The 230686-nt window shown below is 69.4% G+C and carries 212 protein-coding genes, 7 tRNA genes and 1 riboswitch (2 of these 220 only partly in view); of the genes, 118 read left to right on the plus strand and 101 right to left on the minus strand.

From position 1 onward, the window contains the following. Positions 1-1399: the 3' portion of a DUF4041 domain-containing protein gene (locus OG588_RS24250; protein ID WP_405949141.1), read on the plus strand. 137 nt of this gene lie to the left of the window's left edge; the window shows 1399 of its 1536 coding nt (coding positions 138-1536); its start codon lies off the left edge, out of view; the stop codon is at positions 1397-1399. Between the two features lie 5 nt (positions 1400-1404). Here the strand turns inward: OG588_RS24250 and OG588_RS24255 are convergent, their stop codons facing one another. From OG588_RS24255 to OG588_RS24270, 4 genes are all read right to left on the minus strand, one after another. Next, entirely contained in the window at positions 1405-3255 is a 1851-nt protein-coding gene (locus OG588_RS24255) for a copper resistance CopC/CopD family protein (RefSeq protein WP_405953194.1), read from the minus strand. A gap of 246 nt (positions 3256-3501) precedes the next feature. Further along, complete coding sequence (locus OG588_RS24260; protein ID WP_405949142.1) at positions 3502-4284, minus strand: SDR family NAD(P)-dependent oxidoreductase; 783 nt, start codon at positions 4282-4284, stop codon at positions 3502-3504. Beyond that, complete coding sequence (locus OG588_RS24265; RefSeq protein WP_405953195.1) at positions 4272-4754, minus strand: cupin domain-containing protein; 483 nt, start codon at positions 4752-4754, stop codon at positions 4272-4274. Before OG588_RS24265 ends, OG588_RS24260 begins: the two co-directional genes overlap by 13 nt. Before the next feature lie 18 nt (positions 4755-4772). Then, on the minus strand, positions 4773-7565 hold the full coding sequence (locus OG588_RS24270; protein WP_405949143.1) for a GNAT family N-acetyltransferase: 2793 nt from the start codon (positions 7563-7565) through the stop codon (positions 4773-4775). A gap of 104 nt (positions 7566-7669) precedes the next feature. Here OG588_RS24270 and OG588_RS24275 point away from each other — a divergent pair, with 104 nt between their 5' ends. Then, positions 7670-8383, plus strand: a complete 714-nt coding sequence (locus OG588_RS24275; protein ID WP_405949144.1) for a siderophore-interacting protein — start codon at positions 7670-7672, stop codon at positions 8381-8383. 42 nt (positions 8384-8425) lie between these two features. Here the strand turns inward: OG588_RS24275 and OG588_RS24280 are convergent, their stop codons facing one another. Beyond that, entirely contained in the window at positions 8426-8932 is a 507-nt protein-coding gene (locus OG588_RS24280; protein WP_405949145.1) for a GNAT family N-acetyltransferase, read from the minus strand. A gap of 253 nt (positions 8933-9185) precedes the next feature. Between OG588_RS24280 and OG588_RS24285 the strand changes: the two genes are divergently transcribed. From OG588_RS24285 to OG588_RS24300, 4 genes are all read left to right on the plus strand, one after another. Further along, positions 9186-9782, plus strand: coding sequence for an HhH-GPD-type base excision DNA repair protein (locus tag OG588_RS24285; RefSeq protein ID WP_405949146.1), 597 nt, complete (start codon positions 9186-9188; stop codon positions 9780-9782). Positions 9783-9856: 74 nt separating this feature from the next. Then, entirely contained in the window at positions 9857-10522 is a 666-nt protein-coding gene (locus OG588_RS24290) for an HdeD family acid-resistance protein (RefSeq protein ID WP_405949147.1), read from the plus strand. Between the two features lie 78 nt (positions 10523-10600). Beyond that, on the plus strand, positions 10601-10933 hold the full coding sequence (locus tag OG588_RS24295) for a hypothetical protein (RefSeq protein ID WP_405949148.1): 333 nt from the start codon (positions 10601-10603) through the stop codon (positions 10931-10933). A gap of 51 nt (positions 10934-10984) precedes the next feature. Further along, a complete protein-coding gene (locus tag OG588_RS24300) occupies positions 10985-11107 on the plus strand; it encodes a hypothetical protein (protein ID WP_019054906.1) in 123 nt (40 codons plus the stop codon). A 29-nt stretch (positions 11108-11136) separates the two neighbouring features. On the opposite strand, the gene OG588_RS24305 is transcribed toward OG588_RS24300, so the two are convergent. Then, the gene (locus OG588_RS24305) at positions 11137-12657 is read right to left on the minus strand and encodes a helicase HerA-like domain-containing protein (RefSeq protein WP_405949149.1); all 1521 of its coding nucleotides are present in this window, start codon (positions 12655-12657) and stop codon (positions 11137-11139) included. Positions 12658-12762: 105 nt separating this feature from the next. Between OG588_RS24305 and OG588_RS24310 the strand changes: the two genes are divergently transcribed. Then, complete coding sequence (locus tag OG588_RS24310; RefSeq protein ID WP_003999914.1) at positions 12763-13059, plus strand: type II toxin-antitoxin system VapB family antitoxin; 297 nt, start codon at positions 12763-12765, stop codon at positions 13057-13059. Between the two features lie 159 nt (positions 13060-13218). Further along, a complete protein-coding gene (locus OG588_RS24315) occupies positions 13219-13854 on the plus strand; it encodes a LytR C-terminal domain-containing protein (RefSeq protein WP_405953196.1) in 636 nt (211 codons plus the stop codon). 175 nt (positions 13855-14029) lie between these two features. Here the strand turns inward: OG588_RS24315 and upp are convergent, their stop codons facing one another. Beyond that, positions 14030-14665 (minus strand): uracil phosphoribosyltransferase, encoded by a 636-nt coding sequence (gene upp / locus OG588_RS24320; protein ID WP_026150077.1) that lies wholly within the window; start codon positions 14663-14665, stop codon positions 14030-14032. Positions 14666-14761: 96 nt separating this feature from the next. Here upp and OG588_RS24325 point away from each other — a divergent pair, with 96 nt between their 5' ends. From OG588_RS24325 to OG588_RS24340, 4 genes are all read left to right on the plus strand, one after another. Further along, entirely contained in the window at positions 14762-14980 is a 219-nt protein-coding gene (locus OG588_RS24325) for a hypothetical protein (protein WP_405949150.1), read from the plus strand. Between the two features lie 243 nt (positions 14981-15223). Further along, positions 15224-15772 (plus strand): hypothetical protein, encoded by a 549-nt coding sequence (locus OG588_RS24330; RefSeq protein ID WP_405953197.1) that lies wholly within the window; start codon positions 15224-15226, stop codon positions 15770-15772. 56 nt (positions 15773-15828) lie between these two features. Next, positions 15829-16260 carry a tRNA adenosine(34) deaminase TadA gene (tadA, locus tag OG588_RS24335; RefSeq protein ID WP_405949151.1) on the plus strand — a complete coding sequence of 144 codons (432 nt, stop codon included), beginning with the start codon at positions 15829-15831 and terminating at the stop codon, positions 16258-16260. A gap of 68 nt (positions 16261-16328) precedes the next feature. Next, a tRNA-Ser gene (locus OG588_RS24340) sits at positions 16329-16413 on the plus strand. A gap of 304 nt (positions 16414-16717) precedes the next feature. Here the strand turns inward: OG588_RS24340 and OG588_RS24345 are convergent. After that, positions 16718-17290, minus strand: coding sequence for a Uma2 family endonuclease (locus OG588_RS24345; protein WP_405949152.1), 573 nt, complete (start codon positions 17288-17290; stop codon positions 16718-16720). A 435-nt stretch (positions 17291-17725) separates the two neighbouring features. On the opposite strand from OG588_RS24345, the gene OG588_RS24350 reads away from it, so the two are divergent. The 5 genes from OG588_RS24350 to OG588_RS24370 all read left to right on the plus strand — a co-directional run bounded on the left by OG588_RS24350 (position 17726) and on the right by OG588_RS24370 (position 21250). Beyond that, positions 17726-17902, plus strand: a complete 177-nt coding sequence (locus OG588_RS24350; protein ID WP_328681707.1) for a hypothetical protein — start codon at positions 17726-17728, stop codon at positions 17900-17902. 38 nt (positions 17903-17940) lie between these two features. After that, positions 17941-18249, plus strand: coding sequence for a Dabb family protein (locus OG588_RS24355; protein WP_405949153.1), 309 nt, complete (start codon positions 17941-17943; stop codon positions 18247-18249). Between the two features lie 213 nt (positions 18250-18462). Then, a complete protein-coding gene (locus tag OG588_RS24360; RefSeq protein WP_393033951.1) occupies positions 18463-19311 on the plus strand; it encodes an RNA polymerase sigma factor SigF in 849 nt (282 codons plus the stop codon). Between the two features lie 329 nt (positions 19312-19640). Continuing rightward, positions 19641-20531: an RNA polymerase sigma factor SigF gene (locus OG588_RS24365; protein WP_043685712.1), complete on the plus strand. Its 891-nt coding sequence runs from the start codon at positions 19641-19643 to the stop codon at positions 20529-20531. A 65-nt stretch (positions 20532-20596) separates the two neighbouring features. Further along, on the plus strand, positions 20597-21250 hold the full coding sequence (locus OG588_RS24370) for a hypothetical protein (protein ID WP_405949154.1): 654 nt from the start codon (positions 20597-20599) through the stop codon (positions 21248-21250). A gap of 18 nt (positions 21251-21268) precedes the next feature. Here the strand turns inward: OG588_RS24370 and OG588_RS24375 are convergent, their stop codons facing one another. Beyond that, the gene (locus OG588_RS24375) at positions 21269-21472 is read right to left on the minus strand and encodes a hypothetical protein (protein ID WP_266859071.1); all 204 of its coding nucleotides are present in this window, start codon (positions 21470-21472) and stop codon (positions 21269-21271) included. Between the two features lie 197 nt (positions 21473-21669). Between OG588_RS24375 and OG588_RS24380 the strand changes: the two genes are divergently transcribed. The 4 genes from OG588_RS24380 to OG588_RS24395 all read left to right on the plus strand — a co-directional run bounded on the left by OG588_RS24380 (position 21670) and on the right by OG588_RS24395 (position 26170). Beyond that, a complete protein-coding gene (locus OG588_RS24380) occupies positions 21670-22188 on the plus strand; it encodes a MarR family winged helix-turn-helix transcriptional regulator (RefSeq protein WP_405949155.1) in 519 nt (172 codons plus the stop codon). A gap of 21 nt (positions 22189-22209) precedes the next feature. After that, positions 22210-24726: an MFS transporter gene (locus tag OG588_RS24385; protein WP_405949156.1), complete on the plus strand. Its 2517-nt coding sequence runs from the start codon at positions 22210-22212 to the stop codon at positions 24724-24726. Positions 24727-24834: 108 nt separating this feature from the next. Then, a complete protein-coding gene (locus OG588_RS24390) occupies positions 24835-25674 on the plus strand; it encodes a YceI family protein (RefSeq protein WP_405949157.1) in 840 nt (279 codons plus the stop codon). Positions 25675-25702: 28 nt separating this feature from the next. Further along, a complete protein-coding gene (locus tag OG588_RS24395) occupies positions 25703-26170 on the plus strand; it encodes a PPOX class F420-dependent oxidoreductase (RefSeq protein ID WP_398846217.1) in 468 nt (155 codons plus the stop codon). A 184-nt stretch (positions 26171-26354) separates the two neighbouring features. On the opposite strand, the gene OG588_RS24400 is transcribed toward OG588_RS24395, so the two are convergent. From OG588_RS24400 to OG588_RS24440, 9 genes are all read right to left on the minus strand, one after another. Then, positions 26355-27152, minus strand: coding sequence for a TetR/AcrR family transcriptional regulator (locus OG588_RS24400; RefSeq protein ID WP_405949158.1), 798 nt, complete (start codon positions 27150-27152; stop codon positions 26355-26357). A gap of 86 nt (positions 27153-27238) precedes the next feature. Continuing rightward, complete coding sequence (locus OG588_RS24405) at positions 27239-28693, minus strand: MFS transporter (RefSeq protein ID WP_405949159.1); 1455 nt, start codon at positions 28691-28693, stop codon at positions 27239-27241. A 96-nt stretch (positions 28694-28789) separates the two neighbouring features. Further along, complete coding sequence (locus OG588_RS24410) at positions 28790-31045, minus strand: glycosyltransferase family 39 protein (protein WP_405949160.1); 2256 nt, start codon at positions 31043-31045, stop codon at positions 28790-28792. Then, on the minus strand, positions 31042-32556 hold the full coding sequence (locus OG588_RS24415) for a bifunctional glycosyltransferase family 2/GtrA family protein (protein ID WP_366096648.1): 1515 nt from the start codon (positions 32554-32556) through the stop codon (positions 31042-31044). Before OG588_RS24415 ends, OG588_RS24410 begins: the two co-directional genes overlap by 4 nt. Before the next feature lie 14 nt (positions 32557-32570). Then, positions 32571-34274: a sensor histidine kinase gene (locus OG588_RS24420; protein WP_405949161.1), complete on the minus strand. Its 1704-nt coding sequence runs from the start codon at positions 34272-34274 to the stop codon at positions 32571-32573. Further along, a complete protein-coding gene (locus OG588_RS24425; RefSeq protein WP_019054929.1) occupies positions 34271-35011 on the minus strand; it encodes a response regulator transcription factor in 741 nt (246 codons plus the stop codon). The genes OG588_RS24420 and OG588_RS24425 overlap by 4 nt, the downstream gene beginning before the upstream one ends. A gap of 220 nt (positions 35012-35231) precedes the next feature. Then, positions 35232-36179 carry an amidohydrolase family protein gene (locus OG588_RS24430; protein ID WP_405949162.1) on the minus strand — a complete coding sequence of 316 codons (948 nt, stop codon included), beginning with the start codon at positions 36177-36179 and terminating at the stop codon, positions 35232-35234. 45 nt (positions 36180-36224) lie between these two features. Further along, positions 36225-37160 (minus strand): DUF2797 domain-containing protein, encoded by a 936-nt coding sequence (locus OG588_RS24435; RefSeq protein ID WP_405949163.1) that lies wholly within the window; start codon positions 37158-37160, stop codon positions 36225-36227. 36 nt (positions 37161-37196) lie between these two features. Beyond that, positions 37197-37574, minus strand: coding sequence for an HGxxPAAW family protein (locus OG588_RS24440; RefSeq protein ID WP_405949164.1), 378 nt, complete (start codon positions 37572-37574; stop codon positions 37197-37199). A gap of 90 nt (positions 37575-37664) precedes the next feature. Between OG588_RS24440 and OG588_RS24445 the strand changes: the two genes are divergently transcribed. From OG588_RS24445 to OG588_RS24460, 4 genes are all read left to right on the plus strand, one after another. After that, positions 37665-38156, plus strand: a complete 492-nt coding sequence (locus tag OG588_RS24445) for a MarR family winged helix-turn-helix transcriptional regulator (protein ID WP_405949165.1) — start codon at positions 37665-37667, stop codon at positions 38154-38156. Positions 38157-38224: 68 nt separating this feature from the next. Beyond that, entirely contained in the window at positions 38225-38803 is a 579-nt protein-coding gene (locus OG588_RS24450) for an IS607 family transposase (protein ID WP_405949166.1), read from the plus strand. Continuing rightward, on the plus strand, positions 38796-40451 hold the full coding sequence (locus OG588_RS24455) for an IS200/IS605 family accessory protein TnpB-related protein (protein ID WP_405949167.1): 1656 nt from the start codon (positions 38796-38798) through the stop codon (positions 40449-40451). Before OG588_RS24450 ends, OG588_RS24455 begins: the two co-directional genes overlap by 8 nt. 145 nt (positions 40452-40596) lie before the next feature. Beyond that, entirely contained in the window at positions 40597-41061 is a 465-nt protein-coding gene (locus OG588_RS24460) for a hypothetical protein (protein ID WP_019054934.1), read from the plus strand. Here the strand turns inward: OG588_RS24460 and OG588_RS24465 are convergent. Together OG588_RS24465 and OG588_RS24470 are read right to left on the minus strand one after the other, a co-directional pair. Further along, positions 41045-42007, minus strand: a complete 963-nt coding sequence (locus OG588_RS24465; protein ID WP_405949168.1) for a phosphotransferase family protein — start codon at positions 42005-42007, stop codon at positions 41045-41047. The two genes, OG588_RS24460 and OG588_RS24465, sit on opposite strands and share 17 nt — an antisense overlap. A 25-nt stretch (positions 42008-42032) precedes the next feature. Beyond that, the gene (locus OG588_RS24470) at positions 42033-42971 is read right to left on the minus strand and encodes an AraC family transcriptional regulator (RefSeq protein WP_405949169.1); all 939 of its coding nucleotides are present in this window, start codon (positions 42969-42971) and stop codon (positions 42033-42035) included. A gap of 111 nt (positions 42972-43082) precedes the next feature. On the opposite strand from OG588_RS24470, the gene OG588_RS24475 reads away from it, so the two are divergent. Beyond that, entirely contained in the window at positions 43083-43943 is an 861-nt protein-coding gene (locus OG588_RS24475; RefSeq protein ID WP_405949170.1) for an NmrA family NAD(P)-binding protein, read from the plus strand. 2 nt (positions 43944-43945) lie between these two features. Beyond that, positions 43946-44386, plus strand: a complete 441-nt coding sequence (locus OG588_RS24480; RefSeq protein WP_405953198.1) for a nuclear transport factor 2 family protein — start codon at positions 43946-43948, stop codon at positions 44384-44386. A gap of 155 nt (positions 44387-44541) precedes the next feature. On the opposite strand, the gene OG588_RS24485 is transcribed toward OG588_RS24480, so the two are convergent. From OG588_RS24485 to OG588_RS24500, 4 genes are all read right to left on the minus strand, one after another. Next, positions 44542-44706: a hypothetical protein gene (locus OG588_RS24485; protein WP_366096658.1), complete on the minus strand. Its 165-nt coding sequence runs from the start codon at positions 44704-44706 to the stop codon at positions 44542-44544. Between the two features lie 78 nt (positions 44707-44784). Beyond that, complete coding sequence (locus OG588_RS24490) at positions 44785-45006, minus strand: hypothetical protein (RefSeq protein WP_026150079.1); 222 nt, start codon at positions 45004-45006, stop codon at positions 44785-44787. A gap of 249 nt (positions 45007-45255) precedes the next feature. Beyond that, positions 45256-45328: transfer RNA gene (locus tag OG588_RS24495), tRNA-Arg, on the minus strand. A 205-nt stretch (positions 45329-45533) separates the two neighbouring features. Beyond that, positions 45534-45624, minus strand: a tRNA-Ser gene (locus tag OG588_RS24500). 168 nt (positions 45625-45792) lie between these two features. Between OG588_RS24500 and OG588_RS24505 the strand changes: the two genes are divergently transcribed. Both OG588_RS24505 and OG588_RS24510 read left to right on the plus strand, forming a co-directional pair. After that, complete coding sequence (locus OG588_RS24505) at positions 45793-46296, plus strand: SSI family serine proteinase inhibitor (protein ID WP_405949171.1); 504 nt, start codon at positions 45793-45795, stop codon at positions 46294-46296. 226 nt (positions 46297-46522) lie between these two features. Continuing rightward, positions 46523-51076: a PAS domain-containing protein gene (locus tag OG588_RS24510; RefSeq protein WP_405949172.1), complete on the plus strand. Its 4554-nt coding sequence runs from the start codon at positions 46523-46525 to the stop codon at positions 51074-51076. Between the two features lie 24 nt (positions 51077-51100). On the opposite strand, the gene OG588_RS24515 is transcribed toward OG588_RS24510, so the two are convergent. After that, complete coding sequence (locus OG588_RS24515; protein ID WP_366096661.1) at positions 51101-51679, minus strand: TetR family transcriptional regulator; 579 nt, start codon at positions 51677-51679, stop codon at positions 51101-51103. A 132-nt stretch (positions 51680-51811) separates the two neighbouring features. Between OG588_RS24515 and OG588_RS24520 the strand changes: the two genes are divergently transcribed. Then, positions 51812-53023, plus strand: a complete 1212-nt coding sequence (locus tag OG588_RS24520) for an MFS transporter (protein WP_405949173.1) — start codon at positions 51812-51814, stop codon at positions 53021-53023. Positions 53024-53211: 188 nt separating this feature from the next. Here OG588_RS24520 and OG588_RS24525 read toward each other — a convergent pair whose 3' ends face one another. The 8 genes from OG588_RS24525 to OG588_RS24560 form a co-directional block, all read right to left on the minus strand. After that, positions 53212-54888: a long-chain fatty acid--CoA ligase gene (locus OG588_RS24525; RefSeq protein ID WP_405949174.1), complete on the minus strand. Its 1677-nt coding sequence runs from the start codon at positions 54886-54888 to the stop codon at positions 53212-53214. Between the two features lie 95 nt (positions 54889-54983). After that, on the minus strand, positions 54984-55565 hold the full coding sequence (locus OG588_RS24530; RefSeq protein WP_405949175.1) for a SigE family RNA polymerase sigma factor: 582 nt from the start codon (positions 55563-55565) through the stop codon (positions 54984-54986). Between the two features lie 153 nt (positions 55566-55718). Continuing rightward, positions 55719-56888, minus strand: coding sequence for a lipid-transfer protein (locus tag OG588_RS24535; protein ID WP_405949176.1), 1170 nt, complete (start codon positions 56886-56888; stop codon positions 55719-55721). Then, complete coding sequence (locus OG588_RS24540; RefSeq protein WP_405953199.1) at positions 56885-57307, minus strand: MaoC family dehydratase; 423 nt, start codon at positions 57305-57307, stop codon at positions 56885-56887. The genes OG588_RS24535 and OG588_RS24540 overlap by 4 nt, the downstream gene beginning before the upstream one ends. Before the next feature lie 20 nt (positions 57308-57327). Then, complete coding sequence (locus tag OG588_RS24545) at positions 57328-58467, minus strand: acyl-CoA dehydrogenase family protein (RefSeq protein WP_405949177.1); 1140 nt, start codon at positions 58465-58467, stop codon at positions 57328-57330. A 1-nt stretch (position 58468) separates the two neighbouring features. Then, positions 58469-59404, minus strand: coding sequence for a bifunctional MaoC family dehydratase N-terminal/OB-fold nucleic acid binding domain-containing protein (locus tag OG588_RS24550; RefSeq protein ID WP_405949178.1), 936 nt, complete (start codon positions 59402-59404; stop codon positions 58469-58471). Further along, positions 59401-60639, minus strand: a complete 1239-nt coding sequence (locus tag OG588_RS24555) for an acyl-CoA dehydrogenase family protein (protein ID WP_405949179.1) — start codon at positions 60637-60639, stop codon at positions 59401-59403. Before OG588_RS24555 ends, OG588_RS24550 begins: the two co-directional genes overlap by 4 nt. Before the next feature lie 302 nt (positions 60640-60941). Next, positions 60942-61253 carry a hypothetical protein gene (locus OG588_RS24560; protein ID WP_019055045.1) on the minus strand — a complete coding sequence of 104 codons (312 nt, stop codon included), beginning with the start codon at positions 61251-61253 and terminating at the stop codon, positions 60942-60944. A gap of 371 nt (positions 61254-61624) precedes the next feature. Between OG588_RS24560 and OG588_RS24565 the strand changes: the two genes are divergently transcribed. Next, complete coding sequence (locus OG588_RS24565; protein WP_405949180.1) at positions 61625-62527, plus strand: bifunctional DNA primase/polymerase; 903 nt, start codon at positions 61625-61627, stop codon at positions 62525-62527. Positions 62528-62717: 190 nt separating this feature from the next. After that, entirely contained in the window at positions 62718-63644 is a 927-nt protein-coding gene (locus tag OG588_RS24570; protein WP_405949181.1) for a DUF4232 domain-containing protein, read from the plus strand. A 116-nt stretch (positions 63645-63760) separates the two neighbouring features. Here the strand turns inward: OG588_RS24570 and OG588_RS24575 are convergent. The 6 genes from OG588_RS24575 to OG588_RS24600 all read right to left on the minus strand — a co-directional run bounded on the left by OG588_RS24575 (position 63761) and on the right by OG588_RS24600 (position 69103). Continuing rightward, positions 63761-63847, minus strand: a tRNA-Ser gene (locus OG588_RS24575). A 398-nt stretch (positions 63848-64245) separates the two neighbouring features. Continuing rightward, on the minus strand, positions 64246-64632 hold the full coding sequence (locus OG588_RS24580) for a barstar family protein (protein WP_405949182.1): 387 nt from the start codon (positions 64630-64632) through the stop codon (positions 64246-64248). Between the two features lie 88 nt (positions 64633-64720). After that, the gene (locus OG588_RS24585; protein ID WP_405949183.1) at positions 64721-65608 is read right to left on the minus strand and encodes a GNAT family N-acetyltransferase; all 888 of its coding nucleotides are present in this window, start codon (positions 65606-65608) and stop codon (positions 64721-64723) included. Between the two features lie 134 nt (positions 65609-65742). Next, a complete protein-coding gene (locus tag OG588_RS24590) occupies positions 65743-66684 on the minus strand; it encodes a CU044_5270 family protein (RefSeq protein WP_405949184.1) in 942 nt (313 codons plus the stop codon). After that, complete coding sequence (locus tag OG588_RS24595) at positions 66677-67318, minus strand: RNA polymerase sigma factor (RefSeq protein ID WP_405949185.1); 642 nt, start codon at positions 67316-67318, stop codon at positions 66677-66679. The genes OG588_RS24590 and OG588_RS24595 overlap by 8 nt, the downstream gene beginning before the upstream one ends. Positions 67319-67570: 252 nt before the next feature. After that, complete coding sequence (locus tag OG588_RS24600; RefSeq protein WP_405949186.1) at positions 67571-69103, minus strand: S1C family serine protease; 1533 nt, start codon at positions 69101-69103, stop codon at positions 67571-67573. Positions 69104-69433: 330 nt separating this feature from the next. On the opposite strand from OG588_RS24600, the gene OG588_RS24605 reads away from it, so the two are divergent. The 3 genes from OG588_RS24605 (at position 69434) to OG588_RS24615 (ending at position 72191) form a co-directional block, all read left to right on the plus strand. After that, positions 69434-70285 carry a glycerophosphodiester phosphodiesterase gene (locus OG588_RS24605; protein WP_405949187.1) on the plus strand — a complete coding sequence of 284 codons (852 nt, stop codon included), beginning with the start codon at positions 69434-69436 and terminating at the stop codon, positions 70283-70285. 230 nt (positions 70286-70515) lie between these two features. Then, the gene (locus tag OG588_RS24610; protein ID WP_043257980.1) at positions 70516-71076 is read left to right on the plus strand and encodes an ATP-binding protein; all 561 of its coding nucleotides are present in this window, start codon (positions 70516-70518) and stop codon (positions 71074-71076) included. Positions 71077-71225: 149 nt separating this feature from the next. Beyond that, on the plus strand, positions 71226-72191 hold the full coding sequence (locus OG588_RS24615) for a DUF5926 family protein (protein ID WP_405949188.1): 966 nt from the start codon (positions 71226-71228) through the stop codon (positions 72189-72191). Between the two features lie 244 nt (positions 72192-72435). Here the strand turns inward: OG588_RS24615 and OG588_RS24620 are convergent, their stop codons facing one another. Then, positions 72436-72987, minus strand: coding sequence for a hypothetical protein (locus tag OG588_RS24620; RefSeq protein WP_405949189.1), 552 nt, complete (start codon positions 72985-72987; stop codon positions 72436-72438). A 56-nt stretch (positions 72988-73043) separates the two neighbouring features. Beyond that, a complete protein-coding gene (locus OG588_RS24625) occupies positions 73044-73709 on the minus strand; it encodes a bifunctional DNA primase/polymerase (protein ID WP_026150092.1) in 666 nt (221 codons plus the stop codon). A 462-nt stretch (positions 73710-74171) separates the two neighbouring features. On the opposite strand from OG588_RS24625, the gene OG588_RS24630 reads away from it, so the two are divergent. The 4 genes from OG588_RS24630 to OG588_RS24645 all read left to right on the plus strand — a co-directional run bounded on the left by OG588_RS24630 (position 74172) and on the right by OG588_RS24645 (position 80179). Next, positions 74172-75716, plus strand: coding sequence for a PP2C family protein-serine/threonine phosphatase (locus tag OG588_RS24630; protein ID WP_405953200.1), 1545 nt, complete (start codon positions 74172-74174; stop codon positions 75714-75716). A 93-nt stretch (positions 75717-75809) separates the two neighbouring features. Beyond that, positions 75810-77303: an aminopeptidase P family protein gene (locus tag OG588_RS24635; RefSeq protein WP_405949190.1), complete on the plus strand. Its 1494-nt coding sequence runs from the start codon at positions 75810-75812 to the stop codon at positions 77301-77303. 129 nt (positions 77304-77432) lie between these two features. After that, positions 77433-78806: a PLP-dependent aminotransferase family protein gene (locus OG588_RS24640; protein WP_405949191.1), complete on the plus strand. Its 1374-nt coding sequence runs from the start codon at positions 77433-77435 to the stop codon at positions 78804-78806. Positions 78807-78949: 143 nt separating this feature from the next. Beyond that, positions 78950-80179: an MFS transporter gene (locus OG588_RS24645; protein ID WP_405949192.1), complete on the plus strand. Its 1230-nt coding sequence runs from the start codon at positions 78950-78952 to the stop codon at positions 80177-80179. Here the strand turns inward: OG588_RS24645 and OG588_RS24650 are convergent. The 3 genes from OG588_RS24650 to OG588_RS24660 all read right to left on the minus strand — a co-directional run bounded on the left by OG588_RS24650 (position 80154) and on the right by OG588_RS24660 (position 82492). Beyond that, a complete protein-coding gene (locus tag OG588_RS24650; protein WP_405949193.1) occupies positions 80154-80987 on the minus strand; it encodes a triphosphoribosyl-dephospho-CoA synthase in 834 nt (277 codons plus the stop codon). The two genes, OG588_RS24645 and OG588_RS24650, sit on opposite strands and share 26 nt — an antisense overlap. 9 nt (positions 80988-80996) lie before the next feature. Next, the gene (locus OG588_RS24655; RefSeq protein WP_405949194.1) at positions 80997-81935 is read right to left on the minus strand and encodes an intradiol ring-cleavage dioxygenase; all 939 of its coding nucleotides are present in this window, start codon (positions 81933-81935) and stop codon (positions 80997-80999) included. A 110-nt stretch (positions 81936-82045) separates the two neighbouring features. Continuing rightward, a complete protein-coding gene (locus tag OG588_RS24660) occupies positions 82046-82492 on the minus strand; it encodes an ATP-binding protein (RefSeq protein WP_019055063.1) in 447 nt (148 codons plus the stop codon). 236 nt (positions 82493-82728) lie between these two features. On the opposite strand from OG588_RS24660, the gene OG588_RS24665 reads away from it, so the two are divergent. From OG588_RS24665 to OG588_RS24705, 9 genes are all read left to right on the plus strand, one after another. Then, positions 82729-83595, plus strand: a complete 867-nt coding sequence (locus OG588_RS24665) for a hypothetical protein (protein WP_405949195.1) — start codon at positions 82729-82731, stop codon at positions 83593-83595. A gap of 202 nt (positions 83596-83797) precedes the next feature. After that, on the plus strand, positions 83798-84517 hold the full coding sequence (locus tag OG588_RS24670; protein ID WP_405953201.1) for a YcnI family protein: 720 nt from the start codon (positions 83798-83800) through the stop codon (positions 84515-84517). Positions 84518-84609: 92 nt separating this feature from the next. Beyond that, positions 84610-85260: an SCO family protein gene (locus tag OG588_RS24675; RefSeq protein ID WP_405949196.1), complete on the plus strand. Its 651-nt coding sequence runs from the start codon at positions 84610-84612 to the stop codon at positions 85258-85260. Next, entirely contained in the window at positions 85257-85700 is a 444-nt protein-coding gene (locus tag OG588_RS24680; protein WP_405949197.1) for a copper chaperone PCu(A)C, read from the plus strand. The genes OG588_RS24675 and OG588_RS24680 overlap by 4 nt, the downstream gene beginning before the upstream one ends. A 15-nt stretch (positions 85701-85715) precedes the next feature. Then, the gene (locus OG588_RS24685) at positions 85716-87791 is read left to right on the plus strand and encodes a copper resistance CopC/CopD family protein (protein ID WP_405949198.1); all 2076 of its coding nucleotides are present in this window, start codon (positions 85716-85718) and stop codon (positions 87789-87791) included. A gap of 8 nt (positions 87792-87799) precedes the next feature. Then, positions 87800-89098: an iron uptake transporter deferrochelatase/peroxidase subunit gene (gene efeB, locus OG588_RS24690; RefSeq protein ID WP_405949199.1), complete on the plus strand. Its 1299-nt coding sequence runs from the start codon at positions 87800-87802 to the stop codon at positions 89096-89098. A 72-nt stretch (positions 89099-89170) separates the two neighbouring features. Then, entirely contained in the window at positions 89171-90103 is a 933-nt protein-coding gene (gene pheA, locus OG588_RS24695; RefSeq protein WP_019055070.1) for a prephenate dehydratase, read from the plus strand. A gap of 562 nt (positions 90104-90665) precedes the next feature. Next, entirely contained in the window at positions 90666-91943 is a 1278-nt protein-coding gene (gene serS, locus OG588_RS24700; RefSeq protein ID WP_405949200.1) for a serine--tRNA ligase, read from the plus strand. Continuing rightward, complete coding sequence (locus OG588_RS24705) at positions 91940-92758, plus strand: HAD family hydrolase (protein ID WP_405949201.1); 819 nt, start codon at positions 91940-91942, stop codon at positions 92756-92758. The genes serS and OG588_RS24705 overlap by 4 nt, the downstream gene beginning before the upstream one ends. A gap of 309 nt (positions 92759-93067) precedes the next feature. Here OG588_RS24705 and OG588_RS24710 read toward each other — a convergent pair whose 3' ends face one another. The 5 genes from OG588_RS24710 to OG588_RS24730 all read right to left on the minus strand — a co-directional run bounded on the left by OG588_RS24710 (position 93068) and on the right by OG588_RS24730 (position 96913). Continuing rightward, positions 93068-93307 carry a hypothetical protein gene (locus OG588_RS24710; RefSeq protein WP_019055074.1) on the minus strand — a complete coding sequence of 80 codons (240 nt, stop codon included), beginning with the start codon at positions 93305-93307 and terminating at the stop codon, positions 93068-93070. Between the two features lie 88 nt (positions 93308-93395). Then, positions 93396-94115 carry an ABC transporter permease gene (locus OG588_RS24715; protein WP_019055075.1) on the minus strand — a complete coding sequence of 240 codons (720 nt, stop codon included), beginning with the start codon at positions 94113-94115 and terminating at the stop codon, positions 93396-93398. Between the two features lie 11 nt (positions 94116-94126). Further along, positions 94127-95038, minus strand: coding sequence for an ABC transporter ATP-binding protein (locus OG588_RS24720; protein WP_043676185.1), 912 nt, complete (start codon positions 95036-95038; stop codon positions 94127-94129). Next, on the minus strand, positions 95035-95943 hold the full coding sequence (locus tag OG588_RS24725; protein WP_405949202.1) for an ABC transporter permease: 909 nt from the start codon (positions 95941-95943) through the stop codon (positions 95035-95037). Before OG588_RS24725 ends, OG588_RS24720 begins: the two co-directional genes overlap by 4 nt. After that, positions 95933-96913 (minus strand): ABC transporter ATP-binding protein, encoded by a 981-nt coding sequence (locus tag OG588_RS24730; protein ID WP_405953202.1) that lies wholly within the window; start codon positions 96911-96913, stop codon positions 95933-95935. The genes OG588_RS24725 and OG588_RS24730 overlap by 11 nt, the downstream gene beginning before the upstream one ends. 246 nt (positions 96914-97159) lie before the next feature. On the opposite strand from OG588_RS24730, the gene OG588_RS24735 reads away from it, so the two are divergent. The 6 genes from OG588_RS24735 to OG588_RS24760 all read left to right on the plus strand — a co-directional run bounded on the left by OG588_RS24735 (position 97160) and on the right by OG588_RS24760 (position 102795). Beyond that, the gene (locus OG588_RS24735) at positions 97160-98002 is read left to right on the plus strand and encodes a M24 family metallopeptidase (RefSeq protein WP_405949203.1); all 843 of its coding nucleotides are present in this window, start codon (positions 97160-97162) and stop codon (positions 98000-98002) included. Beyond that, positions 97999-99756 (plus strand): SDR family oxidoreductase, encoded by a 1758-nt coding sequence (locus OG588_RS24740; protein WP_405949204.1) that lies wholly within the window; start codon positions 97999-98001, stop codon positions 99754-99756. The genes OG588_RS24735 and OG588_RS24740 overlap by 4 nt, the downstream gene beginning before the upstream one ends. After that, positions 99753-100640 carry a metal-dependent hydrolase gene (locus OG588_RS24745; RefSeq protein WP_405949205.1) on the plus strand — a complete coding sequence of 296 codons (888 nt, stop codon included), beginning with the start codon at positions 99753-99755 and terminating at the stop codon, positions 100638-100640. The genes OG588_RS24740 and OG588_RS24745 overlap by 4 nt, the downstream gene beginning before the upstream one ends. Next, positions 100637-101608, plus strand: coding sequence for a MerR family transcriptional regulator (locus tag OG588_RS24750; protein ID WP_405949206.1), 972 nt, complete (start codon positions 100637-100639; stop codon positions 101606-101608). Before OG588_RS24745 ends, OG588_RS24750 begins: the two co-directional genes overlap by 4 nt. Positions 101609-101730: 122 nt before the next feature. Further along, positions 101731-102279 carry an RNA 2'-phosphotransferase gene (locus OG588_RS24755; RefSeq protein ID WP_405949207.1) on the plus strand — a complete coding sequence of 183 codons (549 nt, stop codon included), beginning with the start codon at positions 101731-101733 and terminating at the stop codon, positions 102277-102279. A gap of 69 nt (positions 102280-102348) precedes the next feature. After that, complete coding sequence (locus OG588_RS24760; protein WP_019055084.1) at positions 102349-102795, plus strand: hypothetical protein; 447 nt, start codon at positions 102349-102351, stop codon at positions 102793-102795. A gap of 71 nt (positions 102796-102866) precedes the next feature. On the opposite strand, the gene OG588_RS24765 is transcribed toward OG588_RS24760, so the two are convergent. The 4 genes from OG588_RS24765 to OG588_RS24780 form a co-directional block, all read right to left on the minus strand. After that, a complete protein-coding gene (locus tag OG588_RS24765) occupies positions 102867-103769 on the minus strand; it encodes an LLM class flavin-dependent oxidoreductase (protein ID WP_405949208.1) in 903 nt (300 codons plus the stop codon). A gap of 111 nt (positions 103770-103880) precedes the next feature. Beyond that, positions 103881-104360 (minus strand): DUF3515 family protein, encoded by a 480-nt coding sequence (locus OG588_RS24770; RefSeq protein WP_405949209.1) that lies wholly within the window; start codon positions 104358-104360, stop codon positions 103881-103883. A 74-nt stretch (positions 104361-104434) separates the two neighbouring features. Continuing rightward, on the minus strand, positions 104435-104659 hold the full coding sequence (locus tag OG588_RS24775) for a helix-turn-helix transcriptional regulator (protein WP_366096702.1): 225 nt from the start codon (positions 104657-104659) through the stop codon (positions 104435-104437). Beyond that, on the minus strand, positions 104659-105279 hold the full coding sequence (locus tag OG588_RS24780) for a DUF2975 domain-containing protein (protein ID WP_405949210.1): 621 nt from the start codon (positions 105277-105279) through the stop codon (positions 104659-104661). Before OG588_RS24780 ends, OG588_RS24775 begins: the two co-directional genes overlap by 1 nt. A 199-nt stretch (positions 105280-105478) precedes the next feature. On the opposite strand from OG588_RS24780, the gene OG588_RS24785 reads away from it, so the two are divergent. Further along, on the plus strand, positions 105479-106366 hold the full coding sequence (locus OG588_RS24785) for a Cof-type HAD-IIB family hydrolase (RefSeq protein ID WP_405949211.1): 888 nt from the start codon (positions 105479-105481) through the stop codon (positions 106364-106366). Positions 106367-106461: 95 nt separating this feature from the next. Here the strand turns inward: OG588_RS24785 and OG588_RS24790 are convergent, their stop codons facing one another. The 6 genes from OG588_RS24790 to hisC all read right to left on the minus strand — a co-directional run bounded on the left by OG588_RS24790 (position 106462) and on the right by hisC (position 116845). After that, positions 106462-107502 (minus strand): peptidoglycan DD-metalloendopeptidase family protein, encoded by a 1041-nt coding sequence (locus tag OG588_RS24790; protein WP_405949212.1) that lies wholly within the window; start codon positions 107500-107502, stop codon positions 106462-106464. 115 nt (positions 107503-107617) lie between these two features. Next, entirely contained in the window at positions 107618-109306 is a 1689-nt protein-coding gene (locus OG588_RS24795; protein WP_405949213.1) for a GAF domain-containing sensor histidine kinase, read from the minus strand. A gap of 60 nt (positions 109307-109366) precedes the next feature. Then, complete coding sequence (cydD, locus tag OG588_RS24800) at positions 109367-112864, minus strand: thiol reductant ABC exporter subunit CydD (protein WP_405949214.1); 3498 nt, start codon at positions 112862-112864, stop codon at positions 109367-109369. A gap of 85 nt (positions 112865-112949) precedes the next feature. Continuing rightward, the gene (cydB, locus tag OG588_RS24805; RefSeq protein WP_405949215.1) at positions 112950-113954 is read right to left on the minus strand and encodes a cytochrome d ubiquinol oxidase subunit II; all 1005 of its coding nucleotides are present in this window, start codon (positions 113952-113954) and stop codon (positions 112950-112952) included. 21 nt (positions 113955-113975) lie between these two features. Continuing rightward, positions 113976-115484 carry a cytochrome ubiquinol oxidase subunit I gene (locus OG588_RS24810; protein WP_405949216.1) on the minus strand — a complete coding sequence of 503 codons (1509 nt, stop codon included), beginning with the start codon at positions 115482-115484 and terminating at the stop codon, positions 113976-113978. A gap of 281 nt (positions 115485-115765) precedes the next feature. Then, complete coding sequence (gene hisC, locus OG588_RS24815) at positions 115766-116845, minus strand: histidinol-phosphate transaminase (RefSeq protein WP_405949217.1); 1080 nt, start codon at positions 116843-116845, stop codon at positions 115766-115768. Positions 116846-117318: 473 nt separating this feature from the next. On the opposite strand from hisC, the gene OG588_RS24820 reads away from it, so the two are divergent. The 3 genes from OG588_RS24820 (at position 117319) to OG588_RS24830 (ending at position 122109) form a co-directional block, all read left to right on the plus strand. Further along, complete coding sequence (locus OG588_RS24820; protein ID WP_078622773.1) at positions 117319-118431, plus strand: LacI family DNA-binding transcriptional regulator; 1113 nt, start codon at positions 117319-117321, stop codon at positions 118429-118431. A 1508-nt stretch (positions 118432-119939) separates the two neighbouring features. Then, positions 119940-121055, plus strand: coding sequence for a metallophosphoesterase (locus tag OG588_RS24825; RefSeq protein ID WP_405949218.1), 1116 nt, complete (start codon positions 119940-119942; stop codon positions 121053-121055). A gap of 193 nt (positions 121056-121248) precedes the next feature. Then, positions 121249-122109 carry a hypothetical protein gene (locus tag OG588_RS24830; RefSeq protein WP_405949219.1) on the plus strand — a complete coding sequence of 287 codons (861 nt, stop codon included), beginning with the start codon at positions 121249-121251 and terminating at the stop codon, positions 122107-122109. 152 nt (positions 122110-122261) lie between these two features. Here OG588_RS24830 and OG588_RS24835 read toward each other — a convergent pair whose 3' ends face one another. Then, entirely contained in the window at positions 122262-123371 is a 1110-nt protein-coding gene (locus OG588_RS24835; protein WP_405949220.1) for a hypothetical protein, read from the minus strand. Between the two features lie 238 nt (positions 123372-123609). Between OG588_RS24835 and OG588_RS24840 the strand changes: the two genes are divergently transcribed. Further along, positions 123610-124839, plus strand: a complete 1230-nt coding sequence (locus OG588_RS24840) for a serine hydrolase domain-containing protein (RefSeq protein WP_405949221.1) — start codon at positions 123610-123612, stop codon at positions 124837-124839. A gap of 59 nt (positions 124840-124898) precedes the next feature. On the opposite strand, the gene thiC is transcribed toward OG588_RS24840, so the two are convergent. After that, positions 124899-126737, minus strand: a complete 1839-nt coding sequence (thiC, locus tag OG588_RS24845; RefSeq protein WP_405949222.1) for a phosphomethylpyrimidine synthase ThiC — start codon at positions 126735-126737, stop codon at positions 124899-124901. After that, positions 126730-126919: riboswitch (TPP riboswitch) on the minus strand. It overlaps the preceding gene by 8 nt. Before the next feature lie 71 nt (positions 126920-126990). On the opposite strand from thiC, the gene OG588_RS24850 reads away from it, so the two are divergent. After that, a complete protein-coding gene (locus tag OG588_RS24850; RefSeq protein ID WP_405949223.1) occupies positions 126991-128535 on the plus strand; it encodes a YibE/F family protein in 1545 nt (514 codons plus the stop codon). A 207-nt stretch (positions 128536-128742) separates the two neighbouring features. On the opposite strand, the gene OG588_RS24855 is transcribed toward OG588_RS24850, so the two are convergent. From OG588_RS24855 to OG588_RS24870, 4 genes are all read right to left on the minus strand, one after another. Beyond that, a complete protein-coding gene (locus OG588_RS24855; RefSeq protein WP_019055109.1) occupies positions 128743-129180 on the minus strand; it encodes an SsgA family sporulation/cell division regulator in 438 nt (145 codons plus the stop codon). 99 nt (positions 129181-129279) lie between these two features. After that, a complete protein-coding gene (locus OG588_RS24860; RefSeq protein WP_405953203.1) occupies positions 129280-130053 on the minus strand; it encodes an IclR family transcriptional regulator in 774 nt (257 codons plus the stop codon). Between the two features lie 478 nt (positions 130054-130531). After that, a complete protein-coding gene (locus OG588_RS24865) occupies positions 130532-130744 on the minus strand; it encodes a DUF5326 family protein (RefSeq protein WP_366096720.1) in 213 nt (70 codons plus the stop codon). Between the two features lie 177 nt (positions 130745-130921). Continuing rightward, positions 130922-131239 carry a cupin domain-containing protein gene (locus tag OG588_RS24870; RefSeq protein ID WP_019055112.1) on the minus strand — a complete coding sequence of 106 codons (318 nt, stop codon included), beginning with the start codon at positions 131237-131239 and terminating at the stop codon, positions 130922-130924. Between the two features lie 48 nt (positions 131240-131287). Between OG588_RS24870 and OG588_RS24875 the strand changes: the two genes are divergently transcribed. The 5 genes from OG588_RS24875 (at position 131288) to OG588_RS24895 (ending at position 135108) form a co-directional block, all read left to right on the plus strand. Further along, positions 131288-131665, plus strand: a complete 378-nt coding sequence (locus OG588_RS24875; protein WP_019055113.1) for a phage holin family protein — start codon at positions 131288-131290, stop codon at positions 131663-131665. Positions 131666-131672: 7 nt separating this feature from the next. Continuing rightward, entirely contained in the window at positions 131673-132215 is a 543-nt protein-coding gene (locus OG588_RS24880) for a low molecular weight protein-tyrosine-phosphatase (protein ID WP_405949224.1), read from the plus strand. After that, positions 132212-133369, plus strand: a complete 1158-nt coding sequence (locus OG588_RS24885; RefSeq protein ID WP_405949225.1) for a cystathionine gamma-lyase — start codon at positions 132212-132214, stop codon at positions 133367-133369. Before OG588_RS24880 ends, OG588_RS24885 begins: the two co-directional genes overlap by 4 nt. Before the next feature lie 228 nt (positions 133370-133597). Next, on the plus strand, positions 133598-134503 hold the full coding sequence (locus OG588_RS24890) for a LysR family transcriptional regulator (protein WP_405949226.1): 906 nt from the start codon (positions 133598-133600) through the stop codon (positions 134501-134503). A 122-nt stretch (positions 134504-134625) separates the two neighbouring features. Next, on the plus strand, positions 134626-135108 hold the full coding sequence (locus tag OG588_RS24895) for an NUDIX domain-containing protein (RefSeq protein ID WP_405949227.1): 483 nt from the start codon (positions 134626-134628) through the stop codon (positions 135106-135108). A 16-nt stretch (positions 135109-135124) separates the two neighbouring features. Here the strand turns inward: OG588_RS24895 and OG588_RS24900 are convergent, their stop codons facing one another. Both OG588_RS24900 and OG588_RS24905 read right to left on the minus strand, forming a co-directional pair. After that, entirely contained in the window at positions 135125-136846 is a 1722-nt protein-coding gene (locus tag OG588_RS24900; RefSeq protein ID WP_405949228.1) for a globin domain-containing protein, read from the minus strand. A 304-nt stretch (positions 136847-137150) separates the two neighbouring features. Then, positions 137151-137786, minus strand: a complete 636-nt coding sequence (locus OG588_RS24905) for an HAD family hydrolase (RefSeq protein WP_405949229.1) — start codon at positions 137784-137786, stop codon at positions 137151-137153. Positions 137787-137981: 195 nt separating this feature from the next. Here OG588_RS24905 and OG588_RS24910 point away from each other — a divergent pair, with 195 nt between their 5' ends. Then, complete coding sequence (locus tag OG588_RS24910) at positions 137982-138848, plus strand: GNAT family N-acetyltransferase (RefSeq protein ID WP_405949230.1); 867 nt, start codon at positions 137982-137984, stop codon at positions 138846-138848. Positions 138849-138918: 70 nt separating this feature from the next. Here OG588_RS24910 and OG588_RS24915 read toward each other — a convergent pair whose 3' ends face one another. Both OG588_RS24915 and OG588_RS24920 read right to left on the minus strand, forming a co-directional pair. Then, positions 138919-139341 carry a heme-binding protein gene (locus tag OG588_RS24915; protein WP_405949231.1) on the minus strand — a complete coding sequence of 141 codons (423 nt, stop codon included), beginning with the start codon at positions 139339-139341 and terminating at the stop codon, positions 138919-138921. Between the two features lie 139 nt (positions 139342-139480). Further along, complete coding sequence (locus OG588_RS24920) at positions 139481-140689, minus strand: MFS transporter (RefSeq protein WP_405949232.1); 1209 nt, start codon at positions 140687-140689, stop codon at positions 139481-139483. 141 nt (positions 140690-140830) lie between these two features. Between OG588_RS24920 and OG588_RS24925 the strand changes: the two genes are divergently transcribed. Beyond that, a complete protein-coding gene (locus OG588_RS24925; RefSeq protein WP_405949233.1) occupies positions 140831-141289 on the plus strand; it encodes a MarR family winged helix-turn-helix transcriptional regulator in 459 nt (152 codons plus the stop codon). A 39-nt stretch (positions 141290-141328) separates the two neighbouring features. Further along, positions 141329-141781 (plus strand): GNAT family N-acetyltransferase, encoded by a 453-nt coding sequence (locus tag OG588_RS24930; RefSeq protein ID WP_317770431.1) that lies wholly within the window; start codon positions 141329-141331, stop codon positions 141779-141781. A 99-nt stretch (positions 141782-141880) separates the two neighbouring features. On the opposite strand, the gene OG588_RS24935 is transcribed toward OG588_RS24930, so the two are convergent. Together OG588_RS24935 and dnaB are read right to left on the minus strand one after the other, a co-directional pair. Further along, complete coding sequence (locus OG588_RS24935; protein WP_405949234.1) at positions 141881-143266, minus strand: serine hydrolase domain-containing protein; 1386 nt, start codon at positions 143264-143266, stop codon at positions 141881-141883. An 85-nt stretch (positions 143267-143351) separates the two neighbouring features. Continuing rightward, positions 143352-144830, minus strand: coding sequence for a replicative DNA helicase (gene dnaB, locus OG588_RS24940; RefSeq protein ID WP_363094731.1), 1479 nt, complete (start codon positions 144828-144830; stop codon positions 143352-143354). A gap of 459 nt (positions 144831-145289) precedes the next feature. Between dnaB and OG588_RS24945 the strand changes: the two genes are divergently transcribed. After that, complete coding sequence (locus OG588_RS24945) at positions 145290-146627, plus strand: MATE family efflux transporter (protein WP_405949235.1); 1338 nt, start codon at positions 145290-145292, stop codon at positions 146625-146627. Between the two features lie 163 nt (positions 146628-146790). Here OG588_RS24945 and rplI read toward each other — a convergent pair whose 3' ends face one another. The 4 genes from rplI to rpsF all read right to left on the minus strand — a co-directional run bounded on the left by rplI (position 146791) and on the right by rpsF (position 148529). Further along, complete coding sequence (rplI, locus tag OG588_RS24950; protein ID WP_019055128.1) at positions 146791-147237, minus strand: 50S ribosomal protein L9; 447 nt, start codon at positions 147235-147237, stop codon at positions 146791-146793. Between the two features lie 18 nt (positions 147238-147255). Further along, entirely contained in the window at positions 147256-147492 is a 237-nt protein-coding gene (gene rpsR, locus OG588_RS24955) for a 30S ribosomal protein S18 (protein WP_006381652.1), read from the minus strand. Between the two features lie 57 nt (positions 147493-147549). Continuing rightward, positions 147550-148161 (minus strand): single-stranded DNA-binding protein, encoded by a 612-nt coding sequence (locus OG588_RS24960; RefSeq protein WP_405949236.1) that lies wholly within the window; start codon positions 148159-148161, stop codon positions 147550-147552. A 77-nt stretch (positions 148162-148238) separates the two neighbouring features. Further along, entirely contained in the window at positions 148239-148529 is a 291-nt protein-coding gene (gene rpsF / locus OG588_RS24965) for a 30S ribosomal protein S6 (protein ID WP_006604399.1), read from the minus strand. Between the two features lie 276 nt (positions 148530-148805). Between rpsF and OG588_RS24970 the strand changes: the two genes are divergently transcribed. The 3 genes from OG588_RS24970 to OG588_RS24980 all read left to right on the plus strand — a co-directional run bounded on the left by OG588_RS24970 (position 148806) and on the right by OG588_RS24980 (position 151536). Beyond that, entirely contained in the window at positions 148806-149120 is a 315-nt protein-coding gene (locus OG588_RS24970; protein WP_019055130.1) for a hypothetical protein, read from the plus strand. A gap of 179 nt (positions 149121-149299) precedes the next feature. Further along, positions 149300-150421: a peptidoglycan bridge formation glycyltransferase FemX gene (gene femX / locus OG588_RS24975; RefSeq protein ID WP_405949237.1), complete on the plus strand. Its 1122-nt coding sequence runs from the start codon at positions 149300-149302 to the stop codon at positions 150419-150421. Positions 150422-150504: 83 nt separating this feature from the next. Then, positions 150505-151536 carry an alanine racemase gene (locus tag OG588_RS24980; protein WP_405949238.1) on the plus strand — a complete coding sequence of 344 codons (1032 nt, stop codon included), beginning with the start codon at positions 150505-150507 and terminating at the stop codon, positions 151534-151536. Positions 151537-151660: 124 nt separating this feature from the next. Here OG588_RS24980 and OG588_RS24985 read toward each other — a convergent pair whose 3' ends face one another. Then, a complete protein-coding gene (locus tag OG588_RS24985) occupies positions 151661-153160 on the minus strand; it encodes a glycosyltransferase family 87 protein (protein WP_405949239.1) in 1500 nt (499 codons plus the stop codon). 136 nt (positions 153161-153296) lie between these two features. Further along, a complete protein-coding gene (locus OG588_RS24990; protein ID WP_405953204.1) occupies positions 153297-155540 on the minus strand; it encodes a transglycosylase domain-containing protein in 2244 nt (747 codons plus the stop codon). 735 nt (positions 155541-156275) lie between these two features. Here OG588_RS24990 and OG588_RS24995 point away from each other — a divergent pair. The 4 genes from OG588_RS24995 to OG588_RS25010 all read left to right on the plus strand — a co-directional run bounded on the left by OG588_RS24995 (position 156276) and on the right by OG588_RS25010 (position 160166). Continuing rightward, positions 156276-156962, plus strand: coding sequence for a PadR family transcriptional regulator (locus OG588_RS24995; RefSeq protein ID WP_019055135.1), 687 nt, complete (start codon positions 156276-156278; stop codon positions 156960-156962). 44 nt (positions 156963-157006) lie between these two features. Beyond that, a complete protein-coding gene (locus OG588_RS25000) occupies positions 157007-158089 on the plus strand; it encodes an inositol-3-phosphate synthase (protein ID WP_019055136.1) in 1083 nt (360 codons plus the stop codon). Positions 158090-158163: 74 nt separating this feature from the next. Beyond that, positions 158164-159441, plus strand: coding sequence for an MFS transporter (locus OG588_RS25005; RefSeq protein ID WP_405949240.1), 1278 nt, complete (start codon positions 158164-158166; stop codon positions 159439-159441). Positions 159442-159572: 131 nt separating this feature from the next. Further along, the gene (locus tag OG588_RS25010) at positions 159573-160166 is read left to right on the plus strand and encodes a hypothetical protein (protein ID WP_405949241.1); all 594 of its coding nucleotides are present in this window, start codon (positions 159573-159575) and stop codon (positions 160164-160166) included. Positions 160167-160269: 103 nt separating this feature from the next. Here OG588_RS25010 and OG588_RS25015 read toward each other — a convergent pair whose 3' ends face one another. Continuing rightward, on the minus strand, positions 160270-161712 hold the full coding sequence (locus tag OG588_RS25015; RefSeq protein WP_405949242.1) for a CCA tRNA nucleotidyltransferase: 1443 nt from the start codon (positions 161710-161712) through the stop codon (positions 160270-160272). Positions 161713-161970: 258 nt separating this feature from the next. On the opposite strand from OG588_RS25015, the gene OG588_RS25020 reads away from it, so the two are divergent. The 7 genes from OG588_RS25020 to trxA all read left to right on the plus strand — a co-directional run bounded on the left by OG588_RS25020 (position 161971) and on the right by trxA (position 171751). Then, complete coding sequence (locus OG588_RS25020) at positions 161971-164370, plus strand: DUF6049 family protein (RefSeq protein ID WP_405949243.1); 2400 nt, start codon at positions 161971-161973, stop codon at positions 164368-164370. A gap of 46 nt (positions 164371-164416) precedes the next feature. Further along, positions 164417-166672, plus strand: a complete 2256-nt coding sequence (gene murJ / locus OG588_RS25025; protein WP_405949244.1) for a murein biosynthesis integral membrane protein MurJ — start codon at positions 164417-164419, stop codon at positions 166670-166672. 118 nt (positions 166673-166790) lie between these two features. Further along, complete coding sequence (locus OG588_RS25030; protein WP_405949245.1) at positions 166791-168503, plus strand: serine/threonine protein kinase; 1713 nt, start codon at positions 166791-166793, stop codon at positions 168501-168503. Positions 168504-168530: 27 nt separating this feature from the next. Next, a complete protein-coding gene (sigM, locus tag OG588_RS25035; protein ID WP_405949246.1) occupies positions 168531-169256 on the plus strand; it encodes an RNA polymerase sigma factor SigM in 726 nt (241 codons plus the stop codon). After that, complete coding sequence (locus OG588_RS25040) at positions 169253-170233, plus strand: anti-sigma factor family protein (RefSeq protein WP_405949247.1); 981 nt, start codon at positions 169253-169255, stop codon at positions 170231-170233. The genes sigM and OG588_RS25040 overlap by 4 nt, the downstream gene beginning before the upstream one ends. 171 nt (positions 170234-170404) lie before the next feature. Continuing rightward, positions 170405-171373: a thioredoxin-disulfide reductase gene (gene trxB / locus OG588_RS25045; protein ID WP_019055145.1), complete on the plus strand. Its 969-nt coding sequence runs from the start codon at positions 170405-170407 to the stop codon at positions 171371-171373. Positions 171374-171415: 42 nt separating this feature from the next. Then, positions 171416-171751: a thioredoxin gene (trxA, locus tag OG588_RS25050; protein WP_327402795.1), complete on the plus strand. Its 336-nt coding sequence runs from the start codon at positions 171416-171418 to the stop codon at positions 171749-171751. A gap of 69 nt (positions 171752-171820) precedes the next feature. Here the strand turns inward: trxA and OG588_RS25055 are convergent, their stop codons facing one another. The 9 genes from OG588_RS25055 to rpmH all read right to left on the minus strand — a co-directional run bounded on the left by OG588_RS25055 (position 171821) and on the right by rpmH (position 178810). Beyond that, on the minus strand, positions 171821-172438 hold the full coding sequence (locus OG588_RS25055; protein ID WP_266859312.1) for a GNAT family N-acetyltransferase: 618 nt from the start codon (positions 172436-172438) through the stop codon (positions 171821-171823). Between the two features lie 327 nt (positions 172439-172765). Next, positions 172766-173857, minus strand: a complete 1092-nt coding sequence (locus OG588_RS25060; RefSeq protein ID WP_366096746.1) for a ParB/RepB/Spo0J family partition protein — start codon at positions 173855-173857, stop codon at positions 172766-172768. After that, positions 173854-174927, minus strand: coding sequence for a ParA family protein (locus OG588_RS25065; RefSeq protein WP_405953205.1), 1074 nt, complete (start codon positions 174925-174927; stop codon positions 173854-173856). Before OG588_RS25065 ends, OG588_RS25060 begins: the two co-directional genes overlap by 4 nt. Positions 174928-175246: 319 nt before the next feature. After that, positions 175247-175963, minus strand: coding sequence for a 16S rRNA (guanine(527)-N(7))-methyltransferase RsmG (rsmG, locus tag OG588_RS25070; protein WP_019055150.1), 717 nt, complete (start codon positions 175961-175963; stop codon positions 175247-175249). A gap of 136 nt (positions 175964-176099) precedes the next feature. Continuing rightward, positions 176100-176612, minus strand: coding sequence for a R3H domain-containing nucleic acid-binding protein (locus OG588_RS25075; protein ID WP_366096747.1), 513 nt, complete (start codon positions 176610-176612; stop codon positions 176100-176102). A gap of 15 nt (positions 176613-176627) precedes the next feature. After that, complete coding sequence (gene yidC / locus OG588_RS25080; protein WP_405949248.1) at positions 176628-177926, minus strand: membrane protein insertase YidC; 1299 nt, start codon at positions 177924-177926, stop codon at positions 176628-176630. 3 nt (positions 177927-177929) lie between these two features. Continuing rightward, a complete protein-coding gene (gene yidD / locus OG588_RS25085) occupies positions 177930-178283 on the minus strand; it encodes a membrane protein insertion efficiency factor YidD (RefSeq protein ID WP_033285733.1) in 354 nt (117 codons plus the stop codon). Beyond that, complete coding sequence (gene rnpA / locus OG588_RS25090) at positions 178280-178651, minus strand: ribonuclease P protein component (protein ID WP_078532680.1); 372 nt, start codon at positions 178649-178651, stop codon at positions 178280-178282. The genes yidD and rnpA overlap by 4 nt, the downstream gene beginning before the upstream one ends. A 21-nt stretch (positions 178652-178672) precedes the next feature. Continuing rightward, positions 178673-178810, minus strand: coding sequence for a 50S ribosomal protein L34 (gene rpmH, locus OG588_RS25095; protein WP_006381191.1), 138 nt, complete (start codon positions 178808-178810; stop codon positions 178673-178675). 398 nt (positions 178811-179208) lie between these two features. Here rpmH and dnaA point away from each other — a divergent pair, with 398 nt between their 5' ends. The 9 genes from dnaA (at position 179209) to OG588_RS25140 (ending at position 192261) form a co-directional block, all read left to right on the plus strand. Continuing rightward, positions 179209-181071 (plus strand): chromosomal replication initiator protein DnaA, encoded by a 1863-nt coding sequence (dnaA, locus tag OG588_RS25100; protein WP_405949249.1) that lies wholly within the window; start codon positions 179209-179211, stop codon positions 181069-181071. 1192 nt (positions 181072-182263) lie between these two features. Continuing rightward, a complete protein-coding gene (gene dnaN, locus OG588_RS25105) occupies positions 182264-183394 on the plus strand; it encodes a DNA polymerase III subunit beta (RefSeq protein ID WP_366096778.1) in 1131 nt (376 codons plus the stop codon). A gap of 149 nt (positions 183395-183543) precedes the next feature. Then, positions 183544-184437: a phosphogluconate dehydrogenase (NAD(+)-dependent, decarboxylating) gene (gene gnd / locus OG588_RS25110; RefSeq protein WP_405949250.1), complete on the plus strand. Its 894-nt coding sequence runs from the start codon at positions 183544-183546 to the stop codon at positions 184435-184437. Positions 184438-184506: 69 nt separating this feature from the next. Beyond that, complete coding sequence (recF, locus tag OG588_RS25115) at positions 184507-185628, plus strand: DNA replication/repair protein RecF (protein ID WP_405949251.1); 1122 nt, start codon at positions 184507-184509, stop codon at positions 185626-185628. Beyond that, positions 185625-186173, plus strand: coding sequence for a DciA family protein (locus OG588_RS25120; RefSeq protein WP_327402785.1), 549 nt, complete (start codon positions 185625-185627; stop codon positions 186171-186173). Before recF ends, OG588_RS25120 begins: the two co-directional genes overlap by 4 nt. A 352-nt stretch (positions 186174-186525) precedes the next feature. Next, positions 186526-188586, plus strand: coding sequence for a DNA topoisomerase (ATP-hydrolyzing) subunit B (gyrB, locus tag OG588_RS25125; RefSeq protein WP_405949252.1), 2061 nt, complete (start codon positions 186526-186528; stop codon positions 188584-188586). 42 nt (positions 188587-188628) lie between these two features. Then, the gene (gene gyrA, locus OG588_RS25130; protein ID WP_405949253.1) at positions 188629-191220 is read left to right on the plus strand and encodes a DNA gyrase subunit A; all 2592 of its coding nucleotides are present in this window, start codon (positions 188629-188631) and stop codon (positions 191218-191220) included. Positions 191221-191238: 18 nt separating this feature from the next. Next, positions 191239-192060, plus strand: a complete 822-nt coding sequence (locus tag OG588_RS25135) for a DUF3566 domain-containing protein (protein ID WP_405949254.1) — start codon at positions 191239-191241, stop codon at positions 192058-192060. 124 nt (positions 192061-192184) lie between these two features. Then, positions 192185-192261: transfer RNA gene (locus tag OG588_RS25140), tRNA-Ile, on the plus strand. A gap of 536 nt (positions 192262-192797) precedes the next feature. On the opposite strand, the gene OG588_RS25145 is transcribed toward OG588_RS25140, so the two are convergent. Then, positions 192798-193136: a DUF6344 domain-containing protein gene (locus tag OG588_RS25145; RefSeq protein WP_405949255.1), complete on the minus strand. Its 339-nt coding sequence runs from the start codon at positions 193134-193136 to the stop codon at positions 192798-192800. 338 nt (positions 193137-193474) lie between these two features. Between OG588_RS25145 and OG588_RS25150 the strand changes: the two genes are divergently transcribed. Next, a complete protein-coding gene (locus OG588_RS25150; protein WP_003999697.1) occupies positions 193475-193603 on the plus strand; it encodes a DLW-39 family protein in 129 nt (42 codons plus the stop codon). A 152-nt stretch (positions 193604-193755) separates the two neighbouring features. Next, positions 193756-195147 carry a hypothetical protein gene (locus OG588_RS25155; protein WP_405949256.1) on the plus strand — a complete coding sequence of 464 codons (1392 nt, stop codon included), beginning with the start codon at positions 193756-193758 and terminating at the stop codon, positions 195145-195147. A 30-nt stretch (positions 195148-195177) separates the two neighbouring features. Here OG588_RS25155 and OG588_RS25160 read toward each other — a convergent pair whose 3' ends face one another. Together OG588_RS25160 and OG588_RS25165 are read right to left on the minus strand one after the other, a co-directional pair. Continuing rightward, on the minus strand, positions 195178-196611 hold the full coding sequence (locus OG588_RS25160) for a serine/threonine-protein kinase (protein ID WP_405949257.1): 1434 nt from the start codon (positions 196609-196611) through the stop codon (positions 195178-195180). Positions 196612-196814: 203 nt separating this feature from the next. Next, positions 196815-197363, minus strand: coding sequence for a DNA-binding protein (locus OG588_RS25165; RefSeq protein WP_019055167.1), 549 nt, complete (start codon positions 197361-197363; stop codon positions 196815-196817). 180 nt (positions 197364-197543) lie between these two features. Here OG588_RS25165 and OG588_RS25170 point away from each other — a divergent pair. Further along, positions 197544-197616, plus strand: a tRNA-Ala gene (locus OG588_RS25170). Positions 197617-198043: 427 nt separating this feature from the next. On the opposite strand, the gene OG588_RS25175 is transcribed toward OG588_RS25170, so the two are convergent. Beyond that, positions 198044-198745 (minus strand): DUF5324 family protein, encoded by a 702-nt coding sequence (locus OG588_RS25175; protein WP_405949258.1) that lies wholly within the window; start codon positions 198743-198745, stop codon positions 198044-198046. 318 nt (positions 198746-199063) lie between these two features. On the opposite strand from OG588_RS25175, the gene OG588_RS25180 reads away from it, so the two are divergent. Further along, complete coding sequence (locus tag OG588_RS25180) at positions 199064-199591, plus strand: peptidylprolyl isomerase (RefSeq protein WP_405949259.1); 528 nt, start codon at positions 199064-199066, stop codon at positions 199589-199591. Positions 199592-199695: 104 nt separating this feature from the next. Continuing rightward, positions 199696-200604 carry a rhomboid family intramembrane serine protease gene (locus tag OG588_RS25185; RefSeq protein WP_405949260.1) on the plus strand — a complete coding sequence of 303 codons (909 nt, stop codon included), beginning with the start codon at positions 199696-199698 and terminating at the stop codon, positions 200602-200604. A 295-nt stretch (positions 200605-200899) separates the two neighbouring features. On the opposite strand, the gene crgA is transcribed toward OG588_RS25185, so the two are convergent. Continuing rightward, positions 200900-201154, minus strand: a complete 255-nt coding sequence (gene crgA, locus OG588_RS25190) for a cell division protein CrgA (protein WP_033285718.1) — start codon at positions 201152-201154, stop codon at positions 200900-200902. 142 nt (positions 201155-201296) lie between these two features. Between crgA and OG588_RS25195 the strand changes: the two genes are divergently transcribed. The 6 genes from OG588_RS25195 to OG588_RS25220 are packed head-to-tail and all read left to right on the plus strand — an operon-like array spanning position 201297 to position 205498. After that, positions 201297-202076, plus strand: coding sequence for a DUF881 domain-containing protein (locus OG588_RS25195; RefSeq protein ID WP_398845914.1), 780 nt, complete (start codon positions 201297-201299; stop codon positions 202074-202076). Positions 202077-202097: 21 nt separating this feature from the next. Continuing rightward, positions 202098-202790 carry a class E sortase gene (locus OG588_RS25200; RefSeq protein ID WP_405949261.1) on the plus strand — a complete coding sequence of 231 codons (693 nt, stop codon included), beginning with the start codon at positions 202098-202100 and terminating at the stop codon, positions 202788-202790. 16 nt (positions 202791-202806) lie between these two features. Beyond that, positions 202807-203004 carry a hypothetical protein gene (locus OG588_RS25205; RefSeq protein ID WP_026150117.1) on the plus strand — a complete coding sequence of 66 codons (198 nt, stop codon included), beginning with the start codon at positions 202807-202809 and terminating at the stop codon, positions 203002-203004. Next, on the plus strand, positions 203001-203639 hold the full coding sequence (locus OG588_RS25210; RefSeq protein ID WP_328681339.1) for an aminodeoxychorismate/anthranilate synthase component II: 639 nt from the start codon (positions 203001-203003) through the stop codon (positions 203637-203639). The genes OG588_RS25205 and OG588_RS25210 overlap by 4 nt, the downstream gene beginning before the upstream one ends. Next, positions 203636-204736, plus strand: a complete 1101-nt coding sequence (locus OG588_RS25215; protein ID WP_405949262.1) for a class E sortase — start codon at positions 203636-203638, stop codon at positions 204734-204736. The genes OG588_RS25210 and OG588_RS25215 overlap by 4 nt, the downstream gene beginning before the upstream one ends. 6 nt (positions 204737-204742) lie before the next feature. Then, positions 204743-205498: a class E sortase gene (locus tag OG588_RS25220; RefSeq protein WP_405949263.1), complete on the plus strand. Its 756-nt coding sequence runs from the start codon at positions 204743-204745 to the stop codon at positions 205496-205498. Between the two features lie 91 nt (positions 205499-205589). Here OG588_RS25220 and pknB read toward each other — a convergent pair whose 3' ends face one another. The 6 genes from pknB to OG588_RS25250 all read right to left on the minus strand — a co-directional run bounded on the left by pknB (position 205590) and on the right by OG588_RS25250 (position 213722). Beyond that, positions 205590-207587 carry a Stk1 family PASTA domain-containing Ser/Thr kinase gene (gene pknB / locus OG588_RS25225; RefSeq protein WP_405949264.1) on the minus strand — a complete coding sequence of 666 codons (1998 nt, stop codon included), beginning with the start codon at positions 207585-207587 and terminating at the stop codon, positions 205590-205592. Between the two features lie 170 nt (positions 207588-207757). Next, on the minus strand, positions 207758-209245 hold the full coding sequence (locus OG588_RS25230) for a peptidoglycan D,D-transpeptidase FtsI family protein (RefSeq protein ID WP_405949265.1): 1488 nt from the start codon (positions 209243-209245) through the stop codon (positions 207758-207760). Next, entirely contained in the window at positions 209242-210687 is a 1446-nt protein-coding gene (locus OG588_RS25235; RefSeq protein WP_405949266.1) for an FtsW/RodA/SpoVE family cell cycle protein, read from the minus strand. Before OG588_RS25235 ends, OG588_RS25230 begins: the two co-directional genes overlap by 4 nt. A 30-nt stretch (positions 210688-210717) precedes the next feature. Continuing rightward, positions 210718-212250 carry a Stp1/IreP family PP2C-type Ser/Thr phosphatase gene (locus OG588_RS25240; RefSeq protein WP_366096129.1) on the minus strand — a complete coding sequence of 511 codons (1533 nt, stop codon included), beginning with the start codon at positions 212248-212250 and terminating at the stop codon, positions 210718-210720. A 91-nt stretch (positions 212251-212341) separates the two neighbouring features. Continuing rightward, a complete protein-coding gene (locus OG588_RS25245; RefSeq protein ID WP_019055182.1) occupies positions 212342-212863 on the minus strand; it encodes an FHA domain-containing protein in 522 nt (173 codons plus the stop codon). A gap of 10 nt (positions 212864-212873) precedes the next feature. Continuing rightward, positions 212874-213722 (minus strand): DUF3662 and FHA domain-containing protein, encoded by an 849-nt coding sequence (locus OG588_RS25250; RefSeq protein WP_366433221.1) that lies wholly within the window; start codon positions 213720-213722, stop codon positions 212874-212876. Between the two features lie 750 nt (positions 213723-214472). Between OG588_RS25250 and OG588_RS25255 the strand changes: the two genes are divergently transcribed. The 6 genes from OG588_RS25255 (at position 214473) to OG588_RS25280 (ending at position 217407) form a co-directional block, all read left to right on the plus strand. Further along, positions 214473-214556 (plus strand) — tRNA-Leu (locus tag OG588_RS25255). A 405-nt stretch (positions 214557-214961) separates the two neighbouring features. Beyond that, complete coding sequence (locus tag OG588_RS25260; RefSeq protein WP_405949267.1) at positions 214962-215846, plus strand: DNA-processing protein DprA; 885 nt, start codon at positions 214962-214964, stop codon at positions 215844-215846. Positions 215847-215952: 106 nt separating this feature from the next. Continuing rightward, positions 215953-216120: a hypothetical protein gene (locus OG588_RS25265; protein ID WP_405949268.1), complete on the plus strand. Its 168-nt coding sequence runs from the start codon at positions 215953-215955 to the stop codon at positions 216118-216120. Positions 216121-216264: 144 nt separating this feature from the next. Then, positions 216265-216534 (plus strand): hypothetical protein, encoded by a 270-nt coding sequence (locus tag OG588_RS25270; RefSeq protein ID WP_405949269.1) that lies wholly within the window; start codon positions 216265-216267, stop codon positions 216532-216534. Between the two features lie 308 nt (positions 216535-216842). Next, the gene (locus tag OG588_RS25275) at positions 216843-217169 is read left to right on the plus strand and encodes a hypothetical protein (RefSeq protein WP_405949270.1); all 327 of its coding nucleotides are present in this window, start codon (positions 216843-216845) and stop codon (positions 217167-217169) included. 7 nt (positions 217170-217176) lie between these two features. Next, on the plus strand, positions 217177-217407 hold the full coding sequence (locus OG588_RS25280; RefSeq protein ID WP_405949271.1) for a hypothetical protein: 231 nt from the start codon (positions 217177-217179) through the stop codon (positions 217405-217407). A 149-nt stretch (positions 217408-217556) separates the two neighbouring features. Here OG588_RS25280 and OG588_RS25285 read toward each other — a convergent pair whose 3' ends face one another. Continuing rightward, positions 217557-218210, minus strand: coding sequence for an FMN-dependent NADH-azoreductase (locus OG588_RS25285; RefSeq protein ID WP_405949272.1), 654 nt, complete (start codon positions 218208-218210; stop codon positions 217557-217559). Between the two features lie 204 nt (positions 218211-218414). Here OG588_RS25285 and OG588_RS25290 point away from each other — a divergent pair, with 204 nt between their 5' ends. The 4 genes from OG588_RS25290 to OG588_RS25305 all read left to right on the plus strand — a co-directional run bounded on the left by OG588_RS25290 (position 218415) and on the right by OG588_RS25305 (position 222369). Further along, complete coding sequence (locus tag OG588_RS25290; RefSeq protein ID WP_366095894.1) at positions 218415-218777, plus strand: helix-turn-helix domain-containing protein; 363 nt, start codon at positions 218415-218417, stop codon at positions 218775-218777. Positions 218778-219051: 274 nt separating this feature from the next. Beyond that, entirely contained in the window at positions 219052-220461 is a 1410-nt protein-coding gene (locus tag OG588_RS25295) for a DUF2252 domain-containing protein (RefSeq protein WP_405949273.1), read from the plus strand. A gap of 535 nt (positions 220462-220996) precedes the next feature. Further along, complete coding sequence (locus OG588_RS25300; protein WP_405949274.1) at positions 220997-222025, plus strand: hypothetical protein; 1029 nt, start codon at positions 220997-220999, stop codon at positions 222023-222025. 14 nt (positions 222026-222039) lie between these two features. Continuing rightward, positions 222040-222369 carry a rhodanese-like domain-containing protein gene (locus OG588_RS25305; protein WP_043675918.1) on the plus strand — a complete coding sequence of 110 codons (330 nt, stop codon included), beginning with the start codon at positions 222040-222042 and terminating at the stop codon, positions 222367-222369. An 82-nt stretch (positions 222370-222451) separates the two neighbouring features. Here OG588_RS25305 and OG588_RS25310 read toward each other — a convergent pair whose 3' ends face one another. Next, a complete protein-coding gene (locus tag OG588_RS25310; RefSeq protein WP_405949275.1) occupies positions 222452-223585 on the minus strand; it encodes an acyl-CoA dehydrogenase family protein in 1134 nt (377 codons plus the stop codon). Positions 223586-223889: 304 nt separating this feature from the next. On the opposite strand from OG588_RS25310, the gene OG588_RS25315 reads away from it, so the two are divergent. Genes OG588_RS25315 through OG588_RS25325 form a run of 3 tightly spaced genes read left to right on the plus strand, consistent with a single transcriptional unit; the run spans position 223890 to position 226716 of the window. Further along, positions 223890-224756 carry a DUF5819 family protein gene (locus tag OG588_RS25315; RefSeq protein WP_405949276.1) on the plus strand — a complete coding sequence of 289 codons (867 nt, stop codon included), beginning with the start codon at positions 223890-223892 and terminating at the stop codon, positions 224754-224756. After that, a complete protein-coding gene (locus tag OG588_RS25320) occupies positions 224753-225976 on the plus strand; it encodes an HTTM domain-containing protein (RefSeq protein WP_405949277.1) in 1224 nt (407 codons plus the stop codon). Before OG588_RS25315 ends, OG588_RS25320 begins: the two co-directional genes overlap by 4 nt. Next, positions 225973-226716: a TrmH family RNA methyltransferase gene (locus tag OG588_RS25325; protein ID WP_405949278.1), complete on the plus strand. Its 744-nt coding sequence runs from the start codon at positions 225973-225975 to the stop codon at positions 226714-226716. The genes OG588_RS25320 and OG588_RS25325 overlap by 4 nt, the downstream gene beginning before the upstream one ends. A gap of 71 nt (positions 226717-226787) precedes the next feature. Here the strand turns inward: OG588_RS25325 and paaN are convergent, their stop codons facing one another. Beyond that, entirely contained in the window at positions 226788-228479 is a 1692-nt protein-coding gene (gene paaN, locus OG588_RS25330; RefSeq protein WP_405949279.1) for a phenylacetic acid degradation protein PaaN, read from the minus strand. Positions 228480-228651: 172 nt separating this feature from the next. Between paaN and OG588_RS25335 the strand changes: the two genes are divergently transcribed. Beyond that, a complete protein-coding gene (locus OG588_RS25335) occupies positions 228652-230166 on the plus strand; it encodes a 3-hydroxyacyl-CoA dehydrogenase (RefSeq protein ID WP_405949280.1) in 1515 nt (504 codons plus the stop codon). Next, positions 230163-230686: the 5' portion of a TetR/AcrR family transcriptional regulator gene (locus tag OG588_RS25340; protein WP_393033504.1), read on the plus strand. 67 nt of this gene lie beyond the right edge of the window; 524 of the gene's 591 nt are visible here — the first part of the coding sequence; it begins with the start codon at positions 230163-230165; its stop codon lies off the right edge, out of view. The genes OG588_RS25335 and OG588_RS25340 overlap by 4 nt, the downstream gene beginning before the upstream one ends.

Raw genomic sequence — 230686 nt, forward strand, 5'->3', positions numbered from 1 at the left:
CCCCAACTCCCCCACCGCTCCCGCCGTACCCGCGCCCCGCAAAGGCGGCCTCTTCGGTCGTCGCCGTGCCGACGCCCTGTCCGAAGCCGACGAGTTGCGGGCCTGGATTACCAGGACGCAGGGGCTGGACGCCGTACAGGTGGCCGATCTGGTGCGGCGGACCGAGCTGGAGGCGGGCGAGCTGCGTGCGCGGTCCGTCGCCGAGGCCGCCGCTGAGGCACAGGGGGTGTTGAAGGACGCCCGGGACACGGCGAAGGAGATCCTCGACGACGCCCGCCGGACCGCGAAGGAGACCGAGCGGACGCGCAAGGATGCCGACCGGCAGCGCAAGGAGGTGTTCGACGGTGAGCGGCGGCTCGCCGAGTTGCAGGCCCGGATCGTCGTCACGGACGAGACCGCGATGCTCCAGGAGGCCGGTGTCTACGCCTACCGGCACGCCCTGCACGACGCCATCGCCTACCGGAGCCGGCTCGACACCCTGCAGACCGAGATCAAGAACCTCGCCCGCACCGACCGGGCCGTGCTCGCCATCACGGGCTGGACGGTCAACGGTTCCACCCGCGAGGGCCAGAAGATGGTCCGCGACTTCTCCAAGCTGATGCTGCGCGCCTACAACGCCGAGGCCGACTACGCCGTACGGACCATGCGCCCGCACCGGCTGCGCTCGCTGATCGACCGGCTCTACAAGAGCCGCGAGACGATCGCCAAGCTCGGCGCCACCATGCAGATCCGGATCAGCGACGAGTACCACAACGCACGGGTACGGGAGTTGGAGCTCACCGCCGACTTCATGCAGAAGAAGGACGAGGAGAAGGAGGCCCAGCGCGAGGCCCGCGCCAAGGAGCGCGAGGAGGCGGCCGTCCAGCGTGAACTCGACCGCCAGCGCGAGAAGTTGAACAAGGAACTCGGCCACTACCAGGTGGCCCTCGACCGGCTGCGCGAGCGCGGCGACGAGGCGGCCGTCGCCGAGATGGAGGCCAAACTCGCCGAGATCGAGGGCGCGTTGCAGGACGTCGAGACCCGCGCGGCGAACATCCGCACCGGCTATGTCTACGTCATCTCGAACGTCGGCGCGTTCGGCGACCGGGTCGTGAAGATCGGCATGACGCGCAGGCTCGAACCCCTGGACCGGATCTACGAGTTGAGCGGCGCCGCGGTGCCGTTCCGCTTCGACGTCCACGCCCTGATCTTCAGCAAGGACGCGGTCGGACTGGAGTCGGAACTCCACCGGCAGTTCGCCCCGCGCCGGGTGAACCAGGTGAACAGCCGCAAGGAGTTCTTCTACGCCACCCCGACCGAAGTCCGGGACGCGCTACGGCCGTTCACCGGCCAGCACCTGATCGAGTTCACGGAGGAGCCTCAGGCGCTGGAGTGGCGGGCCAGCAAGCAGCCCATCTGAACCGCCTACCGCACGATCCGCACCTGCCGCGACACGCTCACCTGATCCACGTCGGTCGTCCTGACCGTGACCTTCATGGTCCAGGTCCCGGCGATCGGCAGGTTGAGGGAGTTGGTCCCCCAATAGCCGCCCTCGTCCTTGACGTCGGCGTCGAGCGGGCCGATCTTCTGGGCCGCGAGGGTGAAGGAGAGGCGGAGTTCGGGGACGGTGGCGAAACCGCCGTCGGGGCCGTAGACCACCGCTTCGACGGAGTTCAGGCCGACGCGGCCGGGGTCGAGGGTGATCTGTACCTTGCCGCCGGCGTTGCCGACGCGGAAGGGGACGACGGTGACGGAGGCCGCCGGTATGTCGGCCGGCGTCGCCGTCTGCTGGGCGTCCGCCGCGGCCCGGCCCGGGAGGGTGTTGGTCAGCAGGGTGGTGATCACCAACACCACGACACCGACACCGACTTCGAACAGCACCGAGCGACGCAGACCACGCCGGTACCGATCCTGGGAACCGTTACCCCGGTACCGATCCTGGGAGCCGTCACCCCGGTCCTGCTCCTGAGATCCGTCACCGGGATTCGAGGCGCCCTCGCCGTCACCATCACCACCCGCACCGGCGCCCGCACCGGCACCGGTGGAAACCGTCACCGCCCCGTCCGCCCCCGTCGCAGCCCCCGCCCGCACCAACTCCGGTACCCGGAGCCGCACATCCGCCCCCACCATCCGCCCCGTCCACTGCCGCGACCAGCCCGCCACCGCGAGCAGCAGCACCACCGCGCCGAGCTTCACCAGCAGGATGCGGCCGTACGACGTGCCGGTCAGGGCGTTCCAGGAGCCGAGGCCGCGCCAGGACTGGTAGACGCCGGTGACGACGAGCACGGTCACCGAGGCGAAGGCGAGGCGGGAGAAACGGGCCACCGGGGCCGCGTCGAGGTCCGGTGAGCGGTAGAGGACGGTGAGCAGGGCCGTCAGGCCGCCGAGCCACACCGACATCGCGAGCAGGTGCAGCACCGCCGACGTCATCGCCACCGGTACCTGGATCCCGGCGGACGCGTGCTCCGCCGACGCCCAGGTCAGCGCCAGCCCGACCGCGAGGACGGCACCCGTCCCCAGGGCCACCCGTCCGAACCGCTCCCGCCCCCGAAGTCGTAGGAGGAAGAAGGCTGTTGCGGCGATCAGCAGTACCCGGGCCGCAAGTGCCAGGCCGGGGCGGGAAGTCAGCGTCTTCGGGATCGCGGAGGGTTCGAAGGCCGTGGCCAGGCCGGTGCCCGCCTCGTAGGGGGCCCGGAGGATCAGGAGGACGACCGTGGCCGCCAGCAGGGTCCACCAGCCCATCCGGATCGGCTGGTTGAGGACCGACGGGTTCGGGGGGCTGCACAGGGCGACGAAGGTGGCCGTACCGATGAGGAGGGCCGCGGCTATGTAGGCGAAGTAGCGGGCTATGTCGTACAGGCTGGCCGTGAGGGGGTCCTCGGTCGAGGCCGTGGTGATCGGGATGGTGGTGGCGGAGGGTTTGCCGATGGAGAAGGTGAAGGCGCCCGAGACCGGGTGGCTGTCGGCCGAGACCACGCGCCAGGCGACCGTGAAGGTGCCGGTGCCGAGCTTGGCCGGGAGGGTGACGCTCGCCGTGTCACCGGCGTCCTTCGCGTGGTGTGCCGAACTCGTCCTCACCCGCCGGTTGTCGGGGTCGTAGACGCGGAAGGAGTCGTCGAGCAGGGCTACGGACTCGGAGAAGGTGAGGGTGACGGTGCGGGGGGCGGACTTGAGGACGCTGCCGTCGGCGGGGTCGGTGGATTCGAGGGCGGCGTGCGCGGACGCGGTACCGGCGGTGCCGAGGAGGAGCAGGACCAGCAGGGAGCCCAGCAGCACCAGCCCTTGAACTCCTCGCCGGCCGACCCCGCCGACCCCGCCGCCCTGGCCGACCCCGCCGCCCTGGCCGACCCCGCCGCCCTGGCCGACGCGGCCGACCCGGCCGCCGCGTCCCCCGCCTCCGCCTCTGCTTCCGCCTCCGTCGTGTCCAAAACCCTGATCCTCGTTCCGTCGTCGGCGCACGTCATATCTCCGTCTTCGGACTTGCAGGCCTCGGGTTACGTACGTATGTACGGCGCCGGTGACTCACCATGGGGGCCGCGCGGACACTCCGCCGTCCACGACCAGGTCGTGCCCGGTGACCCAGGACGCGAGGGAGGACGCCAGGAAGACGCACGCGTCGCCCACGTCCTCCGGCCGCCCCAACCTCCCCGTCGGCGCCGCCTCCCGCCACCTCCGCACGCCCTCCGGCCAGGCCTCCGCCAGCCCCTCCCGGTCGATCAGACCGGGCGAGACCGTGTTGACGCGGATGCCGTACGGGCCGTACTCCAGGGCCGCCGACCGCGCGTGCATGACCACCGCCGCCTTCGACGCGGAGTAGTGCGCGTGCAGCGCGGCCGGGGCGCTCGCCTCGATCGACGCGATATGCGTCACCGTGCCACCGGTGACGTCCCCCTCGCGCATCACCTCAACCGCCGCCTGCGTGCACGCGAAGACGCTGGTCAGGTTGGCTTCGACGACCGCCCGCCAGTCCGCCGCCGTCATCCCGGGCAGGGGTTGCGTCGGCTGTACGCCCGCGTTGTTGACCAGTGCCGTGAGCTGGCCGCCGGCCCACTCGGCCGCCTCGCGGACCAGCCCCCGGCAGGCATCCTCGTCGGTCAGCTCGGCTTGCAGTACGACGGAACGGGCGCCCAACTCCCGTACACGCGTGGCCACTTCACCGGCCGCCTCCACCCTCGTACGACAGTGGACCGCGACCCCCGCCGCACCCTCCTCCGCGAATCGCAGCGCGATCCCCCGGCCGATTCCGCCGCTCGCGCCCGTGACCAGGGCGAACTGGCCCTCCAGCAGGCGGCTCACGGGCGGCACAGCCCGGTGATGCGGGCGGCCTCGGCCGGGGAGTGGGCGTAGCGGGCGGTCAACTCGCCCGCGTCGCCGTGCTCGTAGCCGTCGTAGGTGAAGCCGGGTGCCATCGTGCAGCCGAAGAACGTCCACGCGCCGCCCGCCACCACCCGCGCCCCCATCCAGGTGCCGCCCGGCACGGTGAACTGGAGGTGCTGGCCGTGCAGGATGTCCGGGCCGAGGACCGCCGTGCGCGACGTACCGTCCGGGGCGAGGAGCAGGAGTTCCAGCGGGTCGCCGAGGTGGAAGTGCCAGACCTCGTCGCCGGGCAGGCGGTGCAGGGCCGAGTGGTCCGCCGCTGTCAGCAGGACGACGATCGCCGTGCCCGCCGGGCGGCCGTCGGGCAGCTCCGGGCCCGCCCAGGTACGGCGGAACAGGCCGCCCTCGCGGGGGATCGGCTCCAGGCCGTAGTGGGCGACGAGGTCTTCTGGGGTCACTCCGGTCACGTCGGCAGGCTACGGGAAGGCCACCTCGCGAGGGAGAAACGCCAGTTGAGCGCGCTTTTCGGGGATGAACACGTCGGGGATGTCGACCTCCGGCAGGACGACCCTCGGGCCCGCCACGAACCCCTGCCGCAGGAACCGCGCGATCGCCTTCTCGTTCCGTACGTCCGGGTCGACGACGATCCGACGCCGGTCCAGACCGAGCAGCACGTAGGAGGCGAGGGCGCCCATCAGCGCCGCCGACCAGCCGGGCCGCTCGCCGTCCGGTCCGGCGGGTGCCAGGAGGAGGTGGATGCCGATGTCTCCGGGTGCTACGGCGTAGCAGTCGCCGACGCGGTCGGCCGCGGGGTCGTAGGTCTGGAGGAGCGCGACGGGTTCGTCGTCCCGCAGCACCAGGTGGGCGTGGTGGGTGTCGAGGGTGTCCATGTGGGCGTAGATCTCGGCGACTTGGGACTGGGTGAGGCCGTTCATGCCCCAGAACGCGGCGCGTTGCTCACTGACCCAGCGATGGATCGTCCCGGCGTCGGCGGCCAGGTCCAGGGGGAGGACGCGGACGGTGCCGAAGCCGTCGATGTGTTGTTCGTGGAGGACGGGTTGACGAGGTTCTCTTTGTCCCACAGGTGTGCCGGTTTCGGGTGCGAGGCGGGTGAAGTCGGTGATCACCGGGACCAGATCTCCCTTGAGCCACAAGGGCAGTTGATCGCGGTGGTGCGGTGAACCGGGCACCCCCGACGCCCCGAACGGCACTACCCACAGGCTGTCCTCCCGCCGCGCCAGGTCCCACACGAAGCGAGCCGCCGGGCCCCGCCCGCTCAGGTCGGTGAGCCCGGGAACGGATGAGGTGCACAGCACGCAGTCGTGGTCACCGGACAGGCCAGGGGCGGGAGTTGGAGTCCCACCGAACGCCCGCCAGGGTGCGAGGCGATGAGTGTCGCCCCACACGCCGACCGACTTCGCCGCAGCCTCCTCGACCGCCGCCCGCACGATCTCCGACCGGTCGATGCCGTACAACTCCCGTGCCCGCAGCAGGTGTTCGAGCGCGAAGGCGACGCGGGGCAGCAGCGCGAGCCATGGCAGGAACACCTCCGGGTACGCGGGTGGTTCGGCCGGCGCGGCGAACGCGGGGTGCGCCGCGAGCCGTCGTACGACCGCGCCGCGTACGGCCGCGTAGGCGGCGGCGTCGGTGCTGTCGGCGTCCATCCGGCGGTCCCAGTTCAGCAGCCGGTCGCGGAGCGCGGAGGCCTCGGGGGTGAGGTCGGTGAGTGCGTCGAGGTGGTCCAACAGGGGTGTGGCCGAGCCCAGTTGGGTGTCCATGTGGATCGCGGGCATATCGGCGGCGGACCAGTGCTCGCGCTCGGCGAGCAGCGCGGTGATGCGGTCGGCGCGGTGGTTCGGGGCGAACTCGACGCCGAGCGGGGTGGCCGGGCCGCGCTGGTTGGCCATGACGGCGACGCCGTCGTCCGACAGCCCTCCGCGAGGCGGCCGGTGCCAGCCGCGCCATGCGTGACCGGGTTCCCAGGCGGGGACGAGCCGGGTGCGGTTGGCCTCGGCACGGATCGGCACCCGCCCCGCGACCCGGTGCAGCAGGCCGCCCTCGGTGTCGGCGGCCTGGACGACGTTGACGGGCTCGGCCCAGTCGTCGAACGCCCGGTCCACGTCGGCGACTTGGTGGGCGCGGAGGAGGGGGAGGAGTGCGGTGAAGCCGAGGTCGTCGGTGACGCGGGGCGGGTAGCGCAGGCTGACGGCGAGGGGCGGGGCGTCGGGCGGGGCGCTGATGCCTCCGACGAGCCCTTCCGGCCCACCGATGATGCCTCCGTCAAGCCCTTCCGGCCCACCGATGATGCCTCCGTCAAGCCCTTCCGGCCCACCGATGATGCCTCCGTCAAGCCCTTCCGGCCCACCGATGACGACCGGCCCGCGCTCGGTCTCGATGACCTCGACCTCGACGGGCTCCTCCCCGGCCACCTCGATGGTCTCCGTGTGCCGGGCGGCGCGGCGCCAACTCCCGTCCGGGCCAAGGGCTTCCACCCCGGCGCCGGTGCGGCGCAGCCGTTCCCGGTAGAGGTCCTGGTAGTCGGCCATGGCGTTGGTGATGGCCCAGGCGACCGTGCCGGTGTGCCCGAAGTGGGCGATACCGGGGACGCCGGGCACGGTGAGGCCGACGACGTCGAACTCCGGGCAGGAGAGGTGGACTTGCTGATAGACACCGGGGCCCTCGATGAAACGGTGCGGATCCCCGGCGAGCACGGCCCGCCCGGTGGTGGTCCGCGCCCCGCTCACCAGCCAGCCGTTGCTGCCGGAGGTACCGGGGCCGTCGGTGGCGAACAGCCCTACGGCGTCCGGCCCGAGGTGCCGTATCGCCTCCTCGCGCCAGAGCTTGGAGGGGAACCCGGCGAACAGGATGTGCGTGGCCAGCCAGACGCCGAGGGGAGTCCAGGGCTCCCAGCGGCCGGGAGCGGGGCCGTACTTGGCGAACTCGGGAACAGGGCTCGCGGCCAACCCCTCGTTGACCCCGTCGACGTACGCCTGGACCCAGCGCGCGGTCTCCGGATCCCGCTTCTCCAGCGCGGCGAAGCACCGTCCGGCCGTGTCGTCGAGGCGGGCGCGTCGGGCGAAGAGGTCCCAGGACAGGGCGCGGACGCCAAGGAAAGAGGCCGACGTGCCCTGGGCCCGGTGCCGTTCGACCTCGATCTGCCGGCCGCGGTCGAGGGCGGTGACGCGGCCCTGGGCGTGGGCGAGCTCGTCGGCGCTGCCCGCGCGCAGGTGGGGGATTCCCCAGGTGTCGCGGTAGATCTGGGTCGTCACCCGGTGGCCCTTCTCTTTCAAGACTGCCTGTTTTGCGGCTGCTTTTTAGGTTAGCCTTGCCTAAGTTACTGGTGGGGAAAGCGTACGCGAAAGGTGAAGAGCCGATGGTGCAGGGGCGCGGTTGGGAGGGCGCGGTTCTCCGGCTGCTGCGCGCGAAGGACTTCGAGTTCACGGTGACGAGGGCCGAGGACGTCACCCCGCACTACCGCCGCCTCCGCCTCACCGACGGCGGCATGCTCGCGGCGACCGGCGTCCACCCCACGATGTGGGTCCGCCTCTGGTTCGACAACGCCGGCAAGCCGCACCAGCGGGCGTACACCCTGGTCGACCCCGACCCGGCGGCCGGCACCTTCGCCCTCGAATTCGCCCTGCACGAGGGGTGCGCGAGCGACTGGGCCCGCTCCGCGAAGCCCGGTGACACCATCGAGGCGACGGTCCAGGGCACGGGCTTCGAGGAGCCCACCCCGCCCCCGACCCACCTCTTCGCGATCGGCGACCCGGCATCACTGCCTGCCATCAACTCCCTTCTGGAAACGGTGGGTTCGGCGACCCCGACGACGATCTGGTTCGAGAGCGCGACCGAGGGCCTGCCGTTCCGCACCGACCCGGCACTGCACGAGGTCCGCCACCTCTCCAGGGGCCAACTCGCCGACCGGGTAAGGGCGGAACTCCCCGACCTGCTGAAGGACAGCGCCGACCCGTACGTCTGGATCACCTGCGACACGGCCACGACGCGGGGGCTGTCGTCGTACGTACGCAGGGAGCTGGGGGTGCGGCGGGAGCGCGTGCATGCGCTGGGGTACTGGCGGGCTTCCTGAGCGGCAAGCCGCCCCTGCCGAACCTCTGTGACGGTGATCGGGCTACCCAAGAGGGTGCTGGTAGCGCAGCTTGTTGAGAGAGGCCCCGCCCGTGGTGTCCTCCACGGCTGCGCCGTCCGCGCGCCAGCCGGCGGCTTCGTAGAAGCGGCGGGCGCGTTCGTTGCCCTCCAGGACCCACAGGGTGGCTTGCGTGTAGTCGGCCTGTCCGAGCGTCGTCAGCGCGGCCAGCGTCAACTGCTTCCCGATCCCGGTGCCCCAGACTTCTGGGGTCGCGTACAGCGTGCCGATTTCGGCGGTGGCAGGGGTCTTCTGGGACGGGCCGAAACCTGCGAATCCGACGACCCCCGCCTCGGTTTCGGCCACCAGCACTCCCGCCGACGGCCATCGCGCCTCCACGATGTATGCCCTCCACTCGGACTCTTCGCGGCTCGGTTCCATGGCGTCGAGGTAGTGCGGGGGAACGAGACCGGCAAAGGCCACCTGCCAGGAGCGCACGTGGACACGGGCGACCGCCGGTGCGTCATCGGCCCGTGCCTGTCGGGTCTGCATGGCCGTCATTGTTCAAGTCCTGTCAATCCGGGCCAAGTTGTTTTCCCGACGGCGATACCGAGTGCTCAACTGCCTTTTCCGGCAAGGCTCGTGCGGAGTTCGCGTAGCCCGCGGGTCAGGGCTCCCCGCGCCGGTACGCCGAGCGGCCACGGTCCACAGAACACCGCAGATGCCCGCACTCCAGCATCCGGACTCCAACGCCACGTGCCCGCACCAGCAGGCACCCCCCGCACGCACGCGCCATCATCGACCCATGGACGCAACCCTTCACCTCGCCCAGGACCCCGCCGCCGACGAACTCCTCGGCCGTTCCCCGCTCGCCGCGCTGGTGGGGATGCTGCTCGATCAGCAGGTGCCGATGGAGTGGGCGTTCAAGGGGCCGCGGACGATCGCCGACCGGCTCGGGACCACTGATCTGGACGCGCACGAGATCGCGGCCCGTGACCCCGAGGCCTTCGCCGCGCTGCTCTCCGAGAAGCCGGCCGTGCATCGCTACCCGGGTTCCATGGCCAAGCGGATCCAGCAGCTGTGCCAGTACCTCGTCGAGCACTACGACGGGGACGCGAGCGGTGTCTGGGCGGGCGTCGGCACGGGAGCCGACCTCCTCAAGCGGCTGGAGGAACTGCCCGGGTTCGGGAAGCAGAAGGCGCAGATCTTCCTCGCCCTGCTCGGCAAGCAGCTCGGGGTCACGCCGAAGGGCTGGCGCGAGGCCGCCGGGGCCTATGGCGAGACGAAGTCCTACCGCTCCGTCGCCGACATCACCGGGCCCGAGTCGCTGGCCAAGGTCCGCGCCCACAAGCAGGAGATGAAGGCCGCGGCCAAGGCCGCGAAGGCGGCGGGCGGCAAGTAGTCACCTCGGCAACCCTGTCAGCCAGGTGGCCCGCCCGGGTGGCGGGCCGTCCGTGCCCGGTCAAAACATGGACCATGACCGAGGCACCGAGCGGCCCCTGGGGCCCGGAATACGACGACCGCAGCGCCCACGCATCACGCCCGCCGCGGCCCCCACATGACTCGCCGGAACCGGAATTCGAAGGGCCCCTCTTCGCCCTCTCCAAAGCCGCCTGGCAGGTCGTCCTGCTCACCGGCGTCGCGTCTCTCATCCTCGGCGTACTGGTCCTCGTGTGGCCCGGCGCGTCCCTCTTCGCGGCCGGCATCCTCTTCGGCGTCTACCTCCTGATCAGCGGCGTCTTCCAACTGGTCGCCGCCTTCGGCACCCACCGGGCGACCTCGCTGCGCGTACTGGCGTTCATCAGCGGCGCGCTGTCGATCGTGCTGGGCCTGTTCTGTTTCCGCGGCCCGATGCAGTCGATCCTGCTGCTCGCCCTGTGGATCGGCATCGGCTGGCTGATCCGGGGCATCACCCAGACCCTGGCCGCCCTGCACGACAAGACGATGCCCGCGCGCGGCTGGCAGATCTTCCTCGGCATCGTCACCTTCATCGCCGGCATCGTGCTGATCGACTCACCCTTCCGCTCGGTCGCCGTCCTCACCCTCGTCTGCGGCATCTGGCTGGTCGCGGTCGGCGTCGTGGAGATCATCACGGCCGTCCGGATGAGGGGCCTCGCCAAGAAGGTGCCCCCGTCCCTGTGAGCCTCGTTGGTAGGCCGTGCGGGCGGTTTACGCGCCCGTCGCGATGAACGCCGTACGGCCGCTGGGAGATGACCTTCCATGAGCACCAGGGTGAGCCCCGCGCACCGCCTCCCCCGCAGCCACGTCTGGCTGCGGGCGCTCGTGCTGCTCCTCGCCCTGCTCGTCCCGGGCACCCACGCCGAGATGCGCGCGACGCCGGTCGCGTCGTCCGTAGAGACGACCATCGAGTACGACGTCCTCGACACGGCCGCTGCCCTACGGCCCGTCTCGCTCACCGTCCACCGGCCCACCGCACCCCTGCGGCCCGCGCCAGGCCCGGCGGCGACGGCGCCCCGGGCGCGCTCCTTCCCCGCGCCGCCCTCGCCCCCGTACACCCTCCGCGCCCTGCGCACCGTGGTCCTGCGCTGCTGACGGACCGACCTCCCCCAGGTCAACCGTCACCACGACGTCAGGAGCACAGCCATGCCCATCGACCCGTACGCCGTCCTGCGCGCCCTGCTGCGCGCGGAGGCCGTCCGCAACGCGCCCAAGCCGGAGGTCCGCCGACCCGAGCCGCAGCGGCCCCCGGAGGAACGGGCCCGCTGACCGCCGTAGGCAGAACGGCCCGGCGGGGGCTAGCGCTTCCGTCGGGCCGTGCCGAAGAGCGAGCGGGTGATCTCGCGGCCGATCTGGGTGCCGACCGATCGCGCCAGGGACTTGAACATGCCGCTGCCGACGACCTGTTGGACCATCGACTCGTCCTCCTTGGCCGACTTGGCCGACGGCTTCGAGGCCGCCTTCGGTGTCTCCTGCGGCTCTCGCACTGCCGTCGTCAACTTCTCGTACGCCGACTCGCGGTCCACAGCCTGTGCGTAACGGCCGTAGAGGGACGAGGACTTGACCGCCGCGTCGAGGGTCGTCGCGTCGATCGGGCCCATCAGGGACTCGGGGGCGCGGAGGCGGGTGACCGCCACCGGGGTCGGGGCGCCGTTCTCGCTCAGGACCGTGACGACCGCTTCGCCGGTGCCCAGGCCCGTGAGGATCTCCTCCAGGTCGTAGGAGGAGTTCGGGAAGGTCTTGACCGTTGCTTTCAACGCCTTCTGGTCGTCGGGGGTGAAGGCGCGGAGCGCGTGCTGGACGCGGTTGCCGAGTTGGGCGAGGACGTCGCCGGGTACGTCCTTCGGGGTCTGGGTCACGAAGAAGACGCCGACCCCTTTCGAGCGAATGAGGCGGACGGTCTGTGTGATGGAGTCCAGGAAGGCCTTGGACGCGTCGTTGAAGAGCAGGTGCGCCTCGTCGAAGAAGAAGACGAGCTTCGGTTTGTCGGCGTCTCCGACCTCCGGGAGGTCGTGGAAGAGGTCGGCGAGCATCCACATCAGGAAGGTCGAGAAGAGCTGCGGTTTGTCCTGGACGGCGGGGAGTTCGAGGACGGAGACCATGCCGCGGCCGTCCGACGCCGTGCGCAGCAGCTCGCTCGTGTCGAAGTCGGGCTCGCCGAAGAAGTCGGCCATGCCTTGCGCCTCGAAGGCGGTGAGGGAGCGCAGGATCACGCCGGCCGTGGCGGTGGACAGGCCGCCGATGTTCTTCAGCTCCGGCTTGCCCTCGTCCGAGGTCAGGAAGGTGACGACGGCCCGCAGGTCCTTGAGGTCGATCAGCTCCAGGCCCTTGGTGTCGGCGTAGTGGAAGATCAGGCCGAGGGACTGCTCCTGGGTCTGGTTGAGCTGGAGGACCTTCGACAGCAGCACCGGGCCGAAGCCGGTGATCGTGGCGCGGACGGGGATGCCGTGGCCGATGCCGCCGAGGGCGTAGAACTCCGCCGGGAAGCCGGTCGCCGTCCACTGCTGCTTCACCTCGGCCGCCCGGCCCGCGACCTTGTCGTTCGTGACGCCGGGTGCGGAAATGCCCGACACATCGCCCTTCACGTCCGCGAGGAACACCGGTACGCCCTGCGCCGAGAGCTGCTCGGCGATGAGCTGGAGGGTCTTGGTCTTGCCGGTGCCGGTGGCGCCCGCGACCAGGCCGTGGCGGTTGAGCATCGGGAGGGGGATGCGGATCTGCGCGTCGGGCAGACAGGCCCCATCCCACAGCAGGGCCCCGAGGTCGAGTGCAGGTCCTGTGAAGGCGTAGCCCGCGGCGATCGACTCGCTGTCACTCATATCAGGCCCCTGTTCCCTTTTTGCCCTGCTTTGCTCCATCTTTTCCAGCGTCGCACTCCGTCTCCATGGCTGCGCCCGGAACGTCATGACCGGTAGGCTTTCCGTGTGATCTTCAAGCGCATCGGAAACGGCCGGCCGTACCCCGACCACGGCCGGGAGAGCACCCGGCAGTGGGCGGATGTCGCGCCGCGCCCGGTCCGCCTCGATCAGCTCGTGACGACCAAGGGCCAGCTCGACCTGGAAACGCTGCTCGCCGAGGACTCGACCTTCTACGGCGACCTCTTCGCGCATGTCGTGAAGTGGCAGGGCGACCTGTACCTGGAGGACGGGCTCCACCGGGCGGTCCGCGCCGCGCTGCAACAGCGCCAGGTGCTCCACGCGCGCGTGCTCGAACTGGACTGAGCCGCACTCATCAGGTCCCGGGCACGGGCTCGGACGGTCGCCTTCCGGTAACCCGTTCGTCCTTTCGGGTTGGTCTCGGCGCTGTCGAATGATCATCTAGTAGGCATCGTCGCCCGGGCGCACTACGCTGCGCTCATGAGCATGCTGACTCCCCCAGGCATGGGCGGCCAGTACCGGATCACGGGGGACAAATACCCGCGCATGCGCCGTTCGCGGCGTCGCGGGAAGCTCGTCCTCATGATGGTCGCGTCCGTCGCCGTACTGGGTGTGGGCGGGTGGGGCACGTTGCAGCTCATCGACGTCTTCACCGGTGGCGGCAAGCAGGCCTCGGCCGCCGGTTCCAAGGCCGCCTGCGCGTCCAAGGCCAGCCCCTCGGCGAGCGCGAGCGCGAGTACGGACTCCGCCGTGCCGAAGCCCGCCCAGATCACCGTGAACGTCTACAACGCCACGCCCCGCAGCGGCCTCGCCAAGTCGACCGCCGACGAGCTGAAGAAGCGCGGCTTCAAGATCGGCGACGTGGGCAACGCGTCCGCGCAGTGGGACAAGAAGGTCAAGGGCACCGGCGTACTGCTCGGCCCCGCCGCCTCGCTCGACACCTCGCTGCCGGTCCTCGCCACCCAGCTGACCGGCGCCGAGCGCCGTACCGAGGCCACCCGCAAGGGCGCCACCGTCGACCTGATCATCGGCACCGCCTTCAAGAACCTCACGGCGAAGGCGGCCGCCGACAAGGCCCTGGCCACGCTGAGCGGCCCCGCCGCACCGACGGCCGGCGCTTCACCGAAGGCGTGCTCATAGCCGTACGAAAGTGGTCGTACGGCCGACGGTCGTGCGGCCGGCAGTCGTACGGAGGCAGTCGTACGGAGGCAGTCGTACGGAGGCAGTCGTAGGACAACACCCGATTCCCGTACGGCGGGTAAGAGCCGTACGGGAATCGGGTGTTGATGGAGTCTTATCGGGTGTTGACGGAGTCCTACTCGGCCGCGCCGTAGAGGCGGTCGCCCGCGTCGCCGAGGCCCGGGACGATGTAGCCGTGCTCGTTCAGGCGCTCGTCGACCGAGGCCGTCACGACCGTCACCGGGGTGCCCGCGAGCTCGCGCTCCATGACCTCGACGCCCTCGGGGGCGGCGAGCAGGACCACGGCCGTCACGTCGTCGGCGCCGCGCTTGATCAGCTCACGGATCGCGGCGACCAGGGTGCCGCCGGTGGCGAGCATCGGGTCCAGGACGTACACCTGGCGGCCCGAGAGGTCCTCCGGCATGCGCGTGGCGTACGTGGACGCCTGGAGGGTCTCCTCGTCGCGCACCATGCCCATGAAGCCCACCTCGGCGGAGGGCAGCAGCCGGACCATGCCGTCCAGCATGCCGAGGCCGGCCCGCAGGATCGGCACGACCAGGGGGCGCGGGTAGGACAGCTTGACGCCGGTGGTCGGGGCGACCGGCGTCGTGATGTCGACCTGTTCGGTGCGCACGTCGCGCGTGGCCTCGTAGGCGAGCAGGGTGACCAGCTCGTCGGCGAGGCGGCGGAAGGTCGCGGAGTCGGTGCGCCGGTCGCGCAGCGTGGTGAGCTTGTGGGCGACCAGGGGGTGGTCGACGACGTGGAGACGCATGTCCACAACAGTAGCCGCCCCTCCGTACCTGCTCGCGCTGGCATCAAACCGCCCGTCCGGGGGAAAGTGGGAGGGACGGAACGGGGTGGTGCACCGATGCCTGACCGTGAGTCCCACAAGGAACCGTCGCAACCGAAGGAACCGGCGAGGAGCCGGGACACGAGCCGGGAAAGCGATGCCGAGCGCAGGCGGCGCCGGGCCCAGTTCCTGCGCGAGCTGACCGAGGCGCGCGAGCTGCGCGACCGGGTCCAGCCCCGCCGCGCGAAGACCGCGCGGCTGCGCCACGCCATGCGTATGCGCACGTTCCGCTGGTAGTTGAGGCCTGTCTCACAGCACTTTGTAAGGCCAACCGGGTGCGTGTGCAAGGCGATCGCCGCGTACGATCCCGCTGGTGGTCGATCAAAACGGGCGGACACAGGGAGCCGAAGACGTCCCCTGAACGCCTTGTTTCTGCCACGATTCCGAGTGGGTGGGGCTCGGAGCACGAGCTCTCCCCGCCCGCAACCTCCGCCGGGGGGACCCCCAACCGGCACACCTATGACCAGTGGGAGAGTCACGGTGTACTTCGCCGCACTGCTCGCGCGCACCGAAGACGGGTGGGAAGCGAGCGACACAGAGCTCGACGATGTCGAGAGCCTGTCGGATCTGGCCGAACTGGCCCGTGAAGCCTCGCCCGAGGACGACACGGTGCTGGTGCTCATCGAGCAGGAGGACGCCTGGTTCGGCGTCGTCCGCATCGACGGCGAGGACGACCCTCGGATCTACGTCTCGGACGCAGCTGCCGCAGCCCGCAGCTCGTACGGCGAGATCCTGCTCACCGACGAGCTGCTCGGACGGGATCCGGACGACGACGATGTCGTCGACCTGGACTCCCTCGACCTCGACGGTACCGAGGACGGTGATCCTCAAAATGAGGACGAGGAGGACGACGACGAGGCCGGCACCTCCTCGGCCGAGGCCGTTCCGCACAGCCCCGTCGGTGACAGCCAGATCCTGGACGACCTGGGCGTCGGCGAGAAGGAGCTGCGGCTCCTCGACGCGGACGACGCGCTGAGTTCCATCGCCGAGGCCCTGGGGGCCTCGGAGGTCCTGGAGACCGTCCGCTGACCACAGCACGCACAGAAGGGACCCCGGACCCGGTACGCGACCCCTGGCGGGCCGCGATGCGGCTCGCCCTCGACGAGGCCGGAGCGGCCGCCCGGGGCGGCGACGTCCCGGTCGGCGCGGTCGTACTGTCCCCGGACGGTACGACCGTGCTCGCCACCGGGCACAACGAACGCGAGGCCACCGGCGATCCGACGGCGCACGCCGAGGTTCTCGCGATCCGCCGGGCCGCCACTCACCTGGGTGAGTGGCGGCTGTCGGGCTGCACCCTGGTCGTCACCCTCGAACCCTGCACGATGTGCGCGGGCGCGCTGGTGCAGTCCCGGGTCGACCGGGTCGTCTACGGCGCCCGCGACCAGAAGGCGGGCGCGGCCGGCTCGCTCTTCGACGTCGTACGGGACCGGCGGCTCAACCACCGCCCCGAGGTGATCGAGGGCGTCCTCGCGGACGAGTGTGCCCACCTGCTCACGGAGTTCTTCCGGGGCCGGTAGCAGGGCCGCCGGCAGGCCACCGATTACCGATTTCAAACCACGCCCCACCTTGTTGTAGGGTCTCTCTCGGTAGCGTGTCCGAGCGGCCGAAGGAGCTCGCCTCGAAAGCGAGTGTGGCGCAAGTCACCGAGGGTTCAAATCCCTCCGCTACCGCAGGTAGATGAGGGGCCCGGTCCGTTGGACCGGGCCCCTCATGCTGTTTCGTCTCAGTTGAGCCTTCTCCCAGCGTTGGCTGCCTCCCTCGCGGCTCGCGGCCAACCCCGGTGCATCGGTTTCGTTGAGTCCGGGGGCGAGCTCCGTGGCCCGACGTGCGGAGTTCCGACGGCGCCTGCGGTACCCAAACTCTGACTGACCGTTTCTGAAGCCTGCCGACGGCACCGGAATTGGCCCGCCGTCAGATGACCGTTCCGACTGGTCCGGCCTGTTTTCTTGCCCAACTCGCCTTCGGTACCCGCGATCAGGGCACGAGGCTGGTGAGGCCGATGTCGAGGTCGAACGGGGTGACGATCTTCAGGTCGTTTCGGTGGATGCCGGTGGGTACGTAGGTGCTGGTCATGAGGTCGAGTTCGTAGGTGTGGACGGCGGGCGCTCCAGCCTCGTCCTCGATGCGCCAGAAGTGGGCGATCTTGGCCTGGGCGTACTTGAAGGGCTTCAGGGATCGGTCCCGGTCGGCTGATTCCTCCGAGACGACTTCGATGACGAGGGTGACGTCGGCGGGTGCGTACCAAGTGCGGTCGGGTTCATATGCGGCGGTGGTGACCAGGATCTCGGGCTCGGGACGACTCTTGTTGTCGAGACGGACGGTCATCTCCCGCTCGACCTCGAACCCCGCAGGAGCCGCCTGACGTAGAGCGAACGTCATGTTCTCCACGAGTCGTGAGTGCCAGGACCGCTGTGGCGACATCATGAAGACCAGCGCTCCGTCGATCAGTTCGGTGTGCCGCGGTGCTTGGGGGAGGTGATCGAGGTCATCGGCTTCCCAGCCGCTGGGCCTGGGCGGGATCATCCAGTCGGGGAGTCCGGCGCTCACGGCTTCCTCCAAGCGCTGCGTAAGGAGCGACCAGGGGCCTCGGTCCCGGATCACGGACACGGGCCATGCACCTGTCTTCAGCGTAGTTGACGCCGCTCCTCGGCGAGCGGCACACAGTGCGTCGTCATGCGCGGGAGCTCCCGGACACGCAGCAGGTCAGGGCGTCGCCGGCCCCGACCGGTGATGTCTGTCAGCACTGCTCCACACCCGCCCTGCGCTCCCTGCCGTCAGAGTCCAGGTGAGACCGGTCGCGCAAGCGGGTTCGCCTCCCTCCGCCACCGCTTGCGTGATGTGGCAACGCCCCTTCACCTGCGGGCCGTTGGTCCCTGGTTGGTCTCTGGTTGATCCCTGATTGATCCAAAAAGGGGCCGTGAAGGTTACACTCACCGCCGGCAACAGGGGGCCCACGGGCACGAAGTCACACGGGAGGCCGCGATGGCGGTGAACGCCAAGAAGATCGTCGTCTACCTGCTCGTGGTCTTCGCGCTGTACGTGATCATCACGGACCCGTCCAAGGCGGCCGACTACGTCCAGATAGGCTTCGAGGGCATTTCGGACGCCGCGAAGGCCATCGGCGACTTCATGACCTGGTTGGCCGACGGGGCGCAGTAGCCGACCGTAGTAGCCAACTACCCACCAGGAGCGCGCAGATGATCCGGCACCTCGTCCTCTTCAAGCTCAACGAGGGCGTCGAGCGCGACGACCCGCGCGTCCTGGCCGGCGTCGAGGCCTTCCGCCCGCTCGGCGACCTGATCGACGAACTGCGCTTCTGGGAGCTGGGCTGGAACATCAGCGACCGCCCCATCGCCTACGACTTCGCGATCACCTCGGCGGTCGACGACCCCGACGCCCTGAAGCGGTACATCGAGCACCCCGCGCACCAGGCGGGCGTCGTGCTGTGGCGCGAGTTCGCGACCTGGGTGATCGCCGACTACGAGGTCGCCGACTTCGGGGTCTGAGCACACCGCCGACTCCATCGAAGAGCCCTCCCGCAAGACCCCCTACAGAGCCCCTTGCCATCACGGCAGGGGGCTTTTGTTGCTCAACACGGCATAACACGGTATTAGGCGGTGCTTGCACACAGTGCACATCTCTTGTGATGCTATGACCGCTTTTGACGGATGAGTTGACCTATTGCAGTCGACCTTTTGCAGTTGGCCTATCGAAGAGGTGTGGCGTTGACCGTGTCGGCCAGTACAGCGCCGCCCCAGGACGAGGCGCCCGCCCAGACCCCGGCGCCAGCCGCTCCGCCGCGCAGCCGCGGCGCGGACACCCGGGCCCTCACCCAGGTGCTGTTCGGCCAGCTCAAGGGGCTCCAGCCGGGTACGCCGGAGCACAACCGCGTGCGCGGGGCGCTCATCGAGGCGAACATCCCGCTCGTGCGCTACGCCGCCGCCCGCTTCCGCTCCCGCAACGAGCCGATGGAGGACGTCGTCCAGGTCGGCACCATCGGTCTGATCAACGCCATCGACCGCTTCGACCCGGACCGGGGCGTGCAGTTCCCGACGTTCGCGATGCCGACCGTCATCGGCGAGATCAAGCGGTACTTCCGCGACAACGTCCGTACGGTCCATGTCCCGCGCCGGCTGCACGAGTTGTGGGTGCAGGTCAACGCGGCGACCGAGGATCTGACGACCGCCTTCGGGCGCACCCCCACCACCGGCGAGATCGCCGAGCGGCTGCGCATCGGCGAGGACGAGGTGCTGTCCTGCATCGAGGCCGGCCGGTCGTACCACGCGACCTCCCTGGAGGCCGCCCAGGAGGGCGACGGACTGCCCGGCCTGCTGGACCGGCTCGGTTACGAGGACCCGGCCCTGGACGGCGTCGAACACCGCGACCTCGTCCGGCACCTCCTCGTCCAACTCCCCGAGCGGGAACAGCGGATCCTGCTGCTGCGCTACTACAGCAATCTCACCCAGTCACAGATCAGCGCGGAACTCGGCGTCTCCCAGATGCATGTCTCGCGGCTCCTCGCCCGCAGCTTCCAGCGACTGCGCTCCGCGAACCGCATCGAGGCGTAGCACCGCGTCATCGAGGCCTGGCACCGCGTCGTCGAGGCGCGGAACCGCGCCTTCGCGGTAACCGAATGCCCGAGCGAGTTGTCACCGGTACGAACGAATCGCCTATCGGGCGCTTTCCCGGCAGTTTTGGGCTGAAAAGCCGTCAGACCCCCTTTTTCCAGGGCTGATTCGTAACAGACATGTCGACATGTCACTACAGCGTGTTGCCGACATGTGACATTCTGCGGGAAGCGCGTTTGCCGTGGCCCCGGCTCCGGTATTCAGGTGAAGGCACCGCTCCCCAGACGGGGGCGATCGCCACGACCGTCCCGCGACCCAAAGGGGGTGGCATGTCCGCAGACCAGGGCAGCTCGAAGGTGCTCACGCTCACCAAGAGCGAGGCTGAGCCCGCACTCGACGCCGTTACGGTCCTCGAGGCCGTACCCGCCGTACCGGCCCCGGCCCTCCCGACCACGGGAGCAATCGACACCCGCACCCTGTCCCGCTCCCTCTTCCTGCGGCTCGCCGCACTCGACGAGAACAGCCCCGAGCGTGGTTACGTCCGGGACACCCTCATCGAGCTCAACCTCCCGCTCGTGCGGTACGCCTCCGCGCGTTTCCGCTCCCGCAACGAGCCGATGGAGGACATCGTCCAGGTCGGCACGATCGGCCTGATCAAGGCGATCGACCGGTTCGACTGCGAACGCGGGGTGGAGTTCCCGACGTTCGCGATGCCGACCGTCGTGGGCGAGATCAAGCGCTTCTTCCGCGACACGTCGTGGTCGGTGCGCGTACCGCGTCGCCTCCAGGAGCTGCGGCTGGCCCTCACGAAGGCCAGCGACGAGCTCTCCCAGAAGCTGGACCGGTCGCCGACCGTCCCCGAACTCGCCGCGGTGCTGGGCGTGTCCGAGGAGGACGTCGTCGACGGCCTCGCGGTCGGCAACGCCTACACGGCCTCCTCGCTCGACTCCCCGGCCCCCGAGGACGACGGCGGCGAGGGCTCGCTGGCGGACCGCCTCGGCTACGAGGACACGGCGCTGGAGGGCGTGGAGTACCGGGAGTCGCTCAAGCCGCTGCTCGCCAAGCTGCCGCCCCGTGAGCGCCGGATCATCATGCTGCGCTTCTTCGCCAACATGACCCAGTCGCAGATCGGCGAGGAGGTCGGCATCTCCCAGATGCACGTCTCCCGGCTGCTCACGCGCACCCTCTCGACCCTCCGCGAGGGCCTGATCTCGGACTGACCCCCGACAGGGTCACAAGGGTTCCGAGGGTTCCTATTTGACGAAGTGTCAGCCACCATGGCGCGATGCCTCGTTCGACATGGACAGTTGGCCGCCGAGGCGCCCTGTTGGGCGCGTCGGCGGCCGTCGTCTGCGCGACGCTGACCGCATGCGGAGACACCGGCGGCGACAGCTACGCGGCGGTCGGGCCGCCCCGGCCATCCGCTACGGCGGTACGCCCGACCGGGAGCGTCACGCTGGTGCCGCTCGACGCCCCAACGCCGTCGTCCGCGGCCGGCAAGTCACTTGACGGCGATGGGACTTCAGCGTCCGCGTCGGCCACCCCTTCACCCGCGGGCGCCAAGTCCGGTCGTAGCAGCACGCATTCACCGTCACCGACCCCAACTGCCGCCTCTGCGACGGCTCCCAGCGCCCCCGCCGCCCTGACCTGGGGCGCCCCCGCACGCAAGGCCACGGATCAGCGGTGGTGCGAGGACGTGACCCTGGCCTTCCGCAACTCCGGCGGCACGGCGGTGCGTTCGGGCACGGTGACGTTCGGGACGCACATCATCGGCGCCCTCGGGATCGACTGGGCGACGATCGAGTCGACGGAGCGGCTTCCCGTGCCGATCGGAGCCCGCGCCCACACGGACAAGACCTGGACGGTGTGCGTCGACGCGTGGCGGGTGCCGTTGGGGATGCACATCGAGACGCGGGACGTGTCGGTCCAGTGGGAGTAGTACGCACAGCCGCCGGTGCTACATGACCGCCAGGTAGACCACCGCCGCCACGACCAGCACCGCGACGACGACGCCGACGATCAGGCCGACGCGGGGTCCGGCAGAAGCCGTGGGTGCGGCCTGGGGGCCGCCGCCCTGGGGGGTCTCGTCGACGAAGGCGCGGAACATCTGGGTGCTGCCGGCGGGGTCGTAGTTGCCCTCGGGGCCCTGGGTGTTTGCCATGGGCCGAGACACTAGCGAATCCCTGGGGGACACCCAAGTGCGGGGCCTCGCGGAGCCATTCCCACCTGCGGGTTTACGTTCAGAAATGCTTGCCTTTGCCAACTTTTTGTCCCGCACCCGGCCGTTTTATTTGCCTGTAGCAACCAACCTCTCCTACTCTCTTATGGTTGCCCCAAGCAACGAATATGGGAGGTGTGATGGCCGAGCGGACGCAGTACGAGGAGCTGATGCGTCAGTTCAGTGCCTTCGGCGCCGTACGCAGGGAGTTGGGGCGGATCATGCCGTCCGACTGTCCCGGCGGCTCCGCGGCCGTGCTGACCCTGCTCGACCGGTACGGCGACATGCGGATGAGCAAGCTCGCGGAGCTGCTCTCCGTCGACATGTCCGTGACCAGCCGCCATGTCGCGCACGTCGTCGACCGGGGCTGGATCGAACGGTCCCCCGACCCCGCCGACAAACGCTCCCGCATCCTGCGCCTCACCCCCGGCGGCCGGGCCCAGGTGGACGAACTGTCCCGGCGGACCGCCCAGTTGCTCGCCGACCGACTGGGCGACTGGAGCGACGAGGAGGTCGGGCAGCTGATCCGGCTGATGACCCGGCTGCGGGCGAGCTTCGGCGACTGTCGAGCCGCGGCGCCCTCATCCCCGTCCCCGCCCGTCGTAGCCGGGACCCCCCACACCCCCGAACTCGAACACACCACCCGTACACCCGCATAAGCACGGAAGAAAAGGAAGCCCATGGCAACGACCACACCAGCCGGTGTGCGGGCTCACGCCAAGCACGGAGGGGCCTCCCCCGCGGCCCCCGACGGCGCTCCGATGACGCACCGGCAGATCATGGAGGCGCTCTCCGGGCTGCTGCTCGGTCTGTTCGCCGCGATCATCTCGTCGACGATCGTCACCAACGCCCTGCCGACCATCATCGGCAGCCTGGGCGGCGGCCAGGAGGCCTACACCTGGGTCGTCACCGCGGCCCTGCTCTCCATGACGGCCTCGGTGCCGCTGTGGGGCAAGATGGCCGACCTGGTCAGCAAGAAGGCCCTGGTCCAGATATCCCTGGTCATCTACATCATCGGCTCGGTCGTCGCCGGCCTCGCGCAGAACCCGGCGATGCTGATCGGCGCCCGGGTCATCCAGGGCCTCGGCGCCGGCGGTCTCTCCGCCCTCGTCCAGGTCGTGATGGCCGCGATGATCGCCCCGCGCGAGCGCGGCCGGTACTCCGGCTACACCGGCGCGACCTTCGCCGTGGCGACCGTCGGCGGTCCGCTGCTCGGTGGCGTGATCACCGACACCTCGTGGCTCGGCTGGCGCTACTGCCTGTTCGTCGGCATCCCCTTCGCGCTGATCGCGCTGATCGTGCTGCAGAAGACGCTGAACCTCCCGGTCGCCAAGCGGAAGGTCAAGGTCGACTGGACCGGCGCCTTCTTCATCACCGCCGCCGCCTCGCTGCTGCTGGTCTGGGTGACCTTCGCCGACGACAAGTACGAGTGGCTGTCGTGGCAGACGTACGCGATGGTGGGCGGCACGGTCGTGCTGGCGCTGCTGTTCGTGTTCACCGAGACCCGGGCGAGCGAGCCGATCATCCCGCTGCGCCTGTTCCGCAACCGCACCGTCTCGCTCGCCTCGCTGGCCTCGCTGTTCGTCGGTGTCGGCATGTACTCGGGCACGGTCTTCTTCTCGCAGTACTTCCAGCTGGCCCGCGACAAGTCCCCGACGATGTCCGGGGTCATGACGATCCCGATGATCGGCGGGCTGTTCGTCGCGTCGATGGTCTCCGGCCGCTTCATCACCAAGACCGGCCGCTGGAAGGGCTGGCTGGTCGCCGGCGGTCTCTTCCTCACCGCGGGTCTTGGCCTGCTCGGCCTGATGCGTTACGACACCCCGTACTGGGAACTGTCCATCTACATGGCCCTGTTGGGCATCGGCGTCGGCACGATGATGCAGAACCTCGTGCTCTCCACGCAGAACCAGGTCACCCCGAAGGACCTCGGCGCCGCCTCCTCCACGGTGAGCTTCTTCCGCTCGCTGGGTGGCGCGGTTGGCGTCGGCGTGCTCGGTTCGGTGATGTCCGGCCGGATCACGCACTACGCCAAGGACACCGTCGCCTCCCTCGACCCGCAGTCGCAGGCCGCCGCCGCGAAGGCCGTCGGCAGCAGCGCGCTGCCCGACATGGACGCCCTGCCGAGCACGGTCCGCACCTGGCTGGAGGGCGCCTACGGCCACGGAATCGCCGACGTCTTCCTCTACGCGGCCCCCTTCGCGCTCATCTCCTTCATCGTCGTGATGTTCATCAAGGAGGTCCCGCTGCGGACCTCCGGCGGGCTGGCGCAGGCGGCCGAGGAGGCCGTGGGTGTGCTGGACGCGGCGGAGATCCCCGCGCCCGCCGAGCAGAAGGTCCCCAGCTGGGCGGCCGAAGGTACCGAGCAGCAACTCGCCGCCGTGGCAACGGTGGTGGGGGAGGAGACCGCACCCATGTCCGATCCCGTGTCCGGTGGGATTCCCGTCCGCGGCTTCGTCCGCGGCGCCGAGAGCGCGCCCGTCCCGCAGGCCGCCGTCACCCTGATCTCCCTCGGGGGACGCCAGTTGGGCCGCTCGGTCACGCAGGCGGACGGCTCCTACGCGCTGGACGCGCCGAGCGTGGGGTCGTACGTCCTGATCGCCTCCGCCGACGGCTTCCAGCCGCAGGCGTCGACGGTTGTCGTCAACGGCCACGAACCGGTGTCGTACGACGTGCTGTTGAGCGGTACCAGCGGTCTGAACGGGATCGTCCGGGCGGCCGAGACGGGGCTGCCCGTCAAGGACGCGATGGTCATCGTGACGGATGTGCGCGGCGATCTGCTGTCCACCGGAGTCACCGGTGAGCAGGGGGAGTTCGCGTTCGCGGAGCTGGTGCCGGGGGCCGTGACCGTCGCGGTGAACGCCGCCGGGTACCGGCCGCGCGCGCTGCCCGTCGAGGTCGGCGGCACCGGGGTCACCCGGGTCGAGATCGACCTCGACTCCGGCGCGCAGGTTCTGGGCGTGGTCCGCGCCCCGCACGGCCCGCTGGCCGACGCGCGCGTCACCCTCGTGGACGCGGCGGGCAACGTGGTCGGCACCGCGACGACCGGTTCGGACGGGGCGTACGCCTTCACCGACCTGAGCGGCGGCGAGTACACGGTGATCGCGACGGGCTACCCGCCGGTCGCGACCGCCCTCACGGTGAACGGCCGCGGAGCCGACGGGCACGACATCGAACTCGCCCACCCCGGTGAGTAGTTCACCCATCCACCCCGGCCCGTGGAGTGTGTCCCGAGCGGAGGCACACCCCACGGGCCGGACCCGTTCGCACTGAATTACCGCTGTACGGCTAGGAGTTACAGAGACATGGGACTGACCGCGAAGATCCGTACCCGCGACGGATGGGCCGTGTCGCACGCGGTCGTCACGGTGACCGACATGACCGGGGCGCAGGTGCTGCGGGCCGAGGCGGACGTGGAGGGCGCGGTGCGGGACCCGAACCCGCTGGCGCCCGGGCCGTACACCGTGATCGTCACGGCCGTCGGGTACGCGCCCGCCGCCGCCACCGCGATCGTCACCGCTGGGGGTCCCCCCTCTGGGGGAGGGCGGGCCGAGGTCGGCACGGTGACGCTGGCGCGGCAGGGCGGTACGGAGTTGCCGCCGCCCGGGCCGTGGACCGTCGACCCCGCCCACTCCACGGTCGGCGCGGTCGCGCAGCACCTGGGGATCTCCAGCGTGCGCGGCCGGTTCACCGACTTCACGGCGTCGGTCGAGATCGCGCCGGACGACATCGCCAAGTCCCGGGTGGAGGCGGTCATCCGGGCCGCGTCCATCGACACGGGCAACGGCATGCGCGACGACCATCTGCGCTCGGCCGACTTCCTGGACGTGGCCCGCTACCCGGAGATCACGTACCGCTCGACTGCCCTCACCCTGGCCGGTTCCGACCGCTGGACCGTCTCCGGCGAACTGACCCTCCACGGTGTCGTACGACCCGTCGACCTCGACCTCGCCTACCTCGGCACCGGGGCCGACCCCTGGGGTGGCACGCGGGCCGCGTTCCGGGCGACCACGGAACTGCATCGCGAGGACTTCGCGATGAACTACAACCAGGTCGTCCAGGCGGGGATCGCGGCGATCGGTACGACGCTCAAGGTCGAGCTGGACGTCCAGGCGGTGCAGGGGGACGCGTTGCCGCAGGCGTAGTGGGGTGGGCTGCGCCTAGGCTGGCCGTATGGCTTCGAACATCGCGAGCAACACCTCTGTGTCCCTGGACGAGCTGCTGGACTTCGTACGGCCCCGGCATCGGGCGATCCTGCTGACCCGGCGGGCGGACGGGAGCCCGCAGGGGTCGCCGCTGACCTGTGGGGTCGACGACTCGGGGCGGATCGTCGTCTCCACGTACCCCGAGCGGGCCAAGACCCGTAACGCCAAGCGGGATTCGCGGGTCAGCGTGATCATCCTGAGCGACGAGTGGAACGGGCCGTGGGTCCAGATCGACGGCACGGCCGAGGTCATCGACTCACCGGAGTCCGTGGAGCCGCTCGTCGAGTACTTCCGGAACATCTCGGGGGAGCATCCGGACTGGGACGAGTACCGCGCGGCGATGGTGAAGCAGGGGAAGTCGATCGTCCGGGTCACGCCTGAGAAGTGGGGTCCGGTTGCCACCGGCGGTTTTCCGGCGCGGCTCTCCGAGGGCTGAGCGGGCGGCTGAGGGTGCGGGTCCCGTTCGGCGGGGGCTGAGGTGGTGCTGGGGGCTCCGCCCCCAGACCCCCATCGGCCCTGAAGGGGCCTCGTCCTCAAACGCCGGACGGGCTGAATAGTGCCGGCCTGGGTTGAGGGGCTGGCTGATTTTGCAGGCCCTGGTTGAAAGGGGCGGCCGACGCTCAAGCCCGCGACGGGCTGTTGGTGCCGCCGTCCCTCTTCACCATCGCCTCGATGCCCGCCACCAGCAGGTCCAGGGCGAAGGTGAAGTCCCGGTTCATCATCTCCGCGACGGTGTCGCCACCCCGGGCCGCCATGAGTTGCTTGGACTCCTCCACGACCTCGGCTGTCGTCGGGGCCCCGTCGAACGTGGTCATGGCGTGCCGGAAGTAGTCGTCGGGGGTCATGCCGGTGTCGGCGACCCGGGCGAAGAAGTGGCCCTCGATCGTGCCGTAGCCGTACACGAACTGGAAGACGGCCGAGATCGCCCCGGTCAGCCCGTGGTCCGGCAGCCCGGTGCGGCGGATCACGCGCTGGACGACACGGGAGAACGCGAGCGAGTTCGGCCCGATGTTGAGGAAGGTGCCGGCGAGCGGCGACAGCCATGGGTGCCGGACCAGCAGGGCCCTGTACTCCGTTGCCAGCATGCGGAGTTGGTCCCGCCACTCCTCGCCCTCGGCCTCCGGATCGGGCAGCCGCAACTCCCCGAAGACGGCGTCCAGGGCGAGTTCGAGGAGGTCGTCCTTGGTGTCGACGTACCAGTAGACGGACATCGCGGTCACATTCAGCTCTGCGGCGAGCCTCCGCATGGAGAACTTGGCCAGGCCTTCGGCGTCCAGCAGCCGTACGGTGACTTCGGTGATGCGGGTGCGGTCGAGGCCGGGTTGGCCTCCGCCGCCGCGCCCGCTCCGGCGCGTCTTCGTCTCAAGCCAGACACTGGTGCGCGCAGAACGCCCTGACGGCGGCGATGTCTTGGCCATGACGAACCTTCCTCAGCATTTCAATCCCGGGCCAGTATTTAGGGGCGCGGGGAACTGCGCGACCAGCCACAACGCACCCGCACGTACTACTGAGCGACCACCACCCCCGAGTCTGCCCGCTCCGCCCGCCACAACAACGCCGCCGCAAGCAACCCCCCGGTCAAGACAGCAACCGCACCCACCAACTGACTGACCTCCAGCGCGGAAGAGAAGGAATCGGTCACCTTCCTCCTCTCCTCAGCCGACGACGCCGCCGCCAAGCCGACCGGCAGGGACACCGCCGCGAACCGAGAACTCAGCACCGCACCAAGAACGGCCACCCCCAACCCGTTCCCGAACTCCCCCAACGTCCCGTTGACGCCAGCCCCAACTCCCGCCTTCTCCGGCGGAATCGCACTCATGATCGCGTGAGCCATCGCCGGGTTGGCGATCGCCGCCCCCGCCCCGATCAACACCAGCCCCACCACCGTCCCCGCATACCCACCGGACGCGAGCGACGCGATCGACACCAACCCCGCCGACATCGACACCATCCCCAGCCCGATGGCCCGCGGAGCGCCGAGCCGCGCCGTCCACTTCGCCGCCACCCCCGAGAAGTTGAGCGCGACGATCACCAACGCGAGCGGCGCCGTACGGACACCCGCCTCCAACGGGCCGTAGCCGAGGACGAATTGGAGGTGTTGGGTGAGGAGGAAGAGGGAGCCGGCCATGCCGAAGGTGATCAGGACGACCCCGGTGACCGCGCCCGTGAAGCGGCGGTCGCGGAAGAAGTCCAGGTCGAGCATGGGGTACGGGACACGGTTCTCCCAGTACGCGAAGGCCGTGAGGACCACGACCGCCACCGCCACCGTCAGCAGCACCCGGCCGGACGTCCAGCCGTGCGCGGGCCCGGAGATGATCGCGTAGACCAGCGCGGCCATGCCGATGGTCGAGAGCAGGGCGCCCAGGAGGTCGGGGCGGTCGCCGCGTGGGTTCTTCGACTCGGGGACGAGGGCCACCGCCGCTACCAGCGCGAGTGCCGCGACCGGGATGTTGATCAGGAAGATCGCGCCCCACCAGAAGTGGTTCAGCATGAAGCCGCCGAGGAGCGGGCCCGTCGCGAAGCCGAGGGCGTTGACCGCGGCCCAGATGCCGATCGCCCTCGGCTGTTCCTCGGGGGTGAAGATCTGCATCACCACGGCGAGGGTGGTCGTGATGAGCAGCGCGCCGCCCACGCCCATACCGGCCCGCGCGGCGATCAACTGCCCGGTGGACTGGGCGAGTCCGGCCACCAGCGAGCCGGCACCGAACAGCACGAGACCCACGATCAGCATCTTCTTACGGCCGTAGCGGTCGGCCGCGCTGCCCGCGGTGAGGAGGAGTCCGGACTGCACCAGCGAGTACGCGTTGATCATCCACTGGATGTCCGCGGTGCTCGCGTCCAGTTCGCGGGTGAGCGAGGGGATCGCGACGTTCAGCACGGTGTTGTCGAGCAGCACGGTGAGCTGGGCCAGGCAGATGACTCCGAGGACGATCCAGCGCTTCGGGTAGGAGGTCGGCATGCTGTACACCGTAGAACAGTTCCTATACGGCGTACAACGGAGATACGAAGAGAGGCGGTGACCGTATGGTCACCGCCTCTGCTCAGTGGAGAACTGTCAGCTGCTCGTCTTCTGCGTCAGGTCGTAGAAGGTGGCCGAACCGACCGTCACCTTCTTGTAGTTCTTCTCGACCCACGAGGAGATCTGCGAGGAGCTGCCCGTGCTGCTGCCGCCCATTCCGGTGCCGCCCGAGATGAAGTAGTGGATCTTGCCGTCCGCCACGTACTTCTGGAACTGGGCCAGCGTCGGCGACGGGTCGGTGCCGTTGAAGCCGCCGATCGCCATCACCGGGTCGCCGGTGGCGAGTTGGTAGCTCGCGGCGTTCTGGGAGCCGATGGACGCGGCGACCCAGGTGTACTTGCTCGCGTCCGTCTGGAGCAGCTTCTTGGCCGCCGAGGTGACCGTCGCGCCGTTGAGCAGGCCGCCGACGCCACCGCCGCCGCCCATGCCGCCGTCGCCGCCCGTCCGACCGCCGAAGCCGCCGCCCTGGTTCTGCGTGGTGCCGCCGCCACCGGGGGTGGTGCCGGTGCCGCCGCCGGGTGCTGTGCCCGTGCCGCCGCCGGGGAAGCCGCCGCCCTGGTTCTGGGTGGTGCCGCCGTTGCCGCCCTGCTGGCCGGGCATGGTGCCCGTGCCGCCGGTGCGGTTGCCGCCGCCGAAGCCGCCGCGACCGCCGCCGCCACCCGGACCGCCGCCGCCCATCATGCTCGCGCCGGCCGGACCGGCCGTCGGGATGGAGCCGGTGTGTGCGGAGTCGACCGTGGAGAGGGTGTACGCCGCCGGGCCCGCGAGGCCCGCCACGATGCTCAAGCCGACTGCCGCGAGGGCGAGTTGGCGGCCGATCTTCGCTACGAAGATGAGGCCGAGCGCGCCCGCCAGAGAGCCGAGGAGGACCAGCCACTTGAGCCAGGGCAGGTAGTCGGGGGTGCGGTTGAGGAGGACGTAGCCCCAGACGCCTGCGGCAACTACCGCTGCCGCGAGGGTGATTGATGCCCAGATCTCGCTGCGCTTCTCCCAGAGGGAGCCGGCGCCGATGCCGATGACCGCGGCCATGTAGGGGGCCAGGGCGATCGTGTAGTACTGGTGGAAGATGCCGGCCATGTAGCTGAAGACGACCAGGGTCGTCACCAGCGAGCCGCCCCACACGAGCATCGAACTGCGCCTGACGGAGGTGCGGTTGAGCTTGCGCGTGGCCACCAGGCCCGCGACCAGGAGGATCAGCGCGGTGGGCAGCAGCCAGGAGATCTGGCTGCCGATCTCGTCGTTGAACATCCGGCTCCAGCCGGTGGCACCCCACATGCCGGTGCCGGTGCCGCCACCGCCGCCTCCGACGCTGCCGGTCTCGTCGCCGCTGAGGCGGCCGAACCCGTTGTAGCCGAAGGTCAGTTCAAGGAAGCTGTTGTTCTGCGAGCCGCCGATGTAGGGGCGCGAAGACGCCGGCCACAGCTCGACGAGCGCGACCCACCAGCCGGCCGCGACGACCAACGCGCCGGTGGCCAGGCCCAGTTGGGCGAACCTCTTCTTCACGCTCACCGGCGCGCAGACCGCGTAGACGATGGCCAGCGGCGGCAGGATCAGGAAGGCCTGGAGGGTCTTGGAGAGGAACGCGAAGCCGATCGCGACTCCGGCCCAGACCAGCCACTTGGTGCGGCCGTCCTCCAGGGCCCGGACGACGAGATAGCAGGCGGTCGCCATGAGCAACGCCAGTGCCGCGTCAGGGTTGTTGAAGCGGAACATCAGCGCGGCGACCGGGGTGAGCGCCAGTACGGCGCCCGCGATCAGACCGGCCTGGGGGCTGTGCCGGCGGCGTACCGCCGCGTAGACGACCGCGACCGTGCCGACGCCCATGAGGACCTCGGGGACCAGGATCGCCCACGAGTTCAGGCCGAAGATGCGGACCGAGATCTCCATCGGCCACAGGAAGGCCGAGGGCTTGTCGACGGTGATCGCGTTGCCCGCGTCGAGCGAGCCGAACAGGAACGCCTTCCAGCTCTTGCTGCCGGCCTGAACGGCCGCCGAGTAGAAGGAGTTGGAGTAGCCGGACGCGCTCAGGTTGTAGAGGTAGAGCAGCGCCGTCGCCAGCAGCATGCCCCAGAAGGCGGGGCGCGCCCAGCGCGGGTCCTCGGGCCGGCCACGCCACAGGCGGCGCCCGAGCGGCTGCTTGGGCTCACCCGCCTGGGGGGCCAGGGTGTCCTCGGTCGTCACCGGCTCGGCCACGGCCGTATCTCTGCCGGTGTCGCTGTCACCGGTAGGCGGCCCCCAGGACGAGGGGCTGCCTCCTCCCGGATAGGTCGTCTGATCGGTGTCGGTGGTCATCGGGGATCCCTCGGATCGGTGTCGTGGGGACGCACCGGCTGCAACTGCATCGTCGCGTCCCTCCAGGTGCCGTCCGCGGCTTCACCGGCGCGGAACTGGGTGGTGGTGTCGTACGACCCCTGGTGGGCCTGGGGCTGCTGCCGCTGGGGCAGCGGGGCGTACGAACCGGGGTACTGCGGGTTCTGGGGGTTGTGCGGGTACTGCGTCGCCGTCGAATAGGTGGGCGACGAAGGGGTGTTGAGGGCTACGACCGTCGACTCCTCGGCGCTGTCGCCGCGGTCCGGGAACACCCAGGCGCGGAAGAGCAGAAAGCGCAGGACGGTCGCGGCGAGGTTGGCGGCCACCAGGACCGCGAGTTCGGTGGAGTGCGCCGGGTTGCTGCTGGCCGCGTTCAGGGCGGCGAGCGAACCACTGGTCAGCGCGAGGCCGATGGCGAAGACGACCAGGCCCTGCGCCTGGTGGCGGACGGCGCCGCCCCGGCCGCGGACCCCGAAGGTCAGTCTGCGGTTGGCGGCGGTGTTGGCGACCGCCGAGACCAGCAGGGCGAGCGCGTTGGCGACCTGGGAGCCGCCGAACTGCCGGAAGAGGCTGTAGAGGACCAGGTAGAAGAGGGTGGAGAGACCGCCGACCACGCAGAACCCGACGAGCTGGCGGGCCAGCCCCTTGGGCACGTCCTGGATGTCGCGGTCGCGCGGGTCGTCGCCGAAGGGCCGCGTGACGCGGTCGAGCGGCAGCGAACCGGAGGCCAGGGCCTTGCCCACGCGCCACACTCCCTTCAGGTCCTCGGTCGCCGTCTTGACGATGTGGACGGTCGAGTTCGGGTCGTCGACCCAGTCGACCGGCACCTCGTGGATACGGAGTCCGGCACGTTCGGCCAGCACCAGCATCTCGGTGTCGAAGAACCAGCCGGTGTCCTCGACGAGCGGCAGCAGCGCCTGGGCCACATCACGCCGGATCGCCTTGAATCCGCACTGGGCGTCGGAGAAGCGGGCCTGCAGCGAGCCGCGCAGGATCAGGTTGTAGGTCCGGCTGATGAACTCGCGCTTGGCGCCACGCACGACACGCGACGAGCGGGCCAGCCGGGATCCGATCGCCAGGTCGGAGTGACCGGAGATCAGCGGCGCCACCAGGGGGAGCAGCGCGTTGAGGTCGGTGGAGAGGTCGACGTCCATGTAGGCGAGGATCGGCGCGTCCGAGGCGGACCAGACGGTGCGCAGTGCTCGACCGCGCCCCTTCTGCTCCAGCCGGAACGATGTGACCTCCGGGATGTCCGACTCCAGCCGCGCGGCCACCTGAGGGGTGGTGTCGATCGACGCGTTGTCCGCGATGGTGATGCGGAACGCGTACGGGAACGTGCGCTTGAGGTGCTCGTGCAGTCTGAGCACACATGGCTGGAGGTCCTTCTCCTCGTTGTAGACGGGGATCACTACGTCCAGGACAGGCGTACCGGCGTCTCCGGCCGGGAGGTGCTCCCGCGCCGGCAGGGTGCCGGGAGAAGTGTCGGTTCGCATGGAACCGACTCTCCTCAAGCGCCCTGTTGCACCCATGTGGTGGCACTGTGCTGTGCCTGTGAGTGCGATTGCCAATTCGTTTCGGGGGCGGGCATGGGCACAGCGGGTGCCAGCGCGGGCAGATGCACGGTGAACACAGTGCGTCCGGGAACGCTGTCCACGGTGACGGCTCCGCCGTGTGCGGTGGCGACCGCCTGCACGATGGCGAGGCCCAGACCCGTCGATCCCGTGGAGCGGGAACGCGCCGAGTCGCCGCGTGCGAACCGCTCGAAGACATGCGGCAGCAAATCGGGCGGGATGCCCTGGCCGTTGTCCTCGACGTCCACGCACATCCACGGCCCGCGCCGCTGTACGCGTGCGGTGATCGTCGTACCGGGCGGTGTGTGCTTGCGGGCGTTGCCCAGCAGGTTGATGAGCACCTGCTGGATACGGGCCGCGTCCGCCGACACGAGGGCCGGTTCGTCGGGCAGGTCGAGCCGCCAGTTGTGGTCCATGCCGGCCGCGCGCGAGTCGCTGATGGTGTCCACGACGAGCGGGATGAGGTCGGTCTGGTCGAACTGCAGCGGTCTGCCCGCGTCGAGCCGGGCGAGGAGCAGCAGATCCTCGACGAGGAGGGTCATACGGCCCGCCTCGGACTCGATTCTTCCCAGGGCGTGCTTGGTGTCGGGCCCGGTCTGTTCGCGCCCCCGCCGGGTCAGCTCCGCGTAACCGCGGATGGAGGCGAGGGGCGTCCGCAGCTCATGACTGGCGTCCGCGACGAACTGCCGTACCCGCATCTCGCTCTGCTGTCTTGCATGCAGGGCGCCGTGGACGTGGTCGAGCATCCGGTTGAGCGCGGCTCCGACCTGGCCGACCTCGGTGTACGGGTCGGTCTCGGACTCGGGGACACGTTCGTTGAGGGTGACCTCGCCGGTGTGGAGCGGGAGTTCGGAGACCCGGGTGGCGGTGGAGGCCACGCGGCGGAGGGGGCGGGTGGCGATGCCGACCAGTACGTAGCCCGCGATACCGGCGGCAACCAGGCCGGCGGCGGTGACGCTGAGCTCGACGAGGATGAGGGTGTTGACGGTGTTGTCGACGTCCGTGGTCGGCAGGGCGACGTAGAAGCCCTCGGTCTTGTTGTCGGGGACCGAGGCGTACTTGACCAGGTAGTCCCCGAGACCCGGGATGGTCACGGTGTGCGAATTGCCGTCCTTCGACACGGACGCGAGGGCCTGCTTCTGCGCCGTGTTGAGAGCCGGGGTGGCCATCCCGTTGCCCACGCCGGAACTGTCGGTCTTCGGCAGGCTGTAGGACGCGGTGACGATCGCGCCCTTCTTCACATAGGCGGCGACGGCCTTCTCCTGCGACGGACCACTGCTGGTGAGGACCCTCTTGACCTTGTTGGCCGGCGTCTGGGGGGGAACGGGATCGTCAGTCTTGGTAGAGGTGGAGGTGGACGAAGGGGCCGAGGAAGTGGAGGACGAGCCGTTCGGGTTCACCAGAGGTCCGGCATCCGGATTGCCCTGCGGACCGTGACCCACCGCACGGATGGCCGTGTCGGTCACCTTGCCCCTGAGCTGGTCGTACAGGTGGGACTGCAACGCGACAGTCGTCACGGTCCCGATCACCGCGCACACCACCGCGATCAGCGTCACGGACGCGACGACGAGCCGGGTCCGCAGGGTGCGCGGCTTACCCGCTCGTTTCTTCTGCGCACGCGGCCGTCGTCGCCCGCTCATGAGGCCGCGGGCTTGATCAGGTAACCGGCACCGCGCCGGGTGTGGATCATCGGCTCACGTCCCGCGTCGATCTTCCGGCGGAGGTACGAGATGTAGAGCTCGACCACATTGGCCTGCCCACCGAAGTCGTACGACCACACACGGTCGAGGATCTGCGCCTTGCTGAGTACACGCCGGGGATTACGCATCAGGAAGCGCAACAGCTCAAACTCGGTCGCGGTGAGGTGGATGCCCTCACCGGCCCGCGACACCTCGTGGCTGTCCTCGTCGAGGGTGAGGTCACCCACGACCAGCACGGAGTCCGAGCGGCGGTCGGCGGCACCGGAGCGGCGGATCAGTCCACGCAGCCGGGCGACGACCTCTTCGAGGCTGAACGGCTTGGTGACGTAGTCGTCGCCACCGGCGGTGAGCCCGGCGATACGGTCCTCGACGGCGTCCTTCGCCGTCAGGAACAGCACCGGGACATCCGGCAGCTCTCTGCGCATCCGACCGAGAACGGTCAGGCCGTCCATGTCCGGCAGCATCATGTCGAGGACGACGGCGTCGGGCCGGAACTCGCGCGCGGTCTGGATCGCGCCGGTTCCGTCACCCGCGCTTCTGATCTGCCAGCCCTCGTATCGGAGGGCCATGGACAGCAGCTCGGTGATCGACAGCTCGTCGTCCACCACAAGCACTCGGACGGGGCTCCCGTCCGGCCTCAGCAGTTCGGTGCGCCCCTGGGGCGAGGTCGTGGTCATAGTGGACACCTTGTCGGGGTCCCCTAAGAACACGCTTTCCGGAGTCTGTGATTTTCCTGAGAAATGCACAGGCGCCTCTCAGGGAACACCTTGGAAGCGCTTGCCCAACGCTCATCCGGAGGTCATGAAGCCGTGCGCGCCCTGCACAACCGCCTCCCCCTCCCCTCCATTCGCACACTCTCCCCGCATTCCCCATACCGGCCGTACTCTCAGCTCCCCCTCACGGTCCGAACAGCCGCGCCCCGTTGTCATGGCAGACCGCCCGCAGCCAGTCCTCCCCCAGGTCCAGCCGCTCCAGGGCGTGCAGCTGGTGAACATACGGATACGGAATGTTCGGGAAGTCGCTGCCCAGGAGCACGCGGTCGCCGAGCGCGGCCAGCCGGGGGAGTGCGCGGGGCGGGAAGGGCGCGAAGCGTTCGCTGAAGTCGGTGAACGCCATCGTCGTGTCCAGCCGCACCTCCCCGTACCGTTCGGCCAGGTCCAGGAAGTCCTCGTACTCCGGCATCCCCATGTGCGCGAGGACTAGTCGCAGCCGGGGGTGGCGGGCCAGTACCCGTGCGATCGGCTCGGGTCCGGTGTGCTTGCCGGGTGCGGGACCCGACCCGCAGTGGATGACGACGGGCGTCCCGCTCTCGGCGAGCAACCCCCAAGCCGGGTCGAGGAGTTCATCGGCCGGGTCGTACGCACCCACCTGCACATGCGCCTTGAACACCCGCGCGCCGGCATCGAGGGCTCGCCGCACGTAGTCCTCGACTCCCGGCTCCGGGAAGAGGGTCGAGGTGTGCAGACAGTCGGGCGTGCGCGCGGCGAAGTCGACGGCCCAGCCGTTGAGCCACTCGGCCATCCCGGGCTTGTGCGGGTAGAGCATGGCGGTGAAAGCGCGTACTCCGAACTCCCTTATCAGCGCGACCCGTTCCGCCTCCTCCTTCCGGTACGTGATCGGCCACTCCAGCGCTCCGCCGGTCGCCGGCCCGAGCGCGTCGAAGTAGTCCCAGACCTTGCGCAGCACCCGCTCGGGCATGAAGTGGGTGTGCACGTCGACGAGCCCGGGGAGCCCGAGCCGCCGCCAGAACGCCCGGACTTCGGCCACTTCGGCCACTTCGGCCACTTCGGCCACTTCGGCTGCCGGCTCCTGCCTCTCCTCCAACTCCGCCTCCTTCTCAGTCATGCGCACACTCGAACCCGCGACTCTTGGCCAGCACGTCAGAAGACTTCAGAACAACCCCTCCTGCACCACCGGCGCCTCCCGCCTGAACTCCCGTACCGGCACGGTGAATCCACCCGTCTCACCCCTGTCACCCCCGGAGGAACCGGCGGGGATCAGCTCCCACCCCGTCATCAGCCGCGTGTCCAGCACGACCACCCCCCGCCCGGTCGCGAGGTGGAGGTCCGGTCCCGCCACCGCGACGACCTCCCCGCTCACCACCCCGCCCGCGACCAGCCCGCTCACCTCACCGACGGCGGCCGGGAGTCCCGCGAGGCCGAAGACGTCGACGTGGTCCACGGGTCGGTACGGCTCGCGGTGGAGCGAGTCCGGCCATTCGCGCAGCGCGAGGGCCCGTGCGTGCAGCTCGGCGATCTCGGCGGCCCGCTCCTCGGCGGACCCCGGCAACGCGGACCGTACGGCGCGCTTCTCGCCGTAGGGAATCCGGTCCGGCACCCGGAGGGCGGCGCGCAGCAACTCCTCCGAGCGGCGGGCCGCCATCAGCGGGCCGAGGCCGAGCCAGCTGAAGCAGACGGCACCCTGCTCAAGCAGCCGCGCCGAGCCGCGCTCTTCGGCGGTGATGCCGACCTTGAGCAGGCCGGGACCGAACCAGGCCAGATATACGTGGTACGGCCGCGGATCGTCCGCGATCGTGTCGGCGGCCACCGAGTGCGCCCGGTCCAACCGCGCGCACTCCTCGCACCGCGCCCCCGTACTCCGCTCCGGCACGGCAGCCCGCACCGGACAGGCATTCCCCCGCACCCCCACGCATGTCCGCCCGCCCCCTTCCGCGACCTCGAAGGCCACCCGCTTCCCCCGGGGCAACGGGCTCCCACGCCCGCCGTCCCACTTCAGCTCAGGAGCACCCGCCGCCCACCGCAGCCCCGAGCACTTCCATGTCTGCGATGTTTGTGGTGCCCGCGATCCCCGTGCTGTCTGTGCCATCGCTCACGAGATTAGACGGCGGCACTGACAACGGCGTCAGCGCGCGGTTTCACCGACCGGAGCCGACTCCCGGTACGCGACCGCGCGCTCCTCGGCCGTGTACTCCTCCGCCGCCCGCCCCCGCCCCGCCAACCGACACCCGACACACCCGGCATGCCCCGCGCGCGCCAGCGGATCCCGCACCCGCATCCCCCACTGCGCCCGGTCCCGCCGCCCGGGCGGCTTGCCCCACCCGGTGAGATGGAGCGCCCAGGTGACCAGCACGCTCACCGCGACGATCCCCAGCCCGCCGCCGATCAGCGGGGCGGAGACCACGCACACTCCCACCCCGGCGACGGTCGTACCGACGGTCGCGATACCGACTCCGGTCCAACCCGCGACCGTATGCCCCTCGTCATACTGATGTGCGCTCATGTGCGGCCTCCCTCAGCAGATCTCCGACCTTATTACCTCACTTGCTAAGAAGTTTAGACTAGAAACCCCTCACCAGCTAAGGCAATAACCATGCACGCCAAGCCTCGCCCCGCCGCCACCCCGGCCCAGGCGCTGGACGCGATGGACAACCTCATCGCCACCGCCCAGCTCGGCCAGCAGGAAATGGCCGAGCGGCTGGGCCTGAACGTCACCGATCTCGTCTGTTTCGCCTACGTCATCAAGTCCGGCGAGCACCTCCTCACCGCGGGCGACCTCGCCGCACACGTCCACGTCACGACGGGCGCGGTGACCGGCATCCTCAACCGCCTGGAGCGCGCCGGTTTCATCACCCGCGCCCCCGACCCGACCGACCGCCGCCGCGTCCGCGTGGCCCCGGTACCGGCGGCGGTGACCCGGGTCGTCGCCCTCTACGGCCCCTACTACGAGCGCCTCGACGCCCAGTTCGCCGAGTACTCCCCCGCCGAGATCGCCGTACTGAACGACTGGTTCACGCGGACGTCGGCGCTGGCGCAGGGCTACATGGAGGAACTCCGGGCGCGGGAAAAGCAGGACAGGGGGTAGTGAACTGCTCCAGATTAGGTGAACTCTAGTGTGTATTGGCGCCTTTGAGTGGGCGTTACGATCGCTGTATGAACCTCAAGGAGTGGGCGAAAGCGAACGGTGTGCATCCGCATACCGCGTACCGCTGGTTCCGCGAGGGCACGTTGCCGGTCCCCGCCGAGCGTGTGGGGCCGCGCACGATCTTGGTGAACATCGAGGCGAACTCGTCACCGGCTGTGACTGGTGGTGTGGGTCTGTATGCCCGTGTTTCCTCCCACGGCCAGAAGGCCGACCTGGAACGTCAGGCGGCCCGGCTGTCGGAGTGGGCGGCTGAGGCCGGTCACCGGGTGGTGCGGATCGAATCCGAGATCGCCTCGGGTGTGAACGGCGGCCGTACGAAGGCCCGTCGCATGCTGGCCGACCCGGCGGTGACCACCGTGGTGGTGGAGCACAAAGACCGGCTCGGCCGGATGAACGTCGAGTTGGTCGAGGCCGCACTGTCCGCGACCGGACGCCGCCTGGTCGTCCTGGACGAAGGCGAAGCCGATGACGACCTGGTGCAGGACATCGTGGATGTCCTGACCTCGTTCTGTGCCCGCCTGTACGGGCGCCCGTCCGCGAAGAACCGGGCGAAGAAGGCTCTTGAGGCGGCTGCCGCCGATGACTGAGCCGAAGAAGCAGCCGCGTTCGATCGACGCGCCGTTCGTCGCCCTCGGTCCGTCCGGTGTCGCGATACGCGACCGCCTCAAGCACCTCACACCCGAGGACGAGAAGGTGCTGCGCCTGGTCGGCGAGCATCTCGGCTCCCTGGCATCCCGCGACCTGGCGGCCCGCTGCCTGGACGCGGGCGGCCACTCCACCGATACGTGGGCGGCCCGTAAGCAGGGCCTGACGGCCGCCTCGTCGTCCCGGTGGGCCGGGTCGATCACGAAGGCCAGCCACGATCAGTGGGCGCTCTCGCGCCACTGCCAGCTCGCGCACATCCAAGGCCTTGAGGCCGGCGTGCGCACGCTGATGCACCGCCTGTCCCTCCCGCTCGGGGAGAAGGGCACCAAACGCGCTGCGGGCGGCTACCGTTCCAAGGCCGAGTGGTTCCAGAAGTCGCGGCGTCTGCAGGTTCTCCAGCACCGCCTCGACACCGCCCGTGCTGAGCGTGAAGCCGGTGTCGTGCACGTCGTGCGCGGCGGCCGGAAGCTGCTGAACACCCGGCACAACCTCCAAGCGGCCCAGCTCACCGAGGCCGAGTGGCGCAAACACTGGGAAGCGGAGCGCTGGTTCCTCGCCGCCGACGGCGAGTCCGGGAAGCGGTTCGGGAACGAGACGATCCGCATCACCCCGGACGGCGAGGTCTCCCTCAAGCTGCCCGCGCCGCTCGCGCACCTGGCGAACGACAAGCACGGCCGGTATGCCCTGGCCTCGAAGATCGCGTTCGCGCACCGGGGCCAGGAGTGGACCGACCGCATCTCGGCGAATCGGGCGGTGGCCTACCGCATCCACGTCGACGTGGAACGCGACCGCTGGTACCTCACCGCGTCCTGGCAACGCCCCGTCGTCCAGACGGTCCCGCTGGAGACCGCACGGGCCAAGGGCATGATCGGCGTGGACACCAACGCCGACCACTTCGCCGCCTACCGGCTCGACCCGCACGGCAACCCGGTCGGCGACCCCAAGCAGTTCTTCTACGACCTGTCGGGCACCGCCCCGCATCGCGACGCGCAGATCCGGCACGCCATCACCCAAGTCCTGCACTGGGCCAAGGCCTGCGGTGTCGCCGCCATCGCGATCGAGGACCTTGACTTCACCGCCGAGAAGACCCGCGAGAAGCACGGCCGGCGCAAAAGGTTCCGGCAGCTCATCTCCGGCATCCCCACCGGCAAGCTCAACGCCCGCCTCGTCTCGATGGCCGCAGAGATGGACCTGTCCATCGTGGCCGTGGACCCGGCCTACACCTCCATGTGGGGCGGCCAGCACTGGCGCAAGCCGCTGACCACCTCACGCCGCAAGATGTCCCGTCACGATGCCGCAGGTATCGCGATCGGGCGACGCGCCCTCGGTCACCCGATCCGGCGACGGACGGCACCGCCCCGCGACGACCAGAGTGATCGTCGCGGGCATCGGACCGTCCAGGCCGGACCATGTGCCCGAGGGCGTGAGGAAACCCGCCCACCCGTCACGGAGCGTGCACACGATGCACGCCGCCGACCGGGTCACCAAAAGGGAACGCGGGAGACCAGCGCATCCAAAACCGTTCGGGATGCACGCAGTGCCGGGCAGTGGGCCCAACACTCACTCCCGCTCACTGATCAGGAACGGTAAACCCGACCCCGTAGGTACAGCCCACTCCACCAACCGTCCGGGAGACCACTCCATCGTGCCCGGAGCCGTACGACGACATCGTTGACCACAGCCGGGGACAGAGATCCGGCGCAGGCCCAACGGCCGCCGTACGGAGGGAAATCCCATGAAGCCCGGCGCGTTCGCATCGTTCGTCAGGTTCGTGGTGTGCGGCGGCGGGGTCGGGGTGCTGTCCAGCGCGGCGGTACCGCTGCTGGCCGCGCTGATGCCGTGGGCGGCGGCGAACGCGCTGATCACGGTCGCCTCGACCGTCCTCTGCACCGAGTTGCACGCCCTGTTCACCTTCAGCACCGGCCGTCGTCCCGGCCTGCGCGAGCACTGGCAGTCGGCGGGTTCGGCCACGGCGGCCTACGCGGCGACGTCCGCGGCGATCCTCATCCTCCACACCGTCCAGTCCTCCCCCACGATGCTCACCGAACAGCTCGTCTACCTCAGCGCCTCCGGCCTCGCCGGCATCGGCCGCTTCCTGGTCCTCCGCCTGTTCGTCTTCGCCGACCGCGGCGCCTCGGCTCCGGTCGCGATCGCGGTACGGCCGACCGTGGCAGCACCCGCGTTCAGCGCGGCCGCGTGAGCGCCCCACGCCTCAACAGCCCTGCGCACCAACGGAAATGCCCGTCACCGCCGTCCGAGCCCGAGGCGAACAGGTCGTAGGTCGCCAGCGCATAGGCACGCTGATAGAGGACGAGCGTGTCCGGCGCGTACCCGAACTCCGCCGCGAACAGCCGGGTGAGGGCGACGGTGTGCGGCTCCGCGTACGGCCCGTACATGTCCCACACGGCGGCTGCCACGGCGGCCTCGAAGGCCGGGTCACCGGCGGTGGTGAAGAACCCGAAGTCGAGTACGGCCGTAGGGGCGCCCGTGTCGTCGACGTGGATGTTGGGCGGCACGAGATCACCGTGCACGACACTGACCGGGCCGCCCTCCGGCAGTGCCCGCAGGGCGTCCACGGTCCGGCGCACGATGCCCGCGAGGTCGGGGACGTGAGCGGCGAGCAGGTCACCATGGCGATGGACGGCACGCCGGACGAGGTCGGCGAGCGCGTCGGGAAAGCGGGCGTGACCTTCCCAGAGCGGCCGGTCGTCGCCCTGCACGGTGAGCCGCCGCATGGCCTCGGTACCGGGCACGGCGGCCAGCCCGCGCAACACCGTCAGCAGGGCGTCGGTCTCCCGCCCGGCCAACTCCCGCCCCGGCGCCACGACCGCCGAGTCGGCCCGCAACGGGACTCCGGCCAACTCCCGTTCGTAGGTGACCAGTACGCCCTCGCGCTCCTCGACGTCGAGGATCTCCGGCGTGGCGAAGGGCAACGACTGCGCCACCCGCGCGATGTCCTCGTAGACCCGCCGCATGAGCTCCACCCCGACCGGCCGCCGCCCGCTCCACACCTTGCCGACGATCCCGTCCCCGAGCCGGTAGACGGCGCCCTCGACACCCGCGGCGAGCGGCCGGGCGTCTCCGTGACCGCGCTCCGCGAAGTACTGGATCCAGTGGGCGGTGTGCTCCTGGCGGTGGGTGACCATGGCTTGGCCGGACCCCCTCGGGGTGTCAATGGGTGTGCGGGGCAGGGTCGTTCGCGAGGTGGGACTCCCGTTGGCGCCAGCTGCCCGGGGGTTCGCCGTGGTGGCGGGTGAAGGCCGCTGCGAAGGCGTAGGGGGAGCCGTAGCCGACCGTGCGGGAGATGGCGGTGAGAGTGAGGTCGCCGGTGCGGAGGTGGTCGCGGGCCAGGGCCATCCGCCAGTCGGTCAGGTACTGCATCGGGGTCTGGCCGAGGGCCTCGCGGAAGGTGCGGGCGAAGGCCGCTCGCGACAGGCCGCTGATCGCGGCGAGTTCGGGGACCGTCCAGGGGTGGCCGGCGTTCTCGTGGACGGCCTGGAGCGCGGCGTTGAGGCGGGGGTCCGCGCAAGCCCGGTACCAGCGGGGCGCGTTGGGGCTGTGCCGGAAGTCGTTGCGGATGGCGAGCACGAGGAGGACGTCCAGGAGGCGGTCCAGGACCGTGGGCCCGCCCGGTTCGCCCGGCGCCGGTGTCGCCAACTCGTGGGAGAGCAGGCCGATCACGTCCCGCAACGGATCCCCGACCGCCGCCGACAGCGTCAGCACCTGCGGCAGCGCCTCCAGCAGCCCGGCGCCGATGTCCCCCGAGAAACGGTAGGCACCGCACAGGAACACCGTCGCCCGCGGATCCTCCGAACTCCCGCCCCGGGCATGCCTGTTCCGGAACTCCGCCGGTTCGAGGCAGTCCGCGCCCGGCGCGTGCCCGATGTGGTGATCGGGGCCGCCCCGGACGAGCGTCACCTCACCGGGTACGAGTTCCACCGCGTCGCCGGGGTCCTCCAGCCACAGCCAGCCCCGGCCCCGTACGACGGTGTGCACGGCCAGCTGGATCGACCCGGCCAGCCGCAGTCCCCACGGCGGCTCGGCCACCGTCCGCGCGAAGACGGCACCGGAAGCGCGGGCCCGCGCGAGGCGATCGTGCAGTATGTCCACCCGATCAGTATCCGCCGGGCGGCCCCGATGAGGGTTCCTTCGAGCGTCTGACGCAATGAATCGAGCGATTCACGCATTGATCCGCTCGCACCGCGCTCCCACGATGGAGCCATGACTGGATCACCACCCACCACCCTCGTCCTCGGCGGCACCGGCCGCACCGGCTCCCTCGTGGCCCGCCAACTCCCCGAACGAGGACTGTCCGCCCGCACCGCCGCCCGCCACGGCGCCGACGTCCGCTTCGACTGGGACGACCCGACCACCCACCCCGCCGCCCTCGACGGCGCCGACCGCCTCTACCTCGTCACACCCGTCCTGCGGATCTCCTACGCCGACCAGGTCGCCGCCTTCCTCGACCTCGCCGTGGCCGCGGGGGTACGTCACGTCACCTACCTCAGCACCTACGGCGGCCAACTGGCGCCCCCGGACGTCGACATCAGGGCCGTGGAGGACGATCTCGCCGCCCGGGACACCCTCACGCACGCGATCCTGCGCCCGGCCTGGGTGATGCAGAACTTCAGCGACGCGCATCTGCCGGTCGTCGACGGAGTGATCACGGTGCCTACCGGCGGCGGTACGGAAGCCTTCGTCGACGCGGGCGACATCGCCGCCGTCGCGGTGGAGACCCTGCTCGCGCCCGAGGCCCACGCCGGGGCGGAGTACGCGCCCACCGGACCGCGGGCCCTCACCGTCGCCGAGGTCGCCGACACCATCGCCGCGGTGACCGGCCGCCCGGTCGCCCACCAGGACATCGACCCCGAGGCATGGATCGGCGGCGCGGTCGCGGCCGGGCTCGTCCCCGCCGACTACGCGGTGATGCTCCGCCGGCTGACCGGCGCCATCGTCTCCGGCAACGGCTCCACGCCCAACGCCGACATCGAGAAGGTCACCGGCCGACCGGCGACCACCTTCGACGACTTCGCGCGGCGCAACGCCGGTGCCTGGGCCGCACCGGTGGTGGCGGTGAAGTGACCATGCCGGTGAAGGACTTCGGGGACTTCGCGGCGCTCGATCCGTTCTTCCGGATCGTCCAGGAGGGGCTGGCCGGCCTCGTCGACGGTGATCACTTCTTCGAGCTCCTGGCCGAGGACGTGGTCTTCGAGTACGTCGTCTCCGTGCCCGGATATCCACGCCGCATCCAGGGACGCGCGGCGGTGGCCGACCTGTACCGCGGCTACGGCGACGTCATGGTCCTGCGCGGCGCGGACGGACTGGCCGTCCACCGGGACTCCGGGACGTCAGTGGTCGTACTCGAGTACGCGGTGCACGGACGGGCCGTCCGGACCGGGCGTGCCTACGACAACCACTTCGTCTCCGTGATCACCGTCAGGAACCGCGAAGTGACGCACTGGCGGGACTACTTGGACCCCGTCGCCGTCTTCCGGGCCGTCGGATGGCCGGCGAAGGAGCACTGAAAACCGCTGAAGGTGCTGAGGTACTGGCTGAGGTACTGAAGATGCAGAGGGCGCTGAAGGCATGGCGGAGGAACCGCCGAGGAACTGGCACCGGCGCCGGCACATGGTTGACGGGCTTCGCCGGACAGTGCCCGTGGAAGCCCAGCCCGCCCTGACTAGCCCGCCCTGCGGAAGGCCTCGTCCATGTCCGAGAAGGACTGTCCGTCGTCGAACGGCAGCGTCTCGTCCTCCCCGAAGTCCGGGGCCTGGAAGGGGTTCGTCGCCGGAGGGGGCGATCCCGCGTTCGACTGGCGGGTCGCCCCTTCCGGGGCGGAGAACAACGAGGTCAGTTCGATGAGAGGTCTCCCGTTCGTTACAGGCCGCTGGGACCTGGTGTGCCGTGACCGGGCACGGCGGTCCTACAGCTTGCTCATCTTGGCGTACGGACTCAGGATGCGCTCCTGAACCGACCCGAAGTCGACGAGCACCGCGATTCCGTCCTCGATGCCGATGACCCGGCCGAGGCCGTACATGTCGTGTGTGACCTGGTCGCCCACGGCGAACTGCTTGGGTGCCGCCGCGGCTGGGGCCTTGAAGGGACTGGTGGGCAAATAGCGCTTCGGTGCAGCTGGCTTTGTCATTGACTCCAGTATGGGCCTAGACACGCCACTCGCTGAGGCCGTCCACATCGCTTGTTCATCACAGATCGACCAACCGGGAACCACTTCGCCGCCCCGGACGTACCCCTCACGCCCCTGACCTGGCCGTTCCTGGGCCGACCCCGGAACCGCCCGAAACCTCCGCCGGCCTTCGAAACACAGGCTTCGAAACAACGGACGCCGGGGCACACGCGAGAGGCCCCGGATCACTCCGGGGCCTCTCGTCAGATGTGCACTCGGCAGGATTCGAACCTGCAACCTTCTGATCCGTAGTCAGATGCTCTATCCGTTAAGCTACGAGTGCTTGTTTTCTCTTGTTTTCCTTCGCCGTTCCCTGCCCTTCCGGGCCGCTCGCGGCGACAGGAAGAACATTACATGACTGCCGCCGCCATGTGAAATCCGTTAGCCATACCCCTTTTGAGCTGCGAAAACAGCCTGAGAACAGCTTCGCGGACACGCCCGGGAACGACCGAAGCCCCAGTCGCGTGGACCGGGGCTTCGGTGAGGTGCGGAGGCGGAGGGATTTGAACCCTCGATGGGATTTGCGTCCCAAACCGCATTAGCAGTGCGGCGCCATAGACCGGACTAGGCGACGCCTCCAGCACAACCACCCGCGCGAGCGCGGAAGGTGCGTGCAGATGATGACACAGACGAGCGCGGTGTCACCAATCGCCTCCCACGGTACTAGGCAGGCGGGCCGCAGGGCAAAGCCGTTGTCGCCGGCCGCCGTGTCCGCAACGTCCGGGGGCGGTGGGCGTTAGTCAGGTCATGTCCCAGGTCAGCCGTCTCCACCGCCCGCTCCGTCCGCTCCGTCTCCTCCTGGTCGCCGCCGCGTCCGCCGCCGGCGTCGGCTCGCTGGCCGCGGTGCCCGCCACCGCGTCGCCCGGCACGCTCCACACCCTCGCACCACCGCCCGTCCGTGACGAGGACCGGTCCGGCGGCGACCATCTCACCGTCACCGTCCGGCACGCGGGCGGCTCGGCCGACGGGACGCGCGAGCTGTACTGCCACCCCGGCGGCGGCACCCACCCGGACGTGACCGGCGCCTGCGCGGCCGTCGGCCGCAACACCCAGTGGGGGAAGGACCCCTTCGCACCGGTGCCCCCGGACAGCATCTGCACGATGATCTACGGCGGCCCCGCCACCGCCCATGTCACCGGCACCTGGGCCGGACGGCCCGTCGACACGACGTACGACCGGAGCAACGGCTGCGAGATCTCCCGCTGGAACGGGATGGTCCCGCTGCTGCCCGAACTCGGCCGTGGCCGCTGAAGGATCCCGGCCGAGGTCGCTGGAGGATCTGTGCCGTAACCACTGAAGACGGCAGGTATGGGTGCTCGGTCACACGTTCTACGTCACTTCGGCGTGCGACCTCCCTCTCATCTCACTCCGCGAGCACAAGGAGTGCCCTTAGACTCCCTCGCGTGACACGTCGCGGGCCGGTTGGCAAGATGGCCTACGCGGTCGGCAAGGTGCGGTAACAGGGAGGAAGCGTCTCGTGAGCAGCAGGCCATCCCGAGGCGCTGCTCGCCTCGCAGCCATACTCGACGCGCTCCCGGACGCGTTGGTACTGGTCAACGCCAACGGGACCGTCGTCAACGCGAACACCATCGCGCTCGAGGCCTTCGAGGCGCCGGGCACCGCGCTCGTCGGGCGTGGACTGCTGGACCTGCTGCCGGAGTTCGACTCCCGGCTCATCCCGGGTTCCATGCGGCGCCCCGACTCGATGGACCCGCGCGGCCGGACCAAGCCGACCCGCATGATCGCCCGCCGCACCGACGGCTCCGAGTTCCCCGTCGAGGTCACCAGCGCCAACCTCGAGGACGGCCAGCAGGCCTACGACGGCTACGGCTACACCTCCGACGAGCTGCTGATGCTCGTCGTGCGCGACCTCTCCGGGACCGTGGACACCGAGGCCGAGCTGGCCCGTTCGCAGCGGCAGACCGAGATGATCCTGCGCGCGGCGGCCGAGGGCGTCGTGGGGACGGACACGGACGGGCGGGTCGTGCTCGTCAATCCGGCCGCCGCCCAGATCCTCGGCTACCGCGCCAGCGACCTCGGCGGCAAGGAACTGCACACCCTCGTCCTGCACTCGCGCGCGGACGGCTCCCCCTTCCCGTACGCGGAGTCGCCGCTCGCCGACACGCTGCGCTCCGGGCGCAAGCACCGGGTGCGCGGGCAGGTGCTGTTCGCCAAGAACGGGGACCGGGTCTCCGTCGACCTCACCACCGCGCCCGTGCGCGACGGCGATCAACTCGTCGGCGCCGTGATGACCTTCACCGACCGGCGGCCCTACGACTCGCTCGCCGAGGAGAAGGACGCGGCCGACAAGGAGCACCGGGACCAGCTGGAGCGCATCGACGAGGAGCACGCCTCCGAGCTGACCTCGCTGCGCCAGAAGCACATCACCGAGATCGAGGAACTCCAGGAGCAGCACGAGGAGGAACTCGCCGCGAACGAGGAGCGGTACGCGGCGCTCGGGGAGCGGGAGAAGGACCGGTTCGAGGAACTGGCCGGACGGCACGAGCAACTCCTCACGCTGCTCGGGCGGTCGTTGCGCGGGCCCCTGGACGAACTGCGCCGGGAACTGGCCGCGTTGGCCGCCGATGACGCGGGCCAGCTGTGGCCCGAGGCCAACCAGGTGCTCCATCACCTCTCGGCGGGCTACTCGCGCATCACGCAGCTCATCGACAACGTGCTCGGCTACCAGCGGCTGGAGACCGGCGCCGACGACCTCTCGCGTACGAAAGTGATGCTGGACGCCGTGGTCGCGGCCGGTGTCGACGGGGCCGTGGAACTGATCGGGCCCGGGCGGGTGCAGTTCGCCGTGCACGCGCCGCCCATCGAGGCCGAGGTCGACCCCGTTCTCCTCGCGACCGCGCTCGCGCACCTCGTCGCGGATGTCGCGGGCGTCGACGCGACCGGCAACTCGCCCGCGTCCGTGGGCGGTTATATGGACAACACGGTCGTCGTGGCGGCGGCACAGCGCGGTGAGGTCGTACGGATCGAGGTGCGCGGGCCGTACGCCGGGGGAGACCCGGTGCACGAGCCGATCGTGCGCGGGATCGTGCGGGCGCACGGCGGTGTGCTCCAGACGCACGACGTGCCGGGCATGAGCGGCAGCGCGTATGTCCTGGAGGTGCCCATCGGGGGCGGAGCCGGTGCGGTAGCCGCTCCGGCCGCGACCGGTGGCGGCGCCGAACTCGCCCTGCCCGAGCCCGCCTCGGCCAGCAACGGACGTCGGCGGGCCCGGCGGTCCTCCGTGGACGCGTTCCTGGAGAGCGAGGTGCCGGGGTCCGATGACTCCGGTGACTCCGGTGACTCCGGTGGCGAGGCCGCGGTGCCTACCGGGCGGCGCAGGAGGCGGGCGGGCGATGAGTCCGCGGCGGTCGCGGTGGCCGGTGAAGCGGGCGGCGAGGGTGCGTCCAGTGGCACCGGGCGGCGGCGCGGACGGGCGGCCGACGGTGATTCCGCGGACGGTTCCCCAGGTGTGTCCGGGGGTGTGTCCGGGGGTGTCTCCGAGGGCGCTGTGATGACGGCGGCGGAGCATGCCGCTGGAACTGCCGCTTCCGGTACGGGACTTGGTGGCACCGTGTCGCCGCGAGGTGTGCCGGTGGGCGGTGAACGGCAGGCGCTGCCGGCCGCGTTGCCCGCGAGCGGCTCCGCCGATGCCGCCGACGACTCCGACTCCGGTGGCGAGGACGGTCAGCCGACCGGGCGTCGGCGGCGGGCCCTGGCGGCTGCGGCCGAGCGGGCCGCGGCGCAGGAGGCGGGGGCGCGGACCGTGTTCGCGTTGCCGCCGGCCGAGGCGGATCGGACGCCGGAGGGCTCTGGGGCTACGGCTGGGGCTACGGCTGCGCAGGCTCCCGGGGTTCCGGTTGGGCCCGGGGTTCCCGTCGCGCCTGGGGTTCCGGTTGTGCCTGGGCAGGTTCCCGGGGGTGTTCCTGGTGGGGTTCCCGGTGGGCATCCCGGTGAGGACGGGCGGCACGATGCCGTTCCGGTCGATCAGTCCGAGGATCACACTCCGCCTCAGCCGCATCCCGCGAGCGCGCCGACCGGGCGGCGGCGACGGGCTGTTGCTCAGCCGCAGCCGCATCCTCAGGCGCAGGGCGCGGAGTCGGTGCCGGTGCAGGCCGGCGCCCCGGTTCAGGCCGGCGTCGAGGTGCAGGGACAGGGGCAGCCCGGTGCGGTGGTTCCGGCGCAGGGTACGGCCGGGCAGGGGCAGCAGGGGATTCCGGCGCAGGTCGGTGCGGGGCAGCAACAGGGCGTAGGACAGCAGGGAGTTGGGCAACCGGGCGCTGCTCAGGTGGTCGGGGGTCAGCCCGGTACCGCCATGCAGCTTGCTCCCGCGCAGAGTCTTCCCGCTCCGGGGCAGAACCCGGCGGGGCAGCCGTTGCCGGCCGAGGCGGTTCCCGGACAGGGGATCCCGGCGCAGGGCAACCCCGGGCAGGGCAACCTCGGGCAGGGCAACCTCGGTCAGCCGGTTTCGCCGCAAGGGATCCAGGGTCAGGCAGTGCAGGGGCAGGGACTTCCCGGCCGGCCGGTCTCACCTCAGGGAATCCCGGGCCAGGGAATCCAGGGCCAAGGAGCACCCGGTGTTCCCGGCCAGCCGATTCCGCCCCAGGGCATTCCCGGTCAGGCCGCGCCCGCTCAGGGGCAGCCCGTCTCCCCGCACGGCATCCCCGGTCAAGTCGCCCCGGTTCAGGGCCAGTCCGGTGGGCCGGTGCCGCCGCAGGCGCTGCCCGCCGCGCAGCCGAACCCGGCCGCGGGTGCGCCCGGCGCGGCTCCGGCGCCCGTACCGGCGAACGGCGCCGACCCCGCCGTAGCGCCGAACGCGGCACCGAACGCGCAGCCGAACCTCAACCCGAACCCGAATACGCCCGCGCCCGGTACTCCTGTCGCCGCGCGGGCCGCGCAGCCGTTGCCCGCTGAAGCCGGTGCCGCTGCCGTCGACCCCAACTCCACTCAGGGGCGGGCGATCAGTGTGCGGACGTTGGGGCAGGGGGTGCCGTTCACGCGGCAGGCCGCTCAGGTGCAGCAGCCGACCGCCACGCCTCCGCCGCATCAACCGGGCGGGCGGCGGCGGAAGTTGGGGACGCGGCCCGATTCCGGTACCCCCGGGGCGGCGCGTCAACATCCGCAGGGTGAGCAGCCGCAGCCCTCCATGGCCGGGCAGTCGCGGCTCGCGCAGATGACCGAGGGGGCCGGGCGGTCGTACGCCATAGGGGCACCGGACGAGAACGCCGCCGAAGGGCCGGAGCCGTTGGACGGGCCTGGTGGGGCCGTCGAGATCGCGGACACGCCCCGGCCGCAGCCGCTCGACGACGAGCTGCCCCCGGAGCCGCTCGACAATCCGCGTCGGCTGCTGGTCTGGCCCGCGCCGGACGTGACGACCACGCAGGCGCTGAGCGACCGCGGGTACCGGCCCGTCATCGTGCACTCGCGCGAGGAGGTCGACGCGCAGATCGCCGCGTTCCCGGCGGCGCTGTTCGTGGATCCGTTGACCGGGCCGATCACGCGGACGGCGCTTCAGTCGTTGCGGCAGGCGGCGGTGGCCGCCGAGGTGCCGGTGCTCGTGACCGCCGGGCTCGGCCAGGCCACGCGTGAGGCTGCCTACGGTGCCGATCCCGCCGTCCTGCTGAAGGCGCTCGCGCCTCGGGACAGTGAGCAGCATCCGCCGCGGGTGCTGTTGATCGAGGAGCACGCGGAGATCGCGCTGGCGCTGACCGCGACGTTGGAGCGGCGTGGGATGCAGGTGGCTCGGGCCGCGAGTGACGCCGATGCAGTGACTCTGGCTGGGCAGTTGAGGCCGAACCTCGTCGTCATGGATCTGTTGCAGGTGCACAAGCGGCGGGCCGGGATCGTCGACTGGCTGCGCGCGAACGGGCAGCTCAACCGCACCCCGCTCGTCGTGTACACGGCCGCGGTGGATCAGGCCGACCTGCCGCGGCTGGCCTCCGGTGAGACCGTGCTCTTCCTCGCCGAGCGGTCGACGAGTACCGAGGTTCAGTCGCGGATCGTGGATCTGCTGGCCCGGATCGGTACCAACTGACCCTCAACTATCGGTCGGGGGCGGCTACTTGGCGACCAGTCGCCGTGCCGCCTCCTTGATCGACTCGCGGAGGCGGTCGCGGTCCGTGTCGTCCGCGCCCACCAGGACGCGGCGCATCTGCGGTACGACGACACCCCAGTTGGCCATCGCGACCAGCAGGAAGAGGAGGTCGCGGGCCGGGATCGCGTCGGTCACGACACCCCGGTCCTGGCCGTCCTGGAGGGCGGCGACCTTGAACGCGTAGTGCTGCTGGCGCTCGGTCTCGTCGGGGAGTTCGGCGGTGCCGTACTCCAGGCCCTCCCAGAAGAGGAGGCGGAGCACTTCGGGGTGGGCCTCGTGGTAGTCCATGAGGCGGTCGATCCAGCCCTCGATGTCGTCGGGGTCGACGGGGAGCTGCACGGCCAGGTCGAGCATGGACCTGCCGAGGACCTGCGTGAACAGCTCCGCCTTGTTGCCGAAGTAGGCGTAGATCAGCTGCTTGTTGGCCTTGGCCTCGGACGCGATGCGGTCGATGCGGGCGCCCGCGATGCCGTGCCGGGCGAACTCGGCGACCGCCGCCTCGAAGATCCGGGCCTTGGTGGCCTCGGGGTCTCTGACTCCCATGGGGCCAGCGTACTCGGCGGGCGGCGGTAACCAACTATTTGGTTGACAGGGAATTGCGGGGCGCTGCATGCTGTTCCAGCTTCCAACCAACCAGTTAGTTGCCAGAGCTGGCTCGAAGGAGTCCTACCGCTCATGTCCTCCGCAACCACAGCTCAGCCGGTGCAGGTCCCGACGGGAGCGCCGGTCCCCACGGCCGCCGACCGTCTCTTCCTCGTCCTCATCGCCGTCTGCACCGCGGTGACGGCCGCCAACATCTATCTCGCGGGCCCGCTGCTCCCCCTCATCGCCCACGACTTCGGCTCGACCCCGTCGGCGGTGGCCTGGATCGCCTCGGTCGCGCAGTTCGGCTACGCCACCGGCCTGCTCTTCTTCGCCCCGCTCGGCGACCGCGTGAACCGGCGTCCCCTGGTCGCCGCCCTCTCCGTGGCCACCACGGCGGCCCTGCTCGCCGGTGCCGCGGCCCCCGGGACCGCCGCCCTCGCGGTCGCCGTGTTCGTCGCCGCCGCCGCGACCGTCGTCCCGCAACTCCTCGTCCCGCTGGTCGCCGAACGCGCCCCCGCCCACCACCGCGCCCGCCATGTCGCGGCCGTCATAGCGGGCCTGTTCACCGGCATCGTGGCCGCGCGCGTCGTCGGCAGCCTGGTCGGCCAGGCCTACGGCTGGCGGGTCGTCTTCATCGGCTCGGCCGCCCTCACGCTCGTCCTCGGCCTCGCCACCGCGTACGTCCTCCCGTCCGAGAAGCGCCGCGGCTCCGGCCCGCTCTTCGCCGGCCTCGCGGCCCTGCCCGGCCTGGTCCGCAGCTCGCCCGACCTGTGGCGCGCGTGCCTGCGCCAGGCGGGGATGTTCGGCGCGTGGAGCGCCCTGTGGACGACCCTCGCCCTGCTCCTGACCGGCACGACCGGCGATTCCTACGGCTTCTCGACCGCAACCGCCGGGCTGTTCGGGCTCTTCGGGCTGGCGGCCAGCGCGGTGGCTCCGCTCGCGGGCGGGTTCGTCGACCGGTTCGGCGCGGGGAAGGTCGTACGGTCCGCGTATGCGCTCGCGGCCGTCTCCGTGCCGCTGTTCTGGCTGGGCGGGCACGTGCTGTGGGCGCTGTTCGTGGCCGCGATCGCCGTCCACGCGGCCCTGGTCGCCGCCCACGTCGCCAACCAGACCCTCGCCCTCACCACCACTTCCACCCCGGCGACCGCCAACACTGCCTACGTCGTCGCCGGCTTCACGGGCGGCGCGCTTGCCTCGGCGTTGGCGGGACCGGCGTTCAGCCACTGGGGCTGGGGCGGGGTGTGTGTGGTGGCGGGGGTGTGGCTGGTGATCGGGTGGGGTGCGACAGCTGTACGGCGGTGACGCCCTGCGCGGCGGCGGGATCTTCGAAGTGGCGCGGTGCGTGGGGCGCTCGGCGCGGGGGGGGGTATGGCGCGAAAGTGTGACACTCGACGGGAAAGTGTCACACTTCCGCGGGGAGGGTCCGCTCCGGCAGGGACGAACAGAGGCCGCACCGCTCACGTTCGAAGACCCGTCGTCGCGGGTGCGCGTCAGAGCTTGGTGACGTCCAGGTCACCGGCGGCGTACTGCCTGCGCAGCACCTTCTTGTCGAACTTGCCGACGCTCGTCTTCGGGACCGACTCGATGATCGTCCAGCGTTCGGGGAGCTGCCACTTGGCGATCTTGCCCTCGTCGGCGAGGAACGCGCGCAGGGAGGTGAAGTCCGCGGTGGAACCCTCCTTCAACACGACCGTGGCGAGCGGGCGTTCGCCCCACTTCTCGTCCGGTACGGCGACCACGGCGGCCTCGGTGACGTCCGGGTGGGACATCAGGGCGTTCTCCAGGTCGACGGAGGAGATCCACTCGCCGCCGGACTTGATGACGTCCTTGGCGCGGTCGGTGAGGGTGAGGAAACCGTCGGGGGAGATGGTGCCGACGTCACCCGTCTTGAGCCAGCCGTCCTCGCTGAACTTGTCGGCGGGGCGCAGGGGTTCGGCGTCCTGGCCGTTGTAGTAGGCGCCGGCGATCCACGGGCCGCGCACCTCCAGCTCGCCCGCCGACTCGCCGTCGAACGGCAGCCGTTCGCCGCCGGGGCCGGTGAGGCGGGCCTCGACGCTCGCCGGGAAACGGCCCTGGGTCAGCCGGTACTCCCACTCCCGGTCGGTGCCGACCGCCTCGGCCGGTGGGCGCGAGACCGTGCCCAGCGGGGAGGTCTCCGTCATGCCCCAGGCGTGGCAGACCCGCATACCCAGCTCGTCGAAGGCCGCCATGAGCGCGGGCGGACAGGCCGAACCACCGATGGTGACCTGGGTGAGCGAGGAGACATCGCGGGGCTTGGCGGTCAGCTCGGCGAGCAGGCCCTGCCAGATGGTGGGCACGGCCGCCGCGTGCGTCGGGCGCTGACTCTCGATCATCTCGGCGAGCGGCGCGGGTTGGAGGAAGCGGTCCGGCATCAGCATGTTGACGCCGGTCATGAAGGTGGCGTGGGGCAAACCCCAGGCGTTGACGTGGAATTGGGGCACGACGACCAGTGAGGTGTCCTGGTCCGTGAGGCCCATCGACTGGGTCATGTTGACCTGCATGGAGTGCAGGTAGATCGAACGGTGGCTGAACACCACGCCCTTGGGGTCGCCCGTGGTGCCGGAGGTGTAACACATCGCGGCGGCCTGGCGTTCGTCCAGCTCGGGCCAGTCGTACGTGGTCGGCTTGCCGGCGATGAGGTCCTCGTACTCGTGCACGCGCGCGTGGGCGCCGTCGAGGGGCGTGCGGTCGCCGGGGCCGGAGACGACGATGTGCTCGACCGTCGGCAGCTTGGCCAGCAGTGGGGCGAGCAGCGGGATCAGCGAACCGTTGACGATCACCACCCGGTCCGCCGCGTGGTTGACGATCCACGCCAACTGCTCCGGCGGAAGACGGAGGTTGAGCGTGTGCAGCACCGCACCCATGGCCGGAATCGCGAAGTATGCCTCGACATGGACCGAGTTGTTCCACATGAAGGTCGCGGCGCGCTCACCGTCCACCACACCCAGGTCCTCGCGCAGGGCGTGCGCCAGTTGGGCCGAGCGCGCACCGATCTCCGCGAAGGAACGGCGCTCCGGCTCCCCCTCACCGGTCCAGCTGATCACCTGCGATGTTCCATGGACCGTCGACCCGTGGGTCAGGATCCTGGAGATCAGCAGCGGTACGTCCTGCATGGTGCTCAGCACGGCGTCCTCCCGGGGCGACATTGCCTACGCGGTAGTAAGGGTCGCGCTGATTCTGCTCACATACCGAACGGTATGTCACTAGGGCTGGGTGATCGATCACATCACGTCGCCCCCGGCTAGCGGGCGAGAACCAGCTCCGGGTCCTCCCGCAGCTTGCCCAGCGCCCGCGACACCGCCGACTTCACCGTGCCCACGGACACCCCGAGCACCTCGGCCGTCTGGACCTCGCTGAGGTCCTCGTAGTACCTGAGGACGACCATCGCCCGCTGCCGCTCCGGCAGCTTCGCGATCGCCCGCCACATCGCGTCGTGCATGGCCTGCTGCTCGGCCGGGTCCTCCGCGCCGCCGGCCGTCTCCGGCTCGGGCAGCTCGTCGCACGCGAACTCGTCGACCTTGCGCTTGCGCCACTGCGAGGTCCGCGTGTTCAGCAGCGCCCGGCGGACATAGCCGTCCAGCGCCCGGTGGTCCTCGATCCGCTCCCAGGCGACGTACGTCTTGGTCAGCGCGGTCTGCAGCAGGTCCTCCGCGTCGCACGGATTCGCGGTCAGCGAGCGTGCGGTGCGCAGCAGCACCGGTTGCCTGGCCCTCATGTACGACGAGAACGACGGGTACGTGAGGGTCTGCGTACCCCGTACTGCGGGCCGGGTGGCGGCCCGTGCGGTGGCGTCCGACGCGCTGGTGCAGACTGCTGTGGTCATGGCTCCACGCTATGAGCGACCCCCACTCCCGCGGATCGCCCGCAGGTCCCGAAGCAGGGTCCGCCTCAGGTTGTAGGGGTGGGGCCGGCTACACCTCCTGAAGGTGGAGGAGGGGGTGACATGTACTGCGGGTTTACCCCTGGGGGCTAATCCCTACGTACCAGCGGCGGTGAGGATCAGCCCCGAGGTCGGTACCCCCGTCCCCGCCGTCACCAGGACCCGCCCTGCCCCCGGTATCCGGTTCACGGCCGTGCCGCGCACCTGCCGGACGCCTTCCGCGATGCCGTTCATCCCATGCAGATACGCCTCCCCGAGCTGTCCCCCGTGCGTGTTGATCGGCAGCCGCTCCTCGGCCACGAAGTCCGCCGCCTCCCCCTTCCCGCAGAACCCGAACTCCTCCAGCTGCATCAGCACGAACGGCGTGAAGTGGTCGTACAGGATCGCCACGTCCATGTCCTCCGGGCCCAGCCCCGCCGTCCGCCACAGCTGGCGCGCGACCACGCCCATCTCCGGCAGGCCGGTCAGGTCGTCGCGGTAGAAGCTGGTCATCTGCTCCTGCGCCCGCCCGGCACCCTGCGCCGCCGCCGCTATCACCGCCGGTGGACGCGCCAGGTCGCGGGCCCGCTCCACCGACGTGACGACGATCGCCTGGGCGCCGTCCGTCTCCTGGCAGCAGTCCAGCAGCCTGAGCGGCTCCACGATCCACCGCGAGGCCGCGTGCTCGGCGAGCGTGATCGGCCTGCCGTGGAAGTACGCCGCCGGGTTCGTCGCCGCGTACTTACGGTCCACCACCGCCACCTGCCCGAACACCTCTGGCGTCAGGCCGTACGTGTGCAGATACCGCTGCGCCGCCATCGCCACCCACGACGCCGGCGTGAGCAGCCCGAACGGCAGCGCCCAGCCGAGCGCCGCGCCCTCCGCCGACGGCTCCCGGTGTGTCACCCCCGAGCCGAATCTGCGTCCCGACCTCTCGTTGAAGGCGCGGTAGCAGACCACCACCTCCGCGACCCCCGCCGCCACGGCCAGCGCCGCCTGCTGCACGGTCGCGCAGGCCGCGCCGCCGCCGTAGTGGACCCGGGAGAAGAAGGACAGCTCACCGATCCCGCAGGCCTGGGCCACGGTGATCTCCGGGTTGGTGTCCATCGTGAACGTGACCATCCCGTCCACGTCCGCCGGTGTCAGCCCCGCGTCGTCCAGCGCGGCCCGCACCGCCTCCACGGCCAGCCGCAGCTCACTGCGCCCCGAGTCCTTGGAGAACTCCGTCGCCCCGATCCCGACGATCGCGGCGCGTCCGCCGAGGGTGTCGCGGGTGCGGGCGCTCATTCCCCGGCCTCGCTCGTGGCTGCGGTGACCTCGGGCCCGGTCGGCACGGTGACCGTGACCATGCCGGTCACATGTCTGCCGATGCCGTTCGCCCCGAGCACCCGTACCGTCGCGGTGTCGCCGTCCGCCTCCTCGATCCGCCCCGTCAACACCATCGTGTCGCCCGGGTAGTTGGGGGCGCCGAGCCGTATGGCCACCTTGCGGAGTGTGGCTCCCGGTCCGAAGTGGTCCGTGATGTAGCGGCCGACCAGGCCGTTCGTCGTCAGGATGTTCATGAAGATGTCGGGGGAGCCCTTCTGCCGTGCCGCCTCCGCGTCGTGGTGCACGTCCTGGTAGTCACGGGAGGCGACTGCTCCGGCGACGATCAGGGTGCGGGTGATCTCGATCTCCAGCGGCGGCAGCTCGTCACCCGCCTTCACTCGCGCCGGTGCTTCCGCTGTCATTCCTCTCCCACCTCCGCTTCTTCGCCCTCGCTCACGATCAACTCCCCCAGCTCCTGGAGCACTTCGCCCCCACAGCCCAGGTACGCGTCCAGCTGCCGGCCCCAGAGGAAGTGCCGGTGCACCGGATGGTCCAGGTCGGCTCCCGCCCCGCCGTGCAGATGCTGACCCGTGTGAACGACACGCAGGCCCGCCTCGGACGCCCACCAGGCGGCGGTCAGCGCGTGCGTGGCGTACGGCAACCCCGCATCCCGCCGCCAGGACGCCTCGTACGCCGTCACGCGTATCGCCTCTACGTCCATGTGCGCGTCGGCCGCCCGGAGTTGAACCGCCTGCCGCGTCGCCAACGGACGCCCGAACTGCTCCCGGGTGTTGACGTGCGCCACGGCCCGCGCGAGCGAACCGGCACACACCCCGGCCTGCAGCCCGGCGAAGGCGGTACGGGCGGTGGCCAGAACGTCGGTGTAGGGGGAGGGAGTTGGGGGGCGGGACTGGAGCTGGTCACCCTGGTGAACGCCCCTCGCACCGAGCCGTTCCGCCGGTGTGCCGTCCAGCGTCAGTCGCCCCGCCGACCAGGGCGCCGTCAGCTCGACCGGCTCGACGCGCGCTGCCTCCGCGACCGGGGTGAGCCACAACTCGCGCCGGTCGTCGGCGACCAGGACGTGCGTGGCGTCACGCAACCAGGGGACGACGGGGACGGTTCCGGTCAACTCGCCCTGCGCGGACGCCTGTTCATCCTGACCTCGCTCGGCCTCCCCCCGTGCACCTCTCGCCCGTACACCCCCCTGCGCCGGAAACGCCCCGCACACCACCACCGACCCGTCCCCGATCCCCGGCAACAACCGCTCCCGCTGCTCGGGGGAGCCGTGGGCCGCGACCGCCAGCAGCCCGTACACACAGGTCGACGCGAAAGGCACCTGGGCGGTCGTCCGCCCCTGTTCCTCCAGGAGGAGCACGAGCCCGAGCAGGCCCAACTCCTCGACGGCGCCCACCAGTCCGGCCGCGCACAGGGCCTTCCACAACTCCGGGTCGCTGTCCGTCCCGGCCGCCGTGAGCCGCTCCGGTGTCGAGAGGTCGCCGAAGATACGGGCGGCCAGGTCACGGGCCGCCGCCTGCTCCTCGGTCGGTGTGAAGTCCATGTCAGCCCACCTCGCCCTCTCGGCCTTCCTGCGCCCGGAAGACGGGGAGCACCAGTGGCCCGTCTTCATCGTCGTACCGCTGGAATTCGAGCCTTACCGGCAACCCGATGCGGACCTTGTCGTAGGGCACGCCCACCACGTTGCTCACGATCCGCACGCCCTCGGCGAGTTCGATCAGCCCGACCGCGTAGGGAGGATCGAAGGCGGGGAAGGGCGGGTGGTGCATCACCACGTACGAGTAGACCGTGCCGTCGCCGCTCGCCTCGACCGTGTCCCAGTCCAGGCCTCCGCAGGCGTTGCAGCCAGGCAGCCAGGGGTGGCGCAGGGTGCCGCAGTCCGTGCAGCGCTGGATGAGGAGTTGGTGCCGCTCCACGCCCTCCCAGAAGCCTGCGTTGTCCCGGTTGACGACGGGGCGGGGGCGGCGAGCACTTCTGATCTTCTGTTTCTGTCTCGCGGGGGCGTACTTGAGGATGCGGAAGCGGTGGGTGCCGACGAGGTCCGGTCCGACCCGGACGTCCATGCGTGTGGTGACGAAGTACCCCGTGCCCAGCTTCGTCGTCTTGCGGTCCGACACCGACTCGATGACCGCGTCGAACGTGACCTCGTCGCCCGGCCGCAGGGGCCGTAGATACTCCTGCTCGCAGTCGGTGGCGACCACGGAGGTGCAGCCCGCCTCGTCGAGGAGGTCGAACAGCTCGTCGTAGGCCCCCGTGCGACCCGTGTGCCCGGAGAGGCCGCCCATGGTCCATGCCTGGAGCATGGTGGGCGGGGCGACGGCGTCCGGCCCCGCGTACGCCGGATTCGTGTCGCCCATCGCCTCGCACCAGTGCCGGATCATCGGCTCGTTGACGGGGTCCTTGCCCCTGCCCGCGACGGCGGCCGCACGTCCCTCGTACGTCTTGAGTCGCGCCCCCAGCTCATCGACCACCGTGCTCACCTCCGCCCCCTCGTCATCCCGAGCCGCATCGTCGCGACGATCTCCCGCTGCACCTCGCTCACCCCGCCCCCGAACGTGTTGATCTGCGCCGCCCTGTTCAACCGCTCCAGCTCGCCGTCCCCGAAGACACCCGGCGAACCCGAACGCACCAGCCCTGCCAGCCCCGTCGCCCCGTCCGGTCCCTGCGGCCCGTCCGTCCCGGCAACGTGCTGACATATCTGGTACACCGCGACCGTCGATTCGGTTCCCACGACTTTCACGCCGCTCGCGTCGCCGGGGGCCAGCCGGCCCGCCCCGACATCACCCACCAAACGCCAGTTGAGCAGGCGCGTCGCCGCCAGCCGGGCATGTGCCTCGGCCAGCTGAGAGCGCACCCACGGCTCGTCAACCCGACGCCGCCCCGTCACCGGATCGGGTGTGCGGGCGGCGGTCAGCACGGCCGTGTAGAAGTCCTCGGCCTGCATTCCGGTCGCGGCGAGGGCGACCCGCTCGTGGTTGAGCTGGTTGGTGATGAGGGACCAGCCCTCGTTCTCCGCGCCGACGAGATTGCCGGCCGGGACGCGGACCCCGTCGTAGTACGTGGCCGTCGTCCGCTGCCCGCCGACCGTGTCGATCGGCGTCCACGAGAAGCCGGGCGCGTCGGTCGGGACCAGGATGATCGAGATGCCGCGGTGTTTGGGGGCCTCGGGGTCGGTGCGGCAGGCGAGCCAGATCCAGTCGGCGTTGTGGGCGTTGGAGGTGAAGATCTTCTGCCCGTCGATCAGCCAGCCACCCGCGTCTCCATCCCCGTCCCCATCCGCTTCGCTCCCCGTTCCTCGCCGTACCGCGCGCGTGCGCAGGGACGCGAGGTCCGTGCCGGCCGAGGGTTCGCTGTAGCCGATCGCGAAGACGAGGTCGCCGCGCAGGATCCCCGGCAGGAGGGCGGCCTTCTGCTCCTCGCTGCCGTACTTCATGAGGGTCGGGCCGACGGTGTTCAGGGTGACCATCGAGACGGGTGCGTTCGCCCGGTAGGCCTCGTCGAAGAACACGAACTGCTCGTCGGCGCCGCGCCCTTGGCCGCCGTACTCGACGGGCCACCCGAGCCCGAGCCAGCCGTCGCCGCCGATCCGGCGCAGCAGGGCCCGCTGGCCCTGGGGGTCGTCCGCGCCGGGTGGTCCGTCCGGCATCAACGCGGCGAAGTACGCGCGGAGTTCGGCGCGCAGTCGCCGTTGGCGGGGGGTGGGGGCGAGGTACACGGCGGCGGACCTCCGGGGCGACGTGGGCGTCATAGGTCACGTAGGCGTCATAGGTGTCGTAAGCGTCGTAGGTCACGTAGACGTCGTACGGACAGGGGTTTCTGACTGTCCGTCAGATGCCGTGCACTGTCAAGGTCGTTACGGCACGGCGGTCCAACCGTCCGGGCACGCACGCGTGGCGCACGAAAAACGCCTGCGCGGCGGCACCGAAGCACCGCCGCGCAGACGTGTCACAACCCCAGAGAGCACACCTCTCGCACCTCACACACTCCCGCGCATCCCCGCGCGGAAGTCGGGCGCGGCTACCAGAAGTTGGCGAAGTTGACGGCGACGTTCTCGTTTCCCTGGTTGATGGCGGTGAACGCGGAACCGTTTACCTGGGCGGTGTTGCTCTGGTTCGAGGCCCCCGAGCCGACCGCCTGCTGCTGTGTGGTGGACGAGTTGCCCTTGTTGTCGTGCCCGACCCCGCTGCCGCTGACGGTCGCCACACCCGCGTTCGATCCGTTGCCCGCGATGGCGCCGTTGTCCGCCGCCGCGACGCCAGTGAAGAGGGCGGCTGCCAGCGGGAGGGCGGAGACGGCGGCGATGACGCGGGCGGTACGGATGCTTGCCATGTTGTTCCTCCAGAACAGGGTGCGTACCGGCTCCGTGGCCGAACGCACATGAACTACGGCTTCAAGTACTGCTTCTGCCAAGGCAGTTGGCCGACCGCCTCGGTGTGTGGTGCACAACGTCGCGGAACCAGAGTTGCCCACCGAATCCCCGGCGAACCAGACCGGAAGCGGTTATTCCCCCTGAAGCGTGATGACAAGTCGATAAACCCCTTCGCCTACACTGAAGCCACAGTTCAGGGCAGTTCGGACAGCTCACCCCAGGCACCCCAAGGGGCGAAGCGTTCCGCCAGATTTCCGGCCAATCCGCCCGCCCCGGCGAGTCGCCGCCTCTCCCTCTTCCTTTTTTCGAACACTCGTACGAACATGGAGGCATGGCCACCACCGACCGGCAGGCCACGACGCTGGCCCTCGCACACGCCCTGTCAGCCGCCGAACGCGGACTGGCCGTGATCCCCCTGTCCCGCACCAAACTCCCGGCCCTGCGCTCCCCGCACCGCGACGACCTGCTGAGCACGACGGGCGAGGCAGGCGCGGTGACCTCGACGGGCCCGCGCTGCCACGGCGAGTGCGGACGCCTCGGCCACGGGGTGTACGACGCCTCGTCCGACCCGGCGCGCATCCGCGAACTGTTCGCCGCCGCGCCCTGGGCCACCGGCTACGGCATCGCGTGCGGACTGCCGCCGCACCACCTGATCGGCATCGACCTCGACACCAAGTCCGGCACGGACTCCTCGTCCGCCCTGCGCGAACTCGCCCTCCGCCACCTGTTCACGATCCCCGAGACCGTCGTCGTCCTGACCCCCAGCGGCGGCCGCCACCTCTGGCTCACCGGCCCGCCGGACGTCGTCGTCCCCAACTCCGCGGGCCGCCTCGCCCCCGGCATCGACATCCGCGGCGCCGGCGGCTACCTCGTCGGCCCCGGCTCCCGCACCGACCACGGCCTCTACGGCGCCGCCCCGGCCACCGCCCACCTGGCCCCCGCGCCCTGCCCGCCGGCCCTCCTGCGCCTGCTCCTCCCCCCACCCCGCACGAACCACCCCACGCCCACCTCGACCGGCCAACACGGCCAGGGCCTGGTCCAGTTCGTCCTCGCCGCCCACGAAGGCCAACGCAACACCCGCCTCTTCTGGGCGGCCTGCCGCGCCTACGAGAACGACATCGGGCCCGCGCTCGTCGACCCCTTGGTCGAGGCGGCGCTGGGCACGGGGCTGTCGGAGAGGGAGGCGCGGGCGACCATCGCTTCGGCGGCGCGGATGACGGGGCGGCGGCCGTGAGACCGGGTCAGGGTGTGGGCGTCACGAACCCGGGGTGACCGGTAACTCACTGAGCCGTAGCCTCATTTGACGCATCGTCATGCCGCTCCACTCCAACACGCCTCGCTCCCACCCCACTTGTGACACTCCCGTTGCCGGAACTATGGCCTCCATCACATACGCGTGATCCGCGCCCTGATGAGGTGAGCGAATGCCAAGACCCGCTTGCCTTCTCCCAGTTGTCGCCGCGACCGCCCTGCTGCTCACGGCCTGCGGAACGGACCGCGCGGGCTCCGCGAGCACCGGCACGGACACGGCCGAACCGTCGTCCCGCACACAGGTCGACGACCCGGGCAAGGACGGCGTACGGATCACCTCCCTGACCCTCCCGTCGGCCTCCCCGTCGCCCACCCGCAGCACGTCCGTCTCCGCCGAGACCCTCACCGTGGACTCGGGGATCTCCGCCACCTACGAGGTGACCAACAAGGGCACCAAGACCCTGACCTACACGGTCGTCTTCACCTTCACGAGCGCCGACGGCGGGGCCATGTCCAACCAGACGGCGACCGTGCGCGACGTAGGCCCCGGGAAGACCGTGCGCGGTACGGTGCGCGCCGGAAGACTGCCGCTCAGCACACCGCGGGTGACGGGGGCCAAGGTCCTCGAAGTGACCAAGGTCCCCGCGAACGAGGCACCGGCCGCGCCGGGCACCTGCCCCGCCTCCGGCATCCGGGTCAGCGCCGACCAGGGCGACGCGGCCATGGGGCTGCGCGTCGTGGGCCTGCATCTCGACAACTGCGGCACGCGCGACTACACGATCAAGGGCTACCCGAAGCTGGAACTCCTGGACGACGACTTCAACCCCGTCCACGGCATCAAGATCCTCTCCGGCAGCACCGAGATCACCACCGGCGCCGGGCCCGACAAGCCGCCACAGACCATCACCCTCAAGCCCGGCGAGTCGGCGACCGCGGGCCTGGTGTGGCGCAACACCACCGAGTTCGGCACGGCGGTGAACGTGCCCTACGTACGGGTGCGCGCGAAGGCCGGTGCCGCCCCGGTGACGGTGACTCCCCACCTCGACCTGGGAACCACCGGGAAGCTCGGGGTCCGGCCTTGGGTGAGGGCGCAGAGCTAGGACGTCGCGGCGGTATCGCGGGCCGACGCGCTGCCCTCAGAAACACGGTCCGGCACCCCACCCCGTACGACGACGGCCCCCGACCGCAATTCCCGGTCGGGGGCCGCCAATCCACGCGGTGGGTGTGGGATTTGAACCCACGGTCACATCGCTGCGACGACGGTTTTCAAGACCGTTCCCTTAGGCCGCTCGGGCAACCCACCTGCGCACACGCCCACCAGGGACGGAGCGGGTACAGCGTACCGGGCCGGGGCCTTGTGCGGGGCCCGTGGTCCACGGGCCCCTAGTCCACCACTTGGGGTTGTTGCTCAGTTCCGCACGTGGACCGCTTCGTCTCCACGTACCGGTGGGCCCCCGGGGCCTGCTCCGGCAGTACGCCTTGGCGATGTTGCGCACTGAGCGGGTGGGGGCCCCGGAGCGGCGGCGGAGACGAGAAGCGGTGGCGGAGACGAGGAGCGGCGGCGGCCCATGGCTGCCAGCGCGCGGCCCGCCGTAGGCAGGTCGCCTTCATCCGGTAAAGGGCCTGCGCACTCACAGAAATCGCTGGTCACCGGATCCGACGGCTTGGACGTGACGCCATGATGGAGGGCTTGCCCGCCCGTCACCCGAGGCGCAGGACGCCAGGAGCGCGATCGTCGAAGATCTTGACCAGCCAGTCAAAGACAGTGGTTCCCCGCTCTTGTCTCGCTGCGGCAAGGTCGACGCTGACCGAAGGGCGGTTCGTGGGGTGACAGCGTGACAACCGGATCTCCAACTGGCGAGCTGTCTCCGGATGGCCGAGATGCTCGCGAGACACCTGGTGGTCGCGCCACTCCACCACATAGTCATCGTCGTCGGGTGCTCCGAAGCCACCGCTGAGGCAGTCGGCGAAGGCGTCGAGGTTCCGACCGAAGTAGCCCCCGGGACCGTTGATCGCTTCGCCGATGACTCGCCAGAAGTCTTCCAGCGTTCTGATCCGCGTGCCGTCCAGCACATATATCGGTGTCACGGCTCGGAGGATACGTGCAGGTCCGCGCTGTCCCTCCGATTCCGGCTCCCTGGAAGGTGACCGAGAAGATCTCCGGCTGCGCGGCGGACTACACCCGGGCAGGCCGCCCCGCCGCGGCACCCGAGAAGTCGTACACCGCCCAGTCCGTGAACAGGACATAACCGAGGCGCTGGTAGAGGGCGTTGCTGGTGGGGTTGTCCGGGTCCGTGAAGAGGACGACGTCCGTCGCGCCCGTGGCCAGTGCGGCTCTGGTCACCTCGGTCGTCACGGCGGCGGCGTAGCCGCGACCTCGGAGGTGGGGCGGGGTGTAGACGGGGTCCACGCGGACCATGCCGCCGATCTTCGAGGTCGAGCCGGCGATGGAGACCGGAGTGCCGTCCGGGGTCTCCCAGAACGTGAAGTGTTTGTCCGCGAAGCGGGTGTCGGCCCAGGAAGTGGGGAGGACTTCGTCGACTGCGGCGGCGAACTCACCGCACCAGTGGGCGACTTGCTCATGGTCCTCCACGCCCTCGCCCGCGACCCGGCCCCTGCCTTCCGGGAACGGCTGCGGTGGGGTGAGGGTGCCGAGTCGGTAGAGGTGGAGACGGACGCGGAGTGTCGGCGTCGCGCCTGTGTGGCGTTGCCATGCCTCCGCGAACGCGCTCGCGGTGCTCTGGTCCGCGGTGACGTAGGGCAGAGCGTGCCCGAGGTCCGCCAGGTGGGCGGCCAGGGTGTCGGCCTGCTCGGGGGTGAGGGCGGTGGGGGCCAGGCCGCGGGACGGGAGGCGGTAGAAGGTGGCGTGGACCTCGCCCGCTCGTTCCAGTCGTCCGAACACGGGGGCCTCGGCGCCGTGTTGTGCCTCCGGCCCCCGCCTTCGTAGCTTCTCGGTCGCCGTCAGTGTCTGGGTGTGTGGCGTGGGGCGTGACCTCAGGAACTCTCCGGCTCGGGCCAGGAAGTCCTCGACGTCAGCGGTGAGGTGCCAGTCGTCCGGTCGCATGGTTCATGTTTTCCCGAGGCGTCTGCGTATACCGGTGGTTCGCCCGAACGTATTCCGGTGGTTCGCTCAACGACCCTCGAAACATGCCCAGTTGACCCCGCCGACCGGCACCTCACCTCCCTCACCTCACATCCCTACGGCCGCTGCATCACCCGGTCCACCACGGCGCTCACGGCGACGTACGACCACTGTTGGTACGTCTTCCCGCCCGCCGTCCGCTGGTCGCGCATGCCGAGGTACCGGTACGTCTTCGCGTCGAACACCATGATCGGGCCGCCGTGCGCCCAGAGGGTTCCGGGGGCGCCGACGTACTGGATGCCGATGCCCTCGCGGCCGTCGGCGTCCTTCTGGTGCGGCAGGACCTTGATGCCGGGGACACTGGCGAGCGCCTCGTAGGCCGCGGAGCGCAGGCCCTTCGGCAGGACGGGGGTGCGGAGCAGAGCGGAGACGAAGATCTGGGTCATCGGCCAGTCGGCGGCCCTCATCGGCTTGCTGTAGTCCGGCTTTCCGCCCACGTCCCGCAGGGTGATCAGCAACTTGCGCGGATCGGTGGGAAGTTGCTCGAGCTCGGTCCACCTCCTCGGCGGCCAGGTGCCCTGGCCCGGAACGAACACCGGGACCCACTGCTTGTGGCCCAGTTCGCTGACGTAGGACTTCTTGGAGCCGTCGACCGAGCTCCAGCTCTCGTCGACGTAGGTGCGGGTCGAGCCGCCCTTGGTCGGCGTCTCCTTGATGATCTCCTTGGTGTAGATGAACTGGTCGTCGCGCGGGGCGATCGGCTTCTCCAGGCGACGTTCCTCGGTCGCCGCGCCGTGCAGCACGGTGGTCGCGCTCACCGGCTGGGTGCGGGGGGAGGAGTCGTTGGCGATCAGCACGGTCGTGGTGATCGCCGCCGCCGCGACGCCCGCCACCGCCATCCGCAGGATCGGACGGCGCCCGACGGTCACAGGAGCGGCAGGGACGTGCATCGTCTGGTGGAGGCGGAAGAGCGCACGCGCGCGTGCGGTGTCCGTGAGCGGGGGCGTGTCCGCGTCCCACTCCGTCAAGGGCTCCAGTCCACGCATCAGTTCATTCATCGTCGGATTCCTCGGATTCCTCTGGGAAGGCTGTCGGATCGGATCCGCCCAATGCGTCGCGAAGTTTTCTGCGAGCCCTGTGCAGCCGTGACCGGACCGTCCCCACCGGTACCTCCAGTGCGCGGGCGACCTCCTCGTAGCCGAGGTCGGCCCAGGCGACCAGCAGCAGCACGTCCCGGTGCCGGGCGGGCAACCGGGCCATCGCCAGGGCCAGTTCGCCCCGTACGGCCTGTGCGCTGACCCGCGCGGCCACCTGGTCGGCGACCGGGTCCTCGGAACCGTCGGCGGGTGCGGCCGACGGCAGCCGGCCGATCGCCTTCAGCCGTCGGGCCTCAGCACGCCGGTGCCGGCCTATGAGGTTGGTCGCGATGCCGAACAACCACGGTCGGGCGTCGGCCAGTTCCGTGTTGTACCGGAAGCGCTGTTGGAACGCGGTGGTGAACGTCTCCGCCATCAGGTCCTCGGCGACCTCCGTGCCGAGCCGGCGCGCCGCGTAACGGTGCACCGAGTCGGCGTGGCGGTCGAAGAGCACGGCGAATGCCTCGGGCTTCTCCCACGACCGTTCGATCACCGAGGCGTCACTCGTCGAGGCGGCGCTGTCCTGCCCCACTCTGATGCCTGGTTCGACGGTCATCGGGGCTCCTCTCGTCCATGCGAACACGCTGATGAAGATTGGGCTTTCACCCGTACTTCGCCGCAGGGAGGAATCCAGTTCCCTAGTCGAGGTCCCTGAGTCGAGGTCCCCGAGTCGGGTTCAGCCGCATGCACGCACGCGTGGAGGACGAAAACGCCCGGCCGGAAAACGACCGGGCCGGGCAAGGAAACCCTTGCCCGGCCCGCCGGTTGATCGCCTGACGCTACCTACGTCGGCTGTGTGTCAGCCGCGTCAGCTGTCGCCGACCCTCGACCCGAGGGTCAGGTCGGTCGTGTGCTCCGTGCCGCCGCGCTTGTAGGTGATCTTGACCTTGTCGCCCGGCTTGTGGGTCCAGATCTCGCCGATCAGGGTCGGGCCGCTGTCGATCACCGAGTCGTCGAGCTTGGTGATGACGTCGCCGGCCTTGAGGCCCGCCTTGGCCGCGGGGCCGCCGGCCTCCACCGAGGAGGCGCCGCTGACGCCCTCGGCGGTGATCGTCGCACCGGAGGCGCTGTCCTCCAGGGAGACGGAGGCGCCGATCTTGGCGTACACCGGCTTGCCGGTCTTGATCAGCTGCTGGGCGACGTACTTCGCCTGGTTGATCGGGATGGCGAAGCCCAGGCCGATCGAGCCGGACTGGCTGGTGGAGCCGAGGCCGCCGCTGCTGGTCGACTGGATCGCGGAGTTGATGCCGATGACCGAGCCCTGCGCGTCGAGCAGCGGACCGCCCGAGTTGCCGGGGTTGATCGAGGCGTCGGTCTGCAGGGCGCTCATGTACGACGCCTTGCTGGTGGAGCTGCCGTCGCTGGAGGCCACCGGGCGGTTCTTGGCGCTGATGATGCCCGTGGTCACCGTGTTGGACAGGCCGAAGGGGGCGCCGATGGCGATCGTCTCGTCGCCGACGGCCACCTTGTCCGAGTCGCCGAGGGCGAGCGGCTTGAGGTTGCTGGGGGCGTCCTTGAGCTTGATCACCGCGACGTCGTAGCCCTGGGCGTGGCCGACGATCTCGGCGTTGTACTTCTTGCCGTCCGGGAAGGTCGCCGTGAGCTTGCCGCCGTCGACCGCGTCGGCGACGACGTGGTTGTTGGTGACGATGTGGCCCTGGGTGTCGAACACGAAGCCCGTGCCCGTGCCGCCCTCGCCGCTGGTGCTCTCGGCCTCGATGGTGACGGTGCTGGGCAGCGACTTGGCGGCGACGCCCGCGATGGTGCCCGGGTCGCGCTTCACGGAGGCGCTGCTGCCGGTGTCGGCGGAGACGGTGGTGGAGTTGCTGTTGTCGTCGTGGTCCTTGGCCAGGGTGTAGCCGAGGCCACCGCCCAGGCCGCCGGCCACCAGCGCGGCGATCAGCACGGCGGCGATCAGGCCACCGCGTCCGCCACCGGGCTTCTTGGGCGCGGGCTGCTGCTGGTACGGGGTACCCCAGCCGCCGTCTCCGTATCCGCCCGCACCTGCGGTCGTGTCGCCCGCGTATCCGCCGACGCCCTCACCGCCGTACGCGCCCGCGCCCGTGCCGCTGTCGGCGTACGACGGGGTGGCGGGCGGCGGGGGCGGCCAGGAGGCGTCGGGGGCGGATCCCGTGCCCTGCGGGGGCGCTCCGGCGTACGCCGGGGCGGGGCCCGCGTGCAGCGTGTCCTGCGGGGCGCCCGGAGGCACCGGCGGGAGCTGCGTTGTGGGCGCGCCCCCCTCGGCCGCGGCCGCCTGCGGGGAAGCTGCGGGAGATTCCACCGGCACAGGAGGTGCAGACGGGGCCGGGGGTACCTCAGTGCCCTCGTTCTCGGTGCTCACAGCTCTTCTCCTCGGTCCACGGCTGTTGTTCTCGGAAGCATGCGGTCACACTCTTCACGCTTGTCGATCGGTCCGGCGCGAAACAGCTGTGCATGTGCTTTTGTATGCCGTCAGCTTTTCCCACCGGCCGTCAGAGCACCATAAGCGGTGCCTGTGGGTTGATGGCGAACCTTTATAAGGGATCTATCGGGCTAAAGAGGCATACTCTCTACGAGTCTTCCACGACCCTTGCTACGAGCCCGGCCACGGGCCTGACTACGAGCCTGGCCACGGACCCGGCTACGACCCTTCGGTTCCACGCCTTCCCCGTCGCGATGGCACCATGACGCGGTGACCCTCGCACGGCAGCACCGGATCCAAGTCGTCGCCCACCGCGGAGCCTCCGAAGAGGCGCCCGAACACACCCTGGCCGCCTACAAGAAGGCGATCGAGGACGGTGCGGACGCCCTCGAATGCGATGTACGGCTGACCGCCGACGGCCATCTCGTCTGTGTCCACGACCGCCGCGTCAACCGGACGTCGAACGGGCGCGGGGCGGTCTCGGCACTGGAGCTCGCCGACCTGGCCGCCCTCGACTTCGGGTCCTGGAAGGCCCGCGACAACCGCGACTCCTGGAAGACACGGGACGAGGAGCCCGACTGGGAGCACCTCCCCGAGGACCCGGAGGACCGGGAGGACACCTCCGTCCTCACCCTGGAGCGACTGCTCGAACTCGTCGCGGACGCGGGCCGACGGGTGGAGCTGGCCATCGAGACGAAGCATCCGACGCGCTGGGCCGGGCAGGTCGAGGAACGGCTGCTGGTGCTCCTGAAGCGCTTCGGCCTGGACGCCCCGGCCACCGCCGCCGACTCCCCGGTACGGGTCATGAGCTTCTCGGCGCGCTCGCTGCACCGGGTGCGGGCCGCGTCCCCCACGCTGCCGACGGTCTACCTGTTGCAGTTCCTCTCGCCACGCCTGAGGGACGGTCGACTTCCGGCCGGTGTCCGGATCGCAGGTCCCTCGATCCGGATCGTGCGCAATCACCCTGCGTACATCGAGCGGCTGAAAAACGCCGGTCACCAGGTGCACGTGTGGACGGTCAACGATCCCGAGGACGTCGATCTCTGCGTTGACCTGGGCATTGACGCCATCATCACCAACCGGCCGGGGGCCGTTCTGAGCCAGCTCGGCCGCGGAGATTAAAGAACCTCATAAAGACCCCTAAACACCCCTTGACCCGGGCACCTCACCTGCACCATCCTCCGAACTCGGCCACACCACCGAAAACAAGCCACTCCATCACAGGGAGTGCTCCGGCGCGTTCGGTCCGTGTTCGAGCATTGCGAATGCGTCACTGAACGTGGATTGGCCGGTTTCCGGTACAGGCCCATGGGGCATCCACACCGTGGCGTGGGGCGAAGGAGGTCTCGGGGGTGGCGTTGGTGGTGGCACAAGAGGTGCCCACGTCGTCGAGCATGGCCGTATCCCATGGCCCTGCGGGCGTGGGGGAAGCAAGACATCGCATGCGCGACCAGTTGCGTACGGGCGGTGTGTCGGAAGCGGTCATCGACGATGCCGTACTGATCCTCTCCGAACTGCTGAGCAACGCGTGCAAGCACGGCCGGCCCCTGGGCGACGCCCTGGCCGGTGACGGTGACGTCCGGTGCGCCTGGCGCGTGGACACGGGCGGCCGACTCACGGTCGAGGTGACGGACGGCGGCGGCCCGACCCGCCCGGCTCCGGCCACCCCTTCGGTGACCGCGCGCGGCGGACGCGGCCTGAACATCATCACCGCGCTGGCCGACGACTGGGGTGTCCGGGACGACACCCGGGGCGAGGTCACGGTGTGGGTCGTCGTGCAGGACGACGTGGATGATCCGGATGCGGGGCACCGGCGCGACGACTTCGCTACGCGCGTCACGGCTCCCACGGTCTCCCAGGGCTCCGCGATCCCCCGGCTGGAGTTCGCGGACGCGTTCGACGACTTGGACTGACCCGCCGGCCCGTACCTGTCCACGTCACCCGCGCTGTCCACAGGCCGCCGTCCACACCCGCCGGGTTGTCCACAGGCACCCGTCGGTCATGGCGTGAACGGCTAGGCTCCCGCCCGTACCAGACGAGCCGTAACCGGGAGACACCCACGATGGCCAAGAAGCGCCCCCAGACCACGGCCAAGCGGCCGCAGCTCAGCGACGCGGAGGTCCCGGTCGTCGGTGCCCGCGAGCCCTGCCCCTGCGGCAGCGGCCGCCGCTACAAGGCCTGCCACGGCCGGGCCGCCGCCCACGCGGTGACCGAGCTGGTGCAACGCCCCTTCGAGGGACTGCCCGGCGAGGGCGACTGGGTGGCGCTGCGCGAGCTGGTGCCCGCGGCCACGGTCGAACTGCCCCTCAAGGGCGGTCTCCCCGAAGGGGTTCCGTCCGTCACGCTCGCCACGGTGCTGCCGATGGCCTGGCCGGCCCTGCGCCGGGACGACGGCTCGGTGCTGCTCGGCCTGCAGAACGACACGGCCTCCGGCGACATCAGCCGCGACCTCGCCGACACCCTCCAGCGCGCGCTGGCCGCCGACCCGGGCACTCCGGTGCAGGCCCGCCGCGCACCGGCCGACGGTCCGCGACTTCAGGATCTGCTCGACCCGGAAGGCACGTTCGAGCCAGTTGTGCACCCGGGCTTCGAATTCTGGGTCCCGGAGGCGGAGAACGCTGCGCCGGAGGTGACCGCCTCCCTGGAGCGCGCCAACGCCGCCGCCATCCCGACCGTCAAGCTCCAGGGCGTGGACGCCGCGTACTGGTGCGAGACGCCGGACAAGAACCATCTGCGCTGGGTCATGCCGTACCCGGAGGAGCAACTTCTGGACGGTCTCGCGCGGTTGCACGCCGCGGGCCGCTCCGGTCTCGGTGAGGGCACCCGTCTCGTGGGGTCCTTCCGTGCTCACGGTCTCACCGTCCCCGTCTGGGACCTGCCGAGCGGGCTCGGCGCGGACGACATCGAGAAGCCGGCCGCCGAGTTCGCCGAGCGCCTCACCACCGCGCTGGCCACGGACGCGCCGCTCACCTCGGACGAGCGCCGCGCGCGGGGCGGTCTCACCAACCGGCAGGTCACGCTGAGCTGACACCCGGAATGGGCCAAGGGTTCGACCGGCAGACGGTTCGGTCGCAACAGGCCTGTTCACTCGGGTGACTCCTGTCACAACTCCCCGTTGTGAAAGGGAAGTCGGTGTCCGAATAGCCGAGATCGAATTTGCGAACCGCCGATCTCTTGTTACCGTTCGAGTAGCCCGGTTGCTGGTGCATCCCCCGTCGCCAGCAACCGGGTCTTTTCATGCCCGGCCCGCGTGTACGGAACGACGTCGTCCGTCAACTCGCCGTAGGCGCCGAGGAGTTGCTCCCCGAGCGCAGCAACAGCGGCCCGCTCCCGCCTCGCCCCGCGAACTCCGCCACGGCCGTGTAGGCCTCCAGATCGCCCCGTGTCCGCTCCCGGGGCGTCTCGCACAGCGCGGGCTCGTCCTCGGCCTCCACGGCGCAGTGCATCTGCACGGTGCGGTCGGCCGGACCCATGAGGCTCAGCACCGCGTCCAGGTCGTCGCCGGTCGCGTTGCGGTAGTAGGTGCGCGCCCAGGTGTCCTCACCCTGCGTCATGACACAGGTCTGCGCCTCGATGCCGTCGGGGGAGGAGAGCTCGGGTCCGCAGCGCGCGGCCGTCGCGAGACCCAGGCCGAGCGTCAACGGGGAGCGGGCGGGGGAAGGCGCGGCGGAGGGCGCCTTGGGGTCGTCGTCGGAGGACCCGAGGGAGAGGGACCGTACGACCGCGTGACCCTCGTCGCGTACGGGTCCCGCGGACGCCACGGCCAGCGGCAGCGCGACCGCGCACACCGCGACGCCCGCGAGGGCGAGCAGACGAAGGTTCATAGAGCGGAAGATAACGACCGAGCAGGGGCGTCAGGACCCGCCCGCGCCCGACACCCCTACAACTCGGGGGCGCTCACACCCGTACGAGTGAGGGCCTCGACCACGGCGTCCACCACGGCCTCGACGTCGGGTACCCAGGGCGAGGACGAGCCGGGCAGTGGTGCGCGCTCCCAGCGGATCTGGCCCTGGCCGGTCTCGGAGGGGGGCAGGGCGAGGTAGCCGCCCTCGCCGTGGAAGCGGAGCGAGCCGGGGACGTGGTCCTTGGCGTAGAGCAGCTCGCCCAACTGCTCCAGGGAGTACGGCTTGACGAGCAGCGACCAGCGGGTCGGCGCGGCGACGACCGGACCGAGGCGCATGCCCTGGCGGTCGAGCGCGGCGAGGGCCCGGGAGGCCGCGGGTGCGGGCAGGCTGACCGCGCAGGGAGCCTTGTCGCCGGTGGCGAGGACGATCGGCGCGGCGGGGCGGTTGCCCCACCACCAGCGCACCATGCGGGCGTCGGTGGTGGCCGCGAGGAGGCCGGGGTCGAAGGGGTGTGCGCCGGGGACCGTGCACTCCGGGTCCGGACAGCCGCAACGGGCCCGACCCTGAGGGTCCGGTGCCACGCCCGGGAGTACGGGCCATTGCCATTCCGTCGCGAAGGTCAGGGCCGCGCTGAGCATCTCAGACCTCCTGTTGTCTCGCCTGGACAGGAGCCTGCGTCGCTTTCCGAGGATCTCGCGCATGAGCGCTCGTTCCTTTCCGTTGCACCGCTGGCAACACCGAGGACCACATCACATCATGTGTCGATCACTTCACTGTGCGTACCTGTTGGCGCATCACACCCCTGCCTTCGGCAAGGGGAACCCGTGCGTGCTTGAAAAGCATGGGCGTGGCGATTGGGGGTGGCGAAGTCTGGCGTTTTGCTGTCCCGCGTAGTTCTCTTCGCCTCCGCCACGGGAGGATGGGGCACGATCGTCGGTGGTTAAGACGCCCGGGTCCTTCACCAGGTTCCGGGTGACCCCCAGCCACCCCTGGCCTTCTCCGAGTACGTACCCATCACGACCGCTGTGACGCTCCGTCGAGCAAACCCAGTCGACCGCAATGGACCGTCCCCTGATGCAGTTTTAAGCCAACTTTGCCAATCCGCAAGAGGAGAGCGAAATACCCCCGGTAAACCCATGGACACCAGGAATCCCAGCAGGACAATGCTGGACATCCCCTCACGAGTGCGTGTACATGTGGAGACACTGCCAGCGGCGCAGAATGACATGGGGGTTTGCGATGCTTTTGAGCAATACGCACCGGTCGGAAAGCCGGACGCCATGAACGCCCCGCACCCTCCGAAAGTGGCTGGAATCGATTCAACGGTTCCCTCGCCCGCACACACTGTCGCGCCCGCGCCTGCCGCCACCGATACCCCTCCAAACCCCTCCTCGAACACCCAGAACACGCCTGACACCGCACCGAACGCGCCAGGTGCCCTGCTCCAGGACCGGCTCGCCGGCTGGGTGTCCGATCTCACGACCCTCCATGAACTCACGGAGCGGCTGGCACGCACGGACGCACTCGACGAAGCACTCCAGGAGCTGCTGCGCGCCGGAGCCGCCCTGGTGGGCGCCCGCCGCGGACTCGTCGTCCTGGAGCCCGGCGACGGCCTGGGCCCCGACACCACCATCGGCCTCGGCCTCGCCCGCTCCGACCTCGGCCACATGGAAACCGTCCCGCGCGGGGCGATGTCCTACGGCCAGATTCTCGACGGCGCTCCCGGGGGCGAGGGCGGCGAGATCGTCCACCCCGACCTGTTCGCCGAGGACGCCCTCGACCCGCGCCACCGCGAGGTCGCCGTACGCCTGGGCTACGCGGCCAGTTACGCGCTGCCCCTGGCGACCGACGCGGCCGGGCGGCTGGGCGCGGCCGTGTGGCTGTACGACGAGCCCGCCGAGCCGGTCGAGCGGCAGCGCCACCTCGTCGGCCTGTACGCCCGCTACGCCACCGAGCACCTCGCCCGCGTCCTCGAAGTCGAGCGCACGCGCGCGTGCATGACGACCATCGCCGAGGAGCTGCTGCCGTCCCGGCTCCCCCGCGTGGCCGGTGTGCAGCTCGCCGCGCTGCACCGCACGGGTCCGCGCGGCGGCGGCGACTGGTACGACGCGCTGCCGCTGCCCGATGCCGCGCTCGGCCTCGCGGTCGGCTCGGTGACCGGTTCCGGGCCGAGCGCGATCGCCGCGATGGGCCGGCTGCGCGCGTCCCTGCGGGCGTACGCGGTGATGGAGGGCGAGGACCCGGTAGCGGTCCTGTCCGACCTCGAACTGCTCCTCAGGCTCACCGAACCCGCCCGCTCGGCCACCGCCCTGTTCGCCTACTGCGAGCCCGCGCTGCGCAAGATCACCCTGGCCGGCGCCGGACACAGCCCGCCGCTCCTGGTCGGCGAGCGGCGCACGGAGTTCGTGGAGACCTCCGTGTCCGCGCCGCTCGGCATGCTGGCCTGCTGGGAGGCGCCGAGCGTGGAGCTGGAGGCGGAGCCCGGCGAGACGGTGCTGCTCTACACGGACGGGCTGCTGCACCGCACCGGCGACCCCATGGACCGCGCCTTCGCCCGCCTGCACGCGGCGGCGGCGAGCGTCCCCAAGGCGCTGCGCGACGACCCGGCCCGGATCGCCGAGCACGTCCTGCGGACGGTCCTGCCGGACGGCCTCGACACGGCCGACAGCGACGAGGACGTGGTCCTCCTGGCGGCTCGCTTCGAGTAGTCGCCGGACAGCCATGTGTAACAGGCCATACGGCCCTGGGCCCCCTTCCGTACGACCGTACGATGGACGGGGTCCAGTGCCGTATCTAGGAGGATGACCGTGGCCGACGAGCTCACACCGGCTGTTCCGGATCCTGCTGCTACCGCAGCGGGCCCGGAAGATGAGTCTGAAGAGCCCATCAAGAAGCGGAAGAACGGCTTGTACCCGGGCGTGTCCGACGAGTTGGCCGAGAGCATGAAGTCCGGCTGGGCCGACACGGAGCTGCATGATCTGCAGCCGGTCGAGCAGGTCGAGCACACCGCCGCCCGCCGTGCCGCGCTCTCCGCGCGCTTCCCGGGCGAGCGCCTGGTGATCCCCGCGGGCAACCTGAAGATCCGCTCGAACGACACCGAGTACCCCTTCCGGGCGTCGGTCGAGTACGCGTACCTGACGGGCAACCTCACCGAGGACGGCGTCCTCGTCCTGGAGCCCACCGCCGAGGGTCACAAGGCGACGATCTACCTCCTGCCGCGCTCCGACCGCGAGAACGGCGAGTTCTGGCTCTCCGGCCAGGGCGAGCTGTGGGTCGGCCGCCGCCACTCCCTCACCGAGGCCGAGCAGCTCTACGGCATCCCCGCCTCCGACGTCCGCGAACTGCCCGCCGCCCTGCGCGAGGCCACCGGCCCGGTGCGCGTCGTGCGCGGCTACGACGCCGGCATCGAGGCCGCGCTGACCGACAAGGTCACCGCCGAGCGCGACGAGGAACTGCGGGTCTTCCTCTCCGAAGCACGCCTGATCAAGGACGAGTTCGAGATCGGCGAGCTGCAGAAGGCCGTCGACTCGACGGTCCGCGGCTTCGAGGACGTGGTCAAGGTCCTCGACAAGCCCGAGGCCAGGACCGAGCGCTACATCGAGGGCACGTTCTTCCTCCGCGCGCGCGTGGAGGGCAACGACATCGGCTACAGCTCGATCTGCGCCGCGGGCCCGCACGCGTGCACCCTGCACTGGGTGCGCAACGACGGCCCGGTCCGCTCCGGCGACCTGCTCCTCCTGGACGCCGGTGTCGAGACGTACACCCTGTACACCGCCGACGTCACGCGCACGCTGCCGATCAACGGCCGCTTCAGCGACATCCAGAAGCAGGTCTACGACGCCGTCCACGAGGCCCAGGAGGCCGGTATCGCGGCGGTGCAGCCGGGCGGCAAGTACCGCGACTTCCATGACGCGGCGCAGCGCGTGCTGGCCGAGAAGGTCGTCGAGTGGGGTCTCGTCGAGGGGCCTGTGGAGCGCGTCCTGGAGCTGGGCCTCCAGCGCCGCTGGACGCTGCACGGCACGGGTCACATGCTCGGCATGGACGTCCACGACTGCGCCGCCGCGCGGACCGAGACATACGTGGAGGGCACCCTGGAGCCCGGCATGGTCCTCACGGTGGAGCCCGGCCTGTACTTCCAGGCGGACGACCTCACCGTCCCCGAGGAGTACCGCGGCATCGGCGTCCGCATCGAGGACGACATCCTGGTCACCGAGGACGGCAACCGGAACCTGTCCGACGGCCTGCCCCGCACCTCGGCCGAGGTCGAGAGCTGGATGGCGTCCCTCAAGGGCTGACGACTGACGACTGCCAACTGATAGAAGACTGATGGCCGGGCACACCTGCGGTGCCCGGCCATTCGTGTGCCGATCGCATGCCTAGGGGGAGGCTTTTTTCATGAACGCGCCTAGGGGGAGGGCTTTTTCGTGAACGACTTCTGGTCCGGCGTCGGCGTCGACCTGCATCTGGAACCCGACGCGGAGGGCGGCCGCCGGGTCGGTCTCGAACGCGCCCTCCGGGACGCCGTACGGGACGGCCGGCTCGCCCCGGGGACCCGCCTCCCGGCCACCCGCCGCCTCGCGACCGAACTCGGCGTCTCCCGGGGCACCGCGAAGGCGGCCTACGACCAGCTCGTCGCCGAGGGCTATCTGACCGCGCGCCAGGGCTCGGGCACCCAGGTCGCGCTGCTGCCCTCCGTCGACGCGGAGGCACCGGGCGCGGCGGCACGCGCGCGTGTCCCCCGTTTCGACCTACGGCCCGGCAGCCCCGACGTCGGCACGTTCCCGGCGGCGGCCTGGCTGCGCTCACTGCGCCGCGCGATCGCGACGGCACCCTCCTTGGCGTACGACTACGGGGATCCGCGCGGCCGCATCGAACTGCGCACCGCGCTGTCGGGGTACCTGGGGCGGGCGCGCGGGGTGATCGCGCCGCCGGAGCGGATCGTGATCACGTCCGGGTATGTGCAGGGACTCGCGCTCCTCACGCGCGTGCTCGACGGTTCCAGGGTGGCCATGGAGGACCCGGGGCTGCCGTTCCACCGGGAGGTGGTGCGGCACAACGGCGGGCGCGTGGTGCCCGTACGGGTCGACGAACGGGGCGCCCGCGCCGAGGAGTTGGGGGACGCGGCGGCCGTGGTGGTGACACCGGCCCACCAGTACCCGACCGGCGTGACGCTGCACCCGGAGCGCCGACGGGCACTGACCGACTGGGCACGCGCGCGTGGGGGCCTGATCGTCGAGGACGACTACGACGGGGAGTTCCGCTACGACCGGCAGCCCGTGGGCGCGCTCCAGGGGATGGCACCGGGGCAGGTCGTGTACCTGGGGACCGCGTCCAAGACGCTCGGGCCCGCGCTGCGGCTCGGCTGGATGGTGCTGCCGCCGCACCTGGTCGACGCGGTCGCCGACGCCAAGCTGCACAGCGACCACCACACCGAGACCATCGGCCAGTTGGCGCTCGCCGAACTGATCGACAGCCATGCCTACGACCGGCACGTGCGCGCGTGCCGGTTGCGGTACCGGCGCCGCCGCGACCAGCTCCTCGGCCGGCTGGGGGCGCACGCAAACGTTCACGGCATCGCGGCCGGGCTGCACGCGCTGGTGGAGGTCGCCGACGAGGAGGCGGCGCTCGCGCGGGCCGAGGAGGAGGGGCTCGCGGTCGGGCGGCTCGGGGAGCACTGGCACGCGGCGGGAGGCGGCGAGGGGCGGCCTCAGGGGCTTGTGGTGGGGTACGGGACGCCCAGGGAGCGGGTCTATCCGGAGGCGCTGGAGGTACTGGGGCGGGTGCTGGAAGGGGCGTAAGGGGGCGTAAGAAGGGGTTGGGGTTGGGGTTGGGGTTGGGGTTGGGGCTTGGGCGGTCCGGGGCGAGCGTGCCGAATTGGGCCACTGAAAGAGTTACTGATTGGGCCTCCTGACGGGCCCAACCGCGTCCTACCGTCGTAGGCATGACGAACGCACTCGTCCCACCCTCGGGCCCCCAACGCACCCTCGCGCTGGCCCAGTTGACCAACTCCGTCGGTGACGGCGCCTACTACGTGACCTCGGCGCTGTACTTCACCCACGTCGTCGGGCTCGCCCCCGCGCGCGTGGGCCTCGGGCTCACCCTCGCGTGGGCCGTCGGTTCGCTGGTCGGGGTGCCCCTGGGGCGGCTGGCCGACCGGCGTGGGCCGCGCGGTACGGCGGTGCTGCTGGCGCTGGCGACGGGGCTCGCGGTGGCGTCCTTCCTCGTCGTCCGGGGATTCGTGCCGTTCGTGATCGCCGCGTGTGCCTACGCGTCCGCGCAGTCGGGGCTCGCGGCGGCCCGGCAGGCGTTGCTCGCGGGGCTGGTGTCCGCCGGGGAGCGGACCGGGCTGCTGGCACACCTCCAGTCGACGCTGAACGCCGGTCTCGCGGTGGGCGCGGGTCTCGGCGGGCTCGCGCTGCGGGCGGGGACGCGGTCGGCGTACCTCGGGGTGTTCGCGCTGGACGCGGCGAGTTTCCTGGTGTGCGCGGGGCTTTTGGTGCGGCTGCCGTCGGTGCGGGGCGTCCAGGTGCGGAAGGCGGGCGGGCTCGGCGTGCTGCGGGACCGGCCGTACGTCGTCGTCACGCTGCTCAACACCGTGCTGCTGCTGCGGATGCCGTTGCTCAGCCTCGGGCTGCCGCTGTGGATCGCGGAGCGGACGGACGCGCCGACCTGGCTGGTGTCCGCGCTGTTCGTGCTCAACACCGGGGCGGTGATGGTCTTCCAGGTGCGGACGGCCCGCAGGATCACCGGGCTCGCGTCGGCCACGCGCGCGGTGCGGCGGTCCGGCTGGATCATGCTGGCGGCCTGCGCGGTGTTCGCACTGTCGGCGGGCGCGTCGCCGTGGGTGGCCGTGGGGGCGCTGGTGGTCGGGGCGGTGCTCCAAGTGGCCGCCGAGATGGGGCAGTCGGCGGGGTCCTGGCAACTCTCCTTCGACCTGGCGCCCGTCGACCGGGTGGGCGAGTACCAGGGCTTCTTCGGGACCGGCGTCACCGTGGCCAGGACGATGGGCCCCCTGGTGCTGACGTCCCTCCTCCTGGAGTGGGGGACGCCGGGGTGGCTGCTGTTGGGCGGGGCGACGGTCGTGGCGTCGTACGCGATGGGGCCGGTGGTGCGGAGGGCGGCCGGCCGTCAGGTGGACGGCACGATCAGGCAGCCGGCGCTGGTGAGTTGACCGGCAAGGAGTCCAGGAACAGCGCGCCCGCCAGGAGCCCCGCACTTCCGCGAGGGCTCCACGCGCGCGCGTGGAGGTCGTTGTCGAAGGCGGTCAGGGCCTCCGCGCCCGCCGGCGTCACCGTGCCGCCCGCCTCCAAGACGCCCCGGGCCCCCGCCTGGACGTGCCGCAGGCCCAACGGGCCCACGGCGTGCAGGAGTTCGGTGTCCTGGAGGGTGGACATCACCGTGAGCAGGGCGTCCAGGCGGGCCTGGGTCTCCGTCGCCCCGGCCGCGCGGGTCGTGGCGAGGGTGTCCAACGCCCGCCGTACGTGCGGGAATCCGGCCTTCGCCTCGCCCCGCGCACCGGCCGCGCCGTACTTCGCCGAGATCGACGAGCCGCGCGAGGGCCTGCGCGGGGCGCGGCGGTCGGGGTGGGCGGCGATGCGCTTCGCGGTCGCGGCGACGTCCTTGGCCCCGGCGTGGGGGTCCAGGGCGGCCGCCGCGACCAGCAGGCCCAGCGCCCACAGGGCGCCGCGGTGGCCGCCGCCGGCGAGCGCGACGGAGTGTTCCGTGCAGCGGCCGATCGCGCCGAGTTCCGCGCGGAGCACGGGACTCGGCTCGCCGGTGCGGCGGGCGGCGGCCGCCATCGCCGCGAGGCCGGGTGTCAGCGCCTTGGCGGACCAGCGCAGGGCGCAGTGGTCCACGCGGGTCGTACGGGCGGCCAGGTCGCGCGGGTCGGGCAGGCCCGGCTTGGGAGCCAGCGCCAGTTGCCCGGTGAGCGCGTCCACGGCGGCCCGCGCCAGTGCCTCGTCCTCGCGGCTCTGCATCGTCGTACCTTACGAGGAGGCGGACGCCGAAGGGGAGGGGCTGTCGGACGGCGGCGCACCCGTCGGAGCGCCGCTCGGGGGCGTACCGCCTCCGCCGCTGCCCGCGCCCGTGCTCTCGGCGTCCGGGTCGACGCCGAGGGTCAGGGAACCCTTGTAGCCCTTGGACGGGTCCTTCTTGTGCACGGCCTTGAGGGTGAGCAGGCCGCTGGTCGCGCCACCGCCGTCGTAGACCATGTCGTCGGCGAGGACGGTGTACGAGCCCGTGTGCTTGGCGTACGGGTCGAGGGTGAAGATCTCCTCGGCGATGTCGTCGGCGAAGAACAGCTGGCCGGTGTAGTTGACCTTGCCGCCCTCGTAGGTGCCGTCCTCCTTCTCTCCGCCGGTGTGCACCTTCACGTGGATGTGGCAGGTGCGGGGCGTGTACCAGCCCGGGAAGATCGTCTCGAACTTGACGACCCCGTTGGCGTTGGCGACCTGGTAACCCCGCAGGTAGGTCAGGTCGTTGGCGGAGTCGCCCTCCTCGCTCTCCGCGGGGGCCGAGCCGCCCGGGTTGGCGGTGGTGTAGCCGGAGTAGTAGCCCCAGGCGTCGCAGTGCCAGATCTCCACGGCCGCGCCCTTGACCGGCGTGCAGCCGTCCGTGGCGTCGACGACCGTCAGCCGCAGGGTGAGCGGGACGCCCGCCTTGCCCTCGGTGATGTCCTTGCGCACCAAGGCACCGTCGAGGTAGTAGGGGCCCTCCGTGACGCTCGTCATCAGCGTCATGCACTCACTGCTGGTCGAGCTCGCCGTAGCCGAGGCCGTCGCGTCCGCGTCGGCGGTCGTGTCCGCGGTGTCGGCGAACGCCGACTGGAACCCGGCGGCCACCAGCCCGCCGGCCGCGACCGTCCCGCCGGTCACCGCGAGAGCGCGGCGCCGGCTGATGGTTTTGTCTTTGTGGTTTCCCGTCATGATCGCGAAGCTAGGGACGGCTGCCGTCAAGGACGTGGGCGTGCGCTGTGCGCAAGGTAAGAATGCTCAGAAAGCTGAAGTCGGCCGGAACCATGCGCGACCCCGACGCGCTACACCGCCATCAACGGCGCGTCCTTCCGCCACTTCAGGATCTTGTCGAAGCTCACCACCGCGCCGCCCACGCCCGGCTTGTTGCCGATGTGGACGTGGTCGGCGAGTTCCTGGATGAGGCACAGGCCGCGGCCGTTCTCGGCCTCGCTCGGGGCCGGGCGGACGGACTGCGTGCGGGCGAAACCGGGGCCCGAGTCCGCGACTTCGATACGACACTTCTCGCCGTCGAGGTACGCGGTGACCCGGTACGCCTCCGTGGGCGCGCCGTGCGCGGTGTCGCCGCCGTGCTCGACGGCGTTGGCGCACGCCTCGCTCAGGGCGACGGAGAGGTCGTAGGAGATGTCCGGGTCGACGCCCGCGGTCTCCATCGTGCCGAGGAACAGTCGCCGGGCGAGTGGCACGCTCGCGGCCTCGCGCCTCAGATGGAGTGACCACCAGATGCTCATGCTCCAGCCTCCCGGCCGCGGCTCGACATAGTGATACCTATTGCCGCCAGTGCCCCTGTGTAAGCACGGAGTTGACGTGATGCCGCCCATATGGGCGATGCGTCCCAAACGTAATTGGTGTATCCGGAGGTAGCTCACGCCGGAGAGTGATCTTTGTGAGCTACGACACACTATGGTCCCGATGTTGCGGACCTGCCGTATGGCGGCGATAAGGCCGGTGCGATGATGAGCCCGCCATGACTGCCCCCCACCCACGTACGGCGCGCTCCGGAGGTGAACTCCGGGTCCTGAGGGCCGCGGTGTTCGCCGCGGTCTGTGTCGTGCTGGCCGCGGCAGGTCACGCCATCGCCTCCTGCGCCACCGTTCCGCTGTGGACAGTGGGCGCGGGCTTCCTCGCGACCTTCCTCGTCGTGGCGCCGCTCGCCGGGCGGGCGCGTTCGCTGGCGGGGATCGTGGTGCCGCTCGCGGCCGGACAGACCGTGCTGCACACGCTGTTCGGGCTGGGTCAGACAGCCGCCACCACCACATCGACCGACTCCCTCTCGGCCTCCGACGCCACGCTCGTCGCGCGCGCCGCGCATCTCCTGTGCGGGACCACCGCCGCGGGGATCAGTCCGGCGCAGGCCCACCAGATCCTCACCGACGCGCGGCTGTTGCCGACCTCGGGCGCGACGGGTTCGACCGGCTCGATGAGCTCCATGGGGTCGATGAGCTCCATGGGGTCGATGCATCACCCGGCGGACGTCATGTCCGCCTCCGCCGGCTCCTCGATGTCGCTGTTCCCGTCCCTGTCCATGCTGCTCGGTCACGTCCTCGCGGCGCTCGCCGCGGGCTGGCTGCTGCGGCGCGGGGACCTGGCGCTGCTGCGCCTGATGGAACTGTCGGCGCATGGAGTCGCGGAAGGGGCGCTCGTACGGTCCCTGCGCGGAGCTCTCGCCCTGGTGCGCGCCCTGCGGGCCGGGCTGCCGGGGGCGCCCGGGGCGGGCCCGCGTCCGCGTCGTAGCGCCGTCTTCGCGCCGCCCGCGCCGCACACCACCGCGCTCCAGCACTCGGTGATCCGCCGCGGCCCGCCGGTCGCCGCCGCACACGCCCTCGCCGCCTGACGCGACGCGACCACCGACACCGCACTCCCTTCTGTGCGTGAAGAGGCCGCCGTCGTGCGGCACACGCGCGTGCCCGTCTTTTTCAGCCGGGAAACCCCTGTTTCACCCGGGGAACCACGCGCCCCCTCTTCACCACCGGAACTCACTCGAACTCGAAGTGGAGTGCTCCTTTCCCATGAAGACCACGAAGACCATGACGTCCATCAAGACCTCTCGTATCGCCGCCGCCGCTGCCGTCGCCGGCTCGGCCGTGCTCGTCCTGTCCTCGCCCGCCTTCGCGCACGTGTCCGTGCAGCCGGAGGGCGCGGCCGTCAAGGGCGGCTACGCGGTCGTCGACTTCAAGGTCCCGAACGAGCGTGACGACGCCTCGACCACCAAGCTGGAAGTCACCTTCCCGACCGAGCACCCGCTGGCGTCCGTGATGCCGGAGCCGATCAGCGGCTGGACCGTCAAGGTCACCAAGTCGAAGCTGGCCAAGCCCGCCGAGATGCACGGCGAGACGATCACGGAGGCCGTCACCAAGGTCACCTGGACCGCGACCGGCAAGGGCGTCGAGCCGGGCTACTTCCAGAAGTTCCCGGTCTCCGTCGGCATGCTGCCCACGGACGCCGACCAGCTCGTCTTCAAGGCGCTCCAGACGTACTCCGACAAGGACGTCGTGCGCTGGATCGAGGTGCAGAAGGACGGCGAGGAGGAGCCCGAGAACCCGGCCCCGACGCTCACGCTGACCTCCGCCTCCGCCTCCGGCGCGACCGCCGAGGACGCCGCCGACAAGACCGAGACCACCGCTTCCGACTCCACCTCGTCGTCCGCCGACTCCTCCGACACCACCGCCCGCGTCCTCGGCGTGGTCGGCATCGCCGTCGGCGCGGCGGGCGTGGCGTACGGCGTTCTCGCCGGCCGACGGCGTACGACCGTCTGACGCCCGTCACTCATGGCGCGCACAGGGGTCCGTGCGACTCTTGCGTACGACCCCGGTGCGCGCCGGAGCTCTCACAACTGGGACATTTCTCTATGCGCAAGAAGACGTTCGCGGCGGCCGTTCTGCTCGCCGCCGCCACCCTGACGCTCTCCGCCTGCGGGAGCGGCGACGACAGCCAGAGCCCCGTCTCCGTGGTCTCCGCGGACACCGCGACGAAGGCCGCCACCGTCCTCGACACCCCGTTCGAGAAGCCGGACTTGGTCCTCACGGACACGCACGGCAAGAAGTACGACCTCCGCGCGGAGTCCAAGAACCGGCCGACGCTGATCTACTTCGGCTACACCCACTGCCCCGACATCTGCCCGCTGACGATGAACAACATCGCCGTCGCCAAGAAGTCGCTGTCCAAGGCCGAGCAGGACAAGCTGCTGGTCGTGTTCGTCACCACCGACCCGGCGCGGGACACCCCGTCGGAACTCGGCAAGTGGCTCAAGGGCATCGACACCCAGTTCGTCGGCCTGACCGGCGACTTCGCCACCATCCAGGCCGGCGCCCGCACCATGGGCATCTCCATCGAGCCGACCACGAAGGACAAGAACGGCAAGCTGGTCTCCGTCCACGGCACCCAGGTCGTCGCGTTCTCCCCGAAGACCAACGGCGGCTACCTGCTCTACGACCAGGACGCCACCGTCGACGACTACACCAAGGACCTCCCCAAGATCATCAAGGGGGAGAACCCGTGAGGCGGTTCGCCGTACCCGTCGCGGTGCTGACCGGCGCGCTGGTCCTCACCGGCTGTGGCTCGGACGATGCCAAGGCCCAGCTCTCCGTCAGCTCCGCCTATATGCCCCAGCCCGTCTCGGACATGGCGGCGGGCTTCCTGGACATCGCCAACAAGGGCGGTGCGAAGGAAGAGTTGACCTCCGTCACCAGCGACCTCGGCCCGGTCTCCGTGCACGAGACGGTCGGCCAGGCGATGGAGGAAGTGACGTCCCTCGATGTGCCCGCACACGGTCAACTCGTGTTCAAGAGCGGGGGCAACCACCTGATGTTCGACAAGCTGAAGCACACCCTGAAGCAGGGCGACAGCGTGACCGTGAAGCTGCACTTTGCCAAGTCCGGCCCTCTCACGGTTGAGATGCCCGTGAAGTCGGCGACGTACAACCCCACGACCGGGCACTGAGGGAGGGACCCCACCTTGAAGACGACCATCACCCCCCGCGTCCGCAATCTGGTGCTGCTGCTCCTGGCTGTCACCGGCATGCTCTTCGCCGGGGCGGGTACCGCCTCCGCGCACGCCGCGCTGACCGGCAGCGACCCCAGTTCGGGGGTGGTGGTCGACAAGGCTCCGACGCAGATCTCGCTCACCTTCTCCGAGAAGGTGGCGACGAACAACGACTCGCTGCGCGTGCTCGACCCGAAGGGCAAACGCGTCGACGTCGGCAAACCGTCCAACATCAGCGGTACGACGTACGCCATCCAGGTCCGCAGCGGTCTGCCCGACGGCACGTACACGGTGGCCTGGCAGGTCGTGTCGGCCGACAGTCACCCCGTGGCCGGCGCCTTCACCTTCTCCGTCGGCGCCCCCTCCAAGACCACCGTCTCGGTCTCCGACCAGGACGTGGGCGGCGGGCTCGTCGGCGGGCTGTACGGCTTCGGGCGCTACATGTCGTACGCCGGCTTCATCGTCATGGTGGGCGGCGCCGCCTTCATCCTGGCGTGCTGGCAGCGCGGCGCCGGGGTGCGCGCGCTGCAGCGGCTGGTCGTCTCCGGCTGGTTCTCGCTGACCGCGGCCACGCTGTGGCTGCTGCTCCTGCGGGGCTCGTACACGACCAGCGGGAAGTTCGGCGACATCTTCGACCTGAACCTTCTCGGGCAGGTCCTCCAGACCAAGACCGGCGCGGCCCTCGTCTCCCGGCTCCTTCTCCTCGCCGCCGCCGCGCTGTTCATCGCCGTGCTCTTCGGGGCCTATGACAAGCGCGAGGACGAGGAGAAGCGGGACCTCACCTTCGGTCTCGCGATCGGCGGCGGTGTGGTCGCCTCGGGGCTCGCTGCGAGCTGGGCGCTGGCCGAGCACGCCTCGACCGGGCTCCAGCCGGGCATCGCGATGCCCGTGGACGTCGTCCACCTGCTGGCCGTCGCGATGTGGCTCGGCGGCCTGTCCGCCCTCCTCGTCGCGCTGTACCGGGCGCCCGCCGACAACCTGGTCGGGCGGCCGGCCGTACAGAACTTCTCACGCATCGCGTTCGGCAGCGTCCTCGCGCTCGTCGCGACCGGCATCTACCAGTCCTGGCGCCAGCTCGGCTCCTGGTCGGCGTTCACCGACACCGGCTACGGCCAGCTGCTGCTCGTGAAGATCGGCCTCGTGGCGCTGCTCGTCGGCATCGCGTCGATCTCCCGGCGCTGGACCGCCCGGCTGGCGGAGACGGCCGAGGCGAGCGCGACAGTCGTCGAAGAGCGCGCGCCGGAGAAGGAGAAGGCGCACGCCAGCGCCTCCACGAAGACGGCCGACGCCGGCGCTACGGCGTCCGCCGCGGCCAGTGCCTCCAGCGCTACGACCGCCGCCGAGGCCGGTGTGGCCAGCGCTACGACCTCCACCAAGGCCGGTGTCGCTGGCAGCACCGCGTCCGCCGAGGCCGACTCCGACGGGACCGCGTCCGCCAAGGGCACCGATTCCGAGGGGCCCGGCGACTCCAAGCGCGCCGCCCAACTCGCCCGCCAGCAGACCGCCGTGGACACCGCTCGGCAGAAGCGGCTGCGGGACGCCGACCCGGTCCGCTTCGGACTGCGCCGCTCGGTGCTCGCCGAGGCCGCCGTCGCCGTCGTCGTCCTCGCCGTCACCACCGCCCTGACGACCACCGAACCGGGCCGTACGGAGGAGGACGCCAAGGCGGCCAAGGCATCGTCCTCGTCCGCGGCCACGTCGTCCTCCGGCGCGCTGACCCTGGACATGTCCTTCGACACCGGAGGCACGGACGGCAAGGGCGTCATCAGGCTCGACCTCGACCCCGCGCGCGTGGGCGGCAACGAGATGCACGTCTATGTGCAGCGCCCCAACGGGCGGGCCTTCGACGTCCCCGAGGTGAAGGTCGCCTTCACCCTCGCCGCGAAGAAGATCGGCCCGCTGCCCGTGACGCCCGACCGCATCGCCACCGGGCACTGGGCCGCGAACGGAATCCAGATCCCCATGGCGGGCGACTGGAAGATCTCGGTGACCGTGCGGACCTCCGACATCGACCAGACGACCGTCGACAAGAACGCGCAGATCGGCTGAACCACGCCATGCCTGACCAGTCCATTCCCCAGGCCCGGACCGTAGAGGCACCTCCCGGGGAGGCCGTTTCCGAAAACGGCTCCCCAGGGGAGGGCATTTCCCGCCGACGGCTCCTCGGTACGGCCGGTGCCACCGGGCTCGTGCTCGGTGCGGCGGGCGGAGCCGTGGGGTACGCGTCCGCGCCCGCCGGGGCCACACCGCTGACCTCGCTGGGCGAGGACATGGCAATGTTTCACGGGAAACATCAGCCGGGCATCACCGAGGGCCTCCAGGCGCGCGGCCATCTCGTCGCCTTCGACCTGGCGGCGGGCGCGGGCCGCAAGGAAGCGGCGGCCCTGCTGCGCCGCTGGTCGACGACCGCCCAGCGGCTGATGGCGGGCGAGGCGGCGGCACAGGACGACACGGAGGTCGCCCGGGACGCGGGGCCCTCGTCGCTGACGATCACCTTCGGCTTCGGCAACTCCTTCTTCTCCCGTACGGGTCTGGAGAAGCAGCGGCCCGTCTCCCTCGACCCGCTGCCCGACTTCTCCTCCGACCATCTCGACAAGGCGCGCAGCAACGGCGACCTGTGGGTGCAGATCGGCGCCAATGACGCGCTGGTCGCCTTCCACGCCCTGCGCACGATCCAGAAGGACGCGGGCAGCGCGGCCAAGGTCCGCTGGCAGATGAACGGCTTCAACCGGACGCCGGGCGCCACGGCCCACAAGATGACGGCCCGCAATCTGATGGGCCAGCTCGACGGCACCCGCAACCCCAAGCCGACGGAGTCCGACTTCGACAAGCGGATCTTCGTGCCGGCGTCCGGTTCGAGCGACCCGGCGTGGATGGCGAACGGCTCCTACGCCGTCGTACGCCGTATCCGCATGCTCCTCGACGACTGGGAGAAGCTCTCGACCGGCGCCCAGGAGAACGTCGTCGGGCGCCGCAAGTCCACTGGGGCGGCCCTGTCCGGGGGCGGCGAGACGACCGCGATGGACCTGGAGAAGACCGACGCGAAGGGCGCCCTGGTCGTCCCCATCAACGCGCATGCCCGGATCGCCCGGCCCGACCAGAACGGGGGCGCGGCGATGCTCCGGCGCCCCTTCTCGTACCACGACGGCATCGCCGCCGACGGCACCCCGGACGCCGGGCTGCTCTTCGTGTGCTGGCAGGCGGACCCGTTGCGCGGCTTCGTCACCGTGCAGCGGAAACTCGACCGCGGTGATGCCCTGTCGACGTACATCCGCCACGAGGCGAGCGGTCTGTTCGCGGTGCCGGGCGGGGCGGCGGAGGGCGAGTACGTGGGGCAGCGGTTGCTGGAGGGGTGAGCCTGTCGCCCTATGGAGTGGCTGGGCCGGGAAGCGTGCTTCGGGTTCCGCAAGGCCCATTAGGGTGAGGTCATGCCAGCCAGCTACGCGTATCTCGGCCCTGAGGGCACCTTCACCGAAGTCGCCCTGCGGACGCTTCCCGAGGCGGCCACCCGGGAGCTGATCCCGTACGTGTCGGTGCAGTCCGCCCTGGACGCCGTGCGCACCGGCGAGGCCGAGGCCGCGTTCGTGCCGATCGAGAACTCCGTCGAGGGCGGGATCACCACCACCCTGGACGAGCTGGTCGCGGGCGCCCCGCTGATGATCTACCGCGAGGTGCTGCTGTCGATCACCTTCGCGCTGCTGGTCAGGCCGGGCACGAAGATCTCCGACATCAAGACGGTCTCCGCGCACCCCGCCGCCCAGCCGCAGGTCCGCAACTGGATGAAGGCGAACCTCCCGGACGCCCTGTGGGAGTCGGCGGCCTCGAACGCGGACGCCGCCCGGCTGGTCCAGGAGGGCCAGTACGACGCCGCGTTCGCCGGTGAGTTCGCCGCCGCGCGGTACGGTCTCGAAGCGCTGGAGACCGAGATCCACGACGCGGAGAACGCGCAGACCCGGTTCGTGCTGGTGGGCAGGCCCGCCCGCCCGGCGGCCCCGACCGGCGCGGACAAGACGTCGGTCGTGATCTGGCAGCGCGACGACCACCCCGGCGGGCTGCGCGACCTGCTGGGCGAGTTCGCCACCCGGGGCATCAACATGATGCTGCTGCAGTCCCGCCCGACCGGCGCCGGCATCGGCAACTACTGCTTCTGCATCGACGCCGAGGGGCACATCTCCGACCGCCGGGTCGCCGAGGCGCTGAGCGGGCTCAAGCGGATCTGTCTCCAGGTGCGCTTCCTGGGTTCGTACCCGCGCGCGGACGTCCGCGTGGACGGGGTGCGGCCGCTGTTCCCGGGGACCTCGGACGAGGAGTTCCTGGCGGCGGCCGACTGGGTCACGCACTGCCAGGACGGCCGTTTCTGACCGGTGGTACCTGTGTAGCGGCCCGGTACTACCTGCGTATCTTCGTTATCCACAGAAGTTATCCACAGGTCCGCTTCTCGACCTGGGGACAAGTCGACAACGAAGTGCGATCCAGTCGACAAATCTCCCTACAGGCCCCTGACCCGTCCACCGGCGCGTAGGTCACTCTTCGTCCACCTGTTTCCTTCGGGCAATCCTATGGAGCGACGCATTTCCACCCGAAAGTGAGCAGGAAGCGCGTTTGGGACAGGAATCGCCCGGCTCGCGAAACCTTTTGGAAATGATCATTTCCAGTGTCCACAGATCTTTCGCACACCCTGTGGATAACTCTTCCGGGATGTGGATTCCTGTGGACAACCGCGGCCTCAAGTCCCGTTTCCCACAAGGGATTCGAGTCAACAGGCCGCCTCACGCCTGCCCCCATCCAGGGAGCGGGACGCCTTTTCATTGACCCGCGCCGATACACAAGAACACTCTGCGCAAATACCCCATAACTATATGTAAGCCGCAGTTCGAAATACCGAGTCGTGAGCCGGAACCCGGCACCGGTAGCCTGTTCCGCGTGATTGACCTTCGCCTGCTCCGTGAGGACCCCGACCGTGTGCGCGCGTCCCAGCGCGCCCGTGGAGAGGACGTCGCGCTCGTCGACGCTCTCCTGTCCGCCGACGAGCGACGCAGGTCGTCCGGCGTCCGCTTCGACGAGCTGCGTTCCGAGCAGAAGAGCATCGGCAAGCTCATCTCCAAGGCCTCCGGCGACGAGAAGGCCGAGCTGCTCAAGAAGACGGGCCAGCTCGCCGCAGACGTCAAGGCGGCCGACGCCGAGCAGCACGAGGCGGACGAGGAGACCAAGCGCCTCGCGCTCCAGCTCGGCAACCTCGTGCACCCCGATGTGCCCGTGGGCGGCGAGGAGGACTTCGTCGTCCTGGAGACGCACGGCACGATCCGCGACTTCGCCGCCGAGGGCTTCGAGCCCAAGGACCACCTGGAGCTCGGCGAGGCGCTGGGCGCCATCGACGTCGAGCGCGGCGCCAAGGTCTCCGGCTCGCGCTTCTACTACCTCACCGGCGTCGGCGCCCTCCTGGAGCTGGCGCTCGTCAACGCTGCGATCGCGCAGGCCACGGAGGCCGGCTTCATCCCGATGCTGACCCCGGCGCTGGTCCGCCCGCGCGCCATGGAGGGCACCGGCTTCCTCGGCCAGGCCGCGGAGAACGTGTACCACCTGGAGAAGGACGACTACTACCTGGTCGGCACCTCCGAAGTCCCCCTCGCCGCCTACCACATGGACGAGATCCTCGACGCGGACAAGCTGCCGCTGCGCTACGCGGGCTTCTCCCCCTGCTTCCGCCGCGAGGCCGGGACGTACGGCAAGGACACGCGTGGCATCTTCCGCGTGCACCAGTTCGACAAGGTCGAGATGTTCTCCTACGTCCTTCCCGAGGACGCGGAGAACGAGCACCAGCGGCTCCTGGACTGGGAGAAGCAGTGGCTCACCGCCCTCGAACTGCCCTTCCAGGTCATCGACGTGGCCTCGGGCGACCTGGGCTCGTCGGCGTCCCGCAAGTTCGACTGCGAGGCGTGGATCCCGACCCAGGGCAAGTACCGCGAGCTGACCTCGGCCTCCAACTGCGACAGCTTCCAGGCCCGTCGGCTCTCCGTGCGCCTGCGCGACGGCAAGAAGGTGCAGCCGCTGGCCACGCTCAACGGCACGCTGTGCGCCGTACCGCGCACGATCGTGGCGATCCTGGAGAACCACCAGCTGCCCGACGGTTCCGTGCGCGTGCCCGAGGTGCTGCGTCCGTACCTGGGCGGCCGTGAGGTCCTGACGCCGGTCGCCAAGTGACCACTGCGGCTCCCTCCGAGGGGTTCCCCTACCGACTGATCGCGACCGACCTCGACGGAACGCTCCTGCGCTCCGACGAGTCGATCTCGTCGCGCACGCGTGACGCACTCGCCGCGGCCACCGCGGCGGGTGCGGCGCACATCGTCGTGACCGGCCGCGCGGTCCCCTGGACCCGGCACATCCTCGACGACCTCGGCTACGAGGGCCTCGCGGTCTGCGGCCAGGGCGCCCAGGTCTACGACGCCGGCGAGCACCGTCTGCTGACGTCGGTCACCCTGGACCGCCAACTGGCCGGGGTGGCACTCGCCAAGATCGAGGCGGAGGTCGGCCCGCTGTTCCTGGCGGCGAGCCGGGACGGCCTGGACGGTGATGTGCTGGTCGGCGACGGGTACGCGGTCACGGGCACGCTGCCGTCGACACCCCTCTCGGACGTGTCCGAGCTGTGGGCGGCGCCGCTGAACAAGATCTACATCCAGCACCCGACCCTCACGGACGACCAGCTCGCCGAGGCGGCGCAGCTGGCCGCGGGCGGTTTCGTCTCGGTCGCGATGGCGGGTGAGGGCATCGTCGAACTGCTCCCGCTGGGTCTGACCAAGGCAACCGGTCTGTCCCTGGCCGCCCGCCGTCTGGGCCTGAAGGCCGCCGACACGATTGCCTTCGGCGATATGCCCAACGACATCGCGATGTTCGCGTGGGCGGCGCACAGCGTGGCGATGGCCAACGCGCATGAGGAGCTCAAGGCTATTGCGGACGAGGTGACGTCTTCGAACGAGGAGGACGGAATCGCGGTGGTGCTGGAGCGGTTGCTCGCGTAGATGTGGGCAACCGCCCCAGCTCAGATGCCCCCGGCAGCGGGGGCGAAAGGGAGGGCGGCCCACGCGATAATGAGTCGCGTGCTCGAAGCGGCCGCCCCGGGCAGCTCCCCGTGGTGGGCGACTCGACGGAGGGTAACTACTCCGGAGACCGCCGCGGGCTGCCCTGAAGGGAGTTGGACGTCCTGTCGTGCATCGACATCGTCCAGCTCCTCTCCCAGTAAGTGGCGCCGGCTGATCCGGCGTCGACAGAACAACTGTGCCTGTACGCCGAGTTGGGCGCCACCGAATAAAAGGGCAGCCGCGTGACGCCTACCGCCGCCGCCACTTGCGCCGCCGAGCCTTGCTGAAGAACCACCCCGCGGGCGGCTCGTCCGAGCGCCACGGCTGCGGCTCGGGCGACTCCGCGCGCCAGCGCGCCGCGAGCATCCGGGCCCGGGCGGACGGCTCGGCCGTCTCGGCGGAGCGTATGAAGTCGTCGTCCAGGACCAGCTTGTCCCAGCCGTCCCCGGACTCGGCCTGACCGCCGCCGTACGTCGCCTCTCCGGCCATCCCCGTTCCTCCCAGCCGTCCGTGCCGTCCGTCCCGTTTGCCCAGTGTGCCCGGGCAGAGATGAAGCCCCCGTCAAGATCAGGACCTGTCATTCCTCGCCGGCGAGCTTCAGCGAGCGCAGCTTCTGTCCGGCGAACCAGGTGGCTCCCGCGGTGACCGCGACGAGGAACACCGTGGCCGTGGTCAGTCCGACGTCCGAGGTGACCAGCTCTCCGCCGGCGACCTTGTGGGCGACGGCGAGGGACCACTGCTGGACGCTCAGCGTGCGGGCGCCGGCGACCAGGGAGCCGAACAGGGCTTCCCAGACGAGGGCGTAGACGAGTCCGAAGACCACCGCGTGCCGGGAGACCGTGCCGAGCAGCAGGAAGAGTGCCGCGTAGGCGATGGAGGCGACCAGGGCGGCCACCGTGTAGGCGACGGCGATCTGCTGGCCGTTGCCGTTGAGGATGAAGCCGGCGATCAGCATGGGAACCGCCGAGAACACCATGGTGACGGCGATCGCCACGATCAGCTTGGTAAAGATGATCGTGGGCCGCTTCAGCGGCTTGGACAGCAGGTACACCACGGAGCCGTCGTCGATCTCCGGTCCGATCGCGCCGGTGCCCGCGATGACGCCGATGATCGGCACCATCGTGGCGAGGCCGAGGCCGCCCAGGACGTCGACCGCGGTCTGGTCGTCGGCGCCGGTGAGGCCCCGCACCACTACGGAGATCGCGATCAGCAGGAAGGGCAGGGCGCCCAGGATGAGGGCCCGGCGCCGGCCGAGCAGGGCCCGGTAGGTGAGTCGGGCGACTGTGGGGTCGTACATCTCTTGGCCTCCTACGCCGCGACGAGATACGAGAAGACGGACTCGAGGGACTCGTCCGACGGCGAGACCGTGAGCAGCCGGATGCCGTGGTCCTTGGCCACCCGGGGCAGCAGGGCCGTGAACCGGCCGAAGTCGACGGCCTGGATGCGCAGCGCGCCCTCGGCCAGGTCGACCTCGATACCGGATGTCGACGGGTCGGCGATCAGCGCGGCCGCGAGGGCGCGGTCGTCGCTGGAGCGGACCAGGTAGCGGTGCGGGCGGTCGGTCATCAGGCGGCGGATCTTGCGGAAGTCGCCGCTGGCCGCGTGCCGTCCGGCCACAACTACCTCGATGTGCCAGGCGAGTTGCTCGACCTCTTCGAGGATGTGGGACGAGAACAGCACCGTGCGGCCCTCGTCGCCCATCCGCCGCAGCAGGTCCATGAGTTGCATGCGCTGGCGCGGGTCCATGCCGTTGAACGGCTCGTCGAGGAGCAGGAGCGAGGGGTCGTGCACCAGGGCGCTGGCCATCTTTACGCGCTGGCGCATGCCCTTGGAGTACGTCGAGATCTTGCGGTCCTGCGCGTACTCCATCTCGACCGTGGCCAGGGCTTTTTGGGCGGCCTTGGCGCCGAGGCCGTGCAACTCGGCGTTGGCGACGACGAATTCGCGTCCGGTGAGGAAGTCGTACATCGCCTCACGCTCGGGGACGATGCCGATGTGCTTGTAGATCTGTTCGTTGCGCCAGACCTGCTGGCCGTCGAGGGTGACGGTGCCGGTGGAGGGGGCGAGGAAGCCGCCCATCATGTTGATGAGGGTGGACTTGCCGGCGCCGTTGGGGCCGAGCAGTCCGGTGACTCCCGGGCCGACGTTCATGGTGATGTCGTTGACGGCGACCACGTTGCCGAACCAGCGGGAGACATGGTCGATGGAGAGCGTGGTCACAGGCCCACCTTCCGGTAGCGGCGGATCAGGAGGCCGTAGGTCGCGGCGATGAGGCCCAGGACGGCGAGGATGTAGACGACGCCTTCCGCGTGGCTGGGGCCGACGCCTCCGGGGAACGCCGAACTCGCGCCCAGGAAGGCCGACTGCAAGCCGTCGATGAGCGTGACGGGCGAGAAGAGGCCGATCCAGGGGATGGCGCTCGTGGAGTTCTGCGCGTCGGCGATCGCCTGGAGGGTGGAGACCGCGCCGGAGGAGATGGTCAGTACGGCGATGATGGCGGCGATGCCGAAGCCGCGGCGCGGGGTGACGGCGGCGATGACCAGGCCGACGCCGGCGAAGAGCAGCGAGAGGAGGGTCACGGAGACGAGTCCCTGGGCGAAGCCCTTGGTCTGGTCGGCGAAGTCCAGCTTGGCCAACAGGGCGCCTACGTAGAGCACGATCAGCGGGGCCCCGGTCAGGATGAGCATGGCCGAGGCCAGGGCCGCGAACTTGGCCCGCACGTAGTCGGCGGTCTCGATCGGCCGCGAGAAGTACAGCGGTACGGTCTTGAAGCGCAGGTCGCGCGAGACCGACTGGGGGGCCTGCGAGGCGACGTACAGGCCGATGACGGCCTGCATGATGATCGCGTAGCGGGTGTAGTCGACGGGCAGGTCCTTGGCCTTCGTGGCGACCGCGACGGCCACCATGATGGCCGCGGGCACGCACATGACCACGAACAGCAGCATCGGCAGGACCTTGGACTTCACCGAGCGGCCGAGGCCGTAGGAGCCGCGCAGGGACATCGAGTAGAGGGAGCGGCGGGCGTAGGCGCGGCCCAGGCGGGGGCCGTTGTAGTTGCGGTAGCCGATGTTGTGGATACGGGTCTGGTCGCCCGGCTGGGGGACCAGGGGCTGGTCAATTGCCATGGCCTACGGCCTCCTTCCGCTCTGCGTCGCTGCCGGTGCTGGTGTCGGAGTCGGTGAAGACCTCGGAGATGTGGTGCCTGCGCTGCTCCATGCGCACCAGGCCCAGGCCGAGGTCCGCGATCACGTCCCGGATCACGTCGTACGTCTCCTCGCCCGTGGCCGTCAGGAGGAGGACATGGCCCGCGCCCGGGAGGCCGCTGCTGTCGTGGGTGTCCACCCCGTGCGCGTGGAGCGCGTCGCGCACCGCGCGGGTGCCGTCCGGGTGGTCGTCGGTGTCGGTGACCTCGATGGCCAGGGTGGTCGTGATCTGGGTGAAGTCCGTGGTGGAGCTGGAGCGCAGGAGCTTGCCGCCGTCGACCACGATGACGTGGTCGCAGGTGCGCTCCAGCTCGCCCAGCAGGTGCGAGGTCACCAGCACCGAGATGCCGAAGTCCGTGTGGATGCGGCGGATGAGGCCGAGCATCTCGTCGCGGCCGACCGGGTCGAGGCCGTTGGTCGGCTCGTCCAGGAAGACCAGTTGGGGGTCGTGGACGAGGGCCTGCGCGAGCTTGACGCGCTGCTTCATGCCCGTCGAGTAGCCGCCGATGGGGCGGTAGCGCTCCTCGTACAGACCGACATGGCGCAGGGTGTCCGCGGTGCGCTCGCGGGCCGCGGTGGGCGGCAGGCCGGACATGCGCGCCATGTGGACGACGAACTCGGTGGCCGAGACGTCGGGCGGCAGACAGTCGTGCTCCGGCATGTACCCGACGCGCTCGCGGATGTCGGCACCCTTGGTGGCGACATCGAGGCCGAGCACTTCGGCTCGGCCCTCGGAGGCGGGGGACAGACCCAGCAGGATCTTGATCAAGGTCGACTTGCCGGCTCCGTTGGCACCGACGAGCCCCGTCACACCGGGGCCGACGTCCACGGAGAGCCGGTCAAGCGCGGTCACCCGTGGGAACCGCTTGCTCAGGCTTTCGGTCGCGATCACAGTCACGTCTACGAAGGTAGTGACGCGGACCACTGCGGTCGTCACCCCGCAGAGCTGTCCTCACGTCAGACTCCAGACGTACGGGTCCGTAGGGGATGCCCCTACCTGAGAGCTACGCGACCGGCCCTCGCGGTTATCCACAGGTAGAGATCACGCCTATTGACGCAGCCTCTAACAACTGTCACATTCACGAGTGTCAAGTTACGAGCACGTACCGCAGTCGGTGTGGACAGGTGGGGCGGTGGCATGACTACGGCGGTGACACGCGAACTCTCCGCGGAACTGCGGGGGTTCAGGGAGGTCCAGCGGCTGGCGTACGAATGCGCCGAGGCCGTCGCGGCCCGGCTGGAGCCCGGGGTGACCGAGCGGGACGCGGCGCGGATGCAGCGGTCGTGGCTGCGCGCGCGGGGCGTGAACGACTGGTTCCATCTGCCCTTCGCCTGGTTCGGCGACCGCACGGCGTTCACGGACTTCCGGGTCCCGCTCCAGTTCTTCCCCACAGGCCGCCGACTGGAGCCCGGGATGCCGTTCATCCTGGACATGGCCCCCGTGTACAAGGGCTTCACGGCCGACATCGGGTATTCGGGCTCCCTGGGCGCCAACCCGGTGCAGGACAAGCTGATGGCCGACCTGGAGGCGCACCGCGCGCTGCTCCTGCGCGAGGTGCGCGAGCGGCGCCCGCTGCGCGAGATCTACGAGGACGTGGACCGCCTCATGGTCCGCCAGGGCTACGCCAACCGGCACCGCGCCTACCCCTTCGGCGTGATCGCGCACAAGATCGACCGGGTCGCCGAACGCCCTTGGTCCCCGCGGCTGTTCGGGTTCGGCACCCAGGCCCTCAAGGGCCTCGCGAGCGACGCGCTGCACGGCCACCGCGACGGATGGTCCCCGCTCTGGTCGCCGTACCGCTTCTCCGACCATCCCCCGCACCCCGGCCTGTGGGCGGTCGAACCGCATCTCGGATTCCGGGGCACGGGCGCCAAGTTCGAGGAGATCCTGGTCGTCACCGACTCCAAGGACCCCGAACAGAGCGTCTTCTGGCTGGACGACGATCTGCCGCACGTGCGGCGCTGGGCGGAGGACAAGTGACGCTTGAGGGTGCGCGCGAGCGCTGGGTGCGGACGGGTGGAGTCGAGCTGTGCGTGGCCGAGTTGGGGGACCCCTCGCGCCCCACGGTCATCCTGGTGCACGGCTATCCCGACACCAAGGAGGTGTGGTCCGAGGTCGCGTCCCGGCTCGCGGACCGCTTCCACGTCGTGCTCTACGACGTCCGAGGCCACGGCCGGTCCACGGCCCCGCAGCCGCTGCGGGGCGGGTTCACCCTGGAGAAGCTCACGGACGACTTCCTGGCGGTCGCGGACGCGGTCAGCCCGGACCGGCCGGTGCACCTGGTGGGGCACGACTGGGGCTCGGTGCAGTCCTGGGAGTTCGTGACCGTCGAGCGCACGGTGGGCCGGATCGCCTCCTTCACGTCGATGTCCGGGCCGTCCCTGGACCACTTCGGGCACTGGATCAACAAGCGCCTGACCCGGCCCACCCCGCGCCGCGTCGGCCAACTCCTCGGCCAGGGCGCCAAGTCCTGGTACGTGTACCTGCTGCACACCCCCGTGCTGCCCGAACTCGCCTGGCGCGGCCCCCTGGGCAAGCGCTGGCCGAAGATCCTGGAGCGCGTCGAGAAGATCCCGCGCGGCGACTACCCGACCTCGTCGCTCCCCACGGACGCGGCCAACGGCGCCTGGCTGTACCGGGACAACGTGCGGGCGAGGCTGCGCAGACCACGCCCGGATGCCTACGCGCACGCGCCCGTGCAGCTCGTCACGCCCCTGGGGGACGCGTTTCTGTCGGAGCGGCTCTACGACGAACTGGAGCTGTGGGCACCGGGGGCGGTGCGCCACACGCTCCAGGCCAAGCACTGGATCCCGCGTACGCGACCCGATCAACTGGCGTCCTGGATCACGGAGTTCGTGACCACCCAGGAGGGCGAGCGCCCCAGGTCGACACCGGCGACCGGCAAGTACGTCCAGCGGTTCGGCGGGCAGCTCGTGCTGGTGACGGGCGCCGGCAGCGGCATCGGGCGCGCCACGGCGTTCGCCTTCGCCGAGTCCGGCGCGCGCGTGGTGGCCGTCGACCGGGACTCGGAGAGCGCGGCCCGCACCGCCGAACTGGCCCGGCTGATCGGCGCCCCCGAGGCCTGGGCGGAGACGGTCGACGTCTCCGACGAGCAGGCCATGGAGAAGCTCGCCTCGAAGGTCGCCGCCGAGTACGGCGTGGTCGACGTCCTGGTGAACAACGCCGGAATCGGACTCTCCGGTTCCTTCTTCGACACCACCCCGGAGGACTGGAAGAAGGTCCTGGACGTCAACCTGTGGGGCGTGATCCACGGCTGCCGCCTCTTCGGGAAACAGATGGCCGACCGCGGCCAGGGCGGCCACATCGTCAACACGGCGTCGGCGGCGGCGTTCCAACCGTCGAAGGCACTGCCCGCCTACAGCACCTCCAAGGCGGCCGTGCTGATGCTCAGCGAGTGCCTGCGCGCGGAACTGTCCGACCAGGGGATCGGTGTCTCGGCGATATGCCCGGGCCTCGTCAACACCAACATCACCTCGACCGCGCACTTCGCCGGGGTCGACGCCGACGAGGAGAAACGGCGCCAGAAGAAGTCGGCGCGGCTCTACGGGCTGCGCAACTACCCGCCGGAGAAGGTCGCCGACGCGATCCTGCGGGCGGTCGTCCGCAACCAGGCCGTCGTGCCCGTCACCCCGGAGGCGCGCGGCGCCCATCTGATGTCCCGGTTCGCCCCGCGCGCGCTGCGGGCGATGGCCCGCCTGGAGCCGCCGCTGTGACCTCCACGGACGAGCACCACACGATCGCGCCCCGCCGGGTCTCCTTCGACTGGTCGCACACGCCCCTGCACTGGATACCGGACGAGCCGACCGCCACGCATGTCCTCAACGTCCTGCATCTGCTGCTGCCGGCGGGGGAGCGGTGGTTCGTCAAGGTCCTCAAGGAGGGACTGCCGCTGGTCGAGGACCCCCAACTCCGCGCGGACGTCAAGGGGTTCATGGGCCAGGAGGCCACGCACAGCGTCCAGCACGCGCATGTGCTGGACCAGCTCACGGCCCAGCGGTTCGACACCGGGGACTTCACCCGGCACGTCGACTTCCTCTTCGAACGGCTCCTCGGCGAACGCCCGCCGCTCGGTGTGCCGGTGCCGGAGCGGGAGTGGCTGCGCTTCCGGCTGGCGGTCGTCGCGGCGATCGAGCAGTTCACGGCGGTGCTGGGCGACTGGATCCTGACCGCGGAGGGCCTCGACCGGGCCGGCGCCGACGCGATCATGCTGGACCTGCTGCGCTGGCACGGCGCGGAGGAGGTCGAACACCGCGCGGTCGCCTTCGACATGTTCCAGCACTGCGGCGGCCACGGCCTCCCCCGCTACGCCCGCCGTCTCACCGGCATGGCTGTGACCGCACCCGTGATGCTCTCCCTGTGGGCCTGGGGCACGGCCTACTTGATACGCCACGACCCCCAACTCGCCGGCCGCGTCCGCTACTCGCTCACCGAGCACAACAGGGCCGTACGAAAAGGCCTGTTGCCCACCTGGCGGTCACTCGGCGCGGCCGTCCCCCGCTATCTGCGGCGCTCGTACCATCCGTCGCGGGAGGGATCGTTGAGCAGGGCGGTGGAGTACCTGAGGAGGTCACCGGCGGCTCGGGCGGGAGCCGCATGAACTCCGGGTCGGGTTCGAGTTCGGGTTCGGGTTCCGGCCAGGTCGCCTACCGCATCGAAGACCTCGCGCATCTCACCGGCGCCACCGTCCGCACGATCCGTGCCTACCAGGACCGCGGTCTCCTCCCCCGCCCCGAGCGGCGCGGCCGGGCCAACCTGTACGCCGATGTCCATCTCGCCCGGCTCCGGCAGATCGCGGACCTGCTCGATCGCGGCTACGGGCTGGCCTCCATCAAGGAGTTGCTGGACGCCTGGGACGCGGGCCGGGGGCTTGGCGGGGTGCTCGGGCTGGTCGCCGAGGTGGACGGGCCGTGGACCGACGAGGAGGCGGTCCGGATCTCGCGCGCCGAGCTGGAGCAGCGCTTCGGCGGCAGCCCGGACGACGCGGCAGTCGCCGAAGCCGTCGAACTCGGCGTACTGGAGCCGGTCCCCGGAGACGCCGACTCCTTCCTCGTGCCGAGCCCCCAAGAGCTGGCGGTGGCCGTCGAGTTGTACGCATCGGGAGTACCGCTCCCCGCGATCTCTTCCCATCTACGGGAGTTGAGGGTCCAGGTCGAGCACATCGCCTCCCGTTTCCTTGAGTTCACCACCGAGCATGTCTTCGCCCGCTACCTCGACGGATCACACCGTCCGACCGACACGGACGCGACCGAAGCGGCCTCGCTCGTACGACGGCTGCGCCCGCTCGCGCAGCAGACCGTGGACGCCGAACTCGCGCGCGCGATGCGGCTGTTCGCCAACCGGTCGCTCCTTCGGCACCTCGGCGCGGTGGAACCTTCGCAGTCGGCGTCTTCGTCACGTTCCGTGGCCGTGCCCGAGACGACAATGCGGGCCGTGGAGGGGTTGGTTGGGCCGGAGAAGGCGGGCGAGTTCATCGCGTTGGCGGCCGAACGGGAGCTGCGGGCAAGGGCGTTGGATGCGCTCATGCCAAGTAGTGGGCCCCCAGCTGATCTTGACGAACAGGTGTGACATGACAGGGAGTTGTCCACAGAAACGCCAATTCCCCTGTGGATAACTACAGTTGGTTGTGGATCAAACATCGGCCATAAAAGAAAATGCGTGATCCACGTCTCTCCCGTCATGCTGAGCGGATGGATGAAAGACGCACCGTGAAGGTGTCGAAGTACCTCTCCAAGCATCTGCGCCACCAGCCCGAGCGGATCGGGCTCACCCTCGACGAGGCCGGTTGGGTCGAGATCGACACGCTGATCGCCGCCTGTGCCGCGCGCGGGTTCCGGTTCGACCGCGAAGAGCTCGACCACGTGGTGGCCACGAACGACAAGCGCCGCTTCGCGATCGAGGGCACCCGTATCCGCGCCAGCCAGGGCCACAGCATCGAGGTCGACCTCGGACTGCCCCCGGCCACCCCGCCGCCGTACCTCTTCCACGGCACGGTCGCACGCAACCTGGACGCGATCCGGGCCGAGGGGCTCCGGCCCATGAACCGTCACGCCGTACATCTCTCCGCCGACCGGGAGACCGCGACCCGCGTGGGCGCCCGCCGCGGCCGGCCTGTCGTGCTCTCCGTGGACGCGGGCGCGATGCACAAGGACGGCCAGGTGTTCCGGGTCAGCGAGAACGGGGTGTGGCTCACGGAGGCAGTGCCCGTGCGGTATCTGCGGTTCCCCGCGCCCCACTGACCTCGCACGACCTGATGCATGCTGCCCCGGTATGGCCTCGGCCGCACCGCCCCCGGCATGATCAGTGGTATGGACCACTTCCACAGCACCGAGGCCGCCGTCACCGCCCTCCGCGCGATCGCGTCCGAGTACGGGCGCGAGATCGAGGTCACCCATGACATCGGCGCCGACCAGACCTCCCGCCGCACCTCCGCGGGCTTCGGCGTCACCACCGACCCGGACGGTTCACTCCCGCACGAGGCCTTCGCCGAGTTCGGCGGCCTGCCCCGGGTGAGCGTGCGGCTCTATCCCGACGACGACGCCCTGATCACGGTCGAGGGCATCGACTGCCCCGACATCGACCGCGACGACGTCCCCGCCTTCCTCCGCTCCGTCTTCGACGGCCACGCCTACGTCAAGGCCCGCCGTTTCCCGCCGAGTTGCAACCTGGTCGTCCCGTTGCCCGGGGATCGGACGCACAAGGAGTGGATCTCGATGATCGTCCTCACGCCATGGCTGAACAGCCGCATACGGTGACGTTTCACGTGAAACGCGGTGCCGGTTTCACGTGAAACACGGGCCGGCGCACAGGGCCCCGGGCACCCTCGTCACGCCAGCTGAGCCGGCGCTTCCATGGCGATCTGCTCGAAGACCTTCTCGTCCGTGGCGAAGACGGAGTCCGGGACGGGCCAGTGGATCACGATCTCGGTGAAGCCCAGTTCCTGATGCCGACCCGCGAAGTCGACGAAGGCGCCGAGTGACTCCAGCGGACGGCCGCGGTCCGGGGTGAAACCGGTGAGCAGGATCTTGTCGATCCCCGCCACGTCCCGGCCGACCGCCGCGCAGGCGTCGGCCAGCTTCTCGACCTGCCCGCGGAGGGCGTGAACCGACTGCTCAGGAGTGCCGTTCTCGAACAGCCTGGGGTCGCCGGTGGTCACCCACGCCTGTCCGTACCGGGCGGCGAGCCCCAGCCCACGCGGACCGGTGGCGGCCACCGCGAACGGCAGCCGGGGCCGCTGCACACACCCCGGGATGTTGCGGGCCTCATGCGCCGAGTAGAAGTCACCCTCGTACGACACCGAGTCCTCGGTGAGCAGCCGGTCCAGCAGCGGAACGAACTCCCCGAACCGGTCGGCACGCTCACGCGGGGTCCACGGGTCCTGCCCGAGCGCGGTGGCGTCGAAGCCGGTGCCGCCCGCGCCGATGCCGAGGGTGACCCGGCCGTCGGAGAAGTCGTCGAGCGAGATGAGTTCCTTGGCGAGGGTCACCGGGTGCCGGAAATTCGGCGACGTGACCAGGGTGCCCAGACGCATGTGTCGGGTGGTCGCCGCGGCGGCGGTCAGGGTCGGGACAGCACCGAACCAAGGGCCGTCCCGGAAGGTGCGCCAGGACAGATGGTCGTAGGTGAAACCAGTGTGGAAGCCGAGTTCCTCTGCGCGCTGCCAGGCCGCACCGCCGCCCTCGTGCCAGCGACGGTACGGAAGGATCACGGTGCTCAGACGCAGACTCATGTCTCAGAGCCTACGGCGCCACCCTGGTTCCGCCCTCCTGAGCCCGGCCCGTCGCCGGAGGACGCGCGGAGGCCCCTTTCGCGCGGGCTCAGAAGCTCGGGCCGCAGAAACTCAGCCCTGCTTCGCGCACGTCTTCTGCTTGGCCGGCCCCGCCATGATCGCGGACATCTCACCGATGACGGCGTCCTTGTCCTTGATCCGCTCCGACATGGTGACCTCGGCCGCGGGGCTGCGCCCGTACGACAGAACCGTCTTCACCCCGTCGTGGGTCTTCTTGGCGTTCACGAGCCAGTCGACCCCCTTCACCGACGTGCACGCGGCCGACTCCGGGACGTCCGAGATGTTCCCGCAGCGGAGGATCACATCACCGTCCCCCCACACGGCCGATCCCTTCTGGTCGGAGTCGTTGCGCTCGTGGCCGCCCAGTTTCTGCGGCGCCTTGCTCACCAGACCGGAGCAGCCTGCACTGTTGCCTCCCGGAGCTCCCGACACGTTGTAGGAACGCGAGGAGGTCCCGCACGCCGCGAGGGCGGCAGCGCACACAGTGATCACGCCGATCTGTGCCAGATGCCGGACAGAGGTCATCCCCATGAGCAATCCCTTGTCTAGATAGTGGAGTTACGGGTCTGGATAAGGAGTTACGGGCCAGCCTTCTTCGGCCGGGGTCAGTCCTCGCGGACGCTGAGCAGGTCGCCGGGCTGGCAGTTCAGTTCGCGGCAGATCGCGGTGAGGGTGGAGAAGCGGATCGCCTTCGCCCGGTCGTTCTTCAGGATGGAGAGGTTGACCACCGTCACCCCGACCTTGGCCGCCAGTTCGGCCAGGGTCATGCCGCGCTCGGCCAGGAGCCGGTCCAGGTGGACCTTGACCCGGTGTTCCTCGTCCGGCGGCATCAGACCAGCCCCTCGGTGTCGGCGCGGAGCTTCGTACCCCGCCGGAAGACTTCTCCCAGCGCCAGGATGAGGAAGGCGAGCAGGACGTACTCACCGGTGAAGGTGACCGAGAGGGGGACCTGATCGGCGATGGGAGTGCCGCTCACCAGTGCCTCCGTGGTGAGCGACGGCAGCACCGGGGAGAGGACGGCCTGCACCAGGACTGTGAGCCCTATGACGCTCAGGCGGCGGGCGTTCTTCGGTACGAAGACGTCGCCGTCCCGCAGCGTCCGGGCCATCTGGAGGAGGAGGACCAGGACGAGAAGCAGCAGCAGACTGCCGACGACATCCGGCAGCGCGAGCAACAGGCGCTCGCTCAGGTCGGGGTGGGCGAAGACGAGGTCGGCCTGATGGGTACCGGTGAGGGTCATGCCGTGGCCCGCCACCGCGTCGGTCGCGGCGCCCGGTACCCGGGTCGCGGTCTCGGGCTTGACCTCGCGGGTGTCCACGGGGTCGATGAGGCCGACCACCCCGAGAACCGGGAGCAGCACCCCGAAGACAGCGTCAAGCAGAGCGGCCAGGCCCAGAGCGGCCTCCAGCAGTCGACTGTCGGTCCGGTTCCACCAGGACTTCGTACGCATGGTTCCCCCTTGCCACCCCATGAACATATCGCTTATCGATACTATCGATAAGCGATATGCGCACTGTCAAGCCCAGGACGTGGCGGCGGATGAGGGGTCGAGTCGGCACCTCGGCCCCGCCAGGACCGCGGAGGACAACGGCCCTGGTAGGGGCGGCAACCACTCACCTGTGCACTCTCCCGCACAGCCGTGCAGGCATATGCGGGAGAATGGCCCGGTGACCTCAGCGACTCGACAGCCCGAGACCCCGGCCGCCGCCGTCCCGCCACGGCTGATCGCCACCGACCTGGACGGCACTCTGCTGCGCGACGACAAAACGGTGTCCCCCCGCACGGTGGCGGCCCTGGCCGCGGCCGAGGAGGCGGGTATCGAGGTCTTCTTCGTCACCGGCCGCCCCGCCCGCTGGATGGACGTCGTCAGCGACCATGTCCACGGCCACGGCCTGGCGATCTGCGGCAACGGCGCCGCCGTGGTCGACCTGCACGGCGGCCCCGGCGCCCACCGCTTCGTGAAGGTCCGCGAACTGGCCCGTGCGAACGCCCTCGACGCCGTACGGCTGGTGCGCGAGGCGGCGCCCGGGACGGTGTACGCGATCGAGCAGACGTACGGCTTCTACCAGGAGCCGGCGTATCCGAAGCTGCACATGGAGATACCGGACACCCTCGCCCCCGCCGAGAAGCTCCTGGCGCCGGACGCCCTGGGAGCCGACGAGCCGGTGCTGAAGATCCTCGCGTTCCACGCCGAGCTGGACCCGGACGTCTTCCTGAACGTCGCCCGCCTCGCCCTCGGCGACCACGCGAACGTCACCCGCTCCAGCCCCAGCGCCCTGCTGGAGATCAGCGGGCCCGGCGTCTCCAAGGCCAGCACGCTCGCCCTGTGCTGTGCGGAGCGCGGTATCGCTCCCGAGGAGGTCGTCGCCTTCGGGGACATGCCGAACGACGTCGAGATGCTCACCTGGGCGGGACAGTCGTACGCGATGGGCAACGCGCACCCCGACGTGCTCGCCGCGGCCTCCGGGCGAACAGTCGACAACAACGAGGACGGTGTGGCGATCGTGATCGAGCGGATGCTGGCGGAGCGGCGGTAACAGCGGTTGCAGCGGTAACGGTGTCTGGTGGTGACGGCGGCTGGTGGTAACGGGCGTCGTCCTGGAGCGTGGCCCTTACGCGAGCGACACGTGCCCTAGCCGAGCGGGACTTCCCGCTGTGCCAGCCAAGGCAGCGGATCGACCGCCGATCCCATGTCCGGGGTGACCCGTACCTCGAAGTGCAGATGCGGGCCGGTGGAGTTGCCGGTCGTGCCGGACTGGGCGATCCACTGGCCGGTGGTCACGCGGTCCCCCTGGTCGACGGTGACGGCGGCGAGGTGGGCGTACTGCGTGTAGTAGCCGCCCGGGTGCTCGATGACGATCTCGATGCCGAAGGCGCCGCCGCAGGACACCTGTACCACCCGGCCCGCTCCGGCCGCCCGCACCGGCGTGCCGATGGGGACCGCGAAGTCCTGGCCGGTGTGCCGGTTCGCCCAGCGGGAGCCGCCGCTGCCGAAGCCCGCGGACAGTTCGACGGGCTCCACCGGCGCGACCCACGGAGCGGTGACCCGGTTCGGCGGCTGGTCGAGGCGGACCGCGCCCCGGCAACTGCCCGCCGCGACCGAGGCGTCCGCCTGGCCCTGCAACTGGCCGCGCGCCTCGTCGAGTCTGCGCTGGATGCCCTGCTTCAGCTCGGCGAGTTCGGCGTTCCGCTTCTCCAGCGTGCGCCACGCCGACGCGGCCTTCGCCTCGTCACCGGCGAGCCGAACCTCGGCCCGGTGACTCCTGCCGAGCGCGTTGACCACGGCGAGATCCGCCTGGGAGAAGACATGCTGATCGCGCATCAGGTCCTCGGGGCTGTCCGCGAGGATGATCCGGGCCGCCATCGGGATACCGCCGCCGCTGCGGTACTGGGCGCGGGCGATTCGGCCCAGATCCTCGTGCAGCCGTGCGATCTCCCGCCGTTCGCCGTCCAGTTGGCCCTCGACCTGCTGGGCGCGGGCCCGTTGCGCGTCGGCCTCCCGCCGCCCGGCGTCGTACTGCTGGGTCGCCAGGGCCGCGTCCTGGTACAGCCGCGCCACCTGTGCGCTGATGCCCGCGGCGGGCTGATCGTCGTCACCGGGGCGGGCCGCCAGGACGGCGAGCGCGCACAGCAGCACCGGAACGAGCAGTGGATGACGGCGAGATGAGCGCATGTCAGCGATCGTGACCCGGGCGCGGGACGAAGGCCCTGTTCAAGTCGTACGCATGGGGGACGCGCTGCTGCGAACGGCTCAGCGCGAGCTGCTGATGACAGGTCCCACCGGGCGCTCAGTGGGGTGCCTGCCACACCACCGTCGTACCGCCGCCGTCCACGCCGATGCCCGGCCCGTACCAGCTGTCGCCGCCCAGGGATTCGGCCCGGCGCTTGAGGTTCTTCAGGCCGCTGCGCCGACCGCCCGCCGGGATGCCGACCCCGTCGTCCGCGACGGTGAGCCGTACGCCGGGCCGGCCGTCCGGCAGGGTCGCGGTCGCATCGACGACGACCTCGATGCGCGCCGCCGCCGCGTGCCGGAACGCGTTGGAGAGGGCCTCGCGCAGGGCCGCGATGAGGTTCTTGCCGGTGAGGTCGCCGACCGTCGTGTCGACCACGCCGACGAAACGGTGCCCGGGCTGGAAACCGAGCGGCACGGCCGCCGTGTTGATCTCCCGAAGCACCCGCGTGCGCAGTCCGGAGGGCGCCTCGGCGGGGCCCTGCTGGAGCGCGAAGATCGCGGTGCGGATCTCCTGGATGGTGACGTCGAGTTCGTCGACGGCGTTGCCCACACCGCGCCGCACCTCGGGGACGAGCGACCCGCGCTGGGCGCTCTCCAGCAGCATCCCGGTGGCGAACAGCCGCTGGATGACCAGGTCGTGCAGGTCACGGGCGATCCGGTCGCGGTCCTCGTACACCGCGAGCCGTTCCCGGTCGCGCTGCGCCTCGGCCATCATCAGCGCGAGCGCGGCCTGCGAGGCGAACTGGATCGCGAGCGTGCGCTCGTCCTCCCTGAACGGCCGCTCGCCCCGCGCGCGAGGTGTGACCAGGGCCCCCATGACACGCCCGCCGCTCTGCAGGGGCAGCGCCATGATCGGCCCGTACGCCCGCGCGAGGGCGCTGAGCATCCGGGGATCGGTGGCCGCGTCCGCCACGAACACCGGCCGTCCGTCGAGGAGTTGCGCGACGATCTCGCTGTCCGGCGCGACGACCCTGCCGAGCTGGTCCGACGGCTGATCCGAGGACACGGCGACGATCTCCATGCCGCCCTCGGCGGCGGGCAGCAGCACGATCCCGGCCGCCGAACCGGAGAGCCGGCGGGCCCGTTCCGCGACGACCTGCAGCGCGTCCTCGGCGTCCCCGCCGGACAACAGGGCGGTCGTGACGGCCACCGACCCGTCGATCCACCGCTCGCGCTGCTTGGCGGCCTCGTACAGCCGGGCGTTCCCGATGGCGATGCCCGCCTCGGTCGCCAGCACCCGGACCATGTTGACGTCGTAGTCGTTGAAGGGGTCCCCGCCGCGTTTCTCGCCCAGATAGAGGTTCCCGAAGACCTCCCCCGAGACGCGAATGGGAACTCCGAGAAAGCCACGCATCCGCGGATGGTGCTCGGGGAATCCCCAGGACCGCGGGTCCTCGGTCACATCCGCCAGCCGCACCGGCTCCGACTCCCGGATGAGCGCGCCGAGCAGCCCTTTGTGCCCGTCGGGAAACCGCCCGATGCGCCGCGCGGTCCCCGCGTCGACCCCGTGGAAGACGAAGTCGGCGAGCGCGTCGCCGTCCTCGTCGACGACACCGATCCCCGCGTAGCGGGCGTCCGTCAGCGTGGCCGCCGCCTCACAGATCCGCTCCAGCGTGGAGTGCAGTTCGAGCCCGCTCCCCACGGACCGCATCGCCTCCAGCAACTGCGGCACGCGGGCGGCCAGTTCGGCCGAGAGTCCCGGGGTGGGCGGCGGCGGGGGACCGGGACGCGCGGCGGCTGACATACACCGAGCCTAATTAGTCCCGTTTGTCACGGAAAGTCGAGAGGCTCGGCCCGCAGACTCCTACCCAGCCGCCACCAACAACTCCGACTCCGCCTCCCGCTCCGCCATCCCCCGCAACGGCCCCTCCACCGAGGCCAGTCCGGCGTACGGACCCCGCTGCACCACACGCCCCTCGTCCAGCACGATCACCTCGTCCACGTCCTCCAGGCCCGCCAGCCGGTGCGTGATGAGCAGTGTCGTACGGCCTTCCGTGGCGGCCAAGAGGTCGGCGGTGAGCGCGTCGGCGGTGGCCAGGTCCAGGTGTTCGGCGGGCTCGTCGAGCACGAGGACCGGGAAGTCGGCGAGCAGCGCACGGGCGAGCGCCAGCCGCTGCCGCTGCCCGCCGGACAGCCGCGCCCCGTGCTCACCGACGAGGGTGTCCAGCCCCTCCGGCAGCCCGTCGGCCCAGTCGAGCAGCCGGGCCCGCGCCAGCGCGGCCCGCAGTTCGTCCTCGGTCGCGTCCTTCTTCGCGAGGAGCAGGTTCTCGCGCACCGAGCTGTCGAAGAGGTGCGCGTCCTGGGCACACAGCCCGACGAGCCGCCGTACGTCGTCGCCGTCCAGGGCGTACGCGTCCACACCGGCCAGCGTGTACGAGCCGGCGTCCGCGTCGAGGAAGCGCAGCAACACCTGCGCCAGCGTCGTCTTGCCGGACCCGGAGGTGCCGACCACGGCGACCCGGCGCCCCTGCTCCAACGTCAGGTCGAGCCCGGCGAGCGCGTCCCGGTCCTGGCCGGAGTGCCGGGCCGCCAGTCCCTGTACGACGAGCGGGAAGGGTGTCGCGGGCGCCTGGCGGGGCCGCTCCGGTTCCCGTACGGGCTCCGGGGCGTCCAGCACCTCGTACACGCGCTCGGCGCTCTTGCGGACCCGCTGCCGGTACTGCACGGCAAGGGGCAGTCCGAGGACGGCCTCGAAAGCGGCGAGCGGGGTGAGGACGACGACGGCCGTCAACACGCCGCTCAGTCGTCCCGCTGCGACGGCCTGGGCGGCCACGAGTCCGGTGGCTGCGACGGTCAGGCCCGAGATCAGTGCGGTGAGACCGTCGCCGAGGGCGGTGGCGGTGGCGGCTCGGGAGGCGATCCGGGTGAGTGTGCCGTCGGCCCGCCTGGCCTCCGCCGTACGGGCAGGCAGCGCGCCGGCAACCGTCAACTCGGCCGTTCCGGTGAGCAGTTCGGTCACGCGGGTGGCGAGCACCCCGCGAGCGGGAGCAAGCCGCCGTTCGGCACGGCGGGCCACGGCGCCGGTGACGAGAGGGACGCCGACGCCGGCCGCGAGGAGACCGACCGCGAGGGCGGCACCGGCCTCGGGCAGCAGCCAGGCGGTGAAGCCGATCGTCGCCGCGGAGACGGTGACCGCGACCCCGGCGGGCAGCAGCCAGCGCAGCCAGTAGTCCTGGAGCGCGTCCACGTCGGCGACGAGCCGGGACAGCAGGTCACCGCGCCGGGTGTCGCGCAGCCCGGCGGGCGCCAGCCGTTCAAGGCGCCGGTAGACGGCGACCCGGGTGTCGGCCAGCATCCGCAGCACCGCGTCGTGCGACACGAGCCGCTCCGCGTACCGGAACACGGCCCGCCCGATCCCGAAGGCCCGCGTCGCCGTCACGGCCACCATCAGGTACAGCACGGGCGGCTGCTGCGAGGCCCGCGAGATCAACCACCCCGAGGTGCCCATGAGTCCGATGGCACTGCCCAGCGCGAGACTTCCGAGCAGCAGCGCCAGGGCGAGGCGTCCGCGTCGGGCACCGGACATGGCGCGGACCCGGGAGAGGACGCCACCCGCGTGCGCGGCGAGCCGCGTCTCGGGCTCGTCGGAAGCTACGAAATTCACCAGCGCCTCCGACGAGGCCGGCCTCGGATCGGCGAGCGTCGGCGTGGCCTCCGCGTGCATCGCGGCCACGCCCTCCGTCGCCCGCACCACCCGGTCGGCCACCGCCAGCAGGGCCGGCCGGTGCACCACGAGCAGCACGGTCCGCCCGACCGCCAACCGCCGTACCGCCTCGACCACTTCGGCCTCGGTCGCTCCGTCCAGCGCGGCGGTCGGTTCATCGAGGAGCAGCACCGGCCGGTCGGCGAGAAAGGCCCGGGCGAGCGCGAGCCGTTGCCGCTGCCCGGCGGACAGCCCGGCCCCGTCCTCGCCGAGCACGCTCCCGATGCCCTCGGGCAGCGCGTCCACGAAGTCCAGGGCCCCGGCATCGGCCAACGCCCGCCGTACGGCGGTGTCGTCGGCGTCGGGCCGGGCGAGCCGTACGTTCTCGGCGATCGTCCCGGCGTACAGCTGCGGGCGCTGCGGCACCCAGGCGATCCGCGACCGCCACCGCTCCAGGTCGACGTCGGTGAGATCGACTCCCCCGACGGACAACCGGCCCTCGGCGGGCCGGACGAACCCCAACAGGGCGTTCAGCACAGTGGACTTGCCGGAGCCGCTAGGTCCGACGAGGGCGACCGTCTCTCCGGGTTCCACGGCGAAGGAGACGTCCGACACGGCGTCTGCGGACCGGCCGGGGTACCGGACCGTCACGCCCTCGAAGGCCAGGGCGTCGGAAGGGACTTCGGCGGTGCCTGTAGCCGGTACCGGTGTCTCCAGTACCGAGAAAATCTCTTCGGCCGCCGCGAGTCCCTCCGCCGCCGCGTGGTACTGCGCGCCCACCTGACGCAGCGGCAGGTACGCCTCGGGGGCCAGGACGAGGACGACGAGACCGATGTAGAGGTCCATGTCGCCGTGGACGAGCCGCATGCCGATCGTCACGGCGACCAGGGCCACGGAGAGGGTGGCGAGCAGTTCCAGGGCGAAGGAGGAGACGAAGGCGATCCGCAGGGTCCGCATGGTCGCCTGCCGGTATTCGCCGGTGATGCGCCGGATCGAGTCGGCCTGCGCCTTGGCCCGGCCGAACACCTTCAGGGTCGGCAGCCCCGCGACCACGTCCAGGAAGTGCCCGGAGAGCCGGGAGAGCAACTGCCACTGCCGGTCCATCCGGGACTGCGTGGCCCAGCCGATCATCACCATGAAGAGCGGGATGAGCGGCAGCGTGCCAACGATGATCGCCGCTGAGACCCAGTCCTCGGTGACGATCCGGGCCAGCACCGCCACCGGGACGACGATCGCGAGGCCCAACTGCGGGAGATAGCGCGAGAAGTAGTCGTCGAGGGCGTCGACACCCCGAGTGGCGAGGGCGACCAGCGAACCCGTCCGCTGCCCGCTCAGCCAGCCGGGTCCCAGCTCCACGGAACGTTCCAGCAACCGTCCCCGCAGCTCCGACTTCACGGCGGCGCTGGCTCGGTGAGCGGCGAGTTCGGTGAGCCAGGAGACAAGGGCGCGGCCGACGGCGACCGACGCCAACAGCAGCAGGGGAGTGCCGAGTTCACCGACGGACATCCGGTGCTGGAAGGCACCGACCACGACCTCCGCGATGAGCATCGCCTGCGCGATGACCAGCAGCGCCCCAACGGCACCCAGGGCGACGACCGCCATCAGGAAGAGGCGGGTGGCACGGGCGTAGCGGAGCAGACGTGGGTCGATCGGTTTCACGTGAAACACACCCTCTTCTCAAGGGGCATGTTTCACGTGAAACATGCCCCAAGTCGGACGCAGTGCTCGGACTAAGAGCGGGTACTCAGTGCGCGGCTTCGGCGATGTGCTGTGTGCCGATCCGCTTGCGGAACACCCAGTAGGTCCAGCCCTGGTAGAGCAGCACGATCGGCGTGGCGATCCCCGCACACCAGGTCATGATCCTCAGGGTGTACGGGCTCGACGAGGCGTTGGTGACCGTGAGGCTCCAGTCCGGGTTGAGCGAGGAGGGCATGACGTTCGGGAAGAGCGACAGGAAGAGCATCGCGACGGCGGCCACGATGGTGACCCCGGAGAACGCGAACGACCAGCCCTCACGCCCGAGTTGGATCGCCCCCAGCGCCGCGACCAGTGCGACGACGGCCACGACCAACGCGACCAGACTCTTGCCATCGCCGCTGTCGACCTGGGTCCAGATCAGGAACGCCAGCGCCAACAGGGCGGTGACGAGCCCGACTTGAAGGGCGAGCTTCCGCGCCCTCACCCGGATGTCCCCGACCGTCTTGAGCGCCGTGAACACCGCGCCGTGGAAGGTGAAGAGGGTCAGGGTGACCAGGCCGCCGAGGATGGCGTACGGGTTGAGCAGGTCCCAGAAGTTACCGGCGTACTCGAAGTTCTTGTCGATCTTCACGCCCCGCACGATGTTGCCGAAGGCCACGCCCCACAGGAACGCGGGGAGCAGCGAGGTCCAGAAGATCGCCGTCTCCCAGTTGCGTTGCCAGTTCTCCTCGGGCCGCTTCGCCCGGTACTCGAAGGCGACGCCCCGGACGATCAGGCAGACCAGGATGATCAGCAGGGCGAGGTAGAAGCCGGAGAAGAGGGTGGCGTACCACTCGGGGAAGGCGGCGAAGGTCGCGCCGCCGGCCGAGAGGAGCCAGACCTCGTTTCCGTCCCAGACCGGGCCGATCGTGTTGATCAGCACCCGCTTCTCGGTGCGGTTCCGGGCGAGCAGCTTGGTGAGGATGCCGACCCCGAAGTCGAAGCCCTCCAGGAAGAAGTAGCCGGTCCACAGGACGGCGATGAGGACGAACCAGACGTCGTGCAGTTCCATGACAGTTGCAGCTCCCTCGGCCTAGTACGAGAAGGCCATCGGCTTGTCGGCGTCCTGGGAGTCGCCGCCGATCTTCGTGGGCGGGTTGAGGTCGGCCTCGGTGAGTTCGGGCGGGCCGGCCTTGACGTACTTCGCGAGCAGCTTGACCTCGATGACGGCGAGGACGGCGTAGAGCGAGGTGAAGACGATCATCGAGGTGAGGACCTCGCCCTGGGAGACGCTGGGGGAGACCGCGTCGCGGGTCTGGAAGAGGCCGTAGACGACCCAGGGCTGGCGGCCCATCTCGGTGAAGATCCAGCCCCAGGAGTTGGCGATGAGGGGGAAGCCGAGGGTCCAGATGGACACCAGCCAGTAGAGCTTGGTGAGTTTCGGGCCGAGGGCCTTCTTCTTGAAGAGGACGACGTTCGGCACTTCGTCCTCGGCGACCCGCAGGTGCTGGGGCAGCATGAACTTCTTGCGGGTCAGCCAGAGTCCGGCCAGGCCGATGGCGAAGGACGCCATCCCGAAGCCGATCATCCAGCGGAACGCCCAGAAGGTGACGGGGATGATGGGCCGGTAGTCGCCGGGGCCGTACTTGGCCTGCTCGGCCTTGTTGGTGTCGTTGATGCCGGGGACGTAGGAGCTGAAGTCGTCGTCGGCGAGGAAGGACAGTATCCCGGGGATGGACAGCTCGACGCTGTTGTGGCCCTTGCTGACGTCGCCGTAGGCGAAGATCGAGAACGGCGCGGAGTCCTGGCCGTCCCACAGGGCCTCGGCGGCGGCCATCTTCATGGGCTGCTGCTTGAACATGACCTTGCCGAGGGTGTCACCGCTGACGGCGGTGAGCAGGCCGGCGATGGCGACGGTGATCAGGCCCAGCCGCAGCGAGGTCTTCATCACCGAGATGTGCTTCTTGCGGAACAGGTGGAAGGCCGCGATGCCGACCATGAACGCGCCGCCGGTCAGGAAGGACGCGGAGAGCGTGTGGAACGCCTGCGCGAGGGCGGTGTTCTGGGTCAACACGTGCCAGAAGTCGGTGAGTTCGGCACGGCCCTTCGCCTTGTTGATCCGGTAGCCGACGGGGTGCTGCATCCACGAGTTGGCCGCGAGGATGAAGTACGCCGACAGGATCGTGCCGATCGAGACCATCCAGATGCAGGCCAGGTGGATCCGCTTGGGCAGCTTGTCCCAGCCGAAGATCCACAGCCCGATGAAGGTGGACTCGAAGAAGAACGCGATCAGCGCCTCGAAGGCGAGCGGAGCCCCGAAGATGTCACCGACGAACCGCGAGTAGGTGGACCAGTTCATGCCGAACTGGAACTCCTGCACGATGCCCGTGACGACGCCCATGGCGATGTTGATCAGGAAGAGCTTGCCCCAGAACTTGGTGGCCCTGAGGTACTTCTCCTTCTCCGTGCGCACCCACGCGGTCTGCAGCCCGGCCGTGAGAGCGGCGAGCGAGATCGTCAGGGGAATGAACAGGAAGTGGTAGACGGTGGTGATGCCGAACTGCCATCGCGCCAGTGTCTCCGGCGCCAGAGCCAATTCCACGTCGTCAGTCTCCTTACGTCGCCGTGGTACAGCGGCAGTTTGCCCCTTTTGTCACACGCATCATGGGACGAACCGGGACACGCTTGTGAACGCGTTCACATTCACAAGCTATTATGACGTACAGATTTTCGGCAGCGGAAGGGGGGTCCCGTTCGGAAGCCCAGTACGGAGGGGGGTCCCCCTGAGGCAACCCCCCTGACGTCACTCGTTACGAACCCTCACATCGGCAGGCGTGACGAACCACACCGCCGACGAACGCCGGAGCGGTTCCGTGGCGACAGCTAGAGCTCCTTGCGGAACCCCTCCGCCACCTTCAGGAAGATGTCGTTGCCCTCGGTCTCCCCGATCGTGATCCGCACGCCCTCGCCCGCGAACGGCCGCACCACCACGCCCGCCTGGTCGCAGGCCGCCGCGAAGTCCAGCGTGCGCTCCCCCAGCCGTAGCCACACGAAGTTGGCCTGGGTCTCCGGGACCGTCCAGCCCTGGGCGCGCAGCGTGTCGGCCACGCGGGTGCGCTCGCCGACCAACGAGCCGACGCGGCCGAGCAGTTCGTCCTCGGCGCGCAGCGAGGCGATCGCCGCGTCCTGCGCGAGCTGGCTCACACCGAAGGGCACCGCCGTCTTGCGCAGCGCCGCCGCCACCGGCTCGTGGGCGATCGCGAAACCGACCCGCAGCCCGGCGAGGCCGTACGCCTTGGAGAAGGTGCGCAGGACGCAGACGTTCGGGCGGTCGCGGTAGAGCTGGACGCCGTCCGGCACGTCCATGTCGCGGATGAACTCCCGGTACGCCTCGTCCAGTACGACGAGCACATCGCCGGGCACCCGGTCCAGGAAGCGCTCCAGCTCGGCCCGGCGTACGACCGTGCCCGTGGGGTTGTTGGGGTTGCAGACGAAGATCAGCCGGGTCCGGTCGGTGATGGCGTCGGCCATCGCGTCCAGGTCGTGCACATCACCCGGGGTCAGCGGCACCTGCACCGGCGTGGCACCGCTGATCCGCGTGATGATCGGGTACGCCTCGAAGGAGCGCCAGGCGTACATGACCTCGTCGCCGGGGCCGGCGGTCGCCTGGATCAACTGCTGGGCGACGCCGACCGAGCCGGTGCCGGTAGCCAGGTGGGAGAGCGGGACGCCGAACCGTTCCGCCAGCTCGTTCATCAGGCCGGTGCACGCCATGTCGGGGTACCGGTTGAAGTTCAGGGCCGCCGCGGTGACGCTCTCCATGACGCCGGGGAGCGGGGGGTACGGGTTCTCGTTGGAGGACAGCTTGTAGGCCACCGGACCGTCCGCCGAGGCAGGCTTGCCCGGCTTGTAGGTGGGGATACCCTCCAGCTCGGCGCGCAGCTTCGGGCTCGTCTCGCTCACCGCAGTCCTCCTTGTGACCACCACCGGCACCACCGGCTATCAATACTGCTCACCTTATGAGGATTCGGGGGCGGGGCGTACAGGTCCAGCCCGGGTGAGCGGTCGCCGAGGTTCACGTGAGCAGCTTCCGGGTGCCGGTCATGCGTCTGTCGGGGTCGCCCCACGCGTCACATCCGCATCAGGGGCAACACCGTACGAAGGCGCACGAACCGGGGGCGCGCTGTACATATATCTATGCGCTGGTAGCTCACGCCGTGGCGCGCATCCCTCGTACAGGTGAGTTGAGACCTCTTCGAAACATGGGGGGCTTGGCAGGCCCATGCGCGCCGACAAGTCACGTAATGCCATTGCATCGTTTAACTGACTTTGTTTCTAAGGTAGTTGACCCCTTCTGACCTTGCAGAAACGTGCCTGTCAACGCGTGCATATGCGTCCGCACTACCCCACCGCATGAGCCCTACTATCGGCTCGCCATGACAGCAGCAGGGAAGCACCAGGTGAGCCGCGCGGAAACCTCTCGTCGAGGAAGCCGGCCGGGCCGGGCGGGAATCAGAGACGTGGCCGCCGCGGCCGGAGTCTCCATCACGACCGTCTCCGACGCCCTCAACGGCAAGGGCCGGCTCCCGGACGCCACCCGACGCCATGTCCGCGAAGTCGCCGACCGGCTGGGCTATCGGCCCTCAGCGGCGGCTCGCACACTCCGTACCGGCAAGTCGGGCCTCATCGGCCTGACCGTGACGACGTACGGGGATGAACCTTTCACCTTCACCGAGTTCGCGTACTTCGCCGAGATGGCGCGCGCCGCCACCTCGGCCGCGCTCGCCCGCGGCTACGCCCTCGTGATCCTCCCGGCGACCTCGCGCCACGACGTGTGGTCGAACGTCGCCCTGGACGGCACGGTCGTCATCGACCCGTCCGACCAGGACCCGGTGGTCAGCGAGCTGGTCCGGCAGGGTTTACCGGTCGTCTCCGACGGCCGCCCGGCCGGCTCGCTCCCGGTGACCGCCTGGGTCGACAACGATCACGAGGCCGCGGTCCTGGGCATCCTGGACCACCTGGCCGACGCCGGCGCCCGCCGGATCGGCCTGCTCACGGGCACGAGCACGGACACGTACACGCACCTCTCGACCACGGCGTACCTCCGGTGGTGTGAGCGGGTGGGCCAGGATCCGGTGTACGAGTCCTATCCGGCGCACGATCCGTGCGCGGGAGCCGTCGCCGCCGACCGATTGCTCGCCCGGCCCGACCGGCCCGACGCGGTCTACGGCCTGTTCGACCCCAACGGCACGGATCTGCTGGCGGCGGCGCGGCGCTACGGGATGCGGGTGCCGGAGGATCTGCTGCTCGTGTGTTGCAGCGAGTCCACGGTGTACGCGAACACCGAGCCGCCGGTCACGACGCTGTCGCTGAAGCCGCGGCGGATCGGTACGGCGGTGGTGCAGCTCCTCATCGACGCGATCGAGGGGGTTGAGTCCGACCTGCCGATCGAGCAGGTGATACCGACGGAGCTGATCGTGCGGACGTCGTCCCAGCGGCGTCCGCCTCGGACGACGGTGAGTCCGCCTCGGTCGCCTGAGGGGAAGTAGGCGCGGGGGCCCCGGGGGGTGGCCGGGGGCGAGGGGCGTTGCCGGTCACCTCTTTCCCCTCCGGCGGGTGCGGGGTCGTTGCCGGTGCGCTTTCTCCCCTGGGGCGGGTGCGGGGTGGGGGTGTCCGGGCTCGGCTGGGTGCCCGGGGCGGGCCAAGGTGGGCCGGGTTCGCTCGGGGTGCCATGACGCGGTTGGCGCGATGCCGAGCGGGCTCCGGGGTGGGTGGCCGACGGGGCGGTGTCCGGACTCCCACCGGGGGCCGCGGTCGGGCGGGTGCCGTGGTCGGGGTCGGGATGGGGTTTCCTCCGGGTATCCGTGAGGTTCGGTGCCGGGGCGCCCGTCCGGTACGACCCTTAGGGTCGGCCTGCGTCGAGACTCCCCCGGGTGACCGTCAGGCACGGAACGGTGTTGGGGCTCACCTCGATCGACCGCCGGCGGCAGGAACCGTGCCAGGACTTCCGTCGGGCATGGTCGCGGGCGAGGCGGTGCTCGGACTCCCACCGGGTACCGCGGTCCGGCGGAGCAGGGCGCGGACTTACGTCCTCTTCCCGTGGGGGCCGGTCCGTGTTGGGGCTCACGCCAGGGTCCGTGGTGAGCGGAACGGTGCCCGAACTCCCGCCCACCGCCCCGGTTCCGGCCCAGGCCGGGCTCTGCGCACGCGCCGGGGGCCACGAGCGCGGCCGGGGCAGTGCCGCCAGGCCCCATGGGGGTGGCGGGGGTGGTAGGGGGGCCTGGGGACTCTCCTCGGCCCGCAGCGCGTGCAGGCCCCCCTCAGACGCCCGTTGCGGGCCGACGCCGGCGCCGGGACTCCCACTCGGCACCGGGGTCGGCAGGACGAGCGGGGGGCCCGGCACCACCCCGGGGGGGGAGCGACCGGCGCCGGGCCCACCCGGGCGATCAGCACCGGCGCCGGCGCCGCACAGAGCGGACTACGGAACGGCACCCTCGCGGGGCAGGAGCGCACCGTGAGGGGCCGGAGCGACCGACACCAGACCAGGCACGGCAGTCACCGGCCCCGACCCGGAACAGGCACCTGGCACCCCCGTACCCGCCACCCCGTACCCGCCACCCCGCACCCCGCACCCCGCCACCCCGCCACCCCGCCACCCACGCACCCACGCACCCACGCACCCACGCACCCACGCCAAGGCAACCAACCAAGCAACCAACATCGCTACCGAAGTGACCGCCCGACACCACCCCCCGGACGGTCAGCCCACACCCACCCCGAACAGCCGGTCCACCCCAGCCCACCCAGGCGCCCCACCCCAGCCGCCCCACCCACCGGCGAATTCCAGCCGCCCTCACGGCGCGAACCGACCCCCGTCAAGCAGACGGCGAGTGGGCGAAGCCCGGCCCAATCGGGGCGAAAGCCGCGGTGAAGCGGGGTCCTGCTCCGATTCAGCACCCCTGGGTCATCACATGGCGCGATCCGCATTCCTATGATGGGCCCACGACACCGCGGGCCGCTGCGACCAGGCAGTCCGACGCGGTGCAGCTGCGGCGCGATGGTGGAGGGGTCGATGACTCAGGGGGCCGGTCAGGGACCCGAGATGGAGCGGACGGCGACGTTGCGCGACTTCCGGGTACCCGCGTACGTCCACGAGACCGGTCCGTACGCCGACAGCGCGCAGCCCGGCGAGACCGTACGACCTGATGAGGAGGCCTTTGAGGAGGCCTTCGAAGAGGTCTATCCGGAGGGCTACACACCCACGCAGCGCGACCTGCCCGTCATCCGTCGGGGTGACACGGTTCAGGTCGCGGTGGACCCGGCGTCGATGGCGGCTCCGCAGCCGACGGAGGGCCCCGGTCCGCTGTTCGTCGTAGGAGATGTGCACGGCTACCTGGACGAACTGGTGGCCGCGCTGCGGGAGAAGGGCCTGATCGACGCGGCCGGCAGCTGGTGCGCGGGCACCGCGCGGCTCTGGTTCCTCGGCGACTTCACCGACCGCGGGCCCGACGGCATCGGCGTGATCGACCTCGTGATGCGGCTGTCCGCCGAGGCCGCCGCGGCCGGCGGGTACTGCAAGGCGCTCATGGGCAACCACGAGCTGCTGCTGCTCGGCGCGAAGCGGTTCGGCGACACCCCCGTCAACTCCGGCGCGGGCACCGCCACCTTCCAGGCGGCCTGGCTGCTCAACGGCGGCCAGAAGACCGACATGGACCGCCTCCAGGACGTCCACCTGCAGTGGATGGCCCGCCTGGACGCCATGGAACAGGTCGACGGCCACCTGCTCGTCCACTCCGACACCACCGCGTACCTCGACTACGGCGACTCGATCGAGGCGGTCAACGACAACGTCCGCGAGACCCTCACGCGCAACGACGCGGACGAGGTGTGGGACGTGTTCCGCAAGCTCACCAAGCGCTTCTCCTTCCGCGACGAGGGCGGCGCCGAACATGTCCGCTCCCTGCTCGACATGTACGGCGGGACCCGGATCGTCCACGGGCACAGCCCGATTCCCTATCTCCTGGGCGACGTGGGCTCCGAGGACGGCGAGGATTCCGCCGGTCCCGTGGTCGAGGGACCGCACGTCTACGCCGAGGGGCTGGCCATCGCGATGGACGGCGGGGTGACCATGGCCGGAAAACTGCTGGTCCAGCAACTGCCGCTGGATATCTGAGCGTTTAACGGGCAGACGTCCCCCCTCGGAGGGCCGGCCGACGACATCGCTGGCCAGGGGCCAATTTCTGGAAACCCCCTGTCACCGTGTGCCGTCGCCGCTCTACCATCGGCTTATCCGTAGCAGGCTCCCCTCCGTTTCTGCCCGACGGCTCGTTGGCATGCGAGCCCCAAGCCCTACGGAGCATCGGGGGATGCACATGAACAGCGTTCCGCAGCACCTGCACAGCGAGGACCGCCAGGAGTACGAGCGGATCCTCGACGAGGCGCTGCGCTCCGCCCCTACCCGCCCGGAACTGGCCGCAGTCGGTAAGCGGCTCAACCCCGAACAGCTGCGCACCATGGCGCTGAACGCCACCGCTCTCATCACGGCGGCCGCGGCGACCGAGTACCAGCACTACGTGAAGGTCCGCGAGGAACTGCGCCAGCCGGCGTCGTCCACCCCGTCGACCGTCCACGAGACCGGCTCCGCGGAGCCGGTCGGCGTGGGCGCGATGGGGCTCGCCACCACCCTGGGGGAAGCGGCCGAGGGTGCGGGCGCCATCGCCGTCGCCGCCGTCCTCACCCCCGTCCTCGCCGGCACGGCCGCGGCGATCTTCCTGCTCGTGGGTTACATCCTCAAGATGCTCACCCCCGAACCGGCGTTCGCCCAGACCATGCTCACCGCCGGCTGGGTGTTCGGCGCCATGACCGCCGCGGCGATCCTCGTCGCCGCCGTCGGCCTGCTGCTCACCGCCCTGCGCAACAGGCCCTCGCCCGACACCGGCCCCTACGGCGAGGCGGGCGGCGAAGTGGCCCGCGCCAGGGATGCCTGGCACGACGCCCTCCTGGAGCGCGGCATCCTGCCGTTCCTCCAGGACGCGCTCGCGGCTCCGGGGACGGCACCGGTACGCCGTACGACACCCCCGGGGCCGAGTCGTATGCCGCACCTCGGCTACGACCGCCCGGGCTTCTCCAGCCCCGACGACGGCCCGGAACCGGGCCACCGTCCGAGCTTCAGCAGCCCGGACTTCAGCAGCCCGGACTTCGGGGGGCCCGAACACCAGCCGGAGTAGCCCCTCGGCTTGCGCCCCCAACCAGGGGAGCGCAAGCCGAACGCCCGGTCACGGCCCGACTGCGACCCGAGGGAGAACGGTGGTGGGGACCACGTCACGCGGCGGCGGGCGCTGCCCTGCTCAGTCCGCCATTCCCTCAGTCCGCCATTCCCTCAGTCCGCCATACGTCGAAGGATCTGCGCTCCCGCCCTTTCGACCGGTGTGCGGCTGTAGGCGTGCACCAGGGCGAGATGGAAGAGTGCCGGCGCGAGAGGCGCCCACAGGTGAATGCGATCGGCGCGCAGCATGTACTTGATCACCGCTGAAGGGCGGAAAGGAACGAAATCGATGGTCTGGTGTTCCCATCGGTCCGCCACTCCTCTGCTCATCCGCTCTTGCAGACCCGCGCAGGTCAAGTCCTTGAGTCTGGCGTAGAAGTGGGCACTCCAATGACGCTTCTCGATGTCCAGCACGAAGGCGAGCAGTTCGAGTGTGTACTCGTGCGGCTCTATGGACAGTTCCTCGCGCATTCCGCGCCGAGCGACGGCATAAAGGTCCGGGGCGCTCCTGCCGGACGAGTCGATGTGCCGTGACATGCCCTCGTTGACGGACGAGTTCCAGACGCCCGGTGCCATGCGGACGTGGTTGCTGCGCCGACTGACGACCAGCATGTCGTCGGCTGTCACCACCGCGATGTTCACGGCGAGACTGCACTGCAGAAACGCGGGAGCCCGCAAAGGGTCGCCAGGATCGAGATAGCGCGAACGAGGGGTGGTCCCGTCGGGCAGCCGACGGTCCAGTTGTTGCGCCGCGAGAAAGGTGTAGTAATCCGTCGGGCGCAATCGCAGATGGATTTCCGGCTTCTCCTCGAGAGCGGTCCGGGAGATGTCGAGCGTTTCGACCGCGTATCGAGGTCCGTTCCACAACGGTGCCCGGCCCTCCGCCCGCAAGCGCGTGTTCTCCTCCTCGATCTCCACCCACCAGTCGGCCATGTCGGACGGCAATTCGATTTCCTGGTCCAGCACTTGGATGTAGACGGCTTGCGCCGGTATGGACGACTCTCCGTCCCCTTCGACGATCAGCGCGGAGGTGTGAAGGGGGCCGAGAGAGAAAGTCCTCCACGCCGGGCTGGACTCCTCCCGGCGTCGCCGGTTGCGCACCGCGCTCCTCGATCGAGTGCGCAGCCTGTACCAGCTGTTCTGGATCGGGTCCTGGAACAGCACGGCGACCAGCATCCCGAGCACCGCGCCGACAACCCCGTTGGCCAGATCGATCCCACCCATGTCAGGCAGAGTAGAGACCTCGATCGGACCATGAGTGATCTTGTCTTTTCTGTTACGACGCCCAGCGGCGCGCCCGGCTCAGGAGACCCCCGGCACCTCGCCCTCGTTCCGGCTCCCGCCGCACCCGGGGGCCAGCCGCACCCCGTATGCGGAGGACAGTCCCATCCTCTCGCGCTTCGGGATCCGGTTGGCTGGTGATCGTCACCGATCAGGAACCTGAGCACCGGGGGATACGAACATGCAGATGCCGTCGTCGAAGAAGACCGGCGCCGCAGTGCTGGCAGCAGCATTGCTCGCGCTGGGCTCACCCCTAGCCGCGACCGCCACCACCGCCGGGCACGCGGCGGCGCGACACCCCTACAACGAGGCCACGCTCCAGCAGGACCTCGCAGCCGTACGAAAGGCCGGCGGCGGGGATGTGAACGTGCTGGCCAGGGTCGACGGCCCGAACGGTGCCCCCCTCATGGCCCGTATCGGCACCCGCACGGCCGACTCCACGGACCCGGTCCCCTGGAACGCGCACTTCCGCGTGGCGAGCACGACGAAGACCTTCGTGGCGACCGTCGTCCTCCAACTCGTCGCGGAGAAGCGGCTGTCCCTCGACGACACCGTCGAACACTGGCTGCCGGGAGTCGTCGCGGGCAACGGCAACGACGGCGGCCGCATCACCGTCCGCGACCTCCTCCGCCAGACCAGTGGGCTCTACGACTACATCGACGACCCGGAGATCCAGGACGCGCTGATCAACCACTTCGACGAGAACCGCTACGACACCACCCCGGCGGTGGACCTGGTCGCCGTCGCGATGAAGCACCGGCCGGTGTTCGTACCCCAGCCGGGCGGTCCCACCCGCTGGGCGTACTCCAACACCAACTACCTGCTCGCCGGGATGATCGCCGAGGAGGCCGGCGGCGCGAGCTGGCAGGACCTGGTCGCGCACCGGGTGATCGCGAAGCTGGGGCTGCGCAACACCTCCATCCCCGGGCTCAACCCGTTCCTGCCCGACCCGCACGTGAACGCGTACCTGACGACCGCCGACGGCAAGCGTCTCGACGTCACCGACCAGAGCCTCCAACACACCGCGGACTCCGGCGTGGTGAGCACCACCGCCGACCTGAACACCTTCTTCCGCGCCCTGGCCGACGGCCGGTTGCTCCCCGCCGAGCAGTGGCGTGAGATGCGGCAGACCGTCGAGCGGACCGACGACCCCGAGGACGTGGCCGAGATGCCCGAGGGAACCTACGGCCTGGGACTGCGCAAGATCCCGCTCTCCTGCGGCGGTTTCTACTACACCCACGAGGGCGACGGCGCGGGCGTCAACACCCGCCCCGCGGTGAGCGCGGACGGCAGGCGCGCGGTGACGGTCTCCATCACGACCACCACCGCGCCGCCGGACCTGGCCGCCCTCAACCGCGCGACCGGCACCCTCGTCGACCACGCCCTGTGCGAGCAGCCCGCCAAGAACTGACCGAGAACTGACCGAGAGCTGACGAAGAGCCGACCGAGAGCCGGGCCGCTCGGTCGCCGTCAGTCGGCGATCGGCAGGTACACGCGATTGCCCGCCGCCGCGAACTCCTTCGACTTCCGGGCCATGCCCTCCTCGACCTCCGCCTGGGTGCCGCCGTGCTCACGCCGAATGTCGTGGGAGATCTTCATCGAGCAGAACTTCGGCCCGCACATCGAGCAGAAGTGGGCGGTCTTGGCGGGCTCGGCCGGAAGCGTCTCGTCGTGGAACTCCCGTGCCGTGTCCGGGTCGAGGGCCAGATTGAACTGGTCCTCCCAGCGGAACTCGAAGCGGGCGTCGGACAACGCGTCATCCCACTCCTGTGCACCTGGGTGCCCCTTGGCGAGGTCGGCTGCGTGGGCGGCGATCTTGTAGGTGATGACGCCGGTCTTGACGTCGTCACGGTTGGGCAGGCCCAAGTGCTCCTTGGGCGTGACATAGCAGAGCATGGCCGTGCCCCACCAGGCGATCATCGCGGCACCGATGCCGGAGGTGATGTGGTCGTACGCCGGCGCGACGTCCGTCGTCAGCGGGCCGAGCGTATAGAACGGAGCTTCATCACAGATCTCCTGCTGAAGGTCGATGTTCTCCTTGATCTTGTGCATCGGGACATGTCCCGGGCCCTCGATCATGGTCTGTACGTTGAAACGCTTCGCGATCGTGTTGAGTTCCCCGAGCGTCCGCAACTCCGCGAACTGCGCCTCGTCGTTGGCGTCCGCGATCGAACCAGGCCGCAAGCCGTCGCCCAGCGAGTACGTGACGTCGTAGGCGGCGAGGATCTCGCACAGTTCCTCGAAGTTCTCGTAGAGGAACGATTCCTTGTGGTGCGCGAGGCACCAGGCCGCCATGATCGAGCCGCCGCGCGAGACGATGCCCGTCTTGCGGTTCGCGGTCAGCGGTACGAACGGCAGCCGCACGCCCGCGTGGACGGTCATGTAGTCCACGCCCTGTTCGGCCTGTTCGACGACCGTGTCCTTGTAGATCTCCCAGGTCAGTTCCTCGGCGCGGCCGTCGACCTTTTCGAGCGCCTGGTAGAGCGGCACCGTGCCGATGGGGACGGGGGAGTTGCGCAGCACCCACTCGCGGGTGGTGTGGATGTTCCGGCCGGTGGACAGGTCCATGACCGTGTCGGCGCCCCAGCGGGTCGCCCAGGTCATCTTCTCGACCTCCTCCTCGATGGAGGAAGTGACCGCGGAATTGCCGATGTTGGCGTTGACCTTCACCAGGAACCGCTTGCCGATGATCATCGGCTCGATCTCGGGGTGATTGACGTTGGCCGGCAACACCGCCCGCCCGGCCGCGATCTCCTCGCGGACCACCTCGGGCTCGACGTTCTCCCGTACGGCCACGAACTCCATCTCGGGCGTGATCTCACCCCGTCGCGCGTAGGCGAGTTGCGTGACCGGCACGCCCTCACGTCCGCGTCGCGGCTGACGAGGCCGCCCGGGGAAGACCGCGTCGAGGTTGCGCAGCCCACCGCGCGGTGAGGTGTGCTTGATCCCGTCGTCCTCGGGGCGGACGGGCCGGCCCGCGTACTCCTCGGTGTCGCCGCGGGCGATGATCCAGTTCTCCCGCAGCGGCGCCAGCCCCCTGCGGACATCGGTGTCGACGAGCGGATCGGTGTACGGGCCGGAGGTGTCGTACAGCGTCACCGACTCCCCGTTGGTGAGGTGCACCTGACGGACCGGCACCCGCAGATCGGGGCGCGAGCCTGCGACATACCCCTTGTGCCAGCCGATGGACCGCTCGGCCTCCGTCGGCTGTCCGGCCGCCGTGGACTGCTCGGCCCGCGCGAACTCCCCGCCCGGAATGGGCTGTTCGTCCTGGCTGAAGGCAGACGTGTGTGCGTCCTTGTTGGTCATGAGACCTACTCCCTACGCCGGCATTACCCGGTAACAGGTTCGGCGGTCGACGCAGCGGCTTCCGTCAGCCGATGTTCCATGCGAAACATCACTCGATTCAGGTGACGTTTCACGTGAAACAACGCAAAGACGAAGGTCAGCGCCCTCTCAGCCCGGTGCTCCGAGCTCCCGCGTGTGCAAAGGTGCCTCCACGCTAGCGTCATAAGTGGCGCGGTGAACAGTGGGCCTCCGGCGTTCTTGCGATGATCGGGCGGTGACCACGACACAGCAGCCCCCGTACCCGCCGACCGGGCCGCCCCATGGCCACGGCCAGGGATCCGGCGACCATCACGGTTCCGGCTCCGGGCACGACCACGGAACGGGCGGGGACGATGGACACGGTTCGGGTGGAGACGGCGGACACGGACCAGGCGGGGACGGCGGACACGGTTCCGGTGCGGGCGGTGGGCACGGTCATTCACACAGCCATGGCCCCGCCGCACCCGTCTCCCGGCACCTGCGGAAGGTCATCGCGGCGATCCTGATCCCGTTCACCGTGGCGGTCGTGGTCGGCATGGTGGTGCTCTGGCCCGGCGGCGCCCCCTCGCACAAGCGCACCGGAGTCGGCTTCGACCGGCAGACACAGCAGGCCACGGTCACCAAGGTCGTCAGCGTGAGCTGCGCCTCGGTGAACGCCTCGGGCGGGGGCTCGACCGGGGACACCTCCACCGCCGAAGGCTCCTCAGCAGCACAGGAGGCGGCCGGCACCTGCAAGAAGGCCACGGTCACGGTCTCCACCGGCAAGGACAAGGGCCGTACGTTCACGGAGATCGTGCAGCCCGACCAGTCACGGCAGTTGCATCAGGGCGAGAAGGTCGTGGTCGCGTACGAGCCCTCCGCGCCCAGGGATCTGCAGTACTCGGTCACCGATGTGAACCGTAAGTTCCCGATGGCGCTGCTGGCCGGGATCTTCGCGCTGGCCGTCGTGGTGGTGGGCCGACTGCGCGGTGTCATGGCGCTGGTCGCGCTGGCCATCAGCTTCATGATCCTGAACTTCTTCATCCTGCCCGCGATCCTGCACGGCTCGAACCCGCTGATCGTGGCGGTGGTCGGATCGAGCGCCATCATGCTGATCGCCCTCTACATGTGCCACGGCCTGTCGGCCCGTACGTCGGTGGCGGTACTCGGCACCCTGATGTCACTGGTGCTGATCGGCGTCCTGGGCTCGGTGTTCATCGGCTGGGCCGCACTGACCGGCAACACGGACGACAACACGGGCCTGATCCACGGGCTCTACCCGTCGATCGACATGAGCGGTCTGCTGCTCGCCGGTGTCATCATCGGTTCACTCGGTGTGCTCGACGATGTGACGGTCACCCAGACATCGGCGGTCTGGGAGCTGCACGAGGCCAACCCCGCGATGGGTTGGCGCGGGCTGTACCGCGCCGGCATCCGCATCGGCCGCGACCACATCGCGTCCGTCGTCAACACGCTCGTCCTCGCCTACGCGGGCGCGGCCCTGCCCCTGTTGCTGCTCTTCTCCATCGCGCAGAGCAGCGTGGGGGCGGTCGCCAACAGCGAGTTGGTCGCGGAGGAGATCGTGCGCACACTGGTGGGCTCGATCGGCCTGGTCGCTTCGGTACCGGTCACCACGGCCCTGGCCGCCCTGGTGGTCTCGGCCGACCGCCCGGGACCCGAGGCGGTTCCGAGGGGTGCAGCTGGAACAGCTGGAACAGCTTCGGCTACGGCGGCCACGTCGGCGCCGAGTGCCAAGCCCGCGGCGGCGCGCGGCGGGAAGGGCCGACGCCGCAAGCACTGAGATGCCGCAAGCACCGCGATTGCCTCGCCGCGAGCACTGCGGTGGACGGCGAAAACCGCCCCAGGGAGCCACGCAGAAGCGTTACTGCGATTCCCCGGGCCCGGAGGGCCTCGGTGGATGTTCAAGGGCTCACGGCGCCTCCAGCGGCTTCAGGGCCCTTGACGAAGCGTTACGCCAACTCCCCGACCCCCGCCGCCGACCAACACGTCACCCGGCGCTCTGCTCCTCCGCCAGAATGCGGTCCAGCGCCTCGTCGAGGTGGGCGTCGAAGTCCGCGAGGGCACCCTCCTGACCGAGCGGAACCAGCCGGTCGGTGCGGTCGAGGAACGCCACCAGCGGTGCCGCGCCGGTGCGGAACAGCGCCTGGTCGCTGCCCACCTGAAGCCGGATCAGCACCTCACCCAGCGTTTCGGGGTCGACGGGTTCGATGCGTACATCGCCTTCCCCGCACGCCATGCCCAGCCCATCGATCAGCAGCTCCCGGCCGAAGGTCCAGGTCACCGGGGCGTCACCCGGCAAATGGAAAGTCAGCCGCACGGCGTACGGATCGCACGTCTCGTAGCCCAGCTCGACCGGGATACGGAAGGAGAGCTCCTCGGAAACGAGGAAGCTCATCATGACCTCTGCCTGTACGGACTCGCGCATCGCCTATCCCGTCAACTGCCGTCGTCTGGCCGGGAATGATCCCCATGACACTGAAGGAATATTGCTGAACGTACACGTTAGATCACAAGGAGTAAGTTTTCAGATGCTGATAGAGAGCGCGAGCGACCCCAGAAGCCGGTCGACCCCGGTCTGCAACTGCCGAGCCGCGGCCGGCAGTCGATCGGCCTGATGCGAGGGCAGGGAGATGGCCATCGTGGCGGCCGTGGTGCCGAGCGTGATCGGAATCGCCGCGCAGACCGTCCCCAGCGCGTACTCCTGACGCTCCACCACCAGCTCCGTCCGCCGCATCCGGTCCAGGCGCCGCACCAGGGAGTGACCGTCACGCACGGTGTACGGCGTGAGGGACCGCACGGGGTAGCGGTCGAGGTGATCGCGGCGGACGTCCTCGTCCAACTGGGCCAGCAGACACTGGCCGATCGCGTGCGCGTGCCCCGTCTCACGGAAGTCCGCCCACTCCTCGACCGCCGGATTGCCGGGGGCGTCGGAGACGCACAGGACCTCGATCTCGCCGTCGCGGTACATCGCGTAGTACACCGGTGCGCCGATCAAATCCCGCCATTGCGCCAAGGCGTCGACGATCGTGCTGCGACGTTTCTCCTGCGCCCCGCTGCTGCTCAGCCGCTCCGCCGCCTCCCCGAGGAAGAACAGCCCCTTGTCACGGCGGAGATATCCCTCGTGCACGAGGGTGCGTAGCAGGTGGTACGCCGTGGGAAGGGCGAGGCCTGTCTCGCGGGCCAACTGCTTGGCGGGAGCGCCGTGTTCGTGCCCGGCGACGGACTCCAGCAGGCGCATGGCCCGCTGGACGGAGCCGATGAGGGTGACGGCGGACTGGTGCGAGCCGTCGGCTGTCACGGAGTGCTGTCGGTCAGGGGCTGCGGTGAAGGGCTGCTGCTGGTCGGTGGCCGTCGCGTCGCGCTGCCGAAGCGGAGTCGCCACCGGGCGCTGCTGTGACACCGGGCGCAACTGTGCCGCCGGACCTGACCGTTCCACCGGACCTGGCGGTGTCACCGAACCCGGCTGTGACACCGGCCGCAGTTGTGCGGGGACCGCCACCGAGCGCGGCCAGGTGGGCGGGACGGGCTGGGTTGGGCGTGCGTGTGGTTCTACGGGTGCGGTGTCAACCGTGGCCAAGGGTCACTCCCGGAGCGCGAGGGGGCAGCCCGTGCGGGGAACACGGGGAGGGGATGCGCCGCCCGCGGGGGTCGTCCCCGCGTCGAATTCCGGACTTTAACCGCCCGCCACCGCCCGCAGACGGCCTGTCCGGAAAACTTCCCCCGCCCGAGGGAACCGGTGATTCCTGTTACCGATCACCGGTTGCCCAGCAGTTACCTCACCAGTCGCCGCGCGAGGAGGAGCTCGACGTGAACTTCCGGACGACGTAGATCACTCCGCCGACCAGCGCCACGAAGACCAGCAGCTTGAAGAGCAGTCCGATGACGATGGTCACGACGGTCGCTATCAGCCCGCCGAACACGACGAGGGCGATGACCGGCACCGCGACCCACTTCACCCACCACGGCAGTCCCGCGAAGATCTCTCGCATTGTCCTCGTCCTGTACCTCTCCGCCCGTCGCTCGTACCGGGTCCGGTCCGTGTCCGGCACTCCCGCACCGGATCTCTGATGTCCTGCAGTCGATGCTAGGGCGGGCGAAGGCCGAACGGGGGCCTCGCATCCCTTGTCCTCCCCTGACCGTTCCCCTAGGGAACCCTGAGACGCGAGTCAGGCTTCCGGTGGAGAGAACACCACCAGCACCCGCAGGTCCTCGCTGATGTGGTGGAACTTGTGGGCCACCCCGGCCGGCACGTAGACCACGCTGCCGCGCGCCACCTGGGTGGTCTCCATGCCGACGGTGATCGCGGCCCGGCCGCTCACCACGAAGTACACCTCGTCCTGGTTGTGCGGCTGCTGCCGGTCGTGCTCACCGGAATCAAGTGCGTACAGGCCGACAGACATGTTCTTCTCGCGCAGGAACTGCAGGTACGCACCGTCGTTGGCGGCGCGCTCCGTCTCCAGTTCATCCAACCGGAATGCCTTCATCGCCCTCGTCCACGCTCGGAGTCGATCTCTTCTGTCACGATCAGACACATGAAGAATTTTCTAGTCAAGACGATCGCCAACGCGGGTGCCCTGGCGGTCGCCGTATGGCTGCTCGACAAGATCACCCTGACCGGTGACAGCACCTTCAAGAAGGTCTGGACGCTGCTCCTCGTCGCCCTGGTCTTCGGCATCGTGAACTTCCTGGTCAAGCCGATCGTCAAGGTGCTGACCTTCCCGCTGTTCATCCTGACGCTCGGTCTGATCACCCTGGTGGTCAACGCGCTGATGCTGATGCTCACCTCATGGCTGGCCGACAAGCTCGACCTGAGTTTCCACGTCGAGGGCTTCTGGACCGCCGTCCTGGGGGGCCTGATCATCTCGGTCGTCTCCTGGGCGCTCAACGTCGTCCTGCCCGAGGGGGACTGAGCGCGCGATGACGTACCGCGTCAGCTTCGTCTGCACCGGCAACATCTGCCGTTCGCCGATGGCCGAATCGGTCTTCCGCGCGCGGGTGGCGGAGGCCGGGCTCGACGGCCTGGTCGAGGTCGACAGCGCGGGCACGGACGGCTGGCACGAGGGCGACGGCGCCGACCCGCGCGCCGTCGCCGTCCTGGAGGAGCACGGCTACGGCACCGACCACACCGCCCGCCGGTTCCAGGCTTCCTGGTTCTCCCACCTGGACCTCGTCATCGCCCTCGACTCCGGCCACCGCAAGACCCTGCGCCGCCTAGCCCCCACCGAGCAGGACGCCCAGAAGGTCCACCTCCTTCGCTCCTACGCCCGCCCGTCGCCCGACCACCACCCCTCAACGAGTGCTTCGCACGCCCCTTCTGATTCCGCCGGCGACGACCTCGACGTACCGGATCCGTACTACGGGGGCCTGGACGGCTTCGAGGAGTGTCTTGAGATGGTGGAGGCGGCGAGCACGGGACTGCTCGCCGCTGTGCGTGAGGAAGTGGAGGGACGAGCGATATGAGTGATTCCGCTGCGGCCGGAGGTATCGGGCGCGACGCCGGGGACGGCACGCGCGCGGTGCGGGCCGGTCTGCCCGAGCCGGTCAAGTACGAACCGACGCTCCCCGGACCGGTGTTCGCCGCGCACTTCCATCTCCCGGGCGAGGCGACGGGCCCGTACAAGTACGGCCGCGACGAGAACCCGACCTGGACCCACCTGGAGAACGCCATCGGCGAGCTGGAGGCGCCCGGGCAGGACGGCGTCGAGACGCTCGTGTTCGCCTCCGGCATGGCCGCCATCTCGTCGGTGCTGTTCTCTCAGCTGCGCGCGGGCGACGCGGTCGTGCTGCCAGACGACGGCTATCAGGTACTGCCGCTGGTGCGCGAGCAGTTGACGGCGTACGGCATCGAGGTGCGCACCGCGCCGACCGGCGGGGACGCCCAGCTCGACCTCCTCGACGGCGCCAAACTGCTGTGGATGGAGACCCCGTCGAACCCCGGGCTCGACGTGTGTGACGTACGGCGGCTCGCCGAGGCGGCACACGCGCGTGGCGCTCTCGTGGCCGTCGACAACACCCTCGCCTCGCCCTTGGGGCAGCGCCCGCTGGAACTCGGCGCCGATTTCTCCGTGGCGAGCGGCACCAAGCAGCTCACCGGGCACGGGGACGTCCTCCTCGGGTACGTCGCCGGGACCGACGCCTCCGCGATGACCGCCGTACGCCGCTGGCGCAAGGTCGTCGGCGCGATTCCCGGGCCCATGGAGGCCTGGCTGGCCCACCGTTCGATCGCCACGCTCCAGCTGCGGGTCGACCGGCAGAACGCCACCGCGCTGACCCTCGCGCAGGCCCTGCGCGAACGGACCGACGTGACGGGGCTGCGTTATCCGGGGCTGCCCGACGACCCTTCGTACAAGATCGCCTCGCAGCAGATGCGGCGCTACGGGTGTGTGGTTTCGTTCACGTTGCCCACGCGCACGCGTGCCGAACGTTTTCTCGACGCGCTGCGGCTCGTGGACGACGCGACGAGCTTCGGCGGGGTGCGGTCCACCGCCGAGCGGCGGGGACGCTGGGGCGGGGACGCGGTACCGGAGGGCTTCGTTCGCCTCTCGGTCGGTGCCGAGGACCCCGAGGACCTGGTGGCCGATGTGCTGCGTGCGCTGGACGAGTCGGCGCGGTGACCGCTTTACGTACCGCTGGTCGGTGTCCGGCTACGCACAACGGACGGTCCGAGCCTCCCCCCTCGTGGCTCGGACCGTCCTCGGTTCTGCGCGCGAAGAACCGCGCGCCCAAGGCTAGTTGACTCTGTGTCAGTGTCCAATCACAGTAGCGACAGCGACCTATCGACTTATTTATAGTTGTGCCCTGCCCGGGGCCGGAGAAAGGGTGGGGAAAGGAGAGTGCGCGCCATGGACCTGGCCTTGCTGCGCACCTTCGTGACCGTGCACCGGGCCGGCTCCTTCACCCGCGCCGCGGCCCTGCTCGGCCTCTCCCAGCCGGCGGTGACGTCCCAGATCCGCACCCTGGAACGGCAGTTGGGCCGCCCGCTGTTCCTGCGCCAGGCCCGTGGGGTCACCCCCACGACCATGGGCGACGAACTCGCGCACAAGGCCGCACCCCATCTCGACGCCCTCGTGGAGATAGCCGAGACCGGGCCCGACAACGACGCCTCGCTGCGCACCCTGCATCTCGCCGGGCCGCCCGAGTTCACCGCCGAGCGGGCGCTGCCCGCGCTCACGGAGCTGACCGGCGAGGACGGCCAGGGCTTCGCGCTGCGCGCGTCCTTCGGGAACGCCGAGGAGACCCTGGAGGGACTGGCCGCCGGACATCATGATCTGGCCATCAGTACGGCCCGTCCGCGCGGCGCTCTGCTCACCGCGACAACACTCTGCGACGAGGAGCACGTCCTGGTCGCCGCCCCGCACCGGGCCGAACAGATCGACTCCGCGGAACTCGGCCCCAAGGACGCGCCCGCCCTGGACGAACTCCCCGTGATCGAGGTCCATGAGTCGCTGCCCTTCGTCTCCCGGTACTGGGCCTCCGTCTTCGACTCCCGCCCGGCCGCCCCGGGCACCGTGATCGTGCCGGACCTCCGCGCGGTGCTCGCCTGCGCGATCGCGGGCGCCGGGCTCGCGGTGCTGCCCCGCTATCTGTGCGCCCTGGCGCTGAAGCGCGGCGAGGTCGTCCCGCTCCACGAACCCGCGATTCCACCGCTGCGGACGTATTTCCTGGTGGTGCGCACCGGCACTCTCGCGATGCCGCACATCGCCCGTGCCCACGAGTGGCTCCACCGCGCCGCCACCCACTGGGGCTGACCAGGGACTTTGTCGCCGTTCCGCGGCGAACCCGCTGGTTCCACGTGAAACATCACGCTCCGAACCGTCAAGGTGACGTCTTGCGATGTTTCACGTGGAACCAGCCGGGCCACATTCCTCCCATGACCGTCCGACCCGTGGTCAAGCGCACCGCACGTGCCGTTCTCCTCGACGGCGACGCCCTGATCCTGATCAAGCGCACCAAGCCAGGTGTCGATCCCTACTGGGTCACGCCCGGTGGCGGGGTCGAACCCGAGGACACGACTGTCGTCCACGCCCTGCACCGGGAGGTGTACGAGGAGCTCGGCGCCAAGATCACTGATGTGGTGCCCTGCTTCGTGGACACCGTCGAGCACATCGGCGCGGACGCGGCCTCGACCGGCGTGAAGGTGCAGCACTTCTTCGTCTGCCACCTGGAGTCCATGGACCCGGCGCTACGCCACGGCCCCGAAGTGGACGAGCCCCTCGGCGAGTACGAGATCGTCAGAGTGCCCTTCACCCGGGTAGGCATCGCGTCCGTCCACCTCGTGCCCCTGTCCCTACGGCACTACCTGGACGGCAACATCGAAGGGGTCCTCGCGATGCACGCTCCCGACCTGGGCTGACGCCTCCGGCACCGGGTCAGTCCCCGGCCGCCACCAGCTCCTCGACCGAGTCGTGCCGTATGCGCTCCGAAGGGAAACCGGCGTCCCGCAGGGCGTCGACACCGCTGCGGATCATTCCGGGCGGCCCGGAGACATAGGCGTCGTACTCGTTCCACGGTCCGTACGTGCGTATGGCGTCCGGGAGTTGGAGGTTCCCCTGCCGGTCGACGATCGGCCGGACCGCGAGCCATGGATGGGACTGCTGGAGCCGGAGCATTGTGTCGATGTCATAGAGGTCGTGGTCGGTACGGGCGCCGTAGAACACCTCCACCGGTCGCCACTCGCCGCGTTCGGCTACGTCCTCGACCAGTGCCTTGATCGGCGCTATGCCGGTGCCGCCGCCGACGCAGAGCAGTCCGCTGTCGGTGGTGTGGTCCACGGTCATCGACCCGGCCGGCGGTCCGAGCCGGATGACGTCGCCGGGCCGGGCGCGGTGCACCAGCGCGTTCGAGACCCAGCCCGCCGGAACCGCCTTCACATGGAAGGTCAGCAGCCCGTCCGAGCGGGGCGCGGAGGCGAAGGAGTAGTGCCGCCAGATCCGCGGCCACCAGGGCGTCTCCAGGCTCGTGTACTGCCCGGCGAGGAACGGGTAGGGCTGGTCCGGGCGGAGGGTCACGACGGCGACGTCCCGGGTCCTGAGGTCGTGGGTGACCACCTCCGCGTGCCACCAGGCAGGGGCGCGCAGTTCGTCGGCGGCCGCCGCGTCAATCATGACCTGCGAGATCGTCGTGTACGCCCGCACCCAGGCCGCCTCCGTCTCCGCATCCCAGACGGCGGAGGCGTACTTGTTCAACGCGCCGATGAGACACTCGCCGACGGCCGGGTAGTGCTCCGGCCGGGTGCCGTACTTGCGATGCCCGCGCCCGAGGTTCTGCAGATACGCGACGAGGACGTCGGTGTTGTCGATGTGCTCGGCGGCGGTGAGCAGCGCCTTGAGCAACCGGTCCCGCTGGGTGTCCATCGCCGCCGGGAACAACGACCGCAGCTCGGGGTGGCGCACGAAGAGCAGCGCGTAGAAGTACGAGGTGACCTTGTCGGCCACGGGGCCGACTTCGGTCATGGTCCGGCGGATGAGTACGGCGTCCGGGGATGCCTTCTCGGTGGCCGGGCCAGAAGAACGCTGGGCGGGCACGCGCACGGGGGCGGCCGGGGCCACAGGAGCATCCGGGGCAGCCTGGGCGACGGTCGGAGCGGGTGCGGCGGGCCGCGGTGCGGGAGGCGGGGGCGCTGCTGGCGCGGGAGCGGCGGGAGCCATGTGCTGGGCGGGAGTTGAGAGCTGCACGGGGGGCGAGGGCTGCACGGGAGTTGAGCGCTGCGGGGCGGTCACGGCCGACGGTATTCGCTGCTGTCCCGGCGCTACGTCCCGCTGAGCCGCGTGCCCGTCCGGATAGGACACGGCACTGTCGCCGCTCAGAGCCGGCGAGGCCGGCGGAGTCGGTGAGGCCGCTGGAGTCGCCGGAGTCGTTGAGGCCGGTGGAGTCGAAGGGGCCGAACTCTCCGTGGGCGGAAGCTTTTTGCTCCCCGCTGCCGCGCCCCTGCGGACCGGACGAAACACGGCCGGACGCCGTCCCTCCGACGTCCCACGCTCTTCGCCCGGAGGCACCTCCGGCTGCTTGCGCGGAGTGAACCAGCCGGCTCCGCCTCCGCCGCTGCCGCCGGACGTGCCGTTGTCGGCCGACGTGGTGGTCGGAGCGTCCATGGTGTGCCTCGCCTCGAGCATCTTTCGGTCGGTCTGCGCGCTTCCTCAGCCGGAAGCTGCCTGCTTCCGCGCGGACGGCTTGCTTTCTCCCCGTTCGGTCAAGCTGCCGATACAGCCATATCCAACCCACATTCCCACTGCGTACGGACAAGTAAGGCGAGAGTGTGACATTGCCCGCAGTACTCTCACGCGGCGCCCGGCTCCGGACAAGAACCGGAGTCGACCCTACCGGCCCGCGCTCCGCACACAAGTGCCGCCTCGCTCCCCCGCGAACAGGGGAGGGGCGAACCATCGATTCCCTCAACTACCGCGCGCCACGCACCAATTCGTAGGCATCCCACAGATCCCGCCCCTCATAGGAGTGGGTCGCGAGGCCCGACAGATGCTGATCCGCGTTGACCGCGACAGAGACGGGCACGGCACCGAACAGGTCCTTGTCCGACATCGAGTCGCCGTACGCGACACAGTCCGCCCTCGTCACCCCGAACTCCTCACACAGCCGGTCCGCGATCACCACCTTGGCAGCGGAGCTGAGGACTCCGGCCAGGTCCATGGACGGCGCGGTGAACGGAACGGCGGGGAAAAGCGATCCGTGTGCCGCGTGGGCGCCCCAGCCCGTGAGCCGTTCCACAAAGAAGGAAGGCGAGAGCGATACGACGGCGCAGTATTCACCGGCGCTCCTGATCTCGGCCCAGACCTCTCGGATCCGCGCCAGCCAAGGGGCCCCTTCGAAGGCGGCCGCCACATGCGCCTCGGTGAGATCCGCCCAGAGCGCGTACACACGGGTCGCGTACTCCGGCGGCCCGATCAGCCCGGCCGAGATAGCCCGCTCAAGTTCCACCGTCTCAGCCTCCAGGCCGATTTGACGGGAGATCTCCATGGGCGCACTGGTTCCGTGCAGCAAAGTGCCGTCGAGGTCGAAGAGATGAAGTCTCGCCATGAGCCACGAGGTTAGTGGGAGGAGCTGTGGCACCTTCCGCGAGGTTGCCGGATGCTCGTCGTTCGCCGGTGTTTCACGTGAAACATCCGTCTTCTGTCGGTACGTTGTGCCGCTGATCACGACATGGCCAAAAGCACGTACGTCTCACCGGAAACAGGTGGACGCCGACAACGCACGTCAGACAGCCTGACCTGCGTGCCGACTCCTTCCCTCGCCGCTCTGCCCATCCGCCGGCTGACGCTCCGCGATCGCCTCGCCTGCGCCGACTTGTCCGAGGACCGGGGGTGGCCACGCGAGGAACACAAGTGGGGCCTCCTCCTGAGCGCCGGAAAGGGTTACGGCATCGATGCTCCCGACGGCGGTCTCCTCACGGCCTGCGTCATCACGGAGTACGGCCCGCAGGACCGCCCGGATCTCGTTGCGATCGGCATGGTCCTGGTCGCCGAGCGGTACGCCCGTCAGGGCGTCGGACGCCGGCTGATGCGCCACCTGGTCTCAGCGCTGGGCACCACACCGCTGACCCTGCACTCGACTCCGTACGGCCGCCCGCTCTACGAGGAACTCGGTTTCAAGGCGACCGGCCGGGCCGAGATGCTGCGCGGCCACTTCACACCTGCCGGACCTGAGTCCCGGATCGCCACCCGCGCGGCCACGGCCGAGGATCTCACCGGCATCCTGCGCCTGGACGAGGCGGTGTTCGGCACCGATCGCACGCCCCTCATCACGCGACTGCCCGCCTTCGCCGACCAGTTGAGGGTCGCGGAGGAGAACGGCCGGATCATCGGCTACGCGGCCGCCTGGCCCAACATGGACACCCAGGTCGTTGGCCCGCTGATCGCACAGGACTCGGAGACGGCCAAGGCCCTCCTCGCCTCACTCGCCGCCCGCACCGACCGTCCGCTGCGCACCGACATCGACGTACGCCACGAAGACCTGTTGGCCTGGCTGAAGGAACGTGGTCTGGCTTCCGTCGCGTTCAACACCGTCATGACGTACGGAATCGCGGAGTTGCCCGGCGACTGGACACGGCGGTTCGCTCCCCTGACGGTCGCGGCCGGCTGACACTCCCCGGACACGGAGAACGCCGGCTCCCGACCTCATCGGGAACCGGCGTCTCCCTCGCTTCCAGACGTCAGACGAGCGCCTCCACGGCGGCCTGGGCGAAGCCGTGGTCCTGCGTCGGCGCGCCGCCACCGACGCCGATCGCTCCGATCAGCCGACCGCCACGGTGCACCGGGATGCCACCCGCGATGAACAGCAACGGCCGGTCGAGCGCGGTGGGCAGGGTGTGGAAGAGGCCTCCGGGCTGGACGGCGTCGACGAGGTCGGCGGTGGGCGCGTTCAGCTGAAGGGCGGTGTACGCCTTGCGGGTGCTGGTCTCCCCGGAGATCAGTACAGCCTGGTCGTCCCGCCGGAAGGCGAGCAGATGACCGCCGGCGTCCAGCACGGTGATGCTCACCGTGACCCCGGCCGCCTCCGCGGCTCGGTGGGCCTCGGCGACGAGCGCTTCGGCGTCCTGGATGGTCAGCGGGGCTACGGCAGTGGTGGTGCTCATCAGGGTTTCTCCTTGCGGGTGTTGCTGTTTCTGGTGGTGGTCGGACAGCCGAGGTCGGCTGTCGGCCGGGTGGCCGGGGCCGGCGGGGATGCACGGGGACGGCCCTGGCCCCGCGTCTCCCCGCTCCGGCCCGGCGGGGTCAGTGGTGGACGGCGGTCCGCTGCTCGCTCGGCGTACCGGCCGCGACGACGGCGCCGCGGGCGCTGGTGCGGCGTTCCAGGGCGGCCGAGAGGATCGCGAGGAGCAGGGCGGCCGCGGCGAGGACGGCGCCGACCCAGTTGGGGGCGGTGTAGCCGAAGCCGGCCGCGATGACGATGCCGCCGAGCCAGGCGGACAGCGCGTTGCCGAGGTTGAAGGCGCCGATGTTCACGGCGGAGGCCAGCGTCGGGGCACCGTGTGCCTGGTCGAGGACCCGCTTCTGCAGCGGCGGCACGGTGGCGAAGCCCAGGGCGCCGATGAGGGCGATGGTGACGGCTGCCGCGATCTTGTTGTGCGCGGTGACCGTGAAGAGCGCGAGCACGACGGCCAGGGCGCCCAGCGAGACGTACAGCATGGGCATCAGGGCGCGGTCGGCGAACTTGCCGCCGACGAGGTTGCCGCCGACCATGCCGAGGCCGAAGAGGACGAGCAGCCAGGTGACGGAGCCGTCGGCGAAGCCGGTGACGTGGGTCATCATCGGCGCGATGTAGGTGATGGCCGCGAAGACGCCGCCGAAGCCGAGGACGGTCATCGCCATGGCGAGCAGGACCTGGGTGTTCTTGAAGGCGGCCAGTTCGTGCCGCAGCCGTACACCCTCGGGCTTGGGCAGGTCGGGTACGAGCTTGGCGATACCGGCCAGACCGATCACGCCGAGGCCCGCGACGATGGCGAAGGTGACACGCCAGCCAACGGACTGCCCGACGAGGGTGCCCAGCGGGACGCCGACGACATTGGCGACGGTGAGCCCGGTGAACATCATCGCGATGGCTCCGGCCTTCTTGTCCGGGGCGACCAGTTCGGCCGCGACGACCGAGCCGATGCCGAAGAAGGCGCCATGGGCGAGCGAGGCGACCACGCGGCCGATCAGCATCACCGAGAAGCTGGGGGCGACGGCGGAGAGCAGGTTGCCGAGGATGAACAGGCCCATCAGCAGCATCAGCATCCGCTTGCGGGGGACCTTGGTACCGAGCACGGTCATCAGCGGGGCGCCGATCACCACACCCAGCGCGTAGCCGGTGACCAGCAATCCCGCGGTGGGGATGGAGACCCCGAAGTCACCCGCGACCTGGGGCAGCAACCCCATGATCACGAACTCGGTCGTGCCGATTCCGAAGGCCCCGATCGCGAGGGCCAGAAGCGCGAGAGGCATGTGGAGGTACCCTTCCCAGAAGATTGCAGGAGCGCCTTACGTGCGTTAACAATAGTTGCAGACGCGGGCTATGCGCAAGCGCGGACTATTTCGCCTGTGCTCTATCCTGGGTTCAGCCGCTCCTGGACGGAGGAAACGCCAATGACAGCGACGGACCCCGCACTCACCGCCCTCGCCCAGGGCTGGTGCGCCCTCTCCTTGTTGCACGGGAGGATCGAGGCGCACATCGAGCGCGCTCTGCAGGCCAAGCACGACCTGAGCATGCGGGAGTACTCGCTGCTCGACGTGCTCAGCCGACAGCACGACGGTGACGGGGGCCATCTGCAGATGCGGCAGGTCGCCGACGCGGTCGTCCTCAGCCAGAGCGCCACCACCCGGCTGGTCACCCGACTGGAGGACCGCGGTCTGCTCTCCCGGTACCTGTGCCCGACCGACCGCCGGGGCATCTACACGAACGTCTCCGAGGCCGGCCTCACACTGCTCGAAGAGGCCCGCCCGACCAACGACACCGCCCTGCGCGAGGCACTCGACGCAGCGGCCACGAACCCCGAACTGGCGCCCCTGGTCCGGGTCGTGGAGTCGATGAACGTGCCCGCATAGCCCCCTCCCACACCGCATGCCCCTGCTTAAGGTGTGGTCATGGGAGATCTTGAAATACGAGCCGCGGTCACCGAGGACGTCCCCGCCATCGTCGGCATGCTCGCCGACGACCCCTTGGGCTCCCAACGCGAGTCACCGGACGACCTGACGCCCTACCTGGCCGCGTTGGACCGTCTGACCGCCGACCCGAACCAGCACCTCGTGGTCGCCGTGCGCGAGGGCCGCGTCGTCGGCACCCTCCAGCTCACGGTCGTTCCGGGGCTGTCGCGCAAGGGCGCCACCCGCTCGATCATCGAGGCCGTACGCATTCACGCGGACGAGCGGGGCAGCGGCCTGGGCACACAGCTCATCGAGTGGGCGATCGCCGAGTCCCGCCGCCAGGGCTGCCAACTCGTCCAGCTGACCTCTGACGCCACCCGCACCGATGCCCACCGGTTCTACGAGCGGCTCGGTTTCACCGCCTCACACGTGGGTTTCAAGCTCCCTCTCTGACCAGACCTCTCTCCTGAAGAAGAGTGCGAGGCGTCCTATCGGCAGCGGGAGGCGCCATGTTTCACGTGAAACACGACGCCTCCCCGACTACGGGAGCAGCTAGCGGATCCCCCGCCACCCCTCCGGGTCCACCCCACCCGGCACAGAACCGCTCTCGTCGTACGGCTGACGCGTGAAGACGAACGATCCGAGGTCCAGGTGGATCAGGGACCCGTCCGGGCGTCGTACGGGCCGCAGGAGCTCTCCGGCGTAGTACCCCTCCAGCCCGATCCAGGTGCCGTCACCGTTGCTCCGGAACCGCGAACGGCGGCCACCGTCGGCCAGCGGCTCCAGCGAGGCCCCGCCATCAGCCGTCAGTCGCAGGGCGAAGCCGTGCGTCCCCCAGTACCAGGGACCCGCCAACTCCAGTACTCCGGCGTCGACTTCAGACATCGGGCGCCATGGCTCCGGAATCCTCGGCTCGGCCTCGGCGACGATACGGACGAGATCGGCTGCCACCGACGCCAGCGGCGGACCGGAGGTGCAGTTGGCCAGTACCACCGCCGAGACGTCGTCCGTGAGGCTGATGGTGAGGCTCGCCAGGAAGCCGGGCAGCGATCCGCCGTGGCCGATGAGCAGTCGGCCGTCGCGGCGCTGCACCTGCAGGCCGAGGCCGTATGTGGAACCGTCCATGACGTCGGCGGCCTCCGCCGGTGCCGCGGGGGTCCGCATCTCCCGCACGGACTCCGCACTCAGCACGCGGTCGTCCCCGTGTGCCAGGAACACGGCGAACCGCGCCAAGTCGCCGGTGGTGGACCAGAGTTGACCGGCCGGTGCCATAAGGCCGAGGTCCTCGGAGGGTTCCGGCAACAGCGCGTCGGCCCACGGATGCACCGCCCAGCCACCCGCGTGCGGTGCCTGCGGCTGAGCACTCGTGCGGTCGAGGCCAAGAGGTTCGAGAACTTCCCGCCGGAGTACGTCCTCCCAAGAGGCACCCCGCAGTTCCTCGACGAGCGCGCCCAACACCGTGTAGCCGGGGTTCGAGTAGTGGAACCGGCGGCCGACCGGATGCAGCAGAGGCTGCTCACCCAGCACATCGCGAAGCTCCGGCCGTAGGGAACCCGGCGTCCGCTCCCACCACGGCGCGGGCGACTCGGCCGCCAACCCGCTTGTGTGCGCGAGGAGTTGGGCGATGGTGGCCTCCCCCGCGCCGGTGCCGGGCAGGTGCTTCTCCAGCGGGTCACCGAGGTCGAGGACGCCCTCGTCGCGCAGCCGCAGGATCAGGACGGCGGTGAAGGTCTTGGTGATCGAACCGATCCGGTACTGCACGTTCTCGTCCGGCCCGTGTCCGTCCACCGAGGTCCGCGCGCCGTGCCACACCGCCCGCCCGTCGCGCACCACCGTCGCGACCAGCGAAGGCGCCCGCCCCTCGGCCTGGGCCACAGCGATCCGATGCAACAGCGCCCTGCGCGTACCGGGAAGCAAGTCGTCCTGAGATGTCGTCATACCCCCAGTCCATCCGCCGGGGCAGCCGTACGTCGAGCACATTTCTCGGGACACGGCAGCGGGTCTGCCGCCTACAGGCGCCCGGTCAGGTCTGCGCCATGTCCACGAAGCGCGAGTAGTGGCCCTGGAAGGCCACGGTGATCGTCGCCGTCGGGCCGTTACGGTGCTTGCCCACGATGATGTCGGCCTCGCCCGCGCGCGGCGACTCCTTCTCGTACGCGTCCTCACGGTGCAGCAGGATGACCATGTCGGCGTCCTGCTCGATGGAGCCGGACTCACGCAGGTCGGACACCATCGGCTTCTTGTCCGTGCGCTGCTCGGGACCACGGTTCAGCTGCGAGAGCGCGATCACCGGGACCTCCAGCTCCTTCGCCAGGAGCTTGAGGTTTCGGGACATGTCCGAGACCTCCTGCTGACGGCTCTCCTGTCGCTTGGAGCCACCGGCCTGCATCAGCTGCAGATAGTCGATGATCACCAGCTTGATGTCGCTGCGCTGCTTGAGCCGACGGCACTTCGCGCGGATCTCCATCATCGACAGGTTCGGGGAGTCGTCGATGTAGAGCGGCGCGGACGACACCTCGGGCATCCGGCGTGCCAGCCGCGTCCAGTCCTCGTCGGTCATGGTGCCGGAGCGCATGTGGTGCAGGGCGACGCGGGCCTCGGCGGACAGCAGGCGCATCGCGATCTCGTTGCGCCCCATTTCGAGGGAGAAGATGACGCTCGGGAGGTTGTTCTTGATCGACGCCGCGCGGGCGAAGTCCAGCGCGAGTGTGGACTTGCCCATGGCGGGACGGGCCGCGATGACGATCATCTGGCCCGGGTGCAGACCGTTGGTGAGCGAGTCGAGGTCGGTGAACCCGGTGGGCACACCCGTCATCTCGCCGCTGCGTGAGCCGATCGCCTCGATCTCGTCGAGCGCGCCCTCCATGATGTCGCCGAGCGGAAGGTAGTCCTCGCTGGTCCGCTGCTCGGTGACCGCGTAGATCTCGGCCTGGGCCCGGTTGACGATCTCGTCGACATCGTCGTCGGCCGCGTATCCCATCTGGGTGATACGGGTGCCGGCCTCGACCAGGCGGCGCAGGACGGCCCGCTCGTGGACGATCTCCGCGTAGTACTCCGCGTTCGCCGCCGTCGGCACGGTCTGGACGAGCGTGTGCAGATACGATGCGCCGCCGACCTTGTTGATCTCACCGCGCTTGGTGAGTTCGGCGGCGATGGTGATCGGGTCGGCCGGCTCGCCCTTGGCGTAGACGTCGAGGATCGCCTGGTAGATCGTCTCGTGCGCGGGCTTGTAGAAGTCGTGGCCTTTGAGGACTTCGACGACGTCCGCGATGGCGTCCTTGGACAGAAGCATGCCGCCGAGCACGGACTGCTCGGCATCGAGGTCCTGCGGAGGCACTCGCTCGAAGGCCGAACCAGCGCCCTCCCACTCGCCGCCTTCGCGGCCGCGGTCATGCTGTTCGTCCCGGCCCCGGCCTCCCTCACCGCGCCGTCGGGAAGCAGGCAGACGATCACTGGGACCGCTCTCGGCCCACGGGTCGTCCAAGGGCTCGGAAATACTCACCGAGCCACCTCCTCCCGTCCGTCGAGCGGACCTCGCCGTGCCCCTTATTTCTACGGCACGGCACTGACAAATGAAGCGCCCAACTCCGGTACGGGCGCGTCGGTTTTGTGATGGTTCTCGGTCCGACGGACGGGGCGGGTACCGGTCCACCGTAGGCCTGTGGGCACCGTCAGCCAATCTGGTTATCCACAGGCCATGTGGACGACGGCCCTGATGCTGTGGAGAACCCGCCAAAACCTGTGCACGACCCGGTGGACAGCCCTGTGAACAAGACCTCGCCACTTCCGTCGTAACCAATCTGACCTGCACCTTTCCCATCCACCGGCTGTGCAGAAGAAAAACTTTCCACATCAGACCAAGATCGCTTCGAACAGTGCGCGAGAGGACACGAGGCGAGATCGGAGGTAAGGGTCACTCAGCAATTGCATCTCTTACCTGTGGACGATTAGATTAGTGCTCATGACACAGGCTCCCGCGGCCACCAGGGCCACCCGACGACAGCACGACCGAGAGATCGTCATGCTGGCCGTCCCGGCCTTCGGCGCACTCGTCGCCGAGCCCCTCTTCGTCATGGCCGACAGCGCGATCGTCGGCCATCTCGGCACCGCACAACTCGCCGGACTCGGAGTGGCATCCGCCCTCCTGATGACAGCCGTGAGCGTCTTCGTCTTCCTCGCTTACGCCACGACAGCGGCCGTCGCCCGACGCGTCGGCGCGGGTGACCTCCAGGCCGCCATCCGCCAGGGCATGGACGGCATCTGGCTCGCCCTCCTGATCGGCGCCACCGTCATCGCCGTCGTCCTCCCCTCGGCTCCCGCCCTCATCGGCCTCTTCGGCGCCTCGGACACCGCCGCCCCCTACGCGACGACCTACCTACGCATCTCCTCGATCGGCATCCCGGCCATGCTGATCGTCCTCGCCGCCACCGGAGTCCTACGGGGACTGCAGAACACCAAGACCCCGCTGTACGTAGCCGTCTCAGGCTTCATCGCCAACGGCGTCCTCAACGTAGGACTCGTCTACGGCGCCGACCTCGGCATCGCCGGCTCTGCCTGGGGCACCGTCATCGCCCAGTGGGGCATGGCTGCCGTCTATCTCATCGTGGTCGTCCGCGGAGCCCGCCGACACGGCGCCTCCCTCCGTCCCGACGCCGCAGGGATCAGAGCCTCGGCGCAGGCCGGTGTGCCTCTCCTCATCCGCACACTCTCCCTGCGGGCAGTCCTCCTGATCGCCACTGCCGTCGCGGCCCACCTCGGAGACGCCGACATCGCCGCCCACCAGATCATCCTGTCCCTGTGGTCCCTGCTGGCCATGGCGCTCGACGCCATCGCCATCGCGGGCCAGGCCATCATCGGTCGCTATCTCGGTGCGAACGATCCCCAGGGCGCCCGCGCCGCATGCCGTCGCATGGTGCAGTGGGGGATCGCCGTCGGAGTGGTCCTCGGTCTCCTGGTGATCCTGTCCCGCCCGCTTTTCCTCCCCCTGTTCACCAGCGACCCCACCGTCAAGGACACCGCCCTGCCCGCCCTGATCATGGTGGCGCTCTCCCAGCCGATCTGCGGTGTCGTCTTCGTCCTGGACGGGGTGCTGATGGGCGCGGGAGACGGGCCGTATCTCGCCGGGGCGATGGTGGTGACCCTGGCGGTCTTCGCTCCAGTGGCTCTGCTCGTACCGGTCCTCGGTGCCGGACTGACCGCGCTCTGGGGAGCGATGACCCTGATGATGGCGGTGCGCATGGTGACGCTCCTGCTGCGCACCCGCTCGGGTCGCTGGGTCGTCACGGGCGCGACCCGCTGACCGTTTCACGTGAAACACCGCGCACTGCCATGTTTCACGTGAAACATGCGGGCCGTAGCACCGTCTCGAACGCACTACCCGGTCCACGTCCCCTCGCGGACACAGCAGAGGGGCCGCACCCCAACGGGTGCGGCCCCTCTCTCAGCTGTGCCGAGTGCAGCGATCAGGCTGCGATGACCTCGATGTTGACCTTGGCGGCAACCTCGGGGTGCAGACGCACGGACGTCTCGTGGGCGCCCAGGGTCTTGATCGGGGACGTCAACTCGATACGACGCTTGTCGACCTCGGGGCCACCGGAAGCCTTGATCGCGGAAGCGATGTCGGCCGGGGTGACGGAACCGAAGAGACGACCGGCGTCGCCGGAGCGGACGGCCAGACGGACCTTGACGCCCTCGAGCTGGGCCTTCACGGAGTTGGCCTGCTCGATGGTCTGGATCTCGTGGATCTTGCGAGCACGACGGATCTGCTCGACGTCCTTCTCGCCACCCTTGGTCCAGCGGATAGCGAACTTCCGCGGGATCAGGTAGTTGCGAGCGTAACCGTCCTTGACGTCGACGACGTCGCCCGCGGCACCGAGGCCGGAGACCTCGTGGGTGAGGATGATCTTCATTAGTCGGTCACCCTTCCCTTATCGCGCGGTGGAGGTGTAGGGCAGCAGCGCCATCTCACGGCTGTTCTTCACAGCCGTGGCGACGTCACGCTGGTGCTGCGTGCAGTTGCCGGTCACGCGGCGGGCACGGATCTTGCCGCGGTCGGAAATGAACTTCCGCAGCATGTTCGTGTCCTTGTAGTCCACGTACTGGACCTTGTCCTTGCAGAATGCGCAGACCTTCTTCTTCGGCTTGCGCACAGGCGGCTTCGCCATGGTGTATCTCCTGTGTGATCAAGAAGTGTGGGTACGACCCACCCTCGGCCCAAAGGCCTAGAAGGGGGGTTCGTCCGAGTAGCCGCCGCCACCGCCGCCACCGCTGGCGCCGCCGGAGTTTCCACCCCAGCCGCCACCGCCGCCGCCCTGGTTTCCACCGGCAGGAGCGCCGGTGGCCCACGGGTCGTCGGCGGGAGCGCCGCCGGCCGGCTGACCGCCGCCGGAGTTTCCACCCCAGCCGCCGCCACCCTGGCCACCGCCACCGCCACCACCGAAACCGCCGCCCTGGCCACCGCGAGCGCCACCGGCGGTCTTGGTGACCTTGGCCGTGGCACTGCGCAGGCTGGCGCCGACTTCCTCGACGTCCAGTTCGTAGACCGTGCGCTTGACGCCCTCACGGTCCTCGTAGGACCGCTGCTTCAGCCGGCCCTGCACGATGACGCGCATGCCTCGCTGGAGCGATTCGGCGACGTTCTCCGCCGCCTGCCGCCAGACCGAGCAGGTGAGGAAGAGGCTTTCGCCGTCCTTCCACTCGTTGGTCTGGCGGTCGAAGGTGCGGGGGGTGGACGCGACACGGAACTTCGCGACCGCCGCACCGGACGGGGTGAAGCGCAGCTCGGGGTCGTCGACAAGATTGCCGACGACCGTGATGACGGTCTCGCCTGCCATGGGGGAACCTCTCGGCGGGTTTGCTGCTGGCTGCTTGGTGCTGCTACTCGAATCCCGAGATCGGCTGAGCTAGGTGCTCAGTGGGTCTCGGGGCGGAGGACCTTGGTCCGGAGGACCGACTCGTTCAGGTTCATCTGGCGGTCGAGCTCCTTGACGACCGCAGGCTCGGCCTGCAGGTCGATGACCGAGTAGATGCCCTCGGGCTTCTTCTTGATCTCGTACGAGAGACGACGACGGCCCCAGGTGTCGACCTTCTCGACCTTTCCGTTGCCCTCACGGACGACGGAGAGGAAGTTCTCGATCAGGGGGGAGACAGCGCGCTCCTCCAGATCGGGGTCGAGGATGACCATCACCTCGTAGTGACGCATGTGGAACCCACCTCCTTTGGACTCAGCGGCCACGGTCGATCCGTGGCAGGAGGGTTGTGATGCGTAAGCAACAGTGTGTGCCAGTAAAACAGCCACCACTGACATCGGGTGCCCCTCGTGGGGATTCCGGGTCGTGGCATGGGCAGACACCAGTGCAGAGGGTACAGACTACCCGCACACCTGCTTCCGGTTGAAATCCGGCGGCGGAGAGCGTCAATCTGTACACATCGGGTGCGTCCGGCGCGACGATGCGCCGCCTTCCGCAGGAGGTGCCACATGGCACAGGCATTGCGACCCAACACCGCCGGTTCTCTGTTCGCCACAGACGGCAAGCCCCATCCGCTCCAGGACACGCTGCTCGCGGTGACCCTGGTGCTCGGGCTGACCGCGTTCATCACGGGCTTCTTCCACAGCCTGCACCTGCTCAGCTCATGGGCCGGCCTGGTGGGGATCCTCACCGGCGCCTACGGGCAGTGGATCTCCGAGACGACGAGGGAGCGCTTCGGTCTGATCCTGGGTCTCGGTGCCGCGGGTGTCGGATTCTTCCTCGGCATGGCGCACGGCGGCCTGTTCGGCGGAGTCATCAACTGAGGCGACGGACTCCGTAGTCCTAACTCCGCGTAAAACAGCACGGAACGCCTTGGCGGCCCACAGGCCGAGGCGAAGGTTGCATACGCCCAGTCGGGGCGCTCGTAAGGCGCAGTAGGCTTCGGCGCGAGAGCCGGAGCCCCTGTACCCATGGGGACACCCCAGCCCGAGGAGCGCCCCGAATGAGCCTGACCCTGAGGACCATCAGCCGTGAGCAGCATCTGGCATTCATCCAGAGCCTGCCCTCGGCGAGCCACATGCAGGTCCCGGCATGGGCTGATGTGAAGGCGGAGTGGCGCTCCGAGAGCCTCGGCTGGTTCGACGAGAAGACCGGCGAGCTGGTCGGCGCGGGCCTGGTCCTCTACCGCCAACTCCCCAAGATCAAGCGCTACTTGGCCTATCTGCCCGAGGGCCCGGTCATCAACTGGTTCGCGCCGAATCTGGACGACTGGATCCAGCCGATGCTGGCCCACCTCAAGCACCAGGGCGCCTTCTCGGTGAAGATGGGCCCGCCGGTCATCATCCGGCGCTGGGAGGCCATCTCCATCAAGGCCGGCATCCAGAACCCGGACGTGAAGCGACTGCGGGACATCGAGGCCGACTTCATCGAACCGCGCGCCTTCGAGGTGGCCGACAAACTGCGCCGTATGGGCTGGCAGCAGGGTGAGGACGGCGGCGCCGGCTTCGGCGACGTCCAGCCGCGTTACGTCTACCAGGTGCCGCTGGCAAACCGCTCCCTCGAAGAGGTCCACAAGAACTTCAACCAGCTGTGGCGCCGCAACATCAAGAAGGCCGAAAAGGCTGGTGTCGAGGTCGTCCAGGGCGGCTACCACGACCTTGAGGAGTGGCAGCGGCTGTACGAGATCACGGCTTTGCGCGACCACTTCCGGCCCCGCCCGCTGTCGTACTTCCAGCGCATGTGGACGGCCCTCAACACCGAGGACCCCAACCGGATGCGGCTGTACTTCGCCCGGCACGACGGGGTGAACCTGTCGGCGGCGACGATGCTCGTGGTCGGCGGACACGTCTGGTACTCCTACGGCGCCTCCGACAACATCGGGCGCGAGGTCCGGCCCTCGAACGCGATGCAGTGGCGGATGCTGCGCGACGCCTACGCGCTCGGCGCCACCGTCTACGACCTGCGCGGCATCTCCGACTCGCTGGACGAGACCGACCACCTCTTCGGGCTGATCCAGTTCAAGGTGGGCACCGGCGGGCAGGCCGCCGAATACCTCGGCGAGTGGGACTTCCCGCTCAACAAGCTGCTCCACAAGGCGCTCGACATCTACATGTCGCGCCGCTGACCTCACGTACTTCGCTTCGATAGCGTCGACAGCTTCCATACTTCTGATACACCGCAGCCACCCGAAAGGTTCCAGGTCCGGCCATGGCGCTCACGCTCTCCGTCGACACCGCGCGCTGGCGGGCGCATCACAAGCACGTCGCCGAGCAGTTCCCCGGGCTCGTCCCGGTCTGCAAGGGCAACGGCTACGGCTTCGGGCACGAGCGGCTGGCGGAGGAGGCGACGCGTCTCGGCGCGGACGTCCTCGCCGTCGGCACGACGTACGAGGCCGCCCGGATCAAGGACTGGTTCGGCGGTGACCTGCTGGTGCTGACGCCGTACCGCCGCGGCGAGGAGCCCGTTCCGCTGCCGGACCGGGTGATCCGCTCGGTGTCGTCCATCGACGGTGTGTACGGCCTGGTGGGCGCCCGCGTGGTCATCGAGGTGATGTCCTCGATGAAGCGTCACGGCGTCAGCGAGCAGGAACTGCCGCAGCTGCACTCGGCCATAGAGAACGTCCGTCTGGAGGGCTTCGCCATCCACCTCCCGCTGGACCGCACCGACGGCTCGGACGCCGTCGAGGAGGTCATCGGCTGGATGGACCGCCTGCGTGCCGCCCGGCTGCCGTTGCACACGATGTTCGTCAGCCACCTCAAGGCCGAGGAACTCGCCCGGCTGCAGCGGCAGTTCCCGCAGACCCGCTTCCGGGCCCGTATCGGCACCCGGCTGTGGCTGGGGGACCACGAGGCCACCGAGTACCGCGGAGCGGTCCTGGACGTCACCCGGGTCTCCAAGGGCGACCGTTTCGGCTACCGGCAGCAGAAGGCGGCCTCGGACGGCTATCTGGTGGTCGTTGCGGGCGGTACGTCGCACGGGGTGGGCCTGGAGGCCCCCAAGGCGCTGCACGGCGTCATGCCGCGCGCCAAGGGCGTCGCCCGCGCCGGCCTGGCCACGGTCAACCGGAACCTTTCGCCGTTCGTCTGGGACGGCAAGCAGCGCTGGTTCGCCGAGCCGCCGCACATGCAGGTCTCGATCCTGTTCGTACCGGCGGAAGCGGCCGAGCCGAAGGTCGGCGAGGAGCTGGTGGCCCATCTGCGGCACACCACCACGCAGTTCGACCGGATCGTGGATCGCTGAACCTCTCGACCACGATCGCTGAGCCCCTCCACAACAGCGAAAAGGCCGTACCCAGGACCTCCCAGGTACGGCCTTTTCGCGTGGTCTCGCCGTCTTTCGTGGGCTCTCCGCACACCCTGTTCGCTCAGAGCGAACGGTTCGCCGGACCCTCGCTGCCCCACTCCACCTGCGGCCCGTCGAAGGGGGCCGCGTGCCGCCCAGGACGGGCCGCCGCGCCGAACACGAACACGTCCTCCGCCCTGTCGAGCACCCCGCCCGAAGGGTCGTCGTCGCCCGCCATGCGCACCACGTCCCGCTCCGGCATGAGGATGTCGCGCACGATCACGGCGCACAGGTAGAGCGTGCCCAGCAGGTGCAGGCCGATGGCCAATTGGTAGCCCTCGGTCGGCAGGCCTTTGTGGGCGTCGCCGCTGGTCGTGTACGCGAGGTACATCCAGATCCCCAGGAAGTACGCCACCTCGCACGCCTGCCAGATCAGGAAGTCCCGCCACTTGGGCCGGGCCAGTACCGCCAGCGGGACCAGCCACAGCACGTACTGCGGCGAGTAGACCTTGTTGGTCACGATGAAGGCCGCGACGATCAGGAAGGCCAGCTGGGCGAAGCGCGGCCGGCGCGGAGCGGTCATCGTGAGCGCCGCGATGCCTGCGCAGCAGAGCAGCACCAGCAGGGTGGCGAACGTGTTGACGGTGTCGGTACTCAGCGGGTCGGTGGACTTCTGAGCCAGGATCAGCCAGAACGACCCGAAGTCGACGCCCCGTTCCTGGCTGAACGTGTAGAACTTCGACCAGCCGTCGAAGGCGAAGAGCATCACCGGCAGGTTCACCGCCAGCCAGGCGACGACAGTTCCTCCGAACGCCTTCCCGAAGTCCCGCCACTTGCCCGCGCGCCAGCACAGCAGGAACAGCGGGCCGAGCAGGAAGACGGGATACAGCTTGGCGGCCGTGGCAAGGCCCAACAGGACGCCGAACGCGAGGGAACGGCCCCGGGACCACATCAGCATCGCCGCGGCCGTCAGAGCGACCGCCAGCAGGTCCCAGTTGATGGTGGCGGTCAGCGCGAAGGCGGGCGCCAGGGCGACCAGCAGTCCGTCCCAAGGGCGACGGGCGTGCGTGCGGCTGACGCATACGACGATGACGGCCGCGCACACCATCAGCATCCCGGCATTGACCATCCAGTACCACTGTTCCTGGTGCTGGATGCTGCCGCTGCCCGGGGTGAGCCAGGCGGCCACCTCCATGAACACACCGGTCAGCACCGGGTATTCGAGGTACTGCATGTCGCCGGGCAGCTTGTCGAAGTACGGCACGAGACCGTCGGCGAAACCGCGCCCCTGATAGAGGTGCGGGATGTCCGAGTAGCACGCGTGCGTGTACTGCGCGCTGGCCCCGAAGAACCACCCGCTGTTGTAGCAGGGCGCCTTCTGGACCAGGCCGAGGGCGAAGACGCCGATCGCCACCAGCGCGATGACCCGTACGGGAGTCCACCAGGACGTCCCCAGGAGCGCGCGCCGGCCGATGGGGCCACCGATCAGTTCGCTACCGGCGGCGGCGACCTGGTCATCCTTGGTCGGCCGTACCGGATCCGGCTCGTGCACGCTCGTGGGCGTCAGTTCTGCACTGGGCATGGGGCACATCCTGCCGTACGGACCTAGGAGTACGCCGGGGGCCGCCGCACCTCGTGGATGCGGCGGCCCCCGTTTCACGTGAAACATCCCGTGAAGTGTGTTTCACGTGAAACACACTTCACGAGCGATATGACAGCTAACCGGTTGAGCCTCCGAAGATGCCCCCATTGTCACTGCCTCTACTGGTGCCACTGGATTCCGTGGCAGTGGCCGTGTCCGTCGGCGTGGACGACGAACCTCCGTCGGTGCCACCGTCGTCGCTGCACTGCCAGCTGAACTGGCAGGACTCAGTGGCCGAAGGTGTCGAACTCGGCGTCTCGCTCGGAGTCTCGCTCGGAGTCTCGCTGGGCGTCTCGCTCGGCGTGATGACGGGCGTCGGAGTGGGAGTCGGAGCGCCGTCCTCGTTCGACACCTTGTCGATCTTGGTGGCGTCCGGGAAACCGGGGTCGGACTTCCCCTTCAGCGCGGCCTCCATGTACTCGGTCCACACCGCTGTCGGGATGTCACCACCGTGGATGGACGCCACGCCTGCCGTGCCGTTCATGGAGAGCAGTTGGGCGTCCTGGGGGTTCTCCCTGAACATCGCGATCGACGTCGAGAGCTGCTGGGTGTAGCCGACGAACCAGGCCGACTTGTTGCTGTCGGTGGTACCGGTCTTGCCGGCCGCGTCACGGCCCAGAGCCTTCGCGTTCTCGGCCGTACCGTTCTGGATGACGTTCTCCAGGGTGTTCGTGACGTTGTTCGCCACGTTCTCCGGCATCGCCACCTTCACGGTCGGCTTGGCGAAGCCGGCCACCGGCTGTCCGCCCTCCTTCACGGCCGTCACCGAGTACGGGTCCGCCTGTTTGCCGGACGCGGCGAACGTCGCGTACGCGTCTGCCATCCGGATCGCGCTGGGGGTCGAGGTACCGATGGCGAAGGACGCGTTCAGCGTGGCGAAACTGTCGTCCAGTATCCCGGACGCCTTGGCAACGTCCCGCACCTTCGAGTTCCCCACATCCATGCCCAGCTGCACGAACGGCGTGTTGATGGACTGCTCCATCGCCTTGCGCAGCGAGATGTAACCCCAGGCGTGGTCACTCTCGTTGTTCTGGTAGAAGATCGAGTTGTCCTTGTTCAGGACATACGTGCCGTCCTGGTTTCTGACCTTGAGATGGTCGTCGCCGTTGTACTTACTGAGCGGCGAAATACCGACGCCGTCGGTCTTGTACGTGCCGTACTCCATGGCGGCGGCGAGCACGAACGGCTTCCAGGTCGAACCCACGGGGACGCCCGAGGTATCGGCGTTGTTGGTGAAGTGGCCGTTCTCGTAGCCATCACCGCCGTACAGGGCGACGATCGCTCCGTCCTTGGGCACCACCGACGCCGCGCCGAACTGGACGTACTTGTCCAGGTTGCGCTTCTTGGGATCGATGCGCTCCTTCTGGATCTTCTTCACGGCCGCACTCAGTTCGTTGACCTTGTCCTTCTGGAAGGTCGTGTAGATCTGGTAGCCGCCCTGGTCGAACTCGGTCTGCGAGATGTTCGAGTGGTTCAGGACGTACTTCTTGGCCGTGTCCACCAGGTAGCTGATCTGGCCCGTCATGCCCTTGGTCGCCTTCAGGCCCTGGGGCATGGGGTACTTCTTGATGGCCGTCTGGTACTCGGCGTCCGTGATGCGCTTGTCGTCGTGCATCTGCTCGAGAATCCAGGCCCAACGAGCCTCGGAGCGCTTGCGGTTGGCCGCGGAAGTCGCCGCGGGGTCGATGTTCGTGGCGCCGATCGGGTCGTAGTACGTCGGGCCCTTCAACAGGGCCGCCAGGAAGGCGCATTGGCTGGGCGTCAGCTTGACCGCGTCCACGCCGTAGTACGTCTGCGCGGCGGCCTGGATGCCGTAGGCACCGCGGCCGTAGTACGAGGTGTTCAGGTAGCCCTGCAGCACCTGCTCCTTGCTGAGCGAGGTCCCCACCTTGATGGAGATGAACATCTCCTTGAACTTACGGGTGACCGTCTGTTCCTGGCTCAGGTAGGTGTTCTTGACGAACTGCTGGGTGATCGTCGAACCACCCTGCGTCTCACCACCCCGGGCCATGTTGGCCAGGGCCCGGGCGATGCCCATGGGGTCGACGCCCGAGTCCGAGTAGAAGCTCTTGTTCTCGGCCGAGATCACCGACCACTGCATGGCCTTGGGAATCTGGTCGATGGTGATGTTCTGACGGTTCGCCCCGGTGCCCGTGGCGACCATCTGATCGCCGTTGGACCAGTAGTAGACGTTGTTCTGCGACTTCGCCGCGGTGTTCTCGCTGGGGATGCCGACCATGGCGTAGCCGACACCGACCGCGGCCACGAGGCTGCCGAAGAAGAACAGACACAGGCCGGAGACAAGCTTCCAGGAGGGCATCCAGCGGCGCCATCCGTACTTGTCGAAGCGCGGATAGTCGATGAACCGCTTCTTGCCGGGCGCGGGAGCGCGACCTCTGCCCCGGCCGGGCCCGTTCGGGCCGCCGGGACCTTGACCGGCGGGCTCTCTACGACGGCCGCCGCCTCTCTGCGCAGCCCGACGGGCTTCGGCGCGACTGCCGAACTGGCGCTCTTCACCCCCCGGCTCGGCGGGGTTCGACCCATAGGAGTCGGAGGGAGACCCGGTGGTGGCGCCTCGCGGTGCCGCGCGGCGGCCGGAGGTCGGTCCGGACTGGCCGCGTCGGGCCGCGGCACGTCCGCCTCCCTGCGGCTGCGGCGGTTTGCGACGGTGCTCGCTCATCGAACGATTACTCCTCGGGCAGGCGCACCCGTGCGCGCCTGGAAACGGCGGCTGGTTTCCGGTCCCCCCGAAGTACGGATGTGGTCGGTTCTGCATTCATCCGTACCGCACCAGGGACGGCGACGCCCCCACGCGTCACTTGGTTCCCGGTGGTGTGCATGCCGGACAGACTACGCACCGTCAAAACCTGCTTAGCCCCGAAGTTCACCCCAAATCAGGCAACTTGATTCCAACGAATCAGTGATGTGACGCCGCTCACCATCCCCCCACTTGTCGCATCCGGAAGGCCGTTCTATCGTCTGGATATATCGAGTCGATACATCAGCTCGGAATAAAGACCGTCACGGCGGGACCACGGACAGGGAGGAGGCGACCATGAGCCGACGCTCCGGCATCCTCGAGTTCGCCATCCTCGGCCTGCTCCGCGAATCCCCCATGCACGGTTATGAGCTGCGCAAACGACTCAACACGTCACTGGGTGTGTTCCGTGCGTTCAGCTACGGGACGCTCTACCCCTGCCTCAAGACGCTGGTCGCCAACGGCTGGTTGATCGAGGAAACGGGGAACACCCCCGAGGACGCCCTTACCGCCACCCTCGCGGGACGTCGCGCCAAGATCGTCTACCGGTTGACGGCGGAAGGTAAGGAGCACTTCGAGGAACTGCTCTCACAGACGGGGCCCGACGCATACGAGGACGAACATTTCGCCGCTCGTTTCGCCTTCTTCGGGCAGACATCACGTGACGTACGCATGCGCGTACTCGAAGGTCGCCGCAGCCGGCTGGAGGAGCGTCTCGACAAGATGCGTACCTCCCTGGCGCGGACCCGGGAGCGCCTCGACGACTACACGCTTGAGCTCCAGCGCCACGGAATGGAGTCCGTGGAGCGCGAAGTGCGCTGGCTGAACGAGCTCATCGAGAGCGAGCGGGCCGGACGGGACCTCAAGGGTCCCGCTTCGGATCGCTCCGCTCAGCAGGACAGCACATCTGGGGAGTCGGGCGGCCTGCCCCGGCTCGGGGGCGCCACCCCCGGGCCGGATCCGTCCGACGAAACCACCACATGAGGTCCAGTCAGGGCCTCACCTCGCACACACAGGGAGCAACCGGAATGGGTTCGGTTCGCGTAGCCATCGTCGGCGTGGGCAACTGCGCCGCCTCACTGGTACAGGGCGTCGAGTACTACAAGGACGCCGACCCGGCGGCCAAGGTGCCCGGCCTGATGCACGTCCAGTTCGGCGAGTACCACGTCGGTGACGTCGAGTTCGTCGCCGCGTTCGACGTCGACGCGAAGAAGGTCGGCCTCGACCTCTCTGACGCCATCGGTGCCAGTGAGAACAACACCATCAAGATCTGCGACGTCCCGAACAAGGGCGTCACGGTCCAGCGCGGTCACACCCTCGACGGCCTGGGCAAGTACTACCGCATGACGATCGAGGAGTCCGACGAGACCCCGGTCGACGTGGTCCAGATCCTCAAGGACAAGCAGGTCGACGTCCTGATCTGCTACCTGCCCGTCGGTTCCGAGGACGCGGCGAAGTTCTACGCCCAGTGCGCCATCGACGCCAAGGTCGCCTTCGTCAACGCCCTCCCGGTCTTCATCGCCGGCACCAAGGAGTGGGCGGACAAGTTCACCGAGGCCGGCGTCCCGATCGTCGGCGACGACATCAAGTCGCAGGTCGGCGCCACCATCACGCACCGCGTCATGGCGAAGCTGTTCGAGGACCGCGGTGTCCGTCTCGAGCGCACGATGCAGCTCAACGTCGGCGGCAACATGGACTTCAAGAACATGCTGGAGCGCGACCGCCTCGAGTCCAAGAAGATCTCGAAGACGCAGGCCGTCACCTCGCAGATCCCGGACCGCGACCTGGGCGAGAAGAACGTCCACATCGGCCCGTCGGACTACGTCCAGTGGCTGGACGACCGCAAGTGGGCCTACGTCCGCCTCGAAGGCCGTGCCTTCGGTGACGTCCCGCTGAACCTGGAGTACAAGCTGGAGGTCTGGGACTCCCCGAACTCCGCGGGTGTCATCATCGACGCCCTGCGCGCCGCGAAGATCGCCAAGGACCGCGGCATCGGCGGCCCGATCCTCTCCGCGTCGAGCTACTTCATGAAGTCCCCGCCGGTCCAGTACTTCGACGACGAGGCGTACGCGAACGTCGAGAAGTTCATCAAGGGCGAGGTCGAGCGCTAGGACCCGCCGGTTCGCTCGTCGAGGGTCCCCGGAGCATCCGCCCGGGGACCCTCCTCGTATGTGAGGCTGTGCCCATGGCCGTCGTCCGTGACCTGCGCATCCTCCTGCGCTTCCAGGGCTTCCGGCGCCTGCTCGCCGTACGCCTGCTCTCCCAGGGCGCGGACGGCGTCTACCAGGTCGCACTCGCCGCCTACGTCGTCTTCTCCCCGGAGAAACAGACCTCGGCCGCCGCGATCGCCTCCGCGATGGCGGTCCTTCTCCTCCCGTACTCCCTCATCGGCCCCTTCGCCGGCGTCCTCCTGGACCGCTGGCGCCGCCGCCAGGTCTTCCTCTACGGCAACCTCCTGCGCGCCCTGCTGGCCGCGCTTACAGCCGTTCTGATGGTGAGCCACGTCCCGGACTGGCTCTTCTACGTCTCCGCGCTCTGCGTCACCGCGGTCAACCGCTTCGTCCTCGCCGGCCTGTCCGCCTCGCTCCCGCGCGTGGTCGACGACGAACGCCTCGTCGTCGCCAACTCCCTTTCCCCCACGGCCGGAACACTGGCGGCGACACTGGGCGGCGGCCTCGCCTTCCTCGTACGGCTGCTGGTCGCGGACACCGACGCCGCGGTGGTGCTGCTGGGATCCGCCCTGTATCTGTGCGCGGCCCTCACGTCCTTGCGCATGGCCCCCGAACTCCTCGGCCCCGACCGCGCGTTGACCCAGCCCCGGCTGGCCACAGCCCTCGCCGGCACCGCCCGGGACCTGACAGCGGCGGTACGCCATCTCGCCGCGCCACAGCGCAGGGAGGCGGTCTGGGCTCTCGCCGCGATGACACTGATGCGGTTCTGCTACGGCGCCCTGACCGTCCTGGTACTGATGCTCTGCCGGTATGCCCTGTCCTCGACCTCAGACGACGGACTGCGCCTGCTGGGGCTGGCGTTGGGGGTGTCCGGCGCCGGCTTCTTCGTGGCGGCCGTGGTGACACCCTGGGCCGCAGGGCGCCTCGGCCCCGGCCGCTGGATCGCCGTCTGCGCCGCGAGCGCCGCACTGCTGGAACCGGCGCTCGGCCTCCCGTTCACCACCGCCCCCATGCTGGCGGCGGCCTTCGTCCTCGGCCTGACCACACAGGGCGCGAAGATCGCCACGGACACGATCGTGCAGTTCTCGGTCGACGACGGCTTCCGCGGCCGCATCTTCTCCGTCTACGACGTGCTGTTCAACGTCGCCTTTGTCGGCGCCGCCGCGATGGCCGCGCTGATGCTCCCCCCTGACGGCCGCTCAGCGGTGCTGGTGATCACCGTGGCTGTCATCTACGGAGCGGTTGCTGCGACTATGGCCCACTTTGAGCGCCGGAGAGTGTCACATCACTGACACGGAGTCGTTCTGGGTCACAGCGGTGTCAGTGGCGGCAGGTAGCTTACGGGCGTCTTATTTCGCATCATGCCGCACGCCGGACCAAGGGTCACGCCGTGCCATGCGTCCACGTTCCAGGGGGGACCCCAGTGACTACTCCGCCGCCTCAGAGCCCGAACCCATACGCCCAGGGCCCGAACCCTTACGCCCAGGACCAGCAGCCCTACGGCCAGCCTCAGACTCCAGCGCCGCACCCAGCGCAGGCTCAGGCCCAAGCCCCGTATCCGCCGCAGGCGCAGGCTCCGTACCCGCCTCAAGGCGGCTACCCGCAGCAGCCCGGCCAGCCCGGCTTCCCGCCCCAGGGCGCGGCCCCGTACGCTCCGGTCCCCCCACAGCCGAAGCGCAAGTTCAGCTTCAAGATGATCCGGGTTGGCGTCGTGATCGTGATCGCCGCGGGTGCGGCGATCTTCAGCTACATATCCGGGCAGCACGACCCCGATACGGCCAAGGTCGGCGACTGCATGCACCGCGGCAGCACCAGCGACACCGACCCGAAGCTCGAGGTCGTGAAGTGCAGCGACTCGAAGGCCCAGTTCATCGTGCTGGCCAAGGTGAGTGGCAACTACTCTCGGACCGAGGCCAACACCAAGTGCACGGCAGCCGCCAAGGACTTCCAGTACCAGTACACCCAGACCGGCAAGGGCAGCGACTTCCTGCTCTGCCTGAAGGACTACAAGAAGTAAGGCAAATATGGCGAGGGGCGGTGTCTCATGTTTCACGTGAAACACCGCCCCTGATGCTGCCCGGGGTCATGTTTCACGTGAAACATGACCCGGTCCCGCGACCTCAGCTCTCCGCGGCCCACCACTCCTTGAGGGCGGCCACGGCTGCCTCATGCTCCATCGGCCCGTTCTCCAGCCGCAGTTCCAGCAGGAACTTGTACGCCCGACCGATGGCCGGTCCGGGAGTGACGCCCAGGACCTCCATGATCTGGTTGCCGTCGAGGTCAGGACGGATCGAGTCCAGCTCCTCCCGCGCCTGCAACTGGGCGATGCGTTCCTCCAGACCGTCGTACGCACGGGACAGCGCGGCGGCCCTGCGCTTGTTCCGTGTGGTGCAGTCCGAGCGGGTCAGCTTGTGGAGACGGTCGAGGAGCGGGCCGGCGTCACGGACGTAGCGGCGGACGGCGGAGTCGGTCCACTCTCCGGTGCCGTAGCCGTGGAAACGCAGGTGGAGTTCGACGAGACGCGAGACGTCCTTCACCAGGTCGTTGGAGTATTTGAGCGCCAGCATGCGCTTCTTGGTCATCTTCGCGCCGACCACCTCGTGGTGGTGGAACGAGACCCGGCCGTCGTTCTCGAACCGGCGGGTGCGCGGCTTGCCGATGTCGTGCAGCAACGCGGCCAGGCGGAGGGTGAGGTCGGGACCGTTCTCCTCCAGTTCGATCGCCTGCTCCAGAACGATCAGCGTGTGTTCGTAGACATCCTTGTGCCGGTGGTGTTCGTCGCTCTCCAGGCGGAGGGCGGGAAGCTCGGGCAGGACGTGGTCGGCGAGTCCGGTGTCAACTAGCAGGGTCAGTCCCTTGCGCGGGTTCGCGGAGAGGATCAGCTTGTTCAGCTCGTCCCGCACCCGCTCGGCCGAGACGATCTCGATCCGCCCGGACATCTCCGTCATCGCCGCGACGACCTCGGGAGCGACCTCGAAGTCGAGCTGCGCGGCGAAACGGGCCGCCCGCATCATCCGCAGGGGATCGTCCGAGAAGGAGGCCTCAGGGGTGCCGGGGGTCCGCAGCACCCGGGCCGCGAGGTCGTCGAGGCCGCCGTGCGGGTCGATGAACTCCCTCTCCGGGAACGCGACAGCCATCGCGTTCACCGTGAAGTCGCGCCGGACGAGGTCCTCCTCAATGGAGTCGCCGTACGACACCTCGGGCTTGCGCGATGCGCGGTCGTACGCCTCCGACCGATAGGTGGTCACCTCGATCTGGTAGCCATCCTTCTGCGCACCGACCGTGCCGAAGGCGATCCCGACCTCCCATACGGCGTCCGCCCACGGCCGGACGATCTTCAGTACGTCCTCGGGGCGTGCGTCCGTCGTGAAGTCCAGGTCGTTGCCGAGCCGGCCGAGCAGCGCGTCCCGGACCGGGCCGCCGACCAGGGCGAGGGAGAACCCGGCCTCCTGGAAACGGCGGCCGAGTTCGTCGGCGACGGGAGTCACCCGCAGCATCTCGCTCACCGCGTGGTGCTGCACCTGACTCAGGGCACTGGGGTTGTCTTCGTTGGCGTTCGGCACAACAGAAAAGGGTACGTGGCCCAGGCCGTCGCCAGCGCCTCCATTAAATGTGCACGGACACGTCCCCTGATACCCGTGCAAGCGCTGCCCTTGCGACGTACAAGAACGCTCCCCTTTATACGGGCACATACAGGATGGTCCGTCGCTGTTCTCCGATCTTGTGGAGCAGACCGCGGCACTTCCCCTCAGCGCGCATCGTTACCATGCGTGGACGCACATTGCGACGACCACTGACGATGACGAGGGACGGGCGAGCGCGTGGCCGAGGCGGCAGACTTCCAGGGGACGTGTCCCTCACCTGCCCGCCGGTGGCTGCGGCGCACCGGCGCACTGCTCGCCGGGGCGCCTCTACTGGCCGGCCTGCTCCAGTTGTCCGCCACCACGCCCGCCGGCGCGGCCGAGCAGACGTCGGCGAAGGCAGCCTCCGGCTCGCAGACGGTGTCGGTCTCCGTGGACTCGCTCAGCCCCAGCATCCCGACGGACGGGGACACCCTGACCGTCTCCGGGACGGTCACCAACAACAGCAAGCAGACGGTCACGGACGCCCACGTGGGCCTGCGGCTGGGCCAGGCGGTCAGCACCCGCTCGGCGATCGACACCGTCGCCAACCGCACCGACTACGTCCAAGGCGTCGACGGCTCGGAGATCGGCGACAAGTACACCGAGAAGTTCGCCAAGCTCACTCCGGGCGTCGCGGAACCCTTCACCCTCTCCGTGCCGGTCGACAAGCTGGACCTCGGTGACGACGGCGTCTACCCGCTCGGTGTCTCGCTCTCCGGCCAGACCTCCGCGCAGCCGTGGGAGCAGGTGCTGGGCATCCAGCGGACGTTCCTGCCGTGGCAGCCCGACGAGGCGGACACGAAGACGAAGACGACGTATCTGTGGCCGCTGATCTCCAGCGTCCACATGACGGCGCAGACGGGTTCCAACGAGCAGCAGACGCCGGTCTTCCTCAACGACGACCTCGCCAAGGAGATCTCTCCGGGAGGTCGCCTCGACCAGATGCTGTCACTGGGCAGGGATCTCGACGTCACCTGGGTGATCGACCCGGACCTGCTGGCCTCCGTCGACGCGATGACCAGCAGCTACAAGATCCAGGGCGCCGGCGACACCACGACGACGGGCACCCACCAGGCGGTCGCCAAGGCGTGGCTCGCCGAGCTGCAGTCGGCGGTCGCGGACAAGGAGGTCGTCGCCCTCCCCTTCGCCGACCCGGACCTGGCGTCCCTCGCCCACAACGGCACCAGCGTCACCGGCTCGCTGAGCCACCTCAAGGACGCCACGGACGTCGCCGCGAGCACCGTGGAGACCGTGCTCCACGTGACGCCGACCACGGACTTCGCGTGGCCGGTGAACGGCGCCGTGGACCCGTCGATCATCAAGGTCGCCACCTCGGCCGGCGCCGACAAGGTGATCGCCCGCAGCGACAGCCTCCAGGAGACCGGCAGCCTGTCGTACACGCCCTCCGCCGCCCGCCCCATCGGCGGCGGTACGACCGCGGTGGTCGCGGACTCACGGCTCTCCACGGCGTTCGAGGGTGATCTGACGAGGGCCGGGGCCGCCACACTCGCCGAGCAGAGGTTCCTCGCCCAGAGCCTGACGCTCGATCTGCAGACGGACAAGCAGCGCAGCATCGTCGTCGCCCCGCAGCGCATGCCGACCGCGAGCCAGGCCCAGGCGATGGCCGAGGCGCTGACGACCCTCCAGGGGAGCACCTGGAGCGAGTCGCAGGACCTCACCGCGGCGGCCAAGGCGAAGCCCGACCCGAGCGCCACCACAAGGATCCCGTCGTCCTCCTCGTACCCCTCCTCGCTGCGCAGGCAGGAGCTGCCGAAGTCGGCCTTCGAGCAGATCGCGGCCACCCAGGACAAGCTCGACAACTTCCGGGTGATCCTCACCGACGAGTCCCGGGTCGTGACCCCGTTCGGGCGGGCCATGAACCGTGAGATGTCCACGTCGTGGCGGGGGCAGGCGGGCGAGGCGACGAACTTCCGCGAGAGCGTGCTGGATTATCTCGACGACCTCACCAACCAGGTGAAACTGATCGACAAGTCCGAGACCAAGCTCTCGGGCCGCAGCGCCACGATCCCCGTGACGGTGCAGAACAACCTCGTGCAGGGCGTCGACCACCTGATCCTGCGCCTCACCTCGACGAACCCCACGCGCCTGAAAATCAAGGGCAGGGCCTACACGGAGCAGCAGGTCACGGTCAACGGCGGGCACAGCCAGTCCGTGAAGTTCACCACGTCGGCCAACGCCAACGGCAAGGTGGGCGTGACCGCCCAGCTGTACACGGAGGACGGCCAGGAGTACGGACAGGCCGTCAACTTCGACGTGAAGGTCACCGAGGTCACGGCCACCGTCATGCTGGTCATCGGCGGCGGTGTCCTGCTGCTCGTCCTCGCCGGCTTCCGGATGTACACCCACCGCAAGCGCGCCGTCGCCCGCCAGGCCGAGGAAGGTCCCGACGGACCCGACGACGAAGCGGCCGAGGAACCCGAAGGCCCGGAGAACCCCGAGAGCCCCCAAGACCGTCTCAAGGAGGAGTCCGGCACTCCGTCCCGGGCAGACGACCCGGGGCAGCCGAGTGACCCGACACCGGACACCGCACCGGAAAGCGCCGACCCGTCCGGCACGGGTGAGAGAGTGGACCGTTGAGCGATGTCGTGGCCGGTGGGCCCGGGGACGATGAGGTGGGGTAACCATGAACGCGCCGTACGACGGTGACCGCGGTCAGGGCGCGGGCGGCTCGGGCTACCCCGAGGGTCCACAGCCCGAGCCCGGTCAGGTGCCGCCGCAGCCTCCCGCGGACATGTACCTCCAGGACGCCTACGACCAGGACCCCTACCGGGCGCAGGACCTGTCCGCCCAGGACCCGGTCGCCGAGGCGCTCTACGACCGCGCCGCGCACCCACCGCCCCCTCCGGGCACGTACCAGCCGCAGCCCCCGCTCTACGCGCAGCCGCCTCAGTCCCCGTACGCCCCCGATCCCCGCGTGTGGGCGCAGACCCCGGCACCCGAGCCGGAGGGCCCGACCCAGTACCTGCCGTACGGCGACGACGCCCGGACGACGCAGTTCGTGGGCGTGGACGACCTGGTGACGGGGGCCGGCGAGGAGCACCACGAACCGGACGCCTTCGCGCATCTCTTCCGCGACCAGGGACAGAGCGGCGGACGCCCGCCGATGGAGTCCCCGGCGGTCCCCGGCCCGTCCCCGGCACCGCCCTCGGGCCATGCCCCCGCCGCGCCGTCTCCGGCACCGATGTCCGACGCCACGATGCAGCTCACTCCAACGGCGCCGGCGCCCGCCGCGGCCGCGCCCAAGAAGGGCGGCCGGGCCACCGGCCTGCTGAAGTCGAGCGCCGTGATGGCGGCGGGCACGATGGTCTCCCGCCTGACGGGCTTCGTCCGCTCGGCGCTGATCGTCTCGGCGCTGGGTGTCGGCATGCTCGGCGACACCTTCCAGGTCGCCTACCAGCTGCCGACGATGATCTACATCCTGACCGTGGGCGGTGGCCTCAACTCCGTCTTCGTGCCGCAGCTCGTACGGGCCATGAAGGAGGACGACGACGGCGGTGAGGCGTTCGCCAACCGGCTGCTGACCCTTGTCATGGTGGCCTTGGGCGCGCTCACCGCGCTCGCGGTCTTCGCGGCACCCCTGCTGATCCGTCTGCTGTCCGACTCGGTGGCCAACGACCCGGCGGCCAACGAAGTGGGCGTCACCTTCGTCCGCTACTTCCTGCCCTCGATCTTCTTCATGGGCGTCCACGTCGTGATGGGCCAGATCCTGAACGCGCGTGGCAAGTTCGGCGCGATGATGTGGACCCCGGTCCTGAACAACATCGTCATCATCGTGACGCTCGGCATGTTCATCTGGGTGTACGGCACCTCCGCGAACTCCGGCATGAAGGTCACGAACATCCCGCCGGAGGGCCAGCGACTGCTCGGCATCGGCGTGCTGCTCGGCCTGGTCGTCCAATCGCTCGCGATGATCCCGTACCTGCGGGAAACCGGCTTCCGGCTGCGGTTGCGCTTCGACTGGCGGGGCCACGGTCTCGGCAAGGCCGCGACGCTCGCCAAGTGGACCGTCCTCTTCGTCCTCGCCAACCAGGCCGGCGCGATCGTCGTGTCCCAACTGTCCACCGCTGCGGGCAAGTCCTCGCCCGTCGACGGCACCGGCTTCGCCGCCTACGCCAACGCCCAGCTGATCTGGGGTCTGCCGCAGGCCATCATCACCGTCTCCCTGATGGCCGCGTTGCTGCCGCGTATCTCACGCTCGGCGGCTGAGGGCGACGGGGGTGCCGTCCGCGACGACATCTCCCAGGGGCTGCGCACCACCGCCGTGGCAATCGTGCCGATCGCCTTCGGCCTCCTCTCGCTCGGCATCCCGATGTGCACGCTGATCTTCGGTTCCTCGGGGACCAGCGAGGCCACCAACATGGGCTTCATGCTGATGGCCTTCGCCCTCGGCCTGATCCCGTACTCGGTGCAGTACGTCGTCCTGCGCGCCTTCTACGCGTACGAGGACACCCGAACTCCCTTCTACAACACGGTCATCGTGGCCGCCGTCAACGCCGGCGCCTCGGTGGCCTGCTTCTTCGTCCTCCCGGCCCGCTGGGCCGTGGTGGGCATGGCCGCCTCGTACGGCCTCGCGTACGCGATCGGTGTCGGTGTCGCCTGGAACCGGCTGCGCAAGCGGCTCAACGGCGACCTGGACGGCGCTCGTGTCATGCGGACGTACGCTCGGCTCTGTATCGCCTCCGTGCCGGCCGCACTGCTCAGTGGTGCGGCCTGCTACGGGATCGGACATACGCTCGGCCAGGGGGTCGTCGGCTCGTTCGCGGCCCTTCTGGTGGGCGGTGCCGTACTGCTCGGAATCTTCTACGTCGCGGCCCGGCGCATGCGCATCGAGGAGCTCAACTCCCTCGTGGGCATGGTGCGCGGGCGCTTGGGGCGCTGAGGCGGGGGCACACGCACAACCATCGTCCGCCGCTGTGTGTCGTGCATAGCGGCAGACTGTGGGCACAATTGGTTTTGGCGTCGAACAGCGTGCAACGGATGGGGAGGCAGGAGCGACGGTGGCGGAACGGAGCACGGCTGCCGTCGACGTGGCAGACAACAGCGGCGACGAGCCGCTGACCGCCAAGGCGGACCAGTCCACGGCCGACGGGGTGGCCCAGAACCCGGAGCGGGACACGGAGAGCGACAAGGCACAGGGGAGCGGCGGGATCGAGGAAACCGAGAAGGCCTCGCCTCCCGAACTGCACAGCGGTCACAAGCTCGCCAGACGCTATCGACTCGAAGAGTGCGTCACCCGTCTGGACGGCTTCAGCAGTTGGCGCGCGGTGGACGAGAAACTCCGCCGTGCCGTCGGCGTCCATATCCTGCCCGCGGATCATTCGAGGGCCCGCTCCGTGCTGGCCGCGGCCCGTTCCTCGGCGCTGCTGGGCGATCCCCGCTTCGTCCAGGTCCTGGACGCCGTGGAGGAGAACGACCTCGTCTACGTCGTGCACGAATGGCTGCCCGACGCCACGGAACTGACGGCGCTTCTCGCCCCCGGCCCGCTGGAGGTGCACGACGCCTACCAGATGGTCAGCCAGATCGCCTCGGCCATGGCCGCCGCGCACCGCGAGGGCCTCGCGCATCTGCGGCTGAACCCGAACGCCGTGCTGCGTACCTCGTCCGGCCAGTGGCGCATCCGTGGTCTGGCCGTCAACGCGGCGCTGCGCGGCATCAGTTCGGACACCCCGCAGCGCACGGACACGGAGGCGATCGGCGCCCTGCTGTACGCGGCGCTCACCCAGCGCTGGCCGTACGAGAGCGATGCCTACGGCCTGTCCGGGCTGCCCAAGGGCGTCGGTCTCATCGCGCCCGACCAGGTACGCGCCGGTGTCCACCGAGGTCTGTCGGAGCTCGCCATGCGCGCGCTCGCCAACGACGGTGCCACGGCCTCCCGGCACGAATCGGCGTGCACCACGCCGGAGGAGCTGGTGAAGGCGATCGGCGAGATGCCCCGCATCCGCCCGCCGGAGCCCGCCTACACCGCACCGCCCGAGTATCAGCGCACGACGTACCAACAGGGCACGTACGGCCGCCCGTCGCCGCCCGGTGCCACCCAGGTTCTGCCGACCCCGCCGCCCCCGCTGCAGAGCCGCACCGGCAAGGCCCTCAAGTGGGCCGTGTCCGCGCTGCTGATCGCCGCGCTGGGCCTGGGCAGTTGGCAGCTCGCGGACGCGCTCATGGACCAGGGCAACAAGTCCGAGGACACGAAGCAGACGCAGACGACGGACGGGAACGACAAGACCGGCGACAAGACCAAGCCGGTCAAGACGCTCGCGATCCAGGGCGCCAAGGAGTTCGTGGCGAAGGGCGACCCGCAGCATCCGAGCGACGTCGACAAGACATACGACGGCGACAAGTCAACGTACTGGCGGACCTCCAGCTTCATAGGGGGCCCGGTGCTCGCGCCGTACAAGCCTGGCGTAGGCATCGTCTACGACCTCGGTTCGGTCCAGGACGTCTCCACGGCGACCATAGGGCTCTACTACAGCGGCGATCACACGACGGTGAAGCTCTACGCGACCAACTCGCTGTCGCCCTCCTCGCTGGACTCCATGACGCAGCTCGGCACCGTCACGACGACCGGGACCAGTGCCACGGTGAAGGTCACCAAGCATGTGAAGAGCCGGTACGTTCTTGTCTGGCTCACCGCTCTGCCGCACGCGGACAGCGACCAGTACAGCGACGCCGGCTACAAGCAGGCCATCACCGACGTGAAGTTCACGGGCTGACGTCTCACCAGAGGGGGAGGGGGTCCGATGGCGGAAGGCGCCGGATACGACGAGACGAGCGATCAGGATCTGCTCGCCCGCCATGTCGAAGGCGACCCGGACGCCTTCGGAGAGCTCGTACGGCGGCACCGGGACCGGCTCTGGGCCGTGGCCCTGCGCACGCTGGGAGACCGCGAGGAGGCCGCTGACGCGGTCCAGGACGCCCTCGTGTCCGCCTACCGGGCCGCCCATACCTTCCGCGGCCAGTCGGCCGTCACCACCTGGCTGCACCGGATCACGGTGAACGCCTGCCTGGACCGCGCCCGCAAGGCCGCTTCCAGGAAGACGTCCCCGGTCGATGACACCGAGCGCCTGGAACAGCTCCTGGAACCGCACGAGTCGGCCTCGGCTCCCGCGGAGCGCAACGATCTGCACCGCCAACTGCTCGAAGCCCTGGGTACTCTTCCACCCGACCAGCGCGCCGCCCTCGTTCTGGTGGACATGCAGGGCTACCCCGTCGCGGAGGCCGCGCGCATGCTCGACGTGCCGACCGGCACGGTGAAGAGCCGCTGCGCCCGCGGAAGAGCCAGGCTGCTGCCGCTGCTCACCCATCTACGGCCGGAAAGAACCGGTGGCGACAAGGAACCGGACGCTGGACGGAACCGGGCGCAGGGGACATCCGTCCCACCGGCAGCGGGACCTCGCGACGGAGGTCCCAAGGATGCAGGGCCGAGCGATTCAGCTGCTGTGAAGGGCGGAGGTGGGCGAGCGTGACATCCACGACAGACACGACCGGGCACCCGGACGTCGCGGAGATCTCCGACCTCGCCGAGGGCCTTCTCCCACCGTCCAGGACAGCCGAGGTACGACGGCATCTGGACGAGTGTGAACTCTGTGCGGACGTCCACGACTCGCTGGAGGAGATCCGGGGTCTGCTGGGCACCCTGCCCGGCCCACCGCGCATGCCCGCCGAGATCGCGGGCCGTATCGACGCGGCCCTCGCCGCGGAGGCCCTGCTGGGTGCCACCGCCCCCGAGACCCTGGCCGCGCCGACGTTGGTGAGTGCCTCCCGCGTCACGTCGGACCACGACCTCGAGTCCGGTGAGAACACCGAGGCGCATGTTTCACGTGAAACATCGCCCGCGGCGGACCGCCCGTCAGGACGCGCGCACGCGGCAACCGGTCCTGGACGCAAGGACCGTAAAGAGGGCAAGGAACGGAATCGCGGCAGTCGTCGCGGGAGGATCGTTCTGGGAGCGGTGTTCACCGCTGCCGTTCTGGGAGCCGGATCTCTGTTCATCCAGTCACTGGGCGACCACAAGTCGTCCGACGCGGCTCAAGGGCACCCGACGAGTTCCGCGGACACCTTCTCCAAGGGGAAGCTGGAGAGTGAGGTCTCGGCGCTCCTCCCCACCAAGTCGTCCACGATTCAGGGCACCAGCAGTGAGTCACCCTGGCGTGCCGCGGTCGACCCCGGCGGGGCGGAGTCTTCCACCAAGACTCCTAAAATCCTGAAGGAGCCCACCGGCTCCCTCCCGGACTGCATCCGGCAAGGCGTGGACCGCGGCAACACAGATGTCCTCGGCTTCAAGAAGGGCACCTACAACGGGACCGCCGCCTATCTCGTGGTGCTGCCCGATGCTTCCGACAACAGCCGGGTCATGGCCTACATCGTCGACGCGGCCTGCGTGAGCCAGCCGACATCCACCCCTGGCAAGGTCCTTCTGACGCAGTCGTTCGCGCATTCCTGATCACGAACATCTCTTCTCGATCCGGCGTGGTACGTCCCTATCGTGCGCCGTCTCCGTGTGCCCGGACACAGCGGGAATGCGCGCCCCGTAGGATCCGTTGGGTGGTGTGGAGGCTCTGAAAGGGGCTCCCACCGGTCGTACTGACGCAGTCCAGAGACGAGGAACCAAGCCGTGAGCGACGTCCGAAACGTGATCATCATCGGCTCCGGGCCCGCCGGCTACACGGCGGCGCTCTACACCGCGCGCGCGTCGCTGAAGCCGCTGGTGTTCGAGGGTGCCGTCACCGCTGGTGGCGCGCTGATGAACACCACCGAGGTCGAGAACTTCCCGGGCTTCCAGGACGGCATCATGGGCCCCGAGCTCATGGACAACATGCGCGCCCAGGCCGAGCGCTTCGGCGCCGAACTGATCCCGGACGATGTGGTCTCCGTCGACCTGACCGGTGAGATCAAGACCGTCACGGACACCTCGGGCACCGTGCACCAGGCGAAGGCCGTCATCGTGACCACCGGCTCGCAGCACCGCAAGCTGGGCCTGCCGAACGAGGACGCACTGTCCGGTCGAGGTGTCTCCTGGTGTGCCACCTGTGACGGGTTCTTCTTCAAGGACCAGGACATCGCCGTCATCGGTGGTGGTGACACGGCGATGGAAGAGGCGACCTTCCTCTCCCGCTTCGCCAAGTCCGTGACGATCGTCCACCGCCGCGACAGCCTGCGTGCCTCCAAGGCGATGCAGGAGCGTGCCTTCGCCGACCCGAAGATCAAGTTTGTCTGGGACAGCGAGGTCGCCGAGATCGAGGGCGACCCCAAGCTCGCCGGCCTCAAGCTGCGCAACCTGAAGACCGGGGAACTCTCGGACCTGGCGGTGACGGGCCTGTTCATCGCGATCGGCCACGACCCCCGCACGGAGCTCTTCAAGGGCCAGTTGGACCTGGACGGCGAGGGCTACCTGAAGGTCGAGGCACCCTCGACCCGCACCAACCTGACCGGTGTCTTCGGCGCCGGTGACGTCGTCGACCACACCTACCGCCAGGCGATCACCGCCGCCGGCACTGGCTGCTCCGCCGCTCTGGACACCGAGCACTTCCTTGCCGCCCTCGCGGACAAGGAGCAGGCAGAGCCTGCGAAGACCACCGTCTGACCCCCATCCTCCCCACCGCACGATCAAGTTAAGGAGCCCGCCGTGGCCGGCACTCTGAAGAATGTGACCGACGCTTCCTTCGACGAGGACGTCCTCAAGAGCGACAAGCCCGTCCTGGTGGACTTCTGGGCTTCCTGGTGCGGCCCGTGCCGCCAGATCGCTCCGTCCCTCGAAGCCATCGCCGCCGAGCACGGCGACGCGATCGAGATCGTCAAGCTCAACATCGACGAGAACCCGGCGACGGCCGCCCGGTACGGCGTCATGTCCATCCCGACCCTGAACGTCTACCAGGGTGGCGAGGTCGCCAAGACCATCGTCGGCGCCAAGCCGAAGGCCGCGATCCTTCGCGACCTCGACGAGTTCATCGCCAGCAAGTGATGTTTCACGTGAAACCGTGTTTCACGTGAAACATGAAGGGGCCGACTCTCCGGAGTCGGCCCCTTTGCTTTAGAGCGGTCGAAGCGCTGGTTCCTTCTGTACTGCTCCCAGCAGCCGGTCGAGCGCCATCTCCACGTCTTCCTTCCAGGAGAGCGTCGTGCGCAGCTCCAGCCGCAGCCGTGGATAGGCGGGATGCTGACGGACCGTCTTGAAACCCACGGCGAGGAGATGATCGGCGGGCAGCACACAGGCCGCCTCTTTCGCGTGGGCATCGCCGAAGGCCTCGATCGCCTTGAAGCCCCGACGCAGCAGATCCTTGGCGACGGTCTGAACCATGACCCGCCCCAGTCCCTGCCCCTGATAGCCCGGCATGATGAACGACGTCATCAGCTGCACAGCGTCCGGCGACACGGGGCTTGTGGGAAACGCCGTCGAGCGGGGGACGTAGGCGGGCGGGGCGTAGAGGACGAAGCCCACCGGCACGTCGTCGACGTAGACGACACGGCCGCAGGAGCCCCAGTCCAGGAGGACGGCGGAGATCCACGCTTCCTTCTCCACGGACGCCGTGCCCGCCTTTACCGCGGCTTGTCCTCTGACGGGGTCCAGCTCCCAGAAGACGCACGACTGACAACGGTTGGGAATGTCCGGGAGATTGTCCAGCGTGAGCGGTACGAGCCGACGCCCCATGAAGGCTGATCCTCGCTTCCTTCGCCCGCAGCGCCGCGGGCGGCTGTCAGAGCGCTGCGTTCCCTGAGCAGACTGCCGACGAACCCGCCGACCGCCCCCAGGCCCAGACCCGCGCTCACCAGTCCGGTGCGGCTCACCGTTCGCATGGCCCCCGCCTCCCCTAAGAGGTGCTGCCAGGTGGATGCGCCATACCCGAACGCATCGTATCGATGATGCGATTGCATCGATACCGACAGAAAGCAAAGAGCGGGCCGCCTTCCGGTACACACCGGACACGGCCCGCTCTGCTGATCGGACGGACAGAACCCATGCCGTCGACAGGACGGCTCAGGCCTCGTCCTCCGATTCGTCGTCCAGCAGACTCCGCTGCAGGACCGGCCCCTCGCCCGGAGCCAACGAACCGAGGATCCGCTCAAGGTCCTCCATCGAGGCGAACTCGACAGTGATCTTGCCCTTCTTCTGGCCCAGGTCGACCTTCACCCGGGTCTCGAAGCGATCGGAGAGACGCGTGGCGAGATCGGACAGCGCCGGGGAGACCAGGGCGCCGGCCCGCGGTCCCTTGGAACGCTGAGCGGTCTGGGGCCGCGACCCCATCAGGGTCACGATCTCCTCGACGGCCCGCACCGAGAGGCCCTCGGCCACGATCCGATGCGCCAGCCGGTCCTGCTCCTCCGAGTCGTCGACGGAGAGCAGCGCCCGGGCGTGACCGGCGGAGAGGACTCCGGCGGCGACACGGCGCTGGACCGACGGCGAGAGCTTCAGCAGACGCAGGGTGTTGGAGACCTGCGGGCGCGAACGTCCGATGCGGTCCGCCAACTGGTCGTGCGTGCAGTTGAAGTCCTTGAGCAACTGATCGTAGGCGGCCGCCTCTTCGAGCGGGTTCAGCTGGGCACGGTGCAGGTTCTCCAGGAGGGCGTCCAGGAGAAGCTTCTCGTCGTCCGTGGCCCGGACGATCGCCGGGATCGCCTCCAAGCCGGCCTCACGGCAGGCCCGCCAGCGCCGCTCGCCCATGATGAGCTCGTAGCTCGTCAGGCCGATCTGCCGTACGACGACGGGCTGGAGGAGGCCGACCTCCTTGATGGAAGTGACCAGTTCCTGCAGCGCGTCCTCGTCGAAGACCTCACGCGGCTGGCGCGAGTTCGGCGTGATGGAGTCGAGGGGCAGCTCGGCGAAGAAGGCACCGACGGGAGGCGCCGGTGTCTCCGGAGTGCCGTACGCCGAAAGGTCCTCTGTCTCGTAGGAGACCGGCGGCAGTGTGGTGACCTTTGCCGCGGCCACCCCCCGGTCGCCGGTGATGACCGGGACAGCCGAGGGGGATGTCGAACCCATGGCGGCCGGAGCCACCGTCTTCTCCCCGGTCGGGGCTGCGGGGATCAGTGCGCCGAGCCCACGGCCCAAACCCCTCCGTCGCTCGCTCACTGGATACCCTCCACCATGCTCTGGTCGCCCTGAGCGCCGATATGCGCATGCGATGCGTCGTAGCTGACGCCCACACCCTTCAGCGCGATTTCCCTTGCTGCCTCAAAGTAGGAGAGGGCACCGCTCGATCCGGGATCGTAGGTCAGTACCGTCTGCCCATAGCTCGGCGCCTCGGAGATACGGACCGAGCGGGGAATGCTCGTCCGCAGCACCTCGTCGCCGAAGTGGCTGCGCACCTCGTCCGCGACCTGAGACGCGAGACGCGTCCGGCCGTCGTACATGGTGAGCAGGATGGTCGACACATGCAGGTTGGGGTTGAGGTGCCCCCGAACCAGGTCGACGTTGCGGAGCAACTGTCCGAGGCCTTCCAGCGCGTAGTACTCGCACTGGATCGGGATGAGAACCTCCGCGCCGGCAACCAACGCGTTGACCGTCAGCAGACCGAGCGACGGCGGACAGTCGATGAGGATGTAGTCCAGCGGCTGCTCGTAGGCCTGAATCGCCCGCTGCAGTCTGCTCTCTCGGGCCACCAGGGACACCAGCTCGATCTCCGCACCGGCGAGATCGATCGTGGCGGGGGCACAGAAGAGACCCTCGACATCGGGAACCGGCTGCACGACCTCGGAGAGAGGTCGGCTGTCGACCAACACGTCATAGATGGAAGGAACTTCCGCGTGGTGATCGATCCCCAGTGCCGTGGACGCATTGCCCTGTGGGTCGAGGTCGACCACCAGAACACGGGCACCGTGCAGTGCCAGCGAAGCGGCAAGATTGACGGTCGTCGTCGTCTTGCCCACCCCGCCCTTCTGGTTGGCGACGACCATGATGCGGGTCTGCTCAGGACGCGGCAGACCCTCGCCGGCACGACCTAGGGCTTCCACCGCCAGTTGGGCAGCACGACCGATGGGAGTGTCGTCCATAGGGGGCGGTGTTTCACGTGAAACATCCTCCCCCATCGACTCGGTACGGGGACCGGGGACCGGATCGGTCATCGGTCCCGCGATGTTGGCGTCGGACCGCAAGGATTCACTCTCCTCGACTTCAGGCTCGCAATGAACAGAGCCTCCCATGTCTTCAGGGTCGTGAACCAGTGAGGCCTGTTGTTCTGTGGAGAATTCCACCTCTGTGGACAACTCCGTGCCCTCTCCGAGTGATCCGAGAGGCTTCCGGTCGCGGGGTTCGGCCGCGGCGCGGGTGCGACCGATGATGCCGTGTAGCAGTGAGCGACGTTTCACGTGAAACACGATGCACAGCCGCCGAGGCCGAACTGTCCGCGACACTCCGGCATGCATAGGTTTGACAGCTTGTGTGGAGTAAGTCTCGTCGTCAGGACGGATCAGCGACGTACTTCAAGCGCTGGGACCGACCCGCCCCAGCGCTTGCACAGTCTCAACGACGCCGACGTGTACGGCCCGTACGAGCCGCCTTGGCCCGCTTCGCCGCGAAACGAACCCCGCCGGGGCTCTCTCCGACCTCCACACGCACCACCGTGGACAGCGGATCGACGATGCCCTCGCCGACATGCAGGATGGACGTCTCCACGGCTCCGAGCTTGCTGAGCACGGTCCCCGCACTCTTGAGCTCCTCCTCGGCCGTGTCCCCCTTCAGGGCGAGCATCTCGCCGTAGGGACGCAGCAGCGGGATGCCCCAGGTGGCCAGGCGCTCCAGCGGAGCCACCGCCCGGGCCGTCACGACATGGACCGGCTGCAGTGTGCCCATGACCTCCTCGGCACGCCCACGCACGACGGTGACGTGGTCGAGGCCCAGGAGTTCGACCACCTCGGTGAGGAAGGTCGTACGGCGGAGGAGCGGTTCGAGGAGGGTGATCTTGATGTCCTCGCGGACCAGGGCCAGGGGAATGCCCGGGAGGCCGGCGCCGGAGCCGACGTCGCACACCGTCACTCCGTCCGGCACGACCTCCGAGAGGACCGCGCAGTTGAGCAGGTGCCGCTCCCACAGGCGGGGCACCTCACGTGGGCCGATCAGGCCGCGCTGCACACCCGCGTCGGCGAGCAGCTCGGCGTATCGGACCGCGTCCTCGAAGCGATCGCCGAACACCTCGCGCGCCTGCTCGGGCGCGGGGGGAAGCTCCGCTGCCTCCGTCACGGGGAACCGTCCTTCCGTACCGCAAAAGCGCATTGGGCGCTGACCACCAGAACCACCAGAACTACAGGACTATCAGGCTGACAAAGTTCGGCCCCGCCTGCTCAACAGACGGGGCCGGTGGAACCGTAGGTACCGATCAGGCAGGAAGCACGACGACGAAGCGCTGCGGCTCCTCGCCCTCCGACTCGCTGCGCAGTCCCGCGGCCTTGACCGCGTCGTGCACGACCTTGCGCTCGAACGGGGTCATCGGGTTCAGCTTCACCGGCTCGCCGGTGTTCTTCACGTCGGCCGCGGTCTTGGCGCCCAGCTCCGAGAGCTCGGTGCGCTTCTTGGCGCGGTAGCCCGCGATGTCCAGCATCAGTCGGCTGCGGTCGCCGGTCTCCCGGTGCACGGCCAGGCGGGTGAGCTCCTGAAGTGCCTCCAGCACCTCACCGTCACGACCGACGAGCTTCTGGAGGTCACGGCCGCTGCTGTCGCTGATGATCGAGACAGCGGCGCGGTCGGCCTCGACATCCATGTCGATGTCGCCGTCGAGATCGGCGATGTCGAGCAGACCCTCGAGGTAGTCCGCCGCGATCTCGCCCTCCTGCTCCAGGCGGGACAGGGTGTCTGCACCCTCGGCAGCGGCGGAGGTGGTGCCTTCCGTCACGGGATGGACTCCTTCTTACTTCTTGGACGGGGACTTGGGCCGCTGCGGACCCTTGCGCTGTCCGGACTGGGCCTTGCTGCGAGTACCGCCCGCGGGCTTCGGGGTGGGCTTCTTCGCAGCGGTGGCGGGCTTGGCGTCCTCGGGCTCGTCCGACTTGGTCAGCGAGGTCCTCGGCTCGTCGGCGGCGTCGGCCTCGTGCTCGGCGCTGTCGTCGGCCGCCTTCGCGGCGGCGGACTGGCGCTGGGCCTTGGTCTGTCGCTTGGGCTGCTGGCGCCTGGGGGTCGCCGGGGTCGGCGTACCGTCCTCGGACTCCACAGCCGTGCTCTCGCCCTTCACCACAGTGCCGTCGGCCTGGGCCACGAGGCTCACCTTCGTGAGGCTGTTGATGAACTTGCGCTCGAACTCGTTGCGGTCGCGGCCCTTGGAGACGATCGCCTTGACGATGGCCTTCTCACCCCGGCTGCGGGTCTTCTCGTGGTGCGTGACGTGCTTGGTCAGGCGCTCCAGGTAAGCGGCCTGGGCCTTGGAACCCGGGGTCGGGTTGTTGTGGATGACGTACATCTGCTGGCCCATGGTCCACACGTTGGTGGTCAGCCAGTAGACGAGGACACCGACGGGGAAGTTGATGCCGAAGATGGCGAACATGACCGGGAAGACGTACATCAGCATCTTCTGCTGCTGCATGAACGGCGTCTTCACCGTGGTGTCGACGTTCTTCGTCATCAGCTGGCGCTGCGTGTAGAACTGCGACGCCGACATCATCACGATCATGATCGCGGTGACGACCCGGACGTCGGACAGCGAGGCACCGAGGGCCTCGACCTTGCTGCTGCCGTCCGTGAACTTCGCCGCGAGCGGGGCACCGAAGATGTGCGCCTTACGCGCGCTGGCGAGCAGCGAGTCGTTGATGACGCCGATCGTCGAGCCCGTCGCGATGCCGTTGAGCACGTGATAAAGGGCGAAGAAGAACGGAGACTGCGCCAGGATGGGAAGGCACGAGGAGAGCGGGTTGGTACCCGACTCCTTGTACAGCTTCATCATCTCTTCGGACTGACGCTGCTTGTCGTTCTTGTAGCGTTCCTGGATCTTCTTCATCTCGGGCTGCAGGGTCTGCATGGCCCGGGTCGCCTTGATCTGCTTCACAAAGAGCGGGATCAGACAGATGCGGATCAGGATCACCAGGGACACGATGGACAGGCCCCAGGCCCAGCCCGTGTCGGGACCGAAAACCTTCCCGTACACCGAGTGGAACTGGACGATGACCCAAGAAACGGGTGTCGTGATGAAGCTGAAAAGACTGGCAATCGTGTCCACTAATCATGCTCCTTGGGCATGGGACGGTGTCTCTGCGGCCGGGCTCGAAGGACTCAGCCCTTCTGTGGCCGTTTCGGCGGCGGAGGTCCCGCCCTTGCGTGCGCGCCATGCGCCCCGCAACATCTCGTGCCACCTAGGACGCTTACGCGGTGGGACATGGTCCACACCGCCGAGCGACCACGGATTGCAGCGCAGGATGCGCCAGGCCGTGAGCGCTGTGCCCTTGATCGCGCCGTGCCGGTCTATGGCCGTATAGCCGTAGTGGGAGCACGACGGGTAGTACTTGCACACCGGGCCGAGCAATGGACTGATCGTCCACTGGTACAGCTTGATCAGCGCCAGCAGTGGGTACTTCATCGCGCGCCCCCTCCCAGCAGCCGCTGAACGGCGGCATCCAGGTCTTGGGCCAGCTGTGCATGGTCGGCGTCGCCCGCTCCGGGCAGCGCTCGTACGACTACCAGGCTACCGGGGGGAAACAGGGCGACTCGCTCGCGCATCAGATGACGGAGTCTGCGCTTCACCTTGTTGCGCACCACGGCGCCGCCCACCGCCTTGCTGACGACGAAACCCGCACGCGTCGGGGGAGCGCTCTCCCCTGGCGCGTGCGGGTCCGTGGCACCGCTACGAAAGTGGACGACGAGAAGCGGGCGGCCGGCCCGGCGACCCCGTCGTACCGCGGTCGCGAAGTCTTCGCGCCGCCTCAGCCGATGCTCGGTAGGCAGCACGACGTCATGACCTGATCGGGATCAGGCGGACAGGCTGGCGCGACCCTTGCCACGACGGTTCGCGAGAATCGCGCGACCGGCACGGGTACGCATCCGCAGGCGGAAGCCGTGGGTCTTGGCCCGGCGACGGTTGTTCGGCTGGAAGGTGCGCTTGCTCACGAGAGGGCTCCAGAAATAAATCGGTGGTGGCGGGTGCCGCCCTGGCTGTCACCGTGCGCCCACGAGTAGCTCGCAGTAACGCCCGAGTGCACCGCTTCCCGATCACCTCGAAGCGATCTGTGCCCATCGGAGGCAGGCGGCAGCAGCCATCGACAACTCGACCTGGTCACGGTACGCGGGGCTACGCCATCCGGTCAAACCAGCGATCCCGAGGAGACACTATCCACAGGCTGGGGACAACAACTTGAACCGCACCCGTCGCCCTGACTACCGTGGCTGGACTCCGATTCGTTCCTTTGTCCCCCGCCCCACACCTTTTTCCCGAGCGCCCCACCCGATGTACATCCCGTCCCGTCCGCGAACCACACGTTCGTGGGACCCGTGAGAGAGCGTGCCCTGTGGCTGACGTACCTGCCGATCTTGCCGCAGTGTGGCCACGAGTGCTGGAGCAACTTCTCGGTGAGGGGCGTGGGCAGGGTGTCGAGACCAAGGACGAGCACTGGATCCGGCGCTGCCAACCCCTGGCACTCGTCGCCGACACAGCCTTGCTCGCCGTACCGAACGAGTTTGCGAAAGGCGTGCTCGAAGGCCGCCTCGCCCCGATCGTCAGCGAGACGCTGAGCCGCGAGTGCGGCCGGCCGATCCGCATCGCGATCACCGTCGACGACTCCGCCGGCGAGCCCCCCGGCCCGCCGGCACCCCCCGCCCAGCCCCAGCGGCGCTACGAGGAACCCGAGCAGAGCCGGGACCCCTACGAGGGCGGCTACGGCCGTCATCGCGCAGAGCCGCTCCCCGGCGGCCCCGGCGACCAACTGCCCACCGCCCGCCCCGCCTACCCGTCGGAGTACCAGCGCCCCGAGCCGGGCGCCTGGCCGCGGCCGGCGCAGGACGACTACGGCTGGCAACAGCAGCGGCTCGGCTTCCCGGACCGGGACCCGTACGCGTCGCCTCCGCAGGACCAGTACGGACCGCCGTCCCAGGATCAGTACGCGCCGCCGACGCAGGACTACCGCCCGCAGTCGATGGAGCGTCCGTCGTACGAGCAGCAGCGCGCCGAGTACGAACAGTCGCGGGCCGAGTACGAGAAGTCCCGCGAGCACTACAACCAGCGCGACGCACGCCGCGACCTGTCCGACTCGCACTCGCCGTCCAACTCCGGGCATGTGCACCGCAGCGGTCCGGGGCCGCTGGGCTCGAAGCCCGCGCCGGCCGCGGGCCCGGGTGAGCCGACCGCGCGCCTGAACCCGAAGTACCTCTTCGACACCTTTGTCATCGGCGCCTCGAACCGGTTCGCGCACGCGGCCGCGGTCGCCGTCGCCGAGGCGCCCGCGAAGGCGTACAACCCCCTGTTCATCTACGGGGAGTCGGGGCTCGGCAAGACGCACCTGCTGCACGCGATCGGGCACTACGCGCGGAGCCTGTACCCCGGCACGCGCGTGCGGTACGTGAGCTCCGAGGAGTTCACCAACGAGTTCATCAACTCGATCCGCGACGGCAAGGGCGACAGCTTCCGCAAGCGGTACCGCGAGATGGACATCCTTCTTGTCGACGACATCCAGTTCCTCGCGGACAAGGAGTCGACGCAGGAGGAGTTCTTCCACACGTTCAACACGCTCCACAACGCGAACAAGCAGATCGTGCTCTCCAGTGACCGGCCGCCCAAGCAGCTGGTCACGCTGGAGGACCGGCTGCGGAACCGTTTCGAGTGGGGGCTGATCACCGACGTCCAGCCGCCCGAGCTGGAGACGCGTATCGCCATCCTTCGTAAGAAGGCGGTACAGGAGCAGCTCAACGCCCCGCCCGAGGTCCTGGAGTTCATCGCCTCCCGCATCTCGCGCAACATCCGCGAGCTGGAGGGGGCGCTGATCCGGGTGACGGCGTTCGCCTCGCTCAACCGGCAGCCCGTCGACCTCGGCCTCACCGAGATCGTCCTCAAGGACCTGATCCCGGGCGGCGAGGACTCGACACCGGAGATCACCGCGACGGCGATCATGGGCGCGACCGCCGACTACTTCGGCATCACCGTCGAGGACCTGTGCGGCAGTTCACGCGGCCGCCAGCTGGTCACGGCCCGGCAGATCGCCATGTACGTGTGCCGCGAACTGACCGACCTCTCCCTGCCGAAGATCGGCGCGCAGTTCGGCGGCCGCGACCACACGACGGTCATGCACGCCGACCGCAAGATCCGCGCGCTGATGGCCGAACGCCGCTCGATCTACAACCAGGTCACCGAACTGACCAACCGCATCAAGAACGGCTGACAGCCGCGGAGTTACGACACCAGAGCTACGACACCGAAGGGCGCCCCGGGATCTCTCCCGGGGCGCTCTTCGTCGTGCCGGGAGGCGGTCGGTACGACGGCCGGTACGGCGCTCGGAGACGACGGGAGGTGCTTCGGCGGGCGCAGGGAAGAGGAGGGAGAGAGGGCGTCGGAGAGGCGTCGAGAGAGCGCATCCCGGAGCCGTGCGGAGGTGTCAGAGGCGTCCGGAGACGATCCGCGGCCGGTTCCGGACCCGCCTCGGAGCCATTCCGGACCCGCTCTGAGGCGTCCCGGAAGCCACTCCGAAGCGGTCCGCGGCCGATCCTCAGCCCGTCCAGAGCCCGTTTGGAGCTCGCCGTGAGCCGATCCGGCAGCCGCTCGCCCTCGTTTCAAACCCACGGACCGACCACCCGCTGTTCGAATACCCGCCGGGTTACGGCCGTCCTCCACAGATTCGGCGACTTTCTTCCGTCCACATCCTGGGGACTGAGAAGTTGTCCAGATCGTGTCCACAGGCGCCGCGGGTGAGGGACGATCAGACCAGGTCAGATGCTTGTGGATTCGTGGACAAAAGATATCCACAGCCTGTGGACGGATCCTTGATCCCCAGCCTGTGGATCAAGTTGTCCACCGACAACCCACAGGCTGGAGCCGGTTGTCCCCAGCGATCTCCAGCTTCTCCACACCGCTGTCCACTGTTCGGCAACGCAACGCGCCACCTCACCGTGTCGAGTGAAAGGCGTCACACGAAGGTGCCGGGTTGGGCTGTGGGAAAGGCGGGTAAAGCTGGGGACGGCGCTGGGGAGAAGTGGCCCTCGGCTGTGCATGGGGTGTGCAGAACTTTCCGTTCTCCACAGAAACCCGAGGTTGTCCACCGGCGTCGCCCACAGGGTCGGTGGACAAAATTCCCGCTCTGAGCTGCGAAAACGCGGTTATCCACGGTATCCACAGCCCCTACTACTACTAGCAACTAGAGAGAGCTGGGAAACCGTTTCGAAGCGGGGCCTGTGCACAACTCGCGCTTCGTCGCCCGACAGCCCCTCGTCACGACTTGACCCCGATAGGCACCTACTGTCAGTGCCGTGCGTCAGACTGTTCCCCGTGTCCTTCCCCTCACAGGGACCGACGACACCGAGACAGACGACGAAGCCAGGCAGGCCGAGAAGCGCCGGCAACAGCAGGAGGCGGCAACAGTGAAGATCCGGGTGGAACGCGACGTACTCGCGGAGGCAGTGGCCTGGGCGGCACGCAGCCTCCCGGCCCGTCCGCCGGCGCCGGTCCTCGCCGGCCTCCTGCTGAAGTCCGAGGAGGGGCAGCTGAGCCTGTCCAGCTTCGACTACGAGGTCTCCGCACGCGTGTCGGTCGACGCGGAGGTCGAGGAGGAGGGCACGGTCCTCGTCTCCGGCCGACTGCTCGCCGACATCTGCCGCGCCCTCCCCAACCGACCGGTGGAGATTTCCACAGACGGTGTACGGGCGACGGTTGTCTGCGGCTCCTCGCGCTTCACGCTGCACACACTCCCTGTGGAGGAGTACCCGGCGCTGCCGCAGATGCCGACCGCGACCGGCACCGTCCCCGGTGAGGTGTTCGCCTCGGCGGCCGCCCAGGTGGCCATCGCCGCCGGCCGTGACGACACGCTGCCCGTCCTCACCGGTGTGCGCATCGAGATCGAGGGCGACACGGTGACGCTGGCGTCCACCGACCGCTACCGCTTCGCGGTCCGTGAGTTCCTGTGGAAGCCGGAGGACCCGGAGGCGTCCGCGGTCGCCCTGGTGCCCGCCAAGACGCTCCTGGACACCGCCAAGGCCCTCACGAGCGGCGACAGCGTGATCCTGGCGCTGTCCGGCTCGGGCCAGGGCGAGGGCCTCATCGGCTTCGAGGGCGCCGGTCGTCGTACGACGACCCGCCTCCTGGAGGGCGACCTCCCGAAGTACCGCTCGCTGTTCCCGACGGAGTTCAACACCATCGCCGTGATCGAGACCGCCCCCTTCGTGGAGGCCGTCAAGCGCGTGGCCCTGGTCGCCGAGCGCAACACCCCGGTGCGGCTGAGCTTCGAGCAGGGTGTGCTGATCCTGGAGGCCGGTTCCAGCGACGACGCACAGGCTGTGGAGCGCGTCGACGCGAACCTTGAGGGCGACGACGTGTCGATCGCCTTCAACCCGACCTTCCTGCTGGACGGCCTGAGCGCGATCGACTCCCCGGTCGCCCAGCTGTCGTTCACGACGTCCACCAAGCCCGCGCTGCTCAGCGGCAAGCCCGCCCTGGACGCCGAGGCGGACGAGGCCTACAAGTACCTGATCATGCCGGTCCGCCTCAGCGGCTGATCGGCGTCGACGAGAACACCGCAGGTCGGGGCATACCGCCCGGTACTTCTGAGCGCGTATGCCCACAGGTGTGCATGACCGTCCGGGTTTAGGCTCGGACACAGGTACGCAAGTGCCTTCATGCCACGTCGCACCCTAAGGAACAACTGATGGAGCTCGGTCTCGTCGGCCTCGGCAAGATGGGCGGCAACATGCGCGAGCGCATCCGCCGCGCAGGCCACACCGTCATCGGATACGACCGCAACCCGGACCTCGCCGATGTCCACAGCCTGGGCGAGCTTGTGGGCAAGCTCAAGGGCCCGCGCGTGGTGTGGGTGATGGTCCCGGCCGGCGCCCCGACCCAGGCGACCGTCGACGAGTTGGCCGACCTCCTGGAGCCCGGCGATGTCGTCGTGGACGGCGGCAACTCCCGCTGGACGGACGACGAGAAGCACGCCGAGGAGCTCGGGGCCAAGGGCATCGGCTTCGTCGACGCGGGCGTCTCAGGCGGCGTCTGGGGCCTGCAGAACGGCTATGCCCTGATGGTCGGCGGCGACGCCGAGAACATCGCCAAGGTGCAGCCCGTCTTCGACGCCCTCAAGCCCGAGGGCGAGTTCGGCTTCGTGCACGCCGGCAAGGTGGGTGCCGGGCACTTCTCGAAGATGGTTCACAACGGCATCGAGTACGCCATGATGCAGGCCTATGCCGAGGGCTGGGAGCTGCTGGAGAAGGTCGACTCGGTGACGGACGTCCGCGAGGTCTTCCGCTCCTGGCAGGAGGGCACGGTCATCCGTTCCTGGCTGCTCGACCTGGCGGTCAACGCCCTTGACGGCGACGAGCACTTGGACAAGCTCAAGGGCTTCGCGGAGGACTCCGGCGAGGGCCGGTGGACCGTCGAGGCCGCCATCGACAACGCCGTACCGCTGCCCGCGATCACGGCCTCCCTCTTCGCGCGGTTCGCGTCGCGCCAGGAGGACTCGCCGCAGATGAAGATGATCGCGGCGCTGCGCAACCAGTTCGGTGGCCACGCGGTCGAGACGAAGCAGTCCACAACGACGAAGTAATCCACAGATCCGCAGATCCACCGGCCGCGACCGGTGGATCCACAACCTGGGGGAGGTCGGCGAACGACCATGCACGTCACGCATCTGTCGCTGGCCGACTTCCGCTCGTACGCCGGGGTCGACGTCCCGCTCGACCCCGGCGTCACCGCGTTCGTGGGGCCCAACGGGCAGGGCAAGACCAACCTCGTCGAGGCCATCGGCTATCTCGCCACCCTGGGCAGTCACCGCGTCTCCTCCGACGCCCCCCTCGTCCGCATGGGCGCCGAGCGCGCGATCATCCGGGCGCAGGTCAAGCAGGGCGAGCGGCAGCAGCTGGTCGAGCTGGAGCTGAACCCCGGCCGCGCCAACCGCGCCCGCATCAACCGGTCCTCGCAGGTCAGGCCGCGTGACGTGCTGGGCATCGTACGGACCGTGCTGTTCGCGCCCGAGGATCTCGCCCTGGTGAAGGGGGACCCCGGGGAGCGGCGGCGGTTCCTGGACGAACTGATCACCGCGCGGTCGCCCCGCATGGCCGGTGTCCGGTCCGACTACGAGCGGGTGCTCAAGCAGCGCAACACCCTGCTGAAGTCGGCCGCGTTGGCGCGGCGGCACGGTGGGCGGTCGATGGACCTGTCGACGCTCGATGTGTGGGATCAGCATCTCGCGCGCGTGGGGGCCGAGTTGCTCGCCCAGCGGCTCGACCTGATCGCCGCGATCCAGCCCCTCGCGGACAAGGCGTACGAGCAACTGGCGCCCGGCGGCGGCCCGGTGGCCCTGGAGTACAAGCCGTCGGCGCCCGGTGAGGCACACACGCGTGAGGACCTCTACGAGCAGTTGATGGCGGCGATCGCGGAGGCGCGCAAGCAGGAGATCGAGCGGGGCGTCACCCTCGTAGGACCGCATCGGGACGATTTGGTTCTCAAACTCGGTCAGTTGCCGGCCAAGGGATACGCCTCGCACGGGGAGTCCTGGTCGTACGCGCTGGCGTTGCGGCTCGCGTCGTACGACCTGCTCCGGGGTGAGGGCAATGAGCCGGTGCTCGTGCTCGACGACGTGTTCGCGGAGCTGGACACGCGCCGTCGGGAGCGGCTGGCCGAGCTGGTGGCGCCCGGTGAGCAGGTGCTGGTGACGGCCGCGGTCGACGACGACGTGCCGCATGTCCTGGCGGGGACGCGGTACAGCGTCGCGGAGGGGGCGGTGGACCGCGTATGACGACGGACCAGCCCGCGGGCGGGGAACCCGCGCCCAAGAAGGCCGCCGAACCCTCCGGCGTCGACCTCGCGCGCGTGGCGCTGCGCGCCGCGAAGGAACAGGCACGCGCGCGTGGGGACGCGGCGCAGCAGAAGAAGCAGGCGCGGCGCGGCGGCCTGCGCTCCGGCGCGCGCGCCGACGGCCGCGACCCGATGGCCCTCGGTGCTGCGATCAACCGGCTGCTGAACGAGCGCGGCTGGGAGACGCCGGCCGCGGTGGGCGGAGTGATGGGCCGCTGGCCGCAGATCGTCGGCGAGGACCTGGCCAATCACTGCGTCCCGGAGAAGTACGACGAGGACGAGCGGGTCCTGATCGTGCGCTGCGATTCGACGGCCTGGGCGACCAATCTGCGCCTCCTCGCCCCCCAGTTGGTGGCCCGGCTGAACGAGGACCTGGGGCACGGCACGGTGAAGCTCCTCAAGGTGAACGGCCCCGGTGGCCCGCCCCGTCGCTACGGTCCCCTGCGCGCTCCCGGCAGCACGGGCCCCGGCGACACCTATGGGTGACTGACATCACAGTGCGGGCTCCGGCGGGTGAACGGACGCGGTTGCGAATACCGACCTGACCCTTGAGTAGCAAAGGGTTGACACCCGGAAGCGCTGAGTGCCTCCGTGAGCCTCTTTGAGCCCCGTTCCGCATATGGGGAGTCGGGAGAGACCGGTTGAGGGCGGCACATGAGGACTCAGGTACCGGCAAACCCCCATCCATGTCGGCGCTACCGGTAGACTGGAAGCAATCCCGCCCCACTTGTGGGACAGACACCGAGCAACGCTGACTAAGGCTTACCAACGCAACACGCCGCAGCCGCTCCGGCCACCAGCCTGAGCCTGGCTTGTGCTGTGCCAGAAAGGGCGCTTCGTGGCCGATTCCGGCAACCCCAACGAGAACATCCCGTCCACCGACGCCGGCGCCAACGGCGGGGCTCACACCTCGAACGGCGAGGTCACCGCCTCGTACGACGCCAGCGCCATCACCGTCCTCGAGGGTCTGGACGCGGTCCGCAAGCGACCCGGTATGTACATCGGCTCGACCGGCGAGCGCGGCCTGCACCACCTCGTGCAGGAAGTCGTCGACAACTCCGTCGACGAGGCGCTGGCCGGCCACGCGGACACGATCGACGTCACGATCCTTCACGACGGCGGCGTCCGCGTCATCGACAACGGCCGAGGCATCCCGGTGGGCATCGTCCCGTCCGAGGGCAAGCCGGCCATCGAGGTCGTGCTGACGGTGCTGCACGCGGGCGGCAAGTTCGGGGGCGGCGGTTACGCGGTCTCCGGCGGTCTGCACGGTGTGGGCGTGTCCGTGGTGAACGCGCTGTCCAGCAAGGTCGCGGTCGAGGTCAGGACCGACGGCTACCGCTGGACGCAGGACTACAAACTGGGCGTTCCGACCGCCCCGCTCGCGCAGCACGAGGCCACGGACGAGACCGGTACGTCGGTCACCTTCTGGGCCGACCCGGACGTCTTCGAGACCACCGAGTACTCCTTCGAGACGCTCTCGCGGCGCTTCCAGGAGATGGCGTTCCTCAACAAGGGTTTGACGATCAAACTCACTGACGAGCGCGAGCTGGCGAAGGCCACGGCCGGTGCCGACGAGGCGGGTGCGGACGAGAAGGACGACGTCAAGACCGTCACGTACCACTACGAGGGCGGCATCGTCGACTACGTGACGTACCTCAACTCCCGCAAGGGGGACGTGGTGCACCCGACCGTCATCGACCTGGAGGCGGAGGACAAGGACAAGAGCCTGTCCCTTGAGGTCGCGATGCAGTGGAACAGCGGTTACAGCGAGGGTGTGTACTCCTTCGCCAACATCATCCACACGCATGAGGGCGGCACCCACGAAGAGGGCTTCCGGGCCGCGCTGACGTCGCTGATCAACAAGTACGCGCGCGACAAGAAGCTGATCCGCGAGAAGGACGACAACCTCACGGGCGACGACATCCGCGAGGGTCTGACCGCGATCATCTCGGTGAAGCTGGCCGAGCCGCAGTTCGAGGGCCAGACCAAGACCAAGCTCGGCAACACCGAAGCGAAGACCTTCGTACAGAAGGCGGTCTACGAGCACCTCAACGACTGGCTCGACCGCAACCCGAACGAGGCCTCGGACATCATCCGCAAGGGCATCCAGGCGGCAACCGCGCGCGTGGCGGCCCGCAAGGCCCGCGACCTCACCCGTCGCAAGGGTCTGCTGGAGACGGCTTCGCTGCCGGGCAAGCTGTCCGACTGCCAGTCGAACGACCCCACCAAGTGCGAGATCTTCATCGTCGAGGGTGACTCCGCCGGCGGCTCGGCCAAGTCCGGCCGGAACCCGCAGTACCAGGCGATCCTTCCGATCCGAGGCAAGATCCTCAACGTCGAGAAGGCCAGGATCGACAAGATCCTGCAGAACCAGGAGATCCAGGCACTGATCTCCGCCTTCGGCACCGGAGTCCACGAGGACTTCGACATCGCCAGGCTGCGCTATCACAAGATCATCCTGATGGCGGACGCCGACGTCGACGGTCAGCACATCAGCACCCTGCTGCTGACCTTCCTGTTCCGCTTCATGCGGCCGCTGGTCGAGGCCGGGCACGTGTTCCTGTCGCGTCCCCCGCTCTACAAGATCAAGTGGGGCCGTGACGACTTCGAGTACGCGTACTCGGACCGCGAGCGCGACGCCCTGATCGAGCTGGGCCGGCAGAACGGCAAGCGCATCAAGGAAGACTCGATCCAGCGCTTCAAGGGTCTCGGCGAGATGAACGCCGAGGAGCTGCGCATCACCACGATGGACCAGGAGCACCGCGTCCTCGGCCAGGTCACCCTGGACGACGCCGCGCAGGCCGACGACCTGTTCTCGGTTCTCATGGGCGAGGACGTCGAGGCGCGCCGCCAGTTCATCCAGCGCAACGCCAAGGACGTCCGCTTCCTCGACATCTGAGTCGGTCTCAGCTGACCGCATCAGGAAGGATCTTCACCAGCAATGGCCGACGAGAACACTCCTAGCACGCCTGAAGAGGGCGTCATCGCCCAGCGTGTCGAGCCCGTAGGGCTTGAGACCGAGATGCAGCGCTCGTACCTCGACTACGCGATGTCCGTCATCGTGTCGCGAGCCCTGCCCGACGTCCGCGACGGCCTCAAGCCCGTCCACCGCCGCGTCCTGTACGCCATGTACGACGGCGGCTACCGGCCCGAGAAGGGCTTCTACAAGTGCGCCCGTGTCGTCGGCGACGTCATGGGCAACTACCACCCGCACGGCGACTCCTCGATCTACGACGCGCTGGTCCGCCTCGCGCAGCCGTGGTCGATGCGGATGCCGCTGGTGGACTCGAACGGCAACTTCGGCTCTCCGGGCAACGACCCCGCCGCCGCCATGCGCTACACCGAGTGCAAGCTGGCGCCGCTGTCCATGGAGATGGTCCGTGACATCGACGAGGACACCGTCGACTTCACGGACAACTACGACGGCCGCTCCCAGGAGCCGACCGTCCTGCCGGCCCGCTTCCCGAACCTGCTGATCAACGGCTCGGCGGGCATCGCGGTCGGCATGGCCACCAACATCCCGCCGCACAACCTCCGTGAGGTCGCGGCGGGCGCCCAGTGGTGCCTGGAGAACCCCGAGGCCTCGCACGAGGAGCTGCTGGACGCGCTGATCGAGCGCATCAAGGGCCCCGACTTCCCGACCGGGGCGCTCGTAGTCGGCCGTAAGGGCATCGAAGAGGCGTACCGCACCGGCCGCGGCTCGATCACCATGCGCGCGGTCGTCGAGGTCGAGGAGATCCAGAACCGCCAGTGCCTGGTGGTCACCGAACTCCCCTACCAGACCAACCCCGACAACCTCGCGCAGAAGATCGCCGACCTGGTGAAGGACGGCAAGGTCGGCGGCATCGCCGACGTCCGCGACGAGACGTCGTCCCGTACCGGCCAGCGCCTCGTCATCGTCCTCAAGAGGGACGCGGTCGCCAAGGTCGTACTGAACAACCTCTACAAGCACACCGATCTGCAGTCGAACTTCAGCGCCAACATGCTGGCCCTGGTCGACGGTGTGCCGAGGACCCTCTCCCTGGACGCGTTCATCCGGCACTGGGTGGCGCACCAGATCGAGGTCATCGTCCGCCGGACGAAGTTCCGGCTGCGCAAGGCCGAGGAGCGGGCGCACATCCTGCGCGGCCTCCTGAAGGCCCTGGACGCCATCGACGAGGTCATCGCGCTGATCCGGCGCAGCGACACCGTGGACATCGCGCGCACGGGCCTGATGGCCCTCCTGGAGATCGACGAGATCCAGGCGAACGCCATCCTGGAGATGCAGCTCCGCCGACTGGCCGCCCTGGAGCGCCAGAAGATCGTCCAGGAGCACGACGAACTCCAGGCGAAGATCACCGAGTACAACGCGATCCTGGCCTCCCCGGTCCGCCAGCGCGGCATCGTCAGCGAGGAACTCGCCGCGATCGTCGAGAAGTTCGGCGACGACCGCAAGACGATGCTCGTGCCCTTCGACGGCGACATGTCCATGGAGGACCTGATCGCCGAAGAGGACATCGTCGTCACCATCTCGCGCGGCGGCTATGTCAAGCGCACCAAGGCGGACGACTACCGCTCCCAGAAGCGCGGCGGCAAGGGCGTACGCGGCACGAAGCTCAAGGAAGACGACATCGTCGACCACTTCTTCGTGTCGACCACCCACCACTGGCTGCTGTTCTTCACCAACAAGGGCCGCGTCTACCGCGCGAAGGCGTACGAACTCCCCGACGCCGGCCGGGACGCGCGCGGGCAGCACGTGGCGAACCTGCTCGCCTTCCAGCCGGACGAGGCGATCGCCGAGATCCTCGCGATCCGCGACTACGAAGCGGCGCCTTACCTGGTCCTCGCCACCAAGGGCGGCCTGGTCAAGAAGACGCCTCTGAAGGATTACGATTCGCCCCGCTCCGGCGGTGTCATCGCGATCAACCTCCGTGAGACGGAGGACGGTTCCGACGACGAACTGATCGGTGCCGAACTCGTCTCGAACGAGGACGATCTGCTCCTGATCAGCAAGAAGGCACAGTCGATCAGGTTCACGGCGACGGACGACGCGTTGCGCCCCATGGGGCGTGCGACCTCCGGTGTCAAGGGCATGAGTTTCCGCGAGGGCGACCAGCTTCTCTCGATGAATGTTGTTCGACCCGGTACGTTCGTGTTCACTGCCACAGACGGCGGGTACGCGAAGCGGACCGCCGTCGACGAGTACCGCGTCCAGGGTCGCGGCGGCCTGGGTATCAAGGCCGCCAAGATCGTCGAGGACCGCGGTTCTCTCGTCGGCGCGCTGGTGGTCGAGGAGACCGACGAGATCCTCGCCATCACGCTGTCCGGCGGTGTGATTCGTACGCGAGTCAACGAGGTCAGGGAGACAGGCCGTGACACCATGGGCGTCCAACTGATCAACCTGGGCAAGCGCGATGCCGTCGTCGGTATCGCTCGTAACGCCGAGGCGGGATCCGAGGCGGAGGAAGTCGTCGGCGACGAGGCCGTCGACGAGACCACCGAGGATGTCGCGACCACCGGCACGGACGAGGGTGACGCACCCTCGGTCGAGTAGCACGAGGAGAGAGTCATCGTGAGCGGAGCCACGGGCGCCGGATCGACCGGTACGGACACGGACGGCGGCGGCCGTGGCTCCGCCGCGAACACGACAGATCCGCACACGACCCAACTGCGTGCGATCGACGTGAAGAAGACGGACTCGCACGCGCCCGACTCGCATGGATCCCAGGGGGGAACTGTGACGGACACCCGAGGTCCGCAGACCCAGCAGCAGTCGGCCGGTGCGGGCCCGGCCGCGCCCGGCGCCAAGGCCCCGACCCAGGGCCAGGCTCCGGCCCAGCCCGCCGCACCGGCCGCCCCGCCGACGGCGTCCCCGCTGCCGGGTTCGCCCCTGCCGGGGGAGCGTCAGCCGCAGCAGGCGGCGGGGCCGTACCACCCGCCGCAGGCCTACCCCACGCAGGCGCCCGCCGCCGCCCAGAGCGGTGCCGTACGGCGTCCTCGCACGGGCGCGCGCACCGCGCCGCGTACCCGTAAGGCGCGGCTGCGGGTGGCCAAGGCCGATCCGTGGTCGGTGATGAAGGTCAGCTTCCTGCTCTCCATCGCGCTGGGCATCTGCACGGTCGTGGCGTCCGCGGTGCTGTGGATGGTCATGGACGCGATGGGGGTCTTCTCGACGGTCGGCGGCACGATCTCGGAGGCGACCGGCTCGAACGAGTCGAACGGCTTCGACCTGCAGTCCTTCCTCTCCCTCCCGCACGTCCTGACGTTCTCCGGGATCATCGCGGTCATCGACGTCGTCCTGGCCACGGCCCTCGCGACGCTCGGCGCGTTCATCTACAACCTCTCCGCCGGCTTCGTCGGCGGCATCGAGCTGACGCTCGCCGAGGACGAGTGAGAAGACGCGTGAACGCGGGTTGAAACCCCTGTCGACAGTCCTGTGACTATCGATTTTGGGACTGCCCATGTCGTGCGCTAATCTTCAGGAGTCAGCGCGCGGGACACACTCCGCAAAGCGCGGCGGGGCTATAGCTCAGTTGGTTAGAGCGCATCCCTGATAAGGATGAGGCCACAGGTTCAAATCCTGTTAGCCCCACCATCACGAAGGCCCCCAGCCGATCAGGCTGGGGGCCTTTTGACACCTCCAGTGACACCAACGGCAGCGGCAGCGGCAGCGGCCGGCCGATGAGCGGTCCGCCGCGTCTCCACGGGAGAACCATGCGCTTCTTGTACTGGCTGCTTGGGGGAGAGTTCGCCCTGATCGGCCTGGTGGGCTTCTTTCTCGCATGCGCCGAGTGGTGGGGCCATCGGGATCAAGATCGGCCGAACAGACGGAAGGGCACTGCCATATGGGCCGGTGTGGGAGTCGTCGGCTCGGGGATGGCTTTCTTCCTTTGGACGCTGTGACGACCATCGCGCCCACGGCAATGTGACAAGTGGCCGGGCGGTGGGCCTGAGCACTGAGCAACGATGAGCTGAGGGCACGCCAGAAGACCCCCGGCCGCAGTGGGCCAGGGGTTTTCGGGGTCTCCTGTGTTGTCTCTGGAGCGTTGTACGCAAGTTCGCCGCTGTGTCAGAGAGGGCGGGCGGTCGGGCAGGTCGGGCAGGTCGGTGCTGGAGGGGACGGGACCGGGGTCAGCGCTGGAGCGGGGCTCCCGGCTCGGCGTGGTCCGTCTCCGTCGCGTCGGCCTGCTCCGTGGTCTCGTCCATGTCCGTCGGCGGGCGGTGGCGGCAGCTCGGGGACTTGCCGTGGGCCTCGGCGCGGATGCGTTGCTTCATCGTGGGGGGCAGGGACCTGGTGAAGGTCCAGGGGGAGACCGCCGGGGTCGTCGCCTGCGCGGTGGCGCTGGTGCTCGTGCTCGTCGTCGCGGCGGCGGCCGTCGCGGTGACCGTGATGAGTCCGAGCGCCGTGCACAGTGCCAGGAAGCCGGTGACGAAGGCGTTCCACAACTTCATGACCTTGATCTGGGCCATGGCCCCTCACTTTCAGGTTGGGCGATTTGCGTACTTTCCTCATGATGTGTATGGGGGCGGCGAAGTGGTGGACCGACGCCCATGGCGCGTCGATGTTCTGATGAACACCACTCGGATGGGTGCATAGGCGCTGAAAACGGCTGAAGATGCGCAAAAAGAGGGCGAAGTGGCCGTCCGTGGAGATGTGATCACCCTCCGATCGGAGCGGTCGCATCCGCTTCTACTGCACTGTCCCGGGCGGGAGTTGGCCCCGGACACAGGTCACCGATCGGTCTCGGTCGGTGTGTATAGTCGGGCGACAGAGGTCCCCCTACGTCAAAGAAAGACGAGGTCGCGCGGTGAAGAAGCTTCTCCTGGTCGCACTGGCTGCCATCGGCGGTCTCCTCGTGTACCGCCAGATCCAGGCGGATCGCGCCGAGCAGGACCTGTGGACGGAGGCGACCGACTCCGTGCCCACGGGTTCCTGAGTACCGAGATCCAGTTCTGAGCAAGCCCCGGCCGCCTGGCGGTCGGGGCTTTGTGTTGCGCGCTTGCCCCCGTGCCGGTACGGCCGCCACGACCCGGGCGTTTCGGACACGCGCACGGATTGCCCGGATGCCACGCGCGCGTGCGGGGCAGGATGGGCCACGTCCGGAGCAACGACGAGGGGTGGCGCGTGATGGGGCGGCGGCGTACGGCGTGGTGGCGGACGCGGGCACAGGGCGGCCGTACGCCCGTTGCCGGGGCCGTCCGACGTGTCGTGGTCCTCGGCGCGGTGCTGTGCGCGACGGTCGCCCTCACGGGCCGGCCCGCCACCGCGGCCGGGTCATCCGGCTCCTACGGCTACGACAAGGGCGACCGGGTTGTCGACGGAGCGAACAGCGCCGCGCACGCCGTGGACCTGGAGCCTGGTGGGACGTACAGGAGTTCCCTCTCCAAGGGGGCCAGCGTCTATTACGGTCTTCATCTCGATGCCACGTCGGACGTCTACGTCTCCGTGACCGCCGTGCCTCCGGCGGGCACCACGGTCGCCGCGACCGACGGCATCAAGGTGTCGATGCGGAACGCCAAGGGCACCGGCTGCACGTACCAGAGCGCCACCTTCGGGGCCGGTCGGAGCCCCCACCCCGTGGCCGCCTGGGCCGTACGGGAGGCGGGTAAGGCGCTGTGCAAGGGCGGTGGCAAGTTCTCCGTGCTCGTCGAGCGCGTCGACGCGTCGGGTTCCTCGTCGGACACCTGGGGTCTGGAACTCACCGCGGTGTCGGAGCCCTCGCCGGCACAGGTCGGCGCGACCGGCGCGCCCCAGGTGTGGGACTCGGCCTCGCCCGAGGCCGTCACGGGGGAGGCCCGGCGTCGTGCGGGCGGTTCGGGGTTCGCCGGGGCGGTCGCCGTCGGGCAGGGCGTGTGGCGCGACGACATCGGGCCGGGCCGGACCCTCTTCTACAGGGTGCCGGTCGACTGGGGTCAACAGCTGTCCGTCACCGCCGAGTTGGGCGGTTCCGAGGGCGGTAGCGGCTATGTGAACCGCGCGCTCGACCTGGCGCTCTACAACCCCGTGCGCGGCTCCGTCGACGAGGCCGGCCTCAGCTACCAGGGCACCCAGAGGTCGGTGGCGCTGGAACCCCTGCCGCCCGTCGAGTACCGCAACCGCTACTCCGTCGTCGACCACGAGAACGGGATGCGCTTCGCCGGGTCGTACTACCTCGTCGTGCACCTCGACGCGCAGCTGGCCGACGACTTCGGCCAGGGACCGTTCCCGGTGACACTGCGCGTGCACGTCGCCGGTACGGCGCACGCCGGTCCCGGGTACGCGGGCCCGGCCGAGCCCAGGAACATCTTCGACGTCACCGCGCAGGACCGTGCGGCGGCCGTGACGGGGGCGGGGACGGGGACGGGGAGTGTCGGGGGAGGCGGCGACGCCGCGATGAAGGTGCTCGCGGTGGCCGGGATCGGCGCGGGCACCGCGCTGCTGGCGACGCTCGGCGTGTGGACGGTGTCGGCCAGGCGCCGGGCCTCGACGGCCACGCCGTAGGCCCCGTCAGCCTCCGTCAGCCCTTGCTTCTCAGACGTGGGCAAGTGCCCAGAACCCCACCGCATAACAGGCCAGCGCGAGCAGCAGCACCGGGATCACCACCTTCGCGGGCGGCCCGGGACGACGCCGTGCCCGCCTGCCGCGGTGCTGCGGAACCGGCGGCGCCGACGGTGGAACCTGCGGGGCCTGAGCGGTGTATGAAGCAGTAGAGGGATCAGCGCGCGGCTGGGGGGAGGACAGGACATGCGTGAACTCATGGGGAGAGGAGTACGAGGGGTGGTACTGGCCACCTTGCTGTGGTTGCTGCTGTCCCTGCGGGGGCGGCAGATGGAAGCTGCCGGTGTCCGACATCGGGGACGGGAGCGGTGGCGGGGAGGTCGGCGGGGCCGGAGTAGGGGTGGGAGCCGGGGTCGGTCGGGAGACGATGCCCTGCCGTGGATCCACGGGTACGGAGTCCGTGCCGGGCCAGGCCGAGTCACGGCCGTTGCTCCCGGCGCCGGTGCCCGGGTCGTTCTTGGGTACGGGAGGCTCGGCGGACGGCGCGGAAGACGTCGTCGACCCCGTGTCCACCCCGGAAGCCCGCTTCAGTGGGCCCTCGGGCGCGAACTCCGAAGGGAGCGGCCCGATTTGGTCGAAGATCTCGATCAACTCGTCGTCGGGGCCGGGCTCGGGCAACAGCTCCGCGGCCGCCGCGAGCGCCTTGCGCGCCCCCGTGGCCGTGCGGAAGCGGGCCTGCGGATCCGGCTGCAGCAGCATCGCCACGACCTGCCACAGCGCCTCGGGAATGCTCTTGGGCGCCCCCGGGGTCCCATGCTCCGCGAAGTACTGCACCAGCGCCTTGGCGTCCGGCTTGGCCCCTTCCAGCAGATACAGCGCCACCAGTCCTACGGCGAACAGGTCGGCGGGGAAGTCGGGCTCCGCGCCCATCATCTGTTCGGGCGCGAGGTAACCGGGCGTCCCCACCACGAGGTTGGTCTCCGTCAGACGTGCCTCGCCCAGCCGCATCGCGATGCCGAAGTCGGACAGACGCAGGCGCGGACGGGCCGTGCCGGTCGCTTCGAGGAGCACGTTGGCGGGCTTGATGTCACGGTGCACGACCCCTTCCGCGTGCACCGCGGCGAGACCGGAGAGGAGCTGGTCGAGCAGCGTGCAGACGAAGGCGGGGGGCAAGGGACCGTAGTCCCCGATGAGATGGACAAGCGAACCGCCGGCCACCAGGTCCATGGTGAACAGGACCTTGTCGTCGTCGGCCGCCCAGCTGGCCGGTGCGAGCACATGGGGGTGATCGATCCGCAGGGCCTGCTCCCGTACGAAGCGCAGCAGCGAGTGCGCGTCGCTCTGCTGCAGGACCTTGGCGGCCACATAGCGGCGACGCCGGTGGTCCCAGGCGCGCCAGACCGCGCCGACACCGCCGCGCCCGATCGGGTCGACCAGTTCGTACCGGCCGGCGAAGACCTCACCCATGGCTGTGCGTCGCTCCTCCCCCTTCGGCTACCTCCGTTGCTTCCCCCGAGACGAGCGATACGACTCCCTCTGACCGCACTTCCTCATGGCACTCCCTCGCGGCTGTCCCACATGTGCTTCCGGTGAGTGTCACGACCCCCTCGTGCCCCTCGCCGGCCGTGTGCCCGGCTGCCGAACCCCCGATCGGCGGCCGGGCCGTGGGCTCAGCTCTGGTGGGACTGGTAGTGCGCGACCGCGTCGGAGGTGCGTCCGGCGCCGTACACCCGGAGGAACTCTGCCAGTTCGGGGTGGGTCGGGGCGAGAGTGTCCGCCGCGTCGATGATGTCGCCCGCGGCGGCCACCGAGCGCAGCAGCGACTGGATCTCGCGGACCACCCGTTTGACCGTGGGCGCTCCCGAACTGCTCGTCGTGGTCGTGGTGTTGCTGAGCACCGAGCCCCCTTGGGACTTCTTGATCTCGTCCATGCGCTCGGTCGCCTCGGCCGCGCTCACGCTGCCGTCCGCGACCTGTCCCGCCAGGTCCTGCAGCAACTGCACCCGCTGGACCACCGCGGGATTGCCGATCTTCGCCCGCTGACCGCTCATCAGCTGGGACAACATCGGGGCGGACAGCCCCAACACCCCTGCGAGACGAGCCTGGTTGAGACCAAGATCGTCGATGAGCTTACGGAAGAGCGCCCCCAAAGGCTCCCCGTACCAATTCCGCTGCAGCTCCCGCGCTCTGGCGGTGGCTTCCTGCTGTGCGGCGTCCATTGCGTCTCCCCATCGCTTCCCCAAAACCGCGGTTCGCTCTAGCGAACCACGACGAGCATCTTACGGAGAGTGGTCGTTCACCGGGACCCCCAAGTTTTTGCGAGATACCCGGGGTGACCCGGTACGCTGGTCCCGGAAGCCCGCCGGTGTGTGGTTCTGCCGGTCGGATGCTTCTCTAGCGGGGCCTTAGCTCAGTTGGTAGAGCGCTGTCTTTGCATGGCAGATGTCAGGGGTTCGACTCCCCTAGGCTCCACATCCCGCACCGGCCGGTCGCCCTCAGTGGCGTCCGGCCGGTGCTTCTTTGTGCCCTGGAGGTGACGTGCGTCACGCAAAGGGCGGATCTTCGTTGCAGTTGTTTGCGCAAATATCGGTGCCGAGCGCGGTTCGCGGGGCGTCGTGGCGGCGATCGGCGCGATGTGGGGAACGTGTGCCCGCGTGTGCGGGAGGTGTGTGAGCTGGTGTGAATACGGTCGTGTAATCAGGGGTGTGCGGTCCGTTAAGGGAGTCTGTGCGCCGGTTGTACACCTGGGGCGTTGCAAACGTCATCGCAGGCAACTTGCGTACGTCAAGAAAACGAGGGCGTCCGTCCGCGCCCGGGAGTGTTCCACGTGAAACATCGCCGCGGGGCAGGAGACCCTCAAGTCTCCTGCCCCGCGGCGATGTTGAAAGTGCGTCGGACGTCAGCGGTGGTCGTCGCTCTCGGCGGCCTCGTCCTCGGCCTGCTTGGCCTCGACCTCGGGGTCGAGCAGGGCCTCAGGGCTGCCGTCCACCGAGGTGAGGTGTCCCGATTCGGGCACCTCGGTCGCGGCGGGCGGCTCGACCAGCCAGTCGGGGTTGGCCTGCTTGTCCCACCACTTCCAGGCGGCGAAAGCACCGCCCGCCAGGACGCCCAGTACCGCCAGCCCCTTCGCGAGCCGGCCGGCCCTCGCCCGCCGCTCGTGCTTGCGGACCAGCTTCTGGATCTCCTTGGGCGAGACCTGGCCGCGCAGCGCGGCGAACGCCGCCGCACCGCGCGCGGCGGCCTCGTCCTTGACCGGGCCCGCGGCGGCGACCGCCTGCTCGATCCTCGGCCGTGAGTACTCGGCGGCCTGCTGGGCAGCCTTCCGAGCACGGACGGCTGCCTCCTGGGCGGCCTGGTCGACCTTCGGCGGTACATGGGTGCGGGCCTGCTCAAGGCGCGGCACGACATGGGCGCCGTACTGGACGCGGGCCTGGTCGGCGGCCAGCGACACCTTGGGCGCGAGTCGTACGCGTGCCTCATGGGCGTAGTACGAGGCCCGGTCCTTGGCCGTGTCGGCGTAGGGCGCCACCACTTCCGCGGCGTGCAGCACGCTGTCCTTCGCCGATCCGGTCGCGGAGCGCACGCTGTCGATGCGGGTCACGAGTTCCTCCTCCTCGGTGGCGTACGGTTCTTCGTCTATCCACCCAATTACGGATCATGCCTGCCAGAGCAATACGAGGCATGTGAGGGCGGGCATCCGGGTCACGATCACGTGCAATAACGGATGAATGTGAGGGAACAGGGGGTTGTCGTCGACAATGCCACGGATCCCCGTGCCGCGCCCCTGTCCCGGAGCCACTCGGCCGGTTTTCTGCGAGGGGATCCTGTGGAGAGGCCACGAGAGAAAAGTCGTCGGGCGACGGGGCACGACGAGCGTGCGAGGATCTGGGGGTCACAGAAAGACAACGGAAGGCAGATCGTGGCCGAGCAGCTCTACGCCACCCTCAAGACCAGCCTCGGCGACATCGAAGTCCGGCTGCTGCCGAACCACGCGCCCAAGACGGTCAAGAATTTCGTCGAGCTCGCCACGGGTGAGCGGGAGTGGACCAACCCCACCACCGGTGAGAAGGCCGCGGCCAAGCTCTACGACGGTACGGTCTTCCACCGGGTGATCAAGGGCTTCATGATTCAGGGCGGGGACCCGCTGGGCAACGGCACGGGTGGCCCGGGCTACCAGTTCGAGGACGAGTTCCACCCGGACCTGCGCTTTGACAAGCCTTACCTGCTGGCCATGGCCAACGCCGGGCCGGGCACCAACGGCTCGCAGTTCTTCGTCACTGTCTCCCCGACGGCCTGGCTGACCCGCAAGCACACCATCTTCGGTGAGGTCACCGACGCGGCGAGCCAGAAGGTCGTGGACACCATCGCGGCCGCCGACACCAACCCGCGCACCGACCGCCCGGTCAACGACGTCGTCATCGAGTCGGTTGTCGTCGAGACCCGCTAGATCCTCGGGTCGAGACCAGCTCTTACCGCCGGGAACCAAACGCCCCGCTCGTCCGTAAGGATGGGCGGGGCGGTGCATTGCGTACGAAGGATTGAGGGGACCCCATGGACCAGGCGCCAGGCAGCCCGCAGGGCCCGGAGGAGCAGCGGCCCCCGGACGCCCAGAGCCTGCCGGTCTGCTACCGGCACCCGGACCGCGAGACCGGCGTCCGCTGCACCCGCTGCGAGCGCCCGATCTGCCCTGAGTGCATGGTCAGCGCGTCCGTGGGTTTCCAGTGCCCCGAGTGCGTCCGTGGTGGCTCCGGTACCGGGCATGCTCCGACGGCGGCTCAGCCCCGGACGATCGCTGGCGGCACGGTGGTGGCGGATCCGCGGCTCCTCACCAAGATCCTGATCGGGATCAACGTGGCGGTGTTCATCGCCGTCCAGGTACGCCCCTCGCTCCTCGACCACCTCGTCCTCCTCGGCGGGTGGCCACCGGCGCCGTACAAGGCCACGACGGGTGTCGCGGCCGGCGAGTGGTACCGCATGGTGACCTCGATGTTCGCGCACCAGGCCGTGTGGCACATCGGCTTCAACATGCTGAGCCTGTGGTGGCTCGGAGGACCTCTGGAGGCCGCGCTCGGCCGGGTCCGGTATCTCGCGCTCTACTTCGTCTCGGGCCTTGCGGGCAGTGCGCTGACGTATCTGTTGGCCTCGCCGACCCAGGAGACGCTCGGTGCCTCCGGCGCCATCTTCGGCCTCTTCGGCGCGACCGCCGTCCTGATGCGCCGCCTCAACTACGACATGCGGCCGATCCTCGCCCTGCTGGTGATCAACCTGATCTTCACCTTCGGCTGGGGCAACATCGCCTGGCAGGCCCACATCGGTGGCCTGGTCGCCGGTGTGATCACCGGGTACGCGATGGTGCACGCCCCGCGTGAGCGGCGGGCCCTGATCCAGTACGGCACCTGTGCGGTCGTACTGGTCGTCGTCGTGGTGTTGACGCTGATCAGGACGGCTCAGCTCAGCTGATATCAAACCGTTGTCCACAGCGTGTGCCGGATCTTGTGCATACCGTGGGGGAACAGCTGTGCCCCCTGTCGCTGACCCGTGTTTATGCAGGTCAGGCAGGGGGCGAACAGGCTTGCGGTTGCCGGTGTGTCAGTCACACCAGCGTCAACACCCGGGGGGTTATCCACAGATCGTCGTTCTTTTTCCCCAGGCCTGCTGTGGATATTTCTCTGGCCTGTGGATAACTCAGCGGAAAGCCGTGGGCAGAGCTGCGTTCACCAGGAGGTGGACGCAGCTTCGACCGCTGCTTGTGCCGCTACTTCCACTGCGTGGAGACGCCGAACCCGGCGGCGATGAAGCCGAAGCCCACCACGATGTTCCAGTTGTCCAGGCTGTCGATGGGCATGGAACCGTCGGTGACGTAGAAGACGACGATCCAGGCCAGCCCGATGACGAACATGGCCAGCATGACCGGTGCGACCCAGGCACGGCTGTTCAACTTGATGGCGGTCGCCGCTTTCGCCGGCGGCGGCGTGTAGTCGGCCTTCTTGCGGATACGTGACTTCGGCACGAGGGTCTCTCCTGTCGATGCGCTGCGTGGCCGCGCAGGGAACTGGGGCGGGCTCCGGGGCAGCGTACAAGGGGACACTGAGTGCTCCCCCGGGCGTCCGTTAGCGTAGTGCTTCCGCGGCGCCGAAGGAGATAAGGGTACGTTGAGCAATTCTGCCGACTCCCCCGGGACGGGTACCAGTCCTGCCCGTATCCGCCGTTTCCGCCCCGTGCGGATTCTCACGGTCGCCGTCTTCGCCCTCGCGGGGCTCATCTTCTTCACCAGTTTCGACACGGCCAAGGGCACCAACATCCGCACGGACGCCTCCTTGCTGAAGCTGTCCGACCTCATCCAGACCCGCAGCCAGAAGAACGGCCGGCTGAACGACGCGAACGGGGTGCTGCGCGACGAGGTCGACTCCCTCCGAAAGGAGGACGACGGCAGCACCGGCGCCGACGACAAGAAGCTCACGGCACTGGAGAAGACCGCGGGCGCGCAGCAGCTCAAGGGCAAGGCCATCACCGTCACCCTCAACGACGCCCCGCCCAACGCCACCGCCAAGCTCCCCGGCTACCCCGAGCCGCAGCCCGACTACCTGGTCATCCACCAGCAGGACCTCCAGGCGGTCGTGAACGCCCTGTGGCAGGGCGGCGCCAAGGGCATCAAGGTCATGGACCAGCGGCTGATCGCGACCAGCGCCGTGCGCTGCGTGGGCAACACCCTGATCCTCCAGGGCCGGGTCTACTCGCCGCCGTACAAGATCACGGCGGTCGGGGACACGGGGAAGCTGCAGGCGGCGCTGACGGCGTCCAAGGCGATCCAGAACTACAAGGTGTACGTCGACGTCTACGGGCTCGGGTGGAAAGTGACCGACGACGGGACGGTGACTCTTCCCGGGTACTCGGGCACAGTGGATCTGCACTACGCGAAGCCAGTGGAGTAAGCGGCCGTACGGGAGCTGCCGGTGCGCGTGATCGTCAGGAGTGTCAGCGAACTCTGCATCACCGTAGGCGCCTTGATCGTGCTCTTCGTGGTCTATGTGCTGTTCTGGACCGGCGTGAAGGCCGACCACACGATGAGCGACCAGGTGCACCAGTTGCAGAGCCAGTGGTCGCGGCAGACCGCGCACCCGAAGGCATCCCCGGCGCCCGCTGCCTCCCCCGCCCCGGCGAAACCCGCCGCCTACAAGGACGGCAAGCCTTTCGCGATCATGTACATCCCGCGGCTTGGTTTCACGTGGAACAAGCCCGTCCTCGAGGACACCGACGTGAGCACCCTCAAGAAGGGGCTCGGGCACTACGCGGGCACCGCGCGGCTGGGGCAGGTCGGCAACTTCGCGGTGGCGGGGCACCGGCGGACGTACGGGAACCCCTTCGTGAACTTTCCGGAGCTGCGCGTGGGTGACGCGGTGGTGCTGACGGACGGGACCACCTGGTTCACGTATCGGATCGACAAAGGGCCTTACAAAACAGTGCCCACCGACATTGAGGTGATCGATCCTGTGCCACGTAAGTCCGGGTACACGGCCTCGGGCCGCTATCTCACGCTGACCACGTGCGATCCGGAGTGGGGGCACAGCCACCGGCTGATCGTCTGGGCCCATCTCGACTCCACACAGCCTGTGGAGGCCGGGAGACCAGCCGCGCTGCGCCGTTAGTCTGGTGACGTACGGCGTGAGTCTGGTGCCGTGGCGCGACGGAAGGGACGGCATGTACGGCTGGATCTGGCGGCATCTGCCGGGCAACGTGTGGGTCAAGGCGCTCATCTCGCTCGTCCTTGCCCTGGCCGTGGTCTACATCCTCTTCCAGTACGTCTTCCCGTGGGCCGAACCGCTGCTGCCCTTCAACGATGTGACGGTGGACAACCAGTGAGTGCACGGATTCTCGTCGTCGACAACTACGACAGCTTCGTCTTCAACCTGGTCCAGTACCTGTACCAGCTGGGCGCCGAGTGCGAGGTGCTGCGCAACGACGAGGTGTCGACGGCGCACGCCCAGGACGGCTTCGACGGCGTCCTCCTCTCGCCCGGCCCCGGCACCCCCGAGGAGGCCGGCGTCTGCATCGAGATGGTGCGGCACTGCGCCTCGACCGGGGTCCCCGTCTTCGGCGTCTGCCTCGGCATGCAGTCGATGCAGGTGGCCTACGGCGGCGTCGTGGACCGCGCCCCCGAACTGCTGCACGGCAAGACCTCGCTCGTCGAGCACGAGGGCAGGGGCGTCTTCGCCGGACTGCCCTCGCCCTTCACGGCGACCCGCTACCACTCGCTGGCGGCCGAGCCGGGGACGGTCCCGGCCGAGCTGGAAGTCACCGCCCGGACGCACGACGGCATCATCATGGGCCTGCGCCACCGCGAACTGCCCGTCGAGGGCGTCCAGTTCCACCCGGAGTCGGTGCTCACCGAGCACGGCCACCGGATGCTGGCCAACTGGCTGGTGGAGTGCGGCGATCAGGGTGCCGTGGCGAGGTCGGTGGGGCTCGCCCCGGTGGTGGGCAGGGCCACGGCGTGACCGCGCTGCGCCCCGAGCGCGAGTCCGAGGCCGCGTACGGGGAGCAGCCGTACGCGGAGCCGTCGTACGGGGAACAGGGCGGGTTCGACCAGTGGCACGGCACACAGGCGCAGGGCGCGTCCGGGGTGCCGTACGGGCCGATCGACGAAGAGACCGTCGCGCTGCGGATAGCGGACCTGCCGCCGGAGCGGACGGGCCACGGGCGGTCCATATCGGCGTCTGACGCCTCATCCGCCTCCTCCGCCACAGGAACCCCCACCGGCGGTCGCGCGGCCCGGAGAAAGGCCGCCAAGGGGCGGCACGGGCGTCATGGGGCCGGCGGGGCCGCGGAGGAGACCGCCGAGGCCCCGGAATCCGGTGCCGGAGCGCGTACCGGCGCGCCGCTCTCGCGCGTCGAGGCGCGACGGCGGCAGCGGGCGAACAAGCCGGGCCCCGCGGTCGTCGCGAGCCGGGCGATCGGCGAGGTGTTCATCACCACCGGCGTGCTGATGCTGCTGTTCGTCAGCTACCAGCTGTGGTGGACGAACGTACGGGCGCACGCACAGGCCGGCAGCGAGGCGAGCCAGCTCCAGAACGACTGGGCGAGCGGGAAGCGCGCCCCCGGAGAGTTCTCGCCGGGGCAGGGCTTCGCCATCCTGCACATCCCCAAACTGGACGTCATCGCGCCGATCGCCGAGGGCGTCAGCAACAAGAAGGTGCTCGACAAGGGGATGGTCGGGCACTACAGCGAGGGCTCCCTCAAGACCGCGATGCCGGACGCCAAGACCGGCAACTTCGCGCTCGCCGCGCACCGCAACACCCATGGCGAACCGTTCCGGTACATCAACCAGCTCAAGCCGGGCGACGAGGTCGTGGTGGAGACCCAGGACACCTACTACGTCTACAAGATGACGTCTTCGCTGCCCGTGACGTCGCCGAGCAACACCAGTGTCATCGACCCCATCCCCAAGGGCTCGGGCTTCACCAAGCCCGGCCGCTACATCACGCTGACGACCTGTACGCCGGAGTTCACCAGCAAGTACCGGCTGATCGTCTGGGGCAAGATGGTCGAGGAACGGCCGCGCAGCAAGGGCAAGCCGGATGCGCTCATCGAGTAAGGGCAGATGAACGTGGCAGCGACCACCGACCACACCGACGAGCAGACCGACACGCCCGCCTCCCCACCGGACCGCCCCCGCGGCACCGGCCCGGTCGCGACGGCGGTCAGCTTCTTCGGTGAACTCCTCATCACGGCGGGCCTGATCCTCGGTCTGTTCGTCGTCTACTCCCTGTGGTGGACGAACGTCGTCGCCGACCGCACGGCCGACAAACAGGGCGACAAGGTCCGGAACAACTGGTCCAAGGACAAGGACACCGGTCCCGGCGCCCTCGACACCAAGGACGGCATCGGCTTCCTGCACGTGCCCGCCATGAAGAACGGCGAGGTACTGGTCGAGAAGGGCACCGAGACGAGCGTCCTGAACGACGGCGTCGCCGGCTACTACACGGACCCCGTCAAGGCCGCCCTCCCGACCACCGGCAAGACCGGCAACTTCACCCTCGCCGCCCACCGCGACGGCCACGGCGCCAAGTTCCACAACATCGACAAGCTCAGGAAGGGCGACCCGATCGTCTTCGAGACGAAGAACGACTGGTACGTCTACAAGGTCTACGACATCCTTCCCGAGACCTCGAAGTACAACGTCAAGACCCTCGCCCAGATCCCCACGGAGTCGGGCAAGAAGAAGGCCGGCCACTACATCACCCTGACGACCTGCACGCCGGTGTACACCTCCCGGTACCGGTACGTGGTGTGGGGCGAGCTGGTCCGCGTCGACAAGGTGGACAGCGCGCGGACGCCGCCGAAGGAACTGCGCTGACGGCGAGGTCGTAGCGCACCGCACGTACGAAAGAGCCCCGGCACCCCTTCTCAGGGTGCCGGGGCTCCGTCATGTCGTAACGGTGTGCCGCCTAGCCGTTGTTGCCACCGAAGAAGCCGCCGCCGTTGTTGCCACCGTTGTTGTTGCCGGTGCCCACGCTGGTGAGGGTGATCTGCGTGTTGCCGGGGTCGTCCACCTGGTTGCCCGAGCCCGGGTCCTGCTGGGTCACGATCGCGTTGTCGCCCTGATCGCTGTTGTCGGTGAACTGGATGTTGGTGAAGCCGTTCTGCTGCAGGATCTGCTTGGCGTTCGCCACCGTCTGGTTGACGACGTTCGGGACCTGGGTCTGGGAGACCTTGCCGATCTGGATGTTGACCGACGAGTTCTTGTCGACCTGCGTCCCGGCCGCGGGCGTGGTCGTGACGACCTTGCCGTTCAGGTTCGTGTCGGTGGTCGCCACCTCGGTGCAGTTGCCGACGAGGTCGTTCTGCTGCATCTGCTTCTTGGCGTCGTCACAGGTCTGACCGCTGACGTCCGGGACCGTGGACTTCTCCTGGGCCTTCGCGACGGTCAGGGTGATCGTGGTGCCCTTCTGCACCTCAGTGCCGAGGACGGGGTCCTGCTCCAGGACCGTGCCGGGATCCTCGCCGGACACCTTCTGCTTGGTCTTCACGACGAACTTGTACTTGTCGGCCTCGAGCGTCGTGGTGGCGTCGTCGACGCTCTGGCCCAGGACACTCGGTACGACGACCTTCGGCGCCCCGGTCGAGACCACCAGGTTGATGGTGTCGCCCTTGTTGACGTCGGTGCCCTCCTTCGGGTCCTGCGAGCAGACGCTGCCCTTCGGCGCGTTCTCGCAGGCCTTGCGGGTGGGCTCCGCCAGCTTCAGGCCGGAGTTGACGGCCATGGTCTTCGCGGTGTCGTAGGGCTGGCCGACGAAGTTCGGGGCCGCGAACGGCTTGTCCGCGCCTCCGTCCCCGCTGAACGCCCACTTCCCGATCAGGATCGCGCCCACCAGCACCAGGACCGCCGCCACGACCAGCAGGATCGTCGAGGTGTTCGACTTCTTCTTCTGCTGGCGGCGCCGGTCGGGACGGTCGTCGTAGCCGAAGCCGCCGTCGTCCGGGTTCATGGGGGGCAGCATCGTCGTCGCGCCGGCACCGGCGTCCGAGCGCAGGGCCGTGGTCGGCATGTCGTCGCCGTAACCGCCGTAGCCGACCGAACCCAGCGCCGCCGTCGCCGCGACCGGCTGACCGTCGAGGCAGGCCTCGATGTCGATGCGCATGTCGTCGGCGGACTGGTAGCGGTAGTTGGGGTCCTTGACCAGGGCCCGCAGGACGATCGCGTCCATCTCGGGGGTGATCTCGGGGTCGAAGACGGACGGCGGCTGCGGCTCCTCGCGTACGTGCTGGTACGCGACCGCGACCGGGGAGTCGCCCACGAACGGCGGCCGCACGGTCAGGAGTTCGTAGAGGAGACAGCCCGTCGAGTAGAGGTCCGAGCGGGCGTCGACCTGCTCGCCCTTGGCCTGCTCCGGGGAGAGGTACTGGGCGGTGCCGATCACCGCGGACGTCTGCGTCATCGTCATGCCGGAGTCACCCATGGCGCGGGCGATGCCGAAGTCCATCACCTTGACCTGGCCGGTGCGCGTCAGCATGACGTTGGCCGGCTTGATGTCGCGGTGGACGATGCCGTTGCGGTGCGAGTACTCCAGGGCCTGGAGGATGCCGATGGTCATCTCCATGGAGCGCTCCGGCAGCAGCTTGCGGCCGCTGTGGAGCAGCTCACGGAGCGTGGAGCCGTCGACGTACTCCATGACGATGTACGGGATCGAGACCCCGTCGACGTAGTCCTCGCCCGTGTCGTAGACCGCGACGATCGCGGGATGGTTGAGCGAGGCGGCCGACTGGGCCTCCCGGCGGAACCGGGCCTGGAAGGAAGGGTCGCGCGCAAGGTCGACGCGCAGCGTCTTCACCGCCACCGTGCGGCCGAGGCGTGTGTCATGGGCGAGGTAGACCTCCGCCATGCCACCACGGCCGAGCACCTGGCCCAGCTCGTACCGGCCGCCGAGGCGACGCGGCTCTTCCATAGTTCCCTACCAGCCCTCTCCGTCGGTCCCGACCCGCACGGATGTGCGGTCGGAGGCTAGCCGTCCGGGCCTACCGTACCCGGCTGGCTCTGTGTGACCTGGCCAAGCCCGTCACCCGATACAGGACCGGTATCCCAACGTGCACCGATGTGAAGGGGACGTGAGCGGGGTCACTTCTTGCTGTCGATGACGGCCTCCATCACGCTCTTCGCGATCGGGGCCGCGAGGCCGCCGCCGGAGATGTCGTCACGGTTGGCCTTGTCGTCCTCGATGACCACGGCCACGGCGACCGGCGAACTGCCGTCGGCGTTCTTGGCGTAGGAGAGGAACCAGGCGTACGGGTTCTCGCTGTTGTTCTCGCCGTGCTGGGCGGTACCGGTCTTGCCGCCGACGGTGACGCCGGGGATCTTCGCGCTCGTACCGGTGCCCTTCTCGACGACGGTCTCCATCATCGACTGCAGGATCTGCGCGTTCTTCGACGACAGCGGCTGGCTGAACTCTTCCGGCTCGGTCTGCGCGATGGTGTCGACGCCCGACGACTGGAGCTTGTCGACCATGTACGGCTTCATCAGCTTGCCGTCGTTGGCGACCGCGGAGGCGACCATGGCCATCTGCAGCGGGGTCGCGGCGGTGTTGAACTGGCCGATCGAGGAGAGCGCGGTCTGCGAGTCGTTCATCTTGTCGGAGAAGACCGAGGCGCTGGATCGGATCGGGGTGAACTGCTCGGTGTCGAAGCCGAACTTCTTCGCCTCGGCCAGCATCTTGGCGTTGCCGAGGTCGGCGCCGATCTTGCCGAAGACACTGTTGCAGGAGACCCGGAGGGCCTCGCGCAGGGTGGCGTTCTTGCAGGGCAGGTTGCCCTCGTTCTTCAGCGGGGTCGTGGTGCCCGGCATGATCCACGGCAGCGGCGAGTTGGTGGCCTCGTCGGCGGACGAGTACAGGTTGTTCTCCAGCGCCGCGGACGCGGTGACCACCTTGAAGGTGGAGCCCGGCGGGTAGGTCTCGCGCAGCGCGCGGTTGAGCATCGGGTCGTTGGGGTCGTACTTCTTCTGCAGCTTCTGCCAGGCCTTGGAGTCCGTGGACGTGGAGTTCCCGGCGAACGACGAGGGGTCGTACGACGGGTAGGACGCCAGCGCCAGGATCTTGCCGGTGGACGGGTCGAGGGCGACGACCGCGCCCTTGCCGCCCTGCTTCTTCAGACCGTTCCACGCGGCGCTCTGCGCGGCCTGGTTGAGGGTGGTGACGACGTTGCCGCCCGACTTCGCTTTGCCCGTGAGCATGCCGAGCGTGTTGCGGAAGAAGAGCCGGTCGTCGGTGCCGGAGAGGATGCCGTCCTCGATGGACTCCAGCTGGTTGGCGCCGAAGGCCTGCGAGGCGTATCCCGTGACCGGCGCCCACATCGCGCCGTTCTTGTACGTGCGCTTGTACTTCAGGTCGTTCAGCCCGGAGGTGCTGGTCTCGGTGGAACCGGTGATCGGGCTGCCGTCGACGATGATGTCGCCGCGCGGGATGGAGTAGCGGGCGATCGTGACGCGACGGTTCTTCGGGTCGTCCTTGAGGCTGTCGGCCTTGACGTACTGGAGCCAGTTGTCGCGCAGCAGCAGGGTGAGGACCAGGAGGCCGCAGAAGAGCGCGATCCTGCGCAGGGGCTTGTTCATGACGGGCGGACCACCTGGGTCATCTCGGCGTCGGGACTGGGAGCGGGCGCGGGGGCCGGCCGGCGGGCGGTGTCGCTGATGCGGATCAGGATGCCGATGAGCGCCCAGTTGGCGATGACGGAGGAACCGCCGTACGCGAGGAACGGCATCGTCATACCGGTCAGCGGGATGAGGCCCATCACACCGCCTGCCACCACGAAGACCTGGAGCGCGAAGGCGCCGGACAGGCCGACGGCGAGCAGCTTGCCGAACGGGTCGCGGGCGGCGAGGGCGGTGCGTACGCCGCGCTCCACGATCAGGCCGTACAGGAGCAGGATCGCCATGATGCCGGCCAGGCCCAGTTCCTCGCCGAAGGTGGCGAGGATGAAGTCGGAGTTGGCGGCGAACCGGATCAGGTCGGAGTGACCCTGACCCCAGCCGGTGCCGAGGGTGCCGCCGGAGCCGAAGGCCCACAGCGCCTGCATGGCTTGCTCCGAGTGGAGACCGGTGACGCCCGGCGTGCGGCTCAGCGTGTACTCGCGCATGGGGTCGAGCCAGGCCTGGACGCGCTGCTGGACGTGCGATTCGAAGCTGGCCACGCCGACCGCGCCGGCCGCGGACATCAGCAGACCGAAGACGATCCAGCTGGTCCGCTCGGTGGCGACGTACAGCATGATGATGAACATTCCGAAGAACAGCAGCGACGTTCCGAGGTCGGTCTCGAAGACCAGGATCAGGATCGAGATGAACCAGACGACCAGGATGGGCCCGAGGTCGCGGCCGCGGGGCAGGTACAGGCCCATGAAGCGGCGGCTGGCCAGGGCGAGCGCGTCACGCTTCACCATCAGGTAGCCGGCGAAGAAGATCGCGAGGACGATCTTCGCGAACTCACCGGGCTGGATGGTGAATCCGCCGATCGAGATCCAGATCTTGGCACCGTAGACGTTCAGGCCCAGGCCGGGGACCAGCGGGAGCAGCAGCAGGACCAGGGCGCCGGCCATGGAGATGTAGGTGTAGCGCTGCAGGACGCGGTGGTCCTTGAGGAAGATCAGCACGATCACGAAAAGCGCGATGCCCATGGCCGTGTACAGCAGCTGGTTGGTCGCCTTGCCACCGGCCACGTGGATGGACTGCAGCAGCTTGGACTGGTCGAGGCGCCAGATGGCGACGAGCCCGAGTCCGTTCAGCAGGGTGGCCAGGGGCAGCAGCAGGGGGTCCGCGTACGGGGCGAATCTCCGTACGACGAGATGCGCGACGCCGGCCAGCAGGCCGAGGCCCAGGCCGTAACTCAGCAGCCCGGTCGGCACCTTGTCGTCGATGGCCAGGCCCACGTTGGCGTAGGCGAACACCGGGATGACGACCGCGAACACCAGGAGCGCCAGCTCGGTGTTGCGCCGGCTCGGTGCGCCGATGGCGCCGATCGTGGACGTGTGGTGCGACGGCGTGTTGGTAGAACTGCTCATCGTGTGACGGGGCCTCTCACGGCTTGCCTATTACTTGCTGCACTGCGAGACGACCTGCTGCTCTTCCTCCGAAAGACTGGGACCGGGGCTGGGAGTCGCAGACGGGGTCGGGGACGGGGACGTCGAGGTCGAAGGATTCGGCTTCGGCGTCGCCTTGGACGTGGGGGAGGTGCTGGCGGTTCCCGTGGTGCCACTGGGCTTACTGGCGGCACTCTCGCGCTGGGACTCCTTCTTGCACGCGGAGGCCTGCACGGCGAGGTCGGCGATCTTCTGCTGGGCGTCCTTCAGACCGCCCTCGGCGATCGTCGCCTTGACCTGCTTCTGCTGGTAGGGCGGCAGGTACTTGAGTTCGATGTCGGGGTGGTCCTTCTCCACCTTCGACAGCGAGACCCAGGCGAGGTCCTGGCTGATGCCCTGGTACAGCGCGACGTGTTCGCCGTTGGCGCCGACGAAGTACTGCGTCTGCGTCCAGCGCCAGCCGCCGTACAGGCCGCCGCCGATGACCGCGAGCGCGAGCACGGTGTAGAAGGATCTCTTGAACCACTTGCGGCCCTTGGAGGGCTTCACGAAGTCGTCGTCGGTGTAGTCCCCGAAGCTGCCCTCGGGGACGTAGCCGGTGGTGTCGCCGGAGCCGGGCGGGCCGAACTCGCCGCCCCCGCCGTTCTGTCCGGGCACCTGGCGGCCGAGCCCGGAGGCACGCCCTGCCGGGGTCTGCATGATGCCGTTGTCGTGCTGGTGGAGCTGGTTCTCGGCGACCGCGCCGACGATCACCGGGGTGTCCGAGAGCTGCGCGGCGAGGGTGTCGCCGGTGTCGAGGTCCAGGACGTCGGCGATGATCACCGTGATGTTGTCGGGGCCGCCGCCGCGCAGGGCGAGCTGGATCAGCTCCTGCACGGTCTCCTGGGGGCCCTGGTAGCTGGCGAGGGTGTCTTCCATCGTCTGGTGGGAGACGACTCCTGACAGCCCGTCGGAACAGATCAAGTACCGGTCGCCGGCGCGGACTTCACGGATCGACAGGTCCGGCTCGACGTGGTCGCCACTGCCGAGCGCGCGCATCAGGAGCGCGCGCTGCGGGTGGGTGGTGGCCTCTTCCTCGGTGATCCGGCCCTCGTCGACCAGCCGCTGCACCCAGGTGTGGTCCTGGGTGATCTGGGTCAGCACGCCGTCGCGCAGCAGGTAGGCGCGGGAGTCGCCGACATGGACGAGGCCGAGCCGCTGCCCGGTCCACAGCAGGGCGGTGAGCGTGGTGCCCATGCCCTCCAGCTGGGGATCCTCCTCGACCATCATCCGCAACTGGTCGTTGGCCCGCTGCACGGCGGTGCCGAGCGAGGTGAGGATGTCGGAGCCCGGCACGTCGTCGTCGAGCGAGACGATGGTCGAGATCACCTCGGAGGAGGCGACCTCGCCGGCGGCCTGGCCGCCCATCCCGTCGGCGATCGCGAGGAGACGTGGACCGGCGTAACCGGAGTCCTCGTTGCCCTCTCGGATCATGCCTTTGTGCGATCCGGCGGCGAAGCGCAGTGACAGACTCATGCGCACCTCGCCCGTCGGCTCCGGGTACATCCGCACGGTGCCCACCCTCCGGTCGGGAGCGCGCCGGGGTCCGCCAGGCGGTCCGCCGCTGCGTGCTCGCTCCGCTCGCTCATTGTCTGTACTACTTCCGCAGCTCGATGACGGTCTTGCCGATGCGGATCGGCGCGCCCAGCGGAATCGGTGTGGGGGTCGTCAGCCGGGACCGGTCCAGGTACGTGCCGTTCGTGGATCCGAGGTCCTCGACGATCCACTGGCCGTCGCGGTCCGGGTAGATCCTGGCATGACGGCTGGACGCGTAGTCGTCGTCCAGCACGATCGTCGAATCGTGCGCCCGGCCCAGGGTGATGGTCTGGCCCTGGAGCGCGACGGTGGTGCCGGTGAGGATTCCCTCACTGACGACGAGTTTGGTGGGGGCGTTACGGCCCCGCCGGCCGCCCCCGCTCGGCTGCTGCTGGCGCTGTTGCGGAGGCGCCGCCTGCCGGGCGGCCTGTTGCTGCGGTCGTCCGGCTTCCCGTCGCGAGCCGCGCTGTGTGACACGCGTTCCGAACAGGTCGCTGCGGATGACCTGCACGGCCACGATCACGAACAGCCACAGTACGGCCAGGAAACCCAGCCGCATGACCGTGAGGGTCAGCTCTGACATTGCCCCCGCTTCACCCTTCGGCTTGCCGGTAAATGATGGTGGTGCTGCCCACGACAATCCGCGAGCCGTCGCGGAGCGTAGCGCGGGTGGTGTGCTGCCCGTCCACCACGATGCCGTTGGTGGACCCGAGATCCTGGATCGTCGAGGGCGTTCCGGTCCGGATCTCACAGTGCCGGCGGGATACGCCGGGGTCGTCGATCCGCACGTCGGCTTCGGTGCTGCGGCCCATCACCAACGTCGCGCGGGAGATCTGATGGCGGGCGCCGTTGATCTCCACCCAGTACCGCATCCGTGCGCCGGCCGCCGGAGCGGCGGGCGCGGGCTGGAGGTACGGCGCAGAGCCCCGACCGCCGGGCGGCGGCGCGGCCGGCATCGGCGGCGGGGCGCTCGCGGGGGCGGCGGCGGGCGGATAGCCGTACCCGCCGGGCCGTCCCGCTGCCGGGGGTGCCGCCGGAGCGGGGGTCCCGGGAGCCTGCTGGTTGGTGGAGGAGGCGAGCGTACGGCTGCGCACCCGGTACAGACCGGTGTCGAGGTCGTCCGCCTTCTCCAGGTGGACCTTGATGGGTCCCATGAAGGTGTAACGCTGCTGCTTGGCGTAGTCGCGCACCATCCCGGCGAGCTCGTCACCGAGCTGTCCGGAGTAGGGGCTGAGCCGCTCGAAGTCCGGCGTGCTCAGCTCCACGATGAAGTCGTTGGGTACGACGGTCCGGTCGCGGTTCCAGATCGTCGCGTTGTTGTCGCACTCCCGCTGGAGCGCGCCGGCGATCTCGACCGGCTGGACCTCGGACTTGAACACCTTGGCGAAGGTGCCGTTGACCAGACCTTCGAGGCGTTGCTCGAACTTCTTCAGGACTCCCATGGGGCACCTCCTCCGTCGTCGCCGCACTGGCTGTCGTACCGACCGCCGTGCCGGCTGCCGTGGTGTCTGTCGCGGTGTCTGTAGTGGTGATTGTCGTGCCGACTGCCTTGGTACTGCTTACTGATCGTATCCACGCGCCGGTAAATCGGCTGGTTCCCCCTTGTCGGCCCGTCGAACTCCTTCTGCACTACTGCCTGTGCACTACTCCTGCCCAGGATCGTAGAGGGGGCCGCAGACAAGTGTCCCGCACCTGACTGTGGACCTTGGCCGCCTCCTGGGGAGATGGCGGTTACCGGTACGAGGTTGATACGTGAACCGGTCCACGTTGGTACGTGGTGGGGGGTGCGGGGTGTTCGACGGGGGTGGGGCGGGAGGTGTTGGGGGCGGTGCGGGTGGTGGGCGAGGTGGGGGGGCGAGGTGGGGGGGGCGTGGCGCTTGGGCGGTTGGGCGTTCGGGCGTTCGGCGGGAGGTGGTGGGGGTTCCGGTGGGAGTCGGCGGGGGTGGGTGGGGGCGGGTGGGCGCTGGTGAGGGGCGATATGGGGTGCTGATGAGCGCTGACGTGGTGCCGATGTGGTGCCGGCGGGACGCTGAAGGGTGCTGATGGGGGCCTTGCGAGGGGCGTCCCGCTCAGGGGAACGGGGGGTCCCGCCCAGGGGAAAGGGATGTGAATCCACCCCGTGCACCGTGCTAATCTTCTGCATGTCGGAAGGCGCCAGCCCTCTAGGGGAAGGGCCCGAGGACACACCCAATGCGCGGGTGGCGGAATAGGCAGACGCGCTGGATTCAGGTTCCAGTGCCCGAAAGGGCGTGGGGGTTCAACTCCCCCCTCGCGCACAGACAGAAGCCCCCCAGGTCTTAGACCTGGGGGGCTTCTTCGTGATCACGATCAGTCCGTTTCGCTGTGCCGGGGCAGGCCGGGGCTCGGTGTGATGGTCATTACATGGACGAATTCGGTGTGGCCGGCGAGCCGCTGTCCCTGCGGCTGTTGATCTTCAGTGGCTGAAGTGTGGGCTGTCTCACTCTTCGGGCTGGGGCGAGTTCGGCCTGACGCAAGGTCGCCGAGGGACGGGTGGATGGCCGCTGAGCAACTCCATCGCTCGTCACTGCCCGACCACCGACGCCCGGTGTTTCCACTCGCGTCGGGCTCCGATCGCAGTCAGCGGTGCCTTGACGGCCTTTTCTCGATCCGCCGCGCAACTTCCGCTGCTGGGTCCAGACGCTCTTTCTATGCTTGGCGACATGGACCAGGAGCTGGAGCGAGCCGCCCTCGTCGCACTTCTGCGACGCGGTGACCGCCCTTGGCCCGAACTCACCGACCAGATCGAGACGGTCGGAAGCGCACGCGACGTGCTTGAGGACGCGCTCGACGCCTCTGGGCAGGGTGCTCTCTTCGACACCGAGCCTGCCTCGGACCTCGAGTCCGTCGCCGCCGAGATCGCTGCCTGGGAGCGCGAGGGCATGCGACTGGTGACGATCCTGGAGGATGACTATCCGCTCAATCTGCGGCTGGTCCATCAACGTCCACCTTTCCTGTTCCTGCGCGGTACACCCGTCAGCAACGATCTCCGGGTGGCTGTCGTGGGCACCCGTGCCCCCACTCCGGAGGGCATCGCGCATGCCCGCGCCATCGCGGGAGGGCTTGCCGAGCGCGGCGTGACGGTGGTCAGCGGCCTTGCCGCCGGGATCGACAGCGCCGTGCACGGCACCGCTCTCGCCGTCGGCGGCCGGACCGTCGCCGTCATCGGCACCGGCCTGCGGCGCTCCTACCCGGCACAGAACGCAGGGCTCCAGCAGGAGATCGCCGAGCGGGGGCTGCTGATCTCCCAGTTCTGGCCCGACGCCCCGCCCTCGAAGATCTCGTTCCCCATGCGTAACGCCGTGATGAGTGGCTACAGTCTCGCCACTGTCGTGGTCGAGGCGGCGTATCGCAGTGGCGCCCGTATGCAGGCCCGCCTCGCCTTGGAGCACGGTCGACGGGTCTTCCTCATGCGCTCTCTGATGACCCACGAATGGGCACGGGAGTACGCGACCAGGCCCAATACAACCGTCATCGACGGCCCTGACGACGTCATTGGCGAACTCGACTCTCTCGTCCCCGCCACGGGCGAGCTCACCTGGGCGTAGTCGGCGGACCCGGGTGGCAACCGTCGTCGGGCTGCCCGCCCGCTATGCCAACTTCCTGGTCCATCCTCTGCTACCCGGCCCGGGCGTCTGTCAGGTCTGCCGCGGCATGGCGAACGCCGGCTACCCCACCTGCTGGCAGTGTCGGCAGGCAGGCGACATCCTCGGCGCGGGTGTCGCTGACGCCGTCGTCCCACTGAGCCTGGCTCTCAAGGGAGAGCAGTACGCCAACGAGTTGTGGCGTTACAAAAACGCCACCGGCCCCCAGCAGCAGTAGTTCCGTATGGGATCGGCGGCTGTCCCGTGGCGTTTCCTCGCCCTGCATGAAGACCGCATTGCGGACCATTGCGCCATATCCGGCTTCGACGCCGTCACGACGGTGCCCAGCACCAGCAGTCGTGAAGATCATCCCCTTCGCGGCATGGTCGCCGGTGTGATCGGCGTCACCCGCGACCGGTACCGCGACCTGCTCACACCGACGCCCGGCGCATCGGCGCTCGGCCGCTCCGCTTCTACGGAGCGTTACACGTCGTCGGCGCTCTGGGGCGAAAACGTGCTGCTCATCGACGCCACCTGGACAACAGGCAACCACGCTCAGTCCGCGTCCACGGCACTGAAGGTCGCCGGAGCGGGGAGCGTGGCTGTCGTTGTCCTCGGGCGGCACCTCAACATCGCGGCGGGCTCTTCCTGAGGCGACCGAGACGCAGCTTGACGGGTTGGGGCGCGGAAACGAATCACCTGGTCAGCGCACTAGCTCTTGATCACTCAAGTCGGTGAACCATTCCGTCGGCCAGAAACATGATCGCGTCGACGGAGTTCTTTCCGGTCGTAAGAGGTGTTCCGCCGGAAGGGAATCGTTGATGGTCGCGCTGTATAGGTCCAAGCTTTTCGCGGCTTTTAGCCGCCGCGTGCGCTCTCGTGCTGACGACTTCCTCCGTGGCTCAGGCCGGTGCTGTCGGGTCGACTCCTGTCCGGACCTTCGAGTACAGCGTCGGCGGCATGACGGTGAAGATTCCGACCGGCTGCCTGTTCACGCACATCGTCCGAGGTGGCGGGAAGCGGATCACTTACCAGAACGCGGGCGTCGACTGTGCCTTCGTCGGTGCGTTGAGCAGCGGTTTCTGCAACTGGCGCATCGACTTCACGTACGCCGATACCAACAACAAGACCTATCGGACGTCCCGCGGGCGAACGCACCCCGAGTGCAAGATCGATCCGATGAGGAACAACTCTCCCCGGACGCTGCCTCGTTATGGAAAGGCGTGTGCGCATCTCTACGTCAATGGGATGCGGCGGGTGAGTCAGTGCCACCACATCACGAAGTGAGCCGTTCATGATCGATCAGCAGCAAGGGCGGGAACAGTCCAGGGAGGCGCGACGGCGGTCGGTCGGGATCGCCGCGTTTGTGGCGGGTCTTGTGGTGACGCTCGCCTTCTTCGGCTTCTTTCCTGGGCTTCCGCATGTCATCGACTGGGGGGCGATCGTCGTCGCTGTCCTGGTAGGAGCGCTTGCCCGATGGATCTGTCAGTCCTGGATGGGGAAGCGGAGCGAAGAGGGCCAGTGAGCTCGGGCGCGGTGCTGCCGCTGCGGCGGCGGCAGTACGGGGAACCAGCCAGGCGCCGGCTTCGGTGATGGATCCGTGATCCCCGCCTCAGGTGAGGACAATCACACGCTGTTCTCACCTGAAGCGGAGGTCGGAGGTCGGGCGCCGGGTCAGGCCGCGAGGCGTTCCGCCAGGTCCTTGGCCTTGGTGGCCGCGTCGCCGAGGGCGCGCTCGCGCGACGCCTCGTAGAGCGGGACCAGGTCGGCCATCGCCGGGTTCTGCGGGGCCATGGTGAGTTCCGGGACGATGAACTCGGCGTCCAGACCCAGGGCGTCGACGAGGATCGCCTTCAGATAGTTCTGGACGTAGTCGTAGCCCTCGCGCGGGGTGCCCGGCCCGTAGGCGCCGCCGCGGCTGGCGATTACGACGGTCGGGATGCCCTTCACTTTCGAGTCCTCGGTGCCCGCGGTGCGGCCCATCAGGATCACGTTGTCCAGCCAGGCCTTCAGGGTCGAGGGGATCGTGGCGTTGTACATCGGGGCGCCGATCAGCACCGCGTCCGCCTGCTCCAGCTCCTCTATGAGCTGCACGCGCTCGGCGAAGGCCGCCGCCTGCTCGGGCGTCTGCGTGGCCGGGTCGGCGAAACCGGCGGTGTGGGCGTCGACGGTGATGTGCGGGACGGGGTTCGCGGCGAGGTCGCGGTGGATCACCGTGCCCTCCGGGTGCTGTTCCTCCCAGGACGTGCGGAACGCGTCGGCTACGGCACGGGAGGCGCTGGCGCCGGCGGGGAACACGGACGAGTCGATGTGCAGGAGTGTGGCCATGGAGGTCTCCAAGAGGTGTCGAGTGAGGTGCCGAGTGAGGTGCCGATCGAGGTGTTGAACGACGTGTTGAACGACGTGTCGAGCGGGTGCTGGGCGCAGCAGTCCCGTCACGTTGTTCAGTAGCTAAGTTTTCGTACTCGACTATGAATAACACAGGTACTTACTTTTTTTCATCGCCATATGGGAGGGCAGTACCCTGAGGGCATGGCGGTCGAGCAGAGTCACGGCACGGATGCGTGCAAGAAGGTCGACGACGGCATCACCCGTGTCTTCCAGCTGTTCGGAAAGCGCTGGACCGGGCCGATCGTGGCCGTCCTGATGGCGCAGCCCGTTCACTTCGCCGACCTGCGCCGGGCGATCCCGGGCATCAGCGAACGCATGCTCTCCGACCGGCTCACCGAACTCGGCGCCGCCGGGCTGCTCGTCCGTGAGGTCGACGAGGGCCCGCCGCTGCGCGTCTCGTACCGGCTGACGGAGTCGGGGAAGGCGCTGGGACCGGCACTTCGGGAGCTCGGCGCGTGGGCCCAGGTGCATCTGCGCGAGGGGTGGCAGTCGGGCGCGTGCTAAGTCGAGGTAGGTAGGTCGGGGTAGGTCGGGTTGGGCCGTCGGGTTGGGCAGGCGTGCCGATCGCTGAGGCTTCGACGGCGTCGGTGAGGCCTGGATCGGCGCCGGTGAGCCATCGTTCGGCACCGGTGAGGCATCGTTCGGCGCCGGTTTTCCACAGCCGAGGAGTTGTCCACAGGGTCTGACGTGTTTTCGCCACCGGCTGTACGGTCATCGCGAGTTGATGTTCGGACGAACGCACGTGTGAGCGTGGGTGTGTACGGGGGAGGCGGTCGGTATGACCGAGGCCGGTATCGGTGCGGGGCGCAGGCTGCCCGGGGTGCGGGGCTTCGCCACGTGGCCCGTGGAGGGGTCGCCCAAGGAAGAGGGCAAGGCGCTGCGGGAGAGCGTCCCGCGCAGCGCGCACGCCGCTTTCGAGCCGGACGGTTCCCGCCCCGACGCGGTGACCGCCGTCGAGGAGTCCGGCCGCGGTCGTATCCCCGGGCTCACGCCGATACGGGTGGGCAGGATGGCGGCCACGCCTTTCGCGTTCCTGCGCGGTTCGGCAGGACTCATGGCCTACGACCTCGCCCGCACTCCCATGACCGGAATCGGCGCCCAGATCTGCGGTGACGCCCACGCGGCCAACTTCGGCCTGTACGGCGACGCCCGCGGCGGCCTGGTCATCGACCTCAACGACTTCGACGAGACCGTGCACGGCCCCTGGGAGTGGGACCTCAAGCGGCTCGCCGCCTCGCTGGTGCTCGCGGGCCGGGAGGCCGGCGCCGACGAGGACACCTGCCGTACGGCTGCGCACGGCGCGGTGGGTTCGTACCGCCGCACCATGCGACTGCTGGCCAAGCTCCCGGTGCTGGACGCGTGGAACGCCATCGCGGACGAGGAGTTGGTCTCCCACGCCGACGCCCGTGACCTGCTCGGCACGCTGGAGCGGGTCTCAGAGAAGGCGCGGGGCAACACCAGCGGGCGGTTCGCGGCCAAGTCGACCGAGCTCGCGGAGGACGGCGGGCGCCGTTTCGTCGACGCCTCGCCGGTGCTGCGGCGGATCCCGGACGCGGAGGCCGCGGCGGTGGCGGCGTCCCTGGAGGAGTATCTCGACACGCTCTCCGAGGACCGCCTCCCGCTGCTCGCCCGGCACACGGTGCACGACGTCGCCTTCCGCGTCGTCGGCACGGGCAGCGTGGGCACGCGGTCGTACGTCGTGCTGCTCCTGGACCATCGCGGCGAACCGCTCGTCCTCCAGGTGAAGGAGGCCCGCCCCTCGGCGCTGGTGCCGCATCTGCGGAGCGCCGGGTTCGACGCGCCGTCCGTCGCGCACGAGGGCCGGCGCGTGGTGCTCGGCCAGAAGCGGATGCAGGTCGTCAGCGACATCCTGCTGGGCTGGACGACGGTCGACGGACTCCCGTTCCAGGTACGGCAGTTCCGCAACCGCAAGGGCAGCGTCGACCCGGCCGCCCTCGCCGCCGACCAGATCGACGACTACGGCCGGATGACCGGCGCCCTCCTGGCCCGCGCCCACGCCCACAGCGCCGACCCGCGCCTGGTCGCCGGTTACTGCGGCAAGAACGACGAACTGGACGAGGCGATAGCGACGTTCGCCGTTGCCTACGCCGACCGGACCGAGGCGGACCACGCGGAGTTGGTGGGGGCGGTGCGGACGGGGCGGATCGCGGCGGAGATGGGCGTGTAGGCGGTCGGAGGATTCTTCGGGGGCCTTCGGGGGCCTTCGGGGGTCCTCGGGGACCCCGGGGAGAGGGGCTGCCGATCGGCGCCCGGTGGAGATCGTTCCGGCGGTGTCCGAGGGTGCGGCGAGTTGGTGTTCCTCGTGCCCGTCGGCGCCCGGTGCGGCCTGCTGCCCGTGTGGGGGCGAGGAGTTGGCGGTCACGGCCCGTTCTCACTCGGCGTCGGCGTCGGCGTCGGCGGATCGGTCTGTTGGGCGACGGCGGCCTGCGACGGCGGCCTGCGACGCGTCCGGGACGGGTTCTCCGGGGGAAGACATTCGGGGGCAAAGCATCCGGGAGCAAGACAAATACCCTCCGCCGACCGAGGCTCCCGAACCGCCCGTCCGCAGGGCGTGAACCGCACCGGCGGCGACATGACCTGCAGTTCATAAGGCACTGCCGGCACAGCCGATGCCCCACCGTCGGCGAGGTCACCCGTGGTCCACAAGGTCCCAGCCCAACCGATGCCCCGTAGCCCGTCGGGCCGTGGCCTACGCTGGTCGGGTGACGACCCCGGAAGCTGAGCAGTCCCAGTCCGTGCCCGTTGGCCAACCGGCGCCGGAGCAGGCGGGTGCCGAGGTGCCGTCCGCCGCCGGAGCCGCGGCGGGTGACACTTCCGCGAGCGAGGGCATCGACGAGGGTGCGGACGCCCGGGCGCCCCGACCCGAGGGCACCGGTGGAGGTGCGGCCGACTCCCACCTGGCCGACAGCGCGGCGCCCCGGCCCGAGGAGCGGCTGGACCGGGCCGTGCGCGCCGCCGAGCAGGCGTTGATCGAGTACGAGATCGCGGTGGACACCTTCCGCATCGAGGTCGAGAACTTCTCCCGGTTGCACCACCAGAAACTCGGCCCGATGTACACCCGCCTCGACGAGCTGGACGCGCAGATCGCCGAGGCCCTGGCCGCACGCACCGGCAACCCTGAGGACATCCGCAAGGCGGACGAGGCACGGGCCCGGGTGATGCCGATGCCCGCGGTCGAGGAACTGTTCCACGGCTGGATGGACGGCAGCGGCCTGTTCCCGGAGGCCGAGGCGATGCTCACGGACCAGCCGGTCCGGCCCCCGCAGCGGGTGCGTCCCAGCGAGGAGGCCCGCAAGCTCTACCGCGAGCTGGCCCGCAAGGCCCACCCCGACCTGGCGCAGGACGACGACGAGCGCAAGCGGCGTGAGGAGTTCATCACCCGGGTCAACGCCGCCTACAGCCGCGGCGACGCCCCGCTGCTGCGCGAGCTGGCCGAGGAGTGGGCCGCCGGACCCGCCCCGGCGGAGCGCGGCCCGAGCCCCAGCGAGGAGCTCTACGCCCGCCTCGAATGGCTCGCCCACCGCAAGGAGCTCCTCACGCTCGTCGCCCGGGAGTTGGAGGAGGGCGCCATCGGCTCCATGCTCCGGATGGCCCCGGACGACCCCGACCGCCTGCTCGACGAGATCGCCGAGCAGTTGCTCGCCCAGGTCGCCGAGCGGGAGGCGGAGCTGGCGAACCTGCTCTCGCAGCCGCACGCGTCGGAAGGCCCGTCGGGTAGCGTCGGGGCATGAGTTTCGGAGCTGGTGTGCCCACGGTCGAGGTCGGCGACCTCAAGGACGGCGACTTCCTGCTGGACGTCCGCGAGGACGACGAGTGGCAGGCGGGTCACGCCACGGGGGCGTTGCACATCCCCATCAGTGAATTCGTGGCCCGGTACGGCGAGTTGACCGAGGCGGCGCCGCAGGACGGCAGGGTCCATGTGATCTGCCGCTCCGGCGGGCGTTCGGCCCAGGTCACGATGTACCTGGCCCAGCAGGGCATCGACGCCGTGAACGTCGACGGCGGCATGCAGGTGTGGGCGGCCGCGGGCCGACCCGTCGTCACGGACGAGGGCCAGCCGGGGTTCGTGCTGTAGCTGTAGCTGTAGCTGTAGCTGTAGCTGTAGCTGTAGCTGTAGCTGTAGCTGTAGCCGCAACTGCGTTTGGCGCGGGCGGAGTTCAGCCCAGCGGATGGGCCGCCAGCAGATCCCCCAACGCCTCCTCGTGTGCCGCCGCCGGGCCGAGCGACAGTTCCAGGTGCTTGGCCCAGGCGTGGTACCGGTGCAGGGGGTATTCGGTGTCGGCGCCGAACCCGCCGTGCAGATGCTGCGCGGTCTGCACGACCCGTCGTACCCCCTCCGAGGCCCAGATCTTCGCCACGGCCAGGTCCGCGGCGGCGGGCAGGGTGCCCGATGCCCCCGAGGAGATCCGCCACGCGGCCTGCCAGAGGGTGGCCTCCATCGCGCGCAGGTCGATGTAGCGGTCGGCGGTCTGTACGGCGACGGCCTGGAAGGTCGCGACGGGGAACCCGAACTGCTCGCGCTTGCCGGTGTATTCGCTGGTCATACGCAGGACGGCGGTGCCGAGTCCGAGGGCCTGCGCGCAGGTGCCGGCGGTCAGCAGATCGCGCAGCCACTCCCAGGCGCCGTCGGCGTCGATGACGTCGACCCGCGCGATCGGCACGGAATCCAGGCGCAGTTCGGCGAGCCGCTCGCCCGTGGTGGATATCTGCTCGGCGAGGACGACCCCTTCGCGGTCCGGGGCGACCAGCGCGAGGACGGTCCGGTCGGCGTCCGTGTGCGCCGGTACGACGACCAGGTCCGCGTTGTGCGCCCAGGGCACCGCCGTCTGCACCCCGTCCAGCACCCAGCGGTCACCGTCCCGCCGTGCCGTCACGGCGAGTTCGGCCGGGTCGTGACCGGTGCGGCCGTGCGCGGCGACGGTCAGCACGAGGTCGCCGCGGCCGGCCCGGGCGAGCAGGGCGGACCTCAACTCCTCCCCGCCGTAGGCCTGTACGGTCGCCGCGGCCGCGCTGCTCTCGAGGAGCGGCACTCTGGCCAGCACCTTCGCGGACTCCCGCAGCACCAGGCACAGGGCGATCGCGTCCAGCCCCGCGCCGCCGTACGCCTCGTCGAGCAGCAGGCTCAGCAGGTCCGCCTCGGCGAGCCTGGCCCACAGCGCGCGGTCGAAGTCGTCGGCCACGGCGCCCGTGGTGTCGGCCGGACTGGGCACACCGTCCGGCGCGACATCGGCGAACACCCCCGCCGCCGCCTCGGCCGCCGCCTGCTGCTCCTCGCTGAAGGTGAAGTCCACGGTCCCTGCCCTCCCCGCACCCAGTACGACCTGATCTGATCTGACGGAGCGTCAAGATAGAACAGGTTCTAGAAGAAGGGAACGGTCGGTCGGGCGCTCCCTGCCCACTGATCGTTCCGTCTGCCTGCTTGATGGTGATATGCGCTGAGGCGGGACGTCAACGGCTGTGGATAACCTGCGAGCAGCCGTTGTGGACAACATGCGTGGCGGTGCGGCACAGGACTGTGCCCAGGGCGTGTGCCTGAGTACCGTTCCGTGCGACGCGGGGCGGCCGAAGCCGGACGGGAAGCGGGAACGGGGAGGAATGGACGCGAACGACGGACGCTCGAACGCCTCCGAGGAGAGGCCGCGGGAGCCTGCCGCCCCCGAGGGGCCGCACGTGCCCGCCCAGCAGCCCGCGCAGCTGTCCCCACCCCCGTCCCCACCCCCGCCTCCGCCCGAGCCGCAGTCACCACCGCAGCCGCAGCCGCCCTACGACCCCGCGGACGCCCCCACCGCCGACCCCGCGCACCCCGACGCCCGTATCGGAGTCGGCGCGCTGTCCCTGCGCTACCAGGTCGGCGCCGCGCTGGCGGTCGCCGTCGTAGCGGTGGCCGCGCTGGTCCATCTCGGGATGGTGTTCCTGCACGTCGCGCCGTCGAACACAGTGACGAAGCAGCACGGCAAGGCGATCGACGAGTGGATCTACCCGGAGTTCGAGCAGAACTGGAAGCTGTTTGCGCCGAACCCGTTGCAGCAGAACATCGAGGTCCAGGTGCGCGCCGATGTCCGAACCGCGGACGGTACGACCCGTACGACCGGCTGGTACGACCTGTCGGCCGAGGACGGCGCGGCCATCGACGGCAATCTGCTGCCGAGCCACACCGAGCAGAACGAGCTGCGCCGGGCCTGGGACTTCCTCACCGCCACGCACGACAGCTCCAACCGCCCGATCGGCCTGCGCGGCACGCTCGCGGAGACGTATCTGCGGCGCATCGTCGTGCTGCGCCTGGACCGGGACGACGCGGCGGGCGGGCAGGGCGGCGTCGTCCAGCGCGTCCAGGTCCGCTCCCGTACGACCAACGTGCCCCCGCCCGAGTGGAGTGACGAGCAGGTGTCGACCACCCCTCAGTACCGCCTGCTGCCCTGGTGGCCGGTCCCGGCGGACGAGGCCGCGGGAGGCGTCCGGTGAACGATTTCGGAGCCTCGGTCTCCCGAGGCATCGCCCGCGTCACCGAGGCGGCCCTCGGTCCCTACCAGAGCGCCGTCATCCGCATCGGCTTCGCCGGCACCTGGCTGCTGTTCCTGCTCCGCGAACTGCCCCACCGCCAGGAGCTCTACGGCCCCGACGGACCGTGGAACTGGGACCTGGCCCGCCAACTGATCGCGGACAACGGCGCGTTCACCGCCCTGATGTGGTGGGACGGGCAGTTCTGGTTCGAGACGGTGTACGCGCTGGCCGTGCTGGCGAGCGTCCTGCTGCTGCTGGGCTGGCGCACCCGCACGATGTCCGTGCTCTTCATGGTCGGCGTGCTCTCGCTGCAGAACCGCAGCGTCTTCATGGGCGACGGCGGCGACAACGTCCTGCACCTGATGTCCCTGTACCTGGTGTTCACCCGTTGCGGCCAGGTCTGGTCCCTCGACGCGCGCCGGGCCGCCCGCACACGGGACGCACGCGCGCGTGGGGAGCGGATTCCCGACCGGGCCGGGCCCGTCCTGTGGGTCGTGCTCGGCGCGGCGCTCGTCGCGGTGACCGCGGGGGACCGGTTCGACAGCGACTGGTTCGTGCCCGCGCTCCTGTGGGGCGTCTGGCTGGCGCAGGCCCTGTGGTGGGCCATCGGGCGGTACGCGAAGTCGTACGAGCCCCGGGTGCTGCTCGACATCGTCGCGAACGTGATCCACAACGGCGCGCTGTTCGTGATCGCGAGCGAGGCCTGTCTGATCTACGCGACGGCCGGCTGGTACAAGATCCAGGGTTCCCGCTGGCAGGACGGCACCGCCGTCTACTACCCGCTCCACCTCGACTACTTCTCCCCCTGGCCCGCCCTCGCCGACCTGCTGGCCGGCAGCGGCACGATGGTCATGCTGGTGACCTACGGGACGGTGATCGTCCAGGTCGCCTTCCCGTTCACGCTCTTCAACCGGCGCGTCAAGAACGTCCTGTTGGCCCTGATGATGACCGAGCACGCGGTGATCGCCGTGCTCCTGGGGCTGCCGTTCTTCTCCCTGGCGATGATCGCGACGGACGCGGTCTTCCTGCCGACGTCGTTCCTGCGGAGACTGGGCGGGTTGGTGGCACGCGCGCGTGGGCGGCTGTTCGCGCGGGGCGGCCCTACGGTGCCGGACGGGGATCCGGGGGAGCCGCGTGCCCCGGAGAACCCCGAGCACAGCCACGTAGGCTTCCCGGCATGACCGACCCCGCCGCAGCCGCCTGGCACCGGCTCGCCGAGACCTCCGTGCTGCTCGACGGCTTCCACGCCCTCAAGCACGCGCTGCGCTTCGGAGCCGAGGTCCCGCTGGCGGTCACCACGGACCGGGAAGCGGCCCTCACCCTCGCCGCCGAACTGGCCCCCGACGTACGGGACACCCTGGACGCGCTGCTGACAGAGGTCCCGGAGAACACGTACCGGTCCTTCGTGCCGCGCCCCCACCCCACGGCGGTGGCCGCCCTGGCCGTACGCCCCGCGCGCGAGGCCAATCTCCAGAAGCTCGGACACACGCCCCGCAGCGCACCCGTGATCGTCCTCGACAACCCGCGCAACCTGGGCAACGCGGGCGCCGTGATCCGCCTTGCCGCCGGTTTCGGGGCGACCGGGGTGGTCACCACCGGGACGCTCGACCCCTGGCATCCGACGGTCGTGCGCGCCGGGGCGGGCCTGCACTACGCGACCGCCGTGGAGCGCCTGACGATCGACGAGCTGCCGTCCGGCCCGGTGTTCGCCCTCGACCCGGAGGGCGACGACATCCGGTCCCTGAAGCTCCCGGACGACGCCGTCCTGGCCTTCGGTTCGGAGCGCAGCGGCCTGTCGACCGAACTACGCGCGCGTACCGACCACTTGGTGGCCTTGCCGATGCGCCCCCAGGTCTCCAGCTACAACCTGGCGACGAGCGTGGCGATGACCCTGTACCACTGGAGCACTACATCGCCCTGAAGGGGCGCGGGGAACGGCGCGACAAGCCACAACGAACCGTCAGCCGCACAACAACCGCACCCCCCGAGCTCTTAGGCGTCCCGACGAACCTCAACAACCCGGAACCGGTTGGCGACGAACGCCCCATCACACAGGGCAGCGTTGGCAGCAGGGTTGCCACCAGACCCGTGGAAGTCAGAGAACGCGGCAGTCTGATTGACGAACACCCCACCCGTCAGATTCAGCGACAACTGCGCCGCCTCCTCAAGGCAGACCTCCTCAACCGCAGCTTCAACCCCGGCGTCAGTCGTGTACGCCCCAACAGTCATCGCCCCCTTCTCCCGCACCGTCCGCCGCAGCAACTCCACCGCGTCGGACGCCGAGTCGACCGCGACGGCGAAGGAAACCGGCCCGAAGCACTCGCTCATGTAGGCGGCCTCGTCGTCCGGCTTGGCCCCGTCCAGCTTCACGATCACCGGCGTACGGACGACCGCGTCCGGGAACTCCGGGTTGCTGATCTCCCGTGAGGCGAGGGCGACTTCACCCAGGCCAGCCGCAGCCTCCAGGCGGGCCTTCACGTCCGGGTTGACCAGCGCACCCAGCAGACCGTTCGCGCGCGCGTCGTCACCGAGGAGACCGTCCACGGACCGTGCGAGGTCGGCGACGACCTCGTCGTAGGACTTGGGGCCCTGGTCGGTGGTGATGCCGTCCCGGGGGATCAGCAGGTTCTGCGGGGTCGTGCACATCTGGCCGCTGTACAGCGACAGGGAGAACGCCAGGTTGGACAGCATCCCCTTGTAGTCGTCGGTGGACTCCACGACGACCGTGTTGACGCCGGCCTTCTCCGTGTAGACCTGCGCCTGGCGGGCGTTGGCCTCCAGCCAGTCACCGAAGCCCGTCGAGCCCGTGTAGTCGATGATCCGGATCTCGGGGCGGGTGGCCAGCGTCTTGGCGATGCCCTCACCGGGACGCTCGGCGGCCAGCGCCACCAGGTTCGGGTCGAAGCCCGCCTCGGTGAGCACCTCGCGCGCGATCTGCACGGTGAGCGCGAGCGGCAGCACCGCGCGCGGGTGGGGCTTCACCAGGACCGCGTTGCCGGTGGCGAGGGAGGCGAACAGGCCCGGATAGCCGTTCCACGTGGGGAAGGTGTTGCAGCCGATGACCAGGGCGGTCCCGCGCGGCACCGGCGTGAACTCCTTGTTCATCACCAGGGGGTCGCGCTTGCCCTGGGGCTTGGTCCACTCCGCGACGGCGGGCGTGCGGACCTGCTCCGCGTACGCGTACGCCACCGCCTCCAGACCGCGGTCCTGGGCGTGCGGGCCGCCCGCCTGGAACGCCATCATGAAGGCCTGGCCGCTGGTGTGCATGACCGCGTGCGCGAACTCGTGCGTCCGGTCGCTGATCCGCTTGAGGATCTCGATGGAGACCACGGCACGCGTCTCCGCGCCCGCGTCCCGCCACGCCCGCTGCCCGGCGCGCATGGCCGGCAGCAGGACGTCGAGGTCCGCGTGCGGGTACGTCACGCCCAACTCGACGCCGTACGGCGACACTTCGCCGCCCACCCAGTCGTCCGTGCCGGGCTGGCCGAGGTCGAGGCGGGTGCCCAGGAGGACGTCGAAGGCGGCCTTGCCCGCCGCCGCGTCCAGGCTGCCGTGCTCGCCGTAGGCCTTCGGGTGTTCGGGGTGGGGGGACCAGTACGCGCGCGTGCGGATCGCTTCGAGCGCCTGGTCGAGTGTGGGCCGGTGGCGGTCGATCAGCTCGTGCGCGGACGGTTCGGCGGCCATGCGGGACCAACTCCTCGTTTCAAGAACTCGTCTGCGAGCTCATGACCTGGGCGGGAACAGGGAAAGGATCAGGGGCGGAAACAGGCAGTCAGAGTTAGAGTAACCGAACGATCGGTCGGGACAAGGGGGTCCGCCGCATCTGTGGAAAACCCCGTGCGGGAGGATCGCGCACATGACAGCACTCGACCTCAGCAGCCCCGTGGCCGTCGTCGGCACCGGCACCATGGGTCAGGGCATCGCCCAGGTCGCGCTGACCGCGGGCCATGTCGTACGGCTGTACGACGCCGTCCCGGGACGGGCCCGGGAAGCGACCGACGCGATCGGCGCCCGGCTCGACCGGCTCGTCGAGAAGGACCGGCTCTCCGCCGCCGACCGGGACGCCGCACGCGCCCGTCTCCTGCCCGCCGAGGCGCTGACCGACCTCGCGGACTGCACCCTGGTCGTCGAGGCCGTCCTGGAGCGGCTGGACGTCAAACAGCAGCTGATGCGGGACCTGGAGGACATCGTCGGCGAGGACTGTCTGCTCGCCACCAACACCTCGTCCCTGTCGGTGACGGCCATCGGCGCCGCCCTGCGCAATCCCGGGCGCTTCGTGGGCCTGCACTTCTTCAACCCGGCCCCGCTGCTGCCGCTCGTCGAGGTCGTCTCCGGGTTCGCCACCGACGTCACGTCGGCCACGCGCGCGTACGAGATGTCCCGCGCCTGGGGCAAGACACCCGTCGCCTGCGCCGACACCCCCGGTTTCATCGTCAACCGCATCGCCCGGCCCTTCTACGCCGAGGCCTTCGCGGCCTACGAGGCACAGGCCGCCGACCCGGCCACCATCGACGCCGTCCTGCGCGAGTCCGGCGGCTTCAAGATGGGCGCCTTCGAACTGACCGACCTCATCGGGCAGGACGTCAACGAATCCGTCACCCACTCCGTGTGGCAGGCCTTCTTCCAGGACGTGCGCTTCACACCCTCGCTGGCCCAGCGGCGCCTGGTCGAGTCCGGCCGCCTCGGCCGCAAGACCGGACAGGGCTGGTACGACCACGGGGACGACGCCGAGCTGCCCGAGCCGCACACCGCCGAACCGGCCCAGGCGCCCGCCTACGTCGTCGTCGAGGGCGACATGGGCCCCGCGGCCGAGCTGGTCGCGCTGATCCGCGAGGCGGGCATCGTCGTCCGCGAGGAGGAAGAGGACCACGGCACCCGCATGGTGCTGCCCGGTGGTGGTCAACTGGCGCTCGCCGACGGGCAGACCTCCGTCGAGTTCCGGGACGTCGTCTACTTCGACCTCGCCCTCGACTACCGCAGGGCCGGCCGTATCGCCCTGTCCGTCTCCCAGGACACCGCGTCACAGACCCTCTCCGAGGCGACCGGCCTCTTCCAGGCGCTCGGCAAGAACGTCAGCGTCGTAGGGGACGCCCCCGGCATGATCGTCGCCCGCACGGTGGCCCGGATCGTCGACCTGGCGCACGACGCCGTCGCCAAGGGCGTCGCCACCGAGGAGGACATCGACACCGCGATGCGCCTGGGTGTCAACTACCCTCTGGGTCCGTTCGAATGGAGCCGCAGGCTCGGCCGAAGCTGGGCCTACGACCTCCTGGACGACCTGCACCTGCGTGATCCGTCGGGACGGTACGCGCCGTCCCTGGCGCTCTACCGCCACGCGTACGCCACCGAGAAGCGGGAGGGCACCCCATGACCACCGCCAAGCGCGACACGTACACCCCGGAGACCCTGCTCTCCGTCGCCGTCCAGGTCTTCATCGAGCGCGGCTACGACGGCACCTCCATGGAGCACCTCGCCAAGGCGGCCGGTATCTCCAAGTCGTCGATCTACCACCACGTCACCGGCAAGGAGGAACTGCTCCGCCGCGCGGTCAGCCGCGCCCTGGACGGCCTCTTCGGGATCCTCGACGAGGAGCACGCGCGCGTGGGGCGTGCCGTCGAGCGGCTGGAGTACGTCGTACGGCGGATGGTCGAGGTGCTGACCTCCGAGCTGCCGTACGTGACGCTGCTGCTGCGCGTGCGCGGCAACACCGACGCCGAGCGGTGGGCGCTGGAGCGGCGCCGCGACTTCGACCACCGGGTGGCCGATCTGCTGAAGGCCGCGGCGGCCGACGGCGATGTGCGCGGTGACGTGGAGGTACGGCTCGCGACCCGGCTCGTCTTCGGGATGATCAACTCCATCGTGGAGTGGTACCGGCCCGACGGGCGGGGCAT

It is taken from the genome of Streptomyces prunicolor (genome assembly GCF_045162825.1).
Classification (GTDB): Bacteria; Actinomycetota; Actinomycetes; order Streptomycetales; family Streptomycetaceae; genus Streptomyces; species Streptomyces prunicolor.

Bases quoted from the DNA above. Each gene is read 5' to 3' on its own strand.
- OG588_RS24275 (WP_405949144.1), top strand. From the start codon at position 7,670: ATGGTGCAGGGGCGCGGTTGGGAGGGCGCGGTTCTCCGGCTGCTGCGC.
- OG588_RS24280 (WP_405949145.1), bottom strand. From the start codon at position 8,932: ATGCAGACCCGACAGGCACGGGCCGATGACGCACCGGCGGTCGCCCGT.
- OG588_RS24285 (WP_405949146.1), top strand. From the start codon at position 9,186: ATGGACGCAACCCTTCACCTCGCCCAGGACCCCGCCGCCGACGAACTC.
- OG588_RS24290 (WP_405949147.1), top strand. From the start codon at position 9,857: ATGACCGAGGCACCGAGCGGCCCCTGGGGCCCGGAATACGACGACCGC.
- OG588_RS24295 (WP_405949148.1), top strand. From the start codon at position 10,601: ATGAGCACCAGGGTGAGCCCCGCGCACCGCCTCCCCCGCAGCCACGTC.
- OG588_RS24300 (WP_019054906.1), top strand. From the start codon at position 10,985: ATGCCCATCGACCCGTACGCCGTCCTGCGCGCCCTGCTGCGCGCGGAG.
- OG588_RS24305 (WP_405949149.1), bottom strand. From the start codon at position 12,657: ATGAGTGACAGCGAGTCGATCGCCGCGGGCTACGCCTTCACAGGACCT.
- OG588_RS24315 (WP_405953196.1), top strand. From the start codon at position 13,219: ATGGGCGGCCAGTACCGGATCACGGGGGACAAATACCCGCGCATGCGC.
- upp (WP_026150077.1), bottom strand. From the start codon at position 14,665: ATGCGTCTCCACGTCGTCGACCACCCCCTGGTCGCCCACAAGCTCACC.
- OG588_RS24325 (WP_405949150.1), top strand. From the start codon at position 14,762: ATGCCTGACCGTGAGTCCCACAAGGAACCGTCGCAACCGAAGGAACCG.
- tadA (WP_405949151.1), top strand. From the start codon at position 15,829: ATGCGGCTCGCCCTCGACGAGGCCGGAGCGGCCGCCCGGGGCGGCGAC.
- OG588_RS24350 (WP_328681707.1), top strand. From the start codon at position 17,726: ATGGCGGTGAACGCCAAGAAGATCGTCGTCTACCTGCTCGTGGTCTTC.
- OG588_RS24355 (WP_405949153.1), top strand. From the start codon at position 17,941: ATGATCCGGCACCTCGTCCTCTTCAAGCTCAACGAGGGCGTCGAGCGC.
- OG588_RS24365 (WP_043685712.1), top strand. From the start codon at position 19,641: ATGTCCGCAGACCAGGGCAGCTCGAAGGTGCTCACGCTCACCAAGAGC.
- OG588_RS24370 (WP_405949154.1), top strand. From the start codon at position 20,597: ATGCCTCGTTCGACATGGACAGTTGGCCGCCGAGGCGCCCTGTTGGGC.
- OG588_RS24375 (WP_266859071.1), bottom strand. From the start codon at position 21,472: ATGGCAAACACCCAGGGCCCCGAGGGCAACTACGACCCCGCCGGCAGC.
- OG588_RS24380 (WP_405949155.1), top strand. From the start codon at position 21,670: ATGGCCGAGCGGACGCAGTACGAGGAGCTGATGCGTCAGTTCAGTGCC.
- OG588_RS24385 (WP_405949156.1), top strand. From the start codon at position 22,210: ATGGCAACGACCACACCAGCCGGTGTGCGGGCTCACGCCAAGCACGGA.
- OG588_RS24390 (WP_405949157.1), top strand. From the start codon at position 24,835: ATGGGACTGACCGCGAAGATCCGTACCCGCGACGGATGGGCCGTGTCG.
- OG588_RS24395 (WP_398846217.1), top strand. From the start codon at position 25,703: ATGGCTTCGAACATCGCGAGCAACACCTCTGTGTCCCTGGACGAGCTG.
- OG588_RS24400 (WP_405949158.1), bottom strand. From the start codon at position 27,152: ATGGCCAAGACATCGCCGCCGTCAGGGCGTTCTGCGCGCACCAGTGTC.
- OG588_RS24405 (WP_405949159.1), bottom strand. From the start codon at position 28,693: ATGCCGACCTCCTACCCGAAGCGCTGGATCGTCCTCGGAGTCATCTGC.
- OG588_RS24410 (WP_405949160.1), bottom strand. From the start codon at position 31,045: ATGACCACCGACACCGATCAGACGACCTATCCGGGAGGAGGCAGCCCC.
- OG588_RS24415 (WP_366096648.1), bottom strand. From the start codon at position 32,556: ATGCGAACCGACACTTCTCCCGGCACCCTGCCGGCGCGGGAGCACCTC.
- OG588_RS24420 (WP_405949161.1), bottom strand. From the start codon at position 34,274: ATGAGCGGGCGACGACGGCCGCGTGCGCAGAAGAAACGAGCGGGTAAG.
- OG588_RS24425 (WP_019054929.1), bottom strand. From the start codon at position 35,011: ATGACCACGACCTCGCCCCAGGGGCGCACCGAACTGCTGAGGCCGGAC.
- OG588_RS24430 (WP_405949162.1), bottom strand. From the start codon at position 36,179: ATGACTGAGAAGGAGGCGGAGTTGGAGGAGAGGCAGGAGCCGGCAGCC.
- OG588_RS24435 (WP_405949163.1), bottom strand. From the start codon at position 37,160: ATGGCACAGACAGCACGGGGATCGCGGGCACCACAAACATCGCAGACA.
- OG588_RS24440 (WP_405949164.1), bottom strand. From the start codon at position 37,574: ATGAGCGCACATCAGTATGACGAGGGGCATACGGTCGCGGGTTGGACC.
- OG588_RS24445 (WP_405949165.1), top strand. From the start codon at position 37,665: ATGCACGCCAAGCCTCGCCCCGCCGCCACCCCGGCCCAGGCGCTGGAC.
- OG588_RS24450 (WP_405949166.1), top strand. From the start codon at position 38,225: ATGAACCTCAAGGAGTGGGCGAAAGCGAACGGTGTGCATCCGCATACC.
- OG588_RS24455 (WP_405949167.1), top strand. From the start codon at position 38,796: ATGACTGAGCCGAAGAAGCAGCCGCGTTCGATCGACGCGCCGTTCGTC.
- OG588_RS24460 (WP_019054934.1), top strand. From the start codon at position 40,597: ATGAAGCCCGGCGCGTTCGCATCGTTCGTCAGGTTCGTGGTGTGCGGC.
- OG588_RS24465 (WP_405949168.1), bottom strand. From the start codon at position 42,007: ATGGTCACCCACCGCCAGGAGCACACCGCCCACTGGATCCAGTACTTC.
- OG588_RS24475 (WP_405949170.1), top strand. From the start codon at position 43,083: ATGACTGGATCACCACCCACCACCCTCGTCCTCGGCGGCACCGGCCGC.
- OG588_RS24480 (WP_405953198.1), top strand. From the start codon at position 43,946: ATGCCGGTGAAGGACTTCGGGGACTTCGCGGCGCTCGATCCGTTCTTC.
- OG588_RS24490 (WP_026150079.1), bottom strand. From the start codon at position 45,006: ATGACAAAGCCAGCTGCACCGAAGCGCTATTTGCCCACCAGTCCCTTC.
- OG588_RS24505 (WP_405949171.1), top strand. From the start codon at position 45,793: ATGTCCCAGGTCAGCCGTCTCCACCGCCCGCTCCGTCCGCTCCGTCTC.
- OG588_RS24515 (WP_366096661.1), bottom strand. From the start codon at position 51,679: ATGGGAGTCAGAGACCCCGAGGCCACCAAGGCCCGGATCTTCGAGGCG.
- OG588_RS24520 (WP_405949173.1), top strand. From the start codon at position 51,812: ATGTCCTCCGCAACCACAGCTCAGCCGGTGCAGGTCCCGACGGGAGCG.
- OG588_RS24525 (WP_405949174.1), bottom strand. From the start codon at position 54,888: ATGTCGCCCCGGGAGGACGCCGTGCTGAGCACCATGCAGGACGTACCG.
- OG588_RS24530 (WP_405949175.1), bottom strand. From the start codon at position 55,565: ATGACCACAGCAGTCTGCACCAGCGCGTCGGACGCCACCGCACGGGCC.
- OG588_RS24535 (WP_405949176.1), bottom strand. From the start codon at position 56,888: ATGAGCGCCCGCACCCGCGACACCCTCGGCGGACGCGCCGCGATCGTC.
- OG588_RS24545 (WP_405949177.1), bottom strand. From the start codon at position 58,467: ATGGACTTCACACCGACCGAGGAGCAGGCGGCGGCCCGTGACCTGGCC.
- OG588_RS24560 (WP_019055045.1), bottom strand. From the start codon at position 61,253: ATGGCAAGCATCCGTACCGCCCGCGTCATCGCCGCCGTCTCCGCCCTC.
- OG588_RS24565 (WP_405949180.1), top strand. From the start codon at position 61,625: ATGGCCACCACCGACCGGCAGGCCACGACGCTGGCCCTCGCACACGCC.
- OG588_RS24570 (WP_405949181.1), top strand. From the start codon at position 62,718: ATGCCAAGACCCGCTTGCCTTCTCCCAGTTGTCGCCGCGACCGCCCTG.
- OG588_RS24585 (WP_405949183.1), bottom strand. From the start codon at position 65,608: ATGCGACCGGACGACTGGCACCTCACCGCTGACGTCGAGGACTTCCTG.
- OG588_RS24590 (WP_405949184.1), bottom strand. From the start codon at position 66,684: ATGAATGAACTGATGCGTGGACTGGAGCCCTTGACGGAGTGGGACGCG.
- OG588_RS24595 (WP_405949185.1), bottom strand. From the start codon at position 67,318: ATGACCGTCGAACCAGGCATCAGAGTGGGGCAGGACAGCGCCGCCTCG.
- OG588_RS24615 (WP_405949188.1), top strand. From the start codon at position 71,226: ATGGCCAAGAAGCGCCCCCAGACCACGGCCAAGCGGCCGCAGCTCAGC.
- OG588_RS24620 (WP_405949189.1), bottom strand. From the start codon at position 72,987: ATGAACCTTCGTCTGCTCGCCCTCGCGGGCGTCGCGGTGTGCGCGGTC.
- OG588_RS24625 (WP_026150092.1), bottom strand. From the start codon at position 73,709: ATGCGCGAGATCCTCGGAAAGCGACGCAGGCTCCTGTCCAGGCGAGAC.
- OG588_RS24630 (WP_405953200.1), top strand. From the start codon at position 74,172: ATGCTGGACATCCCCTCACGAGTGCGTGTACATGTGGAGACACTGCCA.
- OG588_RS24635 (WP_405949190.1), top strand. From the start codon at position 75,810: ATGACCGTGGCCGACGAGCTCACACCGGCTGTTCCGGATCCTGCTGCT.
- OG588_RS24645 (WP_405949192.1), top strand. From the start codon at position 78,950: ATGACGAACGCACTCGTCCCACCCTCGGGCCCCCAACGCACCCTCGCG.
- OG588_RS24650 (WP_405949193.1), bottom strand. From the start codon at position 80,987: ATGCAGAGCCGCGAGGACGAGGCACTGGCGCGGGCCGCCGTGGACGCG.
- OG588_RS24655 (WP_405949194.1), bottom strand. From the start codon at position 81,935: ATGACGGGAAACCACAAAGACAAAACCATCAGCCGGCGCCGCGCTCTC.
- OG588_RS24660 (WP_019055063.1), bottom strand. From the start codon at position 82,492: ATGAGCATCTGGTGGTCACTCCATCTGAGGCGCGAGGCCGCGAGCGTG.
- OG588_RS24665 (WP_405949195.1), top strand. From the start codon at position 82,729: ATGACTGCCCCCCACCCACGTACGGCGCGCTCCGGAGGTGAACTCCGG.
- OG588_RS24675 (WP_405949196.1), top strand. From the start codon at position 84,610: ATGCGCAAGAAGACGTTCGCGGCGGCCGTTCTGCTCGCCGCCGCCACC.
- efeB (WP_405949199.1), top strand. From the start codon at position 87,800: ATGCCTGACCAGTCCATTCCCCAGGCCCGGACCGTAGAGGCACCTCCC.
- pheA (WP_019055070.1), top strand. From the start codon at position 89,171: ATGCCAGCCAGCTACGCGTATCTCGGCCCTGAGGGCACCTTCACCGAA.
- OG588_RS24710 (WP_019055074.1), bottom strand. From the start codon at position 93,307: ATGGCCGGAGAGGCGACGTACGGCGGCGGTCAGGCCGAGTCCGGGGAC.
- OG588_RS24715 (WP_019055075.1), bottom strand. From the start codon at position 94,115: ATGTACGACCCCACAGTCGCCCGACTCACCTACCGGGCCCTGCTCGGC.
- OG588_RS24725 (WP_405949202.1), bottom strand. From the start codon at position 95,943: ATGGCAATTGACCAGCCCCTGGTCCCCCAGCCGGGCGACCAGACCCGT.
- OG588_RS24735 (WP_405949203.1), top strand. From the start codon at position 97,160: ATGACTACGGCGGTGACACGCGAACTCTCCGCGGAACTGCGGGGGTTC.
- OG588_RS24750 (WP_405949206.1), top strand. From the start codon at position 100,637: ATGAACTCCGGGTCGGGTTCGAGTTCGGGTTCGGGTTCCGGCCAGGTC.
- OG588_RS24755 (WP_405949207.1), top strand. From the start codon at position 101,731: ATGGATGAAAGACGCACCGTGAAGGTGTCGAAGTACCTCTCCAAGCAT.
- OG588_RS24760 (WP_019055084.1), top strand. From the start codon at position 102,349: ATGGACCACTTCCACAGCACCGAGGCCGCCGTCACCGCCCTCCGCGCG.
- OG588_RS24765 (WP_405949208.1), bottom strand. From the start codon at position 103,769: ATGAGTCTGCGTCTGAGCACCGTGATCCTTCCGTACCGTCGCTGGCAC.
- OG588_RS24770 (WP_405949209.1), bottom strand. From the start codon at position 104,360: ATGGGGATGACCTCTGTCCGGCATCTGGCACAGATCGGCGTGATCACT.
- OG588_RS24775 (WP_366096702.1), bottom strand. From the start codon at position 104,659: ATGCCGCCGGACGAGGAACACCGGGTCAAGGTCCACCTGGACCGGCTC.
- OG588_RS24780 (WP_405949210.1), bottom strand. From the start codon at position 105,279: ATGCGTACGAAGTCCTGGTGGAACCGGACCGACAGTCGACTGCTGGAG.
- OG588_RS24785 (WP_405949211.1), top strand. From the start codon at position 105,479: ATGCGGGAGAATGGCCCGGTGACCTCAGCGACTCGACAGCCCGAGACC.
- OG588_RS24790 (WP_405949212.1), bottom strand. From the start codon at position 107,502: ATGCGCTCATCTCGCCGTCATCCACTGCTCGTTCCGGTGCTGCTGTGC.
- OG588_RS24795 (WP_405949213.1), bottom strand. From the start codon at position 109,306: ATGTCAGCCGCCGCGCGTCCCGGTCCCCCGCCGCCGCCCACCCCGGGA.
- cydB (WP_405949215.1), bottom strand. From the start codon at position 113,954: ATGGAACTGCACGACGTCTGGTTCGTCCTCATCGCCGTCCTGTGGACC.
- OG588_RS24820 (WP_078622773.1), top strand. From the start codon at position 117,319: ATGACAGCAGCAGGGAAGCACCAGGTGAGCCGCGCGGAAACCTCTCGT.
- OG588_RS24825 (WP_405949218.1), top strand. From the start codon at position 119,940: ATGGTGGAGGGGTCGATGACTCAGGGGGCCGGTCAGGGACCCGAGATG.
- OG588_RS24830 (WP_405949219.1), top strand. From the start codon at position 121,249: ATGCACATGAACAGCGTTCCGCAGCACCTGCACAGCGAGGACCGCCAG.
- OG588_RS24835 (WP_405949220.1), bottom strand. From the start codon at position 123,371: ATGGGTGGGATCGATCTGGCCAACGGGGTTGTCGGCGCGGTGCTCGGG.
- OG588_RS24840 (WP_405949221.1), top strand. From the start codon at position 123,610: ATGCAGATGCCGTCGTCGAAGAAGACCGGCGCCGCAGTGCTGGCAGCA.
- thiC (WP_405949222.1), bottom strand. From the start codon at position 126,737: ATGACCAACAAGGACGCACACACGTCTGCCTTCAGCCAGGACGAACAG.
- OG588_RS24855 (WP_019055109.1), bottom strand. From the start codon at position 129,180: ATGCGCGAGTCCGTACAGGCAGAGGTCATGATGAGCTTCCTCGTTTCC.
- OG588_RS24865 (WP_366096720.1), bottom strand. From the start codon at position 130,744: ATGCGAGAGATCTTCGCGGGACTGCCGTGGTGGGTGAAGTGGGTCGCG.
- OG588_RS24870 (WP_019055112.1), bottom strand. From the start codon at position 131,239: ATGAAGGCATTCCGGTTGGATGAACTGGAGACGGAGCGCGCCGCCAAC.
- OG588_RS24875 (WP_019055113.1), top strand. From the start codon at position 131,288: ATGAAGAATTTTCTAGTCAAGACGATCGCCAACGCGGGTGCCCTGGCG.
- OG588_RS24880 (WP_405949224.1), top strand. From the start codon at position 131,673: ATGACGTACCGCGTCAGCTTCGTCTGCACCGGCAACATCTGCCGTTCG.
- OG588_RS24885 (WP_405949225.1), top strand. From the start codon at position 132,212: ATGAGTGATTCCGCTGCGGCCGGAGGTATCGGGCGCGACGCCGGGGAC.
- OG588_RS24890 (WP_405949226.1), top strand. From the start codon at position 133,598: ATGGACCTGGCCTTGCTGCGCACCTTCGTGACCGTGCACCGGGCCGGC.
- OG588_RS24895 (WP_405949227.1), top strand. From the start codon at position 134,626: ATGACCGTCCGACCCGTGGTCAAGCGCACCGCACGTGCCGTTCTCCTC.
- OG588_RS24900 (WP_405949228.1), bottom strand. From the start codon at position 136,846: ATGGACGCTCCGACCACCACGTCGGCCGACAACGGCACGTCCGGCGGC.
- OG588_RS24905 (WP_405949229.1), bottom strand. From the start codon at position 137,786: ATGGCGAGACTTCATCTCTTCGACCTCGACGGCACTTTGCTGCACGGA.
- OG588_RS24915 (WP_405949231.1), bottom strand. From the start codon at position 139,341: ATGAGCACCACCACTGCCGTAGCCCCGCTGACCATCCAGGACGCCGAA.
- OG588_RS24920 (WP_405949232.1), bottom strand. From the start codon at position 140,689: ATGCCTCTCGCGCTTCTGGCCCTCGCGATCGGGGCCTTCGGAATCGGC.
- OG588_RS24925 (WP_405949233.1), top strand. From the start codon at position 140,831: ATGACAGCGACGGACCCCGCACTCACCGCCCTCGCCCAGGGCTGGTGC.
- OG588_RS24930 (WP_317770431.1), top strand. From the start codon at position 141,329: ATGGGAGATCTTGAAATACGAGCCGCGGTCACCGAGGACGTCCCCGCC.
- OG588_RS24935 (WP_405949234.1), bottom strand. From the start codon at position 143,266: ATGACGACATCTCAGGACGACTTGCTTCCCGGTACGCGCAGGGCGCTG.
- OG588_RS24945 (WP_405949235.1), top strand. From the start codon at position 145,290: ATGACACAGGCTCCCGCGGCCACCAGGGCCACCCGACGACAGCACGAC.
- rplI (WP_019055128.1), bottom strand. From the start codon at position 147,237: ATGAAGATCATCCTCACCCACGAGGTCTCCGGCCTCGGTGCCGCGGGC.
- rpsR (WP_006381652.1), bottom strand. From the start codon at position 147,492: ATGGCGAAGCCGCCTGTGCGCAAGCCGAAGAAGAAGGTCTGCGCATTC.
- OG588_RS24960 (WP_405949236.1), bottom strand. From the start codon at position 148,161: ATGGCAGGCGAGACCGTCATCACGGTCGTCGGCAATCTTGTCGACGAC.
- rpsF (WP_006604399.1), bottom strand. From the start codon at position 148,529: ATGCGTCACTACGAGGTGATGGTCATCCTCGACCCCGATCTGGAGGAG.
- OG588_RS24970 (WP_019055130.1), top strand. From the start codon at position 148,806: ATGGCACAGGCATTGCGACCCAACACCGCCGGTTCTCTGTTCGCCACA.
- femX (WP_405949237.1), top strand. From the start codon at position 149,300: ATGAGCCTGACCCTGAGGACCATCAGCCGTGAGCAGCATCTGGCATTC.
- OG588_RS24980 (WP_405949238.1), top strand. From the start codon at position 150,505: ATGGCGCTCACGCTCTCCGTCGACACCGCGCGCTGGCGGGCGCATCAC.
- OG588_RS24985 (WP_405949239.1), bottom strand. From the start codon at position 153,160: ATGCCCAGTGCAGAACTGACGCCCACGAGCGTGCACGAGCCGGATCCG.
- OG588_RS24990 (WP_405953204.1), bottom strand. From the start codon at position 155,540: ATGCCCTCCTGGAAGCTTGTCTCCGGCCTGTGTCTGTTCTTCTTCGGC.
- OG588_RS24995 (WP_019055135.1), top strand. From the start codon at position 156,276: ATGAGCCGACGCTCCGGCATCCTCGAGTTCGCCATCCTCGGCCTGCTC.
- OG588_RS25000 (WP_019055136.1), top strand. From the start codon at position 157,007: ATGGGTTCGGTTCGCGTAGCCATCGTCGGCGTGGGCAACTGCGCCGCC.
- OG588_RS25005 (WP_405949240.1), top strand. From the start codon at position 158,164: ATGGCCGTCGTCCGTGACCTGCGCATCCTCCTGCGCTTCCAGGGCTTC.
- murJ (WP_405949244.1), top strand. From the start codon at position 164,417: ATGAACGCGCCGTACGACGGTGACCGCGGTCAGGGCGCGGGCGGCTCG.
- sigM (WP_405949246.1), top strand. From the start codon at position 168,531: ATGGCGGAAGGCGCCGGATACGACGAGACGAGCGATCAGGATCTGCTC.
- OG588_RS25055 (WP_266859312.1), bottom strand. From the start codon at position 172,438: ATGGGGCGTCGGCTCGTACCGCTCACGCTGGACAATCTCCCGGACATT.
- OG588_RS25065 (WP_405953205.1), bottom strand. From the start codon at position 174,927: ATGGGAGGCTCTGTTCATTGCGAGCCTGAAGTCGAGGAGAGTGAATCC.
- yidD (WP_033285733.1), bottom strand. From the start codon at position 178,283: ATGAAGTACCCACTGCTGGCGCTGATCAAGCTGTACCAGTGGACGATC.
- gnd (WP_405949250.1), top strand. From the start codon at position 183,544: ATGGAGCTCGGTCTCGTCGGCCTCGGCAAGATGGGCGGCAACATGCGC.
- recF (WP_405949251.1), top strand. From the start codon at position 184,507: ATGCACGTCACGCATCTGTCGCTGGCCGACTTCCGCTCGTACGCCGGG.
- OG588_RS25120 (WP_327402785.1), top strand. From the start codon at position 185,625: ATGACGACGGACCAGCCCGCGGGCGGGGAACCCGCGCCCAAGAAGGCC.
- gyrA (WP_405949253.1), top strand. From the start codon at position 188,629: ATGGCCGACGAGAACACTCCTAGCACGCCTGAAGAGGGCGTCATCGCC.
- OG588_RS25145 (WP_405949255.1), bottom strand. From the start codon at position 193,136: ATGGCCCAGATCAAGGTCATGAAGTTGTGGAACGCCTTCGTCACCGGC.
- OG588_RS25155 (WP_405949256.1), top strand. From the start codon at position 193,756: ATGGGCCACGTCCGGAGCAACGACGAGGGGTGGCGCGTGATGGGGCGG.
- OG588_RS25160 (WP_405949257.1), bottom strand. From the start codon at position 196,611: ATGGGTGAGGTCTTCGCCGGCCGGTACGAACTGGTCGACCCGATCGGG.
- OG588_RS25165 (WP_019055167.1), bottom strand. From the start codon at position 197,363: ATGGACGCCGCACAGCAGGAAGCCACCGCCAGAGCGCGGGAGCTGCAG.
- OG588_RS25185 (WP_405949260.1), top strand. From the start codon at position 199,696: ATGGACCAGGCGCCAGGCAGCCCGCAGGGCCCGGAGGAGCAGCGGCCC.
- OG588_RS25220 (WP_405949263.1), top strand. From the start codon at position 204,743: ATGAACGTGGCAGCGACCACCGACCACACCGACGAGCAGACCGACACG.
- pknB (WP_405949264.1), bottom strand. From the start codon at position 207,587: ATGGAAGAGCCGCGTCGCCTCGGCGGCCGGTACGAGCTGGGCCAGGTG.
- OG588_RS25230 (WP_405949265.1), bottom strand. From the start codon at position 209,245: ATGAACAAGCCCCTGCGCAGGATCGCGCTCTTCTGCGGCCTCCTGGTC.
- OG588_RS25235 (WP_405949266.1), bottom strand. From the start codon at position 210,687: ATGAGCAGTTCTACCAACACGCCGTCGCACCACACGTCCACGATCGGC.
- OG588_RS25240 (WP_366096129.1), bottom strand. From the start codon at position 212,250: ATGTACCCGGAGCCGACGGGCGAGGTGCGCATGAGTCTGTCACTGCGC.
- OG588_RS25245 (WP_019055182.1), bottom strand. From the start codon at position 212,863: ATGTCAGAGCTGACCCTCACGGTCATGCGGCTGGGTTTCCTGGCCGTA.
- OG588_RS25250 (WP_366433221.1), bottom strand. From the start codon at position 213,722: ATGGGAGTCCTGAAGAAGTTCGAGCAACGCCTCGAAGGTCTGGTCAAC.
- OG588_RS25260 (WP_405949267.1), top strand. From the start codon at position 214,962: ATGGACCAGGAGCTGGAGCGAGCCGCCCTCGTCGCACTTCTGCGACGC.
- OG588_RS25265 (WP_405949268.1), top strand. From the start codon at position 215,953: ATGGCGAACGCCGGCTACCCCACCTGCTGGCAGTGTCGGCAGGCAGGC.
- OG588_RS25270 (WP_405949269.1), top strand. From the start codon at position 216,265: ATGGTCGCCGGTGTGATCGGCGTCACCCGCGACCGGTACCGCGACCTG.
- OG588_RS25275 (WP_405949270.1), top strand. From the start codon at position 216,843: ATGACGGTGAAGATTCCGACCGGCTGCCTGTTCACGCACATCGTCCGA.
- OG588_RS25280 (WP_405949271.1), top strand. From the start codon at position 217,177: ATGATCGATCAGCAGCAAGGGCGGGAACAGTCCAGGGAGGCGCGACGG.
- OG588_RS25285 (WP_405949272.1), bottom strand. From the start codon at position 218,210: ATGGCCACACTCCTGCACATCGACTCGTCCGTGTTCCCCGCCGGCGCC.
- OG588_RS25290 (WP_366095894.1), top strand. From the start codon at position 218,415: ATGGCGGTCGAGCAGAGTCACGGCACGGATGCGTGCAAGAAGGTCGAC.
- OG588_RS25295 (WP_405949273.1), top strand. From the start codon at position 219,052: ATGACCGAGGCCGGTATCGGTGCGGGGCGCAGGCTGCCCGGGGTGCGG.
- OG588_RS25315 (WP_405949276.1), top strand. From the start codon at position 223,890: ATGGACGCGAACGACGGACGCTCGAACGCCTCCGAGGAGAGGCCGCGG.
- OG588_RS25325 (WP_405949278.1), top strand. From the start codon at position 225,973: ATGACCGACCCCGCCGCAGCCGCCTGGCACCGGCTCGCCGAGACCTCC.
- paaN (WP_405949279.1), bottom strand. From the start codon at position 228,479: ATGGCCGCCGAACCGTCCGCGCACGAGCTGATCGACCGCCACCGGCCC.
- OG588_RS25335 (WP_405949280.1), top strand. From the start codon at position 228,652: ATGACAGCACTCGACCTCAGCAGCCCCGTGGCCGTCGTCGGCACCGGC.